This is a genomic window from Pseudomonas sp. NPDC079086 (genome assembly GCF_044542155.1).
In the GTDB taxonomy this organism is placed as follows: Bacteria; Pseudomonadota; Gammaproteobacteria; order Pseudomonadales; family Pseudomonadaceae; genus Aquipseudomonas.
This window is the reverse complement of record NZ_JBITTY010000002.1, coordinates 459672-684260: the sequence shown is the minus strand read 5'-3', so window position 1 is coordinate 684260 and position 224589 is coordinate 459672. Positions and strand designations below refer to the sequence as shown.

214 protein-coding genes, 2 tRNA genes, 3 pseudogenes and 1 riboswitch (2 of these 220 running past the window's edge) are annotated in these 224589 nt (G+C 60.0%); of the genes and pseudogenes, 143 read left to right on the top strand and 76 right to left on the bottom strand.

What is annotated here, in order from left to right; genetic code table 11:
- Window positions 1-273, bottom strand: partial view of an MgtC/SapB family protein gene (locus ACIGEK_RS12745; protein ID WP_397493662.1) — the 5' portion only. 987 nt of this gene lie to the left of the window's left edge; the window shows 273 of its 1260 coding nt (coding positions 1-273); the start codon lies at window positions 271-273; its stop codon lies off the left edge, out of view.
- 148 nt (window positions 274-421) lie between these two features.
- Between ACIGEK_RS12745 and ACIGEK_RS12740 the strand changes: the two genes are divergently transcribed.
- The 3 genes from ACIGEK_RS12740 to ACIGEK_RS12730 all read left to right on the top strand — a co-directional run bounded on the left by ACIGEK_RS12740 (window position 422) and on the right by ACIGEK_RS12730 (window position 3470).
- On the top strand, window positions 422-1135 hold the full coding sequence (locus ACIGEK_RS12740) for an AzlC family ABC transporter permease (protein WP_397493661.1): 714 nt from the start codon (window positions 422-424) through the stop codon (window positions 1133-1135).
- Window positions 1135-1464 carry an AzlD domain-containing protein gene (locus ACIGEK_RS12735; RefSeq protein ID WP_397493660.1) on the top strand — a complete coding sequence of 110 codons (330 nt, stop codon included), beginning with the start codon at window positions 1135-1137 and terminating at the stop codon, window positions 1462-1464. The genes ACIGEK_RS12740 and ACIGEK_RS12735 overlap by 1 nt, the downstream gene beginning before the upstream one ends.
- Before the next feature lie 131 nt (window positions 1465-1595).
- Entirely contained in the window at window positions 1596-3470 is a 1875-nt protein-coding gene (locus ACIGEK_RS12730; RefSeq protein ID WP_397493659.1) for an MFS transporter, read from the top strand.
- A 57-nt stretch (window positions 3471-3527) separates the two neighbouring features.
- On the opposite strand, the gene sugE is transcribed toward ACIGEK_RS12730, so the two are convergent.
- Together sugE and rdgC are read right to left on the bottom strand one after the other, a co-directional pair.
- Entirely contained in the window at window positions 3528-3842 is a 315-nt protein-coding gene (sugE, locus tag ACIGEK_RS12725; RefSeq protein WP_397493658.1) for a quaternary ammonium compound efflux SMR transporter SugE, read from the bottom strand.
- 163 nt (window positions 3843-4005) lie between these two features.
- Window positions 4006-4926, bottom strand: coding sequence for a recombination-associated protein RdgC (gene rdgC, locus ACIGEK_RS12720; RefSeq protein ID WP_397493657.1), 921 nt, complete (start codon window positions 4924-4926; stop codon window positions 4006-4008).
- A gap of 266 nt (window positions 4927-5192) precedes the next feature.
- On the opposite strand from rdgC, the gene ACIGEK_RS12715 reads away from it, so the two are divergent.
- The 4 genes from ACIGEK_RS12715 to ACIGEK_RS12700 all read left to right on the top strand — a co-directional run bounded on the left by ACIGEK_RS12715 (window position 5193) and on the right by ACIGEK_RS12700 (window position 7089).
- Window positions 5193-5268: transfer RNA gene (locus tag ACIGEK_RS12715), tRNA-Val, on the top strand.
- Between the two features lie 21 nt (window positions 5269-5289).
- Window positions 5290-5366: transfer RNA gene (locus ACIGEK_RS12710), tRNA-Asp, on the top strand.
- Window positions 5367-5555: 189 nt separating this feature from the next.
- A complete protein-coding gene (locus ACIGEK_RS12705; RefSeq protein ID WP_397493656.1) occupies window positions 5556-6263 on the top strand; it encodes an FKBP-type peptidyl-prolyl cis-trans isomerase in 708 nt (235 codons plus the stop codon).
- A 370-nt stretch (window positions 6264-6633) separates the two neighbouring features.
- A complete protein-coding gene (locus tag ACIGEK_RS12700) occupies window positions 6634-7089 on the top strand; it encodes a YkvA family protein (RefSeq protein ID WP_397493655.1) in 456 nt (151 codons plus the stop codon).
- Window positions 7090-7103: 14 nt separating this feature from the next.
- Here ACIGEK_RS12700 and ACIGEK_RS12695 read toward each other — a convergent pair whose 3' ends face one another.
- A complete protein-coding gene (locus tag ACIGEK_RS12695; protein ID WP_397493654.1) occupies window positions 7104-7826 on the bottom strand; it encodes a substrate-binding periplasmic protein in 723 nt (240 codons plus the stop codon).
- A gap of 134 nt (window positions 7827-7960) precedes the next feature.
- Between ACIGEK_RS12695 and ACIGEK_RS12690 the strand changes: the two genes are divergently transcribed.
- From ACIGEK_RS12690 to ACIGEK_RS12680, 3 genes are read left to right on the top strand one after another with little or no spacing between them, the layout of a single operon-like run.
- Window positions 7961-8287, top strand: coding sequence for a multiprotein-bridging factor 1 family protein (locus ACIGEK_RS12690; RefSeq protein WP_397493653.1), 327 nt, complete (start codon window positions 7961-7963; stop codon window positions 8285-8287).
- A complete protein-coding gene (locus ACIGEK_RS12685) occupies window positions 8284-8649 on the top strand; it encodes a hypothetical protein (protein WP_160015055.1) in 366 nt (121 codons plus the stop codon). Before ACIGEK_RS12690 ends, ACIGEK_RS12685 begins: the two co-directional genes overlap by 4 nt.
- Window positions 8649-9119, top strand: a complete 471-nt coding sequence (locus tag ACIGEK_RS12680; protein ID WP_397493652.1) for a sel1 repeat family protein — start codon at window positions 8649-8651, stop codon at window positions 9117-9119. The genes ACIGEK_RS12685 and ACIGEK_RS12680 overlap by 1 nt, the downstream gene beginning before the upstream one ends.
- Before the next feature lie 22 nt (window positions 9120-9141).
- Here the strand turns inward: ACIGEK_RS12680 and ACIGEK_RS12675 are convergent, their stop codons facing one another.
- Both ACIGEK_RS12675 and ACIGEK_RS12670 read right to left on the bottom strand, forming a co-directional pair.
- Window positions 9142-10902, bottom strand: coding sequence for a bifunctional diguanylate cyclase/phosphodiesterase (locus ACIGEK_RS12675; protein WP_397493651.1), 1761 nt, complete (start codon window positions 10900-10902; stop codon window positions 9142-9144).
- Window positions 10903-10996: 94 nt separating this feature from the next.
- Window positions 10997-13075 (bottom strand): carboxy terminal-processing peptidase, encoded by a 2079-nt coding sequence (locus ACIGEK_RS12670; RefSeq protein WP_397493650.1) that lies wholly within the window; start codon window positions 13073-13075, stop codon window positions 10997-10999.
- Window positions 13076-13203: 128 nt separating this feature from the next.
- Between ACIGEK_RS12670 and ACIGEK_RS12665 the strand changes: the two genes are divergently transcribed.
- From ACIGEK_RS12665 to ACIGEK_RS12650, 4 genes are all read left to right on the top strand, one after another.
- Entirely contained in the window at window positions 13204-14169 is a 966-nt protein-coding gene (locus tag ACIGEK_RS12665) for an NAD(P)H-quinone oxidoreductase (protein WP_397493649.1), read from the top strand.
- Window positions 14170-14283: 114 nt separating this feature from the next.
- Window positions 14284-14847: an alkyl hydroperoxide reductase subunit C gene (ahpC, locus tag ACIGEK_RS12660; RefSeq protein ID WP_339410645.1), complete on the top strand. Its 564-nt coding sequence runs from the start codon at window positions 14284-14286 to the stop codon at window positions 14845-14847.
- A gap of 227 nt (window positions 14848-15074) precedes the next feature.
- Window positions 15075-16628, top strand: a complete 1554-nt coding sequence (ahpF, locus tag ACIGEK_RS12655; RefSeq protein WP_397493648.1) for an alkyl hydroperoxide reductase subunit F — start codon at window positions 15075-15077, stop codon at window positions 16626-16628.
- A gap of 244 nt (window positions 16629-16872) precedes the next feature.
- On the top strand, window positions 16873-17667 hold the full coding sequence (locus ACIGEK_RS12650) for an SDR family NAD(P)-dependent oxidoreductase (RefSeq protein ID WP_397493647.1): 795 nt from the start codon (window positions 16873-16875) through the stop codon (window positions 17665-17667).
- A 74-nt stretch (window positions 17668-17741) separates the two neighbouring features.
- Here ACIGEK_RS12650 and ACIGEK_RS12645 read toward each other — a convergent pair whose 3' ends face one another.
- Window positions 17742-18320, bottom strand: coding sequence for a TetR/AcrR family transcriptional regulator (locus ACIGEK_RS12645; RefSeq protein ID WP_397493646.1), 579 nt, complete (start codon window positions 18318-18320; stop codon window positions 17742-17744).
- A 39-nt stretch (window positions 18321-18359) separates the two neighbouring features.
- The gene (locus ACIGEK_RS12640) at window positions 18360-18941 is read right to left on the bottom strand and encodes a PaaI family thioesterase (protein ID WP_397493645.1); all 582 of its coding nucleotides are present in this window, start codon (window positions 18939-18941) and stop codon (window positions 18360-18362) included.
- A gap of 120 nt (window positions 18942-19061) precedes the next feature.
- Here ACIGEK_RS12640 and ACIGEK_RS12635 point away from each other — a divergent pair, with 120 nt between their 5' ends.
- Complete coding sequence (locus ACIGEK_RS12635) at window positions 19062-20270, top strand: MFS transporter (protein WP_397493644.1); 1209 nt, start codon at window positions 19062-19064, stop codon at window positions 20268-20270.
- Window positions 20271-20287: 17 nt separating this feature from the next.
- Complete coding sequence (gene lpdA, locus ACIGEK_RS12630; protein ID WP_397493643.1) at window positions 20288-21688, top strand: dihydrolipoyl dehydrogenase; 1401 nt, start codon at window positions 20288-20290, stop codon at window positions 21686-21688.
- 153 nt (window positions 21689-21841) lie between these two features.
- Here the strand turns inward: lpdA (ACIGEK_RS12630) and zapE are convergent, their stop codons facing one another.
- The 8 genes from zapE to ACIGEK_RS12590 form a co-directional block, all read right to left on the bottom strand.
- Window positions 21842-22963, bottom strand: coding sequence for a cell division protein ZapE (gene zapE, locus ACIGEK_RS12625; protein ID WP_397493642.1), 1122 nt, complete (start codon window positions 22961-22963; stop codon window positions 21842-21844).
- Window positions 22963-23397: an arsenic resistance N-acetyltransferase ArsN2 gene (gene arsN2 / locus ACIGEK_RS12620; RefSeq protein WP_397493641.1), complete on the bottom strand. Its 435-nt coding sequence runs from the start codon at window positions 23395-23397 to the stop codon at window positions 22963-22965. The genes zapE and arsN2 overlap by 1 nt, the downstream gene beginning before the upstream one ends.
- 108 nt (window positions 23398-23505) lie before the next feature.
- Complete coding sequence (locus ACIGEK_RS12615) at window positions 23506-24159, bottom strand: HAD family hydrolase (protein WP_397493640.1); 654 nt, start codon at window positions 24157-24159, stop codon at window positions 23506-23508.
- Window positions 24159-25148, bottom strand: a complete 990-nt coding sequence (locus tag ACIGEK_RS12610) for an ABC transporter ATP-binding protein (protein ID WP_397493639.1) — start codon at window positions 25146-25148, stop codon at window positions 24159-24161. The genes ACIGEK_RS12615 and ACIGEK_RS12610 overlap by 1 nt, the downstream gene beginning before the upstream one ends.
- The gene (locus ACIGEK_RS12605) at window positions 25145-25939 is read right to left on the bottom strand and encodes an ABC transporter permease (RefSeq protein ID WP_322950522.1); all 795 of its coding nucleotides are present in this window, start codon (window positions 25937-25939) and stop codon (window positions 25145-25147) included. The genes ACIGEK_RS12610 and ACIGEK_RS12605 overlap by 4 nt, the downstream gene beginning before the upstream one ends.
- Window positions 25926-26765, bottom strand: coding sequence for an ABC transporter permease (locus ACIGEK_RS12600; RefSeq protein ID WP_397494012.1), 840 nt, complete (start codon window positions 26763-26765; stop codon window positions 25926-25928). The genes ACIGEK_RS12605 and ACIGEK_RS12600 overlap by 14 nt, the downstream gene beginning before the upstream one ends.
- Window positions 26765-27571: an alkaline phosphatase family protein gene (locus tag ACIGEK_RS12595; RefSeq protein ID WP_397493638.1), complete on the bottom strand. Its 807-nt coding sequence runs from the start codon at window positions 27569-27571 to the stop codon at window positions 26765-26767. Before ACIGEK_RS12595 ends, ACIGEK_RS12600 begins: the two co-directional genes overlap by 1 nt.
- 55 nt (window positions 27572-27626) lie before the next feature.
- Window positions 27627-28685, bottom strand: coding sequence for an ABC transporter substrate-binding protein (locus tag ACIGEK_RS12590; protein WP_397493637.1), 1059 nt, complete (start codon window positions 28683-28685; stop codon window positions 27627-27629).
- Between the two features lie 342 nt (window positions 28686-29027).
- Between ACIGEK_RS12590 and ACIGEK_RS12585 the strand changes: the two genes are divergently transcribed.
- Window positions 29028-29744, top strand: a complete 717-nt coding sequence (locus ACIGEK_RS12585; RefSeq protein WP_304865229.1) for a UTRA domain-containing protein — start codon at window positions 29028-29030, stop codon at window positions 29742-29744.
- 1 nt (window position 29745) lies between these two features.
- On the opposite strand, the gene ACIGEK_RS12580 is transcribed toward ACIGEK_RS12585, so the two are convergent.
- The 3 genes from ACIGEK_RS12580 to ACIGEK_RS12570 form a co-directional block, all read right to left on the bottom strand.
- Window positions 29746-30144: a GFA family protein gene (locus ACIGEK_RS12580; RefSeq protein ID WP_397493636.1), complete on the bottom strand. Its 399-nt coding sequence runs from the start codon at window positions 30142-30144 to the stop codon at window positions 29746-29748.
- The gene (locus ACIGEK_RS12575) at window positions 30144-31433 is read right to left on the bottom strand and encodes a M18 family aminopeptidase (RefSeq protein ID WP_397493635.1); all 1290 of its coding nucleotides are present in this window, start codon (window positions 31431-31433) and stop codon (window positions 30144-30146) included. The genes ACIGEK_RS12580 and ACIGEK_RS12575 overlap by 1 nt, the downstream gene beginning before the upstream one ends.
- A gap of 72 nt (window positions 31434-31505) precedes the next feature.
- Entirely contained in the window at window positions 31506-32216 is a 711-nt protein-coding gene (locus ACIGEK_RS12570) for a 4'-phosphopantetheinyl transferase (RefSeq protein ID WP_397493634.1), read from the bottom strand.
- Window positions 32217-32761: 545 nt separating this feature from the next.
- Between ACIGEK_RS12570 and ACIGEK_RS12565 the strand changes: the two genes are divergently transcribed.
- The 4 genes from ACIGEK_RS12565 to ACIGEK_RS12550 all read left to right on the top strand — a co-directional run bounded on the left by ACIGEK_RS12565 (window position 32762) and on the right by ACIGEK_RS12550 (window position 36834).
- Window positions 32762-33946: an MFS transporter gene (locus tag ACIGEK_RS12565; RefSeq protein WP_397493633.1), complete on the top strand. Its 1185-nt coding sequence runs from the start codon at window positions 32762-32764 to the stop codon at window positions 33944-33946.
- A gap of 165 nt (window positions 33947-34111) precedes the next feature.
- Complete coding sequence (locus ACIGEK_RS12560) at window positions 34112-34717, top strand: hypothetical protein (RefSeq protein WP_397493632.1); 606 nt, start codon at window positions 34112-34114, stop codon at window positions 34715-34717.
- A 60-nt stretch (window positions 34718-34777) separates the two neighbouring features.
- Window positions 34778-35455 (top strand): response regulator, encoded by a 678-nt coding sequence (locus ACIGEK_RS12555; protein WP_397493631.1) that lies wholly within the window; start codon window positions 34778-34780, stop codon window positions 35453-35455.
- Entirely contained in the window at window positions 35452-36834 is a 1383-nt protein-coding gene (locus ACIGEK_RS12550) for an ATP-binding protein (protein ID WP_397493630.1), read from the top strand. Before ACIGEK_RS12555 ends, ACIGEK_RS12550 begins: the two co-directional genes overlap by 4 nt.
- Window positions 36835-37002: 168 nt before the next feature.
- On the opposite strand, the gene ACIGEK_RS12545 is transcribed toward ACIGEK_RS12550, so the two are convergent.
- Together ACIGEK_RS12545 and ACIGEK_RS12540 are read right to left on the bottom strand one after the other, a co-directional pair.
- Entirely contained in the window at window positions 37003-38145 is a 1143-nt protein-coding gene (locus ACIGEK_RS12545) for a sterol desaturase family protein (RefSeq protein WP_397493629.1), read from the bottom strand.
- Window positions 38146-38450: 305 nt separating this feature from the next.
- Window positions 38451-39449 carry an AraC family transcriptional regulator gene (locus tag ACIGEK_RS12540; protein ID WP_304865211.1) on the bottom strand — a complete coding sequence of 333 codons (999 nt, stop codon included), beginning with the start codon at window positions 39447-39449 and terminating at the stop codon, window positions 38451-38453.
- A gap of 160 nt (window positions 39450-39609) precedes the next feature.
- Here ACIGEK_RS12540 and ACIGEK_RS12535 point away from each other — a divergent pair, with 160 nt between their 5' ends.
- The 4 genes from ACIGEK_RS12535 (at window position 39610) to ACIGEK_RS12520 (ending at window position 44428) form a co-directional block, all read left to right on the top strand.
- Complete coding sequence (locus ACIGEK_RS12535) at window positions 39610-40749, top strand: acyl-CoA dehydrogenase family protein (protein WP_397493628.1); 1140 nt, start codon at window positions 39610-39612, stop codon at window positions 40747-40749.
- Window positions 40750-40806: 57 nt separating this feature from the next.
- The gene (locus ACIGEK_RS12530) at window positions 40807-42444 is read left to right on the top strand and encodes an AMP-binding protein (RefSeq protein WP_397493627.1); all 1638 of its coding nucleotides are present in this window, start codon (window positions 40807-40809) and stop codon (window positions 42442-42444) included.
- Window positions 42445-42525: 81 nt separating this feature from the next.
- Entirely contained in the window at window positions 42526-43707 is a 1182-nt protein-coding gene (locus ACIGEK_RS12525; RefSeq protein WP_397493626.1) for a CaiB/BaiF CoA transferase family protein, read from the top strand.
- Between the two features lie 103 nt (window positions 43708-43810).
- Window positions 43811-44428, top strand: a complete 618-nt coding sequence (locus tag ACIGEK_RS12520; RefSeq protein ID WP_397493625.1) for a hemolysin III family protein — start codon at window positions 43811-43813, stop codon at window positions 44426-44428.
- 11 nt (window positions 44429-44439) lie between these two features.
- Here ACIGEK_RS12520 and ACIGEK_RS12515 read toward each other — a convergent pair whose 3' ends face one another.
- The 3 genes from ACIGEK_RS12515 to ACIGEK_RS12505 all read right to left on the bottom strand — a co-directional run bounded on the left by ACIGEK_RS12515 (window position 44440) and on the right by ACIGEK_RS12505 (window position 46409).
- On the bottom strand, window positions 44440-44934 hold the full coding sequence (locus tag ACIGEK_RS12515) for a SprT family zinc-dependent metalloprotease (protein WP_397493624.1): 495 nt from the start codon (window positions 44932-44934) through the stop codon (window positions 44440-44442).
- Window positions 44935-45048: 114 nt separating this feature from the next.
- Window positions 45049-45648 carry a Yip1 family protein gene (locus ACIGEK_RS12510; protein WP_397493623.1) on the bottom strand — a complete coding sequence of 200 codons (600 nt, stop codon included), beginning with the start codon at window positions 45646-45648 and terminating at the stop codon, window positions 45049-45051.
- A gap of 158 nt (window positions 45649-45806) precedes the next feature.
- Window positions 45807-46409 carry a DNA-J related domain-containing protein gene (locus ACIGEK_RS12505; protein ID WP_397493622.1) on the bottom strand — a complete coding sequence of 201 codons (603 nt, stop codon included), beginning with the start codon at window positions 46407-46409 and terminating at the stop codon, window positions 45807-45809.
- A 97-nt stretch (window positions 46410-46506) separates the two neighbouring features.
- Between ACIGEK_RS12505 and ttcA the strand changes: the two genes are divergently transcribed.
- The 26 genes and pseudogenes from ttcA (at window position 46507) to ACIGEK_RS12375 (ending at window position 69351) form a co-directional block, all read left to right on the top strand.
- Window positions 46507-47331 carry a tRNA 2-thiocytidine(32) synthetase TtcA gene (gene ttcA / locus ACIGEK_RS12500; RefSeq protein ID WP_090253070.1) on the top strand — a complete coding sequence of 275 codons (825 nt, stop codon included), beginning with the start codon at window positions 46507-46509 and terminating at the stop codon, window positions 47329-47331.
- A gap of 31 nt (window positions 47332-47362) precedes the next feature.
- Complete coding sequence (locus ACIGEK_RS12495) at window positions 47363-48034, top strand: DNA-3-methyladenine glycosylase I (protein WP_397493621.1); 672 nt, start codon at window positions 47363-47365, stop codon at window positions 48032-48034.
- 10 nt (window positions 48035-48044) lie between these two features.
- Window positions 48045-48803, top strand: coding sequence for an NAD-dependent deacylase (locus tag ACIGEK_RS12490; protein WP_397493620.1), 759 nt, complete (start codon window positions 48045-48047; stop codon window positions 48801-48803).
- A gap of 76 nt (window positions 48804-48879) precedes the next feature.
- Window positions 48880-49494: a C40 family peptidase gene (locus tag ACIGEK_RS12485; RefSeq protein WP_397493619.1), complete on the top strand. Its 615-nt coding sequence runs from the start codon at window positions 48880-48882 to the stop codon at window positions 49492-49494.
- Window positions 49495-49654: 160 nt separating this feature from the next.
- Window positions 49655-50179: a C40 family peptidase gene (locus tag ACIGEK_RS12480; protein ID WP_397493618.1), complete on the top strand. Its 525-nt coding sequence runs from the start codon at window positions 49655-49657 to the stop codon at window positions 50177-50179.
- Between the two features lie 26 nt (window positions 50180-50205).
- Window positions 50206-50869 (top strand): annotated as a pseudogene (locus tag ACIGEK_RS12475) (O-methyltransferase).
- Between the two features lie 15 nt (window positions 50870-50884).
- Window positions 50885-51205 carry a hypothetical protein gene (locus ACIGEK_RS12470; protein WP_167144814.1) on the top strand — a complete coding sequence of 107 codons (321 nt, stop codon included), beginning with the start codon at window positions 50885-50887 and terminating at the stop codon, window positions 51203-51205.
- 145 nt (window positions 51206-51350) lie between these two features.
- Window positions 51351-52535, top strand: a complete 1185-nt coding sequence (locus tag ACIGEK_RS12465) for an alpha/beta hydrolase (protein WP_397493617.1) — start codon at window positions 51351-51353, stop codon at window positions 52533-52535.
- A gap of 106 nt (window positions 52536-52641) precedes the next feature.
- Window positions 52642-53235, top strand: a complete 594-nt coding sequence (locus ACIGEK_RS12460; RefSeq protein WP_397493616.1) for an MliC family protein — start codon at window positions 52642-52644, stop codon at window positions 53233-53235.
- Window positions 53236-53302: 67 nt separating this feature from the next.
- A riboswitch (cobalamin riboswitch) is annotated at window positions 53303-53528 on the top strand.
- A gap of 109 nt (window positions 53529-53637) precedes the next feature.
- A complete protein-coding gene (cobO, locus tag ACIGEK_RS12455) occupies window positions 53638-54249 on the top strand; it encodes a cob(I)yrinic acid a,c-diamide adenosyltransferase (protein ID WP_397493615.1) in 612 nt (203 codons plus the stop codon).
- On the top strand, window positions 54249-55553 hold the full coding sequence (locus tag ACIGEK_RS12450; protein ID WP_397493614.1) for a cobyrinate a,c-diamide synthase: 1305 nt from the start codon (window positions 54249-54251) through the stop codon (window positions 55551-55553). Before cobO ends, ACIGEK_RS12450 begins: the two co-directional genes overlap by 1 nt.
- Window positions 55550-56197: a 5,6-dimethylbenzimidazole synthase gene (gene bluB, locus ACIGEK_RS12445; RefSeq protein WP_397493613.1), complete on the top strand. Its 648-nt coding sequence runs from the start codon at window positions 55550-55552 to the stop codon at window positions 56195-56197. Before ACIGEK_RS12450 ends, bluB begins: the two co-directional genes overlap by 4 nt.
- Window positions 56194-57102 carry an adenosylcobinamide-phosphate synthase CbiB gene (cbiB, locus tag ACIGEK_RS12440; RefSeq protein WP_397493612.1) on the top strand — a complete coding sequence of 303 codons (909 nt, stop codon included), beginning with the start codon at window positions 56194-56196 and terminating at the stop codon, window positions 57100-57102. The genes bluB and cbiB overlap by 4 nt, the downstream gene beginning before the upstream one ends.
- The gene (gene cobD / locus ACIGEK_RS12435) at window positions 57095-58087 is read left to right on the top strand and encodes a threonine-phosphate decarboxylase CobD (RefSeq protein ID WP_397493611.1); all 993 of its coding nucleotides are present in this window, start codon (window positions 57095-57097) and stop codon (window positions 58085-58087) included. The genes cbiB and cobD overlap by 8 nt, the downstream gene beginning before the upstream one ends.
- Entirely contained in the window at window positions 58084-59541 is a 1458-nt protein-coding gene (locus ACIGEK_RS12430; protein WP_397493610.1) for a cobyric acid synthase, read from the top strand. Before cobD ends, ACIGEK_RS12430 begins: the two co-directional genes overlap by 4 nt.
- Complete coding sequence (gene cobU / locus ACIGEK_RS12425) at window positions 59534-60055, top strand: bifunctional adenosylcobinamide kinase/adenosylcobinamide-phosphate guanylyltransferase (RefSeq protein WP_397493609.1); 522 nt, start codon at window positions 59534-59536, stop codon at window positions 60053-60055. The genes ACIGEK_RS12430 and cobU overlap by 8 nt, the downstream gene beginning before the upstream one ends.
- Entirely contained in the window at window positions 60052-61107 is a 1056-nt protein-coding gene (cobT, locus tag ACIGEK_RS12420; protein WP_397493608.1) for a nicotinate-nucleotide--dimethylbenzimidazole phosphoribosyltransferase, read from the top strand. Before cobU ends, cobT begins: the two co-directional genes overlap by 4 nt.
- Window positions 61104-61679, top strand: coding sequence for an alpha-ribazole phosphatase family protein (cobC, locus tag ACIGEK_RS12415; protein ID WP_397493607.1), 576 nt, complete (start codon window positions 61104-61106; stop codon window positions 61677-61679). The genes cobT and cobC overlap by 4 nt, the downstream gene beginning before the upstream one ends.
- Window positions 61676-62401 carry an adenosylcobinamide-GDP ribazoletransferase gene (locus tag ACIGEK_RS12410; RefSeq protein WP_397493606.1) on the top strand — a complete coding sequence of 242 codons (726 nt, stop codon included), beginning with the start codon at window positions 61676-61678 and terminating at the stop codon, window positions 62399-62401. Before cobC ends, ACIGEK_RS12410 begins: the two co-directional genes overlap by 4 nt.
- Before the next feature lie 37 nt (window positions 62402-62438).
- Window positions 62439-63317, top strand: coding sequence for a hypothetical protein (locus tag ACIGEK_RS12405; RefSeq protein ID WP_397493605.1), 879 nt, complete (start codon window positions 62439-62441; stop codon window positions 63315-63317).
- 157 nt (window positions 63318-63474) lie between these two features.
- Entirely contained in the window at window positions 63475-64683 is a 1209-nt protein-coding gene (locus ACIGEK_RS12400) for an MFS transporter (RefSeq protein ID WP_397493604.1), read from the top strand.
- Window positions 64680-64805: a hypothetical protein gene (locus ACIGEK_RS12395; RefSeq protein ID WP_397493603.1), complete on the top strand. Its 126-nt coding sequence runs from the start codon at window positions 64680-64682 to the stop codon at window positions 64803-64805. The genes ACIGEK_RS12400 and ACIGEK_RS12395 overlap by 4 nt, the downstream gene beginning before the upstream one ends.
- Before the next feature lie 40 nt (window positions 64806-64845).
- On the top strand, window positions 64846-65397 hold the full coding sequence (locus ACIGEK_RS12390) for a glutathione peroxidase (RefSeq protein WP_397493602.1): 552 nt from the start codon (window positions 64846-64848) through the stop codon (window positions 65395-65397).
- Window positions 65398-65520: 123 nt separating this feature from the next.
- Window positions 65521-66450, top strand: coding sequence for an esterase/lipase family protein (locus ACIGEK_RS12385; protein ID WP_397493601.1), 930 nt, complete (start codon window positions 65521-65523; stop codon window positions 66448-66450).
- A gap of 48 nt (window positions 66451-66498) precedes the next feature.
- The gene (locus tag ACIGEK_RS12380) at window positions 66499-67569 is read left to right on the top strand and encodes a lipase secretion chaperone (protein ID WP_397493600.1); all 1071 of its coding nucleotides are present in this window, start codon (window positions 66499-66501) and stop codon (window positions 67567-67569) included.
- Between the two features lie 3 nt (window positions 67570-67572).
- Window positions 67573-69351, top strand: a complete 1779-nt coding sequence (locus ACIGEK_RS12375; protein WP_397493599.1) for a hybrid sensor histidine kinase/response regulator — start codon at window positions 67573-67575, stop codon at window positions 69349-69351.
- Here the strand turns inward: ACIGEK_RS12375 and ACIGEK_RS12370 are convergent.
- From ACIGEK_RS12370 to ACIGEK_RS12355, 4 genes are all read right to left on the bottom strand, one after another.
- Window positions 69320-69937 carry a response regulator gene (locus ACIGEK_RS12370; protein WP_397493598.1) on the bottom strand — a complete coding sequence of 206 codons (618 nt, stop codon included), beginning with the start codon at window positions 69935-69937 and terminating at the stop codon, window positions 69320-69322. The two genes, ACIGEK_RS12375 and ACIGEK_RS12370, sit on opposite strands and share 32 nt — an antisense overlap.
- A gap of 70 nt (window positions 69938-70007) precedes the next feature.
- Entirely contained in the window at window positions 70008-71258 is a 1251-nt protein-coding gene (locus tag ACIGEK_RS12365) for an OmpP1/FadL family transporter (protein ID WP_397493597.1), read from the bottom strand.
- 164 nt (window positions 71259-71422) lie between these two features.
- The gene (locus ACIGEK_RS12360; protein ID WP_397493596.1) at window positions 71423-71902 is read right to left on the bottom strand and encodes a hypothetical protein; all 480 of its coding nucleotides are present in this window, start codon (window positions 71900-71902) and stop codon (window positions 71423-71425) included.
- A gap of 236 nt (window positions 71903-72138) precedes the next feature.
- On the bottom strand, window positions 72139-72993 hold the full coding sequence (locus ACIGEK_RS12355) for a sulfurtransferase (protein ID WP_397493595.1): 855 nt from the start codon (window positions 72991-72993) through the stop codon (window positions 72139-72141).
- Between the two features lie 162 nt (window positions 72994-73155).
- Here ACIGEK_RS12355 and ACIGEK_RS12350 point away from each other — a divergent pair, with 162 nt between their 5' ends.
- Window positions 73156-73833 (top strand): spermidine synthase, encoded by a 678-nt coding sequence (locus ACIGEK_RS12350; RefSeq protein ID WP_397493594.1) that lies wholly within the window; start codon window positions 73156-73158, stop codon window positions 73831-73833.
- Between the two features lie 41 nt (window positions 73834-73874).
- On the opposite strand, the gene ACIGEK_RS12345 is transcribed toward ACIGEK_RS12350, so the two are convergent.
- Together ACIGEK_RS12345 and ACIGEK_RS12340 are read right to left on the bottom strand one after the other, a co-directional pair.
- Window positions 73875-74702, bottom strand: a complete 828-nt coding sequence (locus tag ACIGEK_RS12345) for an HDOD domain-containing protein (RefSeq protein ID WP_397493593.1) — start codon at window positions 74700-74702, stop codon at window positions 73875-73877.
- A gap of 191 nt (window positions 74703-74893) precedes the next feature.
- Entirely contained in the window at window positions 74894-75955 is a 1062-nt protein-coding gene (locus tag ACIGEK_RS12340; RefSeq protein WP_397493592.1) for an SMP-30/gluconolactonase/LRE family protein, read from the bottom strand.
- A 141-nt stretch (window positions 75956-76096) separates the two neighbouring features.
- Here ACIGEK_RS12340 and rnd point away from each other — a divergent pair, with 141 nt between their 5' ends.
- From rnd to ACIGEK_RS12300, 8 genes are all read left to right on the top strand, one after another.
- Window positions 76097-77230, top strand: a complete 1134-nt coding sequence (gene rnd, locus ACIGEK_RS12335; protein WP_397493591.1) for a ribonuclease D — start codon at window positions 76097-76099, stop codon at window positions 77228-77230.
- On the top strand, window positions 77227-77520 hold the full coding sequence (locus tag ACIGEK_RS12330; RefSeq protein ID WP_090253148.1) for a YcgL domain-containing protein: 294 nt from the start codon (window positions 77227-77229) through the stop codon (window positions 77518-77520). Before rnd ends, ACIGEK_RS12330 begins: the two co-directional genes overlap by 4 nt.
- Before the next feature lie 29 nt (window positions 77521-77549).
- Complete coding sequence (locus ACIGEK_RS12325; protein ID WP_397494011.1) at window positions 77550-78482, top strand: D-2-hydroxyacid dehydrogenase; 933 nt, start codon at window positions 77550-77552, stop codon at window positions 78480-78482.
- Window positions 78483-78574: 92 nt separating this feature from the next.
- A complete protein-coding gene (locus ACIGEK_RS12320) occupies window positions 78575-79024 on the top strand; it encodes a YcgN family cysteine cluster protein (protein ID WP_397493590.1) in 450 nt (149 codons plus the stop codon).
- Between the two features lie 64 nt (window positions 79025-79088).
- Entirely contained in the window at window positions 79089-80315 is a 1227-nt protein-coding gene (locus ACIGEK_RS12315) for a hypothetical protein (protein WP_397493589.1), read from the top strand.
- Between the two features lie 50 nt (window positions 80316-80365).
- The gene (locus tag ACIGEK_RS12310) at window positions 80366-81250 is read left to right on the top strand and encodes a LysR substrate-binding domain-containing protein (RefSeq protein WP_397493588.1); all 885 of its coding nucleotides are present in this window, start codon (window positions 80366-80368) and stop codon (window positions 81248-81250) included.
- Window positions 81251-81350: 100 nt separating this feature from the next.
- Complete coding sequence (aguA, locus tag ACIGEK_RS12305) at window positions 81351-82463, top strand: agmatine deiminase (RefSeq protein WP_397493587.1); 1113 nt, start codon at window positions 81351-81353, stop codon at window positions 82461-82463.
- A 9-nt stretch (window positions 82464-82472) separates the two neighbouring features.
- Window positions 82473-83564: an extracellular solute-binding protein gene (locus ACIGEK_RS12300; protein ID WP_397493586.1), complete on the top strand. Its 1092-nt coding sequence runs from the start codon at window positions 82473-82475 to the stop codon at window positions 83562-83564.
- A gap of 15 nt (window positions 83565-83579) precedes the next feature.
- Here the strand turns inward: ACIGEK_RS12300 and ACIGEK_RS12295 are convergent, their stop codons facing one another.
- A complete protein-coding gene (locus ACIGEK_RS12295) occupies window positions 83580-84050 on the bottom strand; it encodes an RNA methyltransferase (protein WP_397493585.1) in 471 nt (156 codons plus the stop codon).
- A 174-nt stretch (window positions 84051-84224) separates the two neighbouring features.
- Window positions 84225-84596, bottom strand: a complete 372-nt coding sequence (locus tag ACIGEK_RS12290) for a YajD family HNH nuclease (protein WP_397493584.1) — start codon at window positions 84594-84596, stop codon at window positions 84225-84227.
- Window positions 84597-84720: 124 nt separating this feature from the next.
- Between ACIGEK_RS12290 and ACIGEK_RS12285 the strand changes: the two genes are divergently transcribed.
- Window positions 84721-85020, top strand: coding sequence for a hypothetical protein (locus ACIGEK_RS12285; RefSeq protein WP_397493583.1), 300 nt, complete (start codon window positions 84721-84723; stop codon window positions 85018-85020).
- A gap of 7 nt (window positions 85021-85027) precedes the next feature.
- Here the strand turns inward: ACIGEK_RS12285 and ACIGEK_RS12280 are convergent, their stop codons facing one another.
- The 4 genes and pseudogenes from ACIGEK_RS12280 to ACIGEK_RS12265 form a co-directional block, all read right to left on the bottom strand.
- The gene (locus ACIGEK_RS12280; protein WP_397493582.1) at window positions 85028-85501 is read right to left on the bottom strand and encodes a Crp/Fnr family transcriptional regulator; all 474 of its coding nucleotides are present in this window, start codon (window positions 85499-85501) and stop codon (window positions 85028-85030) included.
- Window positions 85502-85624: 123 nt separating this feature from the next.
- Complete coding sequence (locus tag ACIGEK_RS12275; protein ID WP_397494010.1) at window positions 85625-86233, bottom strand: methyl-accepting chemotaxis protein; 609 nt, start codon at window positions 86231-86233, stop codon at window positions 85625-85627.
- 489 nt (window positions 86234-86722) lie between these two features.
- Window positions 86723-87250 (bottom strand): annotated as a pseudogene (locus tag ACIGEK_RS12270) (Tar ligand binding domain-containing protein); the annotation flags it as partial.
- A 215-nt stretch (window positions 87251-87465) separates the two neighbouring features.
- Window positions 87466-89496, bottom strand: coding sequence for a S9 family peptidase (locus tag ACIGEK_RS12265; RefSeq protein WP_397493581.1), 2031 nt, complete (start codon window positions 89494-89496; stop codon window positions 87466-87468).
- Window positions 89497-89647: 151 nt separating this feature from the next.
- Between ACIGEK_RS12265 and ACIGEK_RS12260 the strand changes: the two genes are divergently transcribed.
- From ACIGEK_RS12260 to ACIGEK_RS12245, 4 genes are all read left to right on the top strand, one after another.
- A complete protein-coding gene (locus ACIGEK_RS12260) occupies window positions 89648-90121 on the top strand; it encodes an MFS transporter (protein WP_397493580.1) in 474 nt (157 codons plus the stop codon).
- Between the two features lie 82 nt (window positions 90122-90203).
- The gene (locus tag ACIGEK_RS12255) at window positions 90204-90647 is read left to right on the top strand and encodes an HIT family protein (RefSeq protein ID WP_397493579.1); all 444 of its coding nucleotides are present in this window, start codon (window positions 90204-90206) and stop codon (window positions 90645-90647) included.
- Window positions 90640-91416 (top strand): class II glutamine amidotransferase, encoded by a 777-nt coding sequence (locus tag ACIGEK_RS12250; protein ID WP_397493578.1) that lies wholly within the window; start codon window positions 90640-90642, stop codon window positions 91414-91416. The genes ACIGEK_RS12255 and ACIGEK_RS12250 overlap by 8 nt, the downstream gene beginning before the upstream one ends.
- A 15-nt stretch (window positions 91417-91431) precedes the next feature.
- Window positions 91432-91956, top strand: coding sequence for a DUF2937 family protein (locus ACIGEK_RS12245; RefSeq protein ID WP_397493577.1), 525 nt, complete (start codon window positions 91432-91434; stop codon window positions 91954-91956).
- Between the two features lie 54 nt (window positions 91957-92010).
- Here the strand turns inward: ACIGEK_RS12245 and ACIGEK_RS12240 are convergent, their stop codons facing one another.
- The gene (locus ACIGEK_RS12240; RefSeq protein WP_397493576.1) at window positions 92011-92973 is read right to left on the bottom strand and encodes a DMT family transporter; all 963 of its coding nucleotides are present in this window, start codon (window positions 92971-92973) and stop codon (window positions 92011-92013) included.
- A gap of 104 nt (window positions 92974-93077) precedes the next feature.
- Between ACIGEK_RS12240 and ACIGEK_RS12235 the strand changes: the two genes are divergently transcribed.
- Together ACIGEK_RS12235 and ACIGEK_RS12230 are read left to right on the top strand one after the other, a co-directional pair.
- Window positions 93078-93968 (top strand): LysR substrate-binding domain-containing protein, encoded by an 891-nt coding sequence (locus ACIGEK_RS12235; RefSeq protein ID WP_397493575.1) that lies wholly within the window; start codon window positions 93078-93080, stop codon window positions 93966-93968.
- 304 nt (window positions 93969-94272) lie between these two features.
- Window positions 94273-95232 carry a DUF2167 domain-containing protein gene (locus tag ACIGEK_RS12230; RefSeq protein ID WP_397493574.1) on the top strand — a complete coding sequence of 320 codons (960 nt, stop codon included), beginning with the start codon at window positions 94273-94275 and terminating at the stop codon, window positions 95230-95232.
- 39 nt (window positions 95233-95271) lie between these two features.
- On the opposite strand, the gene ACIGEK_RS12225 is transcribed toward ACIGEK_RS12230, so the two are convergent.
- The 3 genes from ACIGEK_RS12225 to ACIGEK_RS12215 all read right to left on the bottom strand — a co-directional run bounded on the left by ACIGEK_RS12225 (window position 95272) and on the right by ACIGEK_RS12215 (window position 98634).
- Window positions 95272-96450, bottom strand: a complete 1179-nt coding sequence (locus ACIGEK_RS12225; protein WP_397493573.1) for a VWA domain-containing protein — start codon at window positions 96448-96450, stop codon at window positions 95272-95274.
- A gap of 134 nt (window positions 96451-96584) precedes the next feature.
- Window positions 96585-97430, bottom strand: a complete 846-nt coding sequence (locus ACIGEK_RS12220) for an AAA family ATPase (RefSeq protein ID WP_397493572.1) — start codon at window positions 97428-97430, stop codon at window positions 96585-96587.
- 145 nt (window positions 97431-97575) lie between these two features.
- Complete coding sequence (locus ACIGEK_RS12215; RefSeq protein ID WP_397493571.1) at window positions 97576-98634, bottom strand: DUF748 domain-containing protein; 1059 nt, start codon at window positions 98632-98634, stop codon at window positions 97576-97578.
- A 121-nt stretch (window positions 98635-98755) separates the two neighbouring features.
- Here ACIGEK_RS12215 and cysK point away from each other — a divergent pair, with 121 nt between their 5' ends.
- Complete coding sequence (cysK, locus tag ACIGEK_RS12210; RefSeq protein ID WP_397493570.1) at window positions 98756-99730, top strand: cysteine synthase A; 975 nt, start codon at window positions 98756-98758, stop codon at window positions 99728-99730.
- A gap of 280 nt (window positions 99731-100010) precedes the next feature.
- Here the strand turns inward: cysK and ACIGEK_RS12205 are convergent, their stop codons facing one another.
- On the bottom strand, window positions 100011-100931 hold the full coding sequence (locus tag ACIGEK_RS12205) for a LysR family transcriptional regulator (RefSeq protein WP_397493569.1): 921 nt from the start codon (window positions 100929-100931) through the stop codon (window positions 100011-100013).
- 140 nt (window positions 100932-101071) lie between these two features.
- Between ACIGEK_RS12205 and ACIGEK_RS12200 the strand changes: the two genes are divergently transcribed.
- A complete protein-coding gene (locus tag ACIGEK_RS12200; RefSeq protein ID WP_397493568.1) occupies window positions 101072-101467 on the top strand; it encodes a RidA family protein in 396 nt (131 codons plus the stop codon).
- A gap of 392 nt (window positions 101468-101859) precedes the next feature.
- Complete coding sequence (locus ACIGEK_RS12195) at window positions 101860-102801, top strand: L-threonylcarbamoyladenylate synthase (protein ID WP_397493566.1); 942 nt, start codon at window positions 101860-101862, stop codon at window positions 102799-102801.
- A 4-nt stretch (window positions 102802-102805) separates the two neighbouring features.
- Here ACIGEK_RS12195 and ACIGEK_RS12190 read toward each other — a convergent pair whose 3' ends face one another.
- Window positions 102806-103729 (bottom strand): LysR family transcriptional regulator, encoded by a 924-nt coding sequence (locus ACIGEK_RS12190; protein WP_397493565.1) that lies wholly within the window; start codon window positions 103727-103729, stop codon window positions 102806-102808.
- Window positions 103730-103825: 96 nt separating this feature from the next.
- Here ACIGEK_RS12190 and ACIGEK_RS12185 point away from each other — a divergent pair, with 96 nt between their 5' ends.
- Window positions 103826-104683 carry a DUF6671 family protein gene (locus ACIGEK_RS12185; protein ID WP_397493564.1) on the top strand — a complete coding sequence of 286 codons (858 nt, stop codon included), beginning with the start codon at window positions 103826-103828 and terminating at the stop codon, window positions 104681-104683.
- On the top strand, window positions 104680-105615 hold the full coding sequence (gene cysD, locus ACIGEK_RS12180; protein ID WP_397493563.1) for a sulfate adenylyltransferase subunit CysD: 936 nt from the start codon (window positions 104680-104682) through the stop codon (window positions 105613-105615). The genes ACIGEK_RS12185 and cysD overlap by 4 nt, the downstream gene beginning before the upstream one ends.
- A gap of 130 nt (window positions 105616-105745) precedes the next feature.
- Here the strand turns inward: cysD and ACIGEK_RS12175 are convergent, their stop codons facing one another.
- Both ACIGEK_RS12175 and ACIGEK_RS12170 read right to left on the bottom strand, forming a co-directional pair.
- A complete protein-coding gene (locus tag ACIGEK_RS12175) occupies window positions 105746-108193 on the bottom strand; it encodes a YbcC family protein (protein WP_397493562.1) in 2448 nt (815 codons plus the stop codon).
- Window positions 108190-109716, bottom strand: coding sequence for an NADH-quinone oxidoreductase subunit L (locus tag ACIGEK_RS12170; protein ID WP_397493561.1), 1527 nt, complete (start codon window positions 109714-109716; stop codon window positions 108190-108192). The genes ACIGEK_RS12175 and ACIGEK_RS12170 overlap by 4 nt, the downstream gene beginning before the upstream one ends.
- Before the next feature lie 103 nt (window positions 109717-109819).
- Between ACIGEK_RS12170 and ACIGEK_RS12165 the strand changes: the two genes are divergently transcribed.
- On the top strand, window positions 109820-110692 hold the full coding sequence (locus ACIGEK_RS12165; protein ID WP_397493560.1) for a LysR family transcriptional regulator: 873 nt from the start codon (window positions 109820-109822) through the stop codon (window positions 110690-110692).
- Window positions 110693-110843: 151 nt separating this feature from the next.
- Here the strand turns inward: ACIGEK_RS12165 and ACIGEK_RS12160 are convergent, their stop codons facing one another.
- Window positions 110844-112169: a leucine-rich repeat-containing protein kinase family protein gene (locus ACIGEK_RS12160; protein WP_397493559.1), complete on the bottom strand. Its 1326-nt coding sequence runs from the start codon at window positions 112167-112169 to the stop codon at window positions 110844-110846.
- 100 nt (window positions 112170-112269) lie between these two features.
- Window positions 112270-115980 (bottom strand): methionine synthase, encoded by a 3711-nt coding sequence (gene metH / locus ACIGEK_RS12155; RefSeq protein ID WP_397493558.1) that lies wholly within the window; start codon window positions 115978-115980, stop codon window positions 112270-112272.
- A 164-nt stretch (window positions 115981-116144) separates the two neighbouring features.
- Between metH and ACIGEK_RS12150 the strand changes: the two genes are divergently transcribed.
- Window positions 116145-118424 carry a fatty acid cis/trans isomerase gene (locus tag ACIGEK_RS12150; RefSeq protein WP_397493557.1) on the top strand — a complete coding sequence of 760 codons (2280 nt, stop codon included), beginning with the start codon at window positions 116145-116147 and terminating at the stop codon, window positions 118422-118424.
- A gap of 34 nt (window positions 118425-118458) precedes the next feature.
- Here ACIGEK_RS12150 and ACIGEK_RS12145 read toward each other — a convergent pair whose 3' ends face one another.
- On the bottom strand, window positions 118459-120024 hold the full coding sequence (locus ACIGEK_RS12145; protein ID WP_397493556.1) for a methyl-accepting chemotaxis protein: 1566 nt from the start codon (window positions 120022-120024) through the stop codon (window positions 118459-118461).
- Between the two features lie 139 nt (window positions 120025-120163).
- Window positions 120164-122908 (bottom strand): aconitate hydratase AcnA, encoded by a 2745-nt coding sequence (gene acnA / locus ACIGEK_RS12140; protein ID WP_397493555.1) that lies wholly within the window; start codon window positions 122906-122908, stop codon window positions 120164-120166.
- 203 nt (window positions 122909-123111) lie between these two features.
- Here acnA and rlmM point away from each other — a divergent pair, with 203 nt between their 5' ends.
- Window positions 123112-124167: a 23S rRNA (cytidine(2498)-2'-O)-methyltransferase RlmM gene (gene rlmM, locus ACIGEK_RS12135; RefSeq protein WP_397494009.1), complete on the top strand. Its 1056-nt coding sequence runs from the start codon at window positions 123112-123114 to the stop codon at window positions 124165-124167.
- 2 nt (window positions 124168-124169) lie between these two features.
- Here rlmM and ACIGEK_RS12130 read toward each other — a convergent pair whose 3' ends face one another.
- Window positions 124170-125711: a CocE/NonD family hydrolase gene (locus tag ACIGEK_RS12130; RefSeq protein WP_397493554.1), complete on the bottom strand. Its 1542-nt coding sequence runs from the start codon at window positions 125709-125711 to the stop codon at window positions 124170-124172.
- 186 nt (window positions 125712-125897) lie between these two features.
- Between ACIGEK_RS12130 and tusA the strand changes: the two genes are divergently transcribed.
- Both tusA and ACIGEK_RS12120 read left to right on the top strand, forming a co-directional pair.
- Window positions 125898-126149 carry a sulfurtransferase TusA gene (gene tusA, locus ACIGEK_RS12125; RefSeq protein WP_397493553.1) on the top strand — a complete coding sequence of 84 codons (252 nt, stop codon included), beginning with the start codon at window positions 125898-125900 and terminating at the stop codon, window positions 126147-126149.
- A gap of 104 nt (window positions 126150-126253) precedes the next feature.
- Window positions 126254-126748 (top strand): gamma-glutamylcyclotransferase family protein, encoded by a 495-nt coding sequence (locus ACIGEK_RS12120; protein ID WP_397493552.1) that lies wholly within the window; start codon window positions 126254-126256, stop codon window positions 126746-126748.
- Here the strand turns inward: ACIGEK_RS12120 and ACIGEK_RS12115 are convergent.
- Window positions 126706-127788 carry a DUF3080 family protein gene (locus ACIGEK_RS12115; RefSeq protein WP_397493551.1) on the bottom strand — a complete coding sequence of 361 codons (1083 nt, stop codon included), beginning with the start codon at window positions 127786-127788 and terminating at the stop codon, window positions 126706-126708. The two genes, ACIGEK_RS12120 and ACIGEK_RS12115, sit on opposite strands and share 43 nt — an antisense overlap.
- Entirely contained in the window at window positions 127788-129167 is a 1380-nt protein-coding gene (locus tag ACIGEK_RS12110; protein ID WP_397493550.1) for an MATE family efflux transporter, read from the bottom strand. Before ACIGEK_RS12110 ends, ACIGEK_RS12115 begins: the two co-directional genes overlap by 1 nt.
- 168 nt (window positions 129168-129335) lie before the next feature.
- Between ACIGEK_RS12110 and pdxB the strand changes: the two genes are divergently transcribed.
- Window positions 129336-130484: a 4-phosphoerythronate dehydrogenase PdxB gene (gene pdxB / locus ACIGEK_RS12105; RefSeq protein WP_397493549.1), complete on the top strand. Its 1149-nt coding sequence runs from the start codon at window positions 129336-129338 to the stop codon at window positions 130482-130484.
- Between the two features lie 33 nt (window positions 130485-130517).
- Here pdxB and ACIGEK_RS12100 read toward each other — a convergent pair whose 3' ends face one another.
- On the bottom strand, window positions 130518-130694 hold the full coding sequence (locus ACIGEK_RS12100) for a PA1571 family protein (RefSeq protein WP_397493548.1): 177 nt from the start codon (window positions 130692-130694) through the stop codon (window positions 130518-130520).
- A gap of 152 nt (window positions 130695-130846) precedes the next feature.
- On the opposite strand from ACIGEK_RS12100, the gene ACIGEK_RS12095 reads away from it, so the two are divergent.
- From ACIGEK_RS12095 to ACIGEK_RS12075, 5 genes are read left to right on the top strand one after another with little or no spacing between them, the layout of a single operon-like run.
- Window positions 130847-131977 (top strand): ATP-NAD kinase family protein, encoded by a 1131-nt coding sequence (locus ACIGEK_RS12095; RefSeq protein ID WP_397493547.1) that lies wholly within the window; start codon window positions 130847-130849, stop codon window positions 131975-131977.
- A 9-nt stretch (window positions 131978-131986) separates the two neighbouring features.
- Window positions 131987-132562: a DUF1287 domain-containing protein gene (locus ACIGEK_RS12090; protein ID WP_397493546.1), complete on the top strand. Its 576-nt coding sequence runs from the start codon at window positions 131987-131989 to the stop codon at window positions 132560-132562.
- 23 nt (window positions 132563-132585) lie between these two features.
- Complete coding sequence (locus ACIGEK_RS12085; RefSeq protein WP_397493545.1) at window positions 132586-133020, top strand: thiol-disulfide oxidoreductase DCC family protein; 435 nt, start codon at window positions 132586-132588, stop codon at window positions 133018-133020.
- Complete coding sequence (locus ACIGEK_RS12080; protein ID WP_397493544.1) at window positions 133013-133402, top strand: DoxX-like family protein; 390 nt, start codon at window positions 133013-133015, stop codon at window positions 133400-133402. The genes ACIGEK_RS12085 and ACIGEK_RS12080 overlap by 8 nt, the downstream gene beginning before the upstream one ends.
- Before the next feature lie 27 nt (window positions 133403-133429).
- Entirely contained in the window at window positions 133430-135208 is a 1779-nt protein-coding gene (locus ACIGEK_RS12075; protein WP_397493543.1) for an ABC transporter transmembrane domain-containing protein, read from the top strand.
- 122 nt (window positions 135209-135330) lie between these two features.
- Here ACIGEK_RS12075 and rhtA read toward each other — a convergent pair whose 3' ends face one another.
- The 3 genes from rhtA to ACIGEK_RS12060 form a co-directional block, all read right to left on the bottom strand.
- On the bottom strand, window positions 135331-136203 hold the full coding sequence (gene rhtA / locus ACIGEK_RS12070; protein ID WP_397493542.1) for a threonine/homoserine exporter RhtA: 873 nt from the start codon (window positions 136201-136203) through the stop codon (window positions 135331-135333).
- A gap of 78 nt (window positions 136204-136281) precedes the next feature.
- Window positions 136282-136563 (bottom strand): pyrimidine/purine nucleoside phosphorylase, encoded by a 282-nt coding sequence (locus ACIGEK_RS12065; RefSeq protein WP_397493541.1) that lies wholly within the window; start codon window positions 136561-136563, stop codon window positions 136282-136284.
- Between the two features lie 96 nt (window positions 136564-136659).
- The gene (locus ACIGEK_RS12060; protein ID WP_304867801.1) at window positions 136660-137211 is read right to left on the bottom strand and encodes an exonuclease domain-containing protein; all 552 of its coding nucleotides are present in this window, start codon (window positions 137209-137211) and stop codon (window positions 136660-136662) included.
- Between the two features lie 214 nt (window positions 137212-137425).
- Here ACIGEK_RS12060 and ACIGEK_RS12055 point away from each other — a divergent pair, with 214 nt between their 5' ends.
- The 5 genes from ACIGEK_RS12055 (at window position 137426) to ACIGEK_RS12035 (ending at window position 143510) form a co-directional block, all read left to right on the top strand.
- A complete protein-coding gene (locus tag ACIGEK_RS12055) occupies window positions 137426-138295 on the top strand; it encodes an NAD(P)-dependent oxidoreductase (RefSeq protein ID WP_397493540.1) in 870 nt (289 codons plus the stop codon).
- Window positions 138296-138400: 105 nt separating this feature from the next.
- A complete protein-coding gene (locus ACIGEK_RS12050; RefSeq protein WP_397493539.1) occupies window positions 138401-140614 on the top strand; it encodes a putative bifunctional diguanylate cyclase/phosphodiesterase in 2214 nt (737 codons plus the stop codon).
- Entirely contained in the window at window positions 140614-142509 is a 1896-nt protein-coding gene (locus tag ACIGEK_RS12045) for an ATP-binding protein (RefSeq protein ID WP_397493538.1), read from the top strand. The genes ACIGEK_RS12050 and ACIGEK_RS12045 overlap by 1 nt, the downstream gene beginning before the upstream one ends.
- Window positions 142510-142598: 89 nt before the next feature.
- Window positions 142599-142859: a YkgJ family cysteine cluster protein gene (locus ACIGEK_RS12040; RefSeq protein WP_160014461.1), complete on the top strand. Its 261-nt coding sequence runs from the start codon at window positions 142599-142601 to the stop codon at window positions 142857-142859.
- 36 nt (window positions 142860-142895) lie between these two features.
- Window positions 142896-143510, top strand: a complete 615-nt coding sequence (locus ACIGEK_RS12035) for an START domain-containing protein (RefSeq protein ID WP_397493537.1) — start codon at window positions 142896-142898, stop codon at window positions 143508-143510.
- Window positions 143511-143555: 45 nt separating this feature from the next.
- On the opposite strand, the gene gltA is transcribed toward ACIGEK_RS12035, so the two are convergent.
- Window positions 143556-144830 carry a citrate synthase gene (gene gltA / locus ACIGEK_RS12030; protein ID WP_160014459.1) on the bottom strand — a complete coding sequence of 425 codons (1275 nt, stop codon included), beginning with the start codon at window positions 144828-144830 and terminating at the stop codon, window positions 143556-143558.
- A gap of 361 nt (window positions 144831-145191) precedes the next feature.
- On the opposite strand from gltA, the gene sdhC reads away from it, so the two are divergent.
- The 12 genes from sdhC (at window position 145192) to ACIGEK_RS11970 (ending at window position 159419) form a co-directional block, all read left to right on the top strand.
- The gene (gene sdhC, locus ACIGEK_RS12025; RefSeq protein ID WP_397493536.1) at window positions 145192-145566 is read left to right on the top strand and encodes a succinate dehydrogenase, cytochrome b556 subunit; all 375 of its coding nucleotides are present in this window, start codon (window positions 145192-145194) and stop codon (window positions 145564-145566) included.
- Window positions 145560-145928, top strand: coding sequence for a succinate dehydrogenase, hydrophobic membrane anchor protein (gene sdhD / locus ACIGEK_RS12020; protein WP_339414078.1), 369 nt, complete (start codon window positions 145560-145562; stop codon window positions 145926-145928). Before sdhC ends, sdhD begins: the two co-directional genes overlap by 7 nt.
- A gap of 3 nt (window positions 145929-145931) precedes the next feature.
- Window positions 145932-147704: a succinate dehydrogenase flavoprotein subunit gene (gene sdhA, locus ACIGEK_RS12015; RefSeq protein ID WP_397493535.1), complete on the top strand. Its 1773-nt coding sequence runs from the start codon at window positions 145932-145934 to the stop codon at window positions 147702-147704.
- 26 nt (window positions 147705-147730) lie between these two features.
- The gene (locus ACIGEK_RS12010; protein ID WP_397494008.1) at window positions 147731-148438 is read left to right on the top strand and encodes a succinate dehydrogenase iron-sulfur subunit; all 708 of its coding nucleotides are present in this window, start codon (window positions 147731-147733) and stop codon (window positions 148436-148438) included.
- 247 nt (window positions 148439-148685) lie between these two features.
- Window positions 148686-151517, top strand: a complete 2832-nt coding sequence (locus tag ACIGEK_RS12005; RefSeq protein WP_397493534.1) for a 2-oxoglutarate dehydrogenase E1 component — start codon at window positions 148686-148688, stop codon at window positions 151515-151517.
- A gap of 69 nt (window positions 151518-151586) precedes the next feature.
- A complete protein-coding gene (odhB, locus tag ACIGEK_RS12000) occupies window positions 151587-152819 on the top strand; it encodes a 2-oxoglutarate dehydrogenase complex dihydrolipoyllysine-residue succinyltransferase (protein ID WP_397493533.1) in 1233 nt (410 codons plus the stop codon).
- 66 nt (window positions 152820-152885) lie between these two features.
- Complete coding sequence (lpdA, locus tag ACIGEK_RS11995; protein WP_397493532.1) at window positions 152886-154322, top strand: dihydrolipoyl dehydrogenase; 1437 nt, start codon at window positions 152886-152888, stop codon at window positions 154320-154322.
- 208 nt (window positions 154323-154530) lie between these two features.
- Window positions 154531-155697: an ADP-forming succinate--CoA ligase subunit beta gene (sucC, locus tag ACIGEK_RS11990; protein WP_397493531.1), complete on the top strand. Its 1167-nt coding sequence runs from the start codon at window positions 154531-154533 to the stop codon at window positions 155695-155697.
- Window positions 155697-156584 carry a succinate--CoA ligase subunit alpha gene (gene sucD / locus ACIGEK_RS11985; protein WP_136664820.1) on the top strand — a complete coding sequence of 296 codons (888 nt, stop codon included), beginning with the start codon at window positions 155697-155699 and terminating at the stop codon, window positions 156582-156584. The genes sucC and sucD overlap by 1 nt, the downstream gene beginning before the upstream one ends.
- A gap of 283 nt (window positions 156585-156867) precedes the next feature.
- A complete protein-coding gene (gene brnQ, locus ACIGEK_RS11980) occupies window positions 156868-158181 on the top strand; it encodes a branched-chain amino acid transport system II carrier protein (protein ID WP_397493530.1) in 1314 nt (437 codons plus the stop codon).
- A 114-nt stretch (window positions 158182-158295) separates the two neighbouring features.
- Window positions 158296-159030, top strand: coding sequence for a DUF599 domain-containing protein (locus ACIGEK_RS11975; RefSeq protein ID WP_397493529.1), 735 nt, complete (start codon window positions 158296-158298; stop codon window positions 159028-159030).
- Window positions 159027-159419 (top strand): MAPEG family protein, encoded by a 393-nt coding sequence (locus ACIGEK_RS11970; protein WP_397493528.1) that lies wholly within the window; start codon window positions 159027-159029, stop codon window positions 159417-159419. Before ACIGEK_RS11975 ends, ACIGEK_RS11970 begins: the two co-directional genes overlap by 4 nt.
- Window positions 159420-159477: 58 nt before the next feature.
- Here the strand turns inward: ACIGEK_RS11970 and ACIGEK_RS11965 are convergent, their stop codons facing one another.
- Window positions 159478-159768, bottom strand: coding sequence for a hypothetical protein (locus ACIGEK_RS11965; protein ID WP_304867232.1), 291 nt, complete (start codon window positions 159766-159768; stop codon window positions 159478-159480).
- 189 nt (window positions 159769-159957) lie between these two features.
- On the opposite strand from ACIGEK_RS11965, the gene ACIGEK_RS11960 reads away from it, so the two are divergent.
- The 8 genes from ACIGEK_RS11960 (at window position 159958) to ACIGEK_RS11925 (ending at window position 170202) form a co-directional block, all read left to right on the top strand.
- A complete protein-coding gene (locus tag ACIGEK_RS11960) occupies window positions 159958-160434 on the top strand; it encodes a PaaI family thioesterase (RefSeq protein ID WP_397493527.1) in 477 nt (158 codons plus the stop codon).
- Window positions 160431-160877, top strand: coding sequence for a PaaI family thioesterase (locus tag ACIGEK_RS11955; RefSeq protein WP_397493526.1), 447 nt, complete (start codon window positions 160431-160433; stop codon window positions 160875-160877). The genes ACIGEK_RS11960 and ACIGEK_RS11955 overlap by 4 nt, the downstream gene beginning before the upstream one ends.
- A 53-nt stretch (window positions 160878-160930) precedes the next feature.
- Complete coding sequence (locus ACIGEK_RS11950; protein WP_397493525.1) at window positions 160931-162184, top strand: MFS transporter; 1254 nt, start codon at window positions 160931-160933, stop codon at window positions 162182-162184.
- A 402-nt stretch (window positions 162185-162586) separates the two neighbouring features.
- Window positions 162587-164491, top strand: coding sequence for a molecular chaperone HtpG (htpG, locus tag ACIGEK_RS11945; RefSeq protein WP_397493524.1), 1905 nt, complete (start codon window positions 162587-162589; stop codon window positions 164489-164491).
- A 118-nt stretch (window positions 164492-164609) separates the two neighbouring features.
- Window positions 164610-164912, top strand: a complete 303-nt coding sequence (locus ACIGEK_RS11940) for an MHYT domain-containing protein (protein ID WP_397493523.1) — start codon at window positions 164610-164612, stop codon at window positions 164910-164912.
- The gene (locus ACIGEK_RS11935; RefSeq protein WP_397493522.1) at window positions 164849-168310 is read left to right on the top strand and encodes a PAS domain S-box protein; all 3462 of its coding nucleotides are present in this window, start codon (window positions 164849-164851) and stop codon (window positions 168308-168310) included. Before ACIGEK_RS11940 ends, ACIGEK_RS11935 begins: the two co-directional genes overlap by 64 nt.
- Window positions 168307-169305 (top strand): two-component system response regulator, encoded by a 999-nt coding sequence (locus ACIGEK_RS11930; protein ID WP_397493521.1) that lies wholly within the window; start codon window positions 168307-168309, stop codon window positions 169303-169305. The genes ACIGEK_RS11935 and ACIGEK_RS11930 overlap by 4 nt, the downstream gene beginning before the upstream one ends.
- A gap of 111 nt (window positions 169306-169416) precedes the next feature.
- Window positions 169417-170202, top strand: a complete 786-nt coding sequence (locus tag ACIGEK_RS11925) for a dienelactone hydrolase family protein (protein ID WP_397493520.1) — start codon at window positions 169417-169419, stop codon at window positions 170200-170202.
- 41 nt (window positions 170203-170243) lie between these two features.
- Here ACIGEK_RS11925 and ACIGEK_RS11920 read toward each other — a convergent pair whose 3' ends face one another.
- The 6 genes from ACIGEK_RS11920 to ACIGEK_RS11895 form a co-directional block, all read right to left on the bottom strand.
- Window positions 170244-171035 carry a DUF4394 domain-containing protein gene (locus ACIGEK_RS11920; protein ID WP_397493519.1) on the bottom strand — a complete coding sequence of 264 codons (792 nt, stop codon included), beginning with the start codon at window positions 171033-171035 and terminating at the stop codon, window positions 170244-170246.
- Window positions 171036-171190: 155 nt separating this feature from the next.
- Complete coding sequence (locus ACIGEK_RS11915; protein ID WP_397493518.1) at window positions 171191-171904, bottom strand: anti-sigma factor domain-containing protein; 714 nt, start codon at window positions 171902-171904, stop codon at window positions 171191-171193.
- Complete coding sequence (locus ACIGEK_RS11910; protein ID WP_339524281.1) at window positions 171901-172449, bottom strand: sigma-70 family RNA polymerase sigma factor; 549 nt, start codon at window positions 172447-172449, stop codon at window positions 171901-171903. Before ACIGEK_RS11910 ends, ACIGEK_RS11915 begins: the two co-directional genes overlap by 4 nt.
- Window positions 172450-172539: 90 nt before the next feature.
- The gene (locus ACIGEK_RS11905; protein WP_397493516.1) at window positions 172540-173400 is read right to left on the bottom strand and encodes a pirin family protein; all 861 of its coding nucleotides are present in this window, start codon (window positions 173398-173400) and stop codon (window positions 172540-172542) included.
- On the bottom strand, window positions 173397-173798 hold the full coding sequence (locus ACIGEK_RS11900) for an OsmC family protein (RefSeq protein ID WP_397493515.1): 402 nt from the start codon (window positions 173796-173798) through the stop codon (window positions 173397-173399). Before ACIGEK_RS11900 ends, ACIGEK_RS11905 begins: the two co-directional genes overlap by 4 nt.
- Complete coding sequence (locus tag ACIGEK_RS11895; RefSeq protein WP_397493514.1) at window positions 173795-174724, bottom strand: substrate-binding periplasmic protein; 930 nt, start codon at window positions 174722-174724, stop codon at window positions 173795-173797. Before ACIGEK_RS11895 ends, ACIGEK_RS11900 begins: the two co-directional genes overlap by 4 nt.
- A gap of 46 nt (window positions 174725-174770) precedes the next feature.
- On the opposite strand from ACIGEK_RS11895, the gene ACIGEK_RS11890 reads away from it, so the two are divergent.
- The 3 genes from ACIGEK_RS11890 (at window position 174771) to ACIGEK_RS11880 (ending at window position 178108) form a co-directional block, all read left to right on the top strand.
- Window positions 174771-175793, top strand: coding sequence for an amidohydrolase family protein (locus ACIGEK_RS11890; protein ID WP_397493513.1), 1023 nt, complete (start codon window positions 174771-174773; stop codon window positions 175791-175793).
- 62 nt (window positions 175794-175855) lie between these two features.
- Window positions 175856-176320, top strand: coding sequence for a DUF3859 domain-containing protein (locus ACIGEK_RS11885; protein ID WP_397493512.1), 465 nt, complete (start codon window positions 175856-175858; stop codon window positions 176318-176320).
- 162 nt (window positions 176321-176482) lie between these two features.
- Window positions 176483-178108 (top strand): methyl-accepting chemotaxis protein, encoded by a 1626-nt coding sequence (locus ACIGEK_RS11880; RefSeq protein ID WP_397493511.1) that lies wholly within the window; start codon window positions 176483-176485, stop codon window positions 178106-178108.
- Between the two features lie 74 nt (window positions 178109-178182).
- On the opposite strand, the gene fabB is transcribed toward ACIGEK_RS11880, so the two are convergent.
- The 3 genes from fabB to ACIGEK_RS11865 all read right to left on the bottom strand — a co-directional run bounded on the left by fabB (window position 178183) and on the right by ACIGEK_RS11865 (window position 182030).
- Window positions 178183-179403: a beta-ketoacyl-ACP synthase I gene (fabB, locus tag ACIGEK_RS11875; RefSeq protein WP_397493510.1), complete on the bottom strand. Its 1221-nt coding sequence runs from the start codon at window positions 179401-179403 to the stop codon at window positions 178183-178185.
- A 12-nt stretch (window positions 179404-179415) separates the two neighbouring features.
- Window positions 179416-179931: a 3-hydroxyacyl-[acyl-carrier-protein] dehydratase FabA gene (fabA, locus tag ACIGEK_RS11870; RefSeq protein WP_304867185.1), complete on the bottom strand. Its 516-nt coding sequence runs from the start codon at window positions 179929-179931 to the stop codon at window positions 179416-179418.
- A 176-nt stretch (window positions 179932-180107) separates the two neighbouring features.
- Complete coding sequence (locus tag ACIGEK_RS11865) at window positions 180108-182030, bottom strand: ATP-binding protein (protein ID WP_397493509.1); 1923 nt, start codon at window positions 182028-182030, stop codon at window positions 180108-180110.
- Window positions 182031-182301: 271 nt separating this feature from the next.
- Between ACIGEK_RS11865 and ACIGEK_RS11860 the strand changes: the two genes are divergently transcribed.
- The 17 genes from ACIGEK_RS11860 (at window position 182302) to ACIGEK_RS11780 (ending at window position 200933) form a co-directional block, all read left to right on the top strand.
- Window positions 182302-183324 (top strand): NAD(P)H-dependent glycerol-3-phosphate dehydrogenase, encoded by a 1023-nt coding sequence (locus ACIGEK_RS11860; protein ID WP_397493508.1) that lies wholly within the window; start codon window positions 182302-182304, stop codon window positions 183322-183324.
- A 32-nt stretch (window positions 183325-183356) separates the two neighbouring features.
- Window positions 183357-183704: a DUF4389 domain-containing protein gene (locus ACIGEK_RS11855; RefSeq protein WP_397493506.1), complete on the top strand. Its 348-nt coding sequence runs from the start codon at window positions 183357-183359 to the stop codon at window positions 183702-183704.
- Window positions 183705-183744: 40 nt separating this feature from the next.
- Window positions 183745-184209 (top strand): phosphohistidine phosphatase SixA, encoded by a 465-nt coding sequence (gene sixA, locus ACIGEK_RS11850; protein ID WP_397493505.1) that lies wholly within the window; start codon window positions 183745-183747, stop codon window positions 184207-184209.
- Window positions 184210-184323: 114 nt separating this feature from the next.
- A complete protein-coding gene (locus ACIGEK_RS11845; protein WP_397493504.1) occupies window positions 184324-185991 on the top strand; it encodes an AMP-binding protein in 1668 nt (555 codons plus the stop codon).
- 67 nt (window positions 185992-186058) lie between these two features.
- Complete coding sequence (locus tag ACIGEK_RS11840) at window positions 186059-186505, top strand: hotdog fold thioesterase (RefSeq protein WP_397493503.1); 447 nt, start codon at window positions 186059-186061, stop codon at window positions 186503-186505.
- A gap of 145 nt (window positions 186506-186650) precedes the next feature.
- Window positions 186651-187460 carry an alpha/beta fold hydrolase gene (locus ACIGEK_RS11835; RefSeq protein ID WP_397493502.1) on the top strand — a complete coding sequence of 270 codons (810 nt, stop codon included), beginning with the start codon at window positions 186651-186653 and terminating at the stop codon, window positions 187458-187460.
- Entirely contained in the window at window positions 187457-188320 is an 864-nt protein-coding gene (locus tag ACIGEK_RS11830; RefSeq protein ID WP_397493501.1) for an alpha/beta fold hydrolase, read from the top strand. Before ACIGEK_RS11835 ends, ACIGEK_RS11830 begins: the two co-directional genes overlap by 4 nt.
- Before the next feature lie 51 nt (window positions 188321-188371).
- Window positions 188372-189034 (top strand): glutathione S-transferase family protein, encoded by a 663-nt coding sequence (locus ACIGEK_RS11825; RefSeq protein WP_397493500.1) that lies wholly within the window; start codon window positions 188372-188374, stop codon window positions 189032-189034.
- On the top strand, window positions 189031-189843 hold the full coding sequence (locus ACIGEK_RS11820; RefSeq protein WP_397493499.1) for a DUF4892 domain-containing protein: 813 nt from the start codon (window positions 189031-189033) through the stop codon (window positions 189841-189843). The genes ACIGEK_RS11825 and ACIGEK_RS11820 overlap by 4 nt, the downstream gene beginning before the upstream one ends.
- Before the next feature lie 90 nt (window positions 189844-189933).
- A complete protein-coding gene (locus ACIGEK_RS11815; RefSeq protein WP_397493498.1) occupies window positions 189934-191013 on the top strand; it encodes an AI-2E family transporter in 1080 nt (359 codons plus the stop codon).
- A 269-nt stretch (window positions 191014-191282) separates the two neighbouring features.
- The gene (locus ACIGEK_RS11810; protein ID WP_397493497.1) at window positions 191283-192827 is read left to right on the top strand and encodes a YdgA family protein; all 1545 of its coding nucleotides are present in this window, start codon (window positions 191283-191285) and stop codon (window positions 192825-192827) included.
- Window positions 192828-193036: 209 nt separating this feature from the next.
- Window positions 193037-193126, top strand: a complete 90-nt coding sequence (gene kdpF / locus ACIGEK_RS11805; protein ID WP_090253391.1) for a K(+)-transporting ATPase subunit F — start codon at window positions 193037-193039, stop codon at window positions 193124-193126.
- Between the two features lie 8 nt (window positions 193127-193134).
- Complete coding sequence (gene kdpA, locus ACIGEK_RS11800; protein WP_397493496.1) at window positions 193135-194835, top strand: potassium-transporting ATPase subunit KdpA; 1701 nt, start codon at window positions 193135-193137, stop codon at window positions 194833-194835.
- A gap of 12 nt (window positions 194836-194847) precedes the next feature.
- Window positions 194848-196899, top strand: coding sequence for a potassium-transporting ATPase subunit KdpB (gene kdpB / locus ACIGEK_RS11795; protein WP_397493495.1), 2052 nt, complete (start codon window positions 194848-194850; stop codon window positions 196897-196899).
- Between the two features lie 104 nt (window positions 196900-197003).
- On the top strand, window positions 197004-197570 hold the full coding sequence (gene kdpC / locus ACIGEK_RS11790; RefSeq protein ID WP_397493494.1) for a potassium-transporting ATPase subunit KdpC: 567 nt from the start codon (window positions 197004-197006) through the stop codon (window positions 197568-197570).
- A 5-nt stretch (window positions 197571-197575) separates the two neighbouring features.
- On the top strand, window positions 197576-200230 hold the full coding sequence (locus tag ACIGEK_RS11785; protein ID WP_397493493.1) for a DUF4118 domain-containing protein: 2655 nt from the start codon (window positions 197576-197578) through the stop codon (window positions 200228-200230).
- A 10-nt stretch (window positions 200231-200240) separates the two neighbouring features.
- A complete protein-coding gene (locus tag ACIGEK_RS11780) occupies window positions 200241-200933 on the top strand; it encodes a response regulator (RefSeq protein ID WP_397493492.1) in 693 nt (230 codons plus the stop codon).
- On the opposite strand, the gene ACIGEK_RS11775 is transcribed toward ACIGEK_RS11780, so the two are convergent.
- On the bottom strand, window positions 200930-201955 hold the full coding sequence (locus tag ACIGEK_RS11775; RefSeq protein WP_397493491.1) for a patatin-like phospholipase family protein: 1026 nt from the start codon (window positions 201953-201955) through the stop codon (window positions 200930-200932). The genes ACIGEK_RS11780 and ACIGEK_RS11775 overlap by 4 nt on opposite strands.
- Before the next feature lie 244 nt (window positions 201956-202199).
- Here ACIGEK_RS11775 and ACIGEK_RS11770 point away from each other — a divergent pair, with 244 nt between their 5' ends.
- The 7 genes from ACIGEK_RS11770 (at window position 202200) to ACIGEK_RS11740 (ending at window position 208873) form a co-directional block, all read left to right on the top strand.
- The gene (locus ACIGEK_RS11770) at window positions 202200-202478 is read left to right on the top strand and encodes a hypothetical protein (RefSeq protein WP_090386246.1); all 279 of its coding nucleotides are present in this window, start codon (window positions 202200-202202) and stop codon (window positions 202476-202478) included.
- Window positions 202478-203086: a flavin reductase family protein gene (locus ACIGEK_RS11765; protein ID WP_397493490.1), complete on the top strand. Its 609-nt coding sequence runs from the start codon at window positions 202478-202480 to the stop codon at window positions 203084-203086. Before ACIGEK_RS11770 ends, ACIGEK_RS11765 begins: the two co-directional genes overlap by 1 nt.
- Before the next feature lie 172 nt (window positions 203087-203258).
- Window positions 203259-204176: an AAA family ATPase gene (locus tag ACIGEK_RS11760; protein WP_397493489.1), complete on the top strand. Its 918-nt coding sequence runs from the start codon at window positions 203259-203261 to the stop codon at window positions 204174-204176.
- On the top strand, window positions 204173-205129 hold the full coding sequence (locus ACIGEK_RS11755; protein WP_397493488.1) for a DUF58 domain-containing protein: 957 nt from the start codon (window positions 204173-204175) through the stop codon (window positions 205127-205129). The genes ACIGEK_RS11760 and ACIGEK_RS11755 overlap by 4 nt, the downstream gene beginning before the upstream one ends.
- On the top strand, window positions 205126-207120 hold the full coding sequence (locus ACIGEK_RS11750) for a DUF3488 and DUF4129 domain-containing transglutaminase family protein (protein ID WP_397493487.1): 1995 nt from the start codon (window positions 205126-205128) through the stop codon (window positions 207118-207120). Before ACIGEK_RS11755 ends, ACIGEK_RS11750 begins: the two co-directional genes overlap by 4 nt.
- 74 nt (window positions 207121-207194) lie before the next feature.
- Window positions 207195-207968 carry a CHAD domain-containing protein gene (locus ACIGEK_RS11745; protein ID WP_397493486.1) on the top strand — a complete coding sequence of 258 codons (774 nt, stop codon included), beginning with the start codon at window positions 207195-207197 and terminating at the stop codon, window positions 207966-207968.
- 107 nt (window positions 207969-208075) lie between these two features.
- Window positions 208076-208873, top strand: a complete 798-nt coding sequence (locus tag ACIGEK_RS11740; protein ID WP_397494007.1) for an acyl-CoA thioesterase — start codon at window positions 208076-208078, stop codon at window positions 208871-208873.
- Between the two features lie 17 nt (window positions 208874-208890).
- Here ACIGEK_RS11740 and ACIGEK_RS11735 read toward each other — a convergent pair whose 3' ends face one another.
- The 3 genes and pseudogenes from ACIGEK_RS11735 to ACIGEK_RS11725 form a co-directional block, all read right to left on the bottom strand.
- Window positions 208891-209646: a methyl-accepting chemotaxis protein gene (locus ACIGEK_RS11735; protein ID WP_397494006.1), complete on the bottom strand. Its 756-nt coding sequence runs from the start codon at window positions 209644-209646 to the stop codon at window positions 208891-208893.
- A gap of 114 nt (window positions 209647-209760) precedes the next feature.
- A pseudogene (locus ACIGEK_RS11730) lies at window positions 209761-209922 on the bottom strand (HAMP domain-containing protein); the annotation flags it as partial.
- A gap of 549 nt (window positions 209923-210471) precedes the next feature.
- Window positions 210472-211290: a TatD family hydrolase gene (locus ACIGEK_RS11725; RefSeq protein WP_397493485.1), complete on the bottom strand. Its 819-nt coding sequence runs from the start codon at window positions 211288-211290 to the stop codon at window positions 210472-210474.
- Between the two features lie 235 nt (window positions 211291-211525).
- Here ACIGEK_RS11725 and ACIGEK_RS11720 point away from each other — a divergent pair, with 235 nt between their 5' ends.
- On the top strand, window positions 211526-212911 hold the full coding sequence (locus ACIGEK_RS11720) for a transglycosylase SLT domain-containing protein (RefSeq protein ID WP_397493484.1): 1386 nt from the start codon (window positions 211526-211528) through the stop codon (window positions 212909-212911).
- Window positions 212912-213037: 126 nt separating this feature from the next.
- Complete coding sequence (locus ACIGEK_RS11715) at window positions 213038-213472, top strand: DoxX family protein (RefSeq protein ID WP_397493483.1); 435 nt, start codon at window positions 213038-213040, stop codon at window positions 213470-213472.
- A gap of 58 nt (window positions 213473-213530) precedes the next feature.
- Here ACIGEK_RS11715 and ACIGEK_RS11710 read toward each other — a convergent pair whose 3' ends face one another.
- Window positions 213531-214553: a lipase secretion chaperone gene (locus ACIGEK_RS11710; RefSeq protein WP_397493482.1), complete on the bottom strand. Its 1023-nt coding sequence runs from the start codon at window positions 214551-214553 to the stop codon at window positions 213531-213533.
- A gap of 73 nt (window positions 214554-214626) precedes the next feature.
- Window positions 214627-215571, bottom strand: coding sequence for a triacylglycerol lipase (locus tag ACIGEK_RS11705; protein ID WP_397493481.1), 945 nt, complete (start codon window positions 215569-215571; stop codon window positions 214627-214629).
- A 543-nt stretch (window positions 215572-216114) separates the two neighbouring features.
- Here ACIGEK_RS11705 and ACIGEK_RS11700 point away from each other — a divergent pair.
- From ACIGEK_RS11700 to ACIGEK_RS11690, 3 genes are all read left to right on the top strand, one after another.
- Window positions 216115-216423: a class I SAM-dependent methyltransferase gene (locus tag ACIGEK_RS11700; protein ID WP_397493480.1), complete on the top strand. Its 309-nt coding sequence runs from the start codon at window positions 216115-216117 to the stop codon at window positions 216421-216423.
- Window positions 216424-216497: 74 nt separating this feature from the next.
- Window positions 216498-217985 (top strand): polyphosphate:AMP phosphotransferase, encoded by a 1488-nt coding sequence (pap, locus tag ACIGEK_RS11695; protein ID WP_397493479.1) that lies wholly within the window; start codon window positions 216498-216500, stop codon window positions 217983-217985.
- Between the two features lie 120 nt (window positions 217986-218105).
- Window positions 218106-219290, top strand: a complete 1185-nt coding sequence (locus ACIGEK_RS11690; RefSeq protein ID WP_397493478.1) for a thiolase family protein — start codon at window positions 218106-218108, stop codon at window positions 219288-219290.
- 75 nt (window positions 219291-219365) lie between these two features.
- Here ACIGEK_RS11690 and ACIGEK_RS11685 read toward each other — a convergent pair whose 3' ends face one another.
- Window positions 219366-219575 carry a DUF6316 family protein gene (locus tag ACIGEK_RS11685; protein ID WP_275962846.1) on the bottom strand — a complete coding sequence of 70 codons (210 nt, stop codon included), beginning with the start codon at window positions 219573-219575 and terminating at the stop codon, window positions 219366-219368.
- Between the two features lie 289 nt (window positions 219576-219864).
- On the opposite strand from ACIGEK_RS11685, the gene ACIGEK_RS11680 reads away from it, so the two are divergent.
- Complete coding sequence (locus tag ACIGEK_RS11680) at window positions 219865-220827, top strand: DMT family transporter (protein ID WP_397493477.1); 963 nt, start codon at window positions 219865-219867, stop codon at window positions 220825-220827.
- A gap of 3 nt (window positions 220828-220830) precedes the next feature.
- On the opposite strand, the gene ACIGEK_RS11675 is transcribed toward ACIGEK_RS11680, so the two are convergent.
- The 3 genes from ACIGEK_RS11675 to ACIGEK_RS11665 form a co-directional block, all read right to left on the bottom strand.
- Complete coding sequence (locus ACIGEK_RS11675; protein ID WP_397493476.1) at window positions 220831-221451, bottom strand: NAD(P)H-dependent oxidoreductase; 621 nt, start codon at window positions 221449-221451, stop codon at window positions 220831-220833.
- A complete protein-coding gene (locus ACIGEK_RS11670; protein WP_397493475.1) occupies window positions 221444-222838 on the bottom strand; it encodes a class II fumarate hydratase in 1395 nt (464 codons plus the stop codon). Before ACIGEK_RS11670 ends, ACIGEK_RS11675 begins: the two co-directional genes overlap by 8 nt.
- A 119-nt stretch (window positions 222839-222957) precedes the next feature.
- Window positions 222958-223968, bottom strand: coding sequence for a DUF2804 domain-containing protein (locus ACIGEK_RS11665; RefSeq protein ID WP_397493474.1), 1011 nt, complete (start codon window positions 223966-223968; stop codon window positions 222958-222960).
- On the opposite strand from ACIGEK_RS11665, the gene ACIGEK_RS11660 reads away from it, so the two are divergent.
- Together ACIGEK_RS11660 and ACIGEK_RS11655 are read left to right on the top strand one after the other, a co-directional pair.
- Window positions 223955-224131, top strand: a complete 177-nt coding sequence (locus ACIGEK_RS11660; RefSeq protein WP_397493473.1) for a hypothetical protein — start codon at window positions 223955-223957, stop codon at window positions 224129-224131. The two genes, ACIGEK_RS11665 and ACIGEK_RS11660, sit on opposite strands and share 14 nt — an antisense overlap.
- A gap of 100 nt (window positions 224132-224231) precedes the next feature.
- A protein-coding gene (locus ACIGEK_RS11655; protein ID WP_397493472.1) for a DUF2059 domain-containing protein crosses the window boundary here: on the top strand, window positions 224232-224589 show its 5' portion. 143 nt of this gene lie beyond the right edge of the window; the window shows 358 of its 501 coding nt (coding positions 1-358); the start codon lies at window positions 224232-224234; its stop codon lies beyond the right edge, outside the window.

Below are 224589 nucleotides of genomic sequence, written 5' to 3'. Positions count from 1 at the left end.
CAGATCGCCCAGGCGCTGCAGTTCGCCAAAGTAGGAGGCCACCACCAACAGGGCAAAGCCGCTGAAGATCACCGCCCAGGCGACTACGCCGAAGTGTTCGCCCAGGAGCATGGCAAAGGCGCCGAGCAGGCTGCTCAGGGCGAAGGTGCGAATCCCCGCAACCAGCTGGGAGTCCTCGGTATTACGCCCCTGCCAGCCCCGTTCGGCGCCAATCAGCAGGCCGGCGGCCAGGGCGCTGGCGAAATTCAGCAGGGTGTCGAGGGCTTCCGGCATGGGCGCGTCCTGGGTGAAGAGTGTTGGCAGTTTAGCCAGCGAGTGCCTGGCTGTATTGCGGTAGGTCAGTTTGCGCTGTTATCGCTGCGCAAGATTGTTCAAGACGTCGCAGCCGCAATGCGCCAGGCTGTGCAGCAAAGGAGGGCGCATGAGCCGTTTGCAGCAGTTTCTCTATGGAGTTCGCGACAGTATCCCGATGATTGTCGGCATTCTGCCGTTTGGTCTGATCTATGGCGCGCTGGCCAGTCTGGCCGGGCTTAGTCTCGGGCAGGCGATCGGTATGTCTCTACTGGTGTATGCCGGTTCGGCGCAGTTTATTGCCATCAGCCTACTGACGCTTGGCAGCGGCGCGTTGGTGATTCTGCTCACCACACTGGTAGTCAATCTGCGTCATGTGCTTTACAGCGCGGCGCTGCAGCCTTATGTGGGCAGGCTGTCGCAGCGTTGGCGGGTGCCGTTGGCGTTTGGCCTGACCGACGAAACCTTTGCCGTGGTGCAGCGCCGTTATCTGGCGCGCGGCATGACCGAGCATGGCCAGTGGTATCACGCTGGTGTGGCGTTGGCGTTGTACCTGTCCTGGGTGTCGAGCTCGCTGGTTGGTGCATTGTTTGGTCAGAGTGTGCCGAACCTGGCGGGCTGGGGGCTGGACTTTGCCATGCTGGCGACCTTTATCGGCATTGTGGTGCCGGTGCTGCGTAATCAGCCACAGATTGCCGCTGCCCTTGTGGCCGGTGCGGTGGCGCTGCTGTGCCATGCCTGGCCGTACAAACTGGGACTGATGGCCGCTGCGCTCAGCGGTATTGCGCTTGGTGTGTGCCTGGAGCGACGCAAAACGCCAGCGGTTGTTGGGGAGGGCGCGTGATGGATACCTGGCTGCTGATTCTCGGTATGGCGCTGATCACCTTCGCGATTCGCTACAGCCTGTTTGCCTTTCCCGACCTGAGTTTCTCGCCGCTGGTGCGCCAGGGTCTGCATTACGTGCCGACTGCAGTACTGAGTGCCATCGTGTTCCCAGGCATGCTGATTCCCGATGGTCAGCAGTGGGCGTTCAGTCTGGACAATGCTTATCTGCTGGCGGGCCTGGCGACGATTGCCATCGCCGCGCTGACCCGGCATCTGTTGGCCACCATCGGTGGTGGCTTGCTGGTGTTCTTTATAGTGCGTTGGTTGTTGGGTCAGTTGCCCTTGTAGGCATGGGGTATTTACCGCCTGCATTTGTAGATAAATGCAGCAAAAGGCTTGTTTCGCTGTGGCTTTGTGAGGTGTTCTTGCAGTCAAATGCCTAACAACCCGCTTGGCCACTGCAGACAGGTACACGGACGATGACCGAACACTCTCAATTCGCATTGCTGGGTAAAAAGCGTTTTTTGCCGTTTTTCATCACTCAGCTGTTGGGTGCTTTCAACGACAACATCTTCAAGCAATCACTGATTCTCGCCATTCTGTTCAAGATCAGCTCCGGGACCGATAAGGCCTTGTTGATCAACCTCTGCGCGCTGCTGTTTATCCTGCCGTTCTTCCTGTTCTCGGCCCTTGGTGGCCAGTTTGGTGAGAAGTTTGCCAAGGACTCGCTGATTCGCAAGATCAAGTTCGCTGAGATCGTGATTATGTTGTTGGGCGCAGCCGGTGTGCTGCTCGGCAACCTGCCAATGATGCTCGCGGTGCTGTTTGCCATGGGCACCCAGTCGGCGCTGTTCGGCCCGGTGAAGTATTCGATCCTGCCGCAGCACCTTGAAGAGCAAGAGCTGGTGGGCGGTAACGCGCTGGTGGAAATGGGCACGTTCCTGGCCATCCTCGCCGGTACGATTGGTGCAGGTATCATCATGGCCAGCAGTGGTTACGCGCACATCGTCGCGGCCTGCGTGGTGCTGGTGGCGGTGTTTGGTTATCTGGCCAGCCGGAGAATTCCCGCCGCATCGGCAGCGATGCCGCAGCTCAAGCTGGATTGGAACATCCTGCGCCAATCCTGGCTGATCATGAAACTCGGCTTGGGCCAACGCCCGGCCGTGTCGCGTTCGTTGGTGGGCAACTCCTGGTTCTGGTTTCTCGGCGCGGTGTACCTGACGCAGATTCCGGCCTATGCCAAAGAATGGCTATACGGCGATGAAGGCGTCGTGACCCTGATTCTCACCGTATTCTCGGTTGGCATTGCCTTAGGCTCGATGCTCTGCGAGCGTATGAGCGGGCACAAGGTGGAAATCGGTCTGGTGCCATTTGGCTCGATCGGTCTGACCCTGTTCGGCATTCTGCTCTGGTGGTTTTCCGGTGGTTTCCCCGAAGCTGCGGTCGCACACACCTGGCTGGAAGTACTGAGCTATGGGCAGGCCTGGTGGATTCTTGGCTCGATTCTCGGCATCGGTCTGTTCGGTGGTTTTTATATTGTGCCGCTGTATGCGCTGATCCAGTCGCGCACCGTGGAGCATGAACGGGCGCGGGTGATCGCGGCCAACAACATCCTCAATGCGCTGTTTATGGTGATCTCGGCGATTGTCTCGATCCTCTTTCTTAGCGTCGCCGAACTGTCGATCCCGCAGCTGTTCCTGACCATTTCGCTGATGAACATCGCGGTCAACAGCTACATCTTCAAGATCGTCCCCGAATTCAGCATGCGCTTTATGATCTGGCTGCTCAGCCACTCGATGTATCGGGTTGAGCATAAGGGGCTGGAAGCAATTCCTGATGAGGGTGCGGCGGTGCTGGTGTGCAACCACGTGTCGTTTGTCGATGCGCTGCTGATCGGTGGCGCGGTACGCCGGCCGGTGCGCTTTGTCATGTACTACAAGATTTACAACCTGCCGGTGCTCAACTTTATCTTCCGCACCGCCGGCACTGTGCCGATTGCTGGGCGTAGCGAAGACCTGCTGATCTATGACGCGGCGTTCAAGAAAATCGCCGAATACCTGCGCAATGGCGAAGTGGTGTGCATCTTCCCGGAAGGCAAGCTGACCACTGATGGTGAGCTGAATGAGTTCAAGAACGGCATCGAGCGCATCGTCGAAGCTAACCCGGTGCCAGTGATTCCCATGGCGCTGCAGGGCTTGTGGGGCAGCTTTTTCAGCCGTGATCCGCACAAGGGCTTGTTCAAGCGCCTGTGGTCGCGCATCACCCTGGTGGCCGGTACGCCGGTTGCGCCCGAACTGGTCAAGCGCGAGTTGCTGCAGGCTCAGGTTGCTGAGTTACGAGGTGAGCGGCGTTAAACAGCTGAGATGAAAAAGCCCGCCAATTGGCGGGCTTTTTTGTGCAGCTTAAGCGGCTTAGTGGCTGAGTTTTAGCCCGATCAGGCCGCAAACGATCAGTGCCACGCTGGCGATACGCAGCAGCGTTACGGCCTCGCCAAACAGCATGATGCCGGCAATCACCGTCCCCACAGCGCCGACACCGGTCCAGGTTGCATAGGCGGTGCCCAGGTGCAATTCCTTCATGGCCAGGCCAAGCAATGCCAGGCTGACGATGATCGCCGCAACAGTCAGTAGAGTGGGGAGAGGGCGGGTAAAACCGTCGGTGTATTTCAGGCCAACAGCCCAGCCTACTTCGAACAGGCCGGCCAGCAGCAGAATGAACCAGGACATACAAACCTCCAATAACAGATAGAGGGGCCGTCCCGTGGTGATCACTCGCAGAGTGGTGAGGTCGTCCTCACGCTGTGCAGTATTTTGCACGCTGGCAGAGTTAGGGCAAGCCGCAGAGGACCAGTGGTCTGTTTCTCTGGTTCCTCTACGGCCGTGCAGCGGCTTAGATCCCCTGCGGAATCTCTTCGCCGCCCAGGGCTTCGAATAGCGCCGGGAGGAAGTCCACCAGGGTCAGCATCATCAGGGTGAAGCTGGCGTCCTGCTGGCCGAGGTCGTCGTCGCCGCCGTCCTGTTCGGCCTGATCCTGCAGCAGGTCTTCAAAGCGCAGGCGCTTGACCACCAGCTTGTCGTCGAGCATGAAGGACAGCTTGTCCTGCCAGGCCAGGGACAGTTGAGTGACCTGCTTGCCTGAACTCATGTGCAGCTGGATTTCGTCGCTGGTCAGGTCTTGGCGCTTGCAGCGCACTACGCCGCCATCTTCATGGGTGTCACGCAGTTCGCATTCATCCAGCACGTGGAAGTCTGGCGCGGCTTGCTGAACTTTGACCCAGTCGGTGAGGGTGGCGCTCGGTGCGATCTTCACGGTCAGTGGGCGTACCGGCAGCGAACCCATAGCTTCACGCAAGGTCGAAAGCAGGTCTTCGGCGCGCTTGGCGCTGGCCGAGTCGACCAGGATCAGGCCCTGTTTCGGCGCGATTGCGGCGAATGTAGCGGATTTGCGGATAAAGGCGCGTGGCAGGAAGGTCTGCACGATCTCATCCTTGAGCTGGTCACGCTCCTTTTTGTAAACCTTGCGCATTTGCTCGGCTTCGATCTCGTCGACTTTTTCCTTCAGTGCATCACGCACCACGCTGCCGGGCAGAATGCGTTCTTCCTTGCGGGCGGCAATCAGCAGGAAATCACCGCTAACGTGCACCAGCGGTGCATCGCCGCCTTTGCCGAAGGGCGCGATAAAACCGTAGGTGCTGAGTTCCTGACTGGCGCACGAGCGGGCCGGTTTGGCTGAGAGGGCCGTTTCGAGCGCCTCGGCATCAAACGGGATGTCCTGGGTGAGGCGATAGACCAGCAGGTTACGAAACCACATAAGAGGGTGAATCTCCATTAGTTGAGCTGCCAGCAGCGGCAAGTATCACAAGTCGTCAGTACCTGATGCAGGTGCTGCTTCAAGTTGTCAGAAGCCGTATGACCGGTCGTACAACCTGCTCGTTTCATTCGGAGCGCATTATTCCCCCGTAGAGTGCCTGAGGCCAAGTCTGCGCTAAGCCTTTGCTGCACCAATAAAAAATTTTCAAAACAGTGCTTGCCAAGGTGCAGATGGCTCTCTAGAATGCGCCCCACTTCGAGAGTGAAGGGTGATTAGCTCAGCTGGGAGAGCAGCTGCCTTACAAGCAGCGGGTCGGCGGTTCGATCCCGTCATCACCCACCAACTCGCTTTTTGAAGTTACGCGCAGCGGTAGTTCAGTCGGTTAGAATACCGGCCTGTCACGCCGGGGGTCGCGGGTTCGAGTCCCGTCCGCTGCGCCATTTTTTACTCGCTTCATTCCCTCTGTGACGCATCGCAATACCTCGCAAAATCCTTTCTGAATAATCCGCTAAACATCTGAACTTATACGCATTTTCTGCCTCCTAACACGGTAGCCAGTGATCGTAGCAGCCTGCTAAGCTCGCGCTTTCACCCCATTAGCCCTAGGGCGTACCGGACAAGGAACAAGCATGAAACAGCATCGTTTAGCAGCGGCGGTCGCCCTGGTAGGTTTGGTTCTCGCAGGTTGCGATTCGCAAACCAGCGAAATCACCCTGGAAACCCCAGCACAGAAAGCTTCCTACGGTATTGGCCTGAACATGGGCAAAAGCCTGGCTCAGGAAGGCATGGATGACCTGGATTCCAACGCCGTTGCTCAAGGTATCGAAGACGCCATTGGCAAGAAAGAACAGCGCCTGAAAGACGAAGAGCTGATCGAAGCCTTTGCCTTCCTGCAGAAACGTGCCGAAGAGCGCATGGTTACGCTGAACGAAGAATCGGCCAAAGCCGGCAAGAAGTTCCTCGAAGACAACGCCAAGCGTGACGGTGTGACCACCACCGCTTCCGGCCTGCAGTACGAAGTGGTGAAGAAGGCTGACGGCGCTCAGCCGAAAGCCACTGATGTGGTGACTGTTCACTACGAAGGCAAGCTGACCGATGGCAGCGTGTTCGACAGCTCGGTTGAGCGCGGCAGCCCGATTGATCTGCCAGTGAACGGCGTAATCCCAGGTTGGGTTGAAGGCCTGCAGTTGATGCACGTTGGCGAGAAGTACAAACTCTACATTCCAAGCGAGCTGGCTTACGGCGAGCAGAGCCCGACACCGGCCATTCCAGCCAACTCGGTGCTGGTGTTTGATCTGGAGCTGATTGCGATCAAAGACGCAGCCACTCAAGAGTAATTTCTAGCGTTTCCCGCAACGCCCCGTCTCGACGGGGCGTTGTCGTTTCTGCTGTTCGCAATCTGCACTTTTCGCTTGACTGGAGGGTCTTAAAAGACGTGTGTAGGGTGTGCGGTGTTACGGTTATGCACATTTCTGAGATTGACCGTGACGGGTTAGGGTAACTCTCTTGAAGAAACCCTTTGCCATTTTTAACTTATTGATTTATATGATTTTTTACTGTGTGGGCAAAAAATGTCCGATCTGTTGCGAGGCCGCATGGGCTGGGCGTTTGCCAGGGTTATCGAGAAACTGTTCACAAGGTTATCCACAGCTTTAGTGGATAACCTTGGCCAGCCCAGCGGGAGCGCGGGGTTGCCGGGAGAGAGCGATGAAAACACCGAAAAATTTCGCGCGTTACCAGTTTTTGGCAAAGCGTTTCCTCAAGACCGGACGGTTACCTGCGCTGCTGTTATCAGTCGCTCGAAAGCGTGAAAAACTCGGTAGTGGCTTTATCGAGTTGGCCGACCAGCTGAAACAGCTGCAGGCGCTTTGCCTGGCTTGGTGGCGCGGCGAATATCGGGCAATCGATTCTCGGGCGTTACTGGCGGTGGTGGCGGCCTTGCTGTACTTCGTTACGCCGCTGGATGCCATACCGGACTGGTTGTTTGGTATTGGTCTGGTCGATGACCTGGCCGTGCTGGCCTGGGTGTTACGTACCTGGCAGGAAGAGCTGGCTGCTTTTCAGCAGTGGCGAGCGGCCCAGGCTCCAGAGGTGCTGCGAGTAGTTGAGCGGCTACCAGAGTTGGATGAGTCGCTAACGCCGCTGCAAGGGCGCGTGGAATAGCGGAGGGCGAATATTCATATCTCGTTGAGCATCTGCTTGATCAGGCCTTGGTCACGCAATTGTTGCAGTGTCTTGTCCAGTAACTCAGCACTGATTGGTAATTGCGGGCTGTAGGTGCAGTGCATGTCGTAGTGTTCAATCACCCAGGGGTTTACCTGCAGCGGTGCATCTGCGCGCTTGGCTAGCTGGAAGTTCAATGAGCGGCGCATATCGATGACCGCGTCCAAGCGTTGTTTGCGCAGTAGGTTCAGCCCGGCGCTGTGGTCGCGTAGATCCTGGCGGATGATCTGCTTACTGGCGAATCCCTTCATCAGCTCATCGCTATACACGTAACCCAGTTGAGTGCCGATGGTCTTGCCGAAGAGTTCATGCAGGCTGTTGATTGGTGCATGCTGACTGTGCAGTAGCAGCACGTCCTCTTCGCTGTAGAGCGGGGCAGACCAGTGGTAGAGCTCGGGTTTGTCTAGCCATTGCGGGTTGCTGTTACAGATCACATGGATACGTCCGCGCTGCATAAATTCATCGATGCGTTTGTTCGGCGTTTCGACGAATGCTGCTTTGAAGCCCAGTTGCTGGCTGGCCAGCTGGCCCAGCTTGTAGATGAAACCACCACGCAATTGCTGTTCGTGCACATCGACATAGGGCATACCGTCAGCCGTGGCAAAACCCCAGCGCAACTCATCTGCGCAGGCCAAACCACTGCAGCCAATCAACAGCATTGTTATCAGTGTGCGCAAAACCTGCCCCCAGCTGCCGCTTGATAACCTGAAGGCAGTATAGATCACGCGCTTTATCGTGCCGGGCTGTTAAGATGACCGCCTGTTCTGGAGTTGCTGAGAGTGATGGAAGTGCTCTGCATGGAGATTTACAGATGAATGTGCAAGTGATCGAGCGCGATGGCCAGCCGGAGTATGCGGTGTTGCCCTGGTCGCAGTATCAGGCCTTGCTGCAGGCCGCCGGGCGTGCGCCTGAGGTTGCCGCCGTGGCCGTGGCTGTTGATGCCTGCAAGCCTGCTCTGAGCCAGCTGACCGCTCTGCGCGAGGCCAAAGGCATGAGTGCCGAACAACTGGCGCGCAATGTCGGTATCAGCCCGCATTATCTGGGCATGATCGAGAGCGGCGAACGCCAGCCGGACGCCGCTATCCAGCGCGCCCTGGCCTGGCATCTTGGGGTCGACGGGTGGGAGGCGCAGCCTTGAGCGTAAGCATCAGTCGGCAACATTGGCAGGCGTTGCTCGGTGAGCTTGAAGATGCCCAGCGCCAACGTCACCTGCTCACGTATCGTGCGCTGATCGAGCGTCTTGCTCTGCCCAGTCCGGCCATGCAGACCCTGGCCGCCGCGCTGGAGCACCTGGCCGCACTGGATGCACGTGCCGAGCGCCCGCTGCGCAGTGCGCTGGTGATCAGCCAGGGCGCCAGTCGCTTGCCGCGCACCGGCTTCTTTGAATGCGTCAGCCGTTTGGGCCGCTTCAGTGGCGCGTCCGATGGTATCGCCGCAGCGTCCTGGCATGCCGCCGAAGTGGCTCGCGTGTTTGAGTTCAGCTACCCGGAAGACGCCTGATGTTCGGCGCACTGCGTGCGCGTATCGGCTACCTGCTGGCGCGTCGTTTGTTCCACTGGGCCTGGCTAGTTAAGCAACCACAGGCTTGGCGTTGGCTGGAAGGGCAGTTCGCCCGCATGGCCGCTCTGGGTGATACCCAGGCGCAAAGCTTCTATGGGCATATCCTGCTGTTTCGCGGCCAAGGATTAGGGGCGCGCAATGAAGGCCGGCGGTTACTCGGGTTGGCCGCCAAGGCTGGCGATGCCAAGGCTGCCTATCAGCTTGGTGTTCTGAGCCTGTCCGGCGATACCCAGCATGCGGCGGATGCGCCGAGGGCCATTGAGTGGTGGGCGCTGGCCGCACAGGCAGGACACACAGCTTCGGCCTATCGCCTGGCTGAGTTGTATCGCAGCGGTGCTGAGGGTGTGGCAGTCGATGAGGCGCAGGCTGAGCATTTTTCCGCACTGTCCAATCGACTTAGCGGCCTCTGACTCAGCCGTTTAACTTACGCCTTCAGGCCGCCGTGTCAGCCTGGGTGTCGATGATATGCAGGCTGTAACCCGGCACGGCCTTGGCGTGACGCTTGGCCTCTGAGGCCATAGCCGCCAGCTGACTGGCATCCAGTTGCGCGCACTGCTCGGGATGCACATGCACCACTCCCAGTGAGAGTGAGAGCAACGCGTATTCCTGGCGCTTGCCGCTGCGATCATGGGCGACAAAGCAGCCCGCATGCAGGTCTTCTTCACGGTAGAAGCGTCGGCACTGGCTCTGGAAGTCTTCCAGCAAGCGATTGAGTCGCGCGCGCCAGTCCTGCGAGCCGAGCACCAATAGAAAGTCATCACCGCCAATATGGCCGACAAAGTCCCGCGTCGGATCAACCCGATCGTTCAGGCACTGTGCCAGGCTGAGCAGCACCTCATCGCCTTTGGCGTAGCCGTAGATGTCGTTGAACGGCTTGAAGTTGTCGATATCCACATAACACACCACGGTTTCGCGGCCCTGCTGCAGCAAGCGAGTCAGGCACTGCTGGATCGGCACATTACCTGGCAGCAGGGTCAACGGGTTGGCGTAGCGGGCCTGCTGGATCTTCAGCTCGGTGATCAGCTTGAGCACATCGATAACCCGCCCCAGCCCGGCATAGCAGCCGTCCTCGGTGATGATGAAATCCTCTTCGATACGCTGGCGGGCGCGGCTGGTGAGCAGGCGGCTGACCTGCTGCAGCGACTGGCTGGACTCCACCGCCAGGTAGTCATCACTCATCAGGCGGCTGATTGGTTTGCGGGCGAACAACTCGTTGGCAAAAGGCTTGAACAGAGCCTCAGCCAGCGAGTGACGGTGCACGATGCCGACGGGTTGCTGTACCTGGTTGAGCACCGCCAGGGAATTCAGGTTGGCCTGGGCGCGAAACATCTCCAGCACTTCGCTGGTGGGGGTGCTCAAAGGCACTGCACGTTGCGGGTTGAGCAGGCCGCGTAGATCGCTGGCCTCTTCGCTGAGCGGGCTGCTGGTTGTAGCGTTGGGCAGAAGATTGATGGCGTCACGCGGTGGTTGTTCCTGCGGGCGGCAGAGCAGGTAGCCTTGCAGAAGGTCGACACCCATTTCGGCGAGCACGGCCAGCTCCTCTGGCAGTTCGATGCCTTCGGCGATTACCTGGGCGCGAGAGGCTTTGGCCATTTTCAGAATCGAGCCGACGAACTCACGCTTGACCGCGTCTTGGTGGATGCCGTCGATAAAGTGTCGATCGATCTTCACGTAATCCGGGCGCAGTTCCGACCACAGACGCAGGCTCGAATAGCCGGCGCCTAGGTCATCCAGCGCGATGGAAAAGCCCATGGCGCGGTAGTGGTGCAGGGCTGTGTCGAGCAGGGCAAAATCGTCGGTAGGCGATTGCTCGGTCAGCTCAATGACCACCTGACTCGGTGGAATACCCAGGGTTTGCAGCAGTTGCAGGGTGCGCCCCGGCTGGTGTTTGGGTTCCATCAGCGAGTCTGGCGAAACGTTGAGAAACAGCTTGCCTTCAAGTTTGAGCTGGCTGTAACGCTGGCAAGCATTCTTGCGGCAGAGCAGTTCCAGCTCACTCAGGCGGCCCGCGCTACGTGCTACAGCAAACAGGTTGATCGGTGAGTGCAGGGCGCTATTGGACGGACCACGGCTGAGAGCTTCGTAGCCAAGAATGCGCCGCTCGGAGAGCGAAAAGATTGGTTGAAACAGGCTATGCAGGTCGCCATTGGCGAGGATGCTGTCCAACGCGCTGAACTGCTCGGTGACGATCATGGCGGCTCTCTGTGCATAAAAAACGGGGACTGGTATGGCTACCAGTCCCCGTATTTCACGACAGTTTGATGACCCTTTGATGACGCTCGCTGTTTTACTGCTTGGCCAGGCGCGTGTTCAGGCCCAAGTAGTCGAGCAGAATGCGCCCGCTTTCGGCGAGGTAGGCATCATCTTCCGGTTTGGTTTTTTCATCTACCGGTAGCGCGTCTTCATCTTCTTCCTTGAGCTTGTTCAGCAGGGTTTCGCCTTTGGCTTTGCGGCGGCTGTTCTCGATGGCCAACTGCTGGCCTTCGATATCCGTCTGCTGGGCGCGGCGCTTGGTTTCATTGAGGCTGACGGTGGTTTCTTTCATCAGCTTCTGTGCCAATTGCAGACGTTCACGGGCGAAGGTGAAATCCGCGTTCTGTGCCGTACGGTTCTCGAAGCGGCTTTGTAGCTCTGCAAGGAACGGCTTGATTGGGTCCAGCTCCGGCTTGATCGCCGGTTTGATGCTGTCCCATGGCAGGGCCTCGGGCAGGGCGCTTTCGCCGATTTCCTTGTTGTCCATGATGTCTGGATAAAGGATGTCGGGAATCACGCCCTGGTGTTGGGTGCTCTGACCCGAGACGCGGTAAAACTTGGCCAGGGTTAGCTTCAGCTCGCCGTGGTTGAGCGGTTGGATGGTCTGCACGGTGCCTTTGCCGAAGGTCTGGCCACCGAGAATTAGCGCGCGGTGGTAGTCCTGCATGGCGCCGGCGAAAATTTCCGAAGCCGATGCCGACAGGCGATTGACCAGCAAGGCCAGCGGGCCCTTGTAGTAGATACCGGTGTTTTCATCGGCCAGTACATCGATACGGCCATCGCTGTTACGCACCAGCACGGTTGGGCCTTGGTCGATAAACAGGCCAGTCAGTTCAGTGGCTTCCTGCAGCGAGCCACCGCCGTTGTTGCGCAAGTCGATGACGACACCGTCGACTTTTTCCTTTTCCAGCTCGGTGAGCAGGCGTTTAACGTCACGGGTGGTACTTTTGTAGTTCGGATCGCCGGCACGGAAAGCCTTGAAGTCCAGATAGAAGGCCGGAATCTCGATGACCCCAAGCTTGAAGTCGCGGTTGTCGTGCTTGAGGTTGAGGATGGATTTCTTAGCGGCTTGCTCTTCCAGCTTGACCGCCTCACGGATGATGGAAACCACTTTGCTGGTTTGATCGTTCGGCGCGTTGCTCGCTGGAATTACTTCCAGGCGCACAGTGGAGCCTTTCGGGCCGCGAATCAGCTTGACCACTTCATCCAGGCGCCAGCCGATCACATCGACCATTTCCTTGTTGCCCTGGGCAACACCAATGATCTTGTCGGCGGGGGAGACCTGCTTGCTCTTTTCCGCTGGGCCAGCCGGTACTAAGCGCACGACCTTGACGTGTTCGTTATCGCTTTGCAGCACGGCACCAATGCCTTCGAGCGACAGGCTCATATTAATGTCGAAGTTTTCCGCGTTGTCCGGCGACAGGTAGGTGGTGTGCGGGTCGTAAGACATGGCAAAGGCGTTGATATAGGCCTGGAACACATCTTCGCCGCGTGTCTGCTTGAGGCGCGCGAGCTGGTTGTTGTAGCGCTTGGTCAGCAGCTCTTGAATTGCCTTGGGCTCTTTGCCAGCGATTTTCAGGCGCAGCACTTCATCTTTGACGCGCTTGCGCCAAAGGTCGTCCAGCTCGGCCAGATCCTTGACCCAGGGCGCGTTCTCGCGGTCGATCAGCAGGCTTTCATCGCTGTCGAGCTCAATCGTGTCGACGCCTTTTTCGAGCATGTTAAGGGCGAACTGCAGGCGGCTCTGCAAACGCTCCAGGTGGCGTTTGTAGATGGCAAAGCCGGGTTGCAGATCGCCGTTTTTCAGCAAGTCGTCAAAGCGCGTACGCCATTGATCGAACTCGGCAATGTCGGAGGCAATAAAGTAGCTGCGCGACGGGTCGAGCATCTTCAGGTAGCCCTGATAGATCTTTTCCGAGCGCTCGTCATTCAGCGGTGGCTTGTTGTAGTGATGGCGCTTCAACAATTCCACGACGTTGAGGCTGGCGATGACCTGCTCGCGGTCAGGCTGCAGGTATTCCCAGGAGTCGTCACTGGTTGTTTTCGCCGCGAGCGGTAGGGCGCTCAGGGCAAACGTAAAGGCGAGGGTGACGCTGAGTAGGGATCGCTTCATGCTAATTCGACGTGTGGGCAGTTGATAACGCATATTAGGCCGTCTTTAAGGGCGCCAGGTTCCATCGGCGCAATGCAAAAGCCCGGCGGTCAGCGTCGGGCTCGGTTCAAATGCACTATGGAGGCAGCGTGAAGGCATTGCAAGGCGTTGAAGGGCGTGTGGAATGGGCGCAGCACCCAGCTCCGGCCTGTGATGTAGGGGAAATTCGGATCCGTGTAGCGGCCGCTGGGTTGAATCGTGCTGACTTGTTGCAGCGCGCCGGGCTTTATCCGCCTCCGCCTGGCGCCAGCGAGGTGCTTGGGCTGGAGTGCGCCGGTGTAGTCAGTGAAGTGGGCGCTGGTTGTGACTGGAAAGTCGGCGACCGGGTTTGCGCACTGTTGACCGGTGGCGGTATGGCCGAGGAGGTGGTGGTCGATGCGCGGCATGCCTTGCCGGTGCCCGAGGGTATGACGCTGGCCGAAGCGGCGGCGTTACCCGAGGTGTACGCCACGGCCTGGCTTAATCTGTTCCAACTGGCGGCGTTGAAGCCTGGGCAGAAGGTGCTTCTGCATGCTGGCGCCAGCGGCGTGGGTTCGGCGGCCATTCAATTGTGCAGGGCCTTTGGCAGCCCTTGCTGGGTCAGTGTCGGCTCTGCCGAGCGTTTGACGTACTGCGAAAGCCTGGGTGCTCAGGGCGGCGTACTACGCGGTGAGGAGCAGCTGCAGGCACTGCGTGATTTTGCCCCGTTCGATGTGATTCTCGATCCGGTGGGCGGCAGCTACGCCGCGCTTAACCTGGATTTACTGGCTGTCGATGGCCGTTGGGTAAACATCGGTTTGCTTGGAGGGCGAAATGCTGAACTGGATCTGGCGCTGCTATTGGGCAAGCGTATTGCGTTGATCGGCTCGACCCTGCGCAATCGTGATGAGCAGTTCAAGGCCGATTTGTTACGCGATCTGCAGCAGTTTGTCTGGCCGTTATTTGCCGAAGGGCGGCTCAAACCGCAACTTCAGCAGGCTTATGCGCTCAAAGATGTCGAAGCCGCCTTTGCTGCGTTGGCGAGTAATCAGGTCAATGGCAAGCTGGTGCTGGTGATAGACCCAACATTGGTTTGAGGTGACGTTCGATTGGCTTACTCAATCGGTATGATGGCAGCAATCAATAAGCTTTTTTTGCATAAGGCGTTAAAATGCGCCCTGTAAATTTCTAACCCTCAAAAGGAACCAGAGATGAATCTCATCAACACCCAAGTTCAACCGTTCAAAGCCAACGCTTTCCACAACGGCAAGTTCATCGAAGTGACCGAGCAGTCCCTGAAAGGCCAGTGGTCGGTACTGATCTTTATGCCAGCTGCCTTCACCTTCAACTGCCCGACTGAGATCGAAGACGCTGCCAACAACTACGCCGCGTTCCGCGATGCTGGCACCGAAGTTTACATCGTCACCACCGACACCCATTTCTCCCACAAAGTTTGGCACGAAACTTCGCCAGCTGTAGGCAAGGCTGAGTTCCCGCTGGTTGGTGATCCGACCCACGCCCTGACCCGCGCTTTTGGCGTGCACATCGAAGAAGAAGGCTTGGCCCTGCGTGGCACCTTCCTGATCAACCCAGAAGGCGTGATCAAGACCGTTGAAATCCACTCCAACGAAATCGCTCGTGACGTATCGGAAACCCTGCGCAAGCTGAAAGCTGCCCAGTACACCGCTGCTCACCCAGGCGAAGTGTGCCCAGCCAAGTGGAAAGAAGGTGAGAAGACTCTGGCTCCTTCCCTGGACCTGGTTGGCAAGATCTAAATCTGCCCAAACCTTCCCTGGGCTTAGGCTCGGGGAGGGGAGTACTTAGCGCTGTCAGGGTCGAGACCCGACCCTAGTGGTGCCCGATGCCCGGGCGCGATCCGCTCGGGCATTTTATTGCCTGCCATTCCATGGCGGCCCCCTGCAGGCCGTCGCTACGCGACGTTAAAAATTGTTCCTGACAATTTTTTATTGCCCAGAATTTTTGTCATTGAGGACTATCCGCCATGTTGGACGCTAACCTGCAAACCCAGTTGAAGGCCTACCTGGAAAAGGTCACCCTGCCGTTCGAGATTGTCGCGTCCCTCGATGACAGTGCGAAATCCCAGGAGCTGCTCGAACTGCTCCAAACCATCGTTGGCCTGACCGACAAGATCACCCTGAAGACTGATGGCAGCGACGCTCGCCGTCCGTCGTTCTCGCTCAACCGCCCCGGTGCGGACATCGGTCTGATCTTCGCCGGCATTCCCATGGGCCACGAGTTCACCTCGCTGGTGCTGGCTTTGCTGCAGGTGGGTGGCCATCCGTCCAAACTGGATGCCGAGACCATTGAGCAGATCAAGAGCATTGAAGGCTCGTTCGAGTTCGAGACCTATTACTCGCTGTCCTGCCAAAACTGCCCGGACGTGGTCCAGGCGCTCAACCTGATGGCTGTGCTCAACCCGAATATCCGCAACGTCTCCATCGACGGCGCACTGTTCCAGGAAGAAGTCGAGCACCGCCAGGTGATGGCCGTGCCAAGCATCTACCTGAACGGCGAAGTGTTTGCCTCCGGCCGTATGGACGTGAAGGAGATCCTCGCCAAGATCGACACCGGCTCCGCCAACCGCGACGCCGAGAAGATGAGCGCCAAGGAAGCTTTTGATGTGCTGGTGATCGGTGGTGGCCCGGCCGGTGCCGCCGCTGCGATTTACGCTGCGCGCAAGGGTATTCGTACCGCAATTGCTGCCGAGCGCTTCGGCGGTCAGGTGCTCGATACCATGTCCATCGAGAACTTCATTTCGGTGAAGGAAACCGAAGGGCCGAAGCTGGTTCGCGCCCTGGAAGAGCATGTGCGTGAATACGAAGTCGACATCATGAACCTGCAGCGTGCCAATGCCTTGGTGCCCGCGACTAGCGAAGGCGGCTTGCATGAGGTGAAGTTCGAAAATGGCGCGAGCCTCAAGGCCAAGGCCCTGATCCTCTCCACCGGTGCCCGCTGGCGCGAAATGGGCGTGCCTGGCGAACAGGAGTACAAGGCCAAAGGCGTGTGCTTCTGCCCGCATTGCGATGGCCCGCTGTTCAAGGGCAAGCGCGTGGCGGTAATCGGTGGCGGTAACTCCGGCGTTGAAGCCGCGATTGATCTCGCCGGTATCGTTGCCCATGTGACTCTGCTGGAGTTCGCCGACACCCTGCGTGCCGATGCCGTGCTGCAGAAGAAGCTCTATAGCCTGCCGAACGTCACCGTGATCAAGAGCGCGCAGACCACAGAAGTCAAAGGTGATGGTCAGAAAGTCAATGCGCTGGTCTACAAGGATCGCACCACCGAAGAGCTGCACAGCGTCGAGCTGGAAGGCATCTTCGTGCAGATCGGCCTGTTGCCTAACACTGACTGGCTGAAGGGCAGCGTTGAGCTGTCGCGTTTCTGTGAAATCATCGTCGACGACAAGGGCGCCACCAATATCCCTGGTGTGTTTGCCGCCGGTGACGTGACAACCGTGCCATACAAGCAGATCGTGATTGCTATGGGCGAGGGCGCCAAGGCATCCCTGAGCGCCTTCGATCACCTGATCCGCAGCTAACAAGCTAGAAGCTCTACGTCGCACAAGAGCGGACAACCTTCACCGGTTGTCCGCTTTTTTGTGCGCTGCGCTCAGGCGGTTAACAGTGGTTTCCTGCGGCGTTGAGGGCTGGAGCGCCTGCGCAATAGCTGTCGATAGTTTTTATTATGAGCGACATATAATATTTATATTATGTATGTAATATGAATTGGCGCACTATACCTCCAGACAGCCTCACTACCCCCGCACACCCAGGAGACACACCATGAGCACGCATAACGAGAAAGGCACTGCATTGATCACCGGCGCTTCGTCAGGCATTGGCGCCACCTACGCCGAGCGCCTGGCGCAGCGCGGTTACGACCTGCTACTGGTGGCTCGCGATCTGCCGCGCCTGCAAGCGCTGTCTGCACGTTTGACCGAGCAGTATGGGGTGAAGGTTGAAGCACTGAAGGCCGACCTCACGGACAAAACTGACTTGCAGGCTGTTACCCAGCGCCTGCGCACTGACAAGGCCATCAGCACCCTGATCAACAACGCCGGTATGGCCATGAACGGTCAACTGGCCGATGCCGATCTCGACACTGTGGACCGAATGATTCTGCTCAACGTGGTTTCGCTGACTCACCTGTCCACCGCTGCCGCCGCCAACTTCACCGCCGCCGGGCGCGGGGCAATCATCAATATCGCCTCGGTAGTGGCTCTGGCACCGGAGATGTTCAATGCCGTCTACAGCGCAACCAAAGCCTATGTGCTGAGCCTAACCCAGACCCTCAACGGTGAAGTGAAGGCGCAAGGCTTGCAGGTCCAGGCCGTATTACCCGGTATTACCCGCACCGAGATCTGGGAACGCAGCGGTATGGATGACTCGGCATTGCCGGCGAGCATGATCATGGAGGTCGGTGAAATGGTTGATGCAGCGTTGGCCGGTTTCGACCAGGGCGAGCTGATCACTATTCCGTCGCTGCCTGATGCCGCTGACTGGCAGGCTTTTACCGATGCCCGCGGCAAGCTGGCGCCGAACCTGTCGCACAGCAGCGCGGCTGCTCGTTACAAGTAAATCGCTGGCCGTAACAAGCAAAGCCCTGGCTGGAGACAGTCAGGGCTTTGCTGTGTGGCACTGATTTTCTGCAATCAGGTGGTTTGCGCCGCGTCGTCGGTGTTCTGTTCGATCAGCAGGCGGCGGGTGGTTTTCAGCAAGCGGTCAGACAGTTCCGGGTCGCTGACGCTGCGCGACAGCAGCAGAGCGCCGATCATGGCGCTCAGAATCAGCACGCTTTGCTCATCGGCATGCTCAACGCTAAGGCCTGCTTCGATGTTTTTCAGGCGATCACGTATCAACTCATCGGTCACCGGACTGGGTGCACCGCGTTGGCCCAGTTCGGCAGACATAGTCGGTAAGGGGCAGCCATCGCCCGGATTAGCGCGGTGAGCGGACGAAAGATATCCGCTGATCAAGCGAGCCAGCGGTTGATCGCTGTTGGCCATCTCGCTGGTAGTGGCTGCCAGCTTTTCCGCGCTGTGGCGTAGGGCTGTTTCCACCAGCTCATCTTTCGACTTGAAGTGGGCGTAGAAACCGCCATGGGTCAGGCCCAGAGTCTTCATCAGCGGCTGCAGGCCGGTGGCGCCGACGCCGTCGCGGCGGAACAGGCGCGCAGCTTCTTCGATGATGCGCTGATGGGTCTGGGCTTTGTGGTCTTCGGAATAGCGCATGGAGTACCTGGCCGCTGGTTTCAGATGTTGCCTGCCATCTTACTCGCTTCGACCCGGTGTTTCAGTGCTGGGTGCAGGCGCTGCTCCGGGCATGCTGAGAATCAGGCAGGTGGTTGAGCCGACGGCGTACAGGCGGTCGTCGACATCGTAGATACGCCCTTCGGCCAGCGCGGTGGTGCGGCCGATATGCACGATGCGGCCTTCAGCGCGAATTGGCCCGACCTTGGTGCTGAGGGCGCGGATGTAGCTAATGCGCAGATCAGTGGTGGTGTAACCCTGGCCGCGCTGCAACTGGGTGTGGATGGCGCAGCCCATGCAGGAGTCGAGCAGGGTGGCCGCATAACCGCCGTGCACGCTGCCCAACGGGTTGTAGTGGCGCGCATCGGGCGTGCCCTGGAAGACGAAACGCCCGGATGACCATTCCAGCGGGACAAAATCCAGCAGATGGCCGATGGGCGGCGAGGGCAGTTCACCGCGGCCTATGCCGTCAAAGAATTCCTGCGGCAGCAGTTCGCTGACCTGCGCCAGGCTCATGCTGCCGGGTGCGCCAAGGTTGGAGCGCATGGCCTGTTCGGCGGCGAGCCATTCGGCCAGTTTTTCTTCGCGTGATGGGATGCTCATGAATCAGGCCTCGTCGGTTAGTGGCTTTAAAATTACAAGCGTAATTTAATTATTTATATTATGGTTGAAATATTAGTGTTCGGCGAGCCACGCCAGCCCGTGATTACAGGACCCACGCCCATGCCTCCCTATCCCTTGCCGTCGCGCAGCCTGCTGCTGATTCTGGTGGCCCTGACCGCCCTTGGAGAGATTTCCACCCAGCTGATCATCCCCAGCCTGGGCGTTATCGAGCTGATCATGAACGCGCGCCCCGGCAGCAGCCTGTTGGCTTTATCGGCCTTCGTCGCAGCCTTTGGGCTTGGTCAGTTGTTGCTCGGCCCGCTGTCGGATCGCATTGGCCGGCGCCCGGTGCTGGTCGCCGGGCTGTTGGTCTATCTGCTCGCCACGTCATGGATGCTGCTGGCCAGCAGCATGGGCGAGTTTATTGCCGCCCGCGTACTGCAAGGGCTTGGGGCGTGCGCTGCATTAGTGCTGGCGCGGGCCATCGTCCGCGATGTATGGCAGACGCAGGCGGGGCCTGCATTGGCGCTGACGGTGATTGGCATGCTCTGCGCCATCGTCCTGTCGCCGATGCTGGGCGGCGTGCTGACGCTGTATGGCGGTTGGCGCGCTCCGATTGCCTTGGCACTGCTGATCGGTATTGCCATCGTTTGCGCGGTAACCGTCTTGTACCGCGAGAGCAATCAGCAACTCGACCCGCAAGCCGGGCAGTTGAGCCGTTTGGCGGGTAACTATGCCGATCTGCTGCGCGCCGCTTCGTTCCGCGCGCTGGCTCTGACGTTGGCCTGCACCTATGGCGCAATGTTCGCGGTGATTGCAGGCTCTTCCTCCGTGTATATCGGCCTGCTCGGGCTGAGCCCCGCGCAATATGGCATCACCTTCGCGGCAATTGTTTCGGCGCTGATCGCCGGCGCGTTGTTCACCCAACGGCGCATCCTGCAACTGGGCCCCGAGAAGATCGTCAGCATAGGCGCGGCGCTGGTAGCGACCGGTGCACTGACCACGCTGGCGATTTATCTGCTGTTTGGTTTGTCATTGCTCGGCCTGTCGTTACCCCAGGTGTTGGTCACCCTGGGCGGCGGTATGTTGCTGCCGGCATCGGTGGCTGGCGCGGTGATCCCCAATGCTCACCGCGCCGGTCTGGCTGCAGGTTTTATGGGCTTTGCGCAAATGGCCGGCGCCACCTGCAGTGGCGCCTTGCTCAGCCTGCTGGCGGATGGCTCGGCTTGGCCTATGGTGTTGCTGAACAGTTTATTCGCCGTCGCGGCGTTCTGCGCTTTCCACCTACTGCGCCCACGGCCGGCAGCGAACGTGGCGCTGGTTCGCTAAACCCTAGGAGCAACTCCATGACCAACTATGACGTACTGATCATCGGTGGCGGTCCTGGCGGCTATAACGCCGCCATTCGTGCAGGGCAACTGGGCCTGAAAGTCGCCTGTATCGAGGGGCGCGAGACGCTGGGCGGCACCTGCCTGAATGTTGGCTGCATGCCGTCGAAGGCCTTGCTGCATGCTTCGGAGTTGTACGAGGCGGCGACCAGCGGTGAGCTGACTAACCTCGGTATCGAGGTCACGCCGAGGCTCAATCTGGCTCAGATGATGAAGCAGAAAGACGAGAGCGTAACGGCCCTGACCAAGGGCATCGAGTTTCTGTTTCGCAAGAATAAGGTCGAGTGGATCAAAGGCTGGGGTCGTTTGAATGGGCCGGGCAAGGTCACGGTTACCCTGGCCGATGGCAGCGTACGCGAACTGCAAGCCAAGGACATCGTGATCGCCACCGGCTCGGAACCGACGCCACTGCCTGGTGTGACGATTGATAATAAGCGCATCCTCGACTCAGCCGGTGCGCTGGCTCTGCCCACGGTGCCCAAGCATCTGGTGGTGATCGGTGCCGGTGTTATCGGCCTGGAACTGGGTTCGGTGTGGCGACGTTTGGGCAGTGAAGTGACAGTGGTGGAGTACCTCGACCGTATTTGCCCCGGCCTGGATGATGAAACCGCGAAAACCCTGCAGCGCACCCTGAGCAAGCAGGGTATGAGTTTCAAACTGGCAACCAAGGTCAGCGCCGCCAAGACCACGACCAAAGGCGTAACACTTGATCTACAGCCCGCCGCTGGCGGCGAAGTCGAGCAACTACAGGCTGACTATGTGCTGGTCGCCATCGGTCGCCGCCCTTATACCGCCGGCCTGGGGCTGGAAACCGTCGGCCTGGCCACCGACAAGCGCGGCATGCTGGAGAATCAGCAGCACCGCAGCAGCGTGCCGGGTATCTGGATTATCGGCGACGTCACCTCCGGGCCGATGCTTGCGCACAAGGCCGAAGATGAAGCCATCGTGTGTATCGAGCGCATCGCCGGGCATGCTGCCGAAGTTAATTACGGCGCGATTCCCGGGGTGATTTACACCAAACCGGAAGTTGCCACCGTGGGCAAGACCGAGGAGCAGTTGAAGGCCGAGGGGCGCGCCTACAAGGTCGGCAAGTTTCCCTTTACCGCCAACAGCCGGGCGAAGATCAACCACGAGGCCGAAGGCTTCGTCAAAGTGCTGGCCGATGAGCGCACCGACCAGATTCTTGGCGTGCATATCATCGGCCCCAGCGCTGGCGAACTAATCGGCGAGTACTGCGTGGCCCTGGAGTTCAGCGCCTCAGCCGAAGATATCGCGCTGATCTGCCATCCGCACCCAACCCGCTCGGAAGCGCTACGCCAGGCGGCGATGAGTGTGCATGGCTGGGCCATGCAGGCCTAAGTCTACTTACAGTCTGCTGCGCGTCGGCCCTGCTGCGTTAAAAGCAGGCTCGGAATGCTCATGTACAAAAGTACACTCCGCTTCCTTGCCTGCTTTTGCCTTGCATGGCTCTAGCTCGCAAGACTTCAAAAAGATTCTTAAAGCCCCAAAGCATTACGTGCCAAAGCGTTGCAGCTGCATTTCCTGCAACCGGCTTAGGCTGCGGCGAAAGGCGAAGCTCAGGAAACCCTCGGTATAGAGTTCGGCGAGCGGCACTTGGGCTTCGAGGTACAGCGGCACCTTGCGGTCGTAGCACTCATCGACCAGGGCGATAAAGCGCCGCACGCTGTCATCCTTGACTGACAGGGCAGGTAGTTGCCGATCACCGGCCTGCACACGCTCAACCGCATCTTCGGTGCCTCGGGCGATCTTCGCTGCGCGTTGTGGGCTGCTCAGGTTCGGCACCTCGCTAAGCAGAATGGCCTGGAAACGGTCGCACAGGGCGATAAAGTCCGGCGCGGCCAGGGGCTGTTCGCACAAATCGGCAAAACGGCACCAGAGCACTCCATCGCAGTGACGCAGGGCCTGCACGCTGCGGTTCCCAAGGGTTAGGGGCTGATCACTGCTGGGTTTGCCTGCGGCCAACTGGCTAAAAGTCCGGCTCAATACGCTGGGCAGCCCAGGCGTGGCGACCCAGTAACGAGTATGCGCGGTGCCTGGGTGGAGGCGATGGTCTTCCTCACCGTTGATGCTCACCACCTGCATATGCCGTTGCAGGGCAGCTACCGCAGGCAGAAAGCGCTCGCGGTTAAAACCCTCGGCATACAGCAATTCTGGCGGCTGGTTGGAGGTGGCGACCAGCACCATGCCCTGCTCGAACATCACCTGGAACAGACGGCCGAGAATGATCGCGTCGCCAATATCGCTGACAAATAGTTCGTCGAAGCACAGCACGCGTACTTCATTGCTTAGCTCCACGGCCAGCGCCTGCAGAGGGTCCGGCGTACCCGTGAGCTGAAACAGGCGCATATGCACCCAGCGCATAAAGTGGTGAAAATGCTGGCGCCGTGCCGGGACCTTCAAGCCTTTGTAAAAGCTGTCCATCAGCCAGGTCTTGCCACGGCCAACCGGCCCCCACAGATACACACCGTTGATTGGATGCACCGGTGTGGCCTGGTGTAAGGCCTGATGACAATCGTGCAACGCCTGGGCAGCCTGCCACTGCGCCGGGTCGGATTTAAAACCGTCGCGGTCGATAGCCTGTTGGTAGGCAGCGAGCGGAGAACTGCAATCCATCAACGCGCTCCGATGCGTTTGTGCATGCATGCCGCGCTGGCGGGGCAGAGGTTAGAAAACTCTGCCGTTTGGCGAATTACCTCAGGCACGTCAGCCCGATCAAACAAGCTGTAGCCATGGCGGGTAAAGAACGCTTCTGCGGTATTGGTCAGCAGGTACAGCTCACGTACGCCCAGTTGCTGTGCATAGGCTTCGATCTCGGCGACCAGTGCGCCGCCATAACCCTTGCCGCGCGTAATTGGGCTGACCACCAGTGAGCGCAGCAGCGCTACCTCATCGTATGGTTGTAGGCCAATCAGCGCTTCAAGTGCGTGCTCCGGGCCGCTGGCGATAAAGTGGGCGAAGTGCTCAGCCTCAAGATCAGCAGTCGGCAATCCGGCAGCTGCCAGCAGCGTTTTGGCGGACTCAGTCGGTGGGTTACGGTAAAAGTTCATGGGCGTCCATCTGGGCGAAACAATCGGATCAGCACAGCGCTGGCACTTTACCCGAGCGCATAGCAAAAGACCCACAGGTGTGGGTCTTTTGCATTCAACCGAGCGCTATCAGCGCCAGTTGAGAATCGGCCAGCCGGCCTGCTGCGCGTGCGCAAGCAGCGTGGGGTCGGGGTTGACCACATAGGGTTTGTCGACCACCTGTAGTAGCGGCAGGTCGTTGCGTGAGTCGGAGTAGAAGTAGGCGCCATCGAGCACTTCGCCTTGTTCCTGCAGCCAATCACGCAGGCGGCTGACCTTGCCTTCGCGGTAGGTCATGACGCCCTGAGTACGGCCGCTGTAGTGGCCATGTTGAACTTCCAGATCGATGGCCAGCACTTCCTCGATCTTTAAACGTGCGGCAACGGCGCTGACCAGGAAATGCGCTGAGGCGGAAATCACCAGTACCCGGTCACCGGCGGCGCGGTGGTTGGCCAGGCAACGGGTGGCGTCGCTGTAGAAAATCGGCTCGATCACGTCTTCGACAAAGGGCTCGACCACATGGGCGACTTCTTCCGGCGTGCGACCCACCAGTGGCGACAGGGTGAAGGCCATATAGTCCTCCATGGCCAGCTCGCCGGCAGCGTATTGGCGCATCAGCTCCTGTTCATGGGCGATAAAACTGTCGGCGTCGGCCCAACCGAGTTTGACCATTTCCTGGGTCCATAGGCTGGCGCAGTCGCCGCCGATCAGGGTTTCGTCCAGGTCGAAAATTGCCAGGGCCATCAGGCCACCTCACAGATAGCGTTGTCTTCAATGTTCAGGTTGATGTGCTGGCCACGGGCGTGCAGGTCAGCGGGGGAGCGATTGAGTACATCCACCAGCAGTTCGACGCCACGGGCTTCGACGCTGTAACGGATTACGTTGCCGAGCAGGCGGTGGCTGCGAATGTGTCCTTCGATGCTGCCTTGTGCGCCGATCTGGATAGCCTCCGGGCGAATCGCCACGCGGCTATGGATCGGCCGCAGCAACAGGCGGCTGGCGGCATCGGCGTCGAGCAGGTTGTAGTTGCCGATGAAACCGGCGGCAAAGGCATCGGCCGGCGCGGTGTAGAGGGTTTCGGCGTCGCCGCTCTGGACGATCTTGCCGCCGTTCATCAGGAAGATGCGGTCGCTCATGACCAGCGCTTCTTCCTGGTCATGGGTGACGAAAATGGTGGTCAGGCCCAGCTCCTGCTGGATGTTGCGGATCTGCTCACGCAGGTGCTTGCGGATACGTGCGTCCAGCGCTGACAGCGGCTCATCCAGCAGCAGCAGGCGCGGGCGGGTGACCAGCGAGCGTGCCAGGGCGACACGTTGGCACTGACCACCTGAGAGTTGCGGTGGGTAGCGGTTGGCAAAGTCATTCAGCTCGACCAGTTCAAGTACGTCCTTGACCCGTTGCTCAGCCTCGCTGCCTTTGACCTTCTGCATGCGCAAGCCAAAGGCGACGTTTTGCTGCACGGTCATGTTGGGGAACAGCGCGTAGCTCTGGAACACCATGCCGATGCCACGCTTTTGCGGGGCAACGGGTACCAGGTCTTCGCCGTCGAGGAGGATCTGCCCGCCATTGACGCTGGTTAATCCGGCGATGCAGCGCAGCAGGGTGGATTTGCCGCAGCCAGATGGGCCGAGCAGGGTGATGAATTCGCCCTTGGCAATTTCGCAATTGATATCGCTGAAAATCGAGGTGGCGCCGTAGCTTTTATGCAGGCCTTGAATACTCAGATAACTCATGACTTGTCCTTATTCAGGCGGTTGGCCGCCCAGGTCATCAGCAGCACGAACATAAAGTAGGAAATCACCAGGGCGCTGGTGAAATGACCACTGTCGTTACGCATGTTGTAGAGGTACACCTGCAGGGTCTCAAAGCGGCTACCGACCAACAGGTTGGCAAACACGAACTCGCCAAAGAGGAAGCTGAAGGAGAGGAAAATCGAAACCATCAGGCCCTTGCGCAGGTTGGGCAGCACCACCATAAAGGCCGCGCGCCAAGTGCTGGCACCCAGCAAATGGGCGGCGTCCATCAGGTCGCGCAGGTTGATCGCCTGCAGGTTGTTGCTGATCGCGCGGTACATAAACGGCAGGGCGATGGTGAAGTAACAACCAATCAGGATCCACGGCGTGCCGAGGATCGGCAGCGGGCCACCGGCAAACAGCTGCATCAGGCCCACTGACGAGACCACCGGCGGAATGGCGAACGGCAGCAAAATCAGCACATTCATCACCGCGTCGAGCTTGGGGAAGTGATAACTGACCACGAACAGCAGCGGCAGTATCAATACCAACGACAAGGCCAGTGCGGCAAAGCACACCAGCAAAGAGCGGCCGAAGGCAGACAGAAAGCGCGCATCGGTCCACAGCGCCACGTACCACTTGAAGGTCAACCCGCTGGGCAGAATGGTCGCCGACCAGCTGGTGGCCAATGAGTAGATCAGGGTGCCCAGCAGCGGCATAAGCAGAATCAGCATCAAGGTGTAGACCACCAGCTGATGGAACAGCGGGGAGCGTTTTTCAGCGTGGGACATGGTAGCTCCGGCGCAACAGCCATTGGTGAACGATGGTGATCAGGGTCATCAGGCCGACCAGAATCATTGCCAGGGCACTGGCCATATTCGGGTCGAGGAAGATGTCGCCGGAGACCATGGCGGCAATACGGATCGGCAGAATATTGAAGTTGCCGGTGGTCAGCGCATACACCGTGGCATAAGCGCCCAGGGCGTTGGCCAGCAAAATAACGAAGGTGCCGAGCAGTGCTGGGGTCAGCACGGGGATGCCGATATGCCGCCAGAACTGCCAGTTGCTGGCGCCAAGTAACTCGGCAGACTCGCGCCAGTCTTCACGCAGGGCATCGAAGGCCGGATAGAGCAGCAACACACCCAGGGGAATCTGGAAGTAAGTGTAGAGCACGATCAAGCCGGTCTTGGAGTAGAGGTTGAAGTCCTCAATGATCCCCGCCTGCTTGAGCAGAATGGTCAGTGCGCCGTTAAAACCCAGCAGGATGACAAAGGCAAACGCCAGCGGTACGCCAGAGAAGTTGCTGGTCATGTTGGAAAACGCCATGACGAAGTCGCGCAGCTTGCTGTCGACCTGGCGCAGCGAGTAGCTACCAAGGATGGCGATGCTGATGCCAATCAAGCTCGACCAGAACGCCACCTCCAAGCTGTGGCGCATGGCCTGGCGATAGAACGGTGAGGCAAAGGCCTCGCTGAAGTTGCCCAGGCTCCAGCCCTCGCTGGTGTGCAGGCTGTTGCTGGCCACCCAGAGCAGCGGGGCGATTTGAAAGGCGATAAAGAACAGGGCAAAGGGCAGCAGGCAGAGCAAGGCCAGCCATTTGCCGCGCAGGGCAGGTATCACGATAAAAGCTCCCGGCACACAGGTTTGTCGTGGGCTACGCCGAGCAGCTCACAGACCGTACCGCACAACTCCAGCTGTTTGGGTTGGGCGTTGGGGTCAAGGCTGAACGCGCTGCCGAGTACCAGCAGCGGCACTTCACGCTCTTCCGGCAGCAGGCCGTTGTGCGAGCGGTCGTTGTTCATACCATGGTCGGCAGTCACCAGAATCTGATAACCCGCATCCAGCCAGGGCTGAATGTATTCGGCCAAGTGCACATCGGCCATACGTGCGCTGTTACGGTATTGCGCGCTGTCGAGGCCATGTTTGTGGCCGGCATCGTCGATATTCATCGGGTGCACCAGCAGCAAGTTGGGCGCATGGCGCTGACGCAGGCTGTCGGCATCGGCGAACAGGTGCGAGTCGGGGTAGTGGTCGACGTAGTAAAAGTGGCCGTACTGGATAGGCAGCGCCGCATCGCTGGTATGGCGATCACGGGCGGCCTGGAAAGGGGAACGGTTATACAGCTCGCTGACCCAGTGATAGGCCGCTGCCGCAGTAACCAGTCCAGCGTCACGGGCGTAGTGGAACATGCTGCGCTGGGTCGACAGGCGCGATACAGCGTTATTGACGATGCCGCTATCGATGGGCGCAACACCGGTCAGAATCGCTTCATACAGCGGGCGTGACAGGGCCGGGAGTTCACAGTCGAGCTTGTACAGCGCGGCGCGTCCGGCTTGGCAGTAAGCCTGCAGATGCCCCAGCGCATGCTGAGCCACCTGATAGCTCAGGCCATCCAGAACCACGAGGATGACGTTGTGCGACATGATTTAAAGCCTTAGCAACCGAATCGGCCCCGGCGTATGCCGGGGCCAGATTGCGTTAGTTCATATTGATGATGACGTGTTCTTGCCACAGACGCGGCAGAGCTTTGGAGGTGGCTTCCCAGACGGCAGCATCTTTGATCGGCTGGACCTTGGCATATTGCGCCTGCGGCAGCAGCTTGGCTTGCACGTCGGCTGGCAGGGTCAGGTGTTCAGCACGAATCGGGCGGGCATTACCTTTGGCCAGGTTGATTTGGCCAGCGTCGCTCAGGATGTACTCACGCGCCAGTTTGGCGGCGTTGGGGTTTTTTGCCCACTTGTTGATGATGGTGCTGTAGCCCGAGATAACTGAACCGTCGGACGGGATCAGCACTTCGAAGCGTTCTGGATCAATCTGGTCGCGGTAGGACAGGCCGTTGAAGTCCCACACCACGCCGACTTCCACTTCACCTTTTTCCAGGGTCTGGATAGTTGGGTTGGCCAGCGACAGACGGCCCTGCTTGGCCAGCTCACCGTAGAATTCCAGTGCTGGTTTGACGTTGCTTTCATCACCACCCATGGCGATGGCGGCGGCCAGGACACCGTTAACAGCTTGTGCGGCGGTGCTGACATCGCCGGCGGAGACTTTGTAGGTGCCTTTTTTCAGGTCAGCCCAGGAGTGCGGGATGTCCTTGACCAGTTGCTTGTTGACGATAAAAGCGATGGAGCCGGTGTAGGCGAGCATCCAGTGACCGTCGGTATCTTTGGCCCAGGCTGGAATCTGTTCCCAGGTGCTCGGCTTGTAGGCTTGGGTAACACCTTGCTGCACAGCGATGGGGCCAAAGGCCGCACCGACGTCGCCGATGTCGGCAGTGGCGTTATCTTTTTCGGCGGCGAATTTGGCAATTTCCTGGGCCGAGCTCATGTCAGTATCCATGTGCTTGAGGCCGTACATTTTCTCCAGGTCAACCCAGGTATCTTTCCAGTTGGCCCAGGTGTCCGGCATACCCACACTATTCACCGCGCCTTCCGCACGTGCCGCTTTTTCCAGTGCTTGCATATCCATGTCGGCAGCCATGGCAGAGGTTGCCAGAGCAATGGCCGAGCCCATCAGTGAAGCCATCAGCAGTTGTTTCATTGGAAACTCCTTTGCGATTTAGGTATGTGCGGTGAAAAGTTCTGGTCTAGATCAGCAAGACCCAGGCCAATTTAAGCTTGTTAAATGACAGTTTTATGTACGTTGGTCATTTACCGGTTCGATCCCGGGTGCACAAACTGGCGCACCACTAGCGTAGACCATCAACAAATTCAGTTATGTGTGGCATACAGGCTAAGGTTTATAGGCTTTTACAGTGACTGAAAGAAAGTTGTCATGGCTTGGTCATCAAGACTGCTTAAACTTGAAACATGATTTTTATGGCTGCACAGACAGATTTATGCCCCTAAATAGGGCTGGACTAGTCCAAATTTGGAGGTCTTGATGCGCGATGAAGCGCCACGGGCAGTCACTGCTATATGCCGGGCATTGGAAGAGCAGATTGAACATGGCTTGTTACCGTCGGGCAGTCAGTTGCCGGCAGAGCGCAAGCTTAGCGAGGTGTTCGACACCACACGGATTACCTTGCGTGAGGCGCTGGGCCAGCTTGAGGCCCAGGGGTTGATTTATCGCGAGGAGCGTCGTGGTTGGTTTGTTTCACCACCACGCGTGGCTTACAACCCGCTGGTGCGTAGCCACTTCCACGCCATGGTCGGCGAGCAGGGGCGTGTGCCTGCCACCGAAGTGCTGAGCGCGCGGCTGATTCCGGCCAGCGCCGAGATCTGCCAGCTACTGGCGTTGCCGGCGCTTTCTAGCGTCTATCAGATCCGCCGTGCGCGACGTATCGATGGTCGGTTGGTGCTGTACGTCGAGCACTACCTCAACCCGAATTACTTTGCCGGCATTCTGGATTTCGACCTGACCCGTTCACTGACCGAGTTGTATGCCAGCGAATACGGCATTCATTACGGCCGGGTGCGTTTCGATATGGTGCCCACGGCTTTGCACAGCGAAGCCGCGTCAGCATTGAAAGTAGCGGTGGGCAGCCCGGCGCTACGTATCGTGCGGATCAACCGCGATCAGCATGGCCGCTTGATTGATTGCGACCTGGAGTTCTGGCGCCACGACGCCCTGCATGTGAGCGTCGAAGTACCTGAGTGATTTAGCGACCTGGCGGCCACTCGTCATGGGTGGGTAAATCGGCGCTTGCCAGCCAGGGCCTGTCGTGGCTGGTCCAGATGTGTTGGGCAGGGCGTTCGCCGGGGTCCTGATCCAGCGTTGCCACGCGGATGATCACATGCGGCTGGGCAGGTCGTTCAGCCACTAGCTGAGAGCCGCAGACCGAACAGAAGTGGCGTAGCTTGCCCGGCGAAGACTCATAGCTGGAGAGCTTGTCTTCACCACGCAGCCAGCGAAAGTCCTCCCGCAGCACGCCAGCCGTAGTGGCGAATGCGGCGGCATGAGCTTTCTGGCATGTTAGGCAGTGACAGTGGCCAATGGGCTTATCCAGGCGTGCGACGCTATAGGCCAGCGCACCGCACAAACAGCTACCCGTCAGCATCACGGCAACTCAGCGCTGGCGTAAAACGCCGTCAGCACTTTCACCAGATGCGCCAAGTCATGGCTGCCGGCCAGTTCGCGGATCGAGTGCATGGCGAAGGTCGGCAGGCCGATATCCACGGTGCGTACGCCCAGCTGGCTGGCAGTGATCGGGCCTATGGTCGAGCCGCAGCCCATGTCGCTGCGGGTAACGAAGCTCTGTACCGGCACTTCATTTTCCAGGCACAGATGACGGAAGAATCCGGCGGTTTCGCTGTTGGTGGCGTAGCGCTGGTTGCTGTTGATCTTGATCACCGGCCCGGCGTTGAGTTTGGGGCCATGGTTGGCATCATGCTTGTCGGCGTAGTTGGGGTGTACGCCATGGGCGTTGTCGGCCGAGACCAGCAGCGAGCGTTGAATGGTACGCACGAAGGCATCGCCGTCCGGCAGCACGCGGCGCAGCACCTGTTCGAGCATCGGGCCGTCGGCGCCGCACGCCGAGCAGGAGCCAACTTCCTCGTGGTCGGTACACACCAGCACGCAGCTTTCTTCATCTGGCGCCGCCAGCAGCGCCTGCAGCCCGGCGTAGCAAGACAGCAGGTTGTCCAGCCGTGCGCCGGCGATAAAGTCGCCATTCAAGCCAATCACCGCAGCACTTTGCGTGTCGTAGAAACTCAGCTCGTAATCGAGCACCGCATCGGCGCTGAAGTCATGCTCACGGGCCAGTTGGTCGGTGATCAGCGCGCGGAAGTCGGCCGGTTCATCGCCGGCTATCTGCGCGAGGATCGGTGGCAGCTCGTTCTGTTGGTTGATCGCCCAGCCCTGGTTGGCTTCACGGTTGAGGTGAATGGCCAGGTTGGGGATCACTGCAATGGGGCACTGAAAGTCGATCAGCTGGCTTTCTACTTTTCCATCACGGCGATAGGTAACGCGCCCGGCCAGGGACAGGTCGCGGTCGAACCAGGGGGCCAACAACGCGCCGCCGTAGACTTCTACACCGAGCTGGAAGAAGCCCTCACGCTGCAACTCCGGTTGCGGTTTGACCCGCAGGCAAGGGCTGTCGGTGTGCGCGCCGACCAGGCGAATACCACCTTCCAGCGGCGCGCGCTTGCCCAGTTTGAAGGCGATGATCGAGGAGTCGTTGCGCGTAACGTAATAACGACCGCCGGACTCGGTGTGCCAGCTGGCGCGCTCGTCCAGGTGCTGAAAACCGGCCGCTTCAAGGCGTTGAGCCAGGCTGGTGGTGGCATGGAAAGGGGTTGGCGAGGCCTTGAGGAACTCGATCAGGCCTTGATTCAAATCTTCGCGCATAGGGCACTCCAGACGGCAATCGGCCGAGTTTAGCGGATTTGCCTAGCGCTTTGGGTTGCCGCGCTCGACAGATCAGCGCGCGATGCTGATCAGGCTCAGCAGATAACCGTCGAACTCGGCGAATTGGCCTTCGAGTTCGCTACCGGCGGGCCAGTCGGCGTGCAGGTCGATCAGCAGGCGCATGCGCACTTTATTGTCGACGTCGACGCTGAGCAGTTCGGCATCCTGAAAGTAGAAGTGCTGCAATACCTGCGGGTAGAGCGCTTTGAACAGGCTTTCCTTGAGCGAGAAGGTCAGGCTGATGCGTTGCGCGCGCTGCTCGCTCGGCAAGGCTTCCAGGCGGAACAGCTCGGCTGGGGTAAGAATTTCCCCAGCCAGGCGTTCGGCGCGGCTGGCCGGCATGATCTGCTCGATATCCAGTCCGAGACCACGCCAATCCGTGCTTTTGCCGACCACGGCGCCGGCCCAGCCGCTGCCGTGGGTGATGGAGCCGACCATTCCGACCGGCCACTGCGGCGCGCGATCTTCACCAGAAGCGGGAACTGCCGCTGTACCGGTCACGCGCAGCAAGGCTTCACGCGCACACAGGCGGCCGGCCAGGTATTCGGTCTGGCGTTTAGCCACGCCGCGCACCGGCTCGATGGTGCAGCGGCTGAAGTCCGCCATATCCAGCAGCTCTGGAGTAAAGAGGGTGCTGATCAGCTGCACCGCCGGCAGCTTGTGCGGCAATGGCCAGTGGTCATTCAGCGGGCTGCAGCAGGATGGCAAGTAGGCTGTATTCATCGGCCTATTCTGCCGCGCGGCGTTTGGTACGGCCAGCCGGCGCGGGCGTTTACATTTCTTTGCAAAGCCGCAACAAAGCTAAACGGAGTTGCCGAGACTTTTTTGCCACACTGCGGCATGCGTTTCTTCGGGGACGCAGGTGAGGTTGTAGCTGGCATAGGCGTAAGGCTTGTTCCGGCATTTCTCTGAGAATGAGTACGGGAGCCCGTTTGGGCTCCCGTTTTTTTATGGCTTCCATTCATGGCAGGCACGCCTTGCGTGCCCACCTTCGATCATGCCGAGATCACTGGGTAGGCGGTGAGGGATGCCGAGCTGTGGTCGCTATGCCACCCGCGCCGAATGCGTCTTTTCTCGCCTGCCAGTCAGGCTACTTCCAGTACCCTGGTAGAACAAAAAACTGCAGCCGCCGCTGACGAACGGCTTTTGTCGCCAAGTGGCTGCTCTTGCGCAGCACAACGGCTATGCACCCCGCGCAAAACCAGCGTTGCTGGCTGCGTGCTAATCTGCCAGGACGGCCGATTTAGAGCCTTTTTGTGAGCTTGCCGATGCCTGCTGTCGATTCTTCTGCGCATCTGATGCGCGGCACTGCTGCCTACCGGCGCGCGACCCTGGCGCTGTTCTGTGCCGGGTTTGCCACCTTTGCCTTGCTTTACTGTGTGCAGCCGTTGTTGCCGCTGCTGGCCGCGCATTTTTCCGTGTCGGCGGCGGGCAGCAGTCTGGCGTTATCGCTGACCACCCTGAGCCTGGCCGTCTGTCTGCTGGTCTCCGGTGCACTGGCCGAGAGCTGGGGGCGCAAGCCGGTGATGGCGGCGGCCCTGGGCCTCGCCTCGCTGTTGGGAATCGCTTGCGCGCTGGTCGATAGCTGGGAACATCTGCTCTGGCTGCGCGCTTTGCTTGGTCTGGCCCTGAGCGGATTACCGGCCTTGGCCATGGCCTATGTCGGCGAGGAGTTCGACCCCAAAGCACTGCCGGCGGCGATGGGCCTGTATATCGGCGGCACGGCATTGGGTGGCCTGCTTGGGCGTTTGCTGGCTGGCTTGCTTAGTGATCTTGGTGGTTGGCCGTTGGCCTTGGCCGGGATTGCCGGTATGGGTTTGCTGGCGCTGGGGCTGTTTGTCTGGCTGCTGCCGCCATCACGGCATTTCACCGCGCAGTCGCTGTCGCTACGCGGCCTGCTGGGCAACTTTGCTATGCATTTGGGCAACAGCGAATTGCGTCGTCTGTTTCTGCTGGCGTTTCTGTTGATGGGTGGTTTTGTCGCCTTGTTCAACTACGTCGGCTTTCGCTTGGCAGCTGCGCCGTTCAACTTGTCTTCCAGCCTGATCGGCCTGCTGTTTACGGTGTATCTGGTCGGTATTTTCAGCGCCGGTTGGGCGGGGCGACTGGTGCCGCGCATGGGCGCGCGTCAGGTGATGCAGGGTGGTATCGCCATCATGCTGCTGGGTGTGGCGCTGTGTGCCACGCCCTGGCTGAGCGCGGCGGTGGCGGGCCTAGCCCTGTTTACTCTGGGCTTCTTTGCCGCCCATGCGGTGGCCAGCGGGCAAGTGGGGCAGCGCGCGAATGGCGCCAAGGCGCAGGCTTCAGCGTTGTACCTGTGCGCCTACTACCTGGGCTCCAGCGTGATTGGCTATGCCGCCGGGTATATCTGGGAACATGCCGGCTGGCTGCCGATGCTCGCGGTATTGGCCGCGTTGTTTATGGCGGCCGGGGCCAGTGTGCGCAAGCTATAAGCGCTTCGCGGGGCTGAGCTAGGCGCCCGCGTCGCTCCTACACGAATGCGGCGGGCAGCAGGTGGTTCAGCGTTTGTTCAGCAAGGGTTCAGTGGGCGTTCAGCTAGGGGTAGGCAACATGGACCTCGAGTTAAACAACACCGACTAATCACTGAGGACAACACCATGAACCGCACTCTTAGCAAACTGGCCCTGGCAACTTCCCTGACCTTCGCTGCGGCTGCGGCCAATGCCGGCGACAACTTTGTTGGCCTGACCTGGGGTCAGACCGACAATAACATTCAGAAATCCAGCGCGCTCAACAGCAACCTGAACAACCCCAAACTCGGCAAGGTAATTTATGACACTGGCACCTGGGGCTTGCGTGCCGGCCAAGTCAGCGATGCAAATCGTTACTACATCACCTACGAGAATGTCTCGGAGCCCCATAGCGGCTATAAGCTGCGTCAGCAGAACCTGCTGGGCAGCTACGATGTGTTCCTGCCGGTTGGCGGCTACAACACCAAGCTGTTTGGCGGCGCCACCGCTGGCCTGGTCAAGCTGGAGCAGGAGAGCAAAGGCTTCGAGCGTGACAGCGATATCGGCTTTGCCCTAGGTCTGCAGGCTGGCATTCTTCAGGGTATCGGCCAGAATGCCTCGATTGAAGCCGGCTACCGCTACCTGCGCACCAATGCCAGCACCGAAATGGCGCCACACGGCGCAGGCAAGGCTGGCTCGCTGGACCTGCACAGCAGCGGCCAGCTGTACCTGGGTGCCAACTACAAGTTCTAAGCAGGTAGGCCAAAAGGGCCGGGCACCATGCCCGGCCGCTTTATTGGGGGAATGTGCAGGATGAAACTGTTGGTCGTGGAAGATGAAGCGTTGCTGCGTCACCACCTCTATAGCCGGCTGGGCGAGCAGGGCCATGTGGTCGATGCCGTGGCCAATGCCGAAGAAGCCCTGTACCGCGCTACCGAATACAACCATGACCTGGTGGTGATCGACCTCGGTCTGCCCGGCATGAGCGGGCTGGACCTGATTCGCCAGTTGCGCAGTCAGGACAAAAGCTTCCCTATTTTGATACTCACCGCCCGTGGCAACTGGCAGGACAAGGTCGAAGGCTTGGCCGCCGGTGCCGATGATTACGTGGTCAAACCCTTTCAATTTGAAGAGCTGGAAGCGCGCCTGAACGCTTTGCTGCGCCGCGCCTCGGGCTTTACCCAGGCGAGTATTGCCGCCGGGCCGCTGCTGCTCGACCTCAACCGTAAGCAGGCGCTGCTTGATGGCCAAGCCTTGCAACTGACGGCCTACGAGTACCGCATTCTCGAATATCTGATGCGTCACCAACAGCAGGTGGTGGCCAAGGAGCGGTTGATCGAGCAGCTCTATCCGGATGATGAAGAGCGCGACCCCAATGTGATCGAAGTGTTGGTCGGCCGCCTGCGCCGCAAACTCGAAGGTCAGCTGGATTTCAAACCCATCGAAACCGTGCGCGGTCAGGGCTACCTGTTTACCGAGCGCTGCCTATGAGCGAGACCGAACGGAGCAAACCGGCCGGCCGCCGTCGTGGTGAGTCCCTGCGTCTACGGCTGATGCTCGGTACGGCGGTGCTGGCGGTACTGTTTATGCTGGCGCTGCTGCCGGCCTTGCGCGGCGCCTTTGTTATCGCTCTGGAGCAGTCCATCGAAAAACGCCTGGCTTCAGATGCTGCCGGGCTGGTATCAGCCGCACGTACTGAAAACGGTCAGCTGACCATGCCCGACAAACTGCCGGCTGAGGAATTCGACAGCCTGGAAGCCAAGCTGTTGGGCTTTATCTACGACCGCCAAGGCACGCTGGTCTGGCAGTCGCGTTCCTCGCTAGATGAAAGCGTCAGCTACCGACCGCGCTACGATGGCCGTGGCCATGAACTTCTGCGCACTACCGACCGCGAAGGCCGTGAATTCTTCGTGTATGACGTGGAGATCGACCTGCTGCGCGGGCAAAGTGCCGCCTTCAGCGTGGTGACCATGCAGCCGGCCAGTGATTACCAGGCTATGTACGACGGCTTTATGGGCCAGCTCTACCTCTGGCTTGGCGGCGCATTACTGGTGCTGCTCGGCCTGCTGTGGTTTGGCCTGACCTGGGGCTTTCGCAGCCTGCGCGGGCTGAGCGCCGAGCTGGATCAGGTGGAGGCGGGTACCCGCGCCGGCCTGAGTGAGGAGCACCCACGCGAGTTGTTACGCCTGACCGGCTCGCTCAACCGCCTGCTTGAGAGTGAGCGCCAGCAGCGTGAACGCTACAGACACTCGCTGGATGATCTGGCGCACAGCCTGAAAACCCCCTTGGCGGTGCTACAAAGCGTGGCCGAGGTGATCAACAAGCAGCCGCAGAACCGCGAGCAGTCGCAGGTGCTGCAGCAACAGATCGAACGTATGAGCCAGCAGATCGGCTATCAACTGCAGCGCGCCAGCCTGCGCAAAAGCGGCCTGATCCGCCACAGCGCACACCTAGCGCCCCTGCTCGATACCCTCTGCGGCGCGCTGGACAAGGTCTACCGCGACAAGCAGGTGCAAATGCTGCGCGGCTTTGCCCCTGAGCAGCACTTGCCAATAGAACGCAGCGCGCTGCTGGAGCTGCTCGGTAACCTGCTGGAAAACGCCTATCGCCTGTGCCTCGGTCAGGTACGCGTGAGCGTGCACCAGCAGGGCGGTGTGCTTGAACTTTGTGTGGAGGACGACGGCCCCGGCGTGCCGGTTGATCAGCGTGAGCGTATCCTGCGCCGTGGCGAGCGGCTGGATGCTCAGCATCCGGGGCAGGGCATTGGTACGGCGGTGGTCAAAGACATTATCGAAAGCTACGGCGGTGAGTTGCTGCTGGAGGATTCGCAGTTGGGTGGGGCGAGTTTTCGTGTGCGCCTGAGCGACTGAGGCATGTCGCCGGCCATTTGGCAGGGGCTTTAGCTGGTGGCTAGTTTTTGCTGTTTTGTAAAGCACATCTAACTTCGCGGGTGGGCCCATCGAGCCGCAAAAAATTCCCGTTGAGCGAAGACATTTATGGGCTGACCAATTTGCTTGAAATCGGTCAGCCCAAATTGCTTATTGAGCAGGTGGAGTACGTTTAAACGGGTAGGCGAGTTGCTTAAGCATGCCTTTTGGCAGCTCTTTGCCGAATACGCCATAACGCGTTGGCCATTCCTTCGGCGGTAGCTTAAATGTGCCGAAAAGCATGTCAACTAATGGGGTATGGATCGCGTAGTTCTTATAGATGTAATCAATGTGTCGGGCATGATGCCAGTGGTGGTAACGAGGTAGTACCAGGATGTAGTTCAGCCAGCCGCCATCAATCTTGACGTTCGCGTGCGCTAATACAGCTTGCACACCAATCAAGATCACATAGGCATTCATCGCTTCTGTAGAGAATCCAAGCAGCATCAACGGCACCAGTACGCCGGTGCGGGTCAGCAGTACTTCTGCAAAGTGAACTCGTGAGCCGGCAAGCCAATCCATGGCTGTGCTGGAATGATGCACCGCATGGAATTTCCACATCCATGGAATGACGTGGTACAGACGATGCAGCCAATACTGGCCAAGATCAGCAACAAATACGGCCATTACAAACTGAACGACTATAGGCAGGCTGCGAACGGTCTCTTGAAGCGTGTCGGACACAGCCCAACTGGCGAGGAAACTGGATGAGGCTGTGACGAAGATCAGGATGAATTGCACAGCCATGTGACTGACGAAGAAGTAGCACATATCTGTTCGCCAATGTGGGCGCAAGATGTGTAACTCAGGGTCTTTGGCGTAAAGCTTTTCCAGGGGAATAAAGACTATCGCCGAGACCAGCAATGCCAAAATGAACCAATCTAGGCCAAGCGAATATGGCGAGTGGCCAATGGTGTCGAACTGGATATTACTGCCGCCCAGGAGCAAGGCCGCTCCCGAGGTCAGCATGCCGGTGATGCCAAGGCGTTTACGCTTGTTAACCAAGATGTTGAGGGTGCCCAAGCCAAAGGAGCAGGCTAAACCGATCAGCAGCGCGGAGCGCGCAAATTGCTCGCTGTAGACTTTACGGAACTCTGCAAAAGTCAGCCATTCTGGAAATAGAAAGCACAACACAGCCAGTAAACTGAGGATCCCGGTTGTCGCTGAGATATAGCCACTAATGCGGCCTTCTCCGATCCGAAACGCATCAGACCCATGGCGGTCGAAGTACGCTTTTACTGTTTGAATGAGCATGCACTGTTCTCCTTGTGCGCATTTTGAGAATCAGATGCCCGGTATATCTGATTCATCACAGTTAAAACTCAAGAGCGCTAAAAGCTTTGCAGTTTTTTGCTCTACGATTCGAGCGTTCTAGGGTAGCCAGATAGTGCCCAGTCACTTCGGTATCAGCAATTTTCAAAAATGGTCGCAGGTCACACTGTGAGAAAAATGCGCTGATTAATTCATGCGGAAAATGCCTTGAGGGCTCTGCATGCAAACATTCAGCATTACAGGTGTTTTGATCTGCATCCTCCAATGCCGAAGCGCACTAAAATATTTCATCCTTCCTGCGCCCGATAAGCCCCCGGCGTTAACCCGGTCCATTTTTTAAACGCCCGATGAAACGCCGACGGTTCCGAGAACCCCAGCTGCTCGGCAATATCCTGAATCGCCAACTCATCGCGCCCCAGGTGGTAAATCGCCAAATCCCGGCGCAGGTGGTCTTTGAGTTCTTGAAAACTCGAGCCCTCCTCGCGTAAGTGCCGGCGCAGGGTTTGCGGGCTCATATGCAGTTGCTGGGCAACGGCATCCAAATCCGGCCAGTTGCTGCAGTCGCGGCCGAGCAGGCGGCGGATTTGGCTGATCAGGCTGTCGCCGCCATCCGGGCGGGCGAGCAGGTCGGCGGGGGAGTGCTGGAGGAATTGCTTGAGGGTGCGTTCATCCTGCAGCAGTGGCATGGCCAGGTAGCGCGCATGGAATAGCAGGCTGGTGCGGCCGGCCGTGAAGCGCCGGGTGCATGGGAATAGCAGTTCGTATTCGCCTGCATGGGCGGGTTGACTGTAGGTGAAGGTGGCTTCTTCCAGACGGATGCGTTGGCCGATCAGCCAGCTGCCGAGGCGATGCCAGATCACCAACAGGCTTTCCACCAGAAAGTGGTCGGGGTCCCACAGGGTTGAGTCGTCCACGCTGAGGCGGGCCCAGTCGCCTTCGCGCTGGATGCTGATGGCCGGGGCTTCGGGAAACAGGCTATAGAACAGCGCGCCACGGCCCAGGGCTTTTTCCAGCGAATGGCAGTGGATGATCGCGTAACACATCATGGCAAAGGTGCCGCGCTTACTGCGCAGGCGGCCGAAGCCGAGGTATTCGTCGTCGAGGCTTTCCCACAGCAGTTGCACCAGGCGGGCGAACTGTTCGGGGGCGACCCGTGCGCGCGGTTCGTCGAGCAACGCCGGCTGAATACCCAGTTGGCGCAGCAGCGGCGTGCAGTCGTGGCCTTGACGTTCGGCGCCGCGCAAGGCAGCGCGGACAAAGTGGCTGGCGATGGTGCGTTCGCGCATGACGGCTCCTTGAAAGTACGCCGATGGTAGGCAGCTCACTGCGCCGCCGACAAGCCGGTCGAGCGATTGGGTCAATCCAGGCTGAGCGCATGGGTCATTGAGGCGGCGGGGGCGTGGGGCCTAACCTGCTGCACGACTTCAGCTCAGGGAGCACACCCGCATGCAGCGCCTTATTTTCGACACCGAACACAATATGTTCCGCGACGCTTTTGCCGCCTTTCTGAAAAAGGAAGTAGTGCCGCATCAGGATGAATGGGAAGCGGCCGGTGTGGTCAGCCGCGAGGTGTGGAAAAAGGCCGGCGACATGGGTTTTCTGCTGCCTTGGGCGGATGAGGAGTACGGCGGCGCCGGACTCAAGGATTTCCGCTACGAGCAGATCATGTGTGAGGAGCTGGCGAAGATTAACGAGCCGGGTTTTATGCTGCCGCTGCATTCGGCGTTGTGTGGTCCCTATATCGCTGAGTACGGCAATGCCGAGCAGAAAGCGCGCTTTATGCCAGGCATCACCAGCGGTGAGCTGATTCTTGCGGTGGCGATGACCGAGCCGAGCGCCGGTTCCGACCTGGCGGGTATGCGCACCAGCGCGGTGGATCAGGGTGATCACTACGTGCTCAACGGCTCCAAGGTATTTATCTCTAATGGTCTGTTGGCCGATGTGGTGATCGTGGCAGCGAAGACCGATCCGGCCAACAAACACGCCATGGGCCTGTTCCTAGTCGAGCGCGGGATGGAAGGTTTTGAGCGCGGCAAGAACCTGGAAAAACTCGGCATGAAGAGCCAGGACACCGCCGAGTTGTTCTTCAATAACGTCAAAGTGCCCAAGGCCAACCTGCTGGGCGACGCCAAGGGCGGCTTCTTCTACCTGATGAATATGCTCGCTCAGGAGCGCCTGACCAACGCTTGCGGCGCGGTGGCGGCGGCCGAGGCGGCGCTGCAGGTGACCATTGATTATGTGCGCGAGCGCAAGGCCTTCGATCGGCCGATTTCGCACTTCCAGAACACCCGATTCAAGCTGGCCGAGATGCGCACGCAGATCGACGTGGCGCAGGTGTTTGTCGACCGCTGCGTGACGGACCACAACGAGAAGAAACTCACCCCGGAAGTGGCCGCCGAGGCCAAGCTGTTCACCACCGAACTGCTGTGCAAGGTGGTCGACGAAGGGGTGCAACTGCACGGTGGTTGGGGTTATATGTGGGAATACCCGATCTGCAAGATGTACGCGAACGCGCGCATCCAGCGCATCTTCGCAGGCACCTCGGAGATCATGAAAGAGATCATCAGTCGTGGGATGAAGCTTTGATAGATGGCTGATGGCTAAATCGAGGCGCGACAGACAATAACAACAAGAGGTCTGCACATGGACGAACAACTGCCTCTGGAGCGCCTGGCGCTCTGGGTTGAGAAACGCCCTGATGCGGTTTGGCTTAGCCAGCCGGTCAATGGCCAGTGGCATGATTTCACCTGGGCACAGGTGGATGATCAGGCGCGGCGCATGGCCATGGCCTTGCAGGCCATGGGCTTCGCGCCGGGTGATCGGGTGGCGCTGCTGGCGAAGAACTGTGCCGAATGGATCATCGCTGACCTGGCGATCATGCTCGCTGGGCTGATCAGCGTGCCGCTGTACCCGCTGCAGTCGGCCGAGAGCATCGACTATGTGCTGCGCCATTCGCAGTGCAAGGCGATCTTCCTCGGCAAGCTGGATGAGCCGGCCAAGCTTGCGCCGGGCATTTCGGCCGACGTTATCCGTATCGCCATGCCGTACCCGACCATCGAAGCTAATCACGGTTGGCATGCCTTGCTGGCGGCGCATCAGCCGTTGGCCGTGGCGCATCAGCAGGCACCTGATGCCTTGCTGAGCATCCTCTATACCTCCGGCACCACCGGTCAGCCCAAGGGCGTGATGCTCTCGGCCAAGGCCTTTACCATTGCCGGCGGGCGATCGGTCAAGGAGCTGCAGATTACCGAGCAGGATCAGTATTTTTCCTACCTGCCGCTATCGCATGCCGCCGAGCGTTTTCTGGTGGAGATGAATGCGCTGTACAGCGGTGGGCGGGTGGCTTTTGTTGAGTCATTGGAGACCTTTGCCAGCGATTTGCGCCATGTGCGGCCGACCGTGTTCTTCTCCGTGCCGCGCTTGTGGACGCGCTTTCAACAGGGCGTGCTGGAGAAGCTGCCGCAGCCCAAGCTGGCGCGGTTGCTGGGTATTCCGCTGATTGGCGGCCTGGTCGCGCGCAAGATTCGCAAGGGTTTGGGCCTGGATCGCGCGCGCATTCTGGTCAGCGGCGCGGCGGCGATTCCGCGTGCCTTGCTCGATTGGTATCAGAGCATCGGCATCACCATCTGCGAGGGCTACGGCATGACCGAGCACCTGGCCTATGGCTGCTTCAATCGTCCGGGGCAGGTACGCTTCGGCACGGTGGGCCGGCCGATGCCGGGCAATGAGTTGCGCATCGCCGAGAATGGCGAGATTCTTCTGCGTTGTCCGAGCCTGATGCTGGGCTACTACCAGGACCCGGAGAAAACCGCCGAAACCATCACCGATGGCTGGCTGCACACGGGCGACAAGGGCGAAGTGGATGCCGCCGGTTACCTGAAAATTACCGGGCGGGTGAAGGACATCTTCAAGACCAGCAAGGGCAAGTACATCGCCCCGGTACCTATTGAAGGGGAGATCGCCAAGAATCTCTGGGTTGAGCAGGTGTGCCTGATGGGCAGCAATCTGGATCAGCCTCTGGCACTGATCGAACTGTCGCCCGCAGCCCGTGAACAAGCCCGCGAGCACGTGGCGGCCGACCTCGCGCAGACCCTACAGCAGCTCAATACCCAGCTGCAGCCGCATGAGCGGCTTAGCCACTTTGTATTGGTGAGCGAGGCCTGGACCGTTGACAACGGCTGCATGACCCCAACCATGAAAATTCGCCGTAACGTGCTGGAAGCGCGCTTTGCCGAGCAGCTAAACGAGCTGGATGCCAAGCAGCCGCTGCATTGGCAATAGCTGCACTGCGTAGCATGGGGTGGGCTGCTAGATGAGCGCAGCGATAGCCATCGGCGTTAACGATTACCCCAAGGAGCTGTTATGTCAGGCCCGCTGTCGTCACTGAAAGTGCTGGATTTCTCCACCCTGTTGCCGGGGCCGTTTGCCTCATTGCTGCTGGCCGATATGGGCGCCGAGGTGCTGCGGGTTGAGTCGCCTTCGCGCATGGACCTGGTGCGTGTGCTGCCGCCGCATGACGGCGGCGTATCGGCCAGCCATGCCTACCTCAACCGCAACAAGCGCTGCATCGCTCTGGACCTGAAAAAGCCCGAGGCGGTGGAAATGGTCAAGCAACTGGTGGCCGAGTACGACATCGTGCTGGAGCAGTTCCGTCCAGGGGTGATGGACAAGCTCGGCGTGGGTTATGAGGCGCTCAAGGCGATCAACCCGAAGCTGATTTACGTGTCGATCACCGGTTACGGTCAGACCGGGCCCTATAAAGACCGCGCCGGGCATGACATCAATTACCTGGCCCTGGCCGGTATAGCCAGTTACACCGGGCGCCGCGATACCGGGCCGCTGCCGCTGGGCATTCAGGCGGCGGATATTGCCGGCGGCTCGCTGCACGGGGTGATCGGCCTACTGGCGGCGGTGATTCAGCGTCAGGCCACGGGGCAGGGCCAGCAGGTGGACATCAGCATGACCGACTGCGCCTTCAGCCTGCACGGTATGGCCGGGGCAGGGTATCTGGCCGCCGGTGTTGAGCCAGCGATGGAGAACCAGGCACTGAATGGCGGCAGTTTCTACGACTACTACCGCACCCGCGATGGTCGCTGGTTCTCGGTCGGCAGCCTGGAACCGCAGTTTATGCAGCAGTTCTGCGCCGCCATCGGCCGTCCGGAACTTGCCGCGCGCGGTCTGTCGCAGAAGCCAGAGGATCAACAGACGCTCAAACGCGAGATCGAAATCGAGTTCGAGAAACGCGATTTCGCCGAGTGGAGCCAGGTATTCGCCGGCCTGGATGCCTGTGTTGAACCCATGCTCAACCTCAGTGAGGCGGTCGAGCACCCGCAGATCAAAGCGCGCGATTTGGTTACCGTGGTGCCGCGTGCCGGGAATGCTCCACAGGCGCAGATCGCCTGCCCGATCAAATTCTCCAGCGGTCTTCCTGCGCCCCGGTATATCGGCGCAACCCTGGGCGCACATACCGCAGAAGTACTGGCAGAGCTGGGCTACAGCGCCGAGCAAATCGCCCAGCTCAAGGCGGCCAAGGTGGTGGCCTAAGCTGGCGTAAACGCCTTGCGTGCAAAAGGGTACTCGTCAGAGAGCTGATTTTCCGGCATAAGCCTGATGCATTCGCGCCAGTGGCGGCTTAGGAACGGAAAATATGTATCACGGGGAACGCTTCAACGCCTGGACCCATCTGGTCGGGGCGCTTCTGGCCTGCGCGGGGGCGGTGTGGCTTTTGCTGCTGGCGAGTCTGGACGGTGAGCTGCGCAAGATCATCAGCGTGGCGATCTATGGCCTGACCCTGGTGCTGCTTTACAGCATCTCCACGCTTTATCACAGCGTACAGGGGCCGGCGAAAGTGCTGATGCGCAAGCTCGATCACCTGTCGATCTACCTGCTGATTGCCGGCAGCTACACGCCGTTCTGCCTGGTAACTCTCGAAGGTGCCTGGGGCTGGACGCTGTTCGGCATCGTCTGGACGCTGGCAATCATCGGCATGCTGCAGGAGATCAAGCCGCGTTCCGAGGCGCGGGTGCTGTCGATTGTGATCTACGCCGTGATGGGCTGGATTGTGCTGATCGCGGTCAAACCGCTGATCGCTGCGCTGGGCATGGCTGGGTTTATCTGGCTGGCTGGCGGCGGGGTGCTGTACACGGTGGGCATCATCTTCTTCGCCTATGACAGCCGCTTTCGCCATTGGCATGGCATCTGGCACCTGTTCGTCATGGGCGGCAGTCTGATGCACTTTGTTGCGGTGCTGCGTTACGTTCTTTAATGCTTTGCGGCTTATTCGACGCGCTGCTCGCCGGTATAGCTCAAGGTCACCTTGCAGCGCCGGCAGTAGTAACGCCGACCTTTGCTGACCAGGGAATGGCGCTGGGCAGAGAAGGGGTATTCGCCTTGCGGGCAGCTGCAGCTGTAGATATAGCGGCTGACCGTACGCCGCTGCACCGCATAGCTGTGGCAGCGATTGGGCGGCAGCTCATACACGCCGCGCATGATCAGTTGCCACTCCTCGCCATGGGGCTGAATCTTCAGGCCGAACAGCTGATGGGCGATTAGGTGCGCCACTTCATGGGGCACGGTTTGCCTGAGAAAGTCTTCACGATTTTCTCGGTACAGCTGTGGGTTGAAGCGCAGCTTGTTTTCCGTCAGATGCGCCACGCCAGCCTTTTGTCCACGCAGCTTGAAACTCACCTCGGCGCGGGCAAAGGGGCGTTTGAAAAAGGCTTCAGCCTGCTGGTAGCACTGTTCTACGCGGCTCAGAAGGTGTTCGGACATAAGTGCGGCGATCAGGACTGGGGTGGCAATTATGCCCAAGGCGGGCAGGGCCCGCAGCCCTGAAACGACGAAACCACCCGCAGGTGGTTTCGTCGTGTGTCATCAAGTGTTGCGTTAGCTGGTGTACACCGGGCCGACCCCAAAGCCCCAGAGAATCACCGAGGCGGCAATCATCGCCACCAGTACCACCAGACCTACGGCGAGCACCGAACTGGAGAACATGAAGCCTTCATCCTCGGGTATGCCCATGAAAGTCGGTATGCCGACGTAGAGTAGATAAACCGTGTAACAGATGGCCGCCGTGCCCACCACCATGGCTAGCCAAAGGTGTGGATAGAGCGCCGCCAAGCCACCGATAAACAGCGGTGTAGCGGTATAAGCCGCAAATACCACGCATTGCGTGAGGTTCGGACTGGCATCGTAGGTGCGTGCCATCCAGTGGATAAACGCGCCCATCACTGCGATCCCGGCAAGCATCGCCAGGTAGGTCATGACGGTCATTTGCAACGCGCTGGCCTCGGTCAGCATCACCGGCGCTCGAGCGCCGATTGCCCAGCCGACCTGGGTGGTGCCGATATAGGCCGAGACTGCGGGAATTGCCGCGAGAATCAGTACGTGGGTGAGATACATGTGGCTGATGGTTTCTTCTTCGCCACGAATTTCCTGCCATTCCTGGTCGGGATGGGTGAATAGCCCCCAAACGTGATGGATCATGCCAGACCTCCTATTTTTATAGCGGTCGCCCCCCAGCGCAGCGCCTGATTCGCGTGTGCAGCGTCATCAGGTACAAGGCCGAACCTATGCGACCGTATGTCGCAGTATAGGCAGCCATTAAAGAGGACAAAGGTGCGGCGTTAGAGCAAATCGGACTCTCAAGTACGGCCGTAATAGCGTTCGAGAATCTCCATGGCCTTGTTGATCGACTGCAGGCGTGTCGTGCTGCCGCCGCGATCAGGGTGATGCAAGCTCACCAGTTGTCGGTAGCGGTGTTTGATAGTGGCGAGATTGAGCGTCTGCTCGCTGCCTTCGAGCTCGAACAGCTCCAGCGCCGCCTGTTTATCTTCGCTGCCATGCATGCGCGTCCAGAAGCTCAACAGCAGCTTGGCCACATCCAGCTCGTCGGTGTCGTTGAGCTGGCTAAGGTCGAGGTAATAGTCACGCAGCGGGTCGTGTTCACTTATCTCTGCACTGCCGGGCTGATAGGGCAACAGTTGTATATTCAGTGCACTGATCTGCAGATAGCCGCTCTGCGTCGCCCAAAGTCGTTCACGTAGCCGGTATAGAGCGTTGAACAGCAGAAAATGCGTGCGGAACAGCACCAGCTTGTCGGTCAGCGGTAGATTGGGGATGTGCACGCATTTGCGGGCCTTCAGCAGCTGGATCAACTGGTACTCGCCAAGGCCGTTAGGGGCTGCGCGCAGCAGCTGATGCAGTTGTTCGGGCAGGTCGAGGCCCGGATCGAAATCGTCGTTCATCGGCCGAGCCTAGCATTTCCGTAACTGTGGGGTAGGGCGCGTCGCGCTTTCTGGGTAAAATGCCGCACTTTCGTAACCCTCCGGATTCCAGCGCACCATGGGCACCCTCTCGGTCAATCAGAACAAACTGCAAAAACGCCTGCGTCGCCAGGCCGGCGAAGCCGTTGCCGACTTCAACATGATCGAGGATGGCGACAAAGTCATGGTCTGCCTGTCCGGCGGCAAGGACAGCTACACCATGCTCGACGTGCTACTGCACCTGCAAAAGGTCGCGCCAATCAAGTTCGAGATTGTTGCGGTGAATATGGACCAGAAGCAGCCCGGCTTCCCCGAGCACGTGCTGCCGGCCTATCTGGAGTCCATCGGTGTGCCGTACCACATCGTCGAGAAGGACACCTACTCGGTGGTCAAGGAGAAGATCCCGGAAGGCAAGACCACCTGCTCGCTGTGCTCGCGCCTGCGCCGCGGCACGCTGTATACCTTTGCCGACGAGATCGGTGCGACCAAGATGGCCCTGGGCCATCATCGCGACGACATCCTGGAAACCTTCTTCCTCAATATGTTCTACGGCGGCACCCTCAAGGCCATGCCGCCCAAGTTACGCGCCGATGATGGTCGCAACGTGGTGATTCGCCCGCTGGCTTACTGCAATGAGGCGGATATCGAGGCTTACAGTCAGCTCAAGGAATTCCCGATCATTCCGTGCAACCTCTGCGGTTCCCAGGAAAACCTGCAGCGTCAGGTGGTCAAAGAGATGCTGCAGGACTGGGAGCGCAAGTCTCCGGGCCGCACCGAGATCATGTTCCGCGCCCTGCAGAACGTAGTGCCATCACAGCTGGCCGACCGCAACCTGTTTGACTTCAAGAGCCTGAAAATCGACGACAGTGCCACGCCGCGCTTCCTCGATGTTATGAACCTCTGATCCAGCGGTTTCCCGGTTCAAGGATTGCCTGATGCGCGATTACAAATGGCTTAACGAATACTGTCTGAACCGCTTTGGCTCGGCGGCTGCGCTGGAGTCGATCCTGCCGCAGCCGCGTAGCGCTGAGGAGTTGCGTGCGATCAGTGATGATCGCTACCTGTCGGTAGTCAGTCTGCGCATCTTCCGCGCCGGCCTCAAGCACAGCCTGGTGGATGCCAAGTGGCCGGCCTTCGAGCAGGTGTTCTTCGGTTTCGATCCGGAAAAAGTCGTGCTGATGGGCGCCGAGCGTTTGGAAAATCTGATGCAGGATGCGCGCATCATCCGCCACCTGGGCAAGCTCAAGAGCGTGCCGCGCAACGCTCAGTTCATTCTCGATGTGAAAAAGGAGAAGGGCAGCTTCGGCGCGTTGATTGCCGACTGGCCAGTGAGCGATGTGGTCGGGCTGTGGAAGTACCTGGCCAAACACGGTAGCCAGCTCGGCGGGCTCTCCGCGCCACGCTTCTTGCGCATGGTCGGCAAGGACACCTTTGTGCCTACCGATGACATGGTGGCTGCGCTGAAAGCGCAAAAGATCATCGACAAAGCGCCGACTAGCCTTAAAGAGCTGGCCGCCGTGCAGGCTGCATTCAATCAATGGCATGAGCAAAGCGGGCGTCCGCTGTGTCAGCTGTCGGTGATGCTGGCGCATACGGTCAACCATTGAGGGCTTGGCGATGGAGCGGGCAATCCAGCAGGTCGCACAGCAGCTCAAGCAGGCTGAACGCATTCTGCTGATTACCGGTGCCGGGCTGTCCGCCGATTCCGGTTTACCCACTTATCGCGGTCTCGGCGGCCTGTATAACGGCCACACCGCCGAAGGCTTGCCGATTGAGCAAGCGCTGTCCGGCTCGATGCTGCAGCGGAATCCGGCGCTGTGCTGGAAATACCTAGCCGAGCTGGGTAAGGCATGCCTGGGTGCCCAGGCCAATGCCGGGCATCATGCGATTGCCGAACTGCAGCGCAAAAAGCCGCAGTGCTGGCTGCTGACCCAGAACATTGATGGCTATCACCGCGCGGTAGGCAGCCCGATGGAGCGGGTGATCGAGATTCACGGTGAGTTGGCGCCGTTGTATTGCCAGTCCTGCGGGGCTGTCGACAGTGAGTTGGCCGAGCATCTTGAGCGGCCGCTGCCGCCCAGGTGTCGGCAATGCGCCGGAGTACTGCGCCCACCCGTGGTGCTGTTTGAGGAAATGTTGCCCGAGCAGGCGATAGACACACTTTACGCCCAGGTGCGCAAAGGCTTCGAGGTGGTGATCAGCATCGGTACCAGCGCGAGCTTCCCGTACATCGTCGAGCCGCTGCTACGCACACGCCAGGCTGGTGGGTTTACGGCGGAGATCAACCCACAGCGCACTGACTTGAGCGCCCAGGTGGATGTGTATCTGCAAGGGCGGGCGTTAGATGTTTTGCCGGAACTACTGAGTCACATTTAGATCCATAGAATTTGCAAATGCATGTCATAGAAGGCATAGTCGCGCTCTTGTGAAATTCATCGACACGGTCGTGCCCATGCTCAAGCGCCTCGCACCCCTCGTGCCTATTGCACTCTCCCTGTTTCTGGCCGCCTGCGCCAACCATGCACCGCAGCAAGAGCTGGTATCACAGCCCTCTGTGTTCTCCTCGACAGAACTTGCCGAGTTTGACGAACAAGCCAAAGAAGCGGCTCTGGGTGACTTCACTGAAGACAAAGCCTACAAACTGCCACAGCTGGCTGACAGCATCCTTTCTCATGGCCTGTCGCTAGTCGGCACGCGCTATCGTTTTGGTGGTGGTTCAGTAAGCTCGGGTTTCGATTGCAGTGGCTTTATCGGTTATCTGTTTAAGGAAGAGGCCGGTATGAAGCTGCCGCGCTCAACCCGCGACATGATCAATATCGATGCACCGCTGGTGGATCGTGACGATCTCAAACCTGGTGATCTGCTGTTCTTCGCGACCAACGGCCGTGGTCGAGTAAGCCATGCGGGCATCTATATGGGCGATGACCAGTTCATCCATTCCTCCAGCAGCCGCAGTGGCGGTGTGCGGGTCGACAGCCTGGATGATCGCTACTGGAAGCGCACTTTTATCGAGGCAAAACGTGCTCTTGCACTGGCGCCGAGTGATTCGATCGTTCGTCATCCTTGAGCCCTGTTATCGGTTGCTGAGTCTCTTCAGTCGCTGCGATATATCGGTACTCCTGGCCGATCTTGATAATTTTCAACAACCTGCCAAGCAAAGCTAAAGCTTGCACTACGATGTGCAAGCCGGCAGAGTAGGGCGCATCCCGGCTCAGGATCGCTCGTCCATGACCGCTATCGCCCGTCTCAGCTTGATTGTGCTTGCCGCGCTGCTCAGTGCCTGCGCCAGCAATGCCCCCGCCCCAACCCCAAAACCTGTTGTGCATGCGCCAATCGGCAGCTTTAACGGCAATGCCGAGGATGTGCTGTTTCGCGCCCTGGGCCTGGTCGGTACGCCCTATCGCTACGGCGGCAATACCCCCGAGGGTGGCTTTGATTGCAGTGGCCTGATTGGCTATGTCTACCGCGATGCGGCTGGCATCAGTCTGCCGCGTTCGACCCGCGAACTGATCAGCATGCGCGCTCCAGGCGTCGGTCGTGATGCCCTGCAAAGCGGTGATCTGGTGTTCTTCGCAACCAATGGCGGCAGCCAGGTCAGCCACGCTGGTATCTATGTTGGCGATGGACGTTTTGTTCACGCGCCTTCTAGCGGCGGCACCGTGCGCTTGGACAGCCTGAGCAACAGCTACTGGCAACGTACCTACCTGAACGCCAAGCGCGTATTCACCCCGGAACTAGCGCGCAACCCCTGACAGTTGCCGTTTGCAGAGGGAGTGGCATGACCAACCGAACGCTCAATCTTGATTCCGACCTGTACCAATACCTGCTGGATGTCTCCCTGCGTGAAACACCGCTGCTCAAGCGCTTGCGTGAGGAAACCGCGCAGCTGAGTATGGCGCGTTGGCAGATTGCCCCCGAGCAGGGCCAGTTTATGGCCTTGCTGGTGCAGCTGACTGGGGCGCGGCGGATTGTCGAAGTCGGCACCTTTACCGGCTATAGCGCCCTCTGGCATGGCCCATGCCATGCCAGAGGGCGGTCGGCTGATTTGCTGTGATATTCCCGGCGAATACAACGCCACGGCCGAGCGCTACTGGCGCGAAGCAGGGCTCAGTGCGCGTATCGAGCAGCGTTTGGCGCCTGCGCTACAGACCCTGGCGGAGCTAGAGGCTGAAGGCCTGGCCGGCAGTATTGATCTGCTGTTTATCGACGCCGACAAAGCCAATTACCCAGCCTATCTCGAGCATGCCCTGCGCCTGGTGCGCCAGGGTGGACTGATTCTGTTCGATAACACCCTGTGGAGCGGTCGCGTGCTTGAGGATAACCCTGAGAGCGCTGACACTCGAGCGATTCAGGCGCTCAATCTGGCGCTGCGTGATGATCCGCGTATTGACCTGTCCCTGCTGCCGTTGGGCGACGGTCTGAGCCTGTGCCGTAAACGCTAAGCCTGCGCCGCCTGTATGCCTGAACCGATTCGTCTGCCCGAGCAACCCGATGCCTGCGAGCTCTGCGCTCGCGCGGCCGCTTTGACGCGCCATCATCTGATCCCCAAGGCGCTGCATAACAAGGTTTATGTGCAGAAGCGCTTCGGCAAAAGCGAGCGCATCAGCGCCACACTCTGGGTCTGCCGCGCCTGCCACAACCAGATTCACCGGCTGTTCAGCGAAAAGGAGCTGGCGCTGACCTACAACAATCGCGACAGCCTGCTAAGTGATGAGCGCCTGCGGACTTTTGTCGAATGGCTGGCCAGCAAGCCAGCGGGCTTTATGCCCAGGCATTAAATTACGGTTAGGCTTGCTGCTTGTTTGTAATGACCTTTTGACCCCTTAGTAGTGGCGACTGCCGATGACCTGTTTACGCGCGCTGTCATGTGTATGCCTTGCTCTGCTGTTGGGCGCTTGTGCTGGGCCTGCGCCGCTGATGCTGATGAACACGCCGGTTATTTATCACCAGGCTGCTATCGACCCTTTCGCCCATTTGTCGCCCGCAGAACGGGTTCCCGATGTGGCACTGTTCTACGCCACTACTCGGGCGCCAGAGGCCGCTGGATATGGTAATCGCGTCAGCTCCACCCTGCAGCTGGGCCGCGCCCAGGTGCGTTTGGGCGACCAGCAGAGCGATTGGTCGCAATTGCATTTGGCCTCGGTCAGCGAACTGCGCGAGCGTGAGCTGCCACTAAGCCTGATTGCGGCTCAGCAAACAGCGGTACTGCCGGTGCAGCGGCCGATTGATGTGCCTTTGGCGTCGCCGGTGCAGAGCTATATCGATGCGATCAACCTGGCGCTGGATAAGGCCCGCGACAAGGAAATCATTATCTATGTGCATGGCGCGAAGGTGGATTTCACCAATGCCTGTGAGCTGACGGGTGAGCTGGTGCATTTTGCCGGGAGAGACTTTGTCGGCCTGGCATTCGATTGGCCGTCACACCAGAACATTGTCAGCTATCTGCTCGGCATCGATGTCGGTCGCGCTCGTGATTCCAGCCAAGCGTTGGCGCAGTTGATCGAGCTGCTGGCGCGGCATACCGCTGTCGAGCGAATCAACCTGATCGCATACAGCGCCGGCGGGCGCGTGGCATCTCTAGCGTTGCAGGAATTCCAGAATCGTCATCCGGATTTGAATACGGCGCAGTTGCAGGAGCGTTATCGGATTGGCGCAGTGGTCTTTGCCGCAGCGGATGTCCCTGAGGAAATATTTGAAGGCCGCCTGCCTGCCATCAGTCGCGTTGCTGAGCAGGTGATGATCACTGTGTCCGATCAGGATGAGGCACTGGACTATGCGCAGCGTCTGATGCCCGGTGGCGCGCGGATTGGCAGCAGCCGGGCCGAGCAGAGCCTGCACCAATTCACACACAGGCGGCACCTAAACAATGTCACCTTACTGGATGTGTCCGGCAATAGCAGTGAGCGCGGTTTTGACATCGTCGGTCATCATTACTGGTACCGCCACCCCTGGGTCAGCAGCGATGTGATTTTACTGTTGCGTACGAATCTATCGCCGGATCAACGGGCGCTATCTGTCACCGAGCACCCGGCAGTCTGGTACATGAACACTGACTACCCACTGACGGTACGTGAAGCAACCCGGCGTGTACTCAAGGGCCAATGGTAGATGCTTTGGTCTGGCCTTAGCTGACGAAACATGCAGCTTGGCGCAAGCAGGCTGTAAGCCTGGATACGGCTATTAAAAACAAACGGATAGCGGACGAGGAGTCACCATGTTCACCCTTAAGCGTTTTGTCCTTTTGGCTCTGCTCGGCCTGCCGTTAGCGACCCTGCAGGCGGCTGAACCATCGTTCAGCTGTACCAAGGTAGCGTCTGGCAGTATTGAGGAACTGATTTGTCAGACGCCTGCTCTGGCCGAGTTCGACCAGAAAATGGCGAGTGTTTATCAGCAGGCTTCGGCCAAGGCCGCGAACCAGCATCCACCGGTACTCAAAGCTGAGCAGAGAGGCTGGATAAAAGGTCGCAATGACTGCTGGAAGGCCGCTGACCGCGAGCAGTGCGTAACCGAGAGCTATCGCCTGCGGATTACCGAATTGCAGGCGCGCTATGCGTTGCTCAAAGCTGTCGGGCCGGTGCATTTTCAGTGTGATGGCCTGCCAGCCAAGGAAGTGATCGTCACCTATTACCCCTCCGAGCCTGCGACCCTGCTGGCCGAGTTTGCCGACAGCGTGTCGTTGATGTACCAGCAGCCCGCAACCAGCGGTAGAAAATACCAGGGGTGCAATGAATCATTCTGGGAGCACCAGGGTGAGGCGGCTGTGGTGTGGGGCTACGGCTCGCCCGAGATGAAGTGTCAGGCCAAGTAACCCAGGTGGCTTAAGCCATCTGCGCTAAATGGCGCATTCGTTTGACGCTTAATCGCGAACTCTCTACCCTTCGCGCCTTGTAACAGGTGCCCCCAACGCTGTGCGTGTGCGGGGTGAAACTGGGAAGTCGGTGCGCTGTGTGTCTTTACGCCAGTTATTCCGACGCTGCCCCCGCAACGGTAAGTGAGTTAAACGTCGCAATTGCCACTGTGCTGCATGCATGGGAAGGCGCGGCTTAGAGCCTGAAGGTTCGCTCACAAGCCCGGAGACCGGCCTGTTGCAGTCCACGGCATCGCGGAGGGCGATGGCTGGCGTGTGGTTTGCGCTATGCGTAGGCCCGCGCTGTCCCTATCTCCGCATGCTTTTTCCAGCCAGATCGCCCTGTGGCGGTGGAGCAGTGCGATGACTGAATCGATTGAGCGTGACGCCCGGCACAAGGCGCGCATGGCCCGCAAGAAAGCCCTGATCGATGAAAAAATTGCCCAGGCCCAGGACGAATACGGCCTGCTGCTGGTGCACAGCGGCAATGGCAAGGGCAAGAGCAGCAGCGCCTTCGGCATGGTCGCCCGCGCCTTGGGCCACGGCCTCAAGGTTGGCGTGGTGCAATTTATCAAGGGTGCGGCCAGTACCGGCGAAGAAGCCTTCTTTCGCCGTTTTCCCGATGAAGTCAGCTACCACGTGATGGGCGAGGGCTTTACCTGGGAAACCCAGGATCGCCAACGTGATATCGATAAAGCCCGTGAAGCCTGGGCCGTGGCTGCGCAGTTGCTGAATGATTCAGCCGTTGGCCTGGTAGTGCTCGACGAGCTGAACATCGCGCTGAAATACGCTTACCTGGAACTCGACGTGGTGCTCGCCGATATCGAAGCGCGGCCGCTGCTGCAGCATGTGGTGGTGACTGGTCGTGGTGCGCTGCCGGGGATGATTGAGGCGGCGGATACCGTGACTGAAATGAGCCTGGTCAAGCATGCGTTCAAGGCCGGGGTGAAGGCGCAGAAAGGGGTGGAGTACTGATGCCCGCACGTCAATGTCCTGCACTGCTGATCGCTGCACCGGCTTCCGGCCAAGGCAAGACCACCGTAACCGCTGCCCTGGCACGGTTGCACGCGCGCCAAGGCAAGCGCGTGCGGGTGTTCAAATGTGGCCCGGACTTTCTCGATCCGATGATTCTCGCCCGCGCCAGCGGTGCACCTGTGTATCAGCTTGATCTGTGGATGGTTGGCGAGGCGGAGAGTCGCCGGTTGCTTTGGGAGGCGGCAGGTGAAGCCGACCTGATTCTGATCGAAGGGGTAATGGGCCTGTTCGATGGCACGCCCTCGGCGGCTGATCTGGCCCGGCACTTTGGCGTGCCGGTGCTGGCGGTGATCGATGGCTCTGCCATGGCCCAGACCTTTGGCGCCATGGCCCATGGTCTGGCGACCTTTCAGCCTGATTTGCCATTTTCCGGTGTGCTCGGCAATCGGGTTGGCAGCACACGGCATGGCGAGATTCTGCGTGATGCGCTGCCGGCCTCGATCCGCTGGTACGGCGCCTTGCCGCGCAGTGCCGAAGTTGGCTTGCCGAGCCGTCATCTGGGCCTGGTGCAGGCCGGCGAGCTGGCCGATCTGGATGCACGCCTGGATGCCGCTGCCGATGCCCTGGCCGCCAGTGCTGATACCCGTTTGCCGCCGCCCGTCAGCTTCGCCGCGCCGGAGCAGGCAAGGCCCGCACCCTTGCTCAAGGGGGTGCGGATTGGCGTGGCACGCGACAGTGCCTTTGCCTTTCTCTATCAGGCCAATCTCGATCTGTTGTGCGAACTGGGCGCCGAATTGAAGTTTTTTTCACCGCTGACAGACGCGCAGTTACCCGAGGTCGATAGCCTGTATCTGCCTGGCGGTTACCCGGAATTGCATCTGGCCACGCTTGAGGCCAACCAGCCCATGGCTGAGGCGATTCGTACGCACCATGCCATCGGCAAACCGATCCACGCCGAGTGTGGCGGCATGCTCTATCTGCTCGACAAACTGACCGATAAGCAAGGCGCCAGCGGGCAGATGCTTGGCTTGTTAAGCGGCGAGGCGAGCCTGCAACCACGCATGACCGCCATGGCCTTGCAGCAGGCTGAGTTGCCTGAGGGGCTGTTACGCGGCCACAGCTTTCACTACTCGGCGCTTAGCAGCGAACTGCAACCGCTGACCCGTGGCGAGTGCCCGAACTACAAACGCACCAGTGAGGCGGTCTATCGCCAGGGGCGGATGACGGCCTCCTATATTCACTTCTACCTGCCGTCCGATCCGGCTGCCGCCGCTGCGCTGTTTCTCCCTGGAGTGCCTGCATGAGTGAGCAAGCCTTTAGCCCGCTAGAGCGCGCGGCGGTGTATCGCGCTATTGCTGAGCGTCGCGATATGCGTCATTTCAGCGGCGGCGAGGTGGCTCCCGAATTGCTCGCGCGCGTGCTCGAAGCCGCGCATCAGGCCCCCAGCGTCGGGTTGATGCAGCCCTGGCGCTTTATTCGCATCACCCGCCCGGCCTTGCGTGAGGCGATTCACGGTTTGGTGGAGGAGGAGCGCGTGCGTACCGCCGAGGCTCTGGGCGAGCGCAGTGACGAATTTATGCAGCTAAAGGTCGAGGGTATTCGCGACTGTGCCGAGCTGCTGGTGGTGGCCCTGATGGAGGGCCGCGAGGCCCATGTATTTGGGCGGCGCACCTTGCCGGAAATGGACTTGGCTTCGCTGGCCTGCGCGATTCAAAACCTCTGGCTAGCGGCGCGCGCCGAAGGCTTGGGGATGGGCTGGGTGTCACTGTTCGAGCCGCTGGCCTTGGCAGATTTGCTCGCTATGCCGACCGGCAGTAAGCCGCTGGCGGTGCTGTGTCTGGGGCCGGTGACGGAGTTCTATGAGGCGCCGATGCTGGTGCAGCAAGGCTGGGCCGTGCCGCGGCCGCTCAGTGAGTTGCTGTTCGAGAACCAGTGGGGCACGCCATGAGCCTGGTGCTTAGCACCTGCGCTGGGGTCGCACTGGATGCGATTTTTGGCGAGTCCAAGGGCTGGCATCCGCTAGTGGCCTTTGGTCGTATGGCCGAGCGTATCGAGCAGCGCTTCAATCCGGCGGGCGGCGGTTGGCGCAGCCACGGCGTCAGCGCCTGGTGCCTGGCGGTGTTGCCGCTAACGTTGCTGGCTTGGCTGCTGAGCCAGATCAGCGGCTTGGGTTGGGCGGTGGAAATTCTTGCGCTGTACGCCGCTCTTGGCCTGAAAAGCCTGGGCGAACATGCCATGCCGGTAGCCCAGGCGCTGCGTCTGGGTGATTTGCGTCTGGCCCGCGAACGGGTCGGCTATATGGTCAGCCGCAATACCGCACAACTGGATGCTGCTGGGGTGGCCCGCGCGGGCAGCGAGTCGGTGCTGGAAAACGGCAGTGACGCGGTGTTTGCCGCGCTGTTCTGGTTTGTTATTGCCGGTGCGCCTGGTGTGGTGTTGTACCGCCTGAGCAATACCCTGGACGCCATGTGGGGTTATCGTAATGAGCGCTATGAGCGTTTCGGTTGGGCTGCGGCGAAGATCGACGATGTTCTTAATTACATTCCTGCGCGTTTAGTGGCCCTGACCTATGCAGTGCTCGGCCGAACGCTGTTGGCGCTGCGCTGCTGGCGAAACCAAGCGCCGCTGTGGGACAGCCCGAATGCCGGTCCGGTGATGGCTGCAGGCGCTGGGGCGCTGGGCGTTAGCCTGGGCGGCGCGGCGGAATATCACGGTGAGATGCATATACGACCCGAGCTGGGCGCGGGCCCGCAACCCAAGGCACGCGATATCGAACGGGCACTCAATCTGGTCAACGGTGGCGTGTTGCTGTGGTTGGCGCTGCTAGTGCTGTGGGGGCTTGCTTATGCTTGAACATGGTGGCCGGCTGCGCGCGGCCTCGCTGCGTTATGGCATTGCCCTGGCGGAGTGGTTGGATTTGTCTACCGGTATCGCGCCATACGGCTGGCCGCTACCGGCGATTCCCGCAAGTGCCTGGGCGCGCTTGCCCGAGCAGCAGGACGGTCTGGAAATCGCTGCGCGGGATTACTACGGCGTAGCCAACTTGCTACCGGTGGCCGGTTCGCAAGCTGCGATCCAGGCACTGCCGCGCCTGCTGCGCCACGTTACGGTGGGCATTGTTTCGCCGGCTTATGCCGAGCATGCGGCTGCCTGGCAGCGTGAAGGGCATCGCCTGTTAGAGCTCAGCGAGGGGGCAATCGAGCGGGCGCTGGAACGCATTGATGTCTTGCTGCTGGTTAATCCGAACAACCCCACCGGGCGCTGCATTGAACCTTCGCGTTTGCTGGAGTGGCACCGGCGCCTGGCCGAGCGTGGCGGCTGGTTGGTGGTGGATGAAGCCTTTATCGACTGCACGCCCGCGCTCAGCCTGGCCGCGTTCAGCGAGTTACCAGGGCTGATTGTGCTGCGCTCGTTTGGCAAGTTCTTCGGCTTGGCGGGCATTCGCCTGGGCTTTGTCCTGGCGCAGCCGCAACTGCTGGCGCAACTGGCCGAGCTACTCGGGCCTTGGGCCATCAGTGGGCCGAGCCGGGTGGTGGCCACTGCGTTGTTGCAAGACCTCGCCGGTCAGCAGGCGCAACGCGAGCGGCTGATGGCCGATGGTGAGCGCCTGGCCGCGCTGTTGATCGAGCATGGGCTCAGCCCAACAGGCGGTTGCGCCCTGTTCCAGTTCTGCTGCACACCACAGGCGGCCTTGTTGCATGAATTTCTCGCCTTGCAGGGCATTCTCACCCGGCTGTTTGAAGCACCGCTGAGCCTGCGCTTTGGTCTGCCGTCTGATGAAGCCGGCTGGCAGCGTTTGCAGCAGGCGCTGGTGGTCTTTGACGGAGAACAGTCATGACCACTCTGATGGTGCAGGGCACCACTTCCGATGCCGGCAAAAGCACCTTGGTAACCGCGCTATGCCGCTGGCTCAAGCGTCAGGGCGTTAGCGTGGTGCCGTTCAAACCGCAGAATATGGCGCTTAACAGTGCGGTTACCTCCGATGGCGGAGAAATCGGTCGCGCTCAAGCGGTACAGGCCCAGGCTGCCGGGTTAGCGCCGCACACCGACATGAATCCGGTATTGCTCAAGCCCAATAGCGACACTGGCGCCCAGGTGATCATTCATGGCCGCGCTCTCAGCAGCATGGATGCCGTTGCTTACCACGACTACAAGACGGTGGCGATGCAGGCGGTGCTGCAGTCGCACCAGCGCCTAAGCGCCGCTTATCCTGTGGTGATGGTGGAGGGCGCTGGCTCGCCTGCCGAGATCAACCTGCGCGCCGGTGATATCGCCAATATGGGCTTCGCCGAAGCCGTGGACTGCCCGGTAATTCTGATTGCCGATATCGACAAGGGCGGCGTATTTGCCCATCTGGTTGGCACCCTGGCGTTGCTTTCCGAGAGCGAGCAGGCGCGGGTGCAGGGCTTTGTGATCAACCGTTTTCGCGGAGATATCGCCCTGTTGCAGCCTGGGCTGGATTGGCTGGAGCAGCGCACCGGTAAACCGGTGCTCGGCGTATTGCCCTATCTGATGGATTTTCACCTGGAGGCCGAGGACGCCATTGATATTCGTCAGAGCGCCAAGGCGGCCGAGGTGCTCAAGGTGGTGGTGCCGGTATTGCCACGCATCAGCAACCACACCGATTTCGATCCACTGCGCCTGCATCCTCAGGTCGAGCTGACCTTTGTCGGCCCGGGCCAGGCCATTCCTGCGGCCGACCTGATTATCCTACCCGGCTCGAAAAGCGTACGCAGCGATCTGGCTTTTCTGCGTCAGCAGGGCTGGCCGGCGGCTATCGCTAAGCACCTGCGCTATGGCGGCAAGCTGCTGGGTATCTGCGGCGGTTTGCAGATGCTCGGCACGCAGATCGACGACCCGCATGGGCTTGAGGGGGGGGCGGGTTTCAGTGATGGATTGGACCTACTGGCATTCACTACCGTGCTGGAGCCGGAGAAACAGCTACGCAATGTGCGCGGCCAGCTGTGCCTGGAAAATGCTCCGGTCAGCGGTTACGAGATTCATGCTGGGGTCAGCTCTGGCCCAGGTTTGAGTGCGGCTGTGCGACTCGACGATGGTCGCGCCGATGGCGGCCTGAGCGCCGATGGCCAGGTGCTCGGCACCTATCTGCATGGCCTGTTTGAAACCCCGGAAGCCTGCAGCGCACTGCTGCGCTGGGCTGGCCTGCGCGAGGTGCAGCAGGTGGATTACCACGCCTTGCGTGAACGCGATATCGAGCGTCTGGCCGATCTGGTCGAGGCGCATTTGGATACTGCCCGGCTGCGCGAGTTATGTGGGGTAGGCCATGCGTGAACTGATTCTCGGCGGTGCCCGTTCCGGTAAAAGCCGTCTGGCCGAGCGGCTGGCGGCCCAGTCCGGGCTGGCGGTGACTTATATCGCCACCAGCCAACCACTGGATGGCGAGATGAATACGCGCATCCAACATCACCGTACGCGTCGTCCGGTGCATTGGGGGCTGGTGGAAGAGCCGCTTGCCCTGGCCCGTGTGTTGCGTGAACAGGCTGCGGCGGACAAGTGCCTGCTCATCGATTGCCTGACCTTGTGGCTGACCAATCTGCTGATGCTGGATGATCCGGCGCGCCTGAGCGCCGAGCGCGATGCGCTGCTGGACTGTCTCAACGACTTGCCGGGAAGGATTCTGCTGGTCAGCAATGAAACCGGTTTGGGTGTGGTGCCGCTGGGCGAGCTGACCCGCCGTTATGTCGATGAGGCGGGCTGGCTGCATCAGGCCATTGCTGAGCGCTGTGAGCGCGTGGTGTTTACCGTGGCAGGTCTGCCGATGGTTCTCAAGGGTGAAGCGTTATGAGTGAGCAATGGTGGCAGCAGGGTTGTAAGGCGCTGGACATACCCGCGCGCAACAAGGCACGTGAGCGCCAGCAACAGCTGACCAAACCGGCCGGCTCGCTCGGCCAGCTGGAACACTTAGCGGTTGAGTTGGCGGCCATGCAGGGTAGTCAGCGGCCGCAGGTCGAGCAGCTGTGGATCAGCATTTTTGCCGGCGACCATGGCGTGGTCGCCGAAGGTGTATCGGCGTTCCCTCAGGCCGTCACTGGGCAGATGTTGCGCAACTTCGTCAGTGGTGGCGCGGCGATCAGTGTATTGGCCAAGCAGCTGGGCGCAACGCTTGAGGTGATCGACCTGGGCACCGCGCTGCCGCTGGAGCCGCTGCGCGGCGTGCATCATCTGCATCTCGGTGCAGGTACACAGAACTTCGCCCAGGGCCCGGCGATGTCTGTCACGCAGTTACTGCAGGCTTTGGATGCCGGCCAGGCCAGCGTGCAGCGCGCCCGTGAAGCCGGCAGCCAGCTGTTTATCGGTGGCGAAATGGGCATCGGCAATACCACGGCGGCCACAGCCATGGCCTGTGTACTGCTGGAGTGCGCCGCGCTGGAAATGGTCGGCCCCGGTACCGGCTTGGACAGTGCAGGCGTGGCGCATAAAGCCGAGGTGATCGAGCTCGCACTGGAGCTGCATCGACCGCAGATCAGCGAGCCCATCGATATCTTGCAACGCCTCGGCGGCTTCGAAATTGCAGCGCTGAGCGGTGCCTATCTGGCCTGCGCGCAGCAGGGCATCACCGCCCTGGTGGACGGTTTTATCTGCAGCGTTGCCGCGCTATTGGCGGTGCGTCTCAACCCGGAATGTCGTTTCTGGCTGCTGTTTGCCCATTGCGGCGCAGAGCCAGGCCATCAGCGGGTGCTGAAAGCGCTTCAAGCTGAGCCGCTGCTCGATCTTGGTCTGCGCCTGGGTGAGGGCAGTGGTGCAGCTTTGGCCGTACCGCTGCTGCAGCTGGCCTGCAGCCTGCATAACGATATGGCCACTTTTGCTGAGGCGGCGGTGGCCGAGCGTCCGGCATGACGATCTATCTGGAATTGCTGCGCCACGGTGAAACCGAACTGGGCGGCGGCCTGCGCGGCAGCCTCGACGATGCCTTGACCGAAACCGGTTGGGCGCAGTTGCGCGCGGCGGTGGCTGATGGCAGTCGCTGGGATCGGCTGATCAGCTCGCCGCTGCAGCGCTGCGCACGCTTTGCCGAAGAACTGGCTGCGCAACAGGGTGTGCCACTGAGCCTGGAGCCGGATCTGCAAGAGCTGCATTTTGGCGCATGGGAAGGGCGTAACACTGCCGAGTTGATGCAGACCAGTGCAGAGGAATTGGGCCGTTTCTGGAGTGATCCCTATGGGTTTACTCCGCCTGAAGGCGAGCCGTTGCTGGCCTTCGAGGCGCGGATATTACGCGCCTTGCAGCGTTTGCAGGTGCGCCATGCCGGCGAGCGCCTGTTGTTGGTCACCCATGGCGGGGTCATACGCCTGCTGTTGGCGCGAGCCCGCGGTTTGCCGCGCAATGACCTGCTGCAGGTGGTAGTGGGCCATGCTGAGCGTTTTCAGTTGTGCCTGGATGAACAGGGACAGTTGTGGGAACGCGCATGACGCCCTGGTGGATTGCCCTGCAATTTCTCACTCGTCTGCCGGTGACGTTGGCCGGTATGCCGGCGCCTGAGCAGATCGGCCGATCGCTGTTGTTTTATCCGTTGGTGGGGCTGCTGATCGGCCTGTTGTTGCTCTTCGCGCAGCATCTGCTGAGTGACAGCGCAGTGTTGTTGCAGGCAGCATTATTGCTAACGGTGTGGGTGGGCATCAGCGGCGGTCTGCATCTGGATGGCCTGGCTGACAGCGCCGATGCTTGGGTCGGCGGCTTTGGCGATAGAGAACGCACCCTAGCGATCATGAAGGACCCACGCAGCGGGCCGATTGCGGTGGTGGTGCTGGTACTGCTGCTACTGCTCAAGTTTGCTGCGCTGGTGGCCTTGCTGGAGAGTGGCGCCGGGTTGCTGCTGTTGCTGGTGCCTTGGCTGGCGCGTTGTCTGTTGCCGGTGCTGTTTCTTACTACCCCCTATGTGCGGGCAGGCGGCTTGGGTCAGGCCCTGGCCGAGCACCTACCTCGTCAACAATTGCCTTGGATGCTGGGCGCCAACGCTGTGGCGATGTTGCTATTCGGTTGGCCGGCGCTGCTTGCCTTGCTGGTAGCCGGGGTCATCTTTATCTGGCTGCGCATCCTGATGCTCAAACGTCTGGGTGGCGCCACCGGTGATACCGCCGGAGCGCTGCTGGAAATAGCCGAGTGCTCGGTGCTGTTGGCTCTGGCCTGCTAGCGTGTAAGGACAGCAAGATGTAGCAGGGATGTATATGGTGAGCAGGTCGCTTTACTCGACGCTGTTGGCTGCATTGCTTGGGTGTGCAGGCGTATTGCAGGCCGATGAGCTGGTGTGGGGCATCGTGCCGATCCCGGGTGCCTTCAATGTGCGCGATGATAAGGTAGTTGATGGCGTGCTGTTCGAGACCATGCAGTTGCTGGCTGCACGCCTGCCCGAGCTGCAGATGCGCTATGAGGTATTGCCGATATCCCGCATCGAGCAGCGCATGGGCGAGCAGGGCGAAATGTGCAGCAGTGGCCAGTTGCAGAGCCCCGAGCGCGATCAGCTGGGTTACTTCGTACCCTATGTGGCGACCACGCCTATGCATGTGCTGGTACGTCGGGAAGCCATGGATCAACTGCTGATCGAAGACGGCCACGTCAGCCTCGACTGGCTGCTCGGTAATCCCAACTTGCGCGGCGCTCTGGCCAAGAGCCGGACCTATCCAGCGTCAATTCGTGAGCGCCTGCTCCAGGCCCATGCCGCAGGACAGATCCCTGAGTTAGGCGGTAGCCTGGGTGGGGAAAACCTGCTGTTGATGGTCAGCCATCGTCGTCTGGATTATGTCTTCGATTACCCGGTGATCTACACCGAGGTAATGCGCCATTTTAGCCTCAGTGATGAGCTGGTCAGCGTGCCCTTGCGGGAGAACGCTGAACTGGTGACCGTTGGCATCTATTGCTCACGTACGCCATGGGGCGCACGGATGGCTGGGCGTCTTGATCAAGCCATTCGTGAGGTTTCAGCAGAGCCCGCCGGCACCCTGGCGATCTACCAGCGCTGGTTGCCGCCCGAGGTCTTCGACCATTACCACGAGCAGTTGCTGCAGTTTTTCGCTCAGCGCGCTAGCGCCGCGCCGCTGCTTTTTGATTAGCCGATGGTCGGCTTGCCGGCATGTCTCATTCAGGGTGCAATCTGTAGCACTGCATTGCCGAGCAGCTGTAGCTGTCATCTGAGCAGCTTGGGGTATATACCTGCGCGACATTGCCGATTTCTCTATTAAGCGGGTCGCTTCCCGGAAAGGACAACGTATGACTTCGTTATGGCGCACCAGTGGTTGGTTAATGCTGGGCGCATCCCTGGTCCTGGCACTTTCTCTGGGTATTCGCCATGGTTTTGGCCTGTTCCTGCCGCCGATGAGCGCCGAGTTTGGCTGGGGTCGTGAGGTATTCGCCTTCGCCATCGCCTTGCAAAACCTGATCTGGGGCCTGACTCAGCCGTTTACCGGTGCTCTGGCTGACCGTTTCGGTGCCAAGCGTACGGTGATTGTTGGCGGCATTCTGTATGCCATTGGTCTGGGCTGCATGGGGCTGGCCGACTCGCCTCTGAGCTTGTCGCTGAGTGCCGGGTTGTTGATTGGTATTGGTTTGTCTGGCACCTCGTTCTCGGTGATTCTCGGGGCGGTGGGTCGTGCCGTGCCGATGGAAAAACGCAGCATGGCCATGGGCATCGCGGCGGCGGCGGGCTCCTTCGGCCAATTCGCTATGCTGCCTGGCACCTTGGGCCTGCTTAGCTGGCTCGGTTGGTCGGTAGCACTGATGGCCCTGGGCCTGTTGGTAGCGCTGATCGTGCCGCTGGCGGCGATGCTCAAGGACACGCCGTTACCGCAGACCGGCGAGGAGCAGACGCTAGGCGAGGCCTTACGCGAGGCCTGCAGCCATTCCGGATTCTGGCTGTTGGCGTTGGGCTTTTTCGTCTGCGGTTTTCAGGTGGTGTTTATCGGTGTGCATTTGCCGGCCTATTTGGTCGATCAGCATCTGCCCGCGTTGGTCGGCACCACAGTGCTGGCTCTGGTGGGACTGTTCAATATTTTCGGCACTTATATTGCCGGCTGGCTAGGCGGGCGGATGTCCAAACCTCGCCTGCTCAGTGCGCTCTATCTAGCCCGTGCGGTGGTGATTGTGACGTTTATCCTGACGCCACTGACGGTGTGGAGCGCCTATGCTTTTGGCGTGGCCATGGGCCTGTTGTGGCTGTCCACGGTGCCGCTGACTAATGGCACGGTGGCGACGATGTTCGGCGTGCGCAATCTGTCGATGCTCGGCGGTATCGTCTTTTTGTTCCACCAATTGGGGGCTTTTCTCGGCGGCTGGATGGGCGGCTATCTGTATGACCATACTGGCAGTTATGATCTTGTCTGGCAGCTTGCCGTGCTGCTCAGCCTACTGGCCGCCGCACTGAACTGGCCGGTTCGCGAGCTACCCGTGGCGCGCTTGCAACAACAGGAGGTGAATGCATGAATACCGACTATGGCTGGAACACCGCGCTGGTGCTGGCGGGCATGTTAGCCCTGGGCCTGGCCTGGTGGGGCTGGCTGCAAAGTGGTCTGGCCTTTCTGCAGCTGGGTTTGGGCGTATGTTAAGGCTGTTAGTCCGTCTTTCCAGTTACTCAAGGTGATGCGTATGTGGCGTTTTTCCCAGCTGGTTGTCGTTCTGCTCAGTGCTTGGATTGGCCATGCGCAGGCCGCCGAATGCCCAGCGTTGTTGCAGGGGGACGTGCAGAAACTGCGCAGCGTGGAGCGTATCGATCTGTGCAAAGAGTTCGCCGGCAAGCCGCTGGTGGTGGTCAATACTGCCAGCTTCTGCGGCTTTACCCCGCAGTTCAAAGGCCTCGAAGCGCTCTATCAGCGCTACAAGGAGCAGGGCCTGCAGATTCTCGGCGTACCTTCTGATGACTTTCGTCAGGAGGCCGATAGCAGCGAAGAAACGGCCAAGGTCTGTTACGTCAATTACGGCGTGACCTTTCCTATGAGTGAAACCCAGCGTGTTACCGGTAGCGACGCACTGCCGCTATTCAAGGAGCTCGCTGCGCAAAGCCAGGCGCCGCGTTGGAATTTCTCCAAATATGTGATCGACGCTCAGGGCAAGGTGATCGCCAGCTTCCCCAGCAGTACCACCCCGGACGATCCAGCAATACTGGCTGCCGTCGAGAAGGCCATCGCTTCGCAGCGTTGAAACCCTGACGGAATAGCGCCTCACCCATCTGGGCGATAGCCCACCACCCAGTACCTCCTTAGAGTTGTGGGTACGCCGGACGCAGTTTCCCGGCGTGCCAACAAGAAAAATAAGGAGGCACCCATGCGTCGCGTTATTACTACTGCTCTAGCTGCCGCTGCCTTGGTCGGCGCGGTTGAGGCCCAAGCCGCGGGATATACCCAGACCAAATACCCGATCGTGCTGGTGCACGGGGTGACCGGTTTCGACACCATCGGCGGTCTGATCAATTACTTCCACACTATCCCCTGGAACCTTGAGCGCGATGGCGCCAAGGTCTATGTCGCCAGCGTGTCTGCACTCAATGACAGCGAACAGCGCGGTGCAGCACTAGCTAAGCAGATCGTGCCATGGGCCAGTGCCAATGGCGGCAAGGTCAACCTGATCGGCCACAGCCAGGGTTCGCCAACCTCGCGTGTTGCCGCCTCGCTGCGCCCGGATCTGGTGGCTTCGGTGACTTCGGTCAACGGTGTGAATAAAGGCTCGAAAGTGGCCGATGTGTTGCGCGGAATTATCCCCCCAAATAGTGCCATTGAAGGTGGTGCCAACGGGCTGGCAAATGCTATCGGTGCGGTGATCAACCTGCTTTCCGGCAGCAGTAATCCGCAGAACGGCCTGGCTGCGCTGAAAACCCTCACCACTGCGGGCACCACTGCGCTGAACGGTCGCCACCCCTGGGGCGTGAATAGCAGCAGCTACTGCGCCAAATCGACTGAAGTACAGAATGTACGGGGATACAACATTCGTTACTTCTCTTGGACCGGTAATACGTCCTACACCAACGTCTTCGATGCGGTCGACCCGTTCCTGGCAATCACTGGGCTGGCCTTTGGTAGCGAGAAGAATGACGGCCTGGTCGGCGTTTGCTCCACCTACCTGGGGCAGGTGATCGGTGATGGCTACAACATGAACCATGTGGATGCGATCAACCATCTGTTCGGTATTCGCGGTTGGACCGAGCCGGTTTCGCTGTATCGCCAGCATGCCAACCGCCTGAAAAGCAAAGGCGTCTGACCTTCATCCCGGCGGGCTGCGCCATGCAGCCCGCATTCTGGAGGCCATATGGCTCTGTCGTTGCGCTCAACTGTTCCTCTCTTGGTACTGGCCGGCAGCGTTGCCGGCCTTACGCTTTACTGGCAGTGGCCAGCCGCGGCTCTTCCCGTCGCGCCTAACGTTCCTGCTGTCGCTGCTGCGCCTCTCTCCGTTGCCCCCAGTCCTTTGCTGCAAACCGCCAAACCAGACCTCTCAGCTGCTAGAACACCGGAAAGCCTGCCAGGTTTGCAGGGCACCGAAGTGGATGGTGAGCTGAAGGCGGACAGCGCCGGCAATCTGCAACTGAATCTGGCGCTGCGCGATTATCTGGATTACTTCCTCAGTGCCGCCGATCAGGCCGGGCTGGAAACCGTGGTCGAGGTGATGCTGGCCGATGCACGCGGACGTTTGTCTGAGCCGGCTTTGGGTCAATTTATCGGCCTGCTGGGCGACTATATGGATTACAAACGCGCCAGCCTGGCGCTGCTGCAGCAACCCTTGAGCGGCGCTCAGCAAAGCACCCCGGATGGCCAGCTGGTTGCCTTGCAACGAGCCTTCGAGCAACTGGCGCAGCTGCGCCGGACGCACTTCTCCAACGCGGCAACCGAAGCGCTGTTCGGCGCTGAGGAGGCCTACGGTCGTTACACCCTGGATAACCTGGCTCTGATGGCCCGTGATGACCTCAGCGAGCACGGCAAAGCCCTGGCGCAGGAGCGCCTACGCGCTCAACTCCCTGAAGCCATGCGGGCGAGTGAAGAGCGTCAGGCCCAGGCGCAGGCATTGCAGATTCAGACAGACAAGCTCTGGCAGGAGGGGGGCAGCGAAGAGCAGGTGCGCCAGGTCCTTGCCTTGACCTATGATCCGCCCACGGTCGAACGCCTGCTCAGTGAGCAACGCAACGAGCGCGCCTGGCAACAACGCTATGCCGCCTACCAGCAGGAGCTTGCCGCACTACAGGGCAATGGCCTCAGTGCTGCGGATCAGCAGCAGGAGCAGCAGCGTTTGCGCCAGCGCCTATTCAGCGCCGAAGATCAGCACCGGGTGGAAACCTATGACGCCATTGCCGCCAAACAGCAGGACAGCGCTCCAGCCGAGTTGTAAACCATGAGCCTGGAGCGTCAGGAAGCGCTGCTACTGGCCCAGCAGCGCCGCGGTTACCGCCGGCTGCGTTTTACTGGCGTGCTGGAAGATGAGTTTGTTGAGCATCGGGTGCAGCGCATTCGCCGCCGTCTCCTGCTGATAATCAGTACTGCGGTGATCTTCCAACTGGTCTACGCCGCCCTCGATCTGTTGTTGCTGCCCCTCAATGCCAGCCTTGCGACCTTGCCAGTGCGACTATTGGGCATAGTCGGTGCGCTGCTGTCCTTCTTCTATTGCCGCCGCCCCCAGAGTCCGCCGCGCCGCGCCTTGCTGGTCTATGTGGCTGCTTATGCTCTGAACGGTGTTTGCGTCGCAGTAATCATTCATCTGTGCTGGAGCCTGGGCGTGGCCATGCCTTATGACGGGCTGTTTCTGGTGCTGCTATTTGGTTATGTGCTGCTGGGCGTGTCGTTCCGCGCCGTCAGTCTGGCGTCCTGGGGTGTGTGCGGGTTGTTTCTATGGCTGGGGGTGATCGCCACGGGTGGCAGCGTGGCGTTGGGTTATCAGGGCCTGTTTCTTTTTTGCGCCAATCTGATCGGCAGTGTCGGTGCCTACCTGCAGGAGCACGGCCAACGCGGCGCCTGGCTCAACCTGCGCTTGCTCGATCTGGCGCGGCAGCGTGCCGAAACTGACGATGCGCGTAAGTTACGCCTGCTGGCCGCCGCCAGCCATGATCTGCGCCAACCGCTGAACGCCATGGGCCTGTATGCCCAGCATCTGCTGGAGCAGAACCAGGACCCCAGCGTGCACCGCATCAGCAGCCGCCTGGCGATTGCCGTGGAGCAGCTCAGCCGGCTGTTGCAGTCACTATTCGACTACACCCGCCTGACCCTGCCCGGTGGGGTGCAGGCCAAGCCGCAGGTATTTGCCTTGCGCCCCTTGCTGGCGCGCTTGAGCGGAGAAAGCCGCGCCGAAGCCGAGGCCCAAGGTGTCGAGCTGCAGCTGCAATGCGCGGACCTCTGGGTGCGCAGTGACCCGCTGTTGCTGGAGCGCGTGCTGCGCAACCTGCTCAGTAATGCCTTGCGCCATGCCCAGGCGCGGCATGTCTGGTTGCATGCCCGTGTCGAACAGGGCGTGGTGCAGCTTGAGGTCGGTGACGACGGCCAAGGCCTGAGCGAAGAAGAGCAGGGTCAGGTCTTCGAAGAGTTCCGCCAGCTGGATAACCCCGGACGCAATGCCGAGCGCGGTCTGGGCCTGGGCTTAGCCATCGTCCAGCAACTGGCGCAGTTGCTTGGGCACCCGCTGCAGCTGGATTCAAGCCCAGGTGCGGGCGCACGTTTTATCCTGCATCTATCGCTGGCTGAAGCCGGCGAGTGGCAAGCACCGGCAGCCGTTGCTGCGGCCTTGAGCGGAAGGGTGTTACTGCTGGAAGACGATGCCGCAGGGCGCGAGGCGTTATCCGGTTTATTGCAGCGTTGGGGTTGCGAGGTCTGGGCGTGTACTGATCTGGCAGATGCCTTGCAATGCTTGCCGCAAGCGCGGCCTCAGGTGTTGATCAGCGATTATCGGCTGGCGGCTACCGAAGACGGCTTGCGAGCCATCGAGCGGTTACGTGAAGAAGCTGGGCGTATGCTGCCGGCCTTGCTGATTACCGCCGACGTTAGCGCGGACTTACAGGAGCGTTGCACCCGCGCTCATGTCACGTTGCTCGGTAAGCCGCTTCTTCCGGCTCGTTTGCGTCAAACCTTAGCGGTGCTGATGCCCGCGGACTTCAAAGCCAGCCCCGCTGCCGCGCCGCACTGACGCAGGCTGTTCGGGTGTGCACCGCGAACTCCTGAAACAATGATTTCAGATGGGTTTTCACCGTGTCTTCGGAGACCCCCAGCTGGCGGCTGATGGACTTGTTCGGCAATCCTTCGGCGAGCAACTGGAGAATTTCCATCTGCCGTGGCGTGAGCTGCGGTTTGTCGCCAGCCTGCGGTGCGGGGAGGGTTTCACCCAACAGTACGCGGGTTACTGCTTGGCGCAGTTCATCACTATTGGCACTTTTCGAGATAAACCCCAGTGCGCCTGCGGCCACCGCGGCCTGGGCATCCAGGTTTGAATCGCTGGCACTAAGGATTGCCACGGGCGTCATGTGCCCCTGTTGTTGCCAGCGCTGCAGCAGCTCCAGGCCCGGCATGTCGGGCAGGCGCAGGTCGAGGAGAATCAGGTCGAAGCTGGCGTGTTGCAAGCAGGCTTCGGCGGCAGCAGCGGATTCAGCGGTGTGAATCTGCAGATCGGCGCAGAGCGGGGCGAGGGCCAGGCTGAGGCCGTCGAGAAAGATCCGGTGGTCATCCACCAGTAACAGGCTGAGCTGTTCGGGCAAGGCAGTGCAGAGTGCAGTCATAAGGGCTGTCTCAGGCGGCGTTATTATTTTTGTGGGCGCCGCGCGAGTGTAACCCAAACCGCTGGTTGATTTAGAAGCGGTACGTCACTTGTGCGCCCAGGCCGTGGGCCGTGTTTTTATAGGTGGCGCTGTAGTCGTCCCGCTCGATGCGCGCATCGTCTTCCATCAGGTAGGAATAGGCCAGGTCGATGGTCACATCATCATTTGGGCTCCAAGCTGTGCCCAGGCTGAGGATCGTACGATCGCCAGTGGGGATACGTGGTGAGCGGTCGGTGTTGTTAGTCGGTGACTGGTCCACGGCCATGCCTGTGCGCAGGGTCCACTGGCGGTTCAACTTGTATGCGGCGCCTACCGCGTGAGCCCAGGTGTCGTGCCAGTTCTGTGGCTCGCTGATGCTGCTGAGGTTGCCCGCCAGTAAGCCGCCGACGCCTTTGTTGTCTGCGCGAATTTCTTCCAGGCGGCTCCAGCGCGTCCAGGTGCTACCGGCGTAAAGGGTCCAGTCGGCATTCAGTTTGTGGGTGACGGAGAAATCCACCGACTCTGGGGTGGTCAGTTCCAGCGAGGCGTCGTATGTACCGGCTGAAGACCCGATGACAAAGCCCGGGCCGGACACCGTAGTGTCGCCCTTCAGGCGGTAATCCACTTTGGAGTGGTAGGTCAGGCCGAAGCGGGTTTGTGGCGTGACTTCAAACAGCACGCCAAGGTTGTAGCCCAATGCTGTGTCGTCGCCCTTGATTTCGACCTTGCCGTCACCCGCACCAGGAATCGGGTTGTTGATGGCTGAGGTCAACTCGCCGTCGATGCGGTTGATGGTCGGCCCGAAACCTATCGATAGGTGTTCGTTAAAGCGGTAACTCAGGGTCGGTTGCAGGGTAATCACCCGCACTTCGCTGCGGTCGCCGTGGTAGCGGCCCTGGAAGTTGCGCTCGTAATCGGTCACCAGGCCAAACGGCACATACAGACCGAGGCCGAAGCTCCAGTTATCGTCCAGTGGTTTGACGTAATAACCCATGGGAGCACCGATAAACGGCACCATATCGCCGTCATTACTGCCGCTGGCAGAGCCGCTGGCGTTGTCGATATCGGTTTTTGCGTGGATCAGCGCAATGCCACCGCTGACTTGTTCACGTTTGATACGCGCCATGCCGGCCGGGTTGCCGAATACGGTACTGGCGTCATCGGCTGAGGAGGAACGGCCGGCGAAGGCGGTGCCCATGTTGCTAACGCTTTGTTCGTTGATGGCAAAACCACTGGCAAAACCATGGCTGGCGGCAGAGGCAAGGGCAAGGGACAGGCAGGTCTTGACGACTCTTCTAGTCACGGAGGACTCCTAGGTTTGAGCGGGGGCGGAAACTAACAACTTTTCATGACCCTTGCCAAGCCTGTGAAGTTCCCGAGATAGAGCGGTTTTATGTCTTTAATACGGCGCTATTTTCTGCTAATTGCGCTGATGTTGTCGGACAATGCAGGCTGTTCAACCGGGCGTCAGGCCACCTGGCTGAGGCTGCCAATGCAGCGTTGCCAGGCAGCGATAAAGTCTTTGGTGCGGCCGTGGGGTTTGAATACCCGGCGCCAGACCTGTGCCATGCCGAGCAGGTCGTCGGCGGCTGGCAGCTCGCGGTGCTCGGCTTCGATCAGCATCCAGGCAATCGCTGTGGCGTAGCGCAGATTGACGGTCAGTTCCAGATGCGGTGCGGCAAGGAAGGCATGCTGGCTGGCGAGGCCGCGCACCTGGCTGGCGAGATCCGGGTCCAGCGCCAGATGCTGATCCCAGAGCTGTTGATGGCGTAAGGCGGCGATGCGGTAAAGGCCATGGCCGTGTTTGTCATCGAGGGCAGAGCCGAGCCCCGATTGGCTGGCGGCGGCTCCAAGCAACAAGGCTTCGGCGGCGTTGGAGTGGCGGCCCAAATAGAGCAGGGTAGGGCGGATGACGTACTGGCTTAACTCGCAGGCGGCAATTCCCATACAGGCCTCGGCGAAAGGTGACCGATGGGGCCGGGGCGCTGGCAGCTTCGACTTATTCTGATAAAGGCCCCACCGGGAGCGGGGTTAGCCGCTCATGTTGAAGTGTAGTGCGACCTTTCTACTGTAAAGGGCTGTTTTTAAATTGTTTTCGGCTTTCGGTTATTGCCTATATTCCAGTTGGTGCTTAGCCATGGCCGGCTGGCAATACCCGCACTGCCAGCCTGCCTGAGCTGTAATCAGTTACCCGTGGCCACAGGTCGGGTTGGGTCAGTGATCCACTCGCTCCAGGAGCCGGCATACAACGGCGCCAATGGGTAGCCGGCCAGGCACAGGGCGAACAGGTTATGGCAGGCGGTCACGCCTGAGCCGCAGTAGGCGACCAGCTCATTGGCCGGACGCTCACCGAGTTGCGCGGCAAAGCGCTGACGCAACTGCTGCGGGCTGAGAAAGTGGCCGTCGCTGTCGAGGTTGTCAGTGAACGCCGCACACTGCGCGCCGGGAATATGTCCGGCGACCGGGTCGATCGGTTCCACTTCACCCTTGAAGCGTGGCAGACCGCGGGCATCAAGCAGGGTTAGCTGGCTATCACCGAGGCGCTGTTGCAGCTGATCGGCGCTGACCCGCAGGCTGGCGTCGGCGCTGCCGTTGAATGTGCCAGGAGCGGGCGTGGGTAGGTCTTGGTTCAATGCCCCACTGGCTTCGCGCCAGGCCTTGAGGCCGCCGTCGAGCAGGTACACACCGTCACGTTTGCCCAGCCAGGCCAGCAGCCACCAAGCCCGCGCAGCAAAGGCGCCGGGGCCGTCGTCATACAGCACCACTTCGCTGTGTGTATTCAGGCCCCATTCGCGCAGGCGTTGCAGCAGTTGTGCGGGCTCTGGCAAAGGGTGGCGACCGGTGATGCCTTTATGGATCGGCCCGGACAGGTCGCGCTCCAGATCAGCAAACTGCGCACCGGGGATATGCCCTTCGGTATAGCTACGCTGGCCGTAGGCCAGATCTTCCAGAGCAAAGCGGCAATCGAGAATCAGTAGGTCGGGCTCGGCAAGGCGCTGTTGCAATTGTGCAGCGCTGATCAGTTGGGCGAGGGGCATGCCAGTCATCCTGTGGGCAAAAGGGCTGCACGCATCATAACCTTGGGCTTTAGTGGTCTAGATGGCCTGTGCAGAAGAATTTCTATCAATAGACGCTGCATCGTGACCTTTTTATGTGCATGCTGCCTGCCCGTTTTGCTTTGACCTAGGTTGCCACGCCCCATGAAGCGCTTTGTCTTACTTGATACCGCCCCGATTCCTGATGGCTCTGGCGCACTGTGCCTGTTCGAGTATGGCGAGGACTTTGTGATCAAAATTGCCGGCGGCGATGGCGGTCAGCTGATGAACACGCGCATGCATGGCTCCGAAGATGCGTTGGCGGCGATTCCTTGTAAGAAGGTCGCCGGGCGACCGGATTCGCGGGTGCTGATCGGTGGCCTGGGCATGGGTTTTACCCTGGCTGCGGCGTTGCAGAACCTGGGCAAGACTGCCGAGGTGGAAGTGGCCGAGTTGGTGCCTGGCGTGGTGGAGTGGAACCGTGGCCCGCTGGGCGCCAAGGCCGGTTACCCGATTCTTGATCCGCGTACGCGGGTGATTCAGGACGATGTGGCTAATTGTCTGAAAAACGCCGATCAGCGTTATGACGCGATCATGCTGGACGTCGATAACGGCCCAGAAGGGCTGACCCAAAAGCGTAATAGCTGGCTGTATTCGGCCCAGGGCCTGCAGCGCTGCTATCAGGCACTGCGTCCCAAGGGCGTGTTGGCGGTGTGGTCGGCGAGTGCCGACCGGGTATTCAGCGACAAGGTGCGCAAGGCGGGTTTCAAGGTGGAAGAAGTACAGGTCTATGCCCATGGCAACAAGGGCACGCGACATACCATCTGGATTGCTAGCAAGTAGCAGTCACCACTGAGCGCTGGTATGCCCTCAGTGGTACCACCTCAGCCCAGCAGCTCGGCAAAGCCTTTATCAGCATCCAGAATCGCCGGCAGTTCATCCAGCAGGCTGCTCACATCCAGCCCTTCAAATAGCGGCCCTTGTAAGCTTTCCACCGCTTTGGGCATGTCGCCAGAGAACTCACGCAGTGCTTCGGCAATCGATACCGCTTGAGCCAGCACCCGAGGCAGTGGCATGTCGACAGGGGCTTGGTACGGTCGGCTCTGGTAGGCAATGGCCTGCTGGATCAGCTCGGGCAGCTGCCAGCGTCGCGCCAGTTCCGCGCCTACTTCGGGGAAGCCGAAGCCCAGTTGCAGGGTTTCCAGAGCCACGCGCTGCGCAGCACCTATATCTTTGCCGTTCTGGTTGAGGCGCTCAGCCAGTTCGGGCACGCCGGTCTGGATCAGCAACTCGCCAATGTTGTGCATCATCCCGCAGGTAAACGCGGTTTCCACGGCAACGCCGCGGTTCTTCGCCAGCAGCCGGCTGATGCTGGCGACCTGAAAACTGTGTGCCCAGAATCCCTTTAGATCAAACCCTGGCGGCGCCTGGAAAGCGCCGGTCACGGCTGAGGCCAGTACCAGCGTGCGCAGGGTGTTGAACCCCAGACGCATGGCTGCATCTTCAACACTGGCGGATTCACGCGCACCGCGAAACCGGGCGGAGTTGGCCAAGCGCAGCACTTTGGCGGCAATTACTGGGTCGAGTGCGATATTGCGCGCGACGCTGTCCAGGCTGGTGTGCGGGTTGTCGAACTGCTGGATCAGGTCCTGGGCGACACGAGGAATGGACGGCAAGCTGTTAATTTCGGAAAACAGGTCGTTTATATCCATGACAAAAGCCTGCGGAGAAGGTGGGAACAATGACGATAGCAGCGATTTGCCGGTGCAAATGGGCCGTGCAGATTTCTCTTGATCTGGGTCAGGAGAAACCTGCTTGCAAGTGTTGAGAAGCGGCAGGTATGACGCTGTTTCAGCGTGTGGCGGGGCCGCAGCAGCTCTAGCCTGCGGCAAGTAGCGGTGGTTTAGCGGATTTTCAGCTTACCGATGCGGTCGTTATCCAGGCTGCCGAAGTACAGGTAGTCGCCCACCGGCTTGACCGAGGTGATCATGCGCAGGTGGGTGCCGCTGGTATCGTGCAGGCTCTGGGTGATTTCCCCTTGCTCGTTGAGGGCAATGGCAAAACCGTAGGGCACGGCCTTGGGCCAAAAAGCGCGCGGCAGCTTGGCCATCTGCGTTTTCAGCCATGGATAACGGTGCAGGAAGTCAGCGTCGGCCTTGCGTGGGCTCGGCAGGGCCACCCAGAAGGTGCCGTTGCGGTCGCCCTGCAGGTTGTCCGGCAGGCCGGGCAGATTGTCGATGAAGATATCGTGTGTACCGGCCTTGTCGCCGCTCAGCCAGTAACGGGTGATGCGGTAGCGATAGGTTTCGTTGACCAGCACGAATTCCTCATTGGCCGACAGCGCCACGCCGTTGGCGAAGTACAGGTCCTTGAGTAGTACCTTGGTCTCACCGGTGGTCGGGTTGTAGCTGAGCAGGCGGCCATGGGGGCGGGCTTCGAGCAGGTCGAGCAGGTAGTCCGGTTGTTCGAAACGCTGGCTGGCATCGCTGAAATAGATGATGCCGTCGCGGGCGATGTCGAGATCGTCGCTGAATTTGAAGGGTACGCCTTCGGCTTCAGTGCTCAGTACCTTGATCTGGCCGTGAGTGTCGATGCTCAGCAATCCCTTGTAGGCATCTGCGACGATCAGGTTGCCGGTGGCGTCAAAGTCCATGCCCAGCGGGCGGCCTTTGGTGTCTGCGAAATTTTCCACGCTGCCATCAGCCTTGATACGCACGATGCGACCGTCATGCAGGCCGCTGTAGACCTGGCCCTGGGCGTCCACGGCAGTGTCTTCTGGGCCATGCACCTGGCCGCGGCCGAGCAGTTCGGCCTTCATCAGGGTGTCGTTGGGCTCCAGTACGCCAGTCATTGGCGGAATTTTGGGGGCGTCCCAGGCCAGCGGATCAATCGGGCTGGGGGTGACGCCGAGGTAGATCGCCACAGCGGCAATTAAGGCCACAAGCAGGCCAAGCAGTTTCTTCATTGTTTTTATTCCCTGTACTGAAGGTGGTTCTCAATGCAAACGGGCGCAGAATAGCGCGTCTGCGGCCTGTCGCGCATTGTGAATGCCCGGCTATCGGGCGGGGCGATATATACTGCGCGGCATTCTTCAGGGGAGAGCCGCGTGGCGATTGATATTCAGTGGATTGGCGATGACGCCAGCCTGGCACAGCATTGTGCAACCTGGCGTACGCTGGCGTTTGTGGCGGTCGATACCGAATTTATGCGGGTCGACACCTTTTACCCGATCGCCGGCCTGTTGCAGGTTAGCGAGGGCGAGCGGGCGTACCTTATCGATCCGCTGCTGATCAGCGACTGGGCGCCCTTTACCGAGTTGCTGCAAGACCCGGCGTTGGTCAAGGTGCTGCATGCCTGCAGCGAAGACCTGGAAGTGTTTCTGCGTCTGACTGGCAGTCTGCCCACGCCGTTGTTCGACACCCAACTGGCCGCTGGATACCTCAACCTGGGATTCTCCATGGGCTATTCGCGTCTGGTACAGGCGGTATTGAACATCGAACTGCCCAAAGGTGAGACCCGCTCTGATTGGTTGCAGCGGCCGTTGTCGGCCACCCAAGTCAGCTATGCAGCCGAAGACGTGCTCCACCTGGCCGAGGTGTATACGCAGTTAAAGGCGCAGCTATCGGCCGAGAAGTACGCCTGGGTGCTGGAAGACGGCGCCGAGCTGGTCAGCAATCTTTGCCGCGAAGTCGATCCGCAACTGGCCTACCGCGAAGCCAAGCTGGCCTGGAAACTGTCGCGGCAACAGTTGGCGGTGCTGAAAGCGCTGTGCACATGGCGTGAAGGTCAGGCGCGTAAACGCAACCAGCCGCGCAACCGTATTCTCCGTGAGCACTCGTTGTGGCCACTGGCGCGCACCCAGCCGGATAATCTGGTTGCGCTGGCGCGGATCGAGGACATGCACCCGAAAACCGTGCGCCAGGACGGTGAGTTTATTCTGCAACTGATCAAGCAGGCGGCGGCTAGCCCGGCTGAGGATTGGCCCGAGGCATTGCCCGAGCCACTACCGCTGGACGCTGCGTCCTTGCTGAAAAAGCTGCGCGCCATAGGTCAACAGGAAGGCGAGCGTTTGAACATCGCTCCCGAACTGATGCTGCGCAAGAAAACTCTCGAAGCCCTGCTGAAAACCGGCTATCCAAACGGGCCTTACCAGTTGCCGGAGTCGCTGCGCGGCTGGCGGCGTGAATTGATGGGCCAGGCGCTGCTTGATTGCCTGGCTGCAACCGGAGAGTCCGCGTGAAACGTATTTGCTCAATCTACAAAAGCCCGCGTAAGAACGAGATGTACCTCTACGTGCTACGCAGCGATGGACTCAAACGCGTGCCGGAGAATTTACTGCTGGCTTTTGGCCCGCCGGCTCTGGCCTTTGAGATGGTACTGACGCCTGAGCGTGTTCTCGCTCGCGAAGACATCCACAAGGTGCTGGCCAACCTCGATGAGCAGGGCTATCACCTGCAGATGCCACCACCAGAAGATGAATATATCGAGCATCTTCCCGATGAGTTGCTGCGCCGTAACGACCCGATGTAATCGCCATGTCCGCCACTGCGAATGCCCCACTGCGTGTGTTGATTGCGGAAACCGACCACGCGCTGTACGCCGAATTACTGCGTGAGCAGGCACCTGAGCTTGAACTGTGCGGCAGCGACCGTCGTGACGAGTTAGCCGAGTACGCTGCACAGTGTCCGCTCTGGCTAGGCCAGCCGGACTTGCTTGCACCCTTGCTGCGTGAGGGTATGCAACCTCAGTGGCTGCAATCGACTTGGGCCGGTATTACGCCGCTGCTGGCCAATGATTTGCCGACGACTTACCCGCTGACCCGTGCAGTCGGCATCTTCGGCCAGGTGATGGCTGAGTATGTGCTGTGTCACCTGCTATCCCATGAGCGGCAGTTGTTTGCGCGTTTGGCCGCGCAGGTGGAGCAGCATTGGGATAACCGTTTGCCGCAGAGCTTGAGGGGGCGCAAGGCGCTGATCGTCGGCACGGGCGATATCGGCTTGAGCGTGGCACAGTTTCTCGCGCCTTTTGGCCTTGAGTTGTATGGGGTTGCCAGTAGTCCACGGCATTTGCCGCCGTTTACTGAGGTGGCGGGGCTCGCTGACCTGCCGCGCCTGGTGGGCGATGCCGATTATCTGATCAATCTGCTGCCGAATACTCCGTCTACCCGTGATGTCTATGACGCAGCGCTGTTCGCTGTCTGCAAGCCCAGCACGCTGTTTATCAACGCCGGGCGCGGTGTGGCGGTGGTTGATCAGGCGCTGGTGAATGCGCTGCTACAGGGGCAATTGGCCGCTGCAGTGATTGATGTGTGCCGTGAAGAACCGTTACCTGCGGGCCATCCCTTCTGGGACGCGCCACGCTTGCAGCTTACCGGCCATAGCTCGGCGCCGACTGATCCATACCTGCTGGTGCAGCTGTTTGTCGATAATCTGACGCGCTGGCGTGCCGGTGGCGAACTGCGTGGGCTGGTGGATTTCGTTCGCGGTTATTGAATGCACGCAGCACCATTCGGCTCGTCGCCCTTGGCCGCCGCTGGCCTAGCCGCTAGACTGCCGGCCTTTTCGCCGCACACTGTACCCTCGCCATGGCCGCCAAAGTAGAACCGTTCTGGAAACGCAAAACCCTCGAACAGCTGGATCAGGACGAGTGGGAATCGCTGTGCGATGGCTGCGGCCTGTGCTGCCTGCAAAAGCTAGAAGACGAGGATGATGGCAGCGTCTATTACACGCGCATCGCCTGCAAACTGCTGGACCTCAACACCTGTCGTTGTACTGACTACAGTAACCGGCGCAAATTTGTCGCCGACTGTATCCAGCTCACTCCAGCTCAGGCCGACCAATTCCAGTGGCTGCCGCCCACCTGCGCGTATCGCCTGGTTAGCGAGGGCAAAGATCTGTTGCTCTGGCATCACCTAGTGTGCGGCGACCCTGAACAGGTGCATAAACAGCGGATCTCCCAGGCCGGGCGCATGCTGAGCGAAAACAGCGTGGCCGAGGATGAGTGGGAAGATCACATGATCTTCCGCGCCGGCTGAACCACGCCTCTGTAAAGCTGCCTAAACTCGTCCAGGCCAATGACTGGCCTTGTGGAGCCTTGCCATGTTGATCCGCCGTTTGTTGTTATCCGTTGTGCTGCTGAGCCTGAGCACGCCGCTGTGGGCGAAGAAGGTCGACCTGGATTATCGCGTACGTTTCTTGCCAGACGCGGAGCAGGCCGAAGTCAGCCTGACCTTGGCAGACGGCGCGCCGGTGATCAGCCTGGCCTTCAACTTGGGCGAAGAGGGCGTCTACAGTGACTTCAAGGCCGATGGCCAATGGACCCAAGACAGTCCTGCACAGGGTACCTGGCAACCCGGTAAGGGTAAGTCGAGCCTGACCTACCGCGTGCGGATCAACCATGAGCGCAGTCCTGGCCGCTTTGATGCACGGATTACCAAGGACTGGGCCCTGCTGCGTGGCGATGATCTGGTGCCGGCAGTAAAGCTGCGCCAAGAAGACAAAACCCAACTGATTTCGCGGCTGCAATTTGACCTGCCCAAGGGCTGGAAAAGTGTTGAAACTGGCTGGCCGCGTATCGGCAAGAACAAGTTTCGTATCGATAATCCCCTGCGCAAATTTGATCGCCCAACTGGCTGGGTTGTCGCCGGTAAAGTAGGCACCCGCCGCGCTCAGCTAGGCCAAACAGATGTGGCAATTGCTGCGCCAGTGGGTGAAGGCATGCGTCGTATGGACGTGATGACCCTGCTGACCTTCGTCTGGCCGCAAGTGCAGGCAGTATTCCCGCGTGACCCAGCCAAACTGCTGATTGTGGGCGCCGGTGATCCGATGTGGCGCGGCGGCCTGTCGGCAACCAATTCCTATTACATGCACAGCAATCGTCCGCTGGTCAGTGAGAACGGCACCAGTTCCCTGGTGCATGAACTGGTGCATGTATTCAGCCGGATCCGCGCCCGTGATCGCAGTGATTGGATCACTGAAGGCATGGCCGAGTACTACGCCATCGAACTGATGCGCCGCGCCGGTGGCATAAGCGAGGAGCGTTACCAGAAAATTCGTGAGCAGATGATTAGCTGGAGCAAGCCGGTTAAGAGCCTACGCACGGATAACTCCAAAGGTCCGGTAACCGCCCGCGCTGTTCTATTGCTGCAGGAGCTGGACCGGGAAATTCGCCAGGCCACCAAGGGCAGCACTCAGCCGCGCTCATTGGATGACGTGACCCGTGGCCTGATGCGTCTAGACAAGGCGAGCACCAAAGACTTTATCGAAATCAGCGAGAACGTCATGGGCGGCGCCTCCGATGTGCTGGACAACAAGCTGTTGCGCTAGCCCCACGCCCTGAGTAAGCATGCGGCGCAGTTGCTGATCTGGAGTGCCGCATGCGCCGCCTACCTTCGCTTACCGCCTTGCGCACTTTTGAGTGCGCTGCTCGGCACGCCCATTTTGGTCGAGCGGCGGCTGAGCTGTGCGTCACCGACAGCGCGGTCAGCCACCAGATTCGTCAGTTGGAAGAACAACTCGGCACGCCGTTGTTTGCCCGCGAAGGGCGTCAGGTTGTACCAACGCCTGCTGCGCGGCGTTTGCTGCAGCGTTTGCAGCAGGCTTTCGAGCTGATTGGCGAGGCCTGCGACGAGTTGCGAGATCCCGGCTCGCAGGCGGTGCTGCGTATTGCGGTAACGCCCGAGCTGGCGCAGAAGTGGCTGGTCAGTCGTCTGGCCGATTTCAGCGACCGCTATCCGCAGATCACCCTGCATCTGCACGAGCAGCCGCTTGAGGCCTGCTTGCCGAGCCCGGATATCGACTTGGCGATCACCTACGGCACCGGCCCAGAGGATGCTAGTGCCTACTTCGTGCGGCCGCTGCCGACCCTACAGTTCTTTCCGGTGTGCAGCCCCAGTCTGTTCAACCAAGGTGGGCTCAAGCATCCGCGTGACCTGGCCCGGCATGGTCTGCTGCACGATGATCAGGATGGCAAAACCTGGACCGCCTGGCTGACCACCCATGCCGGCGACATTCAGCCGGCGCGTCATCTTTATCTTGGTCATGCCGGTCTAGCGCTGGAAGCCGCGGCGCAAGGGCAAGGCGTGGCCATGGGTGACAACCTCACCGCTGCCGAAGACTTGGCCAGCGGCCGTCTGGTGCGACCGTTCAATGCCAGCGTGGCGGCGCTTGGGCAGTATGCGTTGGTCTGCGAGCGCATCCGTCTGGAGAAACCAGCGGTGGCTGATTTCTTAGATTGGCTGGGTTATCACCTGGCTGAATAATGAATTGAATTCAGCTATTCCGTAATTATCGTCGTTGGAACCTCGGTCAACGCGCCGCGTACTGTGTGGCCATCTTCCCCACAGGCATAAGGTGCATCCGATGGCGCGTTCCCTGACTTCTCTCCCTAAAACCGATGGCTTCCGTCTGCCCGGCGAATTCGAACCCAAGGCCGGCTGCTGGCTCGGCTGGCCGGAGCGCACCGACGTCTGGCGCAACGGTGCCAAGCCAGCGCAGAAGGTCTGGGTGGATATCGTCACGGCGATTGCCAGTAGCGAACCCGTGACCGTCTGCGCCTCGGCCAGCCAGTACGCCAATGCGCGTCGCCAGCTGCCGGCCCATGTACGGGTGGTGGAAATGACCTGCAACGACACCTGGTTTCGCGACAGCGGCCCAGCCTTTCTGGTCAATGACGACAGCGGCGAAGTACGCGGTGTGGACTTCGAGTTCAACGCCTACGGTGGTCTTGATGGCGGGCTCTACTACCCGTGGGACAAGGATGATCAGATTGCGCAGAAGATCCTCGAAATCGAAGGCTATGATCGCTATCGCGCGCCCTTTATCGCTGAAATGGGCGGTATCCAGACCGATGGCCAGCGCACCCTGCTGACCACCGAACAGTGCCTGCTTAACCGCAATCGCAACGCTCACCTGGGCAAGGACGAGATGACCCGCCGGCTCAGCGATTACCTCGGCGCTGAACAGGTGATCTGGTTGCCACGCGGCTGCAAGTTCGATGAAACCGACGGCCATATCGACGACCTGGCCTGCTTCGTCCGCCCTGGCGTGGTGGTGCAGCAATGGACTGATGACCGCTCGGACCCGCAGTGGGAAATCTACCAGGAGGCTTACGACATCCTGCGCAGCACCCGTGACGCCCGCGGCCGTGCGCTGGAAGTGCACAAGCTGCCGCAACCGCGCGTACTGGAATGGACAGCGGAGGAAGCCGAGGGCCTGGATCAGGCCGACGCTACTCACACGCGGCAGGCCGGTACGCAAATCTGCGCGTCCTACATTAACTATTATGCCGGCAACTCGGCCATCGTCGTGCCGCTGTTCAATGATCCCTGTGACCGCGTAGCACAGGCGACCCTGGCCGAACTGTTCCCCCAGCATCGAATTCTTGGCATCGAGAATTCACGGGAGATCCTTCTCGGTGGTGGCAACGTCGCCTGCATCACCATGCCGCAATACGCCGCGCCCAAGCGCGCTTAGGAGGCTTCGATGAAACTGCATACCAGTCTGTTGGCTCTGAGCCTGGCCGCAAGCGTTCAGGCGCTGGCGGCCGAGGCGCCGAAGCAGGTCAATCTGTTTATCTGGGGCGAGTACCTGGCACCGGACACCCTGAGTAGCTTCGAGCAGAAGACCGGAATCAAGGTGGTGGTCGACCACTTCGATTCGCTGGAAACCGTGGAGACCAAACTGCTCACCGGACGCAGCGGTTATGACCTGGTGCTGACGGCGGGTCAGCATTTGCAGAGGGCGATCAAGAGTGGCGCATTGCAGCCTCTAAACAAGGCCGCATTGCCGCATTTCAGTGGACTTGATCCGGAGTTCACCGGGCATATGGCCGCCTTCGATCCGGGCAACCGTTATGCCGGTTTGTATGTTTGGGGCACCACGGGTTTTGGTTATCAGCAGCAGGCCATCGCCAAGCGTATGGCTGATGCCCCCACTGACAGCTGGGCCATGCTGCTTGATCCCGAGGTGGTGGCGAAGTTTGCCGACTGTGGGGTGAGTTTTCTCAATGACCCCAATGAGGTGTTTGCCGCCGCGTTCCGTTATCTGGGACTGGATATCAACAAGCAGCGCCTGGATGACCTGAAGCTGGCCGAAGCGCACCTGGCCAAGGTGCGGCCCTCGATTCGCTACTTTGATAACGACCGCAACATCACAGATCTGGCCAATGGCGACACTTGCCTGGCCATGTCATGGAACGGCAATGTGTCGATTGCCGCGGGCCAAGCGCAGCAGGCGGGCAAGCCCTATAGCCTGCACTACAGCATTCCACGCGAAGGCACGCTGATCTGGTTTGATGCGATGGTGATCCCCAAGGATGCACCGCACCCTGAGGCCGGCCTGGCGCTGATGGACCATTTGATGACACCAGCGGAAATCGGCGCGATCACTAACACCATTTATTACGCCAACGCGGTGCCAGCGGCCAATAGCACAGTTGATCCGGCCATCCTCGCCGACCCTGGCACCTACCCACCGGCCGCCGTGCGTGCGCAGCTATACACCAAGAACGACAATGCCAAGGCATTCAACCGCGCATTGACCCGCGCCTTCAGTCGGCTCAAGTCGGGGTTGTAGCGGCTGGGTTACGGCTTACTTGAGACCAAGGCCGGATTTGGTGTTCAAACCCTTGGCCATACGGTCGTAGAGCACCACATTGACGGTGGCAGCGAGGTTCATGCAGCCCTGGGTAGGGATGTAGATCACGTCCTCACACCAGTCGAGGACTTCCTTGCTCAGCGAGCCATCTTCGGGGCCGAAGATATAGATGGCGCGGTCGGGGTGGGTGTATTGCGGCAATGGTCGCCCACCTTCGACCAGTTCTACGGCGACTGGCGTACAGCCGATGGGAATGATCTGCTGCAGGTCTTCAACGCCAATCAGCGGAATATCCATATAGATACGCTGCGTGTCGGTAACGAAGTCGCGGGCACGCGCATAGCGTTTGCCGCTGTAAAACACTGAGGCCGCTCCATAGCAGCCTGCTGCGCGCATTACCGAACCGACGTTTTCTGGGGATTTTGGGTTGAACAGGCCGATGCAGGCATATCTCTTGTTGGCCACGGTGGTACTCGCAGAAAATTTTCGGGGAGATTTTGACGCCGGGCCAAGGGTGGCGGGCGACAAAAAAGACGCGAGTATACCTGTATGGTAGCTGCCTGATTTTTCTAGGAGTCGGCTTGCTGGCGATGCGATTAGCCCTCAGACCGTCAGCAAGCGGGTTTCTATGGCATTGCGCTACTGTTTTTTCAGCCTTGCAGCCAGGTCAGCGAAGGGGTTATGGGTCGCCTGGGCGATTTTAGGGCTGCTCAGCGAGCCTTCGCTGAAGTACTGCTGGTCGGTGTAGCGCGAGTGCTCGTTGTCATGACAGAACAGGCACAGCAACTCCCAGTTGGAGCCGTCCTGCGGGTTGTTGTCGTGGTTGTGGTCGCGGTGGTGCACGGTCAGTTCGCTCAGGCGCTTGCCAGAGAACTCGCGGGCGCAGCGGCCGCAGACGTGCGGGTACATCTTCAGCGCCTTGTCGCGGTAGCCTTCTTCACGTGAACGCTGTGTGTCAGCAAGGATGCGGTCAAGCTTGCTGGTGGCGGAGGGGGATTTATCGCTGCTCATCTGGAGTCTCGTGCGGTGGCCTATGCCGTCAGTCTAGCCTTGCCGGCGGTCAGTGAGAACTGCCCGCGCGGCACTTAACAGCGTAGCCGAGGCCCAAGTGAGTAACTGTATGGGAGATACCCGCATGCGCTTGACCACCCTGTTAATTGTTCTCACCACACTGACCAGCACGTCGCTGTTGGCTCAGCAACCGCCAAAAATGCCAGCCCCGGCACCTGCAGCTGGTACCCCGGGTACGGCTACCCCGCAACCCTATGCGCCGGCCGCGCCGCAGCATCTTCCAGCGCCGGCCCGCAATAACCCGCCGCTGCTCAAGCAGGCGCCGCTGCCAGAGTCCAGTCAGCCGCGACGCGATCAGGAACTGCCGTTGATAAAAGAACAGCGCGAGCGCAATACGCAGCCGCTGGAAAAATCGACTCAATAACGGGTTGCTAGAGCTGCTGCTCGACTAGCTGCCCATCGGCCATACGCAGGCGCCTCGACATGGCGATGGCAATCGCGCGAATTACCTTGGCGGCGGTCTTTGGGGCTTCGCTAAGCATCTTGTCCAGAGAATCCCTGGCCAGCATCAATAAGCTGCAGTCACTCACGGCAATGCAAGTGGCTGAGCGGCGCTCGCCATCGAGTACCGCCATCTCGCCGAAGGCACGGCCCTTGCGCAGTTTTGCCAGTTCGATGGTTTCGCCGCTGGAGTTGATCTTGCGCACCGATACCGCCCCCGCATGGATGATGCACATAAACGTACCCGGGTCGCCTTCGCGGCAGATGCTCGCGTCCGGGGCGCATTTACTCATATTGAAATAACCGGCGGCGCTGAGCAGCTCGTTGGGCGTGAGGCTGTCAAACAGGCCGCAATCGAGCAGCATGTCGCGTATTTCATCAATCAACTGGGACTGGGCGGGCATGGACGGCAGCCTGGATAAACGTAGCGCGAGGTCAGTCGCATACGTTGACCTTAGTCGCCCGCTACCTGGCTCGCCAGCGCATTCGCTGCTTACTGGCGAGTGGCCTGGGTGGGTATTTACGCTTTAGAAACTAAAGCGCCGCATTACACCTTGTAAGCGCCCGGACATGGCCTGCAGGGCCTGAATCGCCTGGACGATGCCGCCTTGTGCGGCAGAGTTTTCTTCGACGATCTGCGCAACAAGTTCCACGCTCATGGCCACTTGCTCGCTGGCCGCCCGCTGCTCTTGTAGCGAAAGCGAAATCCCGCTGACGGCTTGCAGTGATTCATTCAGCGCCAGGCGAATCTCCGTCATCGAACTGCCTGCCTGATCCACCAGTTGGGTGCCGATACTGACCCGCTCACAGCCGGCGGCCATGCTGCTTTTCGCCTTGGTCATGCCGCTGTGAATGGCATCAACCAGGGCGATGATTTCAGTGGTGGAGTGGGCCGTGCGCCCGGCCAGGCTGCGCACTTCATCGGCCACCACAGCAAAGCCGCGGCCTTGTTCGCCGGCGCGTGCGGCCTCGATGGCGGCGTTGAGGGCGAGCAGGTTGGTTTGCTCGGCAATGCCGCGAATTACGTCGACGATGGCGCTGATATTACGTGATTGCGCAGCCAGGGTTTCAACATCCTGCGAGCTCTCGGCCACCAGCTCGGCGATCTTGTGCATTTCTGTGGTGGCGCGGGCCATGACCTGAATGCCTTCATCAGTCATGTCGCCGGCTTTCTTCGCCATGTCGTAGGTTTGTTGGGCGTTATCGGCGATGTGGTTGATGCTCACCGCCAGTTGCTCGACGGTGGCGGCCATGGCGGAAGCCGTATCGCTCTGTACGTTGGCGCTGGTCAGCACCTGTTCGGAAGAGGCGGCCAGCTGCAGGGTGGCGCATTCGATCTGCTCGGAGGCTTCGCCAATATTGCCGATCATGTCCTGCAAGCCACGGCGCATGCTCTGCACGGATTTCATCACACCGGTCATCACCTGGTTGCCCAGGCTTTTGCCGCCGCCCAGGCGGCCTTCGGCAATCCGTGCGCTAATTTCTTCCAGCTCGCCAGGCTCAGCGCCCAGCTGCCGGCTCATCAGGCGAATAAAATAGAACACCTGCGCCATACCAATCAGCAGAGCAATCAGCAGCACACTGATGCTCAGGTTGAGGTTGCTGGCATAGGCGGCTTCACCCAGTTGGTACTGGCGCTTGGCTTCGAGCAACTGCACGTCGATCAGCTCAGCAAATTTCTCTGACAGTGGGTCGATCAATGGGTAGAGCCGCTGGCTGGCAAAGGCTTCGATGCCGGCTTTATCGCCACGGTTGAGTAGGCTTTGCAGCTCATCCAGTGGTTGCTGGGCCTGTTGCATAAGCGGGTTGATCTGCTCGATCAGCTGGCTCTCTTCGCGGATCAGTTCGGTGACCAGGTACGCCTGCCAGGTTTCCTCGATACGCATCTGGGCTTGCTCGATCAGCTGTTGTGCTGTTTTTTCATCCAGCTCACCGCTGCGCGCTTTGTGGGTCGCATCAACGATATTGACCGCATACAGGTCGGCAATCAGTTTGAGGTCGCGCAGCGGCACCACGCGGTCCAGGTACACCGTTTGCAGCCCTTTTACGGTGGCCTGCAAGCCATACAGGCCAAGACCGCCGACACACAGCAGGCCAAGAAGCAGGCAACCGGCAAGTAGGAAAAGGTGAGTTCTGATCTTCCAGTTTTTCATCACAGACCGTCCATGGTGAGCAGGCAGTTGAATGGGTGAGATGGCAGTACGCCAGCGTGTCATTCAGCCTAGCTGAACTTGCAAGTCAGGCAGGTTAAATCTGCATGAACGGTCAAGTAATTTTTCGCGCTAAACGTCCGTTGTTTAGCGCGAATTACTCTGAGCTGCCGTCGCTCAGTAAGCCCGCATACGAGTGGACGAGCGGTGGTGGGGACTCAAGCCAGGCCCAGCACCTTGAGGATAAAGGCGTATTCTAGGGCTGCATCCTTGAGGGCTTGATAGCGGCCGCTCATGCCGCCGTGGCCGGCATCCAGTTCGGTTTTCAGCAGCAGCAGATTGCTGTCGGTTTTCTGCGCGCGCAGCTTGGCCACCCATTTGGCGGCTTCCCAGTACTGCACGCGGCTGTCGTTGTAGCCAGCCACCGCAAGAATCGCCGGATAGGCTTGGGCTCGGACGTTTTCGTAAGGTGCGTAAGCCTTGATCCGTTCGAACACCTCGGGCTGGTTGGGATCGCCCCATTCGTCGTATTCAGTGATGGTCAGCGGTAGATCCGGGTTTTGCATGGTGTTGAGCACATCGACAAACGGCACCTCGGCGATGGCGGCGGTGAACAGCTCGGGGCGCTGATTGAGCACCGCCCCCATCAGCAAACCGCCGGCGCTGCCACCGCTGATAACTAGTTGCTGCGCGCTGGTGTAGCCGGTGGCGATCAGGTGCTCGGCGCAGGCAATGAAGTCACCGAACGAGTTCTCTTTGTGTTCCAGTTTACCGGCGCGGTACCAGGCTTCGCCCAGCTCGCCGCCGCCACGGACATGGGCGATGGCAAATACGAAACCGCGCTCCAGCAGGCTCAGGCGCGCATGGGAGAACCAGGGGTCGAGGCTTTCGCCATAAGCGCCGTAGCCATAAAGGTAGAGCGGGGCAGAGGTGCCAAGCACCTCGCGTTTGGCCACCAGGCTGATCGGTACCTGGCTGCCGTCGGCGGCTGTAGCCCATAGGCGCTGGCTGACGTAGCTGTCGGCATCGAACGGCCCGAGTACCGGGGTTTGCTTGAGTACCAATTGCGCGCCCGTGGCCAGCTCTAGCTGACGTACCTGCGCCGGGCGATTGAGCGCTTCATAACGCAGGCGGATCGCGGGGCTGTCGAACTCCAGACTGTCCTGCACATACAAACTGTAGGCCGCGTCCGGTAGCTGCACGCGGTAGGACGCTTGCCCCTGCGGCTGCACTTCGATAATCGGCAAGCCGCCTTCACGCAGGCTAAGCACCAGCGATTGCTGGTTGAGGCTAAAGCCTTCCAACATCACCTGCGGATCATGCTCACGCAGCAGGTGCCAGTGCGCGCGGCTTGGGGCTGCTTCACTGGCGCTGAACAGGGCGAAGTTGATGCCGTGCTGGTTGCTGCGGATAAACCAGGCCCAGTCGCCATTCAGGGTGCCGTGGTCCACGTCATATTCGTGGCCTTCTTCGCGCGGGGCCACGCAGCTGAACGAGGCTTGCGGAGTGGCGGCATCCAGCACCCAGGCTTCGCTGGTGGTTTTGCTGCCCAGCTGCAGAATCAACTGGCGTTCGGAGCTGCTGCGGTAACAACTGAGGAAGAAGCGTCCGTCAGGCTCGTGGAATACCAGTTCGGCCGCGTCGGTGCCGAGGCGGTGGCGATAAAGCTTGTGCGGCCGGTGGGTGTCGTCCAGTTCGCCAAAGAACAGGGTTTGGCTGTCATTGGCCCAGGTCATGCTGCCATCGCAGTCCTCGAACGGCAGTTCGATCAGGCTGTCGTTGGTCAGCTCCTTGACGAACAGCTGGTAAGTCTCCTCGCCGCTGGTGTCCAGGCTATAGGCGAGGCGCTGATGGTCAGGGCTGATGCTGAAGGCGCCGAGCGAGATGAAACTGCCATCGGCCAGGGCATTAGGGTCGAGCAGCAATTGCTCGCTGGCCTCATCGACCGTCAGTGCGCCATCGGCAGGTTTGCGGCAGCGGTAATGCCGGGGGTATTCATCGCCAGCGGTGGTGCGCTGGTAATACAGATAAGGCCCCCAGGGCGACGGCAGGCTGAGGTCGGTTTCGCGAATGCGCCCCTTGATCTCCTGAAACAATGTTTCACGCAGATGCAGTTGCTCACTGAGCTGCTGCTCCAGGTAGGCATTTTCCGCCTTGAGGTAATCAAGCACCTCAGCGCTGTCGCGGTTTTCCAGCCAGCGATACGGGTCGGCAGCGTTGTCGACGCGGGCGATGGGGGCGTGAGACATGGGGTAACTCCGTTAGATGACGGCCAACAGCGGGGACGCCGAAGCAGGCAAAAGCCGTTATCATAAGCGCCACTTCGCCCGTCGGCTGCTGAAATCTGCGCGTTTACGCGCCTATGCTGCCCGGTCTTCAATGCCAGAGAATTTGCGTTTTATGACTGAAAACGACTACATGCTTGCCTGGGGCGCCTATCTGGTGGCAGCTCTTGGTTGTCTGTTGGTGTGGTTTCGCCTGACCAGCTGGATGTGGCGTTACCTGCGTGAGCCGCTGCGCGTGCTGGTACTGGTGCTGCTGTTCAGCCCGACCATTGTCGACCCCGGTAAAGAGCAGTTCGCCCCTGCAGTGGCGATTACCGCCATGGACATGCTGCTTGGTGTGGGCAATAACGCCTGGCGCGCGGTGGCCGACCTGAGCATGTACGCGTTGATCCTGTTTACCCTATACCTGCTGTTTGTTGCCGTGCGTTGGCCCGTGGAGCGCTGGTGGCAGGGCCGCAAAGGGCCTGCGCCGGTTGCTGATGACGAGCCGACCTTGCGCGAGATGATGGCCCGTGATGAGCATGATTTCGGCGACACCCGCTACGATGCGCGCGGTGATCGTCGCCTGCGAGTTGAGCCCCGTTTGTAAGCCGCAGCGGCGCCTAACGCCGCTGCCCTTGCACCGCCGCACACACCCGGTCAGCATGGCCCTTATCGACTAAGGAGGGGTTATGGAGTGTGTGTTCTGTGCAATTGCCGCTGAGCAGTTGCCGGCCGAGCGTATTTATGAGGACGAACACTTTATCGTCTTGCTGGATATCTTCCCTCTGCGTCCGGCCCATGTGCTGATTGTCAGCCGCGAGCACGCGCCTTTTCTCAAAGACCTATCCGCTGCAGCCAGTGAGCAGTTGCTGCCGCTGGCGAAGCGCATGACTGCCGCCTTGCGCGCGGCCGGTTATGGCGAGCAGGGCATCAATTTTTTGATCAACGATGGGCCGACCTCCAATCAGCATGTGCCGCACCTGCATCTGCACCTGATTCCACGGCGCAGCGGCGATGTCATGCAGCTGTTGTGGCGTGCCTTGACGCGTTTTCTGCCGTTGGCGCGTAAACGTATCGAGGCACGTCTGGTAATTGAGGCGCAGCAGCTGCGCGAGGCGTTGCGCAATGTGTGAGTTGCTGGGCATGAGCGCCAATGTGCCGACTGATATCGTCTTTAGCTTTACCGGCCTGATGCAGCGCGGCGGGCGTACCGGCCCGCACCGTGATGGCTGGGGCATCGGCTTTTATGAAGGGCGAGGCCTGCGCTTGTTTCAGGACCCGCGCGCCAGCAGTGAATCAGAGGTGGCGCAACTTGTTCAGCGCTACCCGATCAAGAGCGAAGTGGTGATTGGCCACATCCGCCAGGCTAATGTCGGCCGCGTCTGCCTGGCCAATACCCATCCGTTCGTACGCGAGATGTGGGGGCGTAACTGGTGTTTTGCGCATAACGGTCAATTGGCCGATTTCGCCCCGCAACAGGATAACTACCGGCCGATTGGCGATACCGACAGCGAAGCGGCCTTTTGTGATCTGCTCAATCGCCTGCGTCAGGCTTTTCCCGAGCCTGTGGCGGTGGAGCAGTTGCTGCCTACTCTGGTCAGTGCTTGCGCTGGCTATCGCCAGCAAGGTGTATTCAACTGCCTGCTTAGCGATGGCGACTGGCTGTTCAGCTTCTGCAGCAGCAAGCTGGCGCATATCACCCGGCGCGCGCCGTTTGGCCCGGCGCATTTGAAAGATGCTGATATGCAGGTGGATTTCCAGGCGGAAACCACGCCCAATGACGTGGTCAGCGTGTTGGCGACCGAGCCGTTGACCGACAACGAGAGCTGGACGCTTTACCAGCCGGGTGAGTGGCGATTGTGGCGCGGCGGTGAATGTGTGGCGCAAGGCATGACGGACTGAATTGGGGGAGGGGACATGTTTAGAAGCTATCTGCGGTTGGCCTTGTTTGCCCTGGGGTTACTGGTTGGGGTGCAGGTGCCGGGTTTTATCGATGACTACAGCAAACGCGTCGAAGCCCATCGCATTGAGTCGGAGCAAGGGCTCAAAGGCTTTCGGGAAACCGCAACGCGCTTTTTCAAAGGCGATCTGGTGGCGTTGGTCGGCCATTACCAGGCCAGCGCCGATCCGGTAATGCGCAGCGACGCGCAGAGCCTGGGTACGCTGGTCGAGCGCTCGGTCTTTCTTGAACGCGAGTCCAAGGCCATGCAAGGGCCCTGGTATGGCCAGGTCTGGCATTTGGCTACGGCAGCCGACCATGAATTAATGGAAGAAACCTTCGCCGCTTACCGCTACCAGGTGCTGCTGGCCCCCGAAGCCATCGCCTGGGGCATTGCCTGCGCCATGTTGCTGGCCTGGTTGCTGGAAAGCCTGGCGCTGCTGGTCGGCATGCTGTTTGGTGCGGGCCGCAGCCAGAAGGTGCAGCAGCGGCACTGGCGCTAAGTTGAATCACACAAGGGCTCGCAAGAGCCCTTGGTGTTTCTGCTGATTTGCGTCCTAAGCCGGCTTGCTGCCTTGAGCGCAGGCGGCCTCGGTAACAGTCGGCAGAGTCGGTAGTTTTTTACGCCGCGACACCAGCAACACCCCTGCAAGAACCAGTGCTGCACCTGCCAGTTGGGCAAACGAAACCGGTTCTGATAACAGCATCCAGGCGAAGACAATCGTCAGGATCGGCCCCAGTGTGCCAATCAGCACGGTGCGCGCCGAGCCAATCAGGCGCAACGCGGCGGATTGCCAGAAGATCGGCAGCACCGTGGAGAAAATCGCCATCGCCGCGCTGTACGCATACACCTCGGCTGGTTGTTGCAGTGCGGAAAACGGTTGAGTGGCGAGGAAATGAATCTGCGTAGCAAACGTGGAGACGATAATCGCCAGGGCAGCAAAGCGAATGGTGCCCAACCGGTGAATCGCCACCTCGGCTCCGGAGCTATACAGGGCGTAGCACAGCGCAGAGCCGAATACGAAGGCAGCGCCGATCAGCACGGTGTGCAGGTCCTCCGCCACCTGCAGATCGTGGGCGAAGGCCAGGCCGATGCCAGCGTAGGACAGCAGTAACGCCGCTACCTGGCGTTTCTCCAGATGCTTGCCCATAAACAGCACACCGATCAGAACGGTCATGGTCGGGTAGATAAACAGAATCAGCCGTTCAAGCGCCGCCGAAATGTACTGCAGGCCAATAAAATCCAGAATGCTGGCGCCGTAGTAACCGAGCAGGCCCAGCGCAATCAGCATGCCCCAGTCCCTGCGTGTGAGCGGCGGCGCTGCGCGGCATAGCCAGAGGGTGGCCCACAGCGCGATGGGCAGGGCAAAGCTCATGCGCAGTGCTAGCAGAGTAACCGCGTCCACTGGTGCGGCGGCGTAGGCCAATTTGACGAAAATCGCCTTGAACGAGAAACCGAATGCGGCGAGCACCGCCAGTGCGATGCCGACGCGTTCGGCTGGCCAGGTTTTCCATGGCATGTGGGTAAATCCCTAAAGAGTTGTGCTGCGCCGAATGATGCGGGGTATAGAATCGCGATGGAATTGGCTTTTCCATAAGTGATCGTTCGGATTTAACTAACGCTATGCACTATGACCTGATTGATCTGCGCCTGTTTGTCGCGATTGCCGAAGCGAAGAATTTAACCCGAGGTGCCGAGCGCGTGCATCTGGCGGCGTCTTCGGCCAGCCACCGCATGCGCGTGCTGGAAGAGTCGATCGGCACGCCGCTGCTGCTGCGTGAGCCGCGCGGCGTCAGCCTGACCCGTGCCGGCGAGGCTTTATTGCGCCATTCGCGTCAGGTGTTTGCCCAGCTCGAGCAGATGCATGCCGACCTTACGCCCTATGCCAAAGGCGTGCGTGGCCACGTTAGCCTGTGGGCCAACACCCATGCCACCCATACCTTTTTGCCCGATAGCCTTTCGAGCTTTTTGCAGCGCCATCCGCAAGTCAGTATTTCCCTGGAAGAACACACCAGCCCGAACGTGCTGATGGCCGTGGCACGGGGCGAAGTGGAAGTCGGTGTGGTGGCCAGCGCGATTGAGGGTGTTGAGGTCGAACTGATTCCGTACCGAGCCGACCGGCTGGTGCTTATTGCACCGGCCGATCATCCGCTTGCGGCGAGCGGCAGCAGTCTGTTTGCCCAGGTGCTGGATTACCCCTTTGTCATGCTGCATTCCGGCTCGGCGATCCACACCTTTACCATGAATGCCGCCGCCGCACTGGGGCGACATCTTGAGGTGCGGATTCAGGTGCGCAGCTTTGAAGCGGTGTGCCGCATGGTCAGTGCAGGCGTTGGCATCGGCCTCGTGCCGCGCAGTGCGGTAACAGCTGGGGCGCAGCTGGTGGTGATTGAGCTGGAAGAACCCTGGGCGCAACGTGATTTGAAGGTCTGTGTGCGCAAACGTGAGCTGTTGTCGGGGTTTGCCGCGGCACTGGTCGACTGCCTGACTGGCAGCGATACCAGTCCCAGTTAAAGCACCCCTTGCTCGTTCTTCACAAAGTGCCTGCCAGCGGCGGATGGCCTTGGTGTGATCGCGCTCGCGCAGTAGCGCTTCGTCATGGTGATCGGCGCCCTGTACGAGGGCTCGTTGCTGTCGTTGGATCTAGTGGCGTATTCGGCGCTTCTGCTGGCAGGGCTTGCGATCACCACGCTGCCAATCGAGAAGCGATCAGCAAGTTTGTGAAAATGTTTCAAAAAGCGTCAAGAAACAGCCGGCAGCTCTATCTCCGCGTGATAGCGTTGTGCCTTCAATTATTTCGTTGTTAATGGAGGGTTTTATGTTGATCAAGGATCTGATCCTTGCAGCCATGTTGGCTGTTTCCCTGCCGTTTGCCCACGCCGAATCAACCGAGCCGCAAGCTGGATCTGCGGTTCCGGCCGAGTCGATGGCAGAGCAACAGCAAGAAGAGCAAGTACAAGAAGAGCTGGTAGAGGAACAGGAAGAGCAGGGTATGAGCGAAGAGGACTTTCTCGCCAGCCTGAACTTTCAAACCGGCAAGGTGGTACTGGGCGACAACCTGGCGAGCCTGAATCTGCCGGAAAACCTGGTGTTCCTCGATCGCGAGGATGCCAACCGGGTATTGGTCGACGCCTGGGGTAACCCGCCGACTGATGAGCTGCCACTGGGGATGATTCTGCCGGCCGGCATTTCGCCACTGGCTGATGAATCGTGGGCGGTGACCGTCGAATTCGAAGAAAGCGGTTTCGTCTCCGACGAAGACGCAGCCGATATCGATTACGTCGAGATGCTCGAGCAACTGCAGCAAGAGACGGTCGAGAGCAACGTTTGGCGCGCCGAGAATGGCTACGAGTCGATTGAATTGTTGGGCTGGGCCGCACAGCCGCACTACGATGCCCAAGGCAAGAAACTGCATTGGGCCAAGGAACTGCGTTTCGGTGACAGCGACATCAATACCCTGAACTACAACATCCGCGTATTGGGCCGCAAAGGTGTGTTGGTATTGAACTTCATCGCCAATATGGACCAACTGCCGGAGATCCAAGAGAACGTGCCGGCGGTGTTGGCGATGACCGAATTCAACGGTGGCAGCCGCTACGCCGACTTCGATCCGGATATCGACCAAGTGGCAGCCTACGGCATCGGTGCGTTGATCGCCGGCAAACTGGCGGCTAAAGCTGGCCTGTTCGCCACCATCCTGCTGTTGCTGAAAAAGTTCTGGCTAGTGCCGGTACTGCTGTTCGGCTGGTTGACCAAGCGCCTGACCGGCAAGAAGTAAAGTTGTTGCATAAGCCCGCCCCGGCCCGGGGCGGGTTCACTATTTGGAAAGAAACTTCATTCCGTCTTCCAGACCCTGCAAGGTCAGTGGGTACATCTGATCTTCCAACAGCTCGCGCATGATGTTGGTCGAAGCGGTGTAGCTCCAAGTGTCCTTGGGGTAGGGGTTGATCCAGATAAGCTTCTTGTACTTCTCCATAAAGCGCTTGATCCAGACGTAGCCCGGCTCCTCGTTCCAGTGCTCGACGCTGCCGCCGGCCTGGGTGATCTCGTAGGGCGCCATGGCCGCGTCGCCGACGAATACCACTTTGTAATCCGCGCCGTATTTGTGCAGCAGATCCTGCGTGGAAAAGCGCTCGCTGGTACGGCGCAGGTTGTTCTTCCACACCGACTCGTACACGCAGTTATGGAAGTAGAAGTACTCCATATGCTTGAACTCGGTCTTGCAGGCGCTGAACAGCTCTTCGCAGACTTTGACGTGGGCGTCCATCGAGCCGCCGATGTCGAACAGAATCAGCAATTTCACCGCGTTGCGCCGCTCTGGGCGCATTTGAATGTTCAGCAGGCCGCCATCTTTGGCGGTGTGGTCGATGGTGCCGCTGAGATCAAGTTCGTCTTCAGCTCCCTGGCGCGCGAACTTGCGCAGGCGGCGCAGGGCTACCTTGATATTGCGCGTGCCCAGCTCGACCTGATCATCGAGGTTTTTATACTCGCGCTGATCCCAGACCTTGACTGCCTTACCCTGACGTTTGCCCGCATCACCCACGCGGATGCCTTCCGGGTTGAAACCGCCGGAGCCAAAAGGGCTGGTACCGCCGGTGCCGATCCACTTGTTGCCGCCTTCGTGGCGTTCTTTCTGCTCCTCGAGGCGCTTCTTGAACTCCTCGATCAGCTTGTCCAGGCCGCCGAGGGATTCGATCTTGGCGCGCTCCTCATCGGTCAGCGAACGCTCGAATTCTTTGCGCAGCCACTCATCGGGGATTAATGTCTCGATATGCTGGTTAAGGTTTTCCAGGCCCTTGAAGTAGGCCCCGAACGCGCGGTCGAACTTGTCAAAATGCCGCTCGTCCTTGACCAGAATGGTGCGCGAAAGGAAATAGAACTCGTCCATGTCGGCGAACACCACGTTGTGCTTCAACGCGTTGATCAGGTCGAGTAGCTCACGTACCGACACCGGCACTTTGGCTGCGCGCATTTCGTTGAATAGGTTGAGCAGCATGGCAGTTGTCTCCCGATTACCCGTAGGGTGGATGACGCTTTGTTCATCCACCGGGTCTATACGGCGTAGGTGATTGGCAAGGTAGATGGCCATCCTGTGGAAAACGCTTCACGGTTTTCCACCCTACGCAGCTATCAACGACCGGCGCGGCGGCTCATAAAAGCCAGACGCTCCAGCAACTGCACATCCTGCTCGTTCTTCACTAGGGCACCTGCCAGAGGTGGGATGGCCTTGGTCGGGTCGCGTTCGCGCAGCACGGCTTCGCCGATGTTGTCGGCCATCAGCAGTTTTAGCCAGTCGACCAGTTCGCTGGTGGACGGCTTCTTCTTCAGGCCCGGTACCTTGCGTACGTCGAAGAACACATCCAGCGCTTCGGCGACCAGGTCTTTCTTGATGTTGGGGTAGTGCACGTCGACGATCTTCTGCAGGGTCGCGCGATCCGGGAAGGCGATGTAGTGGAAGAAGCAGCGGCGCAGGAAGGCGTCCGGCAGCTCTTTCTCGTTGTTCGAGGTGATGATGATGATCGGGCGTTTTTTCGCCTTGATCGTCTCGTCGGTCTCGTAAACGTAGAACTCCATCTTGTCGAGTTCTTGCAGCAAATCGTTGGGGAACTCGATGTCAGCTTTGTCGATCTCATCGATCAGCAGAATCACCCGATCCTCCGACTCGAAGGCCTCCCACAGCTTGCCTTTCTTGATGTAGTTGCGCACGTCGTGGACTTTGTCCGAGTCCAGCTGCGAATCGCGCAGGCGGCTGACGGCGTCGTACTCGTACAGGCCCTGGTGGGCCTTGGTGGTGGACTTGATGTGCCAGGTGATCAGGCGCGCGCCAAAGGATTCGGCCAGTTGTTCGGCCAGCATGGTTTTACCGGTACCCGGCTCACCTTTGACCAGCAACGGGCGCTCCAGGGTGATGGCGGCATTGACCGCGAGCTTGAGGTCGTCGGTGGCGACGTAAGACTGGGTGCCTTCGAACTTCATCGGTAAATCCTCGAACGGTAACGCGCAGGGCCATACCCGCGGGTTCAGTATTTGAAAAGCAGACTATAACGCGCAGCCCTGGCGACTGTGAACGTAGACGCGCCATTCAGTCACTGAATGGCGGGTCACTTGGCTTCTGTCACGGTTATTGGCTGTCAAAGCGGTTGTTGAACGCCTGGACAAAAGCATTGCGCAGAATCGCCTTGAAGGCCTGCCAGCGACTGACGTCATAGGCCTTGAGGTCGCCGTCGATGTCGATGCGGGTGGCGAATTGGTCCTTACGCTGATTTTTCAGCAGCCAACTGCTACCACCGACCAGGGCTTCCCAGGCTCCGCTCAGCAGACTCTTGTCCTTGGCTACAACATCCTGCTGCCAGTTGAAGATTTCCATGTCGCGCAGCAGTGGCTTGGCGTAACCCTTGAGCTTGCCTTGCTGGGCATCCAACTCCATGACGAAATCGCCCTGTCCGGCGGCAAAGTCGAAGTCAGCATAGGCGCGGGTAAAGCTGTTGAGCTGTTTGAGTTGAATGTCGGTGATGCGTAGGCGCAGGTCGAAATCATCCAATTGGCCGAGTGGGTCGAAGTTGGCACTGACCTGCAGCGGTGCTTGCTCAAACATGTTGGCGTTGGCCTGCAGGCTGGCGGGTCGCCGCGTGTCGGCCACATTGACGTTGCTCAGGTTGAGGAGTCGGCCGTTGATCTGGTTGGCTTGCAGGTCTACCGGTGGGTTTGCGCTGAAGTTGCGGAAGGCCAGGGTGCCGTCCTGTATGCGGATTTCGTTGATGTGAATGGGCAGCAGGCCTTTGAGTTGCGCGCGCCAATCGACGCCTTCACCGGTTTGTGAGTCGGCAGCGTTACCGCCGTCGACAAAGGTCATCTGCGGCCGCACGAAGGCCACTTCGGCGACCACGCTGTGCGATTCCCACAGCGCCCGCCAACTGACGGCGAGGTCGATCACTGGGGCTTTGAGCAGCGGCACAGGCACCTTGCCGTTAACCTTGACGATATGCAGGCCGTTGATTTGGTACGCCCCACGCCACAACGCCAGGTCGATATCGCTGATCTGGCCACGGTAGTCGCCCATATTGGCCAGCTTGTCATTCAGGTAGTCGCGCAGTAGCCAGGGCAGGGCGACATGCAGGGCTATCAGGGCGATGGCTAGGCTGAGCAGTGTCCAGAGGGGGATTCGGTAGCGCTTCTTCATATACAAACAGACTTATCCAATAACAATAGGTTTCCTGCCGGGGGCTGGCATGGCTGGACTGCCGCTCGAACCGGCCTTAGGCTTGAGAGCTTACTCGGCAACGCATGAAAAAGGACCCGCTATGAGCCGCATCTTCGCAGACAACGCGCAATCCATTGGCAACACACCGCTGGTGATGATTAACCGCCTCGGGCCTAAAGGTGTAACCATCCTGGCCAAGATAGAAGGGCGCAATCCGGCTTACTCGGTGAAGTGCCGTATCGGCGCGAGCATGGTCTGGGATGCGGAAGAGCGCGGCGTGCTTAAACCTGGCATGACCATTGTTGAGCCAACCTCCGGCAATACGGGGATCGGCCTGGCCTTTGTGGCTGCCGCCCGAGGCTATAAATTGTTGCTGACCATGCCGGCCTCGATGAGCCTGGAGCGGCGCAAGGTACTCAAGGCCCTGGGTGCCGAGCTGGTGCTTACCGAGCCCGCCAAAGGTATGAAAGGCGCCATCGATAAAGCGACGGAAATCGCCGAGTCCGATAGCAACACCTACTTTATGCCGCAGCAATTTAATAACCCGGCCAACCCGGCAATCCATGAAAAAACCACCGGCCCGGAAATCTGGAATGACACCAACGGCGCAATTGATGTGCTGGTATCCGGTGTCGGCACCGGCGGCACCATCAGCGGGATTTCCCGTTACATCAAAAACACCCAAGGCAAGCCGATTCTCTCGGTAGCAGTTGAGCCGATCAGCTCGCCAGTAATCACCCAAACCATCGCTGGTGAAGAGGTCAAACCCAGCCCGCACAAGATCCAGGGTATCGGCGCGGGCTTTGTCCCAAGCAACCTCGACCTGAGCATGGTCGACCGGGTTGAGCTGGTGACTGACGACGATGCCAAGGCTGTGGCCCTGCGCCTGATGCGTGAAGAGGGGATTCTGTGCGGTATTTCCTGCGGTGCAGCCATGGCAGCCGCCCTACGCCTGGCAAACGAGCCGGAGATGCAAGGCAAAACCATCGTGGTGATCCTGCCGGACTCCGGCGAGCGCTACCTGTCGAGCATGCTGTTTAGCGATATGTTCAGCGAGCAGGAGTTGCAGCAGTAAAGGTCTGCGGTCACAAAAAAACCGCCATATCCTGGCGGTTTTTTGTGGGCTGTTACTAGGTGATTTACGAGCCAGCGCTCTAATTGATTAAGCCTAGAAACGGTCGAGCTGATTGTTCAGCAGATTTCATGATGGGTAGCGACAGGCCGCAGTCCGGCAAAAAGCGGACGCTAGCAAGAAGATATCTCGGCCAAGTAGGTCTTTATCTGCTGGGCTTTTAATCGCTTCGCGCCGCATTCGCCATACTGGTGGGTGGTGCTTTTAGCAAAAGCGACCTTAATCAATCCAGTTCAACTACCGGCGCATGCTCGGCCATCAACGCAATCACCCAGTCGATAAATACCCGCAGTTTGGCACTAACATGTCGGCTTGGCGGGAAGGCCAAGTACATCGGCATCGGTGCCATGCTCCAGTTCTCGAACAGCGGAAGCAACTCACCTGTAGCTAGATGTGGTTTGGCCATGTACTGCGGAAGCCAGAGCATACCCAGGCCGGCAAGGCCGGCGGCGAGGTATGCGTTGCCATCATCGACTGTCAGCAGTGGGCGGCCCTGAGCCTCGATACGTTCTTCGCCCCGTTGCATCGCGTAGGGTAGGGCCTTACCTGTGCGTGACCAGAGAAAGCCCACCGTACTGTGATTACGTTCTTCCAGCTCACGCGGATGCACTGGGGTGCCAGAACGATGCAGATAGCTCGGCGCCGCGTAGACCCCAAGCTGCAGATCTCCCACATGTCTCGCCACTAGAGATTGATCGGTGATCACGCCGCCACGCACCACGCAGTCGACGTTCTCGCCAATGATGTCAACGATGCGGTCGCTAACGCCAAGGCTCAGCTGAATTTCTGGATGTCGCGCATATAACGCCGGCAAGGACGGTATCAATAGCATGCGCGCAAACGGACTGGGCACATCCACCCGTAGCCGCCCTCGCGGAGCCATCGACGCGCTGGAAAGGCTGGTCTCGGCATCGTCCATATCGGCCAGCAAACGTATGACACGCTCGTAGTAAGCCGCACCATCAGCGGTGACGTTGACCTTGCGCGTAGTCCGGTTTAGCAGTCGTACACGCAGTCGTGCCTCCAGCTGCTGGATGAGTTGCGTCACGCTGGTCTTGCTCATGTGCAAGGTAGCAGCCGCCTTGGTAAAGCTGCCGGTTTCTACCACTCGGGCAAAGGCCTGCATCGCATCGAAACGGTCCATTTCACGCCTCACTCAAGACTAGATTGTTTGGATTCTACAAACAGTCATGACTAGAGTTGCTTGTTTATCGATACCGACGGTCTTTTTATAGTGAATCCATCGTAAACAACGGGCCCCAATGGCCCCGATGGAGGCATGTAATGACAAGTAAACGTGATGTGGTATTCCCACCTAACCGCCATGCACTGTACGAGCTTCATCGCTACTCGCCAGCGATTCGCTCTAACGGCTTTCTGTTCGTATCCGGTCAAGTTGGTAGCCGCAAGGATGGTTCGCCAGAGCCAGACCTAGGCGCGCAGGTACGCCTTACCTTCGCCAATCTCAATGCGATTCTGGCCGAGGCAGGCTGCAGCTTCGATGATGTGGTCGACACGACTATCTTTATGGTCGACCCCGACTCGAAATTCGAGACCATCTGGGAAGTAGCGGCCGAGTATTGGGGCGAAGCACCTTACCCAACAGTGACCGCTCTCGGCGTGACCTGGTTATCTGGCTTCGACTTCGAAATCAAGGTAATCGCCAAGCTGCCAGTATAAAACTTGGTTCCCCCCCTCGGCCGCGAGGCGGGGACTGGCCAACAGCAGCCTTTCATGACCGGCTGCTGTCGGCCGATTTTGTTGAAAAAGTCGATTTCTGAGAGCGCTGCTTCTCGGCAGCTCAAAAAACGCTCACTTTAGAAATTGCTAAGTAAAAACCAAGACAGCTCCGCATTCTGAACGAACCAGATTTCAACGTCGCTAACGCTCTTTCATGGGCAAAAATCACTACGGGAATTTTTCAACAGAATCGGCCAAAAGTTGCCGTTCAGGAGCAGCAAGTACTCACAAATATTTTAGGTGAAATCACTATTCGCACCTCGACCAAGGGTAAGTTTTGATGCGCAATGCGTGAGAGAATCTGATCATTCAGACCCAGCACACACCTCGCTATGCCCTTTATTACAAGTAATGTTCACGAATGCGCCGCCCGCCTGCGGGCCGGTCACCTGGTCGCCATGCCCACGGAAACCGTCTATGGCCTGGCGGCCGACGCGCGCCAGGATGCGGCCATCCAGCAGGTGTTCGCACTCAAGGGACGCCCGAGTAGTAACCCACTGATCGTCCATCTGCAGCGTGCCGAGCAGGTCACCGAGTGGGCCGCTGAGGTGCCACCGGCCGCCCAGCGCCTGATGAAGGCCTGCTGGCCGGGACCGCTGACCCTGGTCTTACCCGCCCGTGACGAGGTTTCGCGCAGCGTCACCGCTGGCCAGGACAGTGTGGCGCTAAGGGTGCCGGCCCATCCGAAGGCGCAGGCCCTGCTTGCGGCCTTCGGCGGTGGCCTGGTGGCGCCGTCAGCCAATCGCTACATGTCGATCAGCCCGACCAGCGCCGCGCACGTGGCCCAGCAGTTTGCCGACAGTGATCTGTGGATTTTGGATGGCGGCGCCTGCCAGGTGGGCCTGGAGTCGAGCATCGTCAGCCTGCTGCCAGGTGACAGCCCTCGTCTGCTGCGCCGCGGCATGCTCAGCCAGCGCCAGCTAGAGGCTGTGCTCGGGGAGCCGCTTGAAGGCAAGGACGGTGGCGTGCGTGCACCTGGCCAGCACCATCGCCACTATGCCCCCAGCACTCTGAGCCTAGCCTTCGTTCAGGCACCCGCAGAGGCGCTCGCCTCGCCACGCTGCGGCTGGCTCTGGTGCGGCCAGGCACAACCCAGCCAGGGCCCGGCAATCAATCTGGGGGGCGACCCACTAGCCTATGCCGCCGGCCTCTATGCCGCACTCTATCAACTCGACGCCCTAGGGCTGGAGCTCCTATATATCCAGCTACCGCCACAACATGACGCTTGGGCGGCGGTACACGACCGCCTGGCCCGAGCCAGTCAACGGCTTTAAGGCCTCACTCCGGTAGCATCGGGGTCTCCAGCGGCACTTCGGCGAAGCGACTGAAGGCCTGCGCCGCCGGTGACGGATTCTTGGTCCGCCAGCGCACCAAATACCAGCGGTTGGGGATCGGAAAGCCCTCCACATCCAGCTCGACCAGATTGCCCGGAGCGGTGTGGATCAGGGTATGGCGCGACAGGATGGCAATACCCAGTCCCGCCGCGACAGACTCCTTGATCGCCTCGTTGCTCTCGATGGTCATCTGCGGCTTCAGCGTCCAACCAAAGCGGGCAAAGTGCTCTTCGATGGCTAGGCGTGTGCCGGAACCGGGTTCACGGCTGAGAAACGGCTCCGCCGCCAGTTGCTCCCAGCGAATACGCTGACCGGTGAAACGGTGGCCGGCCGGCGCAATAACCACCAGCGGATTATCGGCCAACGGCATGGCGTCCAGATCCAGATGGCGCGGCGGCTGGCTGAACACATAGAGGTCGTCGCGGTTGTCTTCCAGGCGGCGGATCACTTCCGAGCGGTTGGCGATGTTCAGCTCGACCTCGACCTGCGGATACTGCCGACAGAAAGGCCCCAGCAAGCGTGGCACCAGGTACTTGGCCGTGGTGACCGCACCGAGCCTGAGCTGCCCGGCCGTCAGGCCGTTGAGCTGGGCCAGGCGCATTTCCAAGTGATCGAGGGCATCGAAGATTTCCCGTGCCCCGGCCTGTACCTCACGCCCGGCATCGGTCAGGTGCAAACGTTTGCCCAATTGCTCAAACAGGTTCATGCCCAGGGCCTGCTCCAGCTTAGCGACCTGCGTCGACACCGAGGGCTGGGCCAGGTGCAACGCGCGAGCCGCCTCGGTCACGCTGAGGCGCTCGGCAACCGCGAGAAAGGTTTCCAGCTGGCGAAACGTGGTCTGGCGGGTATGGAAGCGCGGCCTTTGCATTGCTAAGTACCGATGATTTTTAGGCTGATAATCTATTTTTGACTATATCAAGTACTGGTGAAAATGCCTGTGTCGTCATTTCCAGGGATTCTCGCCATGTCTGCCGCTCTCGCCCCGCATGGGCACCCCGCTGCGTTAACCCAGGTGCAACCCGTTGCCTTCCTCACCTGCCATGACAAGGGCCGGTTGGTCACCGATGCCCTGGCCCAATTAGGCTTGTGTATCGAATCGATCAGCAGCTACGACACCGACCACTTTGGCACCTTCAGCCGTGAAGTGCCGCGCCAGGGGAGCGCCCAGGATGCGGCGCTGAATAAGGCCAAGCTGGCCTGTGCGCTGGGCCAGGTGCGCTATGGCTTGGGCAGTGAGGGCAGCTTCGGCCGTGATCCGCATCTGGGCTGGATGCCCTGGGACTACGAAATCCTCTGCCTGTGGGACGCAGAGCTGCAGTATCCGGTTTATGCACTGGCCGGCTCGGGGGCGACCAACTATGCCCAGGTCGAGGTCGACAGCCTGGAAGGCGCCGATACGTTTATGCAGCGCGCGCGCTTTCCCGAACATGCCCTGATTCTCGGGCGTCCCGGCGAAGCCTGGTTCCGCAAGGGTATTCGCGAGCGCGACTGGCTGCTCGCTCAACTGGACTGGCTGCTGGCGCGCGAACCGAAGATCTGGCTGGAGACCGACATGCGCGCCCATCTAAACCCGCTGCGCCAGACGGTGATCCGTGATGCCTCAGCGCAACTGGCGAAGCGCCTGAGCAGCCACTGCCCGAGCTGTCAGGCATGCGGTTTCGCCGTGGCGCGCAGCGAGCCCGGCCTGCTCTGCGTGGACTGTAGTCTGAGCACCCCATTAGCGGCCGCACACATCTGGGTGTGCCCGGCCTGTCAGCATGAAGAACGACATCCCGTTACCCAACTGGCCAGTGCCGGCCACTGCGAGCAGTGCAACCCATGAATGCTTTCGCCCCTGCAAATCAACGCTTGAGTCACCTGCGTGCACTCGAAGCCGAAGCCATGCACATCCTGCGCGAGGTGGTGGCCGTAATGCGCAACCCCTGCCTGTTCTATTCGATTGGCAAGGATTCCACCGTGCTGTTGCACCTGGCGGGCAAGGCGTTCTTTCCGGGGCCGCTGCCCTTTCCGCTGCTGCACGTGGACACCGGTTGGGAGTTTGCCGAAATGGGCCAGTTCCGCGACCGTCTGGCCGCGCGCCTGGGCCTGGATATGCGCGTGCACATCAAACCGGATGGGCAGCGCCTGAACATCACCCCGTTCTCCGTGGGTTCGGCCAAGTACACCGACATCATGAAGACCGAGGCACTAAAGCAGGCGCTGGCGCAATACGGCTTCGATGCCTGTTTTGGCGGGGCGCGGCGCGACGAAGAAAAGTCACGGGCCAAGGAGCGCGTCTGCTCGTTCCGCGATGCGCACCAGCGCTGGGACCCCAAGCAGCAAAGGCCCGAGCTCTGGCAGCTGTACAACACGCGGATCAACGCCGGCGAGAGCCTGCGGGTATTTCCCCTGTCGAACTGGACTGAGCTGGATATCTGGCAGTACATCCACCTCGAAGGGATCGAGATCGTAGACCTCTATCGCGCGGCGCCGCGTCCGGTGGTCGAGCTGCATGGCACGCTGATATGCGTGGACGACGAACGCCTGCTGGCGCACCTCACCCCGGAGCAGCGCGCGGGCATCCAGACCCGCTGGGTGCGTTTCCGCACCCTTGGTTGCTACCCGTTGACCGGCGCCGTCGAATCGCAGGCGCAATCGCTGCCAGAGATCATCCAGGAAATGCTGCTGACCCGGACCTCCGAACGCCAGGGCCGGATTATCGACCATGATCAGGATGGCTCGATGGAGAAGAAGAAAATCGAGGGGTACTTTTAGCCGATTCGCAGCACTGAATAAAAAGCCGCCTGAATCAACAGGCGGTTTTTTATTTGCGCTACGCGTAGCCGGCGGCGCGGTTTGACCGAGATGCGACAAGGCCGCGCCCTAAAGGTACGGCCATTATCGATCAGACTCCCGGCAGCGGTTGCCAGCCTGTTGCGGTGCGACGCTCCAGGTGGGCGGGTTGACCGTCCATGCGCAGCAGGTACAGCCAGCCATGCAGAACCAGGTCGCGCACCACGGCGTGGTTCTCGATGACCCGGTCGATCATGGCCTGCGGCGCCTCGATCATCACATGCAGGCGCAGCGGGCGATGCCTCCACTGCTGGCCATCGTGCAGCGACTGGCGGGCCAGGCCGATGCGCAGATCGCCGCCGTTGCCCTCGAATACGCCGATATGTCCGCCAACCACGTTGTGCAGCAACTTATTGCCGCTGCCAAACCGCGCATTGTCGGTGGTCGAGGTGAAGTACTGCAGGTTGATCCAGTGCGCCACCACCATGGGCGCGGTCATGATCAGCTCCAGCACCGCGCCCTCGGCATCCTCGCGCCAGTCGTAGTCGTGCAGGAAGGCGCGGCCCTGCAGGTCGACACCGCGAGTACGCGCGCGCGGCGCGGCGATAAACGCGGCGTTGTTGGCCAGGCCCCATTCGGGCCGGGTCTGCGACCAGTCACGGGCACGCCGGCGCAGCCGATCGAGCAATTTGACCGGTTGCGCCTGCAGCGCCGTCAGGCCCAGCCCGGTGGCGCGCTCCTGGCGCACCTGGGCAGCTGCCTGATCAAGCGCCTGGCGCACGCGCAGCCAGTCCGCTTGCAGGGTGGCCGGAATGGCCTCGTGGGCAAACACTTGCACCTCGTCGGTGGTGGTGTTGTGCAGGCCGGCCAGCACATGGCAGTGAGCCGGCAGGTCATGGCCGCGCTGGCGCAGTTCGGCGCGCACCTCGCGGTCGTTGAGCAGGCCGGCCAGCAGGCGCGCATTGACCTCGCCGCTCTGGCCGCAGCAGGCACCGCAGTCGAGCCCCGCCGCCTGGGGGTTGTTGGCACTCTGGCTGCCGTGCCCGAGCAGCACCAGCAGCGCCGGGACCGGGCCGTTGAGCCCCATGGCCTGGAGAATGCGCGCGGCCAGATCAGTCTTCTGAGTCAGTGACAGGGCCGGCAATTGCGGGTGCAACTGCTGCCACTCGGCAGTGCGCCAGCCGCTGCGATGTGCCTCTTGAGTACCCGAGGAGAGGCCACAGGTACGCCCGAGCAGCGCACCGACATAGCCCAGGCCCACACTCTCGACCAGGGTAAAGGTCGACGCCGGCAGGCGTTCGAACAGACGCCAGCCGCCCTGACGGGCCAGCCGCGCCTGGCGGCGCTGCGCCAGGTGATTATCCTGCGCGGCATCCCCACTGCTGTCGCTGACCTGCAACTGCGGTGCCAGCAGCCCTGGCAACTGCGGGCGGGTGGCGGAAGTGCCCAGCGGCGTATAGGCAATGGGCAGGCCGAAGAAGCCGGCAAAACCACCGGTCTCAAGGTCCGGACAGACCTGCTCCAGAGCGCGGCGCAGGGGTTCAGAGCGCACATCGATGCAGAAGAACAGCTTGGCCAGCGGCGCCTGCGGCAGCGTGGCCGGTTCCGTCCGGCAGAGTTTCTGCTGCAGCTGTTCCTGCCAGACCAGCTCGTCGGCCCGTTGCCACACTTGCAAGGCCTGCCAGGCAGCCGCGGGTGGCTGCTGCAAACCGGCCTGCCAGGCCGCGCGCCAGCGCTGCCAGCGGCTCTGCCCATCGCGCTGGCGATCATCCACCAGCCACTCCCAGGCGGCGCGGATCGCCAGCAACTCCAGGGTGGTCGGGTCATCCTGCCCCTGCAGGTTGGCCTGCCAGCGCTTGTACGTACACCAGGAGGCCCACCCCAAGCTGCGCAGCAACAGGCAGTCGAACCAGGGCGCCCAGTCCTCAGCGCTCAGCCCGAGGCGCTGCACCGCGGCCTCAAGCGCCGCGTGGGGCTGCAATGGCAGCTCGGCAATGCGCCCGTGCAGGTCGCGGCAGTCACTGAGTACGCTCAACCCTCTGTCTGCCAGCATGCTGCTGCGCCAGGTCTGGTATAGCCCGGCGCCGGCTTCCGGACGCCAATCGGCCTGTTCGTGGTCGAACCAGGCGGCGCAGCATTGGCCAATCTGCTGGGTGATCAGCACCGGCCAACCCGGTAGCGGGATGCCGGGATCGGCCAGGTCTTCCAGCAGAGGCAGCCCGGTGTGTGCCGGAGGCGGCATCTCCAGGGCCTGCAGCACCTGTGCGAGGGTCAAGGGCTCGGCCTGTTCCGCCAGGGCCTGCTGTAGGTGATGTGCGCCAATGCGACCCTCCTGCCAGGCGCTCCGGTAGTCGGCAGCGCTTAGCGTCAGCGAGCTGCCGGCATGTTGCCAGAGCTCTGCGGCGACGGTTGACCAGGCGTGTTCACGGCGCTCCCACAGCGGGTTGACGGCGATCATGCGGTCCAGTGGCCAGGTCGGGGCGATACGCGCGCAGGCCTGACGCGCAGCCTCGTGCAGCGCATCCCGGTCGAGGCTGGCGAAATGTTCGAGCGCAGTCATGGACGGTCTCCAGTAGGCGAAGTCAGGGGCTGGGGCGAACGCACCGGCCAAAGGCGGAAGGTCAGGCGGGTGAAGTGCTCATCCAGGTAGAAGCCGGCAAAGGCCAGCGGATAAAGACGCTGCGCCAGTGCGCCCTGGGGACGCGCCAGGATCAGCGTCTGCAGCAGGTACAGGCCGACAAACAACAGCAGGGCCAGCCCGGTCAGTAACAGTGGCGCCTCCGTTAGCGGGGTATCCAGAATCCAGGCAGCGGCCTGGTGCCAGAGCAGGTAGGCCGCCAACAGCAGCACGAACATGCTCAGCCCCTGCAAAACCTGCCCGCGGCGCAGGCACCAGGGGGCCAGGCCGATGACGAGAATGGCCAGGGCCACCAGAGGCAGCTCATGACCCGGCAGCAGCCAGGTCCAAACGCCCTGCAGCAGCGCCAGCGCCAGGCCGGCTAACAAAAGAGCCCATAGCAGATCGCCCAAACCCGGTAGCGGAGCGACGGGCTGTAGGGCATGTTGGCGCGCCTGGGCCACCGTCTCGCCAGCGGCGAGGAAGGCATGGGCCTTGTACAGCGAGTGCGCCAGCAAGTGCACCAGGGCCAGTTCGTAGAGCCCCAGGCCGCACTCCAGCAGCATCAGACCCATCTGCGCGCAGGTCGACCAGGCCAGGCGGACCTTGATGCTGATGCGCGTCATCATCACCAACGCGGCGAGCACTGCGGTCAGACCGCCGACCACTACCAACAAGCTTTGCGCCGGCACGGCGGCAGAAAACAGCGGGGCGAAGCGCAGCAGCAGGAAACCGCCGAGGTTGACCAGCCCGGCGTGCAGCAGCGCTGACACCGGCGTCGGTGCTTCCATCACCTGGATAAGCCAGCCATGCACCGGCAGCTGCGCCGACTTCAAGATCACCGCTAGGGCCAGCAGCAGCGCCGCCAGTTGCAGGTCCCAGCCGATCTGGCCGCTGGCCTGCAGGCGGCTGTTCACGGCGTCGAGAATCACCGCGATGCTGCTGTCACCGCCAGCGCGCACCAGTAACCCGGTGGCCAGCAGCAAACAGACATCGGCCAGGCGACTGGCGAGAAATTTCTTGTGCGCCACCACCAGGGCCTGCGGACGGTCGCGGTAAAACGTGAGCAGCTGATGCAGGCACAGGCTGGAGAGCATCCAGGCAGCAACCAGCAGCAGCAGATCGGTGCTGGTGACTACCGTGGCCACTGCCGCCAGCGTACCGAGCAGGGCCAGCACATAGCGCTGCTGTCCGAGCTCACCCTCCAGATAGCGCCGGGAATAGTCGATGATCACCAACGCCAGGATACTGACCAACCCCGCCATGGCCAGGCCCAGTCGATCATCGGCCTGTTGGTTCAGAGCCGCTTGTAGCCAGGCCACCAGAACCAGGCCCAAGCCGAAGTAGCCGGCGCCTCGGGCCGACCACCAGAAGTGCTCGCGAGTGTGTAAGAGGCTAGCTGGAATCAGCGTCAGGGCATACACCCAGGGCAACAGTTCGACCAAGGGCGGGAGAATGATCGGCACGGGCGTAGCTCCTAATCCATCGAGTGGCCTTAGTCTCCCGCAGCAGTTAATCTATTAAAAATAGATTGATATGAATAGATCATTCTTTTTTTGGGAATTCAGCGTGCGCCGACTCAACTTTCACCACCTGCATTACTTCTGGGCCGTTGCCAAAGAAGGCAACCTGACGCGCGCCGCTCACTCGCTGCATGTGTCGCAATCGGCGCTGTCCACGCAAATCCGTACCCTGGAAGACGAGCTGGGCCACCCGCTGTTTATTCGCAGCGGTCGCAGCCTAACGCTGACCGAAGCGGGACGACTGGTGCTGGACTACGCCGAGAGCATCTTTGCCTTGGGCAGCGAATTGCAGATGACCCTACAAGGCGCGCAGCAGGACATCCAGCCCTTGCGCATCGGTGCAGTGGCAACCCTGTCGCGTAACTTTCAGGAAAACCTGCTGCGCCCCTTTCTCGGTCGTGCGCAGGTGCGTATTACCCTTGAGTCCGGCAGCCTGGAGGAGTTGCTGGAGCGTCTGGCCCTGCACAAGCTGGATGTGGTGCTGACCAACCATGCGGTCAGTGGCGATGGTCAGCGGGCCTGGCGCTGCCGCCTGCTGGATCGGCAGAGCGTGTGTCTGGTGGGGCCGCCTCGGACCGGGCTGGCGCCGTTCACCTTACCCGCCGATCTGCAGCAGGCCCGCCTGATCGTACCGGGGCGTAGCAGCGATATTCGCAGCCAGTTCGAGGTCTACTGCGACAGCCACGGCCTCAGCCCGTACATATGCGCCGAGGTGGACGACATGGCCATGCTGCGTCTGCTAGCACGCGACTCCGGCGACATCGCCCTGCTCCCCGCCGTTGTTGTGCAGGACGAGCTGCTCAACGGTACCCTGCAGCTGTATGCCGAGCTGCCGGACATCGCAGAGCAGTTCTTTGCAGTTACGCTCCAGCGCCACTTTGGCCTTGGCATTCTTGATGAGCTGCTGACCCCGTCTTGATCGCAAGGGATGAAACATCAACACGGAGCCAAGAGGCATCGGACTCTTGTCGCGCTCACAAATACTCAACGGCCACTTCTGGCCGATCTCTGCCTATCGCCAATCGGCTATGTGCGGGTGATGTCTAACCAAATGGGGCGCAGTGATTTACTCAGGCCACGTTGCAGTCTTGCAGACACTCTTGAATCTCAGCAAACAACGGACGCTCGGCAGGTTGCGGGTGGCTGCACCGTGCATGCAGGTGCCACAAGCGGGTTTGCTGAGTGGACTGGTCTTCTTTGTTGCAGCGCACTAACAACTCCTCTAGCAAGCAGGCAAAGGCCCGGGCCTCAAGTTGTTGCAGGGCAATCCCGTTGTTGTTTTGTGGGTCAAAAAACGACGCTGCGCCGAAATCGCCCAGGAGGGTGTGCCCGGCTGGGTTGACCAGCAGGTTATGGGCATACAAATCGCCGTGGATGATGCCGCGTTGATGCAGGTGAACGACGGCCGCTGCGGTGTCGCGCAATATGCGTAAGGCTTCTGCCACGGTGAAACGACGCTGCTCGGCATAGCAGTCGCGCGTGCAGCTGGCGAGTGAGGGCGGCCCAGCCAGCGCTTGGAAACTCGGTGCAATACGCGCCAGTAACAGGCCGGGCGGAGCGTCCGGCAGGGGTTGCAGTGGGCCGGCAACGCTGATCAGGTTGTTGTGTTCACCGGCTGCTATACAGGCGGCCATCTCACTTTGGGCAAGCCCGTCGCTGGTTACATCGCCTTTGAACAGTTTGACCGCCATGGCCTGCGCCGGCTGGTTGGGCTGCTGCCAGGTCGCACTGCGGATGATCCCCGAGGCACCCTGGCCGAGTATTTCACCCAGCTCAAGGGTGTCGCGGGCGATGGTTGGCAGTGGATGTTGCTGGAGAATTGCAGTTTCGCTGGCGTCACTGAATGGATTGCCTGCAAAAGCCAGCCAGCACAAGGACGGTAATGCCGTGAGCCATGCCGGCAGATGTTCTAGGCGGTTAGCGGCAATGCGCAGCAGCTCCAGGCGCTGCAGATTGGCCAGGCTTTCGGGAAGGGCGCGCAGCTGGTTGCCCGCCAGCATCAGCTTTTGTAAGTGGGCACAGTCACCTAACTCAGCCGGTAGCTGCTGGAGTTGATTGTCGGTCAATATCAGCCAGCGCAACGCGGACGGCAGTGCCGCAGCGGGCAGGTGTTGAATGCGGTTGCTCTTGAAGCCGATCATTTCTAGCTGCGTGCAGTTGCCCAACACCTCAGGTACTGAGGTGAATAGGTTGTCTGAGCAAAACACAATACGCAGCTTATGCAGGCGCGCTAAGTCAGCGGGGAGTGCGCTGAGGCGGTTGCCCGAGAGGTTAAGCACTTCGAGGCTGTCGGCCAGAGAGAAAATTTCCTCTGGAAAGTCGTGTAGATCGCAGCACAGGTCTAGCCGGGTAATGCCGGCCAGCTCTCCGCTGCGAAGTTGTTTAAGGCTGTGCATAAAGGCGCTAGAACTCGTGCACTGGGAACAATCCCCAGTGCTATTGGGCTGGCAAAGGTGTCAACACGTTGGATGCGGGCTGTCGCCCGCCGCCATGTGTTTAGTTGTCGTAACCCAGGTTCGGTGCCAACCAGCGCTCGCTGACGTTGAGGTCCTGCTTTTTCCGGGCGGTGTAGCTTTCCACCTGATCCTTGTCGATTTTGCCGACGGCGAAGTATTGCGCCTGTGGGTGGGCGAAGTACCAGCCGGACACGGCAGCCGCCGGGAACATGGCGTAGTGCTCGGTGAGGAACACGCCGCTTTCACCGGCCTTGTTGAATTCGGCCGCCGGGTCGAGCAATTCAAACAGGGCTTTTTTCTCGGTGTGGTCGGGGCAGGCTGGGTAGCCGGGAGCAGGGCGGATGCCTTTGTAGGCTTCCTTGATCAGTTCCTCGTTACTCAGCGCCTCGTCCGGCTCGTAGCCCCAATAGGTGGTGCGCACCTCTTTGTGCAGCCACTCGGCGCAGGCTTCAGCCAGGCGGTCGGCCAGGGCTTTAACCATGATGCTGTTGTAGTCGTCGCCGGCTTCTTGATACGCCTTGGCCACTTCTTCCGCGCCGATACCGGCGGTGGTGATAAAGCCGCCAACGTAATCGGTGATGCCGCTGTCTTTCGGTGCAACAAAGTCGGCCAAGGAGAAGTTCGGCTTGCCGTCCGGCTTGATGGTTTGCTGGCGCAGGTGGTGCAGGGTGGCCAGCTTGTCGCCGTTATCGGCGTAGACGTCCAGATCGTCGTCGTTGACTTGGTTGGCTGGCCAGAAGCCGAACACGGCGCGGGCGCTGATCAGCTTCTCGTCAATCAGCTTTTTCAGCATTTCCTGGGCGTCGGCATACAGCGCGGTGGCGGCCTCACCGACCACTTCATCGGTGAGGATGCGCGGGAACTTGCCGGCCAGGTCCCAGGAGATAAAGAACGGCGTCCAGTCGATATATTCGGCCAGAACATTCAGGTCGATATTGTCCAGTACCTTCACGCCAGTGAAAGTCGGCACGCTGGGCTGATAGGTCGCCCAATCGAACTTGGGTTTGTTCTCTAACGATTTGGCGTAGCTCAGGCGTTCGGTACGCGCGCTGCGGTTGGCGGTGCGTTCGCGTACTTCGATGTAGTCCAGGCGGGTGCGCTCGACAAAATCGGCCTTGAGTTCCTTGGACAGCAACTGAGTGGCCACGCCGACCGCGCGCGAAGCATCGGTGACGTAGATCACCGCGTCGTTCTGGTACTTCGGCTCGATCTTCACCGCGGTGTGGGCTTTCGAGGTGGTGGCGCCGCCGATCATCAGCGGCAGGTGAAAACCCTGGCGCTGCATTTCGCGGGCGACATGCACCATTTCGTCCAGCGACGGGGTGATCAGGCCGGACAGGCCGATGATGTCGCACTTCTCGGCAATCGCCGTTTGCAGGATTTTCTCCGCCGGTACCATTACGCCGAGATCGACAATGTCGTAGCCGTTACAGCCCAGGACCACGCCGACGATATTCTTGCCGATATCGTGCACATCGCCTTTCACCGTGGCCATCAGGATCTTGCCCTTGGCTTCCGGCTTGTCGCCTTTTTCCAGCTCGATAAAGGGGATCAGGTGACCGACCGCTTGCTTCATCACCCGGGCGGATTTCACCACCTGCGGCAGGAACATCTTGCCCGCGCCGAACAGGTCGCCGACCACGTTCATCCCGGCCATCAGCGGGCCTTCGATCACTTCGATAGGCCGTGTGCACTGCTGACGGCATTCCTCGGTGTCTTCGATGATATGGCTGGTGATTCCTTTGACCAGCGAGTGTTTGAGGCGGTCAACCACGCTCCAGGTGCGCCACTCTTCGGTTTCGACTTCCTTGACGCTGCCGTCGCCCTTGTAGTTGTCGGCAATCGCCAGCAGCGCTTCGGTGGCGCCTTCGTGGCGGTTGAGCACCACGTCTTCCACGGCGTCACGCAGCTCTTTGGGAATCTCGTCGTAGATTTCCAGCTGGCCGGCGTTGACGATGCCCATGGTCAGGCCGTTCTGGATCGCGTAGTACAAGAACACCGAGTGAATGGCTTCACGCACCGGGTTGTTGCCGCGGAAGGAGAACGACACGTTGGACACACCGCCGCTCGACAGGGCGTGGGGCAGGTGGTCGCGGATATAGGCGCAGGCCTCGATAAAGTCGACCGCGTAGTTGTTGTGCTCTTCGATGCCGGTGGCCACGGCGAAGATGTTCGGGTCGAAGATGATGTCTTCCGGTGGGAAGCCCACTTCGTTAACCAGAATGTCGTAGCTGCGCTGGCAGATTTCGCGCTTGCGCGCGGCGGTGTCGGCCTGGCCGGCTTCGTCGAAGGCCATTACCACCACGGCCGCGCCGTAGCGCTTGCACAGCTTGGCGTGGTGCTTGAACTGCTCGACGCCTTCCTTCATCGAGATCGAGTTGACGATGCCCTTGCCCTGGATGCACTTGAGGCCGGCTTCGATCACTTCCCACTTGGAGGAGTCGATCATGATCGGCACGCGGGAGATGTCTGGTTCGCCGGCGATCAGATTCAAGAAGGTGACCATGGCCTTCTGCGAATCGAGCATGCCCTCGTCCATGTTGATGTCGATCACTTGCGCACCGGCTTCCACCTGCTGCAGGGCGACTTCGAGGGCTTCGGTGTAGTTGTCCTCGCGGATCAGGCGGGCGAACTTGGCCGAGCCGGTGATATTGGTGCGCTCGCCGACGTTGATAAACAGCGAGTTGCGGTCGATGGTAAATGGCTCAAGCCCAGACAGGCGGCAGGCCTTGGGGATGTCCGGAATGGCGCGCGGCGGGTATTTGCTCACCGCTTCGGCAATCGCCTGAATATGCGCCGGCGTGGTGCCGCAGCAGCCGCCGACGATGTTCAAAAAGCCCGAGGCGGCGAACTCTTCAACCACGGCGGCCATCTCGGCCGGCGTTTCATCGTACTCACCGAAGGCATTCGGCAGGCCTGCGTTGGGGTGAGCGGAGACGTGGGTTCCGGCTTTAGCCGACAGCTCTTCCAGATACGGGCGCAGATCTTTGGCACCCAGGGCGCAGTTGAGGCCTACGGAGATCGGCTTGGCGTGGTTGATCGAGTTCCAGAACGCTTCAGTGGTCTGCCCAGACAGGGTGCGGCCGGAGGCGTCGGTGATGGTGCCGGAAATCATGATCGGCAGCTCGAAGCCCTGCTGCTCGAAAACTTCCTGCACGGCGAAGATCGCCGCCTTGGCGTTGAGCGTGTCGAAGATGGTTTCGATGAGGATCATGTCCGCACCGCCTTCAATCAGGCCGCGGGTTGCCTCGGTGTAGTTTTCCACCAGCTCATCGAAGGTGACGTTGCGATAACCGGGGTTGTTGACGTCGGGGGAGAGCGAACAGGTGCGGCTGGTTGGGCCCAGGACGCCTGCGACAAAGCGCGGACGATCCGGGGTTTCCAGGGTTTTTGCATCGGCCACTTGGCGGGCCAGGCGCGCGCCTTCGACGTTCAGCTCATACACCAGGCTTTCCATGCCGTAATCAGCCTGGGATACCTGGGTGGCGTTGAAGGTGTTGGTTTCGAGGATGTCCGCGCCGGCATCCAGGTAGGCCTTCTCAATCGCGCCGATAACGTCCGGGCGGCTGAGGATCAGCAGGTCGTTGTTGCCTTTGACGTCGCTCGGCCAGTCGGCAAAGCGCGCGCCACGGTAGTCCTCTTCCTCCAGCTTGTAGCTCTGGATCATGGTGCCCATGCCGCCGTCGAGGATCAGGATGCGCTCGGAGAGAGCCTTCTGTAGGGCGTGAAGGCGGGCATTACGATCGGACATGGGGAGCTACCTGAGGCGCGGAAACAAAGGCGGCGATGATAACAAAGCTGCGCGCTTTTGCAGTGGTCTGTACTTTCACATGAATCCTGTTCATGTTTGTGGGCTAACCTTTACTGGCTGGAGCCAGCTAAAATCGGCCCTCAAGCCCTTTTAGAGACGTTTTCATGTTCTGCCGCTTACTGCTTGGCGCGTGTTTTTTGTTCATCGGCTCATTGCAAGCCGCTGAGCCCATCTCCTACAGCCGTGACGTCCAACCGATTTTCACCAAGAACTGCGTGGCCTGCCATGCCTGCTATGACTCGCCATGCCAGCTGAACTTGGGCAGTGCCGAGGGCACGCTGCGCGGTGCGAGTAAGGCGGCGGTCTACAACGGTACGCGCAGAGAGGCGCAGGCTACGACCCGCTTGTTTGTTGATGCCCATGGCACTGCGGCCTGGCAGCGTAAGGGCTTTACCTCGGTGCTGGATCAACAGGGCAGTCAGGCCGCGTTGATGACGCGCATGCTGGAACAGGGCCATCAGCAATCCTTTACCGCCAATAGCAAACTGCCGGTGCAACTGGATATTGGCATCGACCGCGCCAATCAATGTCCATTGCCCGAAGAGTTCACCGAATTTACCCGCAAGATCCCGCTAGTCGGCATGCCATTCGCGGTTACCGGATTGAGCGAGACCGACTATCAGACCTTGCAACGCTGGCTTGCCCAGGGCGCGCTGGTTGATCAGCAGGCCGTGCAGGCCAGTGCCGCAGAAGAGCAGCAAGTGGCCACCTGGGAAGCCTTTATGAATGCTCACGGCGCGCGTGAGTCATTGGTTTCGCGCTGGCTATACGAGCACCTGTTCCTGGCTCATCTGTATTTTGCTGGCGGCGAGTCGGGGCATTTCTTTCAGCTGGTGCGCTCACGTACGCCCAGCGGTCAGCCCGTTAACATCATCGCCACGCGCCAGCCCAATGATGATCCCGGCACCGATTTCTATTACCGCCTACAGCCGGTGCAAGGGGTCATTGTGCATAAGACCCACATCACTTACGGGATTAGCGCGGCGAAGTTGGCGCGGATCAAAGAGCTGTTCTTCGCCAGCGACTGGCAGGTCGACGCCGTGCCGGGCTACGGCATCCAGCGCCGCGCCAATCCGTTTGAAACCTTTGCGGCTATTCCGCCGCAGGCGCGCTATCAATTCATGCTGGATAACGCGGAGTACTTCGTACGCACGTTTATCCGTGGCCCGGTGTGCCGTGGTCAGATCGCCACGGATGTGATTCGCGATAATTTCTGGGCGCTGTTCCAAGACCCGAAACACGATCTGTATCTCACCGACCCTGAGTATCGCGCCGAGGCCACTCATCTATTGGCAATGCCAGGGCAGTTGGACGGCATTAGCGACATGCTGGGGTTGTGGCGCTCATACCGTGATAAGCGCAATGCCTACGAGGCGCTGCGCATGCAGCGCTATGCCGATGCGCCGGCAGCAAGTTGGTCGCATATCTGGGCCGGTAACGACAATGCCTTGTTGTCGATCTTCCGTCAGCACGACAGCGCCTCGGTGGGCAAAGGGCTGGTTGGCGAAGTGCCGCAGACTATCTGGTGGCTGGATTTCCCTTTGCTTGAGCGCACCTACTATCAACTGGTGGTTAACTTTGATGTGTTCGGCAATGTTTCCCACCAGGCGCAAACGCGGCTGTACTTCGACCTGATTCGCAACGGTGCCGAGGTCAACTTTCTGCGTTTGATGCCTGCTGAGTCCCGCAAGGGCTATTTGGACGATTGGTATCAGAGCAGCGGCAAGCTGAAGGTCTGGCTGGATTATCAGTCGATCGACACTGACAGCCCGAGCGCTCTGCAACTACTCGGTAGCGACCCAAAACGCAGTTTTGTAACCGCGCTGCTTGAGCGTTATGGCAGCCTGAATGCTCGCCCGGACCCGATCAACCGTTGTGACGGTGCGCATTGTCATCGCTCAGGTATCGCGGCCGATTTTCAGCGTGCTGAGCAGTCGTTGAGTCGTCTGACCGGCAAGCCCGGTGCCGCCCTCAAGGTGATCGAGCAGCTGCCCGAGGCGACCTTGCTAAGGGTGCAGCTCGCCAATGGTCAGCGTGAGGTGTACAGCCTGCTGCGTAATCGCGCGCACAGTAACGTGGCTTTTATGCTGGGCGAGGAGCTGCGTTATCAGCCCGCGCTGGATACCTTGACGGTGTATCCGGGTGTGCTCAGTAGCTACCCGAACTTTATCTTCAACGTTCCAGCGGAACAGGTGGCGGCGTTTGTTGCAGCAATGGAGCAAGCGCGTGATCAAGCCGCGTTTGAGAGCGTGGTTGAGCGCTGGGGCGTGCGCCGCACGCACCCTGAGTTTTGGCGCTATTTCCATGACATGTCGGCGTATATCCAGGAAACCAACCCTGTTGAGGCTGGCGTGCTGGATATGAACCGTTACGAGAACCTGTAAGTGAGCTTAAGGGCGCACAGTTGTGCGCCCCCGGCTACCTGTTGAAGCGCTCCACCAGAGCGTATTGACCGTGTGCCGTGGCCGTCAGGGCCTCGCTGAGCAGGGCGGTGTCATGCGCTTCGCCAGCGGTTTGATCGGCCAGCTGGGCGATGGTGGTAATGCTGCGATTGACCTCATCAGCCACTGCACTCTGTTCCTCGGCTGCGGCGGCAATCTGGTTGGCCATGTCCGCGATGTTTGCCACCGCGTCGCTGATGCCGGCCAGCGCCTCATCGGCTTGCTGTACACGCTCAACCCCTTCGTCGGCCTGTTTACGGCCGATTTCCATGGTCAACACGGCTTCTTCGGCGGTGCGCTGCAGCTTGGCGATCAGCTGGTGAATCTGCCCGGTGGATTCGGCCGTGCGCTGCGCCAGTGAGCGGACTTCATCGGCAACCACGGCAAAGCCACGGCCCATTTCACCGGCGCGGGCGGCCTCGATGGCGGCGTTGAGGGCGAGTAGGTTGGTCTGATCGGCGATGCCTTTGATCACATCAACCACGCCGCCGATTTCATTGCTGTCTTGGGCCAGGCGGGTCACCGTTTCACCGGTATCACCAACTGATTGCGACAGGCGTTGAATGGCCTGGCGGGTTTCTGCAGCAATGCCACGGCCGGCGCTGGTCAGGCGGTTGGCATCCTGAGTAGCGATGGCGGTGCGGGCGACGTTGCTCGCCACTTCCAGAGTGGTGGCGGCCATTTCGTTGATCGCCGTGGCGACCTGGTCAGTCTCGTTGCGTTGACGCTCAAGCCCCGCGGAGCTGTTGTGCGCCAGGGTGTCGGCTTGCTTGGCTTGCTTGGTCAGTTGTTCGGCGGTGTCCTGCAGGCGCGTCAGGCAGGTTTTCAGGCGAGCTTCCTGGCTGAGGATAGACATCTCCAGGCGGCCTTGAGCGCCGGGGCTGTCGGTGTACATCTGCGCAATCAGCGGATCGGAGGTGGTCTGGTCGGCCAGGCGCAGCAGGCGCTTGAGCCCGCGTTGTTGCCAGTTCAGCCCGGCCAGGCCCAGTGGCACCGACAAGCCGGCGGCGATAGCAAAGCCCCAGCTGGAGTCGAGCCAGGCGCCGATCAGAAAACCCACCTGGCTGACTAGGATAAACGGCAGCCAGTTCTGCACTATCGGCAGCCAGCGATCACTGCTGGGGATCGCCGATTTGCCGCTGTTGATGCGTTGATACAGCGCCTCGGCGCGACGCACCTGCTCAGCAGTCGGCTTGACCCGTACCGATTCGTAACCCACCACCTGATTGTTTTCCGTCACCGGCGTGACGTAGGCGTTGACCCAATAGTGGTCGCCACTTTTGCAGCGATTTTTGACAATACCCATCCACGGCCGGCCCTTCTTCAGGGTGTCCCACATATGTTGGAACACAGCCGCTGGCACGTCTGGATGACGAACCAGGTTGTGCGGCGCACGAATCAGCTCATCGCGGCTAAAGCCACTGATCTCGACAAAGGCGTCATTGCAGTAGCTGATTTGGCCTTTGAGGTCAGTGGTAGAAATCAGCCTTTGCTGGGCTGGAAAAGTGCGTTCACGTTGGGTAATCGGCTGATTGTTGCGCATGACGGCGGTAATCCTTTGGGTCGACACCACATAGTCGGCCATTGCAGCCAGAAATTGAATAGAGAATGCCGCATGTATTTTGCTGCGGCATTGCTCTAGGTTGCCCTGGGCAGGCTTGTGAGTCGTCTGCCCAGGCGGCTCAAGTGGCCGCGATCAACTGGCGCAGCACGTAGTGCAGAATGCCGCCAGTCTTGAAGTACTCCACTTCATTGAGGGTGTCGATGCGGCAAAGCAGTTCAATGCTGTCGCGGCTATTATCCGCGCGCTGGATATCCAGGGTTAGCGTCATCGATGGACGCAGCTCTACGCCCTCTAGGCCACTGATAGTCAGTGTTTCCTTACCGTCGAGATTCAGCGTCTTGCGGCTCTGCCCAAGTTTGAACTGTAGGGGTAGTACGCCCATGCCGACCAGATTGGAGCGGTGGATACGTTCGAAACTTTCTGCGATTACCGCTTTGATGCCGAGCAGGTTGGTGCCTTTGGCCGCCCAGTCGCGGCTTGAACCGGTGCCGTATTCCTTGCCGGCGATCACCACCAACGGCGTGCCTTGCTCCTGATAGCGCATGGCGGCGTCGTAGATCGCCAGCTTCTCGCCGCTGGGCACGTGCAGGGTGTTGCCGCCTTCCTCGCCGTCGAGCATTTCGTTGCGGATGCGGATATTGGCGAAGGTGCCGCGCATCATCACGTGATGATTGCCGCGCCGCGAGCCGTAGGAGTTGAAGTCGACCGGCTCAACGCCCTGTTCGCGCAAGTAGCGCCCAGCAGGGCTGTCAGCTTTGATATTGCCGGCCGGGGAGATGTGGTCGGTGGTCACCGAGTCGCCGAGCAGGGCGAGGATGCGCGCCTGCTGGATGTCACCGATATGTGGGGGCGCTTCGGAAATCTTCTCGAAGAACGGTGGATGCTGGATATAGGTCGAATCGGCCTGCCAGGTGTAAGTAGCCGCTTGCGGGACGTCGATGGCTTGCCACTCTGCGTCACCTGCGAACACTTCGGCGTACTCCTTGTGAAACATTGCAGTGCCAACGTTGAGGACTGCTTCGGCAATTTCCGCTTGGCTCGGCCAGATGTCTTTGAGATAGACCGGTTGGCCATCCTTGCCTTGGCCCAGGGCTTCACGGGTGATGTCGATGCGCACACTGCCTGCCAGGGCGTAGGCCACTACCAGCGGCGGTGAGGCCAGCCAGTTGGTTTTCACCAGTGGATGCACGCGGCCCTCGAAGTTGCGGTTACCGGACAGCACCGAGGCGACGCTCAAGTCCGATTGCTGGATAGCCTGTTCGATTGGCTCAAGCAGCGGCCCTGAATTACCAATGCAGGTGGTGCAACCGTAGCCCACCAGGTCGAAGCCCAGTTCATCCAGATAGCGGGTCAGTCCGGCGGCGTTGAAGTATTCGGTGACCACCTTGGAACCCGGTGCCAGCGAACTCTTGACCCACGGCTTACGCTGCAGGCCTTTCTCCACGGCTTTTTTCGCCAGCAGTCCGGCGGCCATCATTACGCTGGGGTTAGAGGTGTTGGTACAGGAGGTGATGGCAGCGATGACCACCGCACCGTTTTTCAGGCGATGAGTCTGCCCCTCATATTCATAATCAGCTTCACCAACCTGCTTGGCACTGCCAATCGCGGCACCGCCGCCACCTTCGTCGAGCAGGCGAGCTTCCGCGCTGGCACTGGGCTTAAGTTGCAGCCCAATAAAATCGTCAAAGGCTTGTTTGACCTGGGGTAGGGCGACGCGATCCTGTGGCCGCTTGGGCCCGGCCAAACAGGCCTCGACGCTGCCCATGTCCAGCTCCAGGCTATCGGTAAACAACGGCTCAACGCCTGGCTCGCGCCACAGACCTTGGGCTTTGCAGTAGGCCTCGACCAGTTTGACGGTCTGCTGTGGACGGCCGGACAGGCGCAGATAGCCGAGAGTGATTTCGTCGACCGGGAAGAAACCACAGGTAGCGCCGTATTCCGGGGCCATGTTGGCGATGGTGGCGCGATCCGCCAGCGGCAGATCCGCCAGGCCGTCGCCGTAGAACTCGACGAACTTGCCGACTACGCCTTTGCTACGCAGCATTTGCGTGACGGTCAGCACCAGGTCGGTGGCGGTGATGCCCTCCTTGAGCTTGCCGCTGAGCTTGAAGCCGATCACCTCGGGAATCAGCATTGATACCGGTTGGCCGAGCATTGCCGCCTCTGCCTCGATACCGCCGACACCCCAGCCAAGAATGCCAAGACCGTTGATCATGGTGGTATGCGAATCGGTGCCAACCAGGGTGTCGGGGAAGGCGAAGGTCTGACCGTCTTCTTCCTTGGTCCAGACGGTGCGGCCGAGGTATTCCAGGTTGACCTGGTGACAGATGCCAGTGCCCGGTGGCACTACGCTGAAGTTATCGAAGGCGTGCTGGCCCCAGCGCAGGAAGGCATAGCGCTCACCGTTACGCTGCATCTCGATGGCGACGTTTTGCCCGAACGCGGCGGAGCTGGCGAATTTATCCACCATCACCGAGTGGTCGATTACCAGGTCGACCGGCGACAACGGGTTGATCTTCTGTGGGTCACCGCCGGCCTTGGCCATGGCGTCGCGCATGGCCGCGAGGTCGACCACCGCGGGCACACCGGTGAAATCCTGCATCAGTACCCGCGCTGGACGGTACTGGATCTCGCGCTCCGAGCTGCGGGTGTTCAGCCAGTCGGCCATGGCTTGCAGGTCAGCGCTGGTGACGGTTTTGTCGTCCTCCCAGCGCAGCAGGTTTTCCAACAGCACTTTCAGCGACATCGGCAAACGGTCGATATTGCCAAGGGATTTGGCGGCTTCAGGCAGGCTGAAATACAGGTAGGTTTGGCCGTCTACTGCGAGGCTGCGGCGGCTGTTCAGGCTATCTAAGGAAGGCATTGCGCATCTCCTGAGGCTTGCCAGGTTGCAAGCCGGATTTATTGCTGCAGAGCCTTCACCCTAGCTCTGCTCGATGAAGCACGCCATTTAGAGGCGGCAGGCGAAACCATCGGTTCTCTAAACTGGACAGGTAGCAAGCGCCTAGGGTTCCCGAGTCCGTTATGATGCGCGCCTTGAGGAGAGCCCAGATGACTACCCCGCCGATCAATACCTTGTTAATGCACTGCCGCCCCGGTTTCGAAAACGAGGTGTGTGCGGAAATCGCCGAGCATGCCGCACGTCTGGATGTTGCCGGTTATGCCAAGGCCAAGCCGAGTACCGCCTGCGCCGAATTTATCTGCACCGAGGACGACGGCGCCGAGCGCCTGATGCGCGGTGTGCGCTTCAATCAGTTGATCTTTCCGCGGCAGTGGGCGCGCGGGGTGTTTATCAACCTGCCGGAACTGGACCGGATCAGTGTGCTGCTCGGCCACCTGGCGGATTTTCCGGTATTCGGCAGCCTGTGGCTGGAAGTGCTGGACACCAACGATGGCAAGGAGCTGTCGAATTTCTGCAAGAAGTTCGAGGCGCCGCTGCGCAATGCCCTGACCAAGGCCGGCAAGCTGGTTGAGGATGCGCACAAGCCGCGCCTGCTACTGACCTTCAAGAGCGGGCGCGAGGTGTTTGTCGGCATGGCCGAAGCGAATAACTCGGCGATCTGGCCCATGGGCATTCCGCGCCTGAAGTTCCCCCGCGAAGCGCCGAGCCGTTCGACTCTGAAGCTGGAGGAGGCCTGGCACACCTTTATCCCCCGCGAGCAGTGGGATGAGCGCTTGTCCGATGAGATGACCGGGGTCGACCTTGGTGCCGCGCCGGGCGGCTGGACCTATCAGCTGGTTAAGCGTGGCATGTTGGTCACCGCCATCGACAACGGGCCGATGGCCGAAAGTCTGATGGACACTGGCCTGGTCACCCACCTGATGGTTGACGGTTTCACCTGGAAGCCCAAGCAGCCGGTGGACTGGATGGTCTGCGATATCGTCGAAAAACCTGCGCGCAGCGCCGCCTTGCTGGAAACCTGGATTGGCGAAGGCCACTGCCGTGAAGCGGTGGTGAACCTCAAGTTGCCGATGAAGCAGCGCTACGCCGAAGTGCGCCGGCTGTTGCAGCGTCTGGACGATGGCTTTGCCGAGCGCAAGATCAAGGTCTCAATTACCTGCAAGCAGCTGTATCACGACCGCGAGGAAGTGACCTGCCACCTGCGCCGCTTAAGCAAGTAGTGTCAATGCCTGGCCAGTTGCGGCTGTAACGGCAGCAGCTGTGGCCACTCGACGCTTCCTTGCAGTGTGCTGCTGGAGAGCTGCCAGGAGCCGTTGAACAGGTACTGGCCACTGAAACCGCTGATGCGCAGGCCCAGGGTGTCGCCCGGTTGCAATTGCGCGCTGACGGCGGCCAGTTCGGTACTGGCCTGGCCATTGAGTGGAGTGACCTGCTCGCTGAGGACTTCACTGCTGCCATCGGCGCGCTTGACCACCAAGGCGGCAAACAGCGTCGGCAGTCCCTCGGCGTTATCCAGATTCACCCGTGGAACGCCAATCAGTGCGCTGGGCTGCTGGACCTGTTGTAGGGTAATGAACCGTGAGGGTTGCAACAGCCCGCTGCTAAGCGGCCGAATAGCGGTGGCGGGCAGCTCAATGCGCTGGCTGGACGGCAGTTGCTGCAAGGCTACGCCCTGATCCAGATTTAGGCTTACGCAGAAATCGGGAATGCTCGCGGCCACGCCTTTGCGCCCGCGCAGCTTGTCTTCATACCAGCTGATGATGCTCTGGTAGAGGTTGATCGCCCGACCATCGCAGTGCAGCACCGTCTCGTTATTGAACGGCGGCAGGCCGCTCCAGCGTTGCATGGGTGGCGGCAGAATATGTCCACCCTGCATGCCGAGCAGGCGCACATCGCGCTCGCCCTGTTGCAGGCAATCACGAATTGCCAGGCCCTGGTTGAGCGGGAACAGGGTGTCGCGCATGCCTTGAATCAGCAGGGCATCAGCCTGCGGACGCTGGCCGCGTGCGCAGTAGCTAGTCAGGCTGTGGGCCTTGAGTTCGGCGCGCACCGGCTCGCGCATGCGCCCGTCGGCACTTTTCAGGTAGGGCGTCTGAACGAACTTGCCCAAGTCATAGCCGGTGGACACGCCCAGGCTGAGCAGTACGCTGGTCCAGCCGACTTTCATGTGGCTGTCCGGTGCCAGGGCTTCGCTCAGGTCATACCAGGTGGCAATCGGCACAATGGCATCAATACGCGGATCGGTCGCGGAGGCCAACAGCTGCACCGCACCGCCGTAGCTTTCGCCGAGCATGCCGACTTTGGGATCGTTCGGTGCATCCATGCTCAGTCGCGGTAAGTTGGCGGCAGCCCAATCGATCACTGCCAGTGCGTCTTGCACTTCATAGTCGGGATCCATCATTTCGATATCACCCTCACTACCGCCCCAACCGCGTTGGTCGTAGCTGATTACCCAGTAACCGGCCTGCCAGGCTTTGACTGCAGCGCGGCCGGACATCATCTGGGTGCCGTAGAAGCCGTTCGGCCGCGTGACGCGCCAGCCGCCCCAGCCGTGGGTGTGGACGATTACTGGCGCCTGTTCGCCAACCTTGAGCGCGGGTTGGAACACCGTGGCCGACAATCGGGTGCCGTCGCGAGCATAAATCACGGCGTCGAAATAGGTCGCAGGCAGGTCCTGCTGTGCACTGGCGCTGAAGTCAGGTAATTGGTCGCGAGCGGCGCAGCCGCTGAGCAGCAGGGCGGCAAGGAGCAGGGCAAGGCGCATAAGTGGCTCTTATTGGAATGGTTGGCGCTGCGCAGCCTGCCTGATTGAGCGGCCTGCGGCTGCCCATCCAAGGTTGTGTTGACCTGTTATCGGCTAGAGTCCGCATGCAGACGTTTTCAATTGTCTACTAGATGACCTTGGGGTCAGCTTTGCGCGAGAATAGCGGCTTGTTACTGGAGCCTGCCGATGTCTTTGCAAACTACCGCCATTCCTGACGCCACCCTCGACGCTACTGGGCTGAACTGCCCCGAGCCGGTGATGATGCTGCACAACAAGGTGCGTGACCTAAAGGCCGGCGGCCTGCTCAAGGTGATAGCCACCGATCCCTCTACCCGCCGCGATATTCCAAAATTCTGCGTGTTTCTTGGCCATGAGTTGGTGGAGCAGGCCGAAGACGGCGCGACCTACCTGTATCTGATCCGCAAGAAGCTCGACTAATGCCAAGCGATGTGAGCACTACTGCGCTCGACCATGCTGCGTTAAAAGCCGGCTCGGACGCTCATTTACAGCCAGTAAACTCCGCGTCCTCGCCGGTTTTTGCCTTGCCTGGCCTTCGCTCGTTGCCTGCTCACAGCACCTGGGGCAACTGGTACTTCGCCTACGGCTCGAATATGAACCCGGCGCGCATGCAGGTTCGCGGCCTGACGGTGCTGGAGGCGTTGCCAGGGCATCTGCCGGGTTACAGCCTGTGCTTTAACAAGCGTGCCGCGGACCGGGCGCCGGGGCGGGCTTACGCCAATATTCGCCATCAGTGCGATGGGCGGGTGGAAGGCGTGCTATATCGCCTGGCCGACGCTGGCGAGATCGCCAAGCTGGATCACTTCGAAGGCACGCCGATCTATTACAGCCGCGAGTGTTTACCGATTGTCGCGGCCCATGGCGTGCAGCCGGCCTGGGTGTATATCGCCAACCCGGCGTTTCGCGAAGAAGGGTTGCTGCCCAGCGCTGATTACCTGGCCCATTTGCTGGCCGGGCGTGAATTATTGTCCGAAGCCTACTGGTCGACGTTGGCGGCCTGGTCAGTCCATCCCGACTGACCAGGGGCCAGGCCGCAGCTGTTCAGCACATCCTGCCAGCTGCGCACATGGCGCGCGGTGGCCAGCTGAAAATCCGCCCATAACGACGCCTCGTGACTAATCAATTGCTGCAGGTATTCCCGCGTCGCTGGCGGTATCTGCGTCACGCTGCTTAGGCTGCGCAGGCTGCTGCTCCAGGCCTGGCCGCGTTGATCCACGAGCGCCAGGTAGGGCTGTAGGCCACCGGCGTAGTACTTGACGAAGATGTTCTGCACGATGCGTGCGCGTTCTGTGGCCTTGCCCGTGGGGCAGAGTGGTCGACCCTGTTGGCGGCTTTGCAGCATAGCGCTGCCTTGGTTGAGGCTGTGGGTAAGGCTGGCCAGGCTGCTGATCAACTGGCCGCCCTGGTCGCTGGCGTGCAGAGCAAAGAACAGCGGATCAAGCTGTTCGGTACTCGGCGGCAACCTTGCGGGCAGCGCGCTACCGATGGCCGCCAGCTGCGCCAGGGCATCCAGCGCAGCACTGTCTTCGTCGGCATTCGGCGGCAGGGTCCGATCGGCAAAGCGCAGGTAGCGTTCGACTTCCTGGCTGGCATTCAGGGCATTCCAGAACACGCCGGGCAGTTGCGCACGTTTTTCTTGCGCCAGTTGTTCAAGGGTGTTGCGCAACGGTTGCTGGTCCTGACTGCGCAGGTGCTCGCCGCAGGCATCCAGCGCGCGCAACAGATCGCCTTCGTAAGCCAGGCGACTGCTGGGCGTCAGTTGCTTGCCGAGGCTGTTGTTGCGCAGGCTGATTTGCTGTTGCAGGGCAGGGCAACGACGCGCATCGACAAGCAGGTCGAGCAGGCTGATGCGCAGTTCGGTAATTTCTATCAGGCGTTCGCGGCGTGCGGGTAGACGGTAGCGGGTCAAGTCGCGGGGATCGAAGGCCGTTGCCGGTTCTACATCCAGAGCGTTACTCAAACGCTGCAGGTAATCGGCCTGCAACGCCAGGCCATCATCGGCAGGCGTGCAGGCGCACAGGCAAAGTGCAGTGATCAGAAGCAGTAGGCGGGCGTTCATCAGGCCATCTTAGCGGCTCGGATACGTTTACGCGCGCTACTGGCCAGGCGCACGGCGAGCATGCCGCCAGCGCAGGTCAGGCCAACCACCAGACCTTGCCAGAGCCCGCTGGGGCCACTCGGCTCGCCAAACCAGTCGGTTAGACCGAGCGCATAACCCACCGGCAGGCCGATACCCCAATAAGCGAACAGCGTCAGAATCATGGTGACGCGGGTGTCCTGATAGCCGCGCAACGCGCCGGCGGCCGTCACCTGAATGGCGTCGGAGAACTGGAACAGCGCTGAATACACCAGCAGGGTGGTCGCCACAGCGATCACTGTGCGGTCCGGGGTATAGATCTGCGCAATCTGTTCTCTTAACAGCAGCATCAGGCTGGCCGACAGGCAGGCGTAGCCCAGCGCTGCTGCCATGCTCACTCCTGCAGCAAAGCGCGCCTCGCGCGGCTCGCCACGGCCCAGTGCCTGGCCGACCCGCACGGTGGCGGCCATACCCAGGGAGTAGGGGATCATAAACACCATGGAGCTGAAGTTCAGCGCGATCTGGTGCCCGGCTACTACGGTGGCGCCCAGGCCGCCGATCAGCAGGGCGATCACCGCGAAGATGCTCGACTCGGCAAACACTGCGATGCCGATGGGTAGGCCGACCGAGAGCAGGCGCTTGAGCACCGGCCACTGTGGCCATTCGAAGTGGTTGAAGATTTTACTCGGTTGATAGAACGGCGCCCATTTCACCCACCAGAGCATGCTCAGGAACATAAACGTCATCACCAGGCCGGTGGCCCAACCGCAGCCGACACCGCCCATGGCCGGTAGCCCGAGCTTGCCGTAGATAAAGATGTAATTGAGCGGAATATTCAGCGCCAGGCCACACAGGCCGATGACCATGCTCGGCCGGGTATGCCCAAGGCCGTCGCTGAAGCAGCGCAGCACGTGGTACAGCGCCACGGCCGGAAAGCCGCAGGCCACGGCGCGCAGGTAGCCCATGGCGGGTTCAATCAGTGCCGGGTCGACGTTCATCAGGCTGAGGACGATTTCCGCATTCCACAGAATCACCGCCGCCGCGATACCCACCGTCAGGGCCAACCACAGTGCCTGGCGCACCAGCGGGCCGATCTCGGTATGCGCGCCTGCGCCGAAGCGCTGTGCGACCTTGGGTGTGGTGGCCAACAAAATGCCGGTCATCAGCAGAAATACCGGTACCCAGATCGAATTACCCAACGCCACGGCAGCCAGATCCTGCGGGCTGACCCGGCCGGCCATCACGGTGTCGACGAAGCCCATGGCAGTGTTGGCCAACTGAGCAATGATGATCGGCGTTGCGAGCTTCAGCAGGCTGTAGAACTCGGTGCTGACGCGTTGCAAGCGGGTTTGGGCGAGCATTGTGGGTGTGTCCGGCAGTGTGTCAGGAAACCGCGCAGTCTACGCCCTGACGGCTTGGTCAGGAAACCTTGTTGCACAGTGTTTCAGCGCAACGGGCGCATTGCGCTACTCAGCGTAGCCAAGCGGTGCAGGCAGGTTAGAATGCCGGCCTGATTTGTGGAGTCCCTCATGCAGATAGTCGCCGACGAAAACATTCCCCTGCTCGATGAATTCTTCACCAGTTTTGGCGAGATTCACCGCTTGCCCGGCCGCAGTATCGATGCGGCCGCTGTTGCCAATGCTGACCTACTACTGGTGCGTTCGGTGACTCAGGTTGATCGCGCGCTGCTCGAAGGTTCGGCAGTGAAGTTTGTCGGCACCTGCACCATTGGCACCGACCATCTGGACCTCGATTACTTCCAGCAGGCCGGGATTACCTGGGCCAGTGCGCCGGGCTGCAATGCCCGTGGCGTGGTCGACTATGTGCTGGGCAGCCTGCTGGTATTGGCTGAGCAGCAGGGTGTCGATCTGGCTAGCCGCACCTATGGCGTGATCGGCGCGGGGCAGGTTGGCAGCCGTCTGCTCAAGGTGTTGCGTGGCCTGGGCTGGCGTGTGCTGGTCTGCGATCCGCCGCGTCAGGCGGTGGAGGGTGGTGATTATGTCAGCCTGCAGCAGGTGCTGGACGAGTGCGATGTGATCAGCCTGCACACTCCGCTAGAGCGTCTGGGGGAGTATCCGACTCATCACCTGTTCGATCACGCACGTCTGGCCGCACTCAAACCCGGCAGTTGGCTAATCAATGCCAGTCGCGGTGCGGTGGTGGATAACCAGGCCTTGCGTGAGTTGTTGCTGCAGCGCACTGATCTGCAAGTGGTGCTGGATGTCTGGGAGGGCGAGCCGCAAGCGGACGTCGAACTGGCCGCGTTGTGCCGTATCGCCACGCCGCATATCGCTGGTTATAGCCTGGACGGCAAACTGCGCGGCACCGCGCAGATCTATCAGGCGCTGTGTCAGCACCTGGGTGTTGCGCCCAGCGTTGAACTGGCGCAACTGATGCCCTCCGCCTGGCTGAGTGAGCTGGCGATTGATGCCAGTGCCGATCCGGCCTGGGCTTTGGCCAGTATCTGCCGCGCGGTGTATGACCCGCGCCGCGATGATGCGGATTTTCGCCGGGGTCTGCAGGGCGATGCGGCAACGCGGCGTGCGGCTTTTGACGGGCTGCGCAAACACTACCCGATGCGTCGGGAAATCGACGGGTTGACGGTGGGCGTGCAGGGTAGTGCGCCGGCATTGGTTAGCCTGGTGCAGGCGCTGGGTGCGAGGTTGAATCAGCTGTAGCGAAGGGCAGCGAATGCTGCCCAGGCGGGAAACTTACTTACGCTTGCCGGCTTGCTGCTGGGCTTTTTCCAGTGCATTGCAGGCTTGCTGGATCATCTCTTCGGTGATCGGGATTTCACGGCCCTGGCCGTCAATGACAAAACCACCAATCGGCATTGTTGTGGCTTTTTGCGAATTCTGTTGTTGGCTGTGCATGGCTTGTCTCCTCATCGGTTAGCGCGATTTTATGAGTGTTAGATGAAGGCGCTATGACAACTGCGACGGCAGAAAACCGCCGCAAGACACAGAGCAAGTTAGCCGTTGCAGGCACTGTGCCAGGGCCGGCAGTTATTGAGCAGGCAGGTATTGAATTAGAGGGTGTTATGGGGCTTTTCCATATTGGCTTGATCATCAACCCATTGGCCGGGCTGGGCGGCCCTGTGGGGTTCAAGGGCAGTGACGGCATGGCTGAACAGGCGTTGGCGCTGGGTGTTGAGGCCAAAGCGGCGCTGCGCACGCAAACCGCGCTTGAGGTGCTGCTGCCGCTGCGCGAGCGCCTGGAGTTCGTCACCTTTCCCGGTGCCATGGGTGCGGATCTGCTTGCTGAAATGGGCTTTGCTCACCGCGTGGTCGGCGAGCTGAGCGCAGGGCCGAGCAGCGCCGCCGATACCCGTCAGGCGGTTGAGCGGCTGCAGGAGGCTGGCGTGGCGCTGATTATGTTCGCCGGTGGCGATGGCACAGCGCGGGATATCTGCGCGGCGGTACGCGAAGGGCAGCCGGTGCTGGGTATTCCGGCCGGGGTGAAAATTCAGTCCGGGGTCTACGCCATTAGCCCGCGCGCGGCCGGCGAATTGACTGCGCGGCTGATTGAAGGCGGCCTGGTGCGCCTGAGCAGTGGCGAGGTACGCGATATCGATGAAAGCGCCCTGCGCGAAGGCCGCGTGACCGCGCGCTGGTACGGCGAGCTGACGGTGCCGCAGGAGGGCGGCTACGTGCAGCAGGTCAAGCAGGGCGGCGTTGAGTCGGAAGAATTGGTACTGGGCGATTTGGCCGATTGGCTGAATGACAGCTGGGAACAGGACGTACGCTACGTGTTCGGCCCGGGATCAACCCTGCATGGTTTGGCACAGAATCTGGGTATCGAGACCACCTTGCTTGGCGTGGATGTGATCGAAAATGGTCAGCTGCTGGCCTGCGATGTCAGCGAAGCGCAGCTATTCGAGCTGATTGATGGCCATCCAGCGCGTCTGCTGGTCACTGCCATTGGCGGCCAGGGGCATATTATTGGCCGCGGCAACCAGCAGATCAGCCCACGCGTGCTGCGCGCTATTGGCCTGGACAACCTGCGTGTGGTCGCCACCAAACGCAAACTTGGCACGCTGCAAGGCCGGCCGCTGCTGGTAGACAGCGGCGATATCGCGCTGGACGATGCTTTCCCAGATGCCGTGCGCGTGTGGGCCGGTTATAAGGAAGAGCTGCTGTATCCCGTGGGCAGGCAGTCACTGAGCCAGTAAGGAGGCGTTGTGCGGGCAATTCTGCTACTCGCGCTTAGTATTCTGCTGAGCACCCACGTCTGGGCGCTGCAGGCCGATGCCTTAGTCGCGGCTGCCCGCGAGCAGGTCGGCGTCACCGTGAGCTATGACCCGGCCTATCGCCGCCTGAATTACCCGAATGGCGATGTGCCGCTGAATACCGGCGTATGCACCGATGTGGTGATTCGCGCGCTACGCCAGCAGGGGCTGGATTTGCAGCAGGCGGTGCATCAGGACATGCGCGCAAATTTTCGCCTGTACCCGAAGAACTGGGGGCTAAGCCGGCCCGATAGCAATATCGATCATCGCCGCGTGCCGAACTTAATGACCTGGTTTAAACGCCAAGGCTGGGCGCTGGCGCTTGGTCAGGATGCCGAGCGCTATCGGCCTGGTGATATCGTCACTTGGGATCTGGGCGGCGGCTTGACTCATGTCGGCATTATCAGCGACCGCCAGGCCGGCAGCGGCATACCGCTGGTGCTGCACAATATCGGCCGCGGCACCCAGGAAGAGGACATTCTCTTCAGCTTTAAAATTACCGGCCATTACCGTATCCCCGCAGTTTGAGGGCTGCGCAGAAGGAGTTGGACATGCAGGAGCAAACACTTCCACCCCTCATCCAGCCCGGCGAGCGCGTGGTGCTGTTCGACGGTGTGTGCAAACTGTGTAACGGCTGGGCAAAGTTTCTGATTCGCCATGACGTTGAGCAGCGCTTTCTCCTGGCCTCGGTGCAGTCGGCCGAGGGCCAGGCGTTATTGGTTTGGGGCGGTTTGCCGACTGATCATTTCGACAGCATGGCGCTGATCGAGAACGGCCAGATGCTGCTGCGTTCGGATGCGGTGCTGCGCATCCTCGCGCAGTTGCCCAGCCCATGGCGTTATCTGGCCTGGCTGCGGCTGATTCCACGGCCTGTGCGTGACTGGTTCTATGACCGTATTGCGCTCAATCGCTACCGGCTGTTTGGCCGCTACGAAAGCTGTCTGTTACCGAGCGCTGACCATGCCCGGCGCTTCTTGCATGACTGATCCGCGGCTAGGGCAGATCGCTTGGCTGGCGCGTATCACTTTGGCGTTGGTATTTATCTGGCATGGCCTGGTGCCGAAGATTCTCTGGTTAAGCCCGGATGAGCTGGCGATGATTACGGCCCACAATCTTCCAGCCCCTGAGTGGGTGGCGCGCATTGCCGGCTTTGCGGAAATAGTGCTGGGTCTGTTGCTACTTTGGCGGCGTCAACGCTGGCCCTTGTTACTGGCAGGGGTGCTGTTGATTGGGCTGCTGCTTGATGTGGCGCTATTTAGCCCCCATCTACTGCTGCAGGCATTCAATCCGCTGTCGACCAATCTCGCTGCTTTGGCGCTGTGTTGGGTAGCCTGGCGGGCGGAAACGCCTCAATCGACTCCTAATTAACCGGCGTCAGCGCCCCAGCGAGCCTTCATGCTTTCGATCCTGTCTTCCCGTCAGTGTAATGCCCTGCGCATGGCTTGGCGCTTTATTGCGCCGTATCGCGGTCGCGTATTTGGGGCCTTGCTGGCGCTGATGTTTACCGCTGCCATCACCCTGTCCATGGGCCAGGGCATCAAGCTGCTGGTCGATCAAGGCCTGGCTACGCAGTCGCCGGCAGCGTTACAGCAATCCATTGGGCTGTTCTTCGTGCTTGTGCTGGCGCTGGCCATTGGTACTTTTACGCGTTTTTATCTGGTGTCGTGGATTGGCGAGCGGTTTGTTGCGGATATCCGTAAGCGCGTGTTCAACCATCTGATCGACCTGCATCCGGGCTTTTATGAGAGCAACCGCAGCTCGGAGATTCAGTCACGCCTGACCGCTGATACCACGCTGCTGCAATCGGTGATCGGCTCGTCGCTGTCGATGGCGTTGCGTAACCTGATCATGCTGGTCGGTGGCAGTGTGCTACTGGTGGTCACTAACGCCAAGCTCAGCGGTATCGTGCTGATGGCCTTGCCGCTGGTGGTGGCGCCGATTTTGATTTTTGGACGTCGCGTACGCGCACTGTCACGCCAGAGCCAGGACCGCGTCGCCGATGTCGGCAGCTATGTCGGCGAGGTGCTGGGACAGATCAAGACCGTGCAGGCCTACAACCACCAGGCTGAGGACAAGCGCCGTTTCGGCCTGTCCGCCGAGGCGGCTTTCGACACCGCCCGCCAGCGCATCGCCCAGCGTGCCTGGCTTATTACCGTGGTGATCGTATTGGTGCTCGGTGCGGTGGGGGTGATGCTCTGGGTCGGCGGTATGGACGTGATCGCTGGGCGCATCTCCGGCGGTGAGCTGGCGGCGTTCGTGTTCTACAGCCTAATTGTCGGTTCGGCCTTTGGCACCCTGAGTGAGGTGATTGGCGAGCTGCAACGCGCCGCCGGTGCCGCCGAGCGCATCGCCGAGCTGTTACAGGCACGCAATGAAATCACCCCGCCGGCGTCCGATGCGTTGCATCTGACCCAACCGGTGCAGGGGCGTATTGAATTGCAAGAACTGCGTTTCGCTTATCCGTCGCGCCCCGGCAGTTTTGCTGTGGACGGTATCGATCTACAGGTTGCAGCAGGGGAAACCCTCGCGCTGGTCGGGCCGTCCGGTGCGGGTAAATCGACGCTGTTTGATCTGCTGCTGCGCTTTTTCGACCCGCAGACCGGAAGCATCCTGATCGATGGCGTGCCGATTCAGCAGCTCGACCCTCGTGAGCTGCGCAGCAGCTTTGCCCTGGTGTCGCAGAACCCCGCGCTGTTCTTCGGCTCGGTTGAAGACAATATCCGTTACGGCAAAACCACTGCCAGCCTGGCCGAGGTCGAAGCTGCGGCCAAAGCCGCGCACGCCCACGAATTTATTATGAAGCTACCGGATGGTTACCAGACTCACCTGGGCGACGCTGGTCTCGGCCTTTCCGGTGGCCAGCGCCAGCGTCTGGCGATTGCCCGTGCGCTGCTGGTCGATGCACCGATTCTGCTGCTCGATGAAGCGACCAGCGCGCTGGACGCTGAGAGCGAGCATCTGATTCAGCAAGCCTTGCCGCCGCTGATGGAAGGGCGCACCACCCTGGTTATCGCCCATCGACTGGCAACGGTCAAAAGCGCTGACCGCATCGCAGTGATCGAGCACGGCAAGCTGGCCGCGATTGGCACGCACAGTGAGTTGGTCAACAGCAGCCCGTTGTATGCGCGTCTGGCCGAGTTGCAATTTAGCAATGAGGCTGAGGTGGTTGGTTAACACCTTGGGCCGGGCATTGTGGGAGGGGCTTTAGCCGCGAGCAGGCTGTAGCGGTTTTGCTCCGTCGCGGCTAAAGCCCCTCCCACCAGAGCATGCTGCGGTTCAGCTTCTGTTCAGATAGGTTAAAGCGGCTTGGCTTTGGGGCGGATGGTTGCCGCCGCTCCGGCCGAGGCGAGGATGATCGCGCTGATCGCCAGCCACTGGTTGAGCGTCAGGCGCTCACTGAGGAACAGCAGGCCGGAGAGCGCGGCAATTGCTGGCTCCATGCTCATCAGAATGCTGAAAGTGCGCGCCGGTAAGCGGGTCAGAGCGACCATTTCCAGGCTGTAGGGCAGGGCCGAGGAAAGTACGGCTACGCCGAGGGCGACGGGCAGCAGGTCCACTGAGAACAGACCGCTACCGGCTTGCCATAGGCCAATCGGGAACACCAGCAAGGCCGCGACGATAGTGCCGAGGGCCACGGTCTGCTTGCCGTGTTCGGCGCCGGCTTTTTGCCCGAAGATGATATACAGCGCCCAGCACACGCCGGCAGCCAGTGCCAGCGCCATGCCGACCGGGTCCAGCGGCACATCGCTTTGCCCCGTGGGTAACAGCAACCAGAGGCCGAAAACAGCCAGGGCGATCCAGACGAAATCCAACAGGCGCCGCGACGAAAGCAGGGCCAGGCCCAGCGGGCCGGTGAATTCCAGGGCTACGGCGATGCCCAGTGGAATGGTTTTCAACGAGAGGTAGAACAGCAGGTTCATGCCACCCAGCGACAGCCCGTAAGCCAGCAGGGAACGGCTGGACTTCAGCGTCAGCTTGGCCTGCCACGGACGCATCAAGATGCACAGGATTAGCGCGGCAAGGCTCAGGCGCAGGGCCGTGGTGCCGCTTGCACCAATCTCCGGGAACAGCCCCTTGGCCAGGGACGCGCCGCTCTGGATCGAGGTCATGGCGATCAGCAGCAACAGGATCGGCAGGATCACCAGAGAGAATTGCGTTGAGCGCGGCATGGCTGTTCCTTTGAGTTATCTATCCAGTAATAAAAAAGCCGGCCACTGGGGCCGGCTTTTAAGCACCACGGCTATGGCTTAGCGGTATTCACACAGGTAGGCAGTATCAGCTGCCACCTTGAGTTGGAACTTGCTGTCGGCCGGTACGGTGAATTTGCTGCCGCTGGTGAAGGTTTCCCAGTTTTCGCTGCCTGGCAGTTTCACGGTCAGGGCACCGGCGACCACGTGCATGATTTCGAGCTGGTTGGTGCCGAATTCATACTCGCCTGCAGCCATCACGCCAATGGTGGCCGGGCCTTCAGCCATGCCGAAGGCGATGGATTTGACGGTGCCGTCGAAGTATTCATTGACCTTGAACATCTGCAGTTCCTCGATAAGGGGATTAAAAAGGCTGGCCACCAGTAGCGACAGGCCATAGAAAAAGGCCCGCCAGTATGCCCAAGCGGTTTTTCTTCGTCATCTGCTTTGCACAGGCAAAACCAGCGGCAGCAGCCGAGCGGTATTGCGTGCATCGGTCAGGGCGCGATGCTGCTGGCCCTGGAACTGCAAGCCAGCCAGATTCAGCGCCATCTTGAGGCCAATCGGGCTGGGCAGTTGGCGGGCTTCGGCGAAGCGTTTTTTCAGGTTGATATGCGGGATCTGGCTCAGGTAGCTCTCTAGGCCATGGGCGCGCCATTCCTGTTCAAACTGACGGCGGTCGTAGTCGCCCCAGCTGGCCCAGCCCGCCAGTTGCGCTTGATGGGCCAGCAGCCAGCGTTCGAATTGTGCCCACACCGCACTCAGCGGCGCGGCGGCATCGACATCGGCCTGGCTGATCTGGGTGAGCTGACGGCAGAAATGGGTTAGGTGCGGGCGCCGGGTGGGTCGCACAAAGCGTTGGAAGTACTCGATTTCATGGCCGCCAGCGTTGACCAGACTGGCGCCAATTTCGATGATTTCCATATCTGTGACCGGCCAACCGCCTTCTTCGGTGGTGGCTTCTAGGTCGATTACCAGCCAATGCTGCATAAGCCCTCCTTAGCGTGCAGCGAGTATGGAAGCAGTTTCGGCGTTGGGTAAAGTCTGCTAGGTGAGGCTATCCATACAGTTTTGCCCTATGGCTGTACTGGCGCTGGCCCCATGTGGCGGGCATGCTTGCAGCCGGGTTCGCATCTGCTGGGCAGTGCGGATGTGAAGTTAAGCAAAAGCGCGTTGTGAATGGCGCTAGAAGGTAGAGGTGGATATGGCAAAGCTGGCGTTTATCGGGCTGGGTGTAATGGGTTACCCGATGGCCGGGCATCTGGCACGCGCCGGGCATCAGGTGTGTGTGTACAACCGCACCGCAGCCAAGGCTGCGCAGTGGGCCAGCGAATACCCAGGCAGCCACGCGCCAACACCGCGTGAAGCGGCCGAGGGCGCTGAGTTTGTGATGGTCTGCGTGGGCAATGACGATGATTTGCGCGGTGTGGTTCTGGGCGAGCAGGGCGCCTTCGCTGGCATGCAACCCGGCGCGGTGTTGGTCGACCACACTACCGCTTCGGCGCAGGTAGCCCGCGAACTGGCCGAACTGGCAGCCGTACGCCAGCTGGGGTTTCTCGATGCGCCTGTATCTGGCGGTCAGGCAGGGGCGCAGAACGGCGCGCTGACCATCATGGTCGGTGGTGAGGCAGCGACCTACGCGAAAGCCGAGCCGATCATTCAGGCTTATGCACGTATGGCCCGACTGATGGGCGAGGCGGGCAGCGGTCAGCTGACCAAGATGGTCAATCAGATCTGCATCGCAGGCCTGGTGCAGGGCTTGTCCGAGGCACTGCATTTCGCTGAGTGCGCGGGGCTCGACGCGCATGGCGCGATGGAGGTGATCAGCAAGGGGGCGGCGCAGTCCTGGCAGCTGGAGAATCGCCATAAAACCATGCTGGCCGGTGAATTCGAACATGGCTTTGCCGTGGACTGGATGCGCAAGGACCTGTCTATTCTGCTGGCCGAGGCCCGCACTAATGGCGCGCAGTTGCCGGTAACCGCGCTGGTCGATCAGTTCTATGCCGATGTGCAGGGCATGGGAGGCAGTCGTTGGGACACTTCCAGCCTGTTTGCCCGTCTGCGCAAGCGCTAAACCGTATGTGATCGCCTGGCAGCTGAGAACAGCCGTCTATACTGGATTCAACGCCAGTCTGGAGTCGGCGCTGTTCTCTCTTTCCCAGGCATGCGGGCACTGTTCATGGATGATCAATTTGCATTCCGCGACGACCTCCCCAGCATTACCAGCCAGCCCGTTTGGCGCGTTCTGGCCGTTGATGATGATGCCGACTTCCAGCGCGCCACCGCCTTTGCCCTGAGCGAGTTGGAGCTGCTGGGTGGGCGCATTGAGCTGATTCAGGCCTTCAGCTGCCGTGAAGCCTCGATGCTGCTGGCCAAGCACCATGACATCGCCCTGGTGTTGCTCGATGTGGTGATGGAGACCGAAGACGCCGGCCTGCGCCTGATCAAGGCGCTGCGTGAGGTGATCGGCAATCGCGAAACCCGCGTGGTGATGCTGACCGGCGAGCCTGGCCTGGCACCGGCCCATGAAGTGATGCGTGATTACGACATCAATGACTATTGGACCAAGAGTGAACTCAGCGCTGAGCGTTTGCTCACCGTACTCACTGCGGCGGTGCGCGGTTATGCCCAGCTCAGGGCTGTAGCCACCGCCCGGCGTGGCTTGCAGATGATCGTCGAGTCGAGCAACGCGTTGTTTTGCTCAAAGAACACCCGTGAGCTATCGACCAAGATTTTGTCGGAAATAACCTCGCTGCTTGATCTGCAGACCGAGGGCATTGTTTGCGTGCGCGCCGATGAAGGGAGCGCTACGGCCGAACCGAAGGCACGGATTGTCAGCGCCAGCGGGCGTTTCTTTGATTGCATTGACGCCAGCTTGGAGGCGCTGCAGCCGCAGGTCGCGGCGGCTGTGCGGCAATGCCTGCAAGCGCAGCAGACCCTGCGTCTGAGCGATTGCACAGTATTGTTCTTTCCGCGCTTTCAGGCAGGCTCTGACTACGCCTGTTACATCGACAGCGCGCGGGCGCTGGATGACACCGAGCTGGAGCTGCTCAAGGTGTTCAGCGCCAGTATCAGTCGGGGTTTATATAACGTCGCGCTGTTCAGCCGTCTGGAGGAAATGGCCTACCAGGATGATCTGTTAAAAATCCCCAACCGCAATGCACTGATTCGCATGCTGGACATGACGCTGAAATCCGAGGCCAAGGATCAACGCGTGTTGGTGCTTATCGATATCGACAACTTCTCCGGAGCCAATACCGCCTTTGGCACAGGGTATGGCGACTTTATTCTCGGTCTGGTGGCGAAGAAGCTGCGCGATGCCTTTACCCATGAGGTGCTGATTGCGCGGGTGCGTGATGATCTGTTTGCCATCCTCGGTCCGCAAGCGCAGGTTAAGGCCGCAGAAGTCGTAGCGTTGTTTCGTCGGCATAAGCGGCCTTATGAGCTGGGCCAGGTACACAGCCTGAGCAGCGTGACCATGCACTTGGCCGACTTTACCGGCAGCGCCAGCGTGGCGTTGCAGGATGCGCTGTTGACTCTGAAGCAGGCCAAGCGCCTGGGGCATGATCAGCACGGGGTGTATGACCCGCGCCTACAAGGTGCGCATGCTGAGTCCTACCGTATGTTGCTGGCCCTGCGCGATGCAGTGGATGCGGGTCAGATCAGCGTCGAGTTGCAGCCGCAGATCGATATGCAAACCCGCCGTGTTATCGGTGTGGAAGCTCTGGCACGCTGGCGCAAGGCCGACGGCAAGATGGTCCCTCCGCTGAGTTTTATTCCCCTTGCCGAGGCCACTGGTTACATCCTGCCGCTGGGCGATCTGCTGATGCGTTTGGCCCTTCAGGCAGCGAAACAGCTGGCCGATGCCGGTTATGCGCAGATCCGCGTTGCGGTCAACGTCTCCGCACCGCAGTTGCTGCAGCATGACTTTATCGAGCGGTTCAATTCGCACTTGCAGGCGTCTGGGGTCGCACCCGAGCAAATTGAGGTAGAAATTACCGAATCGGTAGCTATGCGCAATTTCGATAGCGTATGTGAAAAGCTGCGTGCGCTTCGCGCCATGGGCGTGGAGGTGGCCATCGACGATTTTGGCACCGGTTTCTCATCGCTTAGCTACCTGCGTTTGTTGCCGGCAGATCGGCTGAAAATCGACCGCAGTTTTGTTCTTGAAATCGGCGAAGTCAGCGACCAGCAGATGATCGCCGAGGCAGTGATCCAGATTGCTGCACGGGTTGGTATGCAGGTTATTGCCGAGGGCGTCGAAACGCAGCAGCAAGCCGACTGGATTCTCGCTCATGGCTGTCGGCAGGCGCAGGGCTACCTGTTTGCCAGGCCGATGGCCTGCGCAGAGCTGCTGCAGTGGCTGGATGGTTGGTCGAGGCGTCAGGGTTGATGCGCGGAAACTGGCAAGAACGGTTGTTCAGCGCTCCGGTCAGGCGCAACTTGCTGTTGTTGTTTCTACCCTGGACGTTGCTTGTTTTGCTGTTGATGGTATTGCTTCACGAGCGATTGCTGGATGCCAAGTTGGCCCCGTTGCTGCGTGACCAGCAGAACAGTTTGAGTGAGGGGAGCGGGGTACTCAACCGGCACTTGGCAACGTTGCGCGGCAATCTTCAGTTTCTCATCCGTCAGCCATTGTTGGCTGAGGTCCTTGCCGACGCCAGTGCGGACAATAGAGATGCCTTGGGTCAGCTGTTTATCGAGTTTGCACGCAGTACTGAATTGTACGAGCAGATTCGTTGGCTGGATGAAAATGGAATGGAGCAGGTCCGAATTGACTGGCTGGATGGTGGGCCAGTTTTGCGTGGGCACGCGCAGCTACAGAACAAGGCGAATTATTACTATTTTGTTGAAGCCATGAGTCTAGGGAAGGGCTCGTTCTATCTTTCGCGATTTGATCTCAATAAAGAATATGGGGCAGTCGAACAGCCTTTTAAACCGACCTTGCGCAGTGCTGCGCCGGTATTCGATGAAGCGGGCAAGCGGCGTGGCATTCTGGTGCTGAATTACCGCGGCCAGGCGTTGTTGCAGCGCCTTAGTCAGGTTTCTGCCAGTTATGGCGGCAACCTTACCCTGGTTGACCATGAGGGTTACTGGATGCTCGCAGTCGACCCGCAGGATGCCTGGGGCTTTATGCTGGGTAAGGTTGATGCAACATTAGCCAGTCGCTACCCGACCAGTTGGCAACGCATGAAGGTGCAGCACAGTGGCGTGTTTAGTGATCATTCAGGTTACTGGGCGTTCAGCCATTTTGACCCCTATCAGCGCGCGGATAAGAGCCTGGATACAAGCGAACAGTGGCTATTAGTCTCGCGTTTACCGAGTGAGCAAGTGCAGGTTTTACGCGTAGAGGTGCTCTGGCAAGTACTATTGACTGCTTGTGTGATGTTGCCATTGGGGTTGATTGTGGTGCTGCGCTTAGGACTGTCAGAGTTCGAGCGCAACCAGGTGCGCGAGGCGCTGGAAGTCAGCAGCCAAGCGTTGCAGCAGAGCAATACTGATCTGTGTGACACGGTGGAACAGTTGCAGCGCACGCGCGGCGCCTTGATTCAGGCGGAAAAGCTGTCCTCGCTGGGTACCCTGGTCGCTGGCGTGGCACATGAATTGAATACGCCGATTGGTGCCGCCAGCATGGCCGCATCAACCCTCGATAAAGGCAACCAGAGTCTGCAGAAAAGCCTCGGTGAAGGGCTGCAGCGTTCGGCGCTGGAGCGCTTTTTACAGCGCAATGATGAAGGCCTGGCAATCATCCTTAAAAGCTTGACGCGTATGGCGCAGCTCACTCGGGCTTTCAAACAGCTGGCCAGCGACCGCGCGAGTACCGAGCGGCGGCGCTTTGATCTGGTTGAGCTGGTGGGCGAGGTCATGCTGCTATTTACCCCCAAACTCAAACAGGCAAACCATCGGGTACAGCTGGAGTTACCGCAGAGTTTGATGCTCGACAGTTATCCGGGGCCCTTGGGGCAGATTCTGCAGAACCTGATCGACAATGCATTGATCCATGCCTTCGACTCGGGCATGAACGGCGAGGTCACGGTGCGGGTTGAGCACGATGAAGTGCGCCACGAGTGCGTAATTGAAGTCAGCGATAACGGCGACGGCATGAGCGAGGAGGTGCTGGGGAAGATCTTCGATCCCTTCTTTACCACGCGACGCGGGCGTGGCGGCACCGGGCTTGGTCTGCATATCACCCATCAGTTGGCCGTGGATATTCTCGGCGCTGAGCTGCAGGTACGCAGTGCGCAAGGGCAGGGCACACAGTTTCGTTTGCGCCTACCGCTCGCCTGAATCTGCACTTGGCTAGCTGCCAAGTGGCCTGCGCCCACGTAGAATCGTCGGCCTGTGCCCCGTGCTGTTGTGTCTGAGGTTCTCCTGCCATGAATTGCCGTGCCGGCTGCGGCGCCTGCTGCATTGCCCCCTCGATAAGTTCTCCCATTCCTGGTATGCCCGATGGCAAGCCGGCGGGTGTGCGCTGCGTGCAGCTGGATGCGAATAACTACTGCCTGATTTTCGGCCAGCCTGAGCGGCCTGCGGTATGTTCGGCGTTTCATGCCGCCGAGTATGTGTGTGGCAGCAATACCGCAGAGGCCCTGCAGTTGATTGGTTGGCTGGAGCAGAGCACGGCAGTTGCAGTCTGATACTGTGGGGTAAGGTTATCGACTGCCGGAGGCATGATGGTGCGGTTTACACGGCTGTTCTTGGGGCTTGCTGCATTATTGGCGATGAGTGGCGCGCAGGCGGCGCAATGGCGTCTGGTCAAGGATGAAGCAGGAATCCAGGTCTATTTGCAGCAGATTCCTGGTTCAAGTTTTCAGGCATTTCGTGGCGTTACGCGCATGCGGGTGACGATGCCTAGGCTTTTGGCCTTACAGGATGATGTCAGTGCGGCATGTGCCTGGATTCATGCCTGCAGCGAGCAGAAGCTGCTCAAACATGACGGCGATCTGAGTTGGGCCTACAGCCGTTTTCATACGCCTTGGCCGGTGCAGGCGCGTGATTCGATCCTGCAGGTGACCACCACGCGTGATGCCGATGGTAGCGTAACCCGCACCTTGCATGGCGTTGCTGATTATTTGCCGTTGCAGCAGGGCTTTGTGCGGGTCAGTAAGGTGGAAGGCTTCTGGAGCCTTACGCCGCGCGAGGACGAAATCGAAGTGGTCTATCAGGTGCATTCCGAGCCTGGCGGCAGTGTGCCGGCCTGGTTGGCCAACAGCTTTGTCGTGGATGCACCGTTCAATACCTTACAAGGGCTGCGTCAGTTGGCTGAACAACCTTATTCAGCGCAATAAAAAAGGCTGCCCAAGGGCAGCCTTTTTTGTGCGGCGAGAACTGAATTACTTCTTCATGTCGCGCTGCGTGTAGCCGGTGTACAGCTGGCGTGGACGGCCAATCTTGTACGGGCTGGAGAGCATTTCTTTCCAGTGCGAGATCCAGCCGACGGTCCGCGCCAGGGCGAAGATCACGGTGAACATGCTGGTCGGAATGCCGATAGCCTTGAGGATGATGCCCGAGTAGAAGTCGACGTTCGGGTACAGATTGCGCTCTTTGAAGTACGGGTCGGTCAGGGCGATCTCTTCCAATCGCATGGCCAGTGCCAGCTGCGGATCGTTGGTGATACCCAGTTCTTTCAGTACTTCGTCGCAGGTCTGCTTCATTACGGTGGCGCGCGGGTCGCGATTTTTGTAAACGCGGTGACCGAAGCCCATGAGTTTGAACGGATCGTCCTTGTCTTTAGCCTTGGCGATAAAGGTGTCGATATTGTCGACACTGCCAATCTCGTCAAGCATGGCCAAAACAGCTTCGTTAGCGCCGCCATGCGCCGGGCCCCAGAGGGCAGCAATACCTGCCGCGATACAGGCAAACGGGTTGGCGCCCGAGGAACCTGCCAGGCGTACGGTAGACGTCGAGGCATTCTGCTCATGGTCGGCGTGCAGGATAAAGATCTTATCCATGGCCTTGGCCAGTACCGGGCTGATCGGTTTGATCTCGCACGGGGTGTTGAACATCATGTGCAGGAAGTTTTCCGCGTAGTTTAGGTCGTTACGCGGATACATCATCGGTTGACCCATGGAGTACTTATAGGTCATGGCCGCGATGGTTGGCATCTTGGCGATCAGGCGCATGGCCGAAACTTCGCGGTGATGCGGGTTCTTGATGTCCAGTGAGTCGTGATAGAAGGCTGAAAGCGCGCCTACAACACCGCACATAATGGCCATCGGGTGAGCGTCACGGCGGAAGCCGTTGAAGAAGGTCTTCAGTTGCTCGTGAACCATGGTGTGGTTCTTGATGGTGCTGACGAACTTGGCTTTCTCTTCTGCGTTCGGCAGTTCGCCGTTCAGCAGCAGATAGCAGGTTTCCAGGTAATCGGATTGCTCTGCCAGCTGTTCAATGGGGTAGCCGCGGTGCAGAAGGATGCCCTGATCGCCGTCGATATAGGTGATCTTCGACTCGCACGAGGCGGTGGACATAAAGCCAGGATCAAATGTGAAACGGCCCGTGGCGGTTAAGCCCCGCACGTCAATTACATCGGGACCAACGGTGCCGGTTAAAATGGGCAGCTCGACGGGGGCTGCGCCCTCGATGATCAACTGCGCTTTTTTGTCAGCCATGTTTGGCCTCCTAGTTATGCTTGAAATCATCTGACTGCCCCCCACGCAGGGCCCGCACCACTATAGTGAGATAAATTCGAATGTCAATTTGCGAAAACCCAGGCGGCAGAAGGGTTTGCGGCTAGTTTTCGGGCTTTTAAAGCGGCTCTTTACGCCATTTATTAGAGGTGTGCAATGCGCTTTTAGGTAGGGGGCTTTGCGTTGTCATTAGTAACCTAACTGTCTATACTCTGCGCCCAGCTACCAAGGGCTTTAGCCTGTCTTTTGGTAGTTGTCACTCCTTGGGTGATGGGTACCTGACCAGTGCACTTCCCGACAACTTTGCCCTGATAGTTAGGGGCTCTCAGTGTGATAAAAAGCCGTGAATAGCCAAAGACCTGTAAACCTCGACCTTAGGACGATCAAACTTCCTATCACTGGCGTTACGTCATTCCTTCACCGCGTTTCTGGAATCATTCTGTTCTTCGGCATCGCCGTGCTGCTGTACGGGCTCGACAAATCGCTGATGTCTGCAGAAGGTTTTGCCGAGGTGAAAGAATGCTTGGCCAGCCCGCTGGCCAAATTTGTGATTTGGGGTCTGTTGTCCGCTCTGCTGTACCACCTGGTGGCCGGTGTACGCCACTTGATCATGGACATGGGCATCGGTGAGACGCTGGAAGGCGGCAAGCTGGGTTCGAAAATCGTTCTCGTCGTGTCGACGATCGTGATCGTGCTGCTGGGGGTGTGGATATGGTAACCAACGTCACGAACTTCTCGCGTTCGGGTCTGTATGACTGGATGGCGCAGCGTGTATCTGCTGTCGTCCTCGCGGCTTATGTGCTGTTTCTGCTTGGCTTTGTCGTGTGTAACCCAGGTCTGGGCTATGCCGAGTGGCAGGCGCTGTTCTCCAACAACGCAATGCGTATTTTCAGTCTGTTGACCTTGGTGGCGCTAAGCGTTCACGCCTGGGTTGGCATGTGGACAATTTCCACCGACTACCTGACGCCGATGGCGCTGGGTAAGTGGGCGACTGTCGTGCGTTTTCTGTTCCAGGCTGCGTGTGGCGTTGCCATGTTCGCGTTCTTCGTCTGGGGCGTGCAGATTTTTTGGGGTAAGTGATCCATGACAAGCATTCGCACTCTTTCATATGACGCCATCATTATTGGCGGCGGCGGCGCGGGTATGCGCGCTGCACTGCAGTTGGCTCAGGGTGGTCATAAAACCGCAGTTGTGACTAAGGTCTTCCCGACCCGTTCGCACACTGTGTCCGCTCAGGGTGGCATCACCTGCGCCATCGCCTCGGTCGATCCGAATGACGATTGGCGCTGGCACATGTATGACACCGTTAAAGGTTCCGACTATATCGGTGACCAAGACGCGATCGAGTACATGTGTTCCGTAGGTCCGGAAGCCGTATTCGAGCTCGAGCACATGGGCTTGCCATTTTCCCGTACTGAGCAGGGTCGCATTTATCAGCGCCCGTTCGGCGGTCAGTCCAAGGGGCCGGATAACCCTACCCAGGCAGCCCGTACCTGCGCTGCAGCTGACCGTACCGGTCACGCACTGCTGCACACGCTGTACCAGGCCAACTTGAAAGCCGGCACTTCGTTCTTGAACGAATGGTACGCGGTCGATCTGGTGAAGAATCAGGATGGTGCCGTGGTCGGCACCATCGCTATCTGCATTGAAACCGGCGAAACCGTTTACATCCGCTCCAAGGCCACTGTTCTGGCCACCGGTGGTGCTGGTCGCATCTATGCTTCCACCACCAACGCTCTGATCAACACCGGTGACGGTGTGGGCATGGCTCTGCGTGCTGGCGTTCCGGTGCAAGACATCGAAATGTGGCAGTTCCACCCGACGGGTATCGCAGGTGCCGGTACGCTGGTAACCGAAGGTTGCCGTGGTGAGGGTGGTTACCTGATCAACAAGCACGGCGAGCGTTTCATGGAGCGCTATGCGCCAAACGCCAAAGACCTCGCTGGTCGCGATGTAGTTGCGCGCTCGATGGTCAAGGAAATCATTGCCGGTAACGGCTGTGGTCCTGATGGCGATCATGTGATGCTCAAGCTCGATCACCTGGGTGAGGAGGTGCTGCACAGCCGCCTGCCTGGTATCTGCGAGCTGTCGAAGACCTTTGCTCACGTGGATCCGGTTGTTGCGCCAATCCCTGTCGTGCCAACCTGCCACTACATGATGGGCGGCGTGCCGACCAATATTCATGGCCAGGCGATTACTCAGGATGCCAACGGCAACGACAAGATCATCGACGGTCTTTTTGCGGTCGGTGAAGTAGCCTGCGTATCGGTGCACGGTGCTAACCGTCTGGGCGGTAACTCGTTGCTTGACCTGGTGGTGTTCGGCCGTGCTGCCGGCATCCATTTGGAAAAAGCGCTGAAAGAAGGCGTGGATGCGCGTGGCGCATCCGAGACGGACATTGAGCAGTCGCTCAAGCGTTTGGCTGGCGTCAATGAGCGCACCACCGGCGAAGACGTTGCGCCGCTGCGTAAAGAACTGCAGAACTGCATGCAAAATTACTTCGGTGTATTCCGCACCGGTGAGTACATGCAAAAGGGCATCGAACAACTGACCGACCTGCGTGAGCGTATCTCGAACGTCAAAATCGCAGATAAGAGCCAGGCGTTTAACACTGCGCGTATTGAAGCGTTGGAACTGCAAAACCTTCTCGAAGTGGCTGAAGCCACCGCGATCGCTGCTGAGGTTCGTAAAGAATCCCGTGGTGCTCACGCCCGTGAAGACTTTGAAGAGCGTGACGACGAAAACTGGCTGTGCCACTCCCTGTATTTCCCAGGTGAGAAGCGCGTCAGCAAACGTGCCGTCAACTTCACGCCGAAAACAGTGCCGGCGTTCGAACCCAAGATTCGTACTTACTAAGGGTGGCCGATATGTCGCAAGCCAATCTGTTACAAGTAAGCGTTTATCGTTACAACCCGGAGCAGGACGCTGCGCCGTTTATGCAGGACTTCCAGGTCGATACCGGTGGTAAGGACGTTATGGTCCTTGACGTGCTTGCGTTGATCAAGGAACAGGACCAGGGTTTTTCTTACCGTCGTTCCTGTCGTGAGGGCGTATGTGGCTCTGACGGCATGAATATCAACGGTAAGAATGGCCTGGCCTGCATCACGCCGCTTTCGGCTGCTGGCCTTAAAGGTGGCAAGCTGGTGATTCGTCCGCTGCCTGGCCTGCCGGTCATTCGTGACCTAGTTGTTGATATGAGCATCTTCTACAAGCAGTACGAGAAGGTGCAGCCGTTTTTGCAGAACGATACGCCGGCCCCGGCCATTGAGCGCCTGCAGACTCCGGAAGAACGCGAGAAGTTGGACGGTCTGTATGAGTGCATTCTGTGCGCCTGCTGCTCCACCAGCTGCCCGTCGTTCTGGTGGAATCCAGACAAATTCCTCGGCCCAGCTGCATTGCTGCAAGCTTATCGTTTCCTGGCGGACAGCCGTGACACCAAGACCGAAGAGCGTCTGGCGTCCCTGGATGATCCGTTCAGCGTGTTCCGTTGCCGCGGCATCATGAACTGCGTGAACGTTTGCCCTAAGGGTCTCAACCCGACTAAGGCGATCGGCCACGTACGCAACATGTTGTTGCAGAGCGGTACCTGATTCACGGTTGTTTGCTAGACCTGTAATACCTGCGGCGCTGCTTTCAACCCAGCGCCGTAGTTTTAGCCAAGGCTGCTGCTCACAAAGCGGTGGTTCTTAATTTGAAAAATATGACGACCAGCAGGGGCATCCGGGCTGGTGCCCGGACTATCTGCGGGATCCGTAGTGGCTTACCAGTCGCTGCTTCAGGACTGACAGCCATGCGGTTTCTTCGCCGGTGGTGTCCCCTTACCGAGGGTGACCAAGCATGCAAGAAAGCGTGATGCAGCGCATGTGGGACAGTGCCCACCTATCCGGTGGTAACGCTGCCTATGTGGAAGAGCTCTATGAGCTTTACCTGCACGATCCCAACGCTGTGCCAGAAGAGTGGCGCACTTACTTCCAGAAGTTGCCGACCGACGGCAGCGCCGCCACAGACGTATCGCATTCAACGATTCGCGATCATTTCGTCTTGCTCGCTAAAAATCAGCGCCGCGCCCAACCGGTGTCCGCTGGTAGCGTCAGCAGTGAGCACGAAAAGAAGCAAGTCGAAGTGCTGCGCCTGATTCAGGCTTATCGCATGCGCGGCCATCAGGCTGCCCAGCTCGATCCGCTTGGCCTCTGGAAGCGTCCTGTACCGGCCGATCTGGCAATCAATCACTATGGTCTGACCGACGCCGACCTGGACACCACCTTCCGTACCGGTGGGCTGTTCATTGGCAAGGAAGAGGCTACTCTGCGCGAAATTCGCGATGCGTTGCAGCAGACATATTGCCGCACCATCGGTGCCGAGTTCACCCATATCGTTGATTCCGAGCAGCGCAGCTGGTTCCAGCAGCGTCTGGAAAGCGTCCGTGGTCGTCCACAATTCTCGGTTGAGGTGCAGAGCCACCTGCTTGAGCGCCTGACCGCAGCTGAAGGTCTGGAAAAGTACCTGGGCACCAAGTATCCGGGTACCAAACGCTTCGGTCTGGAGGGCGGCGAGAGCCTGATTCCATTGCTCGATGAAGTGATCCAGCGTTCCGGTTCCTACGGCACCAAGGAAATCGTCATCGGCATGGCCCACCGTGGTCGTCTCAACGTGTTGGTCAACACCTTCGGCAAGAACCCGCGCGACCTGTTCGACGAGTTCGAAGGCAAAAAAACCGAAGGCCTGTCCTCCGGTGACGTGAAATACCACCAGGGCTTCTCCTCCAACGTAATGACCGCTGGCGGCGAAGTGCACCTGGCGATGGCGTTCAACCCGTCGCACTTGGAGATCGTTTCTCCAGTAGTCGAAGGTTCGGTGCGCGCCCGTCAGGACCGTCGCAACGATGCCGTTGGCGAGAAAGTTCTACCGGTTTCCCTGCACGGTGATGCGGCATTCGCCGGTCAGGGTGTGGTCATGGAAACCTTCCAGATGTCGCAGACCCGTGGCTTCAAGACGGGCGGCACCATCCACATCGTTATCAACAACCAGGTTGGCTTCACCATTAGCAACCCGCTGGACTCGCGTTCCACCGAGTACTGCACTGATGTGGCGAAGATGATCCAGGCGCCGATCCTGCACGTTAACGGCGATGACCCGGAAGCGGTGCTGTTCGTCACCCAACTGGCTGTCGATTACCGCATGCAGTACAAGCGTGACGTGGTCATCGACCTGGTTTGCTACCGCCGCCGCGGCCACAACGAGGCCGATGAGCCGAGTGGCACTCAGCCGATCATGTATCAGCAAATCACCAAGCAGCGCACTACCCGTGAGCTGTATGCCGACGCGCTTACTGCAGCGGCGGGCCATTCTGTTGATCAGGTTCAGGCCAAGATCGACGACTACCGTACTGCGCTGGATAACGGCCAGCATGTGGTCAAGAGCCTGGTCAAAGAGCCTAACAAGGAACTGTTCGTTGATTGGCGTCCTTACCTGGGCCACGCCTGGACCGCGCGTCACGACACGCGTTTCGAGCTGAAAACCCTGCAGGAACTGTCCAACAAGCTGCTGGAAATTCCAGACGGCTTCGTTGTGCAGCGCCAGGTTGCGAAAATTCTCGAAGACCGCCAGAAGATGAGCGCAGGTGCGCTGCCGATCAACTGGGGCTACGCCGAGACCATGGCGTACGCCACCCTGTTGTTCGAAGGCCATCCGATCCGCATGACCGGTCAGGACATCGGCCGCGGCACCTTCTCGCACCGTCACGCGGTGCTGCACAACCAGAAGGATGCCAGCACCCATCTGCCGCTGCAGAACCTTTATCAGGGGCAGCCGCGTTTCGATCTGTACGATTCCTTCCTCTCGGAAGAAGCCGTACTGGCCTTTGAATATGGCTATGCCACCACCCAGCCGCAGTCGCTGGTGATTTGGGAAGCGCAGTTCGGCGACTTTGCCAACGGTGCCCAGGTGGTATTCGACCAGTTCATTTCCAGTGGCGAGCACAAGTGGGGCCGCCTCTGCGGTCTGACCATGCTGTTGCCGCACGGTTATGAAGGGCAGGGGCCTGAGCACAGCTCGGCGCGTCTGGAGCGCTATCTGCAGCTGTGCGCCGAGCACAACATGCAGGTTGCCGTACCGACTACCCCGGCGCAGATCTACCATCTGCTGCGTCGCCAGGTTATTCGCCCGCTGCGCAAGCCATTGGTCGTATTGACGCCGAAGTCGCTGCTGCGCCACAAATTGGCCATCTCGACCCTGGAAGATCTGGCCGAAGGCTCGTTCCAGACCGTGATTCCGGAGATCGATGCAATCGATCCGAAGAAAGTCGAGCGCCTGGTGCTGTGCAGCGGCAAGGTCTACTACGACTTGCTGGAGAAACGCCGCAACGAAGGCCGCGAAGACATCGCCATCGTGCGTATCGAGCAGCTCTATCCGTTCCCGGAAGACGATTTGAACGAGGCTTTGGCTCCGTACAAGCACCTCAAACATATCGTCTGGTGTCAGGAAGAGCCGATGAACCAGGGCGCCTGGTACTGCAGTCAGCATCACATGCGTCGCGTGGCGACAGCGCACAAGAAAGCGCTGTTCCTTGAGTACGCAGGTCGTGATGCATCTGCTGCACCTGCTTGTGGTTATGCATCGCTGCACGCCGAACAGCAGGAAAAACTCCTGCAAGACGCCTTTACTGTTTAACGCCTTCGCGCAACAGGCGGCCAATAGGGCCGCCTGCTAGAAGAAACCGAATTTAAGGAACCACACACAATGGCTATCGAGATCAAAGCCCCTACTTTCCCGGAATCGGTTGCCGACGGCACCGTGGCCACTTGGCACAAGAAGCCGGGCGATGCGGTCAAGCGCGACGAGCTGATCGTCGACATCGAAACCGACAAAGTAGTGATCGAAGTGCTGGCCGAGGCCGACGGCGTCCTCGCAGAAATCATCAAGAATGAAGGCGATACCGTCCTCAGCAACGAACTGCTCGGCACCCTGGGTGAGGGCGGCGCTGCTGCACCTGCGCCGGCTGCTGCTCAGACTGCTGCTGCTGCACCTGCTGCACCTGCTGCTCCGGCTGTTGCCGCAGGCGACGATCAGATTCTTTCGCCAGCTGCGCGCAAGATCGCCGAAGAAAATGGTATTGACCCGAACAGCATCGCTGGCACCGGCAAAGGCGGTCGCGTAACCAAGGAAGACGTGGTTGCTGCCGTTGAAGCGAAGAAGAATGCGCCAGCTGCTGCACCTGCTGCCAAACCTGCCGCGCCAGCTGCTGCCTCTCCGGTATTCGCCACTGGCGACCGTACCGAGAAGCGTGTGCCGATGACCCGTCTGCGCGCCAAGATCGCCGAGCGTTTGGTCGAAGCACAGTCCTCCATGGCCATGCTGACCACTTTCAACGAAGTCGACATGACTGAAGTCATGGCGCTGCGCTCGAAGTACAAAGACCTGTTCGAGAAGAGCCACAACGGCGTACGCCTGGGCTTTATGTCGTTCTTCGTTAAGGCTGCGACCGAAGCGCTGAAGCGTTTCCCAGCAGTCAACGCCTCGATCGACGGCACTGACATCGTTTACCACGGTTACGCCGACATCGGTGTTGCCGTATCCAGCGACCGTGGCCTGGTCGTTCCTGTGCTGCGTAACGCCGAGCTGATGAGCCTGGCTGAAATCGAAAACGGCATCGCCACCTTTGGCAAGAAAGCCAAAGACGGCAAGCTGTCGATCGAAGAAATGACCGGCGGCACCTTCACCATCACTAACGGTGGTACCTTCGGTTCGATGATGTCGACGCCGATCGTCAACCCGCCGCAAGCTGCGATTCTGGGGATGCACAACATCATCCAGCGTCCGATGGCAGTGAACGGTCAGGTGGTTATCCGTCCGATGATGTACCTGGCGTTGTCCTACGATCACCGCCTGATTGATGGTAAGGAAGCCGTGACCTTCCTGGTGACCATCAAGAACTTGCTGGAAGACCCGGCGCGCCTGCTGCTGGATATCTAAAAGCCAGTTTCTCCCACGGCGGCCCTCTAATCAGGGCCGTCCGGTTTATTCGAGAAGGAATACGTTATGACCCAGAAATTCGACGTGGTAGTCATCGGTGCCGGCCCTGGCGGCTATGTAGCCGCCATCAAAGCAGCTCAGCTCGGTTTGAAGACTGCATGCATCGAGAAGTACCAGGATAAAGAGGGCAAGATTGCGCTCGGTGGTACTTGCCTGAACGTCGGCTGCATTCCGTCCAAGGCGTTGCTGGATAGTTCTTGGAAATACTACGAGGCGAAGGACCACTTCGCCATTCACGGTATCGAAGCCAAGGGCGTAACCATCGACGTACCGGCAATGATTGGCCGTAAAGCCAACATCGTGAAGAATCTCACCGGCGGCGTCGCTACTCTGTTCAAGGCCAATGGTGTGACCCTGCTCGAAGGTCACGGCAAGCTGCTGGCGGGTAAACAGGTTGAAGTCACTGGTTCTGATGGCAAGACGCAGATCGTCGAAGCTGAGAACGTGATCTTGGCCTCCGGCTCCAAGCCGATTGACATCCCACCAGCCCCAGTTGATCAAGATGTGATCGTCGACTCCACCGGTGCCCTGGAATTCCAGAGCGTACCGAAGAAGCTGGGCGTGATCGGCGCTGGCGTAATCGGTCTGGAGCTGGGTTCGGTCTGGGCTCGCCTGGGTGCTGAAGTGACCGTGCTGGAAGCGCTGGACAAGTTCCTCCCGGCTGCCGATGAGCAGATCGCGAAGGAAGCGCTGAAAACCTTCACCAAGCAAGGCCTGAAAATCCGTCTGGGCGCTCGCGTTACCGGTTCGGAAGTGAAGAAGAAGCAGGTTACGGTCAACTTCACCGACGCCGAAGGCGAGCAGAAAATCGTGTTCGACAAGCTGATCGTTGCGGTCGGTCGTCGTCCGGTGACCACCGACCTGTTGGCAGCCGATAGCGGCGTCGATATGGACGAGCGTGGCTTCATCTTCGTTGACGACCAGTGCGCCACCAGCGTACCGGGCGTTTATGCCATTGGTGACGTGGTGCGCGGCGCGATGCTGGCTCACAAGGCGTCGGAAGAGGGGATCATGGTTGCCGAGCGTATCGCCGGCCACAAAGCCCAGATGAACTACGACCTGATCCCATCGGTCATCTACACCCACCCGGAAATCGCATGGGTCGGTAAAACCGAGCAGCAGCTGAAGACTGAAGGCGTTGCCGTTAACGTCGGTACCTTCCCGTTCGCTGCCAGCGGTCGCGCCATGGCGGCCAACGACACCGGCGGCATGGTCAAGGTCATCGCTGATGCCAACACCGACCGCGTCCTGGGTGTACATGTGATTGGTCCAAGCGCTGCCGAACTGGTGCAGCAAGGTGCAATCGGTATGGAATTCGGCACCAGCGCCGAGGATCTGGGGATGATGGTCTTCTCCCACCCGACGCTGTCCGAAGCACTGCACGAAGCTGCTCTGGCAGTGAATGGCCACGCCATCCACGTCGCCAACCGCAAGAAGCGTTAAGTCGTTGTTTGTTTGAGCGTATGCCTTCACCGGCATTGTGTACCGGTGAAGGTACAGCTCAACAGGAAGAACCACGGCCGACTGCCCGCGTACAGCTCAGGTTCTGCGCGGAACGTCAGCCGGATTGCTGCAGAAGCAGTCACAGGTGGTGCGGCATCACAAGTGCAGCACCGTATGCGCAATACCTAAACGAAGACGGTAGACAAGCATGAATCTCCACGAGTATCAGGGTAAGCAGCTGTTCGCTGAATACGGCCTGCCCGTATCCAAGGGCTTCGCGGTAAACACCCCGGAAGAAGCCGCAGCAGCCTGCGAAAAAATCGGTGGCACTGAGTGGGTCGTTAAGGCTCAAGTTCATGCCGGTGGTCGCGGTAAAGCTGGCGGCGTGAAGCTGGTTAAGAGCAAAGAAGACGCCAAGGCCTTTGCTGCCAACTGGCTGGGCAAGCGTCTGGTGACTTATCAGACTGATGCCAATGGTCAACCGGTCAATCAGATCCTGGTCGAATCCTGCACCGACATCGCCAAGGAACTGTACCTGGGCGCCGTTGTAGATCGTTCGAGCCGTCGTATCGTGTTCATGGCTTCCACCGAAGGTGGCGTGGACATCGAGAAGATCGCTCACGACACCCCTGAGAAGATTCTCAAGGCCACCATCGACCCGCTGGTCGGCGCTCAGCCGTTCCAGGGCCGTGACCTGGCTTTCCAGCTGGGTCTGGAAGGTGATCAGATCAAGCAGTTCACTCAGATCTTCGTTGGTCTGGCCAAGCTGTTCCAGGACTACGACCTGGCTCTGCTGGAAGTGAACCCGCTGGTGATCAAGGCTGACGGCAACCTGCATTGCCTCGATGCCAAGATCAACATCGACGCCAACGCGATGTACCGCCAGCCAAAGCTGCGCGCTATGCACGATCCGTCCCAGGACGATCCACGTGAAGCCCACGCTGCCAAGTTCGAACTGAACTACGTTGCCCTAGAAGGCAACATCGGCTGCATGGTCAACGGTGCTGGCCTGGCCATGGGTACCATGGACATCGTCAACCTGCACGGCGGCAAGCCAGCCAACTTCCTCGACGTAGGTGGCGGTGCAACCAAAGAGCGCGTGACTGAAGCCTTCAAGATCATCCTGTCCGACAGCAACGTAGCTGCCGTACTGGTGAACATCTTCGGCGGTATCGTTCGTTGCGACATGATTGCCGAAGGCATCATCGGTGCAGTGAAAGAAGTCGGCGTGAAGATTCCGGTTGTCGTTCGTCTGGAAGGCAACAACGCTGAACTGGGCGCCAAGGTTCTGGCTGAAAGCGGCCTGAACATCATCGCGGCAACCAGCCTGACCGACGCTGCTCAGCAAGTCGTCAAAGCTGCGGAGGGCAAGTAATGAGCGTCCTGATCAATAAAGACACCAAGGTTATCTGCCAGGGCTTCACCGGCTCGCAGGGTACTTTCCACTCCGAGCAAGCCATTGCCTACGGCACCAAAATGGTTGGCGGCGTGACTCCGGGTAAAGGCGGCACTACTCACCTGAATCTGCCGGTGTTCAACACCGTGCGTGAAGCAGTTGAGCAGACTGGCGCCACTGCCAGCGTGATCTACGTTCCTGCTCCGTTCTGCAAGGACTCGATCCTCGAAGCGGCCATGGGCGGCATCAAGCTGATCGTCTGCATCACCGAAGGCATCGCGACCATCGACATGCTCGAAGCCAAGGTCAAGTGTGACGAGCTGGGCGTGGTCCTGATCGGCCCTAACTGCCCAGGCGTTATCACTCCGGGTGAGTGCAAGATCGGTATCATGCCGGGCCACATCCACTTGCCAGGCAAAGTAGGCATCGTGTCGCGTTCCGGCACCCTGACTTACGAAGCCGTTAAGCAGACCACTGACGCCGGTTTCGGTCAGTCCACCTGTGTTGGTATCGGTGGTGACCCGATCCCAGGCTCCAACTTCATCGACATCCTGAAGCTGTTCCAGGAAGACCCGAAGACTGAAGCGATCGTGATGATCGGTGAGATCGGCGGTTCGGCTGAAGAAGAAGCGGCTGCCTACATCAAGGCTAACGTGACCAAGCCAGTTGTGTCCTATATTGCCGGCGTTACTGCGCCTCCAGGCAAGCGTATGGGCCATGCCGGCGCAATCATCTCCGGCGGCAAGGGTACTGCAGACGAGAAGTTCGCAGCCCTGCAAGACGCTGGTGTGAAAACCGTGCGTTCCCTGGCTGACATCGGTAAGGCCCTGGCCGAGCTGACCGGTTGGGAAGTGAAAAAAGCCTAAGGCTTTTTGATCTGAGAAAAGGCCACCTTCGGGTGGCCTTTTTTATTGCAGCCTGGGATGAACTGTTGCCGATGCGACAGCTTTTTTCACCAGTCCGACAGCCTGACCTGCGTCAGTGCCGCTGCGGCGTCAATTTCGTTAGGCTTGCAACTATTAGCGCCTGCTCCGCCACAAGCGGCTCAGGGTGCTGCAGTGGCCCCGCTTAACCGGCTGGGTGACGTTTCCCCCGATCCATCGGGAAACCCTCGGAACTTTTAACTTTCTGCCTGTGGTATTCCCTTCTATGACTCGTTTGAAAGGCTCGGATCTCCTGGCCCTCGGTTTTATGACGTTTGCGCTGTTCCTAGGCGCCGGTAACATCATCTTTCCACCCAGTGCCGGCATGGCTGCGGGTGAAAATATTGGCCCGGCGGCGCTGGGGTTCCTGCTCACGGGCGTTGGTTTGCCGCTACTGACTATTGTCGCGCTGGCTCGCGTTGGCGGCGGTATGGCGCTGTTGACCGCGCCGCTGGGCAAGCGTGCCGGTGTGCTATTTGCGGTAGCGGTTTACCTGGCCATCGGCCCGCTGTTTGCCACGCCACGCACTGCGGTGGTGTCGTTCGAGATGGGCGTTGCGCCGTTCAGTGGCAATAGCAGCACGGCCTTGTTGCTCTACACCTTGGCTTACTTTGCAGCAGTGCTGTTTCTGTCTCTCAATCCTGGACAGCTGGTTGACCGCATCGGCAAGTACATCACCCCGGTGCTGCTGGCGGCGCTGTTGGTATTGGGCGGCGCGGCGCTGCTGGTTCCCGCCGGGGCGATCGGCCAGGTTTCGCCGGATTATCAGAGCACGCCCTTTGTGCAGGGGTTTCTGCAGGGCTACTTGACCATGGATACCCTCGGTGCGCTGGTGTTCGGCATCGTGATTGCCACCGCAATTCGTGACCATGGCGTAACCGACGGTAAACTGATCACCCGCTATTCGGTGATTGCCGGCCTGATCGCTGCGCTTGGCCTGTCGCTGGTGTACCTGGCGCTGTTCTATCTTGGCGCAACCAGCCAGGAGATTGCCGGTGAAGCGCAGAATGGCGTTCAGGTTCTCACCGCCTATGTGCAGCACACCTTTGGCACGGCCGGCAGCTTGCTGCTGGCCGTGGTTATCACTCTGGCCTGTCTGACCACCGCTGTGGGTTTGCTGACGGCCTGTGGCGAGTTCTTTAGCGGCCTGTTACCGGTCTCCTACCGTATGGTAGTGATCACCTTCGGTCTGTTCAGCCTGCTGGTTGCCAACCAAGGGCTGACTCAACTGATCAGCTTCTCGATTCCGGTGTTGGTTGGTTTGTACCCACTGGCAATCGTATTGGTGGCGCTGAGTCTGCTGGATGATCTGTGGTGTTCGTCGGCGCGGGTATTTCGCCCGGTGATGGTTGTCACCTTAGTGTTTGGTCTGGTTGACGGGATTGCCGCAGCCGGTGGCAAGGCGCTGGTTCCAAACTTCTTCAGCCAATTGCCGTTAGCGGATCAGAGCCTCGGCTGGCTGTTGCCGGTGCTGCTGACTTTGGCCTTGGCTGTTGTGGTGGACCGCGTACTGGGTACGCCGAAAACTGCGGCAGCCTAAGTTCTGCTGCTTAGTCTCTGCTGTTTACCCCAGGCCGCTCAATGAGCGGCCTTTTTGTTGGCCAGCTGAAAGCCAGGCCTGTCTATAATCGGCGCAGGTTAACAAGGAGTTTGCATGCCAATCAGTGACTACTACCTGCCGCACTTGCTTGCCGTTCTCTGGTTCGTTATTTGCTGGGGCGGTTACACCCGCTATGCCCAGGCCAAGGGCCGCACCACGCCATGCTTGGCCAGTGTGCTGCACCTGTACCGTGAGGACTGGATGCGCCGCATGCTGCTGCGCGACAACCGTATCGCCGATGCCAACGTGATCGGCAATCTGGAGCGTAATGCCTCGTTCTTCGCCTCGAGTACGCTGATCATCCTCGCCGGTATTCTCACCGTGCTCGGCGCCTCTGATCGCGCGGTTTCACTGCTGGCCGATCTGCCCTTTGTGCAGGCGGCTAGTCGCGAGCTGTCCGAGGTCAAGCTGCTGTGTCTGGGAGTGGTGTTCGTCTACGCCTTCTTTACCTTCAGTTGGTGCATGCGTCAGTACAACTTCGCTGCCGTGTTGGTGGGGTCTGCGCCGATGGTGGGCGAGCGGCACGTGACGGAGCAGGAGCGCAAAGCCTTTGCCGAGCGCACCGCGCGGGTGATCTCGATGGCCGCCAACCAGTTCAACCAGGGTTTGCGCGCCTATTACTTCGGCATGGCAACCCTGTCCTGGTTCATCAACCCATGGTTTTTCATGCTGGTCAGCGCAGGTGTGGTATTGGTGTTGTACCGCCGCGAATTTCACTCCGATGTACTGGAGGTGATGGTCTACACCCAGACCCCGGCGTTCGAATCACCCAAGGAGAAAAGCGAATGAGCATCCCGTTCTGGTGCATCTTTATCAGCGCACTGCTGATTTTTATTGCCAAGGCCCCAGTGGCCAAGGCCATGGCGAAGGAGGGTGACGGTCATTACGACAACCACCACCCACGCGCTCAGCAAGGGCGTCTGACGGGCTTTGGTGCGCGTGCTTTGGCGGCGCACCTGAATAGCTTTGAGGCGTTTCCGCTGTTTGCCGTGGGCGTGCTGATGGCCCATGTGACCAATAACCACGGCGTTCTGGTGGATGTCTTGGCGGTGACCTTCGTGGTGGCGCGGGTGCTGTATCTGTTTTTCTACTGGGCTGACCTGCACTGGCAGCGCAGCGTGGTCTGGGTGGTCGGGTTGCTGTGCAGTCTGCTGCTGATGCTTACGCCGGCGCTTTGATAGCGCCATAAACAAACAAGCCCGCATTCAGCGGGCTTGTTTGTTTCAGCTGGAGGGCTTACTGGCCGTCGACAGCGTCTTTGACTTCATCGCCAGCATCGTTGATGGCATCAGCTGCATCATTGGCAGCATCTTCAATTTTCTCGCCAGTGGTCGGCTCGGTGCCCATCACTTCATCGGCTTTCTGCTCAATGGCTTCGCCGGTTTCTTCAACGGCATCACCCATGGATTCGATTGCTTCAGCAGCGGATTCCTTGGCCGACTCTACTTTGTCTTCCGGGGTTTTCTCGCAAGCTGCCAGGCCGAGCATGGCGGCGAGAAGCAGGGCATAGGTGAATGGCTTTTGCACGGTTAGTACTCCTTGTAATGTAGAAATCAATGCCGGGTTACCCGGGCATAGCTATTAAACAGCGCGGTTTCGCCGAAGTTCCCTATTAATTACCTGGCAGTTCTCATCCCAAGGCGCCTCCGTGGTGTCGGGCTTTGTGTCAGCAGGTATCATGCTCACCCTTTGTACAGTTGTCCTGAGTCTGAAGTCATGAGCGATTCCCCTATTGTTGCGCGGGCGCAGCGTTTTCTATCGGTGTTGCGCCATTGCCAGGTGCTGGGCATGAGCGTGCACAGCGCCGATGCGCAGGGGCTGATCCTGCGTTTACCTTACAGCCCGCAAATTGTAGGCAACCCGGAAACCGGAGTGATCCACGGTGGTGCTATTACTACGCTGATGGATACTACCTGTGGCATTTCCACCGTGTGCGTGCTGCCTGAATTCGAAATTTGCCCGACCCTCGACTTGCGCATCGATTACATGCGCCCGGCTGAGCCGAACAAGGATGTATTTGGTTTCGCCGAGTGTTACCGGGTGACCGAGAACATCATCTTCACCCGGGGCTATGCCTACCAGGACAATCCCGATGAGCCGATTGCCCATGTGGTCGGGGCGTTTATGCGCATGGGTAAACATGCCCAGAGCGGCAAGCCGGTCACCAGCAGTGTTAAGGGCGGTGGCCAATGAGTACGCTGAATCTCAACGAGCTGGTGCGCGAAGCTCACGAGCAGAACAACTACGACCCACTGATCAGTCTGATCCCCTACGCCAAGTTGCTCGGTATTGAGTGCCTGCGCCTGGGTGATGACATGGTGTTTCGCCTGCCGGCCAACCAGGACTGCATCGGCAATCCGACCTTGCCTGCGCTGCATGGCGGGGTGATCGCCGGCTTTATGGAACATTCGGCGATGCTTCACCTGTTGATGTTTATGGGTATTCCACATTTGCCGAAAATCATCGACTTCTCGATAGATTACCTTCGCGCTGGCCATTATCGTGACACCTTCGTGCAATGCCAGGTGTGGCGTCAGGGCCGTCGGGTCGCCAACGTGGCGATCACTGCCTGGCAAACCAACCAGACTGAGCCGATTGCTACGGCGCGGGCGCATTTTAAGGTCGATGAACCATAAGGCCTGCGAGCCTGCGGGAAACTCCTCGTTTAACCATCGCTAAGGAATACTGAATGGATGCGCTGCTGATTCTGGGTGGCTTGCTGCTGATACTTGCCGGGCTGGTCTGGCTGGTAATGCGCGCCTTTGCTACCAGCCTGCTCTGGGGCTGGGCCAGTTTCCTGCCGCCGTTCACCTTGCTATACGTGTTGCGCCACTGGCGTTCGGCGCGGCCAGCCTTGGCGTTGGCCAGTCTGGGGATTATTCCACTGGTGGTCGGCCTGACCTTGCTGGCCAGCCACGATGCGCAACGTCTGGAGGCCATCCTTAGCCTCAAGTGGCTCAAACCCGAGGTACAGGCACCGGCTGAGCTGGCCATTGATCTGCGTGGCCAGCTGAATGGCCGACCATTCGCACCGCAGCAGGCCGAATTGCTCGATGGCGTGCTGAGTTTGCGTGAGGGCCAGGATTTCTTCGCTCAGAGTGAGCTGGTGATTCGCCTGCCGAAAGTCGACAAAGGTCCGGTGCGGGCCGATGTGCTGCCGGCCGACGAAGGCATACTGCCGGAAGTGGAAATCAGCTGGTTATTGCCGGAGCAGGAGTTGCCCGAAGCGCGGCGCTTGAGCCGTGGCTACACCCTGCATCTGGATTTGCAGCCGGTGCCGCCGAACAAGCTGGCCGGCGATTTCCACCTGGTACTGCCGCCGCAGTTCAAAACCACCCTGAGCGGCAAGCTTGAGCTGTTCCGCAACGGCCTGCGCTACCAGGGCGATAAGGTGGACCGCCAGTTCGACTCGGTTGATACCATCAGTCACGTGATTCGGGACTATTTAGAACGCCGTTTTGCTACTCGCCGGGTTGAGTTGCTGCCAATCGGCAACCTGAATTTTCCCCTGCAGAGGGTTGATCTGAATGTCCAGGCGCGGATCAATGGCGAACTGCAGCAGTTGCCGATCCTGCTGCAGAAGCAGGACAAACGTGGCTGGCAGGTTGCTGCCGACAGTTTTCCAGCATTGCCTAGCGCAGTTGCGCCACCCGTTGCCGAAGCCAAACTGGCTGCAGTAGCGGCGGTGGTTCCGGAGCGAGTCAGCCGACCTCTGGATCGGCGCGTGCGCTTCAGTCTCGACGGCTTGCTGCGCAGCCCCAACCGCTATGAAAACCTCAGCATGCGCGCTACCACTGAACGCGGTAACAGCGCCGAGGGGCGTTTCCATGGTATCGATCAGGACGGCCGGATCATCCTGCGTCAGCGCATGAGCGGGCAGGGCGAAGTCAGCTACAGCCTGTTGCCAGAAGAGATTACTCGCATCGAGTTGCTTGAGCCCTGAGAACCTATTTACGATCTGCTGCGCGTCGGCCCTGCTGCGTTAAAAACAGCCTGGGGCGCCAGCCCGGTCGGAAGCCGCTTGCGGCTAACGCGCTTTAGCGCGACCAGAAGGGCGAGTGAAGCGAGTAATGCTCATGTACAACAGTTCACTCGTGTGCGAGCCCAGTCCGCTTGATTCGCTGCGCTCACCCAGTGGGCCAGCCTACGGCTGTTACTGCACTACGCTACGTTTCTTGCCGCTTTGATCAGCCGGAGGCTGTTACTAACGTAGCGCCTTGCAGGTATCTAGCTCGTAAGATCCTAAACAGGTTCTGCAGCCAAACACTTGAAATCTCACAACATGCCCCCATTTGTATGACATCCGCCGCACTGCGGCTTCGTCAACAACGTGGAGTAAGAGAGCATGAGTGTGGAAACTCAAAAAGAAACCCTGGGCTTCCAGACCGAGGTGAAGCAGCTGCTTCATCTGATGATCCATTCGCTGTATTCGAACAAGGAAATCTTCCTTCGCGAACTGATTTCCAACGCATCGGATGCCACCGACAAGCTGCGCTTTGAAGCGCTGGCCAAGCCTGAGCTGCTCGAAGGCGGCGCCGAGCTGAAAATCCGTGTCAGCTTCGACAAAGACGCCAAGACCGTCACCCTCGAAGACAACGGCATTGGTATGAACCGTGAGGATGCGATCACCCACCTGGGTACCATCGCCAAGTCCGGCACTGCCGACTTTATGAAGCATCTCTCCGGTGACCAGAAGAAAGATTCGCACCTGATCGGCCAATTCGGTGTGGGCTTCTACTCAGCTTTTATCGTTGCCGACAAAGTTGATGTGTACAGCCGTCGTGCCGGCAGCCCAATCAGCGAAGGTGTGCATTGGTCGAGCAAAGGCGAGGGCGACTTTGAAGTGGCCACCGTTGAGAAAGCCGAGCGTGGTACGCGCATTGTCCTGCACCTGAAGGCAGCCGAAGACGAATTCGCCGATGGCTGGCGTCTGCGCAATATCATCAAGAAGTACTCCGACCATATCGCTCTGCCTATCGAGTTGCCGAAAGAACAATCAGTTGCAGAAGGCGAAGAGGCGCCGGCGCTGGAGTGGGAAACCGTCAACCGTGCCAGCGCGCTGTGGACCCGTCCGCGTACCGAGATCAAGGACGAGGAATATCAGGAGTTCTATAAGCACATCGGTCACGATTTCGAGAACCCGCTGAGCTGGAGCCACAACAAGGTCGAGGGCAAGCTGGAATACACCTCGCTGCTCTATACCCCGGCCCGTGCGCCGTTCGACCTGTATCAACGCGAAGCCCCGCGTGGCTTGAAGCTGTATGTGCAGCGCGTGTTCGTCATGGATCAGGCCGAGTCGTTCCTGCCGCTGTACCTGCGCTTTATCAAGGGCGTGGTCGACTCCAACGACCTGTCGCTGAACGTCTCCCGCGAAATCCTGCAGAAAGACCCGATCATCGACTCGATGAAGTCGGCGCTGACTAAGCGCGTACTGGATATGCTGGAGAAACTGGCGAAAAACCAGCCGGAAGAATACAAAAGCTTCTGGAAGAACTTCGGTCAGGTACTCAAGGAAGGTCCGGCGGAAGACTTCGCCAATAAGGAGAAGATCGCCGGTCTATTGCGTTTTGCTTCTACTAAAACCGAAGACGGCGAGCAAAGTGTCGGCCTGGGCGAGTACATCGCACGTATGGCCGACGGCCAGGACAAGGTCTACTACCTGACTGGCGAATCCTATGCCCAGGTCAAGAACAGCCCGCACCTGGAAGTGTTCCGCAAGAAAGGCATCGAAGTGCTGTTGCTCACCGACCGTATCGACGAGTGGCTGATGAGCTACCTGACCGAGTTCGACGGTAAGCATTTCGTCGACGTGGCCCGTGGTGATCTGGACCTCGGCAAGCTGGATTCGGAAGAAGACAAGAAGGCCCAGGAAGAAGTCGCCAAAGCTAAAGAAGGCCTGGTCGAGCGCCTGAAAACCGCGCTGGGTGAGCAGGTTGCCGAGGTGCGTGTTTCCCATCGCCTGACCGATTCGCCAGCAATCCTGGCCATTGGTGAGCAGGACCTGGGCCTGCAGATGCGTCAGATCCTCGAAGCCAGCGGGCAGAAAGTGCCGGACTCCAAGCCGATCTTCGAATTCAACCCAAACCACCCACTGATCGAGAAGCTGGATGGTGAGGCTGACGAACAGCGCTTTGCCGATCTCACTCATATCCTCTTCGACCAGGCTGCCCTGGCAGCTGGGGATAACCTGAAAGATCCGGCGGCCTACGTGCAGCGTTTGAACAAGCTGCTGGTCGAGCTTTCTGCCTGATCGGTGTAACCCCTAAAAAGCCCGCCATTGGCGGGCTTTTTTGTCGGTGTTTGATTGACAGGCCGAGCAGGCTCGTTTGTCATGCTGTCATTGCGCCACTGGTGCGCATGCACAACCGATGCAGTCTTGGGGTGGTATGCAGTTTCTTGATCAGTTGTTTATCGTCAGTGCCGACCCCAGCGTCTTGGTGCTGAGCAATTACGACCCGCTGCTGGTAGTGATGTCGCTGTGCATTGCCGTATTCACCTCGGGCATGGCCTTGCAGCTGGCCGGTGTGGCCCGCGACAGTGAAACCGCCTGGTGGCGCCAGGTCACCATTCTCAACGGTTCGCTGGCTCTGGGGCTGGTGTCTGGGCTATGCATTTTCTCGGCATGCTGGCGTTTCAGCTGTGCGCCGAGGTGCGTTTTGATCTCGACGTAACCCTGCTGTCGATGCTGCCGAGCCTGGCGGCATCCTGGGTGGCGCTGACCGTGCTGGCACGGCGTAATCTAAGCCTGCTGCAACTGTGCATCGGTGGTGTGCTGGTGGGCGCTGGGATTGGTGCGATGCACTACAGCGGCATGGCCGCGATGCAGATGGCGCCACTACTGCGCTACGACCCCTGGATGTTTGCCTTGTCGATCCTGGTGGCGGTTGGCTTGGCCATTCTTGCCCTGTGGGTGCGCTTTGGTCTTGAGGATCGCTTGCCGGCGCTTTGGGCTCTGTTGATTAGCGCACTGGTGATGGGGCTGGCGATCAGTGGCATGCACTACACCGGTATGCAAGCGGCTCGCTTTGTTGGCGTTGCCGAGTCTGAGCAGCCGGTTGCCGTGGTCGACAGTTTGTACCTGGGCAGCGCGATTTCTCTGATAACCGTTGCCCTGACGGTCTTTGTCGTGGCGGCCAATGCGTTGCTGCGCTATCGCCGCCTGAGCCTGCAGTTGCAGGCCAGTGAGCAGCATTTACGTTCGATTTTCGACACCGCACTCGACTCGATCCTGACGGTCGACCATCGCGGCATTATTCGCTCGGCAAACCGAGCAGCTACCCGTCTGCTGGGCTGGCAGCCCGATGAGCTGGTTGGTCTGCCGATCCGCTGCCTGCTTAACGAGCATGATGGCAACGTCTATGCGGCGCACCTGCGCAATTACCTGGAGAACGGCACTCTGGCATTGTCGGGCGCCGAGCAGGAATTGCACTGCATTGCCAGCGATGGTCAGGCCAAGCCAGTGCGCATCAGCGTCGGCGTGACTCGCTCGGGCAATCACCCGCTGTTCGTGGTGTTCGTCAACGACATCAGCGGGCGCATCCAGATGGAGCAGGCGCTGCGTGAGAGCGAGCAGCAATACCGCTCGCTGATCAGCAATATCCCAGGGGTTTCCTTTCGTTGCTTGCTGGATGAGCAATGGACCATGCTGTTTATCAGCGATGCGGTACAGACTCTCACGGGTTGGAGTGCCGATGACTTCATCAGTCAGCGCCAGTCCATTGCTGCGCTTTATCATCCTGATGATTATCAACCGGTAGCCGATCAGGTGCTGGAGGCTATCGAGCAGCGGCGCAATTACACCGTCGAGTACCGCCTGTTCGACCGCGATGGCAAGGAGCACTGGATCTGGGAAAGTGGCAGTGCCGTATGCGATGAGCAGGGCACACCACGCTGGATCGACGGCGTACTGCTCGACCAGACCGAGAGCAAACTGCGCAACGCCGAGTATGAAGGTAAGGTCAATGCCATCAGCAAGGCCATGGCCCTGATCGAGTTTGACTTGCACGGCCAGGTGCTGGACATCAATGACAACGCGCTGGACCTATTCGGTTACCAGCGCATCGATGTAGTGGGGCAGCACCACAGCCTGTTCTGTGATCCGTTGTATGTCGGCAGTGATGAGTACCGGCAATTCTGGATCGACTTGGCTAAGGGGCTCATTTCTGCAGGTGAATACCGGCGCATAGGCCACGGCGGTCGTGAGGTCTGGATTCAGGCGACCTACAACCCGATTCTCGATACCGATGGTAAACCGTTCAAAGTGGTCAAGCTGGCCACCGACCTGACGCCACGACGATTAATGGAGCAGGAAACACGCGCTGCCCGCGACCGTGCCGAGGCGGCAGCGGCAGCCCGCAGCAGTTTCCTGGCCAATATGAGCCATGAGATCCGCACGCCGATGAACGCCATTATTGGCTTTACCGAACTGCTGATCGGTACACCGCTGGCTGATGATCAACGCCGACATCTACAGACTGTGCAACAGGCCTCGCGCTCGTTACTCGGCTTGCTCAATGACATTCTTGATACGGCCAAGCTCGACCGCGGCGCGATTGAACTGGAAGACCTGGACTTCTCCCTGCGCGAGCTGTGCGAGCAGGTCTGCGCTACCCAGCGTCTGGCGGCGGAAAATAAGGGCCTGACGTTGCAGCTTGAGTACCCAACCCAGCTGTTGGAATTCTACCGTGGTGATGCCCTGCGCCTGCAGCAGGTGCTGACCAACCTGCTGGGCAATGCGGTGAAGTTCACCGCCCAGGGCCAGGTGTACCTGCGTGTACAGGGTGAGGCTGGCGCGATCCGCCTGATCGTTGAAGACAGTGGCATTGGTATTGCTGCTGATCGTCTGGAGAAGATTTTCGAGCCCTTTGCCCAGGCCGATGCCTCGATGAGTCGGCGCTTTGGTGGTACCGGGCTGGGTACCACTATTTCGCGGCAGCTGGTCGAGCTGATGGGCGGGCGCTTGCGGGTGGAAAGTACCCTGGGTGAAGGCAGCCGATTTATTGTCGAATTGCCCTTGCGCGCCGGCCAACGGCTGGCCCCGCAGGTGCGGCAGGCGCTGCCGCAACTGGCGGCATTGCATATTTTGGCCGCTGACGATGTACCGCAGAATCTGGAGCTTCTGCAGCTCAACCTGCAGCGCTTGGGCCACCAGGTGTCTTGCGTGGCCGATGGGCAGGCGGCAGTTGCTGCCTTTACCAACGGCGGCTTTGACTTGATCCTGATGGATGTACAGATGCCCTTGGTCGATGGACTGGAAGCGTCCCGGCGTATCCGGGCCCTCGAGGCCGCTCAGCAGCGTGCGCCAATCCCGATTATCGCCTTGACCGCCAGCGTGTTGGATCAGGATCGCCAGGCGGCGCTGGATGCCGGCATGAACGGCTTTGCCTCCAAGCCCCTTGATTTGCCTGCCTTGCTGGCGGAAATGGCGCGCCTGCTGGGTACGACTCAGGACCAAGGGCTTGTCGAGAGCACTGCGGCGGCAACGGCCGGGCTATTCGACTGGCAGCGCGGGGCCAGTCTCTGGGGTGGGCCGGTGCAGATGAGCCAGGCGATTCAGCGCTTTCTCGCCGAGCAGGACGCTCTGGTCGAGCAACTGGGCAGCATGCTGGAGAAAAATGACTGGGACACCGGCCGCAGCCTGGCGCACCGTTTCCGTGGTGCGGCGGCCAATCTGGCATTGACTCATCTGGCCGGCCTGGGGCTGGCAATCGAACAGGCCTTCAACCAGCGCGAGGGGCTGCACTTGCGCAGCCTGCTGCAGGAGTTATCACGCGCGTTGGCGGCTGTTGCCGAGGCCCTGCCGCAGGTGCCAGAGACGACCACGCAGATTCAGACGCTGGACCTTGATCAGCTGCGTGCAGCGCTGCTGCGTTTGCAGCAAGCCGTCAGCCGTGGCGGGCTGGATGATCAGGCATTGGACTGTTTGCGGCAGGGGCTGCATGGCGTGCAGCAGAAAGCGGCCCTGGCGCATATCCGCCAGGCGCTGGATGATTTTGATTTTGACCTGGCTCAGCAAGCGCTTAGCGAGCTGCTGCACCAGTTGCATGACGAGGAAGGCCAGACACCATGATTACTCCAGCCGATGCTCGCCCGTTGCTCCTGCTGGTTGACGATGAGGCCACTAACCTGCAGGTGCTGCGGCATATTCTGCAGGAGGACTACCGCCTGCTGTTTGCCAAGGATGGTGCCAAAGCGTTGGAAATGGCCGAGCGTGAGCGCCCGGATCTGATCCTGCTGGATGTGATGATGCCGGGCATGACCGGTTATGAGGTGTGCCAGGCACTCAAGGTGCAGGCCCATCTGGAGGCGATTCCGGTGATCTTTGTCACCGCGCTGGCCGATGTCGAGGATGAGGCTCATGGCTTTGCTGTCGGTGCGGTTGATTACATCACCAAGCCGGTCAGCCCGCCGATCGTGCGTGCTCGAGTGCGTACACACCTATCACTGGTGCGCATGGATGAATTGCGCCAGACCCGCCTGCAGATCGTCCAGCGTCTCGGTATGGCCGCCGAGTACAAGGACAACGAGACCGGGCTACATGTCATCCGCATGAGCCATTTCTCCAAGGTGTTGGCCCTGGCCGCTGGCTTTAGCGAGGCAGCTGCCGAAGAATTGCTCAACGCCGCGCCGATGCACGATGTTGGCAAGATTGGCATCCCCGATGCGGTACTGCGCAAGCCGGGCAAACTCGATGAGCAAGAGTGGGCGGTGATGCGTCAGCACGTGGAAATTGGCGCGCAGATTATTGGTGAGCATGCCTCGGGTTTGTTGCGTACGGCGCAGCGCATTGCCCTGTCGCACCACGAGAAGTGGGACGGTACGGGCTACCCCAATGGCCTGAGCGGCGAGGACATCCCGCTGGAAGGGCGCATCGTGGCGATTGCCGATGTGTTTGATGCGCTGACCAGTGTGCGGCCCTATAAAGTGGCCTGGTCGGTTGAGGATGCTGTTGAGCTGCTGAATAAGGAGCGCGGTCGCCACTTTGATCCGCACTTAGTTGAGTTGTTTATCCAACAGTTACCGGCGATTCTGGAAATCAAAGAGCGCTGGGCTGAGCAAGCGTAGCTTCGAAACAGGCTGAAACCTTTGCCCGGTGTGTTGTGTGCTGCTGCGCTTGGTCATGCTGATGCGGCGGACTATGGTTGACGTTCTGCTCAAGCTCATCAGGAAATCGCCATGTCTACGAAACGTCTGTTGCCTCTGTTATGCGCTGGAGTGATCGGTATGGCCGATGCGGCCGTAGTGGTTAAACCGGTGCCGTATGAAATTGACGGTGAAGCCTTTGAAGGCCTGATGGTTTATGACGATGCGATCACTACGCCGCGTCCGGGCCTGCTGATGGTGCCCAACTGGATGGGTGTTAGTGAAAACGCGGCAACCAAGGCTGCGCTGCTGGCTGGCGACAAATACGTCATATTCGTTGCCGACATGTACGGCAAAGCTATTCGTCCGACTAATGCCGATGAAGCCAAGGTAGCGGCCACGACGGTGCGCAGCGATAGGCCGCTGATGCGCAAGCGGGCGCAGGCGGCAGTTGAGGTGTTCAAAGCGCAGGCCGGGCAGGTTGCATTGGATACCACGCGGCTAGGCGCTATCGGTTTCTGCTTTGGTGGCGGAACCGTACTGGAACTGGCCCGTTCTGGTGCGCAGCTGAAAGGCTTTGTGTCTTTCCATGGCAACCTGGATACGCCTGATCCGCGTGATGCACAAAACATTAAGGCACCTGTATTGGTGCTGCATGGCGCGGATGACCCGGCAGTGCCGCAGGAGCAGGTCGATGGCTTTGTTGCGGAGATGAAAGCGACGAAAACCGATTGGCAATTGGTCAGCTACGGCGGTGCGGTGCATTCCTTCACCAACCCGGAGGCCAATGTGCCAGGGCGCAATGAGTACCACCCGCTGGTGGCAGCTCGCGCGTTTAAGGCCATGGATAATCTGTTCGATGAAACCTTGGCCAAATAAACCGTCAACGGGAAGGCCAAGCGGCCTTCCCGCATCGCTATTTACATGCCCGGCAGTACGGCTATATCAATGATATTCCCCGGCAGGTCGGCAACATCGCCTAGCGTCATTGGCTTACCGCTGGCCAGGTCCACGGTATGCAGCGTGGTGCCGGTCAGCAGGTAGGCGGTGTTGCCGCCTTTGCCGTCGCTGGCGATGTCCATCGCAGCTTTTTTCAAACCATCGGCGACCATGCCAACCACTTGCTGAACACCATCGTTTGGCGGGTTTTGCAGCATCAGGCTGCTGCTGGCGAGGTCGACGTTGTACAACGACGTCGCCTGGGTGCCGGCATAGGAGTTGGTGTAGGCCCCAGCCACCACTTGTGCACTTTTGCCTGCATAGGCGCCGTCAGCGGCGTAGGCCACTGAACCATCGACCGTTACTTCACCGGTGTCGACATTGACGCGGAAGTTGGTGCCGTCGGCGGCCAGCATGCGCATTTTGTCAGCCACCGGGTTGAAGTCGATGACCGCCTGACCGCTGCCTGGCAGCTGCTTGTTTAGGCTGGCGACCTTGCTGGCTGCGCCAGTGCCCAGGTCCAGGGTGTAGAGCTGATTGTCACCGCCCAGCGCATAGAGCATGCCGTTGGCCGGGCGTACATCGATTCCGCGCAGTGGGCTTGGGCTGCTGGCAGGCATGGTCGCGGTGACTTTCTGGCTGGCGCTGTCGATCTTGAACAGCTGACCGTCGGCGCCCAGGGCCAGTAGGGTCGCTGCGCTGGCAGTGCCAGCGGCGAGGCTGAGGGTGGCAGTGGTAACGGCAGCGGTCAGCAGGGTATTGAGGCTGTTCATATGCGTTCTCTCATCTGTGGTTATCCAGCATCGATGCAAGGCTGAACATCGCCTGCCTTGCAGGTGCCTCGATGAAACACCTGATAGCTATACCCACGAGAGAACGTCTGGATGTCGCCGCCTGAAAATAAATTCAGTTTTTTTAAAAAATGGCCTCAGTTGACTGAAGCCATAACCGCGCGACCGATATACAGCACCTTGCCAGTTGGCCGGTCCTTCGGTGAGCCGCCGGCAGGTTCCAGGGTCAGTTCGAACAGTTGGCCGGGTTGTACCGCGCCAATCTGTTCGGCAGACAGTTGCAGCGGTTTGCCCGGTTCGACCAAGCCTAGGGAGCGCGGGCCGATGGCTGGGTCGATAAGGGTCCAGAACTGCACGGAACGATCGGTCGGGATCTGATCTTCCAGCAGCGGTTGCAGGCGCAGGCTGCCACCGCCATCCACATGCACCACCCAACCTGGTTTAGCAGCTTCACCTGGCGCTTGCAGCACCACGGTGTAGCTGTTGGCGGCAGTATCAGTGCGCCATAGATCAGGCAGCACGGCGATGATAAGGGCGAAGGCCAGGGCGGCGCTGGTGAGGCGCCAGGTGGTCAGGCTCTGCCACCAGGCCAGCCAGCTGTTGACGTTGCTGACAGCTGGCGTCAGACCGAGGCTGTCCTGCAGGCGTTGCCATAATTGCGCTGAGGGTGTCTGTGGCGGCAATTGGTCGCTTAGCTCAAGAAAGTGTTGCTGCCATTGCAGGGCCATTTGCGCGGCTTCGCTGTCGTGCTCAATCAGCTCGCGCACCTCAGCTGCTTCGGCTTCATCGAGTAGGCCCAGGACGTATTCGCCGATTAATGCGCGGCGTTCGGCAGGTTGCTGCGTAATCATGCTTGCAAACACTCCTGCAGCGCGCGCAAACCGGCGCGGATACGGCCTTTGATGGTGCCCAGCGGGGTGGTCAGGCGGTTGGCGATTTGTTCATGGGTCAGGCCGCGATAGAAGGCCAGCAGGATCGGGTGACGGCGATTGCGTTCGATGCCCTGCAGGCAGCGGCGCAGTTGCTGATGTTCGCCTTGTTGTTCCAGCAGTTCGGCGGCCTGCGGGCTGTCGTCGGCGGCGCGTTCGATAAAGTCGTCATCCAGCTCCACCGTACGACCCCGGCTGCGCAGCTGGTTCAACGCGCGGTAGCGCAGGATGCTGTAGATCCAGGCGCGACCGCTGCCAAGGGCCCGCTGAAAACGTTGGGCGTTGCGCCAGATCTGCACAAAGGCATCGTGCACACAGTCTTCGGCTTGATCACGACGGCCGAGCAAGGTGATTGCCAACCCGAGCATCTGCGCGGCCTCCTGTTGGTAGAGCGCCTGGAATGCGCGTTCGTCCTGCTGAGCACAGGCTTCCAGATGGCTTTCGTAATCAAACAGCGGCTGCGCCATGCACCGGGTTCCTGAGTGTGTGAGCGTGCCAAGGGTTATACCCGAGTGCGACCTGTTTGGATGTCGCGCGAGTGCAACAAATTTTCTCTGTCAGCGTGGCAGTTCGATTCGCGCGGTTTCGCCCGGCACTGTTGGCCAGTCCTGTGCAGTCCAGCGCTGGCGGGCCAGGTCGATCAGGGCCTGGTCGCTGGCGACGAAATTCCAGTTGATCCGCCGTGGACCAATCGGCGCGCCGCCGATCAACACCAAGTGGCTCTCGCTGCAGGCGCTGAGGGTGTAAGTCTCGCCCTCGGGCAGCACCAGCAGGCCGCGTAAAGGCAGTTGTTGGTCATCCAATGTCGCCTCGCCATCAATCAGGTACAGCGCGCGTTCGGCATGTTCGGCGGGAATTTGCAGTGCGGCGCCAGCAGCCAGCTTGATCTCGGCATAGACAGTGGGGGACAGCACCGGTACGGGTGATTGCAGGCAGAAGCCGCTACCGGCAATCAGGCAGATGTCTACGCCCATACTGGTACTGCGCGGCAGGCTGCTCGCGGGATGATGGCTGTAACTGGGTTCGCCTTGCTCATCCTCTGCGGGCATGGCCAACCATACCTGCAGGCCATGCATGTGCGAGCCGCTTTCCCACAGAGACTGCGGTGTGCGCTCGACATGCGCTACAGCATGGCCTGCGGTCATCCAGCTGACTTCGCCGGGGCTGACCAGCTGATTCGAGCCGAGGCTGTCCTTGTGCTGCAATTGCCCTTCGAACAGGTAGGTGAGGGTGGACAGGCCGATATGCGGATGCTGGTTGATATTCATGCCGCTGCCGGCCGGGTAGGTGTTCTCCAGAATATGGTCGAAGAACACGAACGGCCCGACGCTGCGGCACTTGGCCGAAGGCAGGGGGCGCAGGATAGGTTGTCCGCCGAGGTTTTCCGGGCGCGGTTGGATCAGCAGAAAGTCGCTCATTCCACGCCCTCGCTTAGCTGAGTGCTGACCTGAACTTCGCTGCTGGTCATCAGCTTGTGAATCGGGCACTTGTCAGCGATGCGCAGCAGTTGCTGGCGTTGTGCATCGTTCAGGGCACCATGCAAGGTCAGCTCGACATTTAAGCCGTAAATGCCTTGGCGTTCCTGAGTGTTATCGCGTGTCAGTTGCACGTCCAATCCGGTCAATGGCAACCCTTTTTGCTTGGCATAAAGCGCAAGTGTCAGGGCTTTACAAGCGCCCAAGGACGCATCGAACAAGTCATGCGGATCGGGTGCCGAACCTTCACCGCCAAGGTCCACTGCCACATCGCTGTGCAGGGTATGCGGGCCAATATCGATGCGTTGTAGCAAGCCTTTTTCATTACTGATGCGGATCATTTGAGCTCCTGAGGCTGAAACCACAGCTCCTTGCGGGCGAAGGGCGTAGCGGAGGGTAAGTCGGGGTTTTGCAGTTCAATAATGCGCCGCTCAGTCAGTTTGGCCTGGCGTAGAGTTTCACTATGGTACTGCTCAAAAAGGCGCTGAAAACTACCATCGACGATCATCGCTTCCAGGCTACGCTCGATGTCGGCTGCCAGGTCAGGGCGGTTGCGTGAGGTAAAAAAATACATCGCCGTTGGGTAGTGCAGCAGTAGGTGCTGATCGATGCTCAAATCAAGCCCGCTTTCTAAGGCGCGTGCCTGTTCTTGCCAGGCCACTACGACTTCGCGAGGGAACAGGTCGAAGCGCCCGGCGGCAAGCATTTTAAACAGCCCCTGATAGTTCTGGCTGGTGACGACGTCGAGCCCGTTGGCGCGCAGAATCGGGGTGTCTGGCCAATCATGGCGTTGGCCGAATGTATAGCGCTGCAAGTCTGCCAAGCTTTGCGCGCTGGACAGCTGCTCGGAGTTTTCACGGCGTTGCATAAGCACCCGCCAACCAATCAAACCGCGGTATATCGGAATGCGAATGGGCAGCAAGTGTGCTTCACGTTCGTTGCTGGTCATGGTCCACATGACTTGCACTGTTTTGCTGTCATGTTCGATCGCCAGCAGGGCGCGACTTTGCGCCATTGGCACTGGGGTGGCTTGCAGTTCATAACGTCCGGCTGTGCGCTTGAGAGCTTCTGTGAGCAGCGCCAGTGGATAGACTTCGGGATCAATCCCGTCAGAGTGGCGGGGATAGTTCAGACGCTCCGTTGCATAGGCTTGCGGCAGACTGATTAGCACTGCAATCAAGAGCATTTGTAAGCAGTTTGACCAGGCCATGTATCGGCGTGTCGGAGCTGAAGCCATTGCAATGATCCTGGTTGCTGAACTAGCCAACAGTGTAGTGAGTCAATTGCACTCACGTCTTCAAGAGGGTTGGGGTTTGAAACGACTTGCGTTGAGTCTTGCTGTTCTTGCCACTGTTTGCAGCCCGCTGGCGCTGGCTCGCGACTATCGCTACAGCGACGCACATCTTCACTACGTCGATTTCTTTCAGGAAAGCGCCGGCATGACCGAGCTGTTTGAGCAGATGGCTGCCGGCAGCATTGAGCATGTGATGCTCTCAGGCATTCCGGTAGCGAAGAAATGGCACGAGAACGAACCCAAGCGACCGCGTTACTACGCTGGCGATGATGCCAATGCCTACTGGTACAGCGCGACTGACGTGCTGGTGGCGCATGCCTACAAACAGGTGCCCGCCGAGCAGCGCAAGCGCTTGCATCCATTTCTTTCAGGTTTTAACCCGAATGACAAAAATGCCGATGCGCATGTCCGGCGCATGCTCGAAATGGACCCAGGCCTGTGGCAGGGCATTGGCGAAGTATTCACCCGCCATGATGACCTCACCGCCCTGATTCACGGCGATGTACCGAGGGCCAACAATGAGGCCCTTGCTCGGGTTTTTCACCTGGCCGCCGAATACGATCTGCCGGTGATGCTGCATTCCAACATCACCTCCAAGCGAGAGCGCAATCCGCTGTATCTGCATGAAATCGAGGACCCGCTGCGCAACCATCCGCATGTACGGTTTATCTGGGCGCATGCCGGTACTAGCATGGAAATCCATCGCCATCAGGAGAAGTTGGATTTCCTCCTGCCCACGCTTGAGCGGATGCTCAAGCAGTACCCCAACCTGTATATCGATCTGTCGTGGACTGTGCTCCAACCGTATCTGCTGGATGCCGATGGCAAGCCTGATGCAGCCTGGGTGAAACTGGTCAGCAGCTACCCGGCGCGCTTTATGCTCGGCTCAGATGTGGTCGGGCGCTTCACTAGCCTGTCGGACTCTATGAGTGGTTTTAAGCCGTTTCTGGACGCCTTGCCGGAGGATGTAGCTCATCAGGTGGCGCGCGATAATTTTCTCGCGGTGCTGCCGCGTCGGGTGCAGGCCGAGCTGGTGGAGTAGAGCTGTAATAGCCTTGTCATAAGGGTGTCATAGGCTCGCGCCATCTAAAAAAGGAGCGCGACATGCAATACACCCGTTTCAGTACCCTGGCCGCACTTGTATTAATCAGCAGCCTGGCGCAGGCCGAAGTCCGGGTAGAAGGCCCGGTCGAATACGGCGTTTTCGCCAGTGATTATCAGGACTTTCAGGAAGGTGAGCGGGTATTGACCCGCAGTAATCAGCAGATTGAGCAGGGCGAGGTGATTCCCGCCAAGCTCGGCACCAAATTCGGCTTGCGCTACAGCCTGGCTGGCAAGGTGGCCGGCGACTCGCCGCTCACGTTGTTGTACCTCACTCCAGGAGTCACCACGCCCGACGGCAAGCGTCATGACAAGTTTGTGGTGACGCAGGAGCTGGTACTCGGCGCACCGCTGGATGTCATGGCTTACGAATTCACTGATGCGCATGAAGTGGTGCCGGGTGAATGGCACTTTATGGTGTTTCAGGATGACCGCAAGTTACTGGAACAGCGATTTATCGTGCGGTGAAGTTAGCTGAAGTCGCAACACTAAACCCGAGCCTTTGCTCGGGTTTTTTATGTGGAGTGTTCAAGAGTGGTATTTGAGTGTCGATAGACTAGTGTGGTAAGTGAAGAATGCTGGCGGTAAGCCAGCATGTACAGAAGGTAAGTGCTCCCAAGGAAGGTTTATATGAGCTTGAATAATATGAATATTGCCCCCAGGGCTTCTCTCGGCTTTGGGTTGGTAGCGCTGATAGTTCTCCTCCTCGGGGGCTTTTCGCTGATGCAAATGTCAGAAATGAACAAGCAGTCGGAGAGTGTCAATGGTAATTGGCTGCCTGCCATCCTAAGTCTTGGGGACATGAACCAGAATATTCTGCGCCTGCGCACCCTGACTTTGCGTTTGCTGGTTACGAGTGATGAAAGCTTGATTAAGCAAGACCTGGATCGGATTAAAGGCCTGCGCGACAGCCTTGACGAAGCCCAGAAAAGTTATGAAAGCGTTATTTCTACTGAGGAAGAAGCCGCGTCTTACGAGAATTTTAAACAGGCAAAATTAAGTTATTTACAGGAGCAGAGCAAAATCACTGCTGCAATGCAGCAGAGCGACAGGGACGCTGCCATTGAAGTCACTAATGGCACACTCAATAGTCATGCTGACAGCATGGCTAAGGCATTGGTTGAGCTTTCAGAAGTAAACCGTTTAGGTGCAACGACTGCTGCCGATACCTCCTCCGAGGTATTCACCAGTGCTCGTATGTGGGTCATTGTGATGATTGTGCTGGCACTTGGTCTTACGGTAATTCTGGCCATGATATTTACACGCAGCATTGTCGCGCCACTTGCCGAAGTCGTCCAAGTTGCCGAAGTTGTCGCTGGTGGCAACCTGACGCAGTCAATTGAAGTTAGAGGAACTGATGAACCTGCTCGTGTTATGAGCGCCTTGAAAAGCATGCAGCAGAGCCTGCGCAGCACCATTCAGAGTATTTCCGATTCCTCCACGCAGCTGGCCTCGGCCTCGGAAGAGCTCAGTGCGGTAACCGAAGACTCCACCCGCGGTTTGCACCAACAGAATAATGAAATCGAGCAGGCAGCTACGGCGGTCAATCAAATGACCAGCGCCGTGGAAGAGGTGGCGCGTAACGCTGTGAGCACCTCAGAGGCCTCCAGTGAATCCAACCGTACGGCCCAGCATGGCCGTGAACAGGTACGCCAGACTGTGGACTCGATCAGCCACCTGGCGGATGACGTGACCCATACCTCTTCCGAGGTTGAGCAACTGGCCGGTCAGGTGCGTGATATCAGCAAGGTACTGGATGTGATCCGCTCTATTGCCGAACAGACCAACCTGTTGGCGCTGAACGCGGCGATTGAAGCGGCGCGGGCCGGTGAAGCCGGGCGCGGTTTTGCCGTAGTAGCCGATGAGGTACGTGCCCTGGCGTATCGCACGCAGCAGTCGACCCGTGAGATCGAACAGATGGTCAGCGGCATTCAGCAGGGCACCGACAAGGCGGTCAACGCCATGCAGAACAGCAACAGTCGTGCGCGTTCAACTCTGGATGTGGCAAAGGCAGCGGGTCAGGCGCTGGATGAGATTGCCGCCGCGATTTCGCAGATCAACGAACGCAACCTGGTGATCGCCAGCGCCTCGGAAGAGCAGGCCCAGGTGGCCCGTGAAGTGGACCGCAATCTTGTGAATATCCGTGACCTGTCGATGCAGTCGTCGGCCGGTGCTAACCAGACCAGCGCGGCCAGCCAGGAGTTGTCACGGCTGGCGGTGGACTTGAATGCATTGGTAGCGCGTTTCTCGATTTGATCCTGGACGCGGTCAGCAACAAAAAAGGCCACCCCTAAGGGTGGCCTTTTTATGTATCAAACAAACGGTTGGACTTACTTACCAGCCCAGCGTTTGAGTACCAGTGTTGCGTTGGTGCCGCCGAAACCGAAGCTGTTGCTCATCACGGTGTCGAGCTTGGCGTTCTCGACGGTGCTGCGCTGGATTGGCAGGTCGGCAATTTCCGGGTCGACTTCGTCAATGTTGACCGAGCCGGCGATAAAGTTGCCTTCCATCATCAGCATGCAGTAGATCGCTTCCTGTACGCCTGCGGCGCCCAGGGAATGACCGGACAGGCTCTTGGTCGAGCTGATGGCTGGGGCCTTGGCACCGAACACTTCGCGTACTGCACGGCTTTCCGCGACGTCGCCGACTGGAGTCGAGGTGCCGTGGGTGTTCAGGTAGTCGATTGGCGTATCGACGGTGGCCAGGGCCTGTTGCATGCAGCGCACCGCGCCTTCACCGCTTGGGGCAACCATGTCGTAGCCATCGGATGTTGCGCCGTAACCGACGATTTCCGCATAGATCTTGGCGCCACGCTTGAGGGCGTGTTCCAGTTCTTCGACCACCACCATGCCGCCACCGCCAGCAATGACGAAACCGTCACGCTTGGCATCGTAGGCGCGCGAGGCTTTTTCCGGGGTTTCGTTGTACTGGGTGGAGAGGGCACCCATGGCGTCGAACAGGAAGCTCTGGCTCCAATGCTCTTCTTCACCGCCGCCGGCGAACACCACGTCCTGCTTGCCCAGCTGGATCTGCTCCATGGCATTGCCGATGCAGTGGGCGCTGGTGGCACAGGCCGACGAGATCGAGTAGTTGACACCCTTGATCTTGAACGGCGTGGCCAGGCAGGCGGAAACGGTGCTGCCCATGGTGCGCGGCACGCGGTATGGACCAACGCGTTTGACGCCTTTCTCGCGCAGGATGTCCATGGCCTCCATCTGGTTGAAGGTGGACGCGCCGCCGGAGCCTGCAATCAAACCTACGCGTGGGTTGGAGATTTCTTCCGCGCTGAGCCCCGCATCCTTGATCGCCTGCTCCATTGAGAGGTAAGCGAAGGCTGCGGCATCACCCATAAAGCGATAGACCTTGCGGTCGATCAGCTCTTCCAGGTTCAGGTCAACCGAACCGGATACCTGGCTGCGCAGGCCCATTTCGGCATAGGCAGGGTTGAAACGGATGCCTGACTTGCCAGCACGCAGGCTGGCAGAGACGGTGGCTTTGTCAGTACCCAGGCAGGAAACGATGCCCAGGCCGGTAATCACGACGCGACGCATGCAGAGAGTCCTTTAGAAATTGTCGGTAGAGGTGAACAGGCCAACCCGCAGGCCTTCGGCGCTGTAGATTTCGCGACCATCAACGCTGACGGTGCCGTCGGCAATCGCCAGGACCAGGGAGCGGGCGATGGTGCGTTTGATATGGATGTTGTAGGTGACTTTCTTGGCGGTAGGCAGCACCTGGCCGAAGAATTTCACTTCGCCCGAGCCAAGGGCGCGGCCGCGACCGGGATTGCCCTGCCAGCCGAGGTGGAAACCTACCAACTGCCACATGGCATCAAGGCCCAGGCAGCCTGGCATTACCGGATCGCCTTCGAAATGGCAGGCGAAGAACCACAGGTCTGGAGTGATATCGAGCTCGGCGACTATTTCGCCCTTACCGTACTTGCCGCCGGTATCGCTGATGTGAGTGATGCGATCGATCATCAGCATGTTCGGCGCGGGCAGTTGCGCATTACCTGGGCCGAATAGTTCGCCGCGGCCGCAAGCGAGCAGTTCTTCCCGGGTGAAGGCGTTTTGTTTGGTCATGCGAGCTCCTCAATATGTCCCATGCGCCAAGGCTGGGCGAATCGTCCTGGCTGGCGGCGCAGTTTGCCGCGCCTGCCAACAGCCTAGTCATAGACTGTTGCGTTGTGGTGAAAGTCACAGCCTTGTGAGTACAGTTGTACTCCGCTCTTGTTGGCCTGTCATAGCGCCCATGCGCGTTAGCCTGCAGCAGTTGAGTCCTCTTGACTACCCGTCGAAGGTCGAGGTGGCAGCCAGCGCTGCAGTATTCGCTGCAAATCTGCCCGTTTGAAGGGTTTTGCCAGGTAGTCATTCATGCCCGATTGCAGGCAGGCCTCACGGTCGCCCTGCAGGGCATTGGCGGTCAGGGCGATGATCGGCAATTCGGCGCAACCGGGTAGGTGGCGGATCTGTCGCGTGGCCTCGTAGCCATCCATGATCGGTAGGCGGCAATCCATCAGAATCGCGGCATAGTGCTGTTGGCTAACCTGATGCACGGCTTGGGCGCCATCGCCGACCAGGCTGACCCGATAGCCCAGGCTGCGCAGCATGGCTTCGATCACGGTCTGGTTGACTGGGTTGTCTTCGACCAACAGCACCGGCTGGCCGTTGCCCTGGTCAGCCGGCAGTGGCGTGTCGCGGACAGTGGGTGCGACCTGCTGGGAAAATGGCAGCGGCACTTCGAGGGTAAACACCGAGCCCTGGCCTTCCTGGCTGACCGCGCGCAGGGTGCCGCCCATGCGTTCTGCGAGGGTGCGCGCGATGGGCAAACCCAGCCCGGTGCCGCCGTAACGTCTTGAAATAGAAGTGTCGGCCTGCTGGAAGGCATCGAACATATGTTCCAGCCGCTCGGGAGAGATACCAATACCACTGTCATGCACCGCGCAGCTGAACCACAACACCTGGTTGTCCAGTGCCTGCCAGGTGCTGTGCACGCGGATGCTGCCGGTTTCGGTGAATTTCAATGCGTTGCCGATCAGGTTGACCAGGATCTGCCGAATTCGCGTCGGATCGCCTTGTACCTGCAACTGTTCCAAGCCGCCCTGGGTTTCCAGAACTAACTGCAGGCCGCGCTGCTGGGCGCTGTGTTGGAACACCTGAATCGAACTTTGCAGCAGGTCCAGCAAGCTGAAGGGAATGCGTTCCAGTTCGAGGGCGCCGCGCTCAATACGCGAGAAGTCGAGAATATCGTTGATGACCTTCAGCAGGTGCTCGGTGGATTCGGTGGCAAGCGCCGCATATTCCGCCTGTTCCTGGGTCATCTCGGTGGTTTCCAGCAGCTGCAGCATACCCAGTACGCCATTCATCGGTGTGCGCAGCTCATGACTCATCATGGCCAAGAAATCGGATTTGGCGCGGTTGGCCAGCTCCGACTGCTCACGAGCCTGAATCAGCAGGCTCATGGCTCGCTGCTGTTCTTCGCTGGCGCTGGCCAGGCCGTGGGCGAGGTTGTTGATGTGCCGCGCCAGAGCCTGCAATTCGCCTTCACCGATTTCAGGCAGGGTGGTCTGGTAGTTGCCGGCCTGAATCGCGCTAACGGCTTCACCCATTGCGCTAAGCGGTTGCGACAGGTGGCTGGCTAGGCGGCGAGCGAGAATAAAGGTCAGGACCAGAGCGAACAGGGCGAGTAGGGTGGCCTTGAAGAGGATTTCCTGTTGGCGGGTGTTGAAGGCATCGTTAGACATGCCCACTACTACATAACCCAGGTAATCATCGGTCAGCGCCTGGTGACTGGGGTTGTTCAGCGCCGCACTTTGCAGATGGATCGGCGCCTGGAACACCTCGACCTGACTGCTGGCGTGGCCGCTGCCAGGCGTCTGTTCGACATAAACGAGAATTTTACCGGTGTGGTCGCGCACTTCTAGAAAGCGCACATGCGGGGTCTTTAGTGTGGCTTGCAACAGGGCGTCGAGAACGTCGAGGTTGCCGGAAATTACTCCATAGGTGCTGGCCGGCGCCAACTGGCTGGCGATCAACTGACCGTAGTGATTGAGTTCCTGACGCAGGTCCTGCAGGCGCGCAAAGGTAAAAAAACCGGTGAGCAGCAGGGTCATCAGCAGTGCGGGGCCGACGCTGATCAACTGCGTGCGGGTATGGATATTCCAGCCACGGCGCAGGATCATCGGGCCACTCCGTTGCAGTGCACAATGCGTGGCGTGCGGTGCGGGATAGACGTGCACTCTACAACTGACCGGTTGCTTGCGGTTCTGGAGTGAGACTGGGCTTGGGTGCTGTAGATCACGCCACAACCTTGTTTGCGTTTGAAAGGCTGCATGTTAACTGAGCTGCCTGGCTTTGCCAGTGCCCGAGGACCTGCTAAAAGCTGGCCGCATACGGACAGCGCCGTATAATGCGAGCGATTCGCCACTTTCAATGGCTTACCACGGATGCGTTATGACTGATCAGCAACCCATTGCAGTGCTTGGCGGCGGTAGCTTCGGCACTGCGATTGCAAATTTGTTGGCCGAAAATGGCCAGCACGTCCTGCACTGGATGCGCGACCCTCAACAGGCCCAGGCGATTCGGCTGACCCGTGAAAATCCGCGTTACCTCAAAGGCATCAAGATTCACGCCGGCGTTGTCCCGGTCACCGACTTGTCTGCGACCCTGAGCGCTTGCCAGCTAGTCTTTGTCGCCTTGCCCTCCAGCGCGTTGCGCCAGGCCTTGCAGCCGGTTGCTGAGCAGCTGAGCGGCAAACTGCTGGTGAGCACCACAAAGGGTATCGAAGCGCAGAGCTTTCTGCTGATGAGCCAGATTCTCGAAGACATCGCCCCGCAGGCGCGCATTGGCGTGCTGTCCGGGCCGAATCTGGCGCGTGAGGTGGCCGAGCATGCGCTGACTGCTTCAGTCGTCGCCAGCGAGGACGACGACCTTTGCCAGCAGGTACAGGCCGCGCTGCACGGGCGCACCTTCCGTGTGTACGCCAGTGGCGACCGTTTTGGTGTCGAGTTGGGCGGGGCGCTGAAGAACGTCTACGCGATAATCGCCGGTATGGCCGCGGCCATGGGCATGGGCGAAAACACCAAGAGCATGCTGATTACCCGTGCACTGGCGGAAATGACTCGTTTTGCGGTCAAGTTGGGTGCTAATCCCATGACCTTCCTCGGTTTGGCGGGCGTAGGCGATCTGATTGTCACCTGCTCCTCGGCGAAAAGCCGTAACTACCAGGTTGGCTTTGCCCTCGGTGAGGGCCTGAGCCTAGAGGATGCGGTGGCGCGATTGGGCGAAGTGGCGGAAGGGGTAAACACCATCAAGGTGCTGAAGGCCAAGGCCGAAGAACTCGATGTCTATATGCCGTTGGTGGCGGGCTTGCATGCGATCGTATTCGAGGGGCGCACCTTGGATCAGGTGATAGGCGCTCTGATGAATGCCGAACCCAAGACGGATGTCGACTTTATCCCCACCACCGGTTTCTGATTTTTACCTTTAACCCCTGCAAGGAGATGAGCATGAGTGATGGCAACCAAGAGCTGCAGCGCGAATCAATTCTGCTGCGCATTTTGTGGATGGTGATCTTCACCATCGTCTGGCAGTTGGCGGAAATACTGCTGGGCGCCGTGGTGTTGCTCCAGCTGGGTTACCGTTTGTTTTACGGCGCGCCAAATGCCGGCCTGCTGGGTTTTGGTGACAGTTTGAGCCAGTACCTAGCGCAGATTGGCCGCTTCGGCACCTTTAATAGCGACGAGAAACCTTGGCCGTTCGCCGACTGGCCGACGCCGCAGGCGCCCCAGGGTGAAACCCCGCACAGCATCCCGCCGGCTGCCCACCCAGTGCGTGACGAAGAACCCAAGTTGTGACGTGTTTGTCCGTGAACAGTCGCCTGGCGAGGGCTGGGCGATGAAGCTGTGGTTACTGCGCCACGGCGAAGCCGAGCCAGCTGCGCGTACTGATGCTGAGCGTAACCTAACTGACTATGGCCGGCAGCAGGCGCGCGAGTCCGCTGCGCAACTGCTGGGGCGGCCGTTGCGTGCGGTGTTGGTCAGCCCCTATGTGCGCGCTCAGCAGACGGCGGATCTGGTCTGCGAGGTGCTGGCATTTGCCGGTATCCGACAGACCGTGCCCTGGCTGACGCCTGAGAGTGATCTGCGCCAAACGCTAAGGGAGCTGGATGGCTATGCTTTTGACGAGCTGTTGCTGGTCACCCATCAGCCATTGGTGGGTGCTTTGGCGGGCTTGTTGATCCATGGCCATCGTCAGCAGCCGCTGCCAATGAACACGGCCAGCCTGGCGTTGCTGGAAGGCGATGAGCTGGCTGCCGGGTTGATGGAATTGTCCATTCATAGGCACCCAGCCCGTTCCTGACGCTTCACTACACACCGAAACATTTCTCCTCTTGCGGGCCGTCTTTGTGCGTGGAATAGTCAAACCAAGCAATTGCTTGGTTGGCTCCACAAAAACAACAAAGGAGGAAGCCCTGTGGCTGATGCAATCCGTTTGCCGCTTGAGGTGTTTTATGAGCGTGAGGCTCTGCACCCGAATAAACGCTACATGGTGCAGCCGCTGCCGGGCGGTCAGCTGCAGGAACTGAGTTGGGCCGATGTCGGCGAGCAGGCGCGCCGTGCGGCCAACTGGCTGCGTAGCCGCGAACTGCCGCAAGGCAGCCGTATTGCGATCATTTCCAAGAACTGCGCGCACTGGGTCGTCACCGATCTGGCGATCTGGATGGCTGGGCACGTCTCGGTGCCGCTCTATCCCAATCTCACTGCCGAGTCTGTCGGCCAGGTGCTGCGCCACTCCGAAGCGGCACTGGTATTCGTCGGCAAGCTGGACGATTGGCCGGCCATGGCCCCCGGTGTGCCGCAGGATGTGCCGACTATCGGCCTGCCGCTGCGCCCGCAGGGCGAGTTCAACTTTACCTGGGATGACCTGCAGGCCTGTACGCCGATTCAGGACAACCCCAAGGTGGCCGCCGACCAGCTGGCTACCATCATCTACACTTCCGGTACCACCGGCACGCCGAAAGGGGTGATGCATCACTTCAGCAATTTCGGTTTTGCCGCCAGCCGTGCCACCGAGTTGTTTGGCGTCGGTGAGGATGATCGGGTGCTGTCCTACCTGCCGCTGTGCCACGTCGCCGAGCGCATGTTTGTCGAGCTGGCGTCGATCTATGCCGGACAGACGATCTTCTTCGCCGAAAGCCTGGACACCTTCCTTGACGACCTTAAGCGCGCGCGGCCAACGGTGATGTTCGGCGTGCCGCGCATCTGGACCAAGTTCCAGATGGGGGTCTACAGCAAGATGCCGGCCGAGAAACTGGATTTCCTGCTCAAGCTGCCAATCATCGGCCGTATCGTCGGTAAAAAAGTACTGGTCGGCCTGGGTCTGGATGCCGTGCGTTATGCGCTTTCTGGCGCCGCCCCGGTGCCTGAGGCGCTGCTCAACTGGTACAAACGCCTGGGCCTGGATGTGCTGGAGGTCTACGGCATGACCGAGAATTGCGGTTATTCCCATGTATGCCGGCCGGGTAAGTTCAAACAGGGTTGGATCGGCCAGAATAGCCCCGGCGTGGAAGTACGCATTGCCGAGGATGGCGAAGTGCAGGTGCGCAGTGGCGCGACCATGCAGGGCTACTACAAAGACCCGGAAAAGACTGCCGAAACCATCACCCCCGATGGCTTCCTGCGCACTGGCGACAAGGGTGAAGAGGATGGCGAAGGCAACCTGCGCCTGACCGGGCGGATCAAGGAAATCTTCAAAACCAGCAAGGGCAAATACGTTGCTCCGGCACCGATTGAAAATCGCCTGGGCGAACATTCGCGCATCGAGCAGGTGTGTGTGGTCGGTGACGGCATGGCCCAGCCCATGGCCCTGTGCGTACTTTCTGATGTAGGCCGCAGCGAGGCCCTCAACGGCGAGCGTAGCGAGCTGGAAAACAGCTTGAAAAAGCTGCTGGAAGAGGTCAATCAACGCCTCGACAAGCACGAGCGTCTGCAGCGCCTGGTGCTGGTCAAGGAAGTTTGGGCGGTCGATAACGGCTTCCTGACGCCGACCCTGAAGATCAAACGCGCGGTGGTTGAAGGCACCTATGGCGAACGCTTCGATGAGTGGACCTCTCGCAGCGAAGCGGTGCTCTGGCACGATTGATCAGGCATGTGGCCGGCGTGCTATATGCCGGCCACATTCTGGCTGAATAGACCCTAAAGGACTGACTATGGCGCTCTGGCAGCAAACCCCAAATCTCGAGCAGCTCAATGCGATTCTGAAAAACACCATCGGCGAGCAACTGGATATCCGCTTTGAGTCGTTCGATGACGAGTCGATTACCGCCAGCATGGTGGTCGACGCACGCACGCATCAGCCTTACGGCCTACTGCATGGCGGCGCCTCGGTGGTACTCGCGGAAACCCTCGGTTCCACCGCCAGCCATCTGTGCATCGACAGCAGCAAGTTCTACTGCGTCGGCCTGGAAGTAAACGCCAACCACCTGCGTGGCTTGCGCAGCGGCCGAGTCACGGCGGTCGCCCGCGCCGTGCACCTGGGGCGCACCACCCATGTCTGGGATATCCGTCTGAGCGGTGAGGATGGCAAAGCCAGCTGTATTTCTCGGCTGACCATGGCCATTGTGCCGTTGGGTGAGAACAGCCCCGCGCTACGTTAATCGCTGAAGCTCGCCAGTGATCACTCACTGGCGGGCCTCCCATCAGCTTTGGCTATAGTGCCGTCATTCACTGGCCGTTTTGTCATTGCCGCATCGACAGGGCTGCCGGACAATCATCCGTAACTTCCCTGATAAGCCCGCAGCCATGACCCAGTCTGTGTTCTTCGCCCATGCCAACGGCTTTCCCTCGGCCACCTACGGCAAGTTGTTTGCCGCGCTGGCGCCTGAGTACTCGGTGCAGCATTTGCCGCAACATGGCCATGACCCGCGTTTCCCGGTGAATGACAACTGGAGCAACCTGGTCGATGAGCTGATCCACCACCTCGAAACCAACGCGCAGCGGGTATGGGGTGTTGGGCACTCGCTAGGTGGTGTGCTGCACTACCACGCCGCCTTGCTGCGCCCCGAGCTGTACCTAGGGGTGGTGATGCTCGACTCGCCAGTGCTGACCCTGGCAGATAAGATGGTGATTCGCGCGGCCAAACGCTTCGGTTTTATCGACCGCATTACCCCGGCAGGGCGCACCCTGGGCCGGCGTGAGGAGTTTGTCGATCTGGCCGAAGCGCGTGGCTATTTCGCAGCTAAAGGCCTGTTTCGCCGCTTTGACCCCGAGTGCCTGGACGCCTATGTGCAGCACGGCCTGCAAGCCTCGGGTAATAGCCTGCGCCTGCGTTTTGATCCAGCCACGGAAATCAGCATCTACCGCAGCGTGCCGCACACCAGTCCGGGACGTCCGCAACAGCTGAAGGTGCCGCTGGCCATGGTTCGCGGCCGGCATAGCCGGGTGGTTATGCCGCATCACGCGCACTTGGTCCGACGCGTGCCGAAGGGCGAGTACCTGACGCTTCCTGGCGGTCATATGTTTCCCCTGGAACGCCCGCAGGACACCGCAGAGCTGTTGAAAAAGCTGTTCCAGCGCTGGACCGGGCAACCTGCAAGCGAGCAAAGCGCATGAGCCTGGATTTCGAAGAAGTACGCCTGCGCCTGCCGCATATTGAGTTAGCTGCCCATTTGTATGGCCCAGAGGACGGCCTGCCGGTGATTGCCTTGCATGGCTGGTTGGACAATGCCGCAAGCTTTGCCCGCCTAGCGCCGCTGTTGCCGGGGCTGCGCATTGTGGCCCTGGACCTCGCCGGTCATGGCCATTCAGATCACCGCCCGCCAGGCGGCAGTTACGCCATCTGGGACTATGCCCACGATGTGCTGCAAGTCGCCGAACAGTTCGGCTGGCAGCGCTTTTCCCTGCTCGGGCACTCCATGGGGGCGATTGTCTCGGTGCTGCTGGCAGCGGCCATGCCTGAGCGTATCGAGCGTCTTGCACTGATCGACGGGTTGATCCCCTATACCGGTGAGCCGGACACCGCGCCGCAGAAACTCGGCGAGGCGCTCAAGGCGCAGCTGGCCCTGGCCGGCAAGAGCAAACCGGTGTATGCAGCGTTTGCCCGCGCCGTTGAAGCACGGATGCGCGGGGTAGGGGCGGTCAGTCGTGAAGCAGCAGAATTGCTCGCCCAGCGCGGCCTGATGCCGGTGCCCGGTGGTTACACTTGGCGCACCGACAGCCGCCTGACCCTGCCATCGCCACTGCGCCTGACCCACGCCCATGCCCTGGCATTTGTGCGCAACCTGCAATGCCCAACCAAGCTGGTGATGGCGCAACAGGGTATGTTGCTCGCACAACCGAGCATCACTCAACTGGTTGAAGGTCTGGCCATCGAGGTGGCGCAGTTGCCTGGCGGGCATCATCTGCATCTGGATGACGACGTAGGCGCGGGCTTGGTAGCAGACTGTTTCAAAGCTTTCCTGGGTGCACCTTGACTTGGTAAAGGCAACTGGGGAAAGGTGTCAGCGATACCCACGGAGATTCGCATGATCGACCTGTATACCGCCGCCACCCCTAACGGCCATAAAGTGTCCATCGCACTGGAAGAGTTGCAACTGCCGTACAACGTGCAGGCTTTGAGTTTCGACAAGCAGGAGCAAAAGGCTGCGGCCTTCCTCAAAATCAATCCCAATGGCCGCATTCCGGCGATTGTCGACCGCGATAATGATGATTTCGCGGTATTCGAGTCCGGTGCCATCCTGCTGTATCTCGCCGAGAAAACCGGCCAACTGTTGCCCAGCGACGCCAAGGGGCGTTCGCGGGTGATCCAGTGGTTGATGTTCCAGATGGGCGGAGTCGGCCCGATGCAGGGCCAGGCCAATGTGTTCTTCCGCTATTTCCCGGAGAAGCTGCAGGGCCCGATTGACCGTTACCAGCACGAAACTCGGCGTCTTTATGAAGTGCTCGACACGCGCCTGAGCGAGTCGCAGTACTTGGCTGATGACTACAGCATCGCCGATATCGCCACCTATCCGTGGGTGCGCATTCATGATTGGGCCGGCGTATCTGTCGACGGTCTGGAGCATCTGCAGCGCTGGATGAATGAGCTGGCTGCTCGCCCTGCAGTGCAGCGCGGTTTGCTGGTACCGCAGCGCGAAGCAGACGGCGAAAAAATCGTCAAAGCTGCCCAGTCGATGTTGATTAAATGAGCCTTCTTAATCGTTACCACCTCGGTCTGAGCCTGCTGCTGGCTAGCTCTGTCGTCTGCGCAGACGTGGCCGGCAGCCAGGACCTTGAAGTATTGCCGCGTTTCGACGGGAGCAAGATTGTCAGCTTCAAGGATGTTGCCGAGCAGGAACGTATCTACCCGCAAGGGGCGATTCGGCGCATCAGCGGCACCCTGCGCTACGAGCGCGAAGTGGCCGCCCAAGGCCAGTTGACCGCAGTAACTTATGAGCTTCCGCGTACTCACTCGGCCAATGAGGTGTTCGCCAAGGCCCGGGGCGACCTGCAAGCCCAAGATGCTGAGTTGCTTTACTGGTGTGTGGGTCGCGAGTGCGGCTCAAGCAGCCTGTGGGCCAATGCGGTATTTGCCAATGCCACCCTGACCGGTTCCGATGACGAGCAGACCTATGCGCTGCTACGTTTGGCTGAGCCACGCCAGGACAGCCTACTGGCGATCTACAGCATTACCCGTGGCAACAAACGCGCCTACCTGCATGCCGAGTTGCTGAACGCCAATGCACCGTTGGGTGAGGTATTGCCCACCCCAGCCACCCTGCAGCGCCAGCTGAAAAGCACCGGTGAACTGCGCCTGGCCAAGCAGGTCGAACCCAGCGCGGCCTGGACCGAGCTGCTGGCGCGCAGCCTCAGGCTCGACAGCACCTTGCGTGTCACTATCAGTGGTGCACAAGCCGAGGCCTGGCGTAATGCGCTGGTTGAGCAGCGGGTGCGCGCCAGCCGTCTGGAGCTTGGTGAGGCGGATGTAAGCGGTATACAACTCAACGTGCTGCGCTAAAACGCCACTGTCGGTACTCTGTCGTTATTAATTGATCCGGCTCTGTCCCTTGTGGCAGAGCCTTTTTGCGTTATGCAGGGAGCTGCTTGAATGGCCAATAACGATCGTTTGCTGGTGCAGATACTGCTGCTGGTCCTGTTGGGCGCCAGCCTGTGGGTGTTGGCACCGTTCTGGTCGGCGTTGTTCTGGGCCGCCGTGTTGTCATTTGCCAGCTGGCCTGTGATGCGTGTGCTGACTCGCCTGCTCGGCGGGCGTCAGGCTTTGGCTGCAGGTTTACTAACCCTGACCTGGACTGTGGTGGTGGCCGTGCCGTTGGTGATGCTCGGCTTCAACCTGGCGGATCACATCAAGGGTGTTACCGTGCTGCTCAAGGATTTTCAGGTCGAAGGGCTGCCGCCGGCACCCACCTGGTTGGCGGGTATACCGTTGATTGGCGACCGTTTGGTGGGTTTCTGGATGACCATCGACCAGCAAGGCGCGGCGTTTTTCGCCACCGTGCGGCCGTACCTGGGGCAGGTCGGTAACTGGTTGCTGGCGCGCAGCGCGCAGATTGGTGGCGGCATGCTGGAGCTGGCTCTTAGCCTGATTCTGGTGTTCTTTTTCTACCGCGATGGGCCGCGCCTGGCAGCGTTTGCCGAAAGCCTGTTGCAGCGGTTGATTGGTGACCGTGCCGAGCATTATCTGGCGTTGGTCGCCGGTACCGTGCAGCGAGTTGTCAACGGGGTGATCGGTACTGCCGCAGCGCAGGCGATCCTGGCCTGGATCGGTTTCGTCATCGCTGGCGTACCGGGCGCGCTGTTACTGGGGATTCTGACCTTCGGCTTCAGCCTGATCATGGTTCCTCCGTTGATCTGGGGGCCAGCCGTGGCCTGGCTGTTCTGGCAGGGGGAAATCGGAATGGCGATATTCCTGCTTGTTTGGGGCTTCTTTGTGATCAGCGGCGTTGACAACATCCTCAAGCCTTACCTGATCAGCCGTGGCGGCAACCTGCCGCTGATCGTGGTGCTGCTGGGGGTGTTCGGCGGCATCCTGGCGTTCGGTTTTATGGGCCTTTTCCTCGGCCCGACCTTGCTGGCCGTGGCCTACAGTCTGCTCAGTGATTGGGTCGGTAGCCCGGTTGTAAACACCGCTGCAAGCAGCGTCGAGCCGGCCGATAAACCGCTCAGCTGAGTGTGCGGCGCCACCGCGACGCTGTTCGTGCGGGTTGGCATTCTCGGTAAATTTACCGGGCGGCGCCTTGGTCGCCTGTAATCGTGGTGGTAGCCTTGCTGCGCTGCGCTGCGCTGCGCTGCGCTGCGCTGCGCTGCGCTGCACGGCTTGCGCAGTCAGGCGTTGCGCGCAAGCCCAACGCCGCGCCTCAAGCCGCAACACTGTTCAGCAGTGGCACAGGCGGTAGCAGGGAAGCCCCACACCTATAACGGACACGCAGGATACCCTTCATGAATAAAATTGCAGGCAGCGCCCTTGGCGCAGTTGTCGTTCTCGGCGCATTGAGCACCGCAGGCGCCTGGTATACCGGTCAGCAGCTTCCAGCGGTGCTGGAAACCTCGATTCAGCAAGCCAACGAAGATATGGGCAAGACCCTGCCGGCACTGGGCCTAAGTGCCACCATCGAGCTGGTTTCCCTGGAGCGTCAGCTGTTCAGCAGTAACGCGCGCTACCGCATTCAGTTTGCCGGGAGCCTGGATGGCGAATCGCCGAGCAACTTCGAGTGGTTTGTCACCGACCGCATCGAGCATGGGCCTTTCCCGCTTTCGCGACTGCAAACCCTCAAACTGCTGCCGGTGATGGCCACCAGCAATTATGCGCTGGAGCGCAGCCCGGAGCTGGAAAAGTGGTTTGCCGGCAGCCAAGGCGGCGCGCCGCTGCAGGGCCAGGTCAGCCTCGGCTACGACCGCTCGATGAGCGGCAACCTGCGTGTGCAACCGTTGCAGATGGCACTGGATGAGCAGACCCAGATCGATTTCAGCGGCCTGGAGATCGACTTCGACAGCAGCGCGAATGTCGAGAAGATCAGCGCCAGCGGCGTGATGGACAGCTTCAAGGTCACCTCAACCCTGGCCACCGATGAAAGCATGCGCCTTGAGTTCAAGGGCATGGACCTCACCAGCAACACCCGTAAGGGCGTCAGTGATTTCTACCTGGGGCAGAACGAGGTGCGCCTGCAGCAGATTGAGCTGCAGATTGGCGAGAGCGCGCCCATCCTGTTCAAGGATTTCGTCCAACGCGATGAAACCAGCGAAGCCAACCAGCAGCTGTCGGCGCGTTACACCTATGACATCGGCATGATCAGCTACCAGGGCAACGATATCGGCTCCTCGCAGATGCTCTGGACCGTGAAGAACCTCGACGCGGCGGCTCTGCAGTCGATGGTCGAGCTGTACGGCACGCTGCTGCAGAGCGGCAAGGTCGACAGTGAAAGCGGTATGCCGGAACTGACCGACGAGCAGACTGCGCTGTTCAAGACTGATCTGGAAAAACTGCTGGCCGGCAAACCGGGCCTGGCCTTGGAAAAACTGGCGTTCAAGACCGCCAATGGCGAGAGCAGCTTCAGCTTTGGTCTGGACCTTGATAAGCCGGTGTCCTTTGACTTGCCGGCGCCTGAGCTGGCCAAGCAGCTGATCGCTCAGCTGGATGCCAAATTGCTGGTGTCCAAGGCGATGATTACTGATGTGATTGGCGTGCAGGCCACCCTGGCCGGGGAAACGGACAAGGAAGCGATTGCTCAGCAGGCTGCGATGGTGGGTGAAATGGCCAGCGGTATGGCGGTGGCCAGCGAACTGGCCGTGCTGCAGGGCGAGGACATCAGCTCCAGCCTGCATTACGCCAACGACCAGGTGACCTTCAACGGCAAGCAGATGACCGTGGACCAGTTCGTTGCGCTGGCCATGAGCAGCGGCGGCGGTCTGGCTGGCATGGGCCATGAAGCCCCGGCCGATGAAGCGCTGCTGGACGAAAGCGAGGTTGAAAGTACCATTCAGTAAGGCCTTCAGCGCTACGCCCTAGGCGTAGCCTGCGCGGTAAATACGGCCAGACGACCTGTAAACGGGGCGTCTGGCCGTTTTTGTTTAACCGCAGAACGCGATCTTTACGCTTTTTTTATGCCTGGAGGCACCGCCCGCACTCGTTCCTTTACGCCCTGCTTGCCGACAATTTGCCCCAAGCGGTAGCCACCGTAACAAGGAGCAAACACATGAGCATTCTCGACGGGGTGTCCCTAGGCCTGGCCTTGGGACTTTTCATCTATTTGTTGGTTGCGCTACTGCGCGCTGATCAGGCGTAGGGGCGCATATGCACAGTTACGATTTCACCTTGATCCTGGCGTTCTTCGTCCTGGTTCTGCTGCCGGCACCCTTTATCGGGCGTTACCTGTACCGCGTGATGGAAGGCGAAAAGACCTGGCTCAGCCCTGTGCTGCAGCCGGTCGAGCGGCTGTGCTACCGGATCGCCGGGGTCGATAGCAACCGCGAGCAGGACTGGAAAAGCTACAGCCTGGCGTTGCTGGCCTTCACCCTGATCAGCCTGCTGACGCTGTTCGCCATCCTGATGCTGCAAGGCCGTTTGCCGCTCAACCCGCAGCAATTGCCGGGGTTGGAGTGGACGCTGGCGTTCAACACCGCCGTGAGTTTCGTCACCAATACCAACTGGCAGGCGTATAGCGGCGAAGCGCAGATGAGCTACTTCAGCCAGATGGTCGGCCTGGGCGTGCAGAACTTCGTCAGCCCGGCAGTCGGTCTGGCCGTGCTGGTGGTGTTCTGCCGCGGCATCGCCCGGCGTTCGAGCAACAGCGTCGGCAACTTCTGGGTCGATCTGACCCGCGCCACACTCTACGGCCTGCTGCCGTTCTGCCTGGTTCTGGCGCTGTTTCTGGTGTGGCAGGGCGTGCCACAAACCTTCCTCGAATACGTCACTGCGCACACCATCGGCGGCACTGATCAGGTTGTGCCACTTGGGCCTGCAGCCAGCCAGATTGCCATCAAGCAGTTGGGCACCAATGGCGGCGGTTTCTTCGGCGTCAACTCGGCGCATCCGTTCGAGAACCCTACAGCCTGGAGCAACCTGTTCGAGGTGGCCTCGATCATCCTGATTCCCGCTGCGCTGCTGTTCACCTTTGGCCATTACGTCAAAGACCTGCGCCAGAGCCGCGCGCTGTTGGCCTGCATGCTGATTCTGTTCAGTGTCGGTCTAGGCGGCACTCTGTATGCCGAGCATCAGCCGAACCCTGCGTTGGCCGCATTGCCGATTGAGCAGAGCGGTTCGCTGGAAGGCAAGGAAAGCCGCTTCGGCACCACGGCCTCGGCGCTGTGGGCGGTGACCACCACGGCCGCCTCCAACGGCTCGGTCAACGCCATGCACGACAGCTTCAGCGCGCTAGGCGGGATGATCCCGATGTTCAACATGATGCTTGGTGAGGTGATTTTCGGTGGTGTGGGCGCAGGGCTCTACGGCATGCTGCTGTTTGTGCTGATCGCAGTATTTCTCGCCGGCCTGATGATCGGCCGCACCCCGGAATACCTCGGCAAGAAGCTTGAGGCGCGCGAAGTACGCCTGCTGGTGGCCACCTTGCTGGTGATGCCGATTGGTGTGCTGGTTCTGGGTGCTCTTGCGGCCACTCTGCCAGGACCTGCTGAATCCATCACCAACCCAGGTGCGCATGGCCTTAGCCAGGTTCTCTATGCCTACACCTCGGGCACCGGCAACAACGGTTCAGCTTTTGCCGGCTTTGGCGCGGGCACCCCGTACCACAACCTGATGATCGGTCTGGCCATGCTGCTCGGGCGCTTCGGTTACATCCTGCCGATTCTGGCGATTGCCGGCAGCCTGGCGGCGAAGAAACGCTCGCCGGTGGGCAGCAACAGCTTCCCGACCCACGGCCCGCTGTTTGTAACCCTGCTGACCTTGACCGTTGTCCTGATCGGCGGTCTGACCTTCCTGCCGGCACTGGCCCTGGGCCCGATTGCCGAACACCTGACTCTATTCCAGGGCTTCTAAGGGAGAACCATGATGAATGCCCGTATTGAACCGGCGCTGAACAGCGCCCAGCAACACCCGAAAACCTCGCTCGCAGCCTTGTGGAAGCCGGCGCTGCGCCAGGCTTTCGTCAAGCTTGATCCGCGCCAGCTGTTGCGTTCGCCGGTGATGTTGGTGGTTGAACTCACAGCGGTGGTGACCACCGTGCTGTGCTTTATCCCTAACCCTCAGGTCTCCACTGGCCTGGCCGTGCAGATTGCCTTGTGGTTGTGGTTTACCGTGCTGTTTGCCAACTTCGCCGAAGCGCTGGCTGAAGGTCGTGGCAAAGCCCGCGCCGATAGCCTCAAGGCTGGCAGCCAGGGGCTGAATGCCCGGCGCAAGAATGGTCAGCAGTTCGAGACCGTGGCGGCCAGCAGCCTGCGCCGTGGCGATATCGTGCGGGTCGAGGCCGGTGAGCTGATCCCCGGTGACGGAGAGGTGGTCGAAGGCATCGCTGCGGTCAACGAGGCGGCGATTACCGGCGAATCCGCGCCGGTGATTCGTGAGTCCGGTGGCGACCGTTCGGCCGTCACCGACAACACCCGAGTGGTCTCCGACTGGTTGCTGGTGCAGATCACCGCCAACCCCGGCGAATCGACCCTGGACCGGATGATCGCCCTGGTTGAAGGCGCCAAGCGGCAGAAGACGCCCAACGAAGTGGCGCTGGATATTCTGCTGATCGGCCTCACCTTGATCTTCCTGCTGGTGGTGGCCACTCTGCAGCCCTTTGCCCGTTACTCGGGTGGCGACCTGCCGCTGGTGTACCTAGTGGCACTGCTGGTGACCTTGATCCCAACCACCATTGGCGGCCTGCTCTCGGCCATCGGCATCGCCGGCATGGATCGCCTGGTGCGCCTGAATGTTATCGCCAAGTCCGGCCGTGCGGTGGAAGCGGCGGGGGACGTGCATGTGCTGCTGCTCGACAAAACCGGCACCATCACCTTTGGTAACCGCCGTTGCAGTGCGCTGTACAAGGCGCCTGGGGTATCCGGCAAGCTGCTCAGCGACGCCGCGTTGTTGGCTTCGCTGGTGGATGACACCGCCGAAGGCAAGTCGATTGTCGAATACCTGCGTGGCTTGAGCACCTTGGTCGAGCCTGAGCGCAGTGCGATCAAATCGATAGCCTTCAGTGCCGAGACGCGCCTGTCTGGCGCCGACTACAACGGCCACAGCTACCGCAAGGGTGCAGTGGATGCGGTGCTGCTGTATCTGGGCATCCAGCGCAGCGACGTACCGCCGGTATTGGCCCGTGAAATCGAAAAGATCGCCCAGAGTGGCGGTACTCCCTTGCTGGTAGCCGGTGACGGTCAGTTGCTCGGCGCTATTCACCTCAAGGACGTGGTCAAACCGGGCATTCGTGAGCGTTTCGCCGAGTTGCGCGCCATGGGCATCCGCACTGTGATGGTGACCGGCGACAACCCCTTGACCGCCGCCGCCATCGCTGCCGAAGCGGGCGTCGATGATGTGATCGCCGAAGCCACGCCGGAGAAGAAGCTGCAGCGCATTCGCAGTGAGCAGGCCGAAGGCAAGATGGTCGCCATGTGCGGCGACGGCGCCAACGACGCGCCAGCTCTGGCCCAGGCCGATGTGGGCCTGGCGATGAACGATGGTACCCAGGCGGCGCGCGAGGCGGCGAATCTGGTCGATTTGGACAGCGATCCAACCAAGCTGCTCGACGTGGTGCAGGTGGGCAAGGAACTGCTGGTGACCCGTGGCGCGCTGACCACCTTTTCGGTGGCCAACGATGTGGCCAAGTACTTCGCCATCCTCCCAGCGCTGTTCGCCGGCATCTACCCGCAGCTCGGCGCACTCAACCTGATGCAGCTGCACAGCCCGCAGAGCGCCATTCTCTCGGCGATTGTGTTTAACGCGCTGATCATCGTCGCGCTGATTCCGCTGGCCCTGCGTGGGGTGCGCGTGCAGGCCGCCGATGCTGCCAGCCTGCTACGGCGCAACCTGCTGATCTACGGCCTGGGCGGCCTGGTGGCGCCCTTTGTCGGGATAAAGCTGATTGATCTGCTGTTGGTGGCGATGGGGCTGGTTTAACGCTCCGTAGGGTGGAAAACCGCGCAGCGTTTTCCACCAATGAGCTGTATTGCACGCAGGTGGACAAGCACAGCGTTGTCCACCCTACAAACTGGAGAGTCGTCATGTTTAAGCAAATCCGCCCAGCCATTAGCGTGCTGGCGTTTATGACCCTGGTCACCGGTGTGGTCTATCCGCTGACCGTCACCGGCGTGGCGCAACTGGCGTTCCCGGCGCAGGCCAATGGCAGTCTGTTACGTAATCAACAAGGCGACGTGCTCGGCAGTGCGTTATTGGCACAACCCTTCGAGGGCGCGCAGTGGTTTCAGCCGCGGCTATCGGCCGGTGATTACGCCACCGTGGCCAGCGGTGCGAGCAACCTGGCGCCGAGCAATCCGGCGTTGGCCACGCGCATAGCCGCAGATGCTCAACGCTTGCAGGGTGAAGGTCAGGGCGCCGTACCCATGCAGCTGGTGACCACCTCGGGCAGTGGCCTTGACCCGCACCTGTCGCCAGAGGCGGCGGGTTACCAGGTGGCACGTATTGCCGCCGCGCGGGGTATTCCAGCGAGCAGTCTGCAGCGACTGATCGAGGCGCATGTGCAAAGCCCACTGGTGGGCCCGCCTGTGGTCAACGTACTGGCGCTTAACCTGGCACTGGCCGACAATTCGCCTCCCGCAAACGCTGAGTAACCTGCATGAGTGATGCCGTACGCGCCGACGCCCTGCTCGATGACATGCCGCGAGCAGGACGTGGCCGGCTAAAGGTCTTTCTCGGTGCGGCACCCGGCGTGGGTAAGACCTACGCCATGTTGCAGGCGGCGCAGGTGCAGTTGCGTCAGGGCGTCGACCTGCGTGTTGGCGTGGTGGAAACCCATGGCCGCGCGGAAACTGAGGCGATGCTCACCGGCTTGCCACAACAACCGCAGCAGCGCCTGGAATACCGCGGCGTGGCGCTGAGCGAGATGGACCTCGACGGCATTCTGGCCAAGCCGCCAAAGCTGCTACTGGTCGACGAACTGGCGCACAGCAATGCTCCCGGCAGCCGCCACAGCAAACGTTGGCAGGATGTGCAGGAGCTGCTGGATGCCGGCATCGACGTCTACACCACAGTCAACGTGCAGCATCTCGAAGCGCTGAATGATCAGGTGCGCGACATTACCGGCGTGCAAGTGCGTGAAACCCTGCCGGATTGGGTGTTGCAGGAGGCCGACGAGATTCTGCTGATCGACCTGCCGCCGCGTGAACTGCTGGAGCGCCTGCGCGAAGGCAAGGTGTATGTGCCGGAACAGGCGCGCGCCGCCATCGATGCGTTTTTCAGTCAGACCAACCTCACCGCGCTGCGCGAGCTGGCGATGCAGACTGCTGCTGCGCGGGTCGATGCGGACTTGAGTCGGCGCTACCGTCAGCAGGGCCAGCAAGCGCCTGCGCTGCGTGGGCGCTTGCTAGTCGGCATCGACGGCGATGCTCAAGCCGAACGGCTGGTGCGGCACGCCAGCCGGGTCGCGGAGCGTCGTCATCTGCCCTGGTCGGTGGTTTATGTCGACACCGGCGGTGAGCGCGATGAAACCCGCTTGAGTCATCTGCAGGGTGCGCAGCAACTGGCCGAGCGCCTGGGCGGCGAGGTGGTCAGCCTGCGCGGCAGCGAGGTGGCGAAGACCCTGATTGAGCATGCCCGCGAACGCCGCGCCAGCCTGATTCTGGTCGGCCGCAGCCGGCAACGTCTGCGGCGTATCTGGCATCTGGGTCGGGGCCTGGCTGAGCGTCTGCTGCAGCAAGGGCAGGGCCTGGAAATCAGCGTGTTGGATACCGAGGCGAGCAACGCCCCGGCACTGTCGCAGCAGCGTCAGCCGGTGGTCTGGCGCGATTACCTGCTGGCCTTGCTGGCGACGCTGCTGGCCTCGGCTGCGGCGCTGGGTTTATCCAGCGTGCTCGAACTGCCGAATATCTCGTTGATCCTGCTTGCTGCAGTATTGGTAGTGGCCGTGCGCAGCAGCCTGGGGCCGGCCATGGTGTGTGCGGGGTTGTCGTTTCTGGCATACAACTTTCTGTTTATCCCACCGACCCTGACCCTGACCATCGACCGTCAGGAAGATGTGCTGACGCTGTTGTTCTTTCTGCTGATGGCTGGGCTCACTGGTAACCTGGCCAGCCGCCAGCGCCAGCAACTGCAGGCCTTGCGTGAGACGCAGAGGGAAACCAGCGCATTGCTGGAGTTATCGCGCAAGCTGACGGCGGCCACCGATCGCCAGGCGGTATTGGCGGCGGCCATGCAGCAGCTGGGGCTGTGGCAAGACGTTGAGGTCAGCCTGCTGTCGCGTAGCCCGGATGCGCTGTGGAAGGTCGAGGCGGGGGCGCAACGCCTGCTCACCGATCTGGAACGGGCGGCGGCGGATTGGTCCTGGCAGCACGATAAGTCGGCCGGATTGGGTACCGGCACATTGCCGGACGGGCGCTGGTGGTGGTTGCCGCTATCCGGTGAAGAAGGGCCGTTGTTGCTGCTCGGTATCAGCCCCAAGGACGGCAGGAGCTTACCTGCCGAGCGTCGACGGCTGCTTACGGCGCTGGGGCAGCCCTTAGCTCAGGCATTGCAACGTGCGCAGTTGGCCGAAAACCTTGAGGCCGCGCGTCTGCATGGGCAAACCGAAGAGTTACGCAGCGCCTTATTAGCGTCGGTGTCGCATGATTTGCGTACACCATTAACGGCCATGCGCGGCTCAATCGACAGCTTGCTAGCCCTGGGTGAGCAGATTCCGATGGCTGATCGTCGCGAACTGCTGGAAGGCACGCGTGATGAGGCCGAACGTCTCGACCGCTATATTCAGAACCTGCTGGACATGACTCGTCTCGGTCACGGTGGCCTGAAGTTAGAGCGAGACTGGGTGGCACCCGCCGATATTGTCGCCAGTGCGACCCAGCGCCTGCGCCCGGTATTGTCCGCGTTGCAGCTGGAAATACAGGCACCGCCGCAGTTGCCGCTGCTGTATGTGCATGCGGCGTTGATTGAGCAGGCATTGGTCAATGTGCTGGAAAATGCCGCGCGCTTTTCTCCGCCCCAAGGGCGTTTACGTGTGGCCATTGAGGCGGATGCCGAGGCGTTGCGTTTTATTGTCAGTGACCAGGGACCGGGTATTCCCGAACATGAGCGCACGAAGATTTTCGACATGTTCTACACCGCCGCCCGTGGTGATCGCGGTGGCCAGGGCACCGGCCTGGGTTTGGCGATCTGCCAGGGTATGCTCGGCGCTCATGGCGGCCGGGTAACGGTCAGTGAGGGGCTTGATGGTTTGGGTACAAGCATGACCCTGCACCTGCCATTGCACACGCAGCCACAGATGGACGAAGAACAGTGATGGATAGCCGATGAACCAAAACCCCGCGACCATTCTGGTCATCGACGACGAAGCGCAGATTCGTAAATTTTTGCGCATCAGCCTTAACGCGCAGGGCTACAAGGTGCTGGAAGGCGCTACTGGGCAGGAAGGCCTGGCCCAGGCCGCGCTGGGCAAGCCAGACCTGATAGTACTCGACCTCGGTCTGCCGGATATGGATGGCCAGCAGGTGCTGCGCGAGCTGCGCGCCTGGTCACAGGTGCCGGTACTGGTGCTGTCGGTACGTGCCAGCGAGGGCGAGAAAGTCTTGGCGCTGGATGGCGGTGCCAATGACTACGTGACCAAACCGTTCGGTATTCAGGAATTCCTCGCCCGCGTGCGCGTGTTGCTGCGCCTGGCCGGCGGTGTGGAGCAGGCCAGCGCGGCGGTCAGCAGCGGCCCGTTGCAGGTGGATTTCGCCTACCGCCGGGTCAGCCTGGAGGGTGCCGAGATCAGCCTGACCCGCAAGGAGTACGCAGTGCTGGCGCAACTGGCGCGGCATATCGGCCGGGTGGTGACCCAGCAGCAGCTACTCAAGGACATCTGGGGCCCGACCCACGGCGAGGACAGCCACTACCTGCGTGTGGTGGTCGGCCATTTGCGGCAAAAGCTCGGTGACGACCCGACCGCGCCGCGCTTTATCGTCACCGAAGCCGGCGTTGGCTATCGCTTGCGTGAAGCCTAGCGGTCGCCACGTTCGTACTTGTCGAGTGTATCGCTGGCGATCTGCCGGCCGAGCATGATCAGCTCCGGCGCCTTGTAGAACTCGAAGAAGCGGCATACGCGCTTGGGCACGTTGATCAGGATATCTGGCGGATAGCCGGCGATCTTGTACTGGGCCAATGAGGTCTGCATCACCTCGAAGCTCTGGTTGATCAGCTCCAGCAGCGAGGCCGGGCCGCTAAGGTCGGCGACGCGTGAACCGCTGGCGGATTTCGGCGCGGCAGGTTTATCCAGGCTGCCGCGCGCGTTCTGCTGCCAGGGGTTGATGGCTTCGGGCTGTACTGCATGGCTTTGGTCTTCTAGCAGAAGCAGTTCGTCATCTTCCCCGTGTTTGCGTTTGAACGAGGGCAAGCGTGAGCCGAGTGAACTCATCAGCAGGTCAAAACGTCCCTTGAGGGCTGGCGCGCGTTCGATTACCGGTAGTTCGTAGTGCTGTTGGTTGGTCGAGTTGAGGTTGACCGCGACAATCAGATCGCAGTGCGCGGATACCACTGGAACTATGGGCAGCGGGTTGAGCAAACCGCCGTCGACCAGCATGCGCTTACCTTGTATCACCGGGGTAAACAGGCTGGGAATCGCCGCCGAAGCGCGCATGGCCTGGTGCAGGCAGCCTTCCTGGAACCAGATTTCCTGCTGGTTGGTCAGGTCGGTGGCTACGGCGGTGAAGGGGATCGGCAGCTCTTCGATATTGATCTCGCCGACTATTTCGCGAATCTTGCCGAAGACCTTTTCACCACGAATCGCCCCCAGGCGAAAGCTCACGTCGAGCAGGCGCAGTACGTCCAGATAATCCAGGCTTTGCGTCCAGTCGCGGTATTCATTGAGTTTACCGGCGGCGTAGATGCCACCGACCACCGCGCCCATGGAGCAGCCGGCAATACAGGCGATTTCATAGCCACGGGCTTCCAGCTCCTCGATCACGCCGATGTGCGCATAACCGCGCGCCCCACCGGAGCCTAATACCAGCGCAATGCGCTTACTCATCCTGATGTCCCCATCACTATTTATGTAGCGAACATACGCGCCGTGCCGCGCGCCGCCAAGGCACGATTTGCTAGTATCCAGCGCATCCGAGTTTACGCGCTGTGGCTTGCTAGAGCTGTTTCAGCGGTGTCGGCACTTTTCTCTGTTCTACGCGTCTTAGAGGCTGTATTGATGCATCGCGAACATTGACGGCGATGCGTTCTGATGCCGAGTCAATAGTCCGTCTATTTGCAGGAGTTACCTGATGAAACTGTGGATCGTGTTGCCCATGTTGCTGTTGGTGCTAAGCGGTTGTGCGGGGAAAACGGCTTATCGCAACAGCTGCGCCAATCAGCTGGACGCCGCCTGGCGCGAGCTGGACCTGGCCAAGGCTGAGGGGTTTGCCGGTACGGTGAGTTACTCCAAGGCACTGTCGCTGCTGACTGCGGCGAAAACCCAGCAGCAGTTCGAGGGCTACAAGGGCTGTACGGCGAAGTCCGAGCGTGCCCGGTTCTATATCCGTGAGTCGCGAGCAGGCCGCTGATGCAACTGGATTTCAATACACTCGAACCGCTCGAGCGCTACCGTTGGCTGGCGTCGACCATTACCCCACGACCGATTGCCTGGGTTTCCAGTCAGTCGGAAGCAGGTGTTAGTAACCTGGCGCCATTCAGCTTCTTTCAGGTGATCAGCGATGACCCACCGACCTTAATGGTCAACGTCAATCACCGCGCCGATGGCGGCCTGAAGGACACTCTGTTGAATGTACAGGCCAGTGGCGAACTGGTGATTCAGCTGGTGTCCTTTGCCCAGGCAGAGGCGATGAATGCCAGTGCTGCGGTGCTGCCTTATGGCATCAGCGAGTTTGAGCAGTACGGCATCGCCAGCCTGCCTTCGCAGCGGGTGTTGCCGCCTCGGGTCGCTGGCGCGGCGGTGGCCTTCGAATGCCGGGTGGCGCAGATTCAGGCCTATCCAGCAGACAAGCCCAACTGCCACCTGATTTTTGCCGAGGTGCTGTTGGCGCATATCGACGACGCAGTGCTGACTGAACAGGGTCGTATCGATGCGCACAAGCTCGATCTGGTCGGGCGCTTGGGCGGCATGGCCTATAGCCGCACCCGCGATACCTTCGAGATGCGCCGTCCTGGCTAATACGCCTGGCTGCCTGCAGCCAGGCTAGCCGGCGCGGTAATCGGTGCAAAAGCCGCATCACCATTTATAAAACTGCAGATTGTCTGCACAGTTTCGTGAGCAAAGGTAACTTTGCTCTTTGCCGACCCCGTGCGGCCCAGTAGCATCGAGCCATTAGCATAAGGAGTGAGCGATGCGCACGAAATTAGATGCCTGCCTGGACTCGGTCAATCAGGTGGTTCTGGGTAAGGAGCCGCAGGTTCGTCTGGCCATGACCTGCCTGCTGGCACGCGGTCATCTGCTGATTGAGGATTTGCCCGGCATGGGCAAAACCACCCTCAGTCATGCGCTGGCCAAAGTGCTGGGCCTGAGTTTCCAGCGGATCCAGTTCACCTCTGACCTCTTGCCGGGTGACATCCTCGGCACCTCGGTGTTCGACAAGGACACCGGGCAATTTATCTTCCATCCAGGGCCAATCTTCGCCGAGCTGGTGCTCGCCGATGAGATCAACCGCGCCACGCCGAAAAGCCAGAGTGCGCTGCTTGAAGCCATGGAGGAGGGCCAGGTGACCATCGAAGGCGCGACCCGGCCGCTGCCTGAACCCTTCTTTGTAATTGCCACGCAGAACCCGGTCAGTCAGGGCGGCACTTTCGCCTTGCCCGAGTCGCAACTGGATCGCTTTCTGATGCGTCTGTCGCTCGGCTATCCCGGCAAGGCGGCGGAAAAGGCCTTGCTGCTGGGCGACTCGCGACGCTCCGTGCTGCCCACGCTGCCAGCACTGCTGGATCACGCTGAGCTGGCCCTGCTGCAGGCCGAAGTACCGAAGGTGCGCGCCAGCGATGCACTGATCGACTATGTGCTGCGCCTGGTCGATGCAACGCGCACCCAACCACAGTTCGCCTGGGGCCTGTCACCACGGGCCAGCCTAGCCCTGCTGGCAGCGGGACGAGCCTGGGCTTTCCTCGCCGGGCGTGACTACGTGATTCCCGAGGACGTACAGGCCGTACTGCCTTCGGTGGTCGGTCATCGTCTGCGTGAGCGCGCCGATCCGGCTGGGCATGGCGCCGGCAGCCTGGTGCAGTGGTTGTTGCGTGAGGTGCCGGCGCTTTGATCGCCCAGCTCAGGCCGCGCTGGAACCGCTGGCTGGCGCGGCGCATTCCGGCTGCGGCCAGCGTGCGCCTGAACCAGCGGCGGATCTTTATCATCCCCAGCCGGGTCGGCGCGGCTTTTATGCTGGCGCTGCTGTTGATGCTACTGGCGGCGATCAACTACCAGAACAGCCTGGCCTATGGCCTGACCTTCCTGCTGGCCTCGGTATTTATCGTTGCGATTCTGCATACCTACCGCAACCTGGCTGGCTTGATCCTCAAGGCCGGCAGTGCGCCGGCAGTATTCGTCGGAGAGCCAGCTGGTTTTCGCGTGCGTCTGGAAAGCAGCCAGCGGGCGCATCAGGCTGTCAGCCTGGGCTGGCCTCCGGCTGATTTGCAGACCCAGGATGTGCCCGCGCAAGGTGTGAGCGAGTGTCAGTTAAACCTGCCGGCGCTGCAGCGCGGCTGGCTGCGGCCCGGTCGCCTGCGGGTTGAGAGCCGTTTCCCCCTGGGGATTCTGGTGGCCTGGAGCTGGGTCGATCTGGATCAGCAGGTGCTGGTCTACCCACGGCCTCTGCCGGGTGATCTGCCGTTGTCCGCTGGTGCCAGTGAGGATCAGGAGGAAGAGGGCAGTCGGCCCCATGGTCAGGGCGTGGATGATTATCAGGGGCTGAAGACCTACCAGCCAGGCGACTCCAAGCGACGTCTGCACTGGAAAGCCTATTCCCGTGGCCAAGGCCTGCTGGTCAAGGATTTCGCCTCAATCACTGGGCGTGATCTGTATCTGGATTTCGAGACATTGGCCGGCGATGTGGAGGCTCGCCTGTCGCTGCTCTGCCATTGGGTGTTGCAGCTGTCCGAGCGGCAGCAGCCGTTTGCCCTGAGCCTGCCGGGTCAGGTGCTGGGCGCCGACAGTGGCGAGCTGCACCGTGATGCCTGCCTGTGCGCCCTGGCGCTGTTCGGGCGTGCGCCATGAGTCGGGTTACCGCGATTCCGCGGATCAGCCTGACCTGGCTGCTGGTGGCGCAGGTACTGGTGATCATTCCTCATCTGACGCACTTACCGCTGTGGATTATCGGCCTGTGGCTGGGTAGCGCAGCCTGGCGCATCCAGATTTTCCGCATGCGCGCGCGTTACCCGAATGCCTGGGCCAAGGGCGGTCTGATGTTGGCCGCAGCGCTTGGGGTGTTTCTCTCCCGTGGCAGCCTGATTGGCCTGGATGCCGGAGTGGTGCTGCTGGTCGCCGCTTTTGTACTGAAGCTGCTGGAGATGCGCACGCGACGTGATGCACTGGTGCTGATCTTTCTCGGCTTCTTTGTAGTGGTTACCGCCTACCTGTTCGATGACAGCATGCTGATGGCCTTCTACAGCCTGTTACCGGTCACCGCCTTGCTCGCAGCCCTGATTGGCCTGCAGCAGAGCAGCCTGGCCGCGCAACCCTGGCCGACCGCACGCCTGGCCGGCGGGCTGCTGCTGCAGGCGTTGCCGGTGATGTTGCTGCTGTTTGTCTTTTTCCCGCGCATGGGCCCGCTGTGGTCGTTACCAGTGCCGAATGACAAGGCCACGACCGGGCTGTCGGACAGCATGGCCCCGGCGGATATCGCCGACCTTAGCCGTTCTGCAGCGCTGGCGTTTCGTGCCAGTTTCAACGGTGAAACACCGCCGCGCAGTGAGTTGTACTGGCGCGCGCTGACCCTGGATCGCTTCGATGGGCGGCGCTGGTCGCAATCCAATTACGCCGAGTTTGGCCCCGGCGCACAGTGGCAGAAGCGCGGCGAGGCGCTGAGTTACAGCATCGTTATGCAGCCGAGTTCACAGCGCTGGCTGTTTGCTCTGGATGTGGCGGAGACCACGTTGGAACAGACCCGGCAGATGAGCGATTTCCGTCTGCAGCGGCGACAGCCAGTGGACCGCTCGCTGATCTATCAGGCCACCTCCTGGCCGCAGGCGCTACGTGAGCCGCAACCGCCTCAGGAAACCTTGCGCCGCGCCTTGCAGTTGCCGGAACAAGGCGAGCCACGCAGCCGCGCCTGGGCTGAACAGCTCAAGCGTGAACATCGGCAGCCCGAACAGCTGGTGCAGGCGCTGCTTAGCCATTTCAACCGCGAGCCCTTTGCCTACACCCTGCGCCCGCCTGCGCTGGGGCAGAACAATGTCGATGATTTCCTGTTTGAAACCCGCAGCGGCTTCTGCGCGCATTACGCCGGGGCCATGACCTATGTGCTGCGCGCGGCGGGTATCCCGGCGCGGGTGGTGGCCGGTTATCAGGGCGGCGAATACAACCCGGCGGGTAACTATGTGCAGGTGCGCCAGTTTGATGCCCATGCCTGGGTTGAGTACTGGCAGGAGGGACGGGGTTGGGTCAGTGTCGATCCGACCTTCCAGGTGTCTCCCGAGCGGGTTGAAATGGGCCTGGAGGAGGCCCTGGCAGGTGAGCAGAGTTTTCTCGAAGATTCGCCCTTCTCCCCGCTGCGCTACCGCAACCTCAGTTGGCTGAATGAGCTGCGCCTGGCTTGGGACAATATCAACTACGGCTGGCAGCGCTGGGTGTTGGGATACCAGAGCCAGCAGCAACTGGAGTTTCTTCAGCGTTGGCTGGGGCGGGTGGATGCCCAGGAGCTGGTGATCGGTTTGGTCGGTGGCGGGGCGCTGCTGCTTGGTTTGCTATCACTCTGGTTGTTCAAACCCTGGCAGCGTGAACGCGATGTGCAGCAGCGGCTGTTTCGTCGTTTCGAGGGTTTGCTGGCTCGGCATGGTGTGCCACGCATGCCCGGCGAAGGACCGCGCGACTATGCCGCGCGGGCAGCCCAGCAGATGCCAGCCCAGGCGCAGGCGATTGGCAACTTTGCGGCCGCGTTCGAGGCGCAGCGGTATGCCGGGCAGGAACTTTCGCCCCTGCAGTTACGTCAGCATCTGAAGGCGCTCAGGCGGGCCTTGCCTTGGCGGCTGACTCGCCTGGAACCGTAGTGCCGCGACCATTGGCCACTTGTGGCTAATCAGTATGCGCATAAGCTGGGGAGCGATTTCACAGGAGTGAGGCGATGCAAGGCTTGATTGATGAGGTGCCGCGGCACGTACTGCGCGTACAGATGCGCTTGTTTGCCTGTCGTGAGCGGCTGCGGGTGACTACCGACGACGAGGCTTTGCACGATCTGCGCATCGCCTTGCGTCAATTGCGTAGTCTGCTGCGGCCGCTGTCCTCGGTTGCACTCTGTGAAGACTTGCAGCAGCGTGCGTCCGAGTTGGGTCGCTTGACCGGCCCGCTGCGCGATCTTGAGGTGCTGTTGGGCTATCTGCAGCAGCAAGGGCTCGACAGCGTCGCACAATCACGCCAGCCACTGTTACAGCAGGGATACCTGCAACTATTGGACAGTGCGCCGTTGGCAGATCTGCTGAGTGCGCTGGATGACTGGCCGCAGCAGTGGCGCCAGGCTGCTAACGGCGGTCAACTGCGCGGTCTGCCCAAGCTGATCAGGCAGCGCTTGCGCAAGGACCGCAAGCGCCTGGCCGAAGCACTGCTTGACCCCGCCCATGACCGCCACCGCCTGCGTTTGCTGGTTAAGCGTCTGCGTTATGCAGCCGAGGCCTATCCGCAGCTTGCCGACTTGCCTGGGCGCATGCGCATGCAGCTGAAACAGGCGCAGTCGGCGCTGGGCGATTGGCACGACCATTGGCAGTGGCTACTGCGCGCCGAAGCCGAGACGGATTTGCAGTCGTGCGTGCCAGCCTGGCGCACAGCGCTGCAGGCTGCCGAGCAGCAGGCCGATCTGGCCCTGCAGGCATTGACTGCAAGTTTTGCTCGCGCCAGCGGCTGAGTTGGCTGAAAGGTCGTTATCCCTTCGGCTTGTTTGGCCGAAATGTCGTGTCACCCCTAGTCGTCTTTGCCCTAAGATCTCCCGCATGTTCAGTGTTCGAGGTGGTTATGGGCTTTTCCGAGTTACTCCAGGCGGTGCGCGACAATCCACAGGCGGTAGTGATTCCCGCGCAATGGGGGCAGGGCCGTGCGAGTTTTGGTGGTTTGGTCGCCGCACTGGTTTACGAGGCTATGCGTGCTCAGGTGCCGAGCGGGCGCCCGCCGCGTTCCCTGGCGATCACCTTTGTCGGCCCTGCCGCGCCTGATGTTCCGGTGAGTTTTGAAGTAGAGGTGCTGCGCGAAGGCAAAGCTGTTAGCCAGGTGCTGGGCCGGGCAATACAGGATGGCCAAGTGGTGACTCTGGTACAGGGCAGCTTCGGCGCCGGGCGCGATTCGCGCATCGCCGTGCAGGCTGATCCGGCGCCGCAGGCCAAGGCGGTGGAGGATTGCCAGGAAATGCCTTATATCCCCAACGTAACCCCCGAATTTACCCGTTACCTGGCGATGCGCTGGGCGTTTGGTGGCATGCCTTTTACCAACAATCCGTCACGCGATATGGGTGGCTGGGTGCGCCTGCGTGATCAAGGCAGCGCCGAACCTGCCAATGAGGCTCACCTGCTGGCGCTGGTCGATGCCTGGCCACCTGCGGTGTTGCCGCATCTGAGCGCACCGGCGCCGGGCAGCTCACTGACCTGGACCATCGAATTCGTCCAGCCGATGAGCGAGCTGAGTACTCTGGACTGGTGCTTGTACCGCGCGCAGATCGAACATGCCCGTGATGGTTACGGCCATGTCGCAGCGGCGCTGTGGTCGCCAGCGGGTGAGTTGCTGGCGATCAGTCGGCAGACAGTTGCTGTGTTCGGTTAAGCACCTTGCGCCGGCTCTTATAGCTTGAGCTGGCGAATAGCCGTGTTCAGCTCACCAGCCAGACTGGCCAAGTCGGCACTGGTGACGGCCGATTGGCCAGTCTGGCCGACGGTCTGTTCGGTCACGTCGCGGATGCGAATCACCGCGCGGTTCATCTCTTCGGCCACCTGGCTCTGCTGCTGCGCCGCCACAGCGATCTGCGTATTGCTTTCACGCATATGCGCCACGGATTCGGTGATCGCCATCAGCGCCTGACCGGCTTCACCAGCCTGCTTGACGCATTCATCGGCCTTGATCGAGCTGTCCTGCATAAAGTCCACCGCATCGCGAGTGCCGCTTTGCAGGGTGTTGATCATCTGGGTAATAACGTCGGTGGAGTCCTGCACGCGTTTAGCCAGGTTGCGCACTTCATCGGCGACCACGGCAAAGCCGCGGCCCATTTCGCCAGCACGGGCGGCTTCAATCGCTGCGTTGAGCGCGAGCAGATTGGTCTGTTCGGCGATTCCGTGAATCTCACTGACCACGCCGCCGATTTTCTGGCTATCGACCGCAAGCTGTTCGATCATCTGCGCGGTCTGCTGCACGCCGCTGGACAGCCCCGAGATCGACAGGCTCACGCGGTTGACCGCCTGCTGGCCGCTGCGCGCCAGGTGCTCGGCGTTCTGTGACTGGTCGCGGGTGTCGGCCGTATGCTCGGCAATATGGTGCACAGTGGCGGACATCTCGTTGATCGCCGTGGCCGCCTGTTCGGTTTCACTTTGCTGTTCAAGCATGCCCTCGCGTACATCGCGCATATTACCGGCCAAGCGTTCGGCGCCTTCATCCAACTGCGCCGCCGACTGGGCGACGATGCCGACCACCCGTTGATAGCCAGCCTGCATGGCATTGAAGGCGCTAGCCATCTGGCCCACTTCATCTTTGCACTCCAGTGGCACTCGGGCCCTCAGATCGCCGCTCTTTTCCACTTGCAGCATCACGTCCTTGAGGGTGTTGAGGTGGCTTAGCAGAAAGCGAATCAGCAACTGTGAGGCCGCCAGCAAGAGCAGCATCAATAGCGCGACGACCACGGCATAACGTGGTGCACGGTCGAAAAAAACTTCGAGCAGACTCTGCGCCGAGGCGGTGATGGCCAGGCGCTGGCCGTCTTCGCGGACGATGACTTCGGCGCCGATCAGCCCCGCGCTGCCATTTAAATCGACCCAGCCGCGTGCGTTGGCCAGGGCGCTGCCCTGATTATCCGGCAGGCGTGGCGTCTGCCCGCTGGCAAAGCTCAGCAGGTTGCCGGCTTTCGGCAAGGCCTGTTCCTGTGGCCATTGGCTTAATAAGCGTGCCTGCTGCTGCGCGGCCTGTTTGGCAGAGTCCTGCTGCACCTGCTGTTCTAGGTGCAGCGCATAGAGCACCAATAGCAGCGTGGTAAAGAAGGCCACGGCATTTACGGCCCAGAATTTGTACTTCAGGGAAAGGTCGCTGATCCAATGGCCCATGCAGGTGTCTCTGTGTGAGGTGACGGCTTGGCAAAGTGCCAGTAGTGTCGCCCAGCCTCACAGTGGATCTATTGATCCTTATCAACAAGCCTGCCGGCTCCGTACTTTTGGCCGCTAGCTGGCAGCGTCCTTGAATGCGGGCAGGTTGAAGAAGGCCTGAGCCGCAGCACTGGTATGGGCTGCCAGTACCTGCTCGGTTTCACCGCGGTGCAGCGCTACTTCACGCAGCACCTCAACGAGAAAGGCCGGCTCGTTACGGCCGTTCTTCGGTTTCGGCCGCAGGCTGCGCGGCAGCAGAAAGGGTGCGTCGCTTTCCAGCATAAGGCGGCCACGGGGGATTTCCTTGACCAGTGGGTGCAGATGGCTGCCGCGGCGTTCGTCGCAGATCCAGCCAGTGATGCCGATATGCAGGTCCATATCCAAGTAGTTGAACAGTGCGCGCTTTTCCCCGGTAAAGCAGTGCACTACAGCCGCCGGCAGCTGGTCGCGGAAGTGCCGCAGGATCGCCAGCAGGCGTTCGTCAGCATCGCGTTCATGCAGAAACACCGGCAATTGCAGTTCCACCGCCAGGGCCAACTGCTGCTCCAGCACCTGCTCCTGTTGCGGCCGGGGTGAGAAGTCGCGGTTGAAGTCCAGTCCACATTCGCCCACCGCGCGCACTCTGGGATCGGCCAGCAGCGCCTTGAGTTGCGCATGGCTGTCGCTGTTCCAGCTGCTGGCGTCGTGGGGGTGAATGCCGGCCGTGCTGAACAAATGCTCGGCGCTGTCATCCAACTGCCGGCACAGCTCCAGGGCGTGCTCACTTTCCGCCAGGCTGGTGCCGGTCAGCAGCATTTGCTGGATGCCCGCAGCATAAGCGCGAGCAAGGAGTGCTTCGCGTTGTTCGGCAAAGCTTGGGTGAGTCAGATTGACGCCGATGTCGATGAGTTGCATGGTGCTACCTGCTGAATTGATTGAGCAGCATAACAGAGCTTTTTTAATAGATTAAAAGCTAACAAATACAGTTAGTTAAAGCCTATACATGATGTTGTGTGTGATTGCTGGCTGGCATCCAAGGGCGGGCTGTGCGAACCTCCGCGCCCCGCGCGAGGGGTCAGTTGTCCTGTACGCAGCCTATTTAGACGAGCCGCTGCACTGATCTATCGGTCGATTCTGCCCTGGGGCCTTGATGTTGCGAGTGCTGCTCACCTGCTGCCTATTGCTGCTGTCCTGCACAGCGGCGGCGCGCGTGGCTGGCCCATTGGAAGTCGAGCAACCCAAGGCCGCCCGTGACCTGGCGAGCATTCGTAGCAGCGGTGAATTGCGCGTGCTGGTCAACCAGAGCCGCAACAGTTCGGGTGAGGTCAAAGGCCAGAGCATTGGCGTCGAATACCAGCGCATGCGCGCCTTCGAGCAGTACCTTAATCGCAACGCGCGCGATGGCCGAACGCTCAAACTGAAAATCATCCCGCGCGCCAAAGATCAGCTGCTGGCCGCCTTGCAGCGTGGCGAGGGTGATCTGGTCGCCCCCGGTGAGCTGCTGAATATGCCGCGCGGCAGCAAACTCAGCGCCAGCGCGGCTATCCGCAGCAATGTGCCGCTGATCATTGTCGCCAAGCAGGGTAACCGCCGTTACCAGAACCTCGAACAGCTCTCCGGGCGCAGTCTGGCCTTGTCTGCGGGCAGCGTGGCGGGGGAAGCTGTGCGGGCAGTCAACCAGCGCCTGATCGACAGCAAACGTTCGCCGATTATCGTCGAGTGGGTCGACCCGAGCCTGGCGGTCGAGGATGTGCTGGAAATGGTTCAGGCCGGCATCTTCAGCGTCACGGCGGTCGAGCAACCGATTGCTGAGCGCTGGGCCAAGGTGATGCCCAAACTGCGCCTGGATCGTCACCTGCAGTTGGCCAGCGGCGGTGCTATGCGCTGGTATGTACGGCGCGACACGCCAATGCTCGGCGCCAGTATCGACCGCTTTCTCAAGGGTTACCGTGACCCGGCGGATCAGGATGTAGCGTTCCAACGCGTCTACCGGCGTTTGTACAAGGTGCATTACCCGCTGGGCCGCACTGAGCGTCAGCGCCTGGAAAAGGTCCGTCCGGTATTGCAGCGCTATGCCAGTCAGCATGATTTCGACTGGTTGGCGTTGGCTGCCGTCGCCTTCAAGGAGTCCACCCTAAACCCTGCTGCGCGCGGGGCGGGTGGCGCCACCGGGCTGATGCAGATCACTCCGGCGGCTGCACGCAGCGTCGGCGTGAGCAATATCGCTGTGCTGGATAACAATGTGCAGGCCAGCGCCAAGTACCTGGCGATGATTCGCCGCAACTACTTCAACAGTCCGCAGCTCAATGAGCGCGAGCGCATGGCCTTTATCCTGGCCGGCTACAACATGGGTCCGCAACGGGTGCAAAGCCTGCGTGCGGAAGCGCGCAGGCGCGGCCTGAACCCCAATCAGTGGTTCTTTCAGGTTGAGCGGGTGGCGATGGAGCAGATGGGCATGGGCGTGGTCAGCTATGTAAATAGCGTGAATAAGTACTACCTTGCCTATGACCGCGAGCGCTATCTGCTGGAGCCGTAGCGAGTCAGTTGGATAGGATGATTAATTTAATTATTCGATTGAAATTAGCGGATTTATCGGCTTTAAGTATTGGCTAATTGGTTTAATCTTCACTCCATCAACTCCCCACTACAAGGACTGCTGCACATGAACGCTCTGATCAAATCTGTTGTTGCTACTCAAGCAGGCTACGGCCTTACCGTGCTGCGCATCATCGCCGGCATCACCTTTGCCGCCCACGGCTCGCAGAAGTTGTTTGGCTGGTTTGGTGGTTACGGCTTGGAAGGTGTAGGCCAGTGGATGGAAAGCATCGGTCTGGCGCCGGGTTACCTGCTGGCTCTGATGGCCGGTAGCGCCGAGTTCTTTGGTGGCATTGCCTTGATCATCGGTCTGCTGGCGCGCCCAGCTGCAGCAGTACTTGCGGTGACCATGGTGGTGGCGATTGCCACTGTGCACTTGGCCAATGGCTTCTTTATGAGCAACAACGGTTATGAGTTTGCCCTGGCCTTGCTGGCTATCAGTGCCGCGATTCTGATTGAAGGTGCTGGCAAGCTTTCGTTGGACAAGCGCATCGCCGGTTAAGCGTCAAACGACTCGGCAGCAGCCTGCAAAAAGCCCACTTCGGTGGGCTTTTTGCGTTTCAGGGGGTTGGCTTGTTCTGTGCTGCCAGCTGTTCGGCTGCTTCCAGGCGCAGTTGTTCGCGTTCGTCGAAGTTCTCCGCTGCCAGCTGAGCAATGGCTGAGCGTTTGTCGCTGGCGCTCATGCCTGGGTTGTTTTCGATGGCTGCTTTGGCGGTGCTGTATAGAGCGATGCGCTTTTTCCAGGTTTGTCGCTGCTGGTCGAGCACTTCAAGGCGCTGGGTGGCTTCGGCACCGACCAGTTGCTGGCGCAGCTGGCGGATCTGTTCCGGTTTGGCGCCGGCGGCCTGCAACTGCGCAGTTTGCTGGCGCAGCTCGTTCTGCAATTGTGGCAGCACGGTGTCCTGCATCTCTGCTGGCAGGCTGTTGCGCAATTGGTCGACGGCGGCGGCTTTGCCGGCATCGTCCAGTTGGCTGTTATGCAGAATCGCCAAGCGCTGTAGGGTGAACTGGTTGTAGGCCTCTTCGCGAGCGAAGAACGCCTGCTGGGTTTGGGCATCAAAAATCCGGGCGCGCAGTGCCAGCACGGCGGCCTCACGCTGACGCAAGGCATCTAGATTAGCCATCTGCGGCAGGTCGCGCTCGAGCAGCACCAGTTCGCGTTTGTAGTCGAGATACTGGTTGAGCAGGGCTAGGGCCTGTTCGCGGGCGCTAGCCGGCAGTTGCGCGACGATGTAGGCGCGCAGCCGCTCGACGCTGGTCCGCAGCGGCTCTTCACCCGCTGCGGCAAGGAAATAATCGAAGATCCGCCGGATGTCTTCGCTGATCAGCAGGTTGCCATCGGCATCCAGGCGAAAAACGCCATCCACTGTGGTGCCGCCAAATGAGGCGGGCAGCGTTTTTAATGGCGATACCTTAGTTTGAGCCCTGTTCTGGGCTTGTGTGGCAGGTGGCGTGTCAGTGCGTTGTATGGGTTGTTGCGTCTCGCCGCTGAGCTGTGTGGGAATATCCACGGGTTGCAGGTACAGCGCGAGAGCCAGGCAGACGGCGAACAAAAGCGGGGACAGCAGCAGAAATTTTTTCACAGGCACTCTTCAGGCGGGTTCGGCAAGGCGGGCAGAAACACCAAGGGCTGCAGGGCAACCCTTGGTGAAGCTGTTACAGGCCGTCGTTTTTCAGGCGGTTGGCATGCTGGCGGTAGACCGTGACCGGGTCGGTCTCGAACAGGCTGGTCAGCCCCAGGGTCTGGTTGACCTCGTCGAGGTGGTTCATCCGATAGTTATCGCGGATCACTTTGCCCATGCGCGAGCTGCAGCGGCCAACCAGGCCATCGTTGGCTTCGCCTTTGAAGGTCAGCGCGGTGGCGCCCAGTAGCAGGTCGCTCGGATCGATGATATTGGTCACCGGGCTGGTGCCACTCCAGGAGTAGTAGCGCACGCCATTCACGCTGTAGGCGCCTTCGCCGCAGGCGGTGGTCGGAATGCCCTGCGGGAACTTGGCGTTGAAGCGTGCCGCGCCCTGGCTGTTGAGTGATTCGAGTGAGCCCAGCGCATTCTGTGGGCTGCTGCTGGAGCTGCCGGAGAGAAAGTTGATCAGCGTGCCGAGGCCGTTGACGATGCCGGCGAGTAAGGTTTCCCCGGCCGAGCCAGGCGGTACCTGGCGGATAAAATCGGCCGTGGCTGAGCCTTTGTGTGGTGCGCCGACGCTGGTGGCCGAGGCGATCAGGTTGGGGCTGACAGCGGCGACATAGCGAATGGTCGGGCCGCCATGGCTATGGCCGATCAGGTTGACCTTGGGCTTGCCGCTGATGGCGATAATGTCTTCCACCTGGGCCAGCAGTTCTTCGCCGCGGGCTTCCGAGGTATTCAGCTGGCTGACTTCGGTGATGTACACACTGGCGCCGTCGCGACGCAGCGCGGCAGGAATGCCGTACCAGTAGTCGACCCCGAGGATGCTATCGAAACCAAGCATGCCGTGGGCCAACACAACCGGGTATTTGGTTTGGGTGTAGCCAGAAGAGCCGAACCAGAAGGCATGAGTGTTGCCGGAGGCCAGCAAGCCGGCGCCCAGGCAGAGGGCGAGCAGAGTTTTATTGTTGTTCATTGGTGCTCTCGCAAGGGGTTATCGGGCAGTTCAAGGCAATCCATGCAGCCAAAACGCCCATCCCGTGGCGTGTACATCAGCTCTAGGGTATTGGCAGAAACCATGCCAGTAACCGTAAACAGCCGTGTAGCCCTCTGCTGCGGGCGCTACATCGACGTTAAGCGCAACCTGGCGTTGGCGCACTGCCGTGGGTTTGTTACGGGGTGAAACGGCTTGGGCCTGGATTCAGGCCCCAGATGGCGAAGCAGCGGCCTGCGTACAGGCGGCAAAGAGCCAAGCGGTTAGGTCGATTAGCGGTGCCACCAATCAAAGGTTGGGGTGTTGGACGTGGCCTTAGCAGCGCGCCTTGACAGTGCTGCGCGGGCTTCTCTAGGATGCCCACCCATGCGCCGATTTAAACAGCTACTTGCGGGGCGCCGGGTTACATGCTGATTGCAGCGCCCTAAGAAGCACTCTTCGGAGACTTCGAAATTCCGCTAAAGCGCTGGTTCGGTGTCGCCTCTCACCGCTGCCCAGCGGACTTAATGAGGCGGAGACATATCGATGCACTGTCCCCAACCGCTTATTCGCCTGGCCCCGATTACTTCCGGGCTGACCTTGCGCAATCCGAAAATTCTCCTTGGCGGCAGCCACCAGCCGACCCTGCTGCGTTATCTCGATGGTTGGCCAAAGCGTTGGCCGGGGCCGCGGGCCTTTCTAATCAACTTTGTCCACGACGGCGAATCCCTGGCGCGATTTGCCAGCAATCACTTCGATATGGCGGTGATCCAGGCGCCAACTGCCGCGCAGCTGGATGAAACCGTGCGCCAGTTGACGCGCGTGGCCAAGCAAGGGCTGATCACCCGACGTTAAGCGAATAGCGCAATAGCTTGGTCAAGGCCACGGCCTATCCGCTAGGCTCACACGATATTGTCAGGGAGTTGGCTATGTTTGAATCCGCCGAGATCGGCCGCAATATCGATAAAGAAACCTTCGACGCCGAAGCCCCCGCGCTGCGTGAGGCGCTGCTGGACGCGCAGTACGAGTTGCAGCAGCAAGGGCGTTTTGCCGTGCTTATCCTGATCAACGGCATTGAGGGGGCAGGCAAAGGTGAGACGGTCAAGCTGCTCAACGAATGGATGGATGCGCGGCTGATTCAGGTCAACACCTTCGACCAGCAGACCGATGAGGAGTTGGCCCGTCCACCGGCCTGGCGTTACTGGCGACAACTGCCACCTAAGGGGCGTATTGGGGTTTTCTTCGGTAACTGGTACAGCCAGATGCTGCAGGGGCGGGTGCATGGGCGGATCAAAAATGCCGTGCTCGACCAGGCTATCGATACCACCTTGGGAATGGAACGCATGCTCTGCGATGAGGGCACGCTGATCTTCAAGTTCTGGTTCCATCTCTCCAAACAACATATGAAGGCGCGGCTGAAGGCGCTTAAGGATGACCCGCTGCACAGCTGGCGGATCAGCCCACTGGACTGGCAGCAGTCAAAAACCTACGACAAGTTCGTGCGTGTCGGTGAGCGTATCTTGCGGCGCACCAGCCGTGATTACGCGCCTTGGTATGTGGTTGAGGGGGTTGATGAGTATTACCGCAGCCTCACCGTCGGACGCATTCTCCTCGACGGTCTGCAAGCGGCGCTAAAGGCGAAAAGCCGACCGCTGCCACACCCCCATGCTGCACCGTTGACGTCCAGTTTGGGCGAGCACGGGCTGCTCGATAGCTTGGACATGAGCCAGTCCTTGGACAAGGACACGTACTCCGAGCAACTGATCAGTGAGCAGGCGCGACTCTCTAGCTTGATGCGTGACAAACGTATGCGTCGGCATTCGCTGCTCGCGGTGTTCGAGGGGAACGATGCGGCCGGTAAGGGCGGGGCGATTCGCCGAGTGATTGCTGCGCTCGACCCGCGTCAATACCGCATCGTACCTGTCGCCGCGCCGACTGAAGAAGAGCGCGCGCAGCCCTATTTATGGCGCTTTTGGCGGCATGTTCCAGCGCGGGGAAAGTTCACTGTATTTGACCGCTCCTGGTATGGCCGCGTGTTGGTGGAGCGGGTCGAAGGTTTTTGTGCACCAGGCGACTGGTTACGTGCTTATGGTGAGATCAATGACTTCGAAGAGCAGCTCAGCGAAGCCGGCGTGGTGCTGGTGAAGTTCTGGCTGTCGATTGATCAGCAGACCCAGTTGGAGCGCTTCCAGGCCCGTGAACAGATTCCCTTTAAACGCTTCAAGATTACCGAAGAAGACTGGCGCAACCGCGACAAGTGGCCGTTGTACCGCGATGCGGTGGGCGATATGGTCGACCGGACCAGCACGGAAATCGCACCTTGGACGCTGGTTGAGGCCAATGACAAACGCTTTGCTCGCATCAAGGTGTTGCGCACTATCAATGAGGCGCTTGAGGCTGCATTCGACAAGCACTGAGTGGCCAGTTCCATGAGCTACAGGATGGTCGCGCATACGGCTGATGAATGATCATCGTCGAGTGAGATTGTCCGGCTTTATTCTCATTGCCAATTCAACCCAAGAACAATGAGGTGCGGCATGCGTGAAGTGGTGATCGTTGACAGCGTACGGACTGGCTTGGCCAAGTCCTTCCGTGGCAAGTTCAATCTGACCCGTCCAGACGATATGGCGGCTCATTGCGTCAATGCATTGCTGGCGCGTACCGGCATCGACCCGGCGCTGGTGGATGATTGCATTGTCGGTGCCGGCTCCAATGAAGGCGCCCAGGGCATGAACATCGGCCGCAACGTCGCAGTGTTGTCTGGCCTGGGCACCAACGTGGCCGGCATGACCCTCAACCGTTTCTGCTCGTCAGGCCTGCAGGCCATCGCGATTGCTGCCAACCAGGTGGCGTCGGGTTGCAGCGATGTGATCGTGGCCGGTGGTGTCGAGTCGATCACCATGACCCTGAAGAGCATGAACACGCAGAACCTGTTCAACCCGGTGCTGCAAAAAGATGTGCCGGGTATCTATTACCCCATGGGCCAGACCGCCGAGATCGTCGCCCGTCGTTACAACGTCAGCCGCGAGGCGCAGGACGCCTATGCTCTCCAGAGCCAGCAGCGCACCGCACGGGCTCAGGCGGACGGTTTGTTCGACGATGAAATCGTGCCGATGAACGTCAAGTACCAGGTCGAAGACAAGGCGACGGGTGAAAAGACCATCGTTGACGGCATCGTCGCACATGACGACTGCAATCGTGCCGACACCACCCTGGAAAGCCTAGCGGCGCTCAAGCCGGTGTTTGCTGAGGACGGTTCGGTAACCGCAGGCAATGCCTCGCAGCTCTCCGACGGCGCCTCGATGACTCTGGTGATGAGCCTGGAAAAAGCCATTGAACTGGGCCTCAAGCCGCTGGCGTTCTTCCGTGGCTTTGTTGCTGCCGGTTGTGAGCCGGACGAGATGGGCATTGGCCCGGTATTTTCGGTGCCCAAGCTGCTCAAGGCCAAGGGGCTGAGCATTGCCGATATCGACTTGTGGGAACTTAACGAGGCGTTTGCTTCGCAGTGCCTGTATGCGCGCGATCGTCTGGAAATCGATAACGCTAAGTACAACGTCAATGGCGGCTCGATCTCCATCGGCCACCCGTTTGGCATGACCGGTTCGCGTCAGGTCGGCCATCTGGTGCGCGAGCTGCAGCGTCGCAACCTGCGTTACGGCATCGTCACCATGTGTGTGGGCGGCGGCATGGGCGCAACTGGGCTGTTTGAAGCGGTGCGCTGATTAGCGTCGCCAGAAATACCAGACAATAAAAAACCGCGATTACTCGCGGTTTTTTATTGTCTTGAGTTGGGCACTTCAGAACGCACGGCTTTCGATGATCTCGTTTGCCTGAATCATCCTGCGGATATAGAAGGCAATCTCGCGTTCGGCATCCGTTCGGTTGAAGTAGGGGCCTTCCAACGTGCCCTCGCGGGTGGAGAAGAAGAATTGGCCGTTGACCGCACTTACGCGCTCGCTGCGGTAGTGGGTACCGGGGTTATGGTCGATGTTGCGTTGGCCGAACATAAATGAACCTCCCGCAAAATGAGCTGTTGAGGTCAGTCTAAACGGCGTTTTTCTGGCTGCAGAACTTAACGACAAATGGTCGTTTTCGCCGAAATTCGGCATGCTTTACGCCTTTATTATATTTTTTGACGCCAGAACGCTGGCTTAATACTGTGCGGCCATCAGTACAGTTGCGGTGAATAGCGGCGCTTGGCTGTGGCTGTGCCGGTGTACGGTGGCGCTCTAGAATGCTCGGCTATCGCTTCAACCTGCATCGGGCAAAGGTTGCGGTACTGGTTGCGAGGCGTCTATGCACATTTCTTCCGGTCGCTGGCTCTACGGTCTTTTTCTCGCGCTGCTGACCGCTGTGTTGTGGGGTGTGCTGCCGATCAAACTCAAGGAAGTGCTGCAGGTGATGGACCCGGTTACGGTGACCTGGTTTCGCCTGCTGGTTTCCGGCTCCATCCTGCTGGCCTACCTAGCTGCCAGCAAACGTCTGCCGGCGTTCCGCCCGCTGGGCAAGAAGGGCGCCAGTCTCCTGCTGTTGGCGATAGCCGGGTTGACCGCCAACTATGTGCTGTATCTGGTTGGCCTCAATTTGCTCAGCCCCGGCACGACCCAGCTGGTGATTCAGGTGGCGCCGATTCTGCTGTTGATCAGCAGCATTTTTATTTTCCGCGAGCGCTTCAGTCTCGGCCAGGGGTTGGGTCTACTGGTGCTGCTGATCGGCTTTACCTTGTTCTTCAATCAACGACTGGATGAGCTGCTGACTTCGCTGACGGCCTACACCACTGGGGTGTTGATCGTGTTGTTGGCGGCGTTTGTCTGGGCGTTCTATGGCCTGGCGCAGAAGCAGCTGCTGACGGTATGGAACTCGCTGCAGGTGATGATGGTGATCTACCTGGCGTGCGCTGTGTTGTTGACGCCTTGGGCACAGCCACTGCAGGCGCTGGCATTGAGCCCGCTGCAGGGCTGGCTGCTGTTTGCTTGCTGTCTGAATACGTTGGTGGCCTATGGCGCGTTTGCCGAGGCGTTGGCGCATTGGGAGGCTTCGCGAGTCAGCGCTGCCTTGGCGGTTACACCGCTGGTGACTTTTAGCGCTGTGGCACTGGCGGCCAGTTGGTGGCCCGACCATGTGCAACCGGAGCAGATCAACTGGTTGGCCTATGGTGGGGCGGTGCTGGTGGTCATGGGGTCTGCGCTGACTGCGCTGGGGCCTTCATTGCTGTCCGGCTGGCGCGCCCGCAAGGCGCGCTTGGCTGCACTGGCGTAAGGCTTAGGCACGCACGCCCAGAGCTTCAGCGCGGCGTAACCAACTCTGACGTTGTTCTTCGCTGGAGGGGCGTACGGGGGCGAATTCGGCCAGGCGTCGAGTTTTAATGCCGCTGAAGCCGAGGATGGTACGGGTCATTTGCCGATGTCCGGGGGCGCCGTAGATCCAGCGGAAGTACCAGGGCGGGGTGTCCATGGTCACCAGCAGATCGGCAGTGCGTCCAGTCAGCAGCTTGTCCCAGAGCTGCGAGCGGTTGCGGTACTTAAAGGCGAAGCCCGGCAGAAACGTGCGGTCGAAAAAGCCTTTGAGCAATGCAGGAATGCCGCCCCACCAAACCGGGTAGACGAATACCAAGTGTTCGGCCCAGTGAATCTGCCGCTGTGCTTCCAGCAGATCAGGCTCCAGCTGCTGGCTGTGTTCATAGCCGTCACGCAGCACCGGGTCATAGCTCATCTCCCCCAGCTTCAATTGACGCACCACGTGGCCTTTGCTGCGTGCACCCTGGGCATAGGCTTCGCCCAAGGCATGACAGAAACTGCTGTTTTTCGGTGTGCCAAGAATCATCAGGATGCGTTTGCCGTCACCTTCCAGTGGCGTTGCGCCGCTCTTTGCCGCTTCACTCATGTTGACCCGCCTCCAGCATATTTTCAGGACGCACCCAGGCGTCGAATTGTTCATTGCTCAGGTAGCCCAGTTGCAGCGCTGCTTGACGCAGCGTGGTGCCACCCTGATAGGCCTGTTTGGCGATCTGCGCGGCCTTGTCGTAGCCGATATGCGGGTTCAGTGCGGTTACCAGCATCAGGCCGCGTTCCAGGTGTTCAGCCATCTTCGTCGCATCGGGTTGCAGGCCAGCGACGCAGTACTGCTGGAAGTTATGGCAGCCATCGGCGAGCAATCGCACCGATTGCAGCAGGTTATGAATGATCACCGGCTTGAACACGTTGAGCTGCAGATGCCCCTGACTCGCAGCAAAGGCAATTGTGGTGTCGTTACCCAGCACCTGACAGGCCAGCATCGACAGCGCCTCGCATTGGGTTGGGTTGACCTTGCCTGGCATGATCGAGCTGCCAGGCTCATTGGCCGGCAAACGCACCTCGGCAAAACCTGCGCGGGGGCCGGAACCCAACAAACGCAGGTCGTTGGCAAGCTTCATTAGGGCCACAGCGAGGGTTTTCAAGGCGCCCGATAAGGCTACCAGCGGTTCGTGGCCGGACAGGGCGGCAAACTTGTTTGGCGCGCTGACCAGCTGCAAGCCACTCAGTGCGGCCAGTTCAGCGGCCATGGCGTCGGCGAAGCCCTGTGGTGAATTCAGACCGGTGCCTACGGCCGTACCGCCCTGGGCCAATTCGCAGACGGCGGGTAGCGCGGCCTGGATTGCCCGCTCGGCGTAACCCAGCTGCGCGACAAAGGCCGAGAGTTCTTGGCCGAAGGTCATCGGTGTGGCGTCCATCATGTGCGTGCGCCCTGTCTTGAGCAGGTGCGCATGGCGCTCGGCCTGCTCCTGCAAACCGTCACGCAGCTCGCGTACGGCGGGCAGCAGATGCTGTTGCACGGCCTGCACGGCGGCGATATGCATGGCGGTGGGGAAGCTGTCGTTGGAGCTTTGCGCGCGATTGACATGATCGTTGGGGTGCACCGGTGTCTTGCCGCCACGACCGTTGCCAGCCAGCTCATTGGCGCGCCCGGCGATTACTTCGTTGACGTTCATGTTGCTCTGCGTGCCGCTGCCGGTCTGCCACACCACCAGGGGGAACTGCTCATCATGTTGGCCGTCCAGCACCTCATTGGCGGCTTGCTCGATCAGCCGGGCCAGGTCGGCCGGTAATTCGCCAATGCGCTGGTTGACCCGCGCGGCAGCCTTCTTGATCAGCGCCAGCGCATGCACCACCGGCAAGGGCATGCGTTCCTGGCCGATGGCGAAATTGATCAATGAGCGCTGGGTCTGCGCGCCCCAGTACGCCTCATCAGGTACTTCAATCGGGCCCAGGCTGTCGGTTTCAGTGCGGCTCATGGCGGCTCTCCTGATAGTTGCGCGTGCAGCAAACGAGTTGCCCGGCTGGCTATTGCCAGCCTGGGCGTATCTCAGCTTAGGTCGCTATGCATCAGTAGAGGTTCAACAACGAAGGTCATTTACCAGCGGGCGCGGGTCTCACCGAGCCAGCCGAGGGCGTTGTTGACCGGTACGCGTTCGCCTTCCGGGCCGCGTAACACACCTTCGAAATGCCCGAACCACTGCTGCGTATCTGCATAGAACGGCCCCAGCCGACGGTAGGCCTGGTGGCGCTGGCGTGGGGTGAAGGTCAGCTGCACAGCATCATCCGGGCTGCGCAGTTGCCACGGCGCCAGCGGGTTGTGCGGCGCCTGGGTAATGGCAATGGGCGTATCCACGTGCTGCAGTTCGCCACCAAACCACAATGTGTTCTCCGACAGGCCGCTGTGGTCCGTCCAGCCTGCGCCGAAGTTGCCGGCGATGCCACCCGGCGCAGCAAAGGCAGCGCGGGTCCAGTGGCTATTGAGTGGCCAGACGCCACGGCCAAAATCCAGCGAGGCAAAGCTTTGTCCGGCCACACAGCTGTAATGCTTCTTGCCCAGCTGCACGCTGCCGCTGCAGGGCAGGCCCAGTTGTCGGCTGGTAGCGTGAAAGCTATGCGGGCCGAGTGGGGCGACCAGGTTGACGGAGTCGAGGTGGGCAGGGCGCTGAATATCTAGGGCAACCTGCAGTGCCTGGCCGCCGATATCGGGTGCATTGATAGTGATGCGCGTGCGTCCGGTGTGTTCTGCCACCCTTAGTTGCAGGCGAGGGTGGTTGAATTCGTGACTGGCCTGCGGTTGATCTGGTAGGTCACAGCCGCGACCGAACAGGCGGTACTGGCTGTAGGCGACGGCTTGGCCGCTTTGCAGATCAAGGAAGTAGGCGGCGGCGTACCCGAGGTAATCGAGGTCGGCTTGGGTAAACGAGAGCATCCACTGCGGGGTGGTGATGCACCAATGGTTCCAGCGTTTGCGCCGGCCGAAGTGCCCTGGTATTGCGCAGTCAACCATGGGCCTGGGTGACCAGCCGATGGCTTGTGGGTTAAGCAGGCCGTGGCTGTCGCAAAGCGCGATGGCGGCTAGAGGCTCTGGGTGAGTGAAACTGTTCATCGACACGTCCATGTGTGTGCTGGTGCCTCGCCTTGTGGGCATCGGCACGCTGAAGCAGAAGATGGCTTATTTGATCGAGCATGCACAGGCATTGGCCTGCTCGGCAAGTGCTGGCATTTTGGCCTTTAAGCACGCAGTGCGCCAGTGCACAGTTGTAGCGTGAGTTGATCGACGCTCTGCTTACTTGAGTGTGACCCGCGCTTGGGCACAAAATGCCGGCAATTGAGTCCAACTGCACTCATTCCCTTCCTCAGGAGTAGTACATGTCACGTTTACCTGCCTTTTGCGCTGCCCTATTACTGACGTGCGGTAGTGCTCAGGTGCTCGCTGATGCCAAGAGCCACGCGGCCGACGCCGAGCGTTTCCTGCTGCTGGCTCGCGCCGACAAGCTGGCTGTACCGGTGTATGCCCAGGTGCAGCAGATGTTTGCCCAGCGTTTTGCTGAAAGCAATGCGCCGCAGAGCGAGAAGGCTGTGCTGGAAACCTATCAGGCCCAGGCCAATGCAGCACTTGAACAGGCTGTGGGTTGGGACAAGCTCAAGCCGGATATGGTCAAGCTCTACACCAGCAACTTCGACGAGCAGGAAATGAAAGACCTGATCCGTTTCTACGAGTCGCCGC

Excerpts from the sequence above, each read along its gene's own strand:
- ACIGEK_RS12740 (WP_397493661.1), top strand. The coding sequence starts at position 422 with ATGAGCCGTTTGCAGCAGTTTCTCTATGGAGTTCGCGACAGTATCCCG.
- ACIGEK_RS12735 (WP_397493660.1), top strand. The coding sequence starts at position 1,135 with ATGGATACCTGGCTGCTGATTCTCGGTATGGCGCTGATCACCTTCGCG.
- ACIGEK_RS12730 (WP_397493659.1), top strand. The coding sequence starts at position 1,596 with ATGACCGAACACTCTCAATTCGCATTGCTGGGTAAAAAGCGTTTTTTG.
- sugE (WP_397493658.1), bottom strand. The coding sequence starts at position 3,842 with ATGTCCTGGTTCATTCTGCTGCTGGCCGGCCTGTTCGAAGTAGGCTGG.
- rdgC (WP_397493657.1), bottom strand. The coding sequence starts at position 4,926 with ATGTGGTTTCGTAACCTGCTGGTCTATCGCCTCACCCAGGACATCCCG.
- ACIGEK_RS12705 (WP_397493656.1), top strand. The coding sequence starts at position 5,556 with ATGAAACAGCATCGTTTAGCAGCGGCGGTCGCCCTGGTAGGTTTGGTT.
- ACIGEK_RS12700 (WP_397493655.1), top strand. The coding sequence starts at position 6,634 with ATGAAAACACCGAAAAATTTCGCGCGTTACCAGTTTTTGGCAAAGCGT.
- ACIGEK_RS12690 (WP_397493653.1), top strand. The coding sequence starts at position 7,961 with ATGAATGTGCAAGTGATCGAGCGCGATGGCCAGCCGGAGTATGCGGTG.
- ACIGEK_RS12680 (WP_397493652.1), top strand. The coding sequence starts at position 8,649 with ATGTTCGGCGCACTGCGTGCGCGTATCGGCTACCTGCTGGCGCGTCGT.
- ACIGEK_RS12675 (WP_397493651.1), bottom strand. The coding sequence starts at position 10,902 with ATGATCGTCACCGAGCAGTTCAGCGCGTTGGACAGCATCCTCGCCAAT.
- ACIGEK_RS12670 (WP_397493650.1), bottom strand. The coding sequence starts at position 13,075 with ATGAAGCGATCCCTACTCAGCGTCACCCTCGCCTTTACGTTTGCCCTG.
- ahpC (WP_339410645.1), top strand. The coding sequence starts at position 14,284 with ATGAATCTCATCAACACCCAAGTTCAACCGTTCAAAGCCAACGCTTTC.
- ahpF (WP_397493648.1), top strand. The coding sequence starts at position 15,075 with ATGTTGGACGCTAACCTGCAAACCCAGTTGAAGGCCTACCTGGAAAAG.
- ACIGEK_RS12650 (WP_397493647.1), top strand. The coding sequence starts at position 16,873 with ATGAGCACGCATAACGAGAAAGGCACTGCATTGATCACCGGCGCTTCG.
- ACIGEK_RS12645 (WP_397493646.1), bottom strand. The coding sequence starts at position 18,320 with ATGCGCTATTCCGAAGACCACAAAGCCCAGACCCATCAGCGCATCATC.
- ACIGEK_RS12640 (WP_397493645.1), bottom strand. The coding sequence starts at position 18,941 with ATGAGCATCCCATCACGCGAAGAAAAACTGGCCGAATGGCTCGCCGCC.
- ACIGEK_RS12635 (WP_397493644.1), top strand. The coding sequence starts at position 19,062 with ATGCCTCCCTATCCCTTGCCGTCGCGCAGCCTGCTGCTGATTCTGGTG.
- lpdA (WP_397493643.1), top strand. The coding sequence starts at position 20,288 with ATGACCAACTATGACGTACTGATCATCGGTGGCGGTCCTGGCGGCTAT.
- zapE (WP_397493642.1), bottom strand. The coding sequence starts at position 22,963 with ATGGATTGCAGTTCTCCGCTCGCTGCCTACCAACAGGCTATCGACCGC.
- arsN2 (WP_397493641.1), bottom strand. The coding sequence starts at position 23,397 with ATGAACTTTTACCGTAACCCACCGACTGAGTCCGCCAAAACGCTGCTG.
- ACIGEK_RS12615 (WP_397493640.1), bottom strand. The coding sequence starts at position 24,159 with ATGGCCCTGGCAATTTTCGACCTGGACGAAACCCTGATCGGCGGCGAC.
- ACIGEK_RS12610 (WP_397493639.1), bottom strand. The coding sequence starts at position 25,148 with ATGAGTTATCTGAGTATTCAAGGCCTGCATAAAAGCTACGGCGCCACC.
- ACIGEK_RS12605 (WP_322950522.1), bottom strand. The coding sequence starts at position 25,939 with ATGTCCCACGCTGAAAAACGCTCCCCGCTGTTCCATCAGCTGGTGGTC.
- ACIGEK_RS12595 (WP_397493638.1), bottom strand. The coding sequence starts at position 27,571 with ATGTCGCACAACGTCATCCTCGTGGTTCTGGATGGCCTGAGCTATCAG.
- ACIGEK_RS12590 (WP_397493637.1), bottom strand. The coding sequence starts at position 28,685 with ATGAAACAACTGCTGATGGCTTCACTGATGGGCTCGGCCATTGCTCTG.
- ACIGEK_RS12585 (WP_304865229.1), top strand. The coding sequence starts at position 29,028 with ATGCGCGATGAAGCGCCACGGGCAGTCACTGCTATATGCCGGGCATTG.
- ACIGEK_RS12580 (WP_397493636.1), bottom strand. The coding sequence starts at position 30,144 with ATGCTGACGGGTAGCTGTTTGTGCGGTGCGCTGGCCTATAGCGTCGCA.
- ACIGEK_RS12575 (WP_397493635.1), bottom strand. The coding sequence starts at position 31,433 with ATGCGCGAAGATTTGAATCAAGGCCTGATCGAGTTCCTCAAGGCCTCG.
- ACIGEK_RS12570 (WP_397493634.1), bottom strand. The coding sequence starts at position 32,216 with ATGAATACAGCCTACTTGCCATCCTGCTGCAGCCCGCTGAATGACCAC.
- ACIGEK_RS12565 (WP_397493633.1), top strand. The coding sequence starts at position 32,762 with ATGCCTGCTGTCGATTCTTCTGCGCATCTGATGCGCGGCACTGCTGCC.
- ACIGEK_RS12560 (WP_397493632.1), top strand. The coding sequence starts at position 34,112 with ATGAACCGCACTCTTAGCAAACTGGCCCTGGCAACTTCCCTGACCTTC.
- ACIGEK_RS12555 (WP_397493631.1), top strand. The coding sequence starts at position 34,778 with ATGAAACTGTTGGTCGTGGAAGATGAAGCGTTGCTGCGTCACCACCTC.
- ACIGEK_RS12550 (WP_397493630.1), top strand. The coding sequence starts at position 35,452 with ATGAGCGAGACCGAACGGAGCAAACCGGCCGGCCGCCGTCGTGGTGAG.
- ACIGEK_RS12545 (WP_397493629.1), bottom strand. The coding sequence starts at position 38,145 with ATGCTCATTCAAACAGTAAAAGCGTACTTCGACCGCCATGGGTCTGAT.
- ACIGEK_RS12540 (WP_304865211.1), bottom strand. The coding sequence starts at position 39,449 with ATGCGCGAACGCACCATCGCCAGCCACTTTGTCCGCGCTGCCTTGCGC.
- ACIGEK_RS12535 (WP_397493628.1), top strand. The coding sequence starts at position 39,610 with ATGCAGCGCCTTATTTTCGACACCGAACACAATATGTTCCGCGACGCT.
- ACIGEK_RS12530 (WP_397493627.1), top strand. The coding sequence starts at position 40,807 with ATGGACGAACAACTGCCTCTGGAGCGCCTGGCGCTCTGGGTTGAGAAA.
- ACIGEK_RS12525 (WP_397493626.1), top strand. The coding sequence starts at position 42,526 with ATGTCAGGCCCGCTGTCGTCACTGAAAGTGCTGGATTTCTCCACCCTG.
- ACIGEK_RS12520 (WP_397493625.1), top strand. The coding sequence starts at position 43,811 with ATGTATCACGGGGAACGCTTCAACGCCTGGACCCATCTGGTCGGGGCG.
- ACIGEK_RS12515 (WP_397493624.1), bottom strand. The coding sequence starts at position 44,934 with ATGTCCGAACACCTTCTGAGCCGCGTAGAACAGTGCTACCAGCAGGCT.
- ACIGEK_RS12510 (WP_397493623.1), bottom strand. The coding sequence starts at position 45,648 with ATGATCCATCACGTTTGGGGGCTATTCACCCATCCCGACCAGGAATGG.
- ACIGEK_RS12505 (WP_397493622.1), bottom strand. The coding sequence starts at position 46,409 with ATGAACGACGATTTCGATCCGGGCCTCGACCTGCCCGAACAACTGCAT.
- ttcA (WP_090253070.1), top strand. The coding sequence starts at position 46,507 with ATGGGCACCCTCTCGGTCAATCAGAACAAACTGCAAAAACGCCTGCGT.
- ACIGEK_RS12495 (WP_397493621.1), top strand. The coding sequence starts at position 47,363 with ATGCGCGATTACAAATGGCTTAACGAATACTGTCTGAACCGCTTTGGC.
- ACIGEK_RS12490 (WP_397493620.1), top strand. The coding sequence starts at position 48,045 with ATGGAGCGGGCAATCCAGCAGGTCGCACAGCAGCTCAAGCAGGCTGAA.
- ACIGEK_RS12485 (WP_397493619.1), top strand. The coding sequence starts at position 48,880 with ATGCTCAAGCGCCTCGCACCCCTCGTGCCTATTGCACTCTCCCTGTTT.
- ACIGEK_RS12480 (WP_397493618.1), top strand. The coding sequence starts at position 49,655 with ATGACCGCTATCGCCCGTCTCAGCTTGATTGTGCTTGCCGCGCTGCTC.
- ACIGEK_RS12470 (WP_167144814.1), top strand. The coding sequence starts at position 50,885 with ATGCCTGAACCGATTCGTCTGCCCGAGCAACCCGATGCCTGCGAGCTC.
- ACIGEK_RS12465 (WP_397493617.1), top strand. The coding sequence starts at position 51,351 with ATGAACACGCCGGTTATTTATCACCAGGCTGCTATCGACCCTTTCGCC.
- ACIGEK_RS12460 (WP_397493616.1), top strand. The coding sequence starts at position 52,642 with ATGTTCACCCTTAAGCGTTTTGTCCTTTTGGCTCTGCTCGGCCTGCCG.
- cobO (WP_397493615.1), top strand. The coding sequence starts at position 53,638 with ATGACTGAATCGATTGAGCGTGACGCCCGGCACAAGGCGCGCATGGCC.
- ACIGEK_RS12450 (WP_397493614.1), top strand. The coding sequence starts at position 54,249 with ATGCCCGCACGTCAATGTCCTGCACTGCTGATCGCTGCACCGGCTTCC.
- bluB (WP_397493613.1), top strand. The coding sequence starts at position 55,550 with ATGAGTGAGCAAGCCTTTAGCCCGCTAGAGCGCGCGGCGGTGTATCGC.
- cbiB (WP_397493612.1), top strand. The coding sequence starts at position 56,194 with ATGAGCCTGGTGCTTAGCACCTGCGCTGGGGTCGCACTGGATGCGATT.
- cobD (WP_397493611.1), top strand. The coding sequence starts at position 57,095 with ATGCTTGAACATGGTGGCCGGCTGCGCGCGGCCTCGCTGCGTTATGGC.
- ACIGEK_RS12430 (WP_397493610.1), top strand. The coding sequence starts at position 58,084 with ATGACCACTCTGATGGTGCAGGGCACCACTTCCGATGCCGGCAAAAGC.
- cobU (WP_397493609.1), top strand. The coding sequence starts at position 59,534 with ATGCGTGAACTGATTCTCGGCGGTGCCCGTTCCGGTAAAAGCCGTCTG.
- cobT (WP_397493608.1), top strand. The coding sequence starts at position 60,052 with ATGAGTGAGCAATGGTGGCAGCAGGGTTGTAAGGCGCTGGACATACCC.
- cobC (WP_397493607.1), top strand. The coding sequence starts at position 61,104 with ATGACGATCTATCTGGAATTGCTGCGCCACGGTGAAACCGAACTGGGC.
- ACIGEK_RS12410 (WP_397493606.1), top strand. The coding sequence starts at position 61,676 with ATGACGCCCTGGTGGATTGCCCTGCAATTTCTCACTCGTCTGCCGGTG.
- ACIGEK_RS12400 (WP_397493604.1), top strand. The coding sequence starts at position 63,475 with ATGACTTCGTTATGGCGCACCAGTGGTTGGTTAATGCTGGGCGCATCC.
- ACIGEK_RS12395 (WP_397493603.1), top strand. The coding sequence starts at position 64,680 with ATGAATACCGACTATGGCTGGAACACCGCGCTGGTGCTGGCGGGCATG.
- ACIGEK_RS12390 (WP_397493602.1), top strand. The coding sequence starts at position 64,846 with ATGTGGCGTTTTTCCCAGCTGGTTGTCGTTCTGCTCAGTGCTTGGATT.
- ACIGEK_RS12385 (WP_397493601.1), top strand. The coding sequence starts at position 65,521 with ATGCGTCGCGTTATTACTACTGCTCTAGCTGCCGCTGCCTTGGTCGGC.
- ACIGEK_RS12380 (WP_397493600.1), top strand. The coding sequence starts at position 66,499 with ATGGCTCTGTCGTTGCGCTCAACTGTTCCTCTCTTGGTACTGGCCGGC.
- ACIGEK_RS12375 (WP_397493599.1), top strand. The coding sequence starts at position 67,573 with ATGAGCCTGGAGCGTCAGGAAGCGCTGCTACTGGCCCAGCAGCGCCGC.
- ACIGEK_RS12370 (WP_397493598.1), bottom strand. The coding sequence starts at position 69,937 with ATGACTGCACTCTGCACTGCCTTGCCCGAACAGCTCAGCCTGTTACTG.
- ACIGEK_RS12360 (WP_397493596.1), bottom strand. The coding sequence starts at position 71,902 with ATGGGAATTGCCGCCTGCGAGTTAAGCCAGTACGTCATCCGCCCTACC.
- ACIGEK_RS12355 (WP_397493595.1), bottom strand. The coding sequence starts at position 72,993 with ATGCCCCTCGCCCAACTGATCAGCGCTGCACAATTGCAACAGCGCCTT.
- ACIGEK_RS12350 (WP_397493594.1), top strand. The coding sequence starts at position 73,156 with ATGAAGCGCTTTGTCTTACTTGATACCGCCCCGATTCCTGATGGCTCT.
- ACIGEK_RS12345 (WP_397493593.1), bottom strand. The coding sequence starts at position 74,702 with ATGGATATAAACGACCTGTTTTCCGAAATTAACAGCTTGCCGTCCATT.
- ACIGEK_RS12340 (WP_397493592.1), bottom strand. The coding sequence starts at position 75,955 with ATGAAGAAACTGCTTGGCCTGCTTGTGGCCTTAATTGCCGCTGTGGCG.
- ACIGEK_RS12320 (WP_397493590.1), top strand. The coding sequence starts at position 78,575 with ATGGCCGCCAAAGTAGAACCGTTCTGGAAACGCAAAACCCTCGAACAG.
- ACIGEK_RS12315 (WP_397493589.1), top strand. The coding sequence starts at position 79,089 with ATGTTGATCCGCCGTTTGTTGTTATCCGTTGTGCTGCTGAGCCTGAGC.
- ACIGEK_RS12310 (WP_397493588.1), top strand. The coding sequence starts at position 80,366 with ATGCGCCGCCTACCTTCGCTTACCGCCTTGCGCACTTTTGAGTGCGCT.
- aguA (WP_397493587.1), top strand. The coding sequence starts at position 81,351 with ATGGCGCGTTCCCTGACTTCTCTCCCTAAAACCGATGGCTTCCGTCTG.
- ACIGEK_RS12300 (WP_397493586.1), top strand. The coding sequence starts at position 82,473 with ATGAAACTGCATACCAGTCTGTTGGCTCTGAGCCTGGCCGCAAGCGTT.
- ACIGEK_RS12290 (WP_397493584.1), bottom strand. The coding sequence starts at position 84,596 with ATGAGCAGCGATAAATCCCCCTCCGCCACCAGCAAGCTTGACCGCATC.
- ACIGEK_RS12285 (WP_397493583.1), top strand. The coding sequence starts at position 84,721 with ATGCGCTTGACCACCCTGTTAATTGTTCTCACCACACTGACCAGCACG.
- ACIGEK_RS12280 (WP_397493582.1), bottom strand. The coding sequence starts at position 85,501 with ATGCCCGCCCAGTCCCAGTTGATTGATGAAATACGCGACATGCTGCTC.
- ACIGEK_RS12275 (WP_397494010.1), bottom strand. The coding sequence starts at position 86,233 with ATGGCCCGCGCCACCACAGAAATGCACAAGATCGCCGAGCTGGTGGCC.
- ACIGEK_RS12265 (WP_397493581.1), bottom strand. The coding sequence starts at position 89,496 with ATGTCTCACGCCCCCATCGCCCGCGTCGACAACGCTGCCGACCCGTAT.
- ACIGEK_RS12260 (WP_397493580.1), top strand. The coding sequence starts at position 89,648 with ATGACTGAAAACGACTACATGCTTGCCTGGGGCGCCTATCTGGTGGCA.
- ACIGEK_RS12255 (WP_397493579.1), top strand. The coding sequence starts at position 90,204 with ATGGAGTGTGTGTTCTGTGCAATTGCCGCTGAGCAGTTGCCGGCCGAG.
- ACIGEK_RS12250 (WP_397493578.1), top strand. The coding sequence starts at position 90,640 with ATGTGTGAGTTGCTGGGCATGAGCGCCAATGTGCCGACTGATATCGTC.
- ACIGEK_RS12245 (WP_397493577.1), top strand. The coding sequence starts at position 91,432 with ATGTTTAGAAGCTATCTGCGGTTGGCCTTGTTTGCCCTGGGGTTACTG.
- ACIGEK_RS12240 (WP_397493576.1), bottom strand. The coding sequence starts at position 92,973 with ATGCCATGGAAAACCTGGCCAGCCGAACGCGTCGGCATCGCACTGGCG.
- ACIGEK_RS12235 (WP_397493575.1), top strand. The coding sequence starts at position 93,078 with ATGCACTATGACCTGATTGATCTGCGCCTGTTTGTCGCGATTGCCGAA.
- ACIGEK_RS12230 (WP_397493574.1), top strand. The coding sequence starts at position 94,273 with ATGTTGATCAAGGATCTGATCCTTGCAGCCATGTTGGCTGTTTCCCTG.
- ACIGEK_RS12225 (WP_397493573.1), bottom strand. The coding sequence starts at position 96,450 with ATGCTGCTCAACCTATTCAACGAAATGCGCGCAGCCAAAGTGCCGGTG.
- ACIGEK_RS12220 (WP_397493572.1), bottom strand. The coding sequence starts at position 97,430 with ATGAAGTTCGAAGGCACCCAGTCTTACGTCGCCACCGACGACCTCAAG.
- ACIGEK_RS12215 (WP_397493571.1), bottom strand. The coding sequence starts at position 98,634 with ATGAAGAAGCGCTACCGAATCCCCCTCTGGACACTGCTCAGCCTAGCC.
- cysK (WP_397493570.1), top strand. The coding sequence starts at position 98,756 with ATGAGCCGCATCTTCGCAGACAACGCGCAATCCATTGGCAACACACCG.
- ACIGEK_RS12205 (WP_397493569.1), bottom strand. The coding sequence starts at position 100,931 with ATGGACCGTTTCGATGCGATGCAGGCCTTTGCCCGAGTGGTAGAAACC.
- ACIGEK_RS12200 (WP_397493568.1), top strand. The coding sequence starts at position 101,072 with ATGACAAGTAAACGTGATGTGGTATTCCCACCTAACCGCCATGCACTG.
- ACIGEK_RS12195 (WP_397493566.1), top strand. The coding sequence starts at position 101,860 with ATGCCCTTTATTACAAGTAATGTTCACGAATGCGCCGCCCGCCTGCGG.
- ACIGEK_RS12190 (WP_397493565.1), bottom strand. The coding sequence starts at position 103,729 with ATGCAAAGGCCGCGCTTCCATACCCGCCAGACCACGTTTCGCCAGCTG.
- ACIGEK_RS12185 (WP_397493564.1), top strand. The coding sequence starts at position 103,826 with ATGTCTGCCGCTCTCGCCCCGCATGGGCACCCCGCTGCGTTAACCCAG.
- cysD (WP_397493563.1), top strand. The coding sequence starts at position 104,680 with ATGAATGCTTTCGCCCCTGCAAATCAACGCTTGAGTCACCTGCGTGCA.
- ACIGEK_RS12175 (WP_397493562.1), bottom strand. The coding sequence starts at position 108,193 with ATGACTGCGCTCGAACATTTCGCCAGCCTCGACCGGGATGCGCTGCAC.
- ACIGEK_RS12160 (WP_397493559.1), bottom strand. The coding sequence starts at position 112,169 with ATGCACAGCCTTAAACAACTTCGCAGCGGAGAGCTGGCCGGCATTACC.
- metH (WP_397493558.1), bottom strand. The coding sequence starts at position 115,980 with ATGTCCGATCGTAATGCCCGCCTTCACGCCCTACAGAAGGCTCTCTCC.
- ACIGEK_RS12150 (WP_397493557.1), top strand. The coding sequence starts at position 116,145 with ATGTTCTGCCGCTTACTGCTTGGCGCGTGTTTTTTGTTCATCGGCTCA.
- ACIGEK_RS12145 (WP_397493556.1), bottom strand. The coding sequence starts at position 120,024 with ATGCGCAACAATCAGCCGATTACCCAACGTGAACGCACTTTTCCAGCC.
- acnA (WP_397493555.1), bottom strand. The coding sequence starts at position 122,908 with ATGCCTTCCTTAGATAGCCTGAACAGCCGCCGCAGCCTCGCAGTAGAC.
- ACIGEK_RS12130 (WP_397493554.1), bottom strand. The coding sequence starts at position 125,711 with ATGCGCCTTGCCCTGCTCCTTGCCGCCCTGCTGCTCAGCGGCTGCGCC.
- tusA (WP_397493553.1), top strand. The coding sequence starts at position 125,898 with ATGTCTTTGCAAACTACCGCCATTCCTGACGCCACCCTCGACGCTACT.
- ACIGEK_RS12115 (WP_397493551.1), bottom strand. The coding sequence starts at position 127,788 with ATGAACGCCCGCCTACTGCTTCTGATCACTGCACTTTGCCTGTGCGCC.
- ACIGEK_RS12110 (WP_397493550.1), bottom strand. The coding sequence starts at position 129,167 with ATGCTCGCCCAAACCCGCTTGCAACGCGTCAGCACCGAGTTCTACAGC.
- pdxB (WP_397493549.1), top strand. The coding sequence starts at position 129,336 with ATGCAGATAGTCGCCGACGAAAACATTCCCCTGCTCGATGAATTCTTC.
- ACIGEK_RS12100 (WP_397493548.1), bottom strand. The coding sequence starts at position 130,694 with ATGAGGAGACAAGCCATGCACAGCCAACAACAGAATTCGCAAAAAGCC.
- ACIGEK_RS12095 (WP_397493547.1), top strand. The coding sequence starts at position 130,847 with ATGGGGCTTTTCCATATTGGCTTGATCATCAACCCATTGGCCGGGCTG.
- ACIGEK_RS12085 (WP_397493545.1), top strand. The coding sequence starts at position 132,586 with ATGCAGGAGCAAACACTTCCACCCCTCATCCAGCCCGGCGAGCGCGTG.
- ACIGEK_RS12080 (WP_397493544.1), top strand. The coding sequence starts at position 133,013 with ATGACTGATCCGCGGCTAGGGCAGATCGCTTGGCTGGCGCGTATCACT.
- ACIGEK_RS12075 (WP_397493543.1), top strand. The coding sequence starts at position 133,430 with ATGCTTTCGATCCTGTCTTCCCGTCAGTGTAATGCCCTGCGCATGGCT.
- rhtA (WP_397493542.1), bottom strand. The coding sequence starts at position 136,203 with ATGCCGCGCTCAACGCAATTCTCTCTGGTGATCCTGCCGATCCTGTTG.
- ACIGEK_RS12065 (WP_397493541.1), bottom strand. The coding sequence starts at position 136,563 with ATGTTCAAGGTCAATGAATACTTCGACGGCACCGTCAAATCCATCGCC.
- ACIGEK_RS12060 (WP_304867801.1), bottom strand. The coding sequence starts at position 137,211 with ATGCAGCATTGGCTGGTAATCGACCTAGAAGCCACCACCGAAGAAGGC.
- ACIGEK_RS12055 (WP_397493540.1), top strand. The coding sequence starts at position 137,426 with ATGGCAAAGCTGGCGTTTATCGGGCTGGGTGTAATGGGTTACCCGATG.
- ACIGEK_RS12050 (WP_397493539.1), top strand. The coding sequence starts at position 138,401 with ATGGATGATCAATTTGCATTCCGCGACGACCTCCCCAGCATTACCAGC.
- ACIGEK_RS12045 (WP_397493538.1), top strand. The coding sequence starts at position 140,614 with ATGCGCGGAAACTGGCAAGAACGGTTGTTCAGCGCTCCGGTCAGGCGC.
- ACIGEK_RS12040 (WP_160014461.1), top strand. The coding sequence starts at position 142,599 with ATGAATTGCCGTGCCGGCTGCGGCGCCTGCTGCATTGCCCCCTCGATA.
- ACIGEK_RS12035 (WP_397493537.1), top strand. The coding sequence starts at position 142,896 with ATGGTGCGGTTTACACGGCTGTTCTTGGGGCTTGCTGCATTATTGGCG.
- gltA (WP_160014459.1), bottom strand. The coding sequence starts at position 144,830 with ATGGCTGACAAAAAAGCGCAGTTGATCATCGAGGGCGCAGCCCCCGTC.
- sdhD (WP_339414078.1), top strand. The coding sequence starts at position 145,560 with ATGGTAACCAACGTCACGAACTTCTCGCGTTCGGGTCTGTATGACTGG.
- sdhA (WP_397493535.1), top strand. The coding sequence starts at position 145,932 with ATGACAAGCATTCGCACTCTTTCATATGACGCCATCATTATTGGCGGC.
- ACIGEK_RS12005 (WP_397493534.1), top strand. The coding sequence starts at position 148,686 with ATGCAAGAAAGCGTGATGCAGCGCATGTGGGACAGTGCCCACCTATCC.
- odhB (WP_397493533.1), top strand. The coding sequence starts at position 151,587 with ATGGCTATCGAGATCAAAGCCCCTACTTTCCCGGAATCGGTTGCCGAC.
- lpdA (WP_397493532.1), top strand. The coding sequence starts at position 152,886 with ATGACCCAGAAATTCGACGTGGTAGTCATCGGTGCCGGCCCTGGCGGC.
- sucC (WP_397493531.1), top strand. The coding sequence starts at position 154,531 with ATGAATCTCCACGAGTATCAGGGTAAGCAGCTGTTCGCTGAATACGGC.
- sucD (WP_136664820.1), top strand. The coding sequence starts at position 155,697 with ATGAGCGTCCTGATCAATAAAGACACCAAGGTTATCTGCCAGGGCTTC.
- brnQ (WP_397493530.1), top strand. The coding sequence starts at position 156,868 with ATGACTCGTTTGAAAGGCTCGGATCTCCTGGCCCTCGGTTTTATGACG.
- ACIGEK_RS11975 (WP_397493529.1), top strand. The coding sequence starts at position 158,296 with ATGCCAATCAGTGACTACTACCTGCCGCACTTGCTTGCCGTTCTCTGG.
- ACIGEK_RS11970 (WP_397493528.1), top strand. The coding sequence starts at position 159,027 with ATGAGCATCCCGTTCTGGTGCATCTTTATCAGCGCACTGCTGATTTTT.
- ACIGEK_RS11960 (WP_397493527.1), top strand. The coding sequence starts at position 159,958 with ATGAGCGATTCCCCTATTGTTGCGCGGGCGCAGCGTTTTCTATCGGTG.
- ACIGEK_RS11955 (WP_397493526.1), top strand. The coding sequence starts at position 160,431 with ATGAGTACGCTGAATCTCAACGAGCTGGTGCGCGAAGCTCACGAGCAG.
- ACIGEK_RS11950 (WP_397493525.1), top strand. The coding sequence starts at position 160,931 with ATGGATGCGCTGCTGATTCTGGGTGGCTTGCTGCTGATACTTGCCGGG.
- htpG (WP_397493524.1), top strand. The coding sequence starts at position 162,587 with ATGAGTGTGGAAACTCAAAAAGAAACCCTGGGCTTCCAGACCGAGGTG.
- ACIGEK_RS11940 (WP_397493523.1), top strand. The coding sequence starts at position 164,610 with ATGCAGTCTTGGGGTGGTATGCAGTTTCTTGATCAGTTGTTTATCGTC.
- ACIGEK_RS11935 (WP_397493522.1), top strand. The coding sequence starts at position 164,849 with ATGCATTTTCTCGGCATGCTGGCGTTTCAGCTGTGCGCCGAGGTGCGT.
- ACIGEK_RS11930 (WP_397493521.1), top strand. The coding sequence starts at position 168,307 with ATGATTACTCCAGCCGATGCTCGCCCGTTGCTCCTGCTGGTTGACGAT.
- ACIGEK_RS11925 (WP_397493520.1), top strand. The coding sequence starts at position 169,417 with ATGTCTACGAAACGTCTGTTGCCTCTGTTATGCGCTGGAGTGATCGGT.
- ACIGEK_RS11920 (WP_397493519.1), bottom strand. The coding sequence starts at position 171,035 with ATGAACAGCCTCAATACCCTGCTGACCGCTGCCGTTACCACTGCCACC.
- ACIGEK_RS11915 (WP_397493518.1), bottom strand. The coding sequence starts at position 171,904 with ATGATTACGCAGCAACCTGCCGAACGCCGCGCATTAATCGGCGAATAC.
- ACIGEK_RS11910 (WP_339524281.1), bottom strand. The coding sequence starts at position 172,449 with ATGGCGCAGCCGCTGTTTGATTACGAAAGCCATCTGGAAGCCTGTGCT.
- ACIGEK_RS11905 (WP_397493516.1), bottom strand. The coding sequence starts at position 173,400 with ATGAGCGACTTTCTGCTGATCCAACCGCGCCCGGAAAACCTCGGCGGA.
- ACIGEK_RS11900 (WP_397493515.1), bottom strand. The coding sequence starts at position 173,798 with ATGATCCGCATCAGTAATGAAAAAGGCTTGCTACAACGCATCGATATT.
- ACIGEK_RS11885 (WP_397493512.1), top strand. The coding sequence starts at position 175,856 with ATGCAATACACCCGTTTCAGTACCCTGGCCGCACTTGTATTAATCAGC.
- ACIGEK_RS11880 (WP_397493511.1), top strand. The coding sequence starts at position 176,483 with ATGAGCTTGAATAATATGAATATTGCCCCCAGGGCTTCTCTCGGCTTT.
- fabB (WP_397493510.1), bottom strand. The coding sequence starts at position 179,403 with ATGCGTCGCGTCGTGATTACCGGCCTGGGCATCGTTTCCTGCCTGGGT.
- fabA (WP_304867185.1), bottom strand. The coding sequence starts at position 179,931 with ATGACCAAACAAAACGCCTTCACCCGGGAAGAACTGCTCGCTTGCGGC.
- ACIGEK_RS11865 (WP_397493509.1), bottom strand. The coding sequence starts at position 182,030 with ATGATCCTGCGCCGTGGCTGGAATATCCATACCCGCACGCAGTTGATC.
- ACIGEK_RS11860 (WP_397493508.1), top strand. The coding sequence starts at position 182,302 with ATGACTGATCAGCAACCCATTGCAGTGCTTGGCGGCGGTAGCTTCGGC.
- ACIGEK_RS11855 (WP_397493506.1), top strand. The coding sequence starts at position 183,357 with ATGAGTGATGGCAACCAAGAGCTGCAGCGCGAATCAATTCTGCTGCGC.
- sixA (WP_397493505.1), top strand. The coding sequence starts at position 183,745 with ATGAAGCTGTGGTTACTGCGCCACGGCGAAGCCGAGCCAGCTGCGCGT.
- ACIGEK_RS11840 (WP_397493503.1), top strand. The coding sequence starts at position 186,059 with ATGGCGCTCTGGCAGCAAACCCCAAATCTCGAGCAGCTCAATGCGATT.
- ACIGEK_RS11835 (WP_397493502.1), top strand. The coding sequence starts at position 186,651 with ATGACCCAGTCTGTGTTCTTCGCCCATGCCAACGGCTTTCCCTCGGCC.
- ACIGEK_RS11830 (WP_397493501.1), top strand. The coding sequence starts at position 187,457 with ATGAGCCTGGATTTCGAAGAAGTACGCCTGCGCCTGCCGCATATTGAG.
- ACIGEK_RS11825 (WP_397493500.1), top strand. The coding sequence starts at position 188,372 with ATGATCGACCTGTATACCGCCGCCACCCCTAACGGCCATAAAGTGTCC.
- ACIGEK_RS11820 (WP_397493499.1), top strand. The coding sequence starts at position 189,031 with ATGAGCCTTCTTAATCGTTACCACCTCGGTCTGAGCCTGCTGCTGGCT.
- ACIGEK_RS11815 (WP_397493498.1), top strand. The coding sequence starts at position 189,934 with ATGGCCAATAACGATCGTTTGCTGGTGCAGATACTGCTGCTGGTCCTG.
- ACIGEK_RS11810 (WP_397493497.1), top strand. The coding sequence starts at position 191,283 with ATGAATAAAATTGCAGGCAGCGCCCTTGGCGCAGTTGTCGTTCTCGGC.
- kdpF (WP_090253391.1), top strand. The coding sequence starts at position 193,037 with ATGAGCATTCTCGACGGGGTGTCCCTAGGCCTGGCCTTGGGACTTTTC.
- kdpA (WP_397493496.1), top strand. The coding sequence starts at position 193,135 with ATGCACAGTTACGATTTCACCTTGATCCTGGCGTTCTTCGTCCTGGTT.
- kdpB (WP_397493495.1), top strand. The coding sequence starts at position 194,848 with ATGAATGCCCGTATTGAACCGGCGCTGAACAGCGCCCAGCAACACCCG.
- kdpC (WP_397493494.1), top strand. The coding sequence starts at position 197,004 with ATGTTTAAGCAAATCCGCCCAGCCATTAGCGTGCTGGCGTTTATGACC.
- ACIGEK_RS11785 (WP_397493493.1), top strand. The coding sequence starts at position 197,576 with ATGAGTGATGCCGTACGCGCCGACGCCCTGCTCGATGACATGCCGCGA.
- ACIGEK_RS11780 (WP_397493492.1), top strand. The coding sequence starts at position 200,241 with ATGAACCAAAACCCCGCGACCATTCTGGTCATCGACGACGAAGCGCAG.
- ACIGEK_RS11775 (WP_397493491.1), bottom strand. The coding sequence starts at position 201,955 with ATGAGTAAGCGCATTGCGCTGGTATTAGGCTCCGGTGGGGCGCGCGGT.
- ACIGEK_RS11770 (WP_090386246.1), top strand. The coding sequence starts at position 202,200 with ATGAAACTGTGGATCGTGTTGCCCATGTTGCTGTTGGTGCTAAGCGGT.
- ACIGEK_RS11765 (WP_397493490.1), top strand. The coding sequence starts at position 202,478 with ATGCAACTGGATTTCAATACACTCGAACCGCTCGAGCGCTACCGTTGG.
- ACIGEK_RS11760 (WP_397493489.1), top strand. The coding sequence starts at position 203,259 with ATGCGCACGAAATTAGATGCCTGCCTGGACTCGGTCAATCAGGTGGTT.
- ACIGEK_RS11750 (WP_397493487.1), top strand. The coding sequence starts at position 205,126 with ATGAGTCGGGTTACCGCGATTCCGCGGATCAGCCTGACCTGGCTGCTG.
- ACIGEK_RS11745 (WP_397493486.1), top strand. The coding sequence starts at position 207,195 with ATGCAAGGCTTGATTGATGAGGTGCCGCGGCACGTACTGCGCGTACAG.
- ACIGEK_RS11740 (WP_397494007.1), top strand. The coding sequence starts at position 208,076 with ATGGGCTTTTCCGAGTTACTCCAGGCGGTGCGCGACAATCCACAGGCG.
- ACIGEK_RS11735 (WP_397494006.1), bottom strand. The coding sequence starts at position 209,646 with ATGCTTGAACAGCAAAGTGAAACCGAACAGGCGGCCACGGCGATCAAC.
- ACIGEK_RS11725 (WP_397493485.1), bottom strand. The coding sequence starts at position 211,290 with ATGCAACTCATCGACATCGGCGTCAATCTGACTCACCCAAGCTTTGCC.
- ACIGEK_RS11720 (WP_397493484.1), top strand. The coding sequence starts at position 211,526 with ATGTTGCGAGTGCTGCTCACCTGCTGCCTATTGCTGCTGTCCTGCACA.
- ACIGEK_RS11715 (WP_397493483.1), top strand. The coding sequence starts at position 213,038 with ATGAACGCTCTGATCAAATCTGTTGTTGCTACTCAAGCAGGCTACGGC.
- ACIGEK_RS11705 (WP_397493481.1), bottom strand. The coding sequence starts at position 215,571 with ATGAACAACAATAAAACTCTGCTCGCCCTCTGCCTGGGCGCCGGCTTG.
- ACIGEK_RS11700 (WP_397493480.1), top strand. The coding sequence starts at position 216,115 with ATGCACTGTCCCCAACCGCTTATTCGCCTGGCCCCGATTACTTCCGGG.
- pap (WP_397493479.1), top strand. The coding sequence starts at position 216,498 with ATGTTTGAATCCGCCGAGATCGGCCGCAATATCGATAAAGAAACCTTC.
- ACIGEK_RS11690 (WP_397493478.1), top strand. The coding sequence starts at position 218,106 with ATGCGTGAAGTGGTGATCGTTGACAGCGTACGGACTGGCTTGGCCAAG.
- ACIGEK_RS11685 (WP_275962846.1), bottom strand. The coding sequence starts at position 219,575 with ATGTTCGGCCAACGCAACATCGACCATAACCCCGGTACCCACTACCGC.
- ACIGEK_RS11680 (WP_397493477.1), top strand. The coding sequence starts at position 219,865 with ATGCACATTTCTTCCGGTCGCTGGCTCTACGGTCTTTTTCTCGCGCTG.
- ACIGEK_RS11675 (WP_397493476.1), bottom strand. The coding sequence starts at position 221,451 with ATGAGTGAAGCGGCAAAGAGCGGCGCAACGCCACTGGAAGGTGACGGC.
- ACIGEK_RS11670 (WP_397493475.1), bottom strand. The coding sequence starts at position 222,838 with ATGAGCCGCACTGAAACCGACAGCCTGGGCCCGATTGAAGTACCTGAT.
- ACIGEK_RS11665 (WP_397493474.1), bottom strand. The coding sequence starts at position 223,968 with ATGAACAGTTTCACTCACCCAGAGCCTCTAGCCGCCATCGCGCTTTGC.